General features: G+C 61.3%; 215 protein-coding genes, 5 tRNA genes and 1 pseudogene (1 of these 221 running past the window's edge). 117 read left to right on the top strand and 104 right to left on the bottom strand.

Annotated features, from left to right (window positions below; genetic code table 11):
• A protein-coding gene (gene hda, locus C8K61_RS07620; RefSeq protein ID WP_108095603.1) for a DnaA regulatory inactivator Hda crosses the window boundary here: on the top strand, window positions 1-463 show its 3' portion. It extends 242 nt beyond the left edge of the window; only the last 463 of its 705 coding nucleotides appear in the window; its start codon lies beyond the left edge, outside the window; the stop codon is at window positions 461-463.
• Window positions 464-588: 125 nt separating this feature from the next.
• Here the strand turns inward: hda and C8K61_RS07615 are convergent, their stop codons facing one another.
• The 3 genes from C8K61_RS07615 to arsC are packed head-to-tail and all read right to left on the bottom strand — an operon-like array spanning window position 589 to window position 1,947.
• The gene (locus C8K61_RS07615; RefSeq protein WP_108095602.1) at window positions 589-999 is read right to left on the bottom strand and encodes a DUF2069 domain-containing protein; all 411 of its coding nucleotides are present in this window, start codon (window positions 997-999) and stop codon (window positions 589-591) included.
• On the bottom strand, window positions 992-1,597 hold the full coding sequence (gene wrbA / locus C8K61_RS07610; RefSeq protein WP_108095601.1) for an NAD(P)H:quinone oxidoreductase: 606 nt from the start codon (window positions 1,595-1,597) through the stop codon (window positions 992-994). Before wrbA ends, C8K61_RS07615 begins: the two co-directional genes overlap by 8 nt.
• Window positions 1,594-1,947: an arsenate reductase (glutaredoxin) gene (gene arsC / locus C8K61_RS07605; RefSeq protein ID WP_108095834.1), complete on the bottom strand. Its 354-nt coding sequence runs from the start codon at window positions 1,945-1,947 to the stop codon at window positions 1,594-1,596. Before arsC ends, wrbA begins: the two co-directional genes overlap by 4 nt.
• A gap of 110 nt (window positions 1,948-2,057) precedes the next feature.
• Here arsC and C8K61_RS07600 point away from each other — a divergent pair, with 110 nt between their 5' ends.
• Together C8K61_RS07600 and C8K61_RS07595 are read left to right on the top strand one after the other, a co-directional pair.
• Window positions 2,058-3,296: a virulence factor BrkB family protein gene (locus tag C8K61_RS07600; RefSeq protein WP_108095600.1), complete on the top strand. Its 1,239-nt coding sequence runs from the start codon at window positions 2,058-2,060 to the stop codon at window positions 3,294-3,296.
• Window positions 3,297-3,461: 165 nt separating this feature from the next.
• The gene (locus C8K61_RS07595; RefSeq protein WP_256589379.1) at window positions 3,462-3,683 is read left to right on the top strand and encodes a hypothetical protein; all 222 of its coding nucleotides are present in this window, start codon (window positions 3,462-3,464) and stop codon (window positions 3,681-3,683) included.
• Between the two features lie 65 nt (window positions 3,684-3,748).
• On the opposite strand, the gene C8K61_RS07590 is transcribed toward C8K61_RS07595, so the two are convergent.
• Window positions 3,749-4,141, bottom strand: a complete 393-nt coding sequence (locus C8K61_RS07590; protein ID WP_108095599.1) for a hypothetical protein — start codon at window positions 4,139-4,141, stop codon at window positions 3,749-3,751.
• Window positions 4,142-4,273: 132 nt separating this feature from the next.
• Window positions 4,274-5,683, bottom strand: coding sequence for a pilus assembly protein PilZ (locus C8K61_RS07585; RefSeq protein ID WP_108095598.1), 1,410 nt, complete (start codon window positions 5,681-5,683; stop codon window positions 4,274-4,276).
• Window positions 5,684-5,713: 30 nt separating this feature from the next.
• On the opposite strand from C8K61_RS07585, the gene C8K61_RS07580 reads away from it, so the two are divergent.
• Both C8K61_RS07580 and C8K61_RS07575 read left to right on the top strand, forming a co-directional pair.
• Window positions 5,714-6,211: a TlpA disulfide reductase family protein gene (locus C8K61_RS07580; protein ID WP_108095597.1), complete on the top strand. Its 498-nt coding sequence runs from the start codon at window positions 5,714-5,716 to the stop codon at window positions 6,209-6,211.
• Between the two features lie 4 nt (window positions 6,212-6,215).
• Window positions 6,216-6,491 (top strand): acylphosphatase, encoded by a 276-nt coding sequence (locus C8K61_RS07575; protein WP_108095596.1) that lies wholly within the window; start codon window positions 6,216-6,218, stop codon window positions 6,489-6,491.
• Window positions 6,492-6,574: 83 nt separating this feature from the next.
• Here C8K61_RS07575 and C8K61_RS07570 read toward each other — a convergent pair whose 3' ends face one another.
• The 3 genes from C8K61_RS07570 to C8K61_RS07560 are packed head-to-tail and all read right to left on the bottom strand — an operon-like array spanning window position 6,575 to window position 9,866.
• The gene (locus C8K61_RS07570; protein WP_108095595.1) at window positions 6,575-7,153 is read right to left on the bottom strand and encodes a transglycosylase SLT domain-containing protein; all 579 of its coding nucleotides are present in this window, start codon (window positions 7,151-7,153) and stop codon (window positions 6,575-6,577) included.
• Between the two features lie 8 nt (window positions 7,154-7,161).
• A complete protein-coding gene (locus C8K61_RS07565; protein ID WP_108095594.1) occupies window positions 7,162-8,118 on the bottom strand; it encodes a hypothetical protein in 957 nt (318 codons plus the stop codon).
• 32 nt (window positions 8,119-8,150) lie between these two features.
• On the bottom strand, window positions 8,151-9,866 hold the full coding sequence (locus C8K61_RS07560; protein ID WP_108095593.1) for a proline--tRNA ligase: 1,716 nt from the start codon (window positions 9,864-9,866) through the stop codon (window positions 8,151-8,153).
• 114 nt (window positions 9,867-9,980) lie between these two features.
• On the opposite strand from C8K61_RS07560, the gene C8K61_RS07555 reads away from it, so the two are divergent.
• Complete coding sequence (locus C8K61_RS07555) at window positions 9,981-10,388, top strand: PaaI family thioesterase (protein WP_241000581.1); 408 nt, start codon at window positions 9,981-9,983, stop codon at window positions 10,386-10,388.
• A 102-nt stretch (window positions 10,389-10,490) separates the two neighbouring features.
• Here the strand turns inward: C8K61_RS07555 and C8K61_RS07550 are convergent, their stop codons facing one another.
• A complete protein-coding gene (locus C8K61_RS07550; RefSeq protein ID WP_108095592.1) occupies window positions 10,491-11,780 on the bottom strand; it encodes an OprD family porin in 1,290 nt (429 codons plus the stop codon).
• A gap of 818 nt (window positions 11,781-12,598) precedes the next feature.
• Between C8K61_RS07550 and C8K61_RS07545 the strand changes: the two genes are divergently transcribed.
• A complete protein-coding gene (locus C8K61_RS07545) occupies window positions 12,599-13,024 on the top strand; it encodes an HIT domain-containing protein (RefSeq protein ID WP_108095591.1) in 426 nt (141 codons plus the stop codon).
• Between the two features lie 3 nt (window positions 13,025-13,027).
• Window positions 13,028-13,234, top strand: coding sequence for a SlyX family protein (locus C8K61_RS07540; RefSeq protein ID WP_108095590.1), 207 nt, complete (start codon window positions 13,028-13,030; stop codon window positions 13,232-13,234).
• Between the two features lie 77 nt (window positions 13,235-13,311).
• On the opposite strand, the gene C8K61_RS26810 is transcribed toward C8K61_RS07540, so the two are convergent.
• The 4 genes and pseudogenes from C8K61_RS26810 to C8K61_RS07525 all read right to left on the bottom strand — a co-directional run bounded on the left by C8K61_RS26810 (window position 13,312) and on the right by C8K61_RS07525 (window position 15,726).
• Entirely contained in the window at window positions 13,312-13,536 is a 225-nt protein-coding gene (locus tag C8K61_RS26810; protein WP_162998724.1) for a cold-shock protein, read from the bottom strand.
• Between the two features lie 57 nt (window positions 13,537-13,593).
• A pseudogene (locus C8K61_RS27120) lies at window positions 13,594-13,914 on the bottom strand (cold shock domain-containing protein membrane protein); the annotation flags it as partial.
• Between the two features lie 161 nt (window positions 13,915-14,075).
• Window positions 14,076-15,143, bottom strand: a complete 1,068-nt coding sequence (locus C8K61_RS07530) for a GGDEF domain-containing protein (RefSeq protein WP_108095588.1) — start codon at window positions 15,141-15,143, stop codon at window positions 14,076-14,078.
• A gap of 112 nt (window positions 15,144-15,255) precedes the next feature.
• A complete protein-coding gene (locus C8K61_RS07525) occupies window positions 15,256-15,726 on the bottom strand; it encodes a Dps family protein (RefSeq protein ID WP_108095587.1) in 471 nt (156 codons plus the stop codon).
• A 344-nt stretch (window positions 15,727-16,070) separates the two neighbouring features.
• Between C8K61_RS07525 and C8K61_RS07520 the strand changes: the two genes are divergently transcribed.
• From C8K61_RS07520 to nadA, 17 genes are all read left to right on the top strand, one after another.
• The gene (locus C8K61_RS07520) at window positions 16,071-16,292 is read left to right on the top strand and encodes an FmdB family zinc ribbon protein (protein ID WP_108095586.1); all 222 of its coding nucleotides are present in this window, start codon (window positions 16,071-16,073) and stop codon (window positions 16,290-16,292) included.
• 44 nt (window positions 16,293-16,336) lie between these two features.
• Window positions 16,337-18,112, top strand: coding sequence for an aspartate--tRNA ligase (gene aspS / locus C8K61_RS07515; protein ID WP_108095585.1), 1,776 nt, complete (start codon window positions 16,337-16,339; stop codon window positions 18,110-18,112).
• A 93-nt stretch (window positions 18,113-18,205) separates the two neighbouring features.
• Window positions 18,206-18,955 (top strand): YebC/PmpR family DNA-binding transcriptional regulator, encoded by a 750-nt coding sequence (locus C8K61_RS07510; RefSeq protein WP_108095584.1) that lies wholly within the window; start codon window positions 18,206-18,208, stop codon window positions 18,953-18,955.
• Between the two features lie 136 nt (window positions 18,956-19,091).
• Window positions 19,092-19,616, top strand: coding sequence for a crossover junction endodeoxyribonuclease RuvC (ruvC, locus tag C8K61_RS07505; RefSeq protein ID WP_108095583.1), 525 nt, complete (start codon window positions 19,092-19,094; stop codon window positions 19,614-19,616).
• 31 nt (window positions 19,617-19,647) lie between these two features.
• The gene (gene ruvA, locus C8K61_RS07500) at window positions 19,648-20,253 is read left to right on the top strand and encodes a Holliday junction branch migration protein RuvA (RefSeq protein ID WP_108095582.1); all 606 of its coding nucleotides are present in this window, start codon (window positions 19,648-19,650) and stop codon (window positions 20,251-20,253) included.
• Window positions 20,254-21,303: a Holliday junction branch migration DNA helicase RuvB gene (gene ruvB, locus C8K61_RS07495; protein WP_108095581.1), complete on the top strand. Its 1,050-nt coding sequence runs from the start codon at window positions 20,254-20,256 to the stop codon at window positions 21,301-21,303.
• A gap of 120 nt (window positions 21,304-21,423) precedes the next feature.
• Complete coding sequence (gene ybgC, locus C8K61_RS07490) at window positions 21,424-21,873, top strand: tol-pal system-associated acyl-CoA thioesterase (RefSeq protein WP_108095580.1); 450 nt, start codon at window positions 21,424-21,426, stop codon at window positions 21,871-21,873.
• Between the two features lie 2 nt (window positions 21,874-21,875).
• Window positions 21,876-22,571 (top strand): protein TolQ, encoded by a 696-nt coding sequence (gene tolQ, locus C8K61_RS07485; protein ID WP_108095579.1) that lies wholly within the window; start codon window positions 21,876-21,878, stop codon window positions 22,569-22,571.
• Between the two features lie 41 nt (window positions 22,572-22,612).
• Window positions 22,613-23,065, top strand: coding sequence for a protein TolR (gene tolR, locus C8K61_RS07480; RefSeq protein WP_108095578.1), 453 nt, complete (start codon window positions 22,613-22,615; stop codon window positions 23,063-23,065).
• Window positions 23,065-24,069 (top strand): cell envelope integrity protein TolA, encoded by a 1,005-nt coding sequence (gene tolA / locus C8K61_RS07475; protein WP_108095577.1) that lies wholly within the window; start codon window positions 23,065-23,067, stop codon window positions 24,067-24,069. The genes tolR and tolA overlap by 1 nt, the downstream gene beginning before the upstream one ends.
• Before the next feature lie 47 nt (window positions 24,070-24,116).
• Window positions 24,117-25,367: a Tol-Pal system beta propeller repeat protein TolB gene (gene tolB, locus C8K61_RS07470; protein ID WP_218277805.1), complete on the top strand. Its 1,251-nt coding sequence runs from the start codon at window positions 24,117-24,119 to the stop codon at window positions 25,365-25,367.
• A gap of 52 nt (window positions 25,368-25,419) precedes the next feature.
• Window positions 25,420-25,917, top strand: coding sequence for a peptidoglycan-associated lipoprotein Pal (gene pal / locus C8K61_RS07465; protein WP_108095575.1), 498 nt, complete (start codon window positions 25,420-25,422; stop codon window positions 25,915-25,917).
• A gap of 6 nt (window positions 25,918-25,923) precedes the next feature.
• Window positions 25,924-26,742: a tol-pal system protein YbgF gene (gene ybgF, locus C8K61_RS07460; RefSeq protein ID WP_108095574.1), complete on the top strand. Its 819-nt coding sequence runs from the start codon at window positions 25,924-25,926 to the stop codon at window positions 26,740-26,742.
• Between the two features lie 118 nt (window positions 26,743-26,860).
• A complete protein-coding gene (gene queE / locus C8K61_RS07455; RefSeq protein ID WP_108095831.1) occupies window positions 26,861-27,508 on the top strand; it encodes a 7-carboxy-7-deazaguanine synthase QueE in 648 nt (215 codons plus the stop codon).
• A 1-nt stretch (window position 27,509) separates the two neighbouring features.
• Entirely contained in the window at window positions 27,510-28,184 is a 675-nt protein-coding gene (queC, locus tag C8K61_RS07450; protein WP_108095573.1) for a 7-cyano-7-deazaguanine synthase QueC, read from the top strand.
• Between the two features lie 54 nt (window positions 28,185-28,238).
• Window positions 28,239-28,314: transfer RNA gene (locus C8K61_RS07445), tRNA-Lys, on the top strand.
• A gap of 161 nt (window positions 28,315-28,475) precedes the next feature.
• Entirely contained in the window at window positions 28,476-29,534 is a 1,059-nt protein-coding gene (gene nadA, locus C8K61_RS07440) for a quinolinate synthase NadA (RefSeq protein WP_108095572.1), read from the top strand.
• 62 nt (window positions 29,535-29,596) lie between these two features.
• Here the strand turns inward: nadA and C8K61_RS07435 are convergent, their stop codons facing one another.
• Window positions 29,597-31,030, bottom strand: coding sequence for a M48 family metalloprotease (locus C8K61_RS07435; RefSeq protein ID WP_108095571.1), 1,434 nt, complete (start codon window positions 31,028-31,030; stop codon window positions 29,597-29,599).
• A 96-nt stretch (window positions 31,031-31,126) separates the two neighbouring features.
• Between C8K61_RS07435 and C8K61_RS07430 the strand changes: the two genes are divergently transcribed.
• Together C8K61_RS07430 and C8K61_RS07425 are read left to right on the top strand one after the other, a co-directional pair.
• Window positions 31,127-31,378, top strand: coding sequence for a sulfurtransferase TusA family protein (locus C8K61_RS07430; protein ID WP_108095570.1), 252 nt, complete (start codon window positions 31,127-31,129; stop codon window positions 31,376-31,378).
• Between the two features lie 46 nt (window positions 31,379-31,424).
• Window positions 31,425-32,495: an AI-2E family transporter gene (locus C8K61_RS07425; protein ID WP_108095569.1), complete on the top strand. Its 1,071-nt coding sequence runs from the start codon at window positions 31,425-31,427 to the stop codon at window positions 32,493-32,495.
• Window positions 32,496-32,556: 61 nt separating this feature from the next.
• Here the strand turns inward: C8K61_RS07425 and C8K61_RS07420 are convergent, their stop codons facing one another.
• Together C8K61_RS07420 and C8K61_RS07415 are read right to left on the bottom strand one after the other, a co-directional pair.
• The gene (locus C8K61_RS07420) at window positions 32,557-33,030 is read right to left on the bottom strand and encodes a peroxiredoxin (protein ID WP_108095568.1); all 474 of its coding nucleotides are present in this window, start codon (window positions 33,028-33,030) and stop codon (window positions 32,557-32,559) included.
• Between the two features lie 10 nt (window positions 33,031-33,040).
• Window positions 33,041-33,601, bottom strand: a complete 561-nt coding sequence (locus C8K61_RS07415) for a glycine cleavage system protein R (protein ID WP_108095567.1) — start codon at window positions 33,599-33,601, stop codon at window positions 33,041-33,043.
• A gap of 167 nt (window positions 33,602-33,768) precedes the next feature.
• On the opposite strand from C8K61_RS07415, the gene dapA reads away from it, so the two are divergent.
• From dapA to C8K61_RS07385, 6 genes are all read left to right on the top strand, one after another.
• Window positions 33,769-34,647: a 4-hydroxy-tetrahydrodipicolinate synthase gene (gene dapA / locus C8K61_RS07410; RefSeq protein WP_108095566.1), complete on the top strand. Its 879-nt coding sequence runs from the start codon at window positions 33,769-33,771 to the stop codon at window positions 34,645-34,647.
• 17 nt (window positions 34,648-34,664) lie between these two features.
• Complete coding sequence (gene bamC, locus C8K61_RS07405) at window positions 34,665-35,783, top strand: outer membrane protein assembly factor BamC (RefSeq protein ID WP_108095565.1); 1,119 nt, start codon at window positions 34,665-34,667, stop codon at window positions 35,781-35,783.
• 104 nt (window positions 35,784-35,887) lie between these two features.
• Window positions 35,888-36,757: a phosphoribosylaminoimidazolesuccinocarboxamide synthase gene (locus C8K61_RS07400; protein WP_108095564.1), complete on the top strand. Its 870-nt coding sequence runs from the start codon at window positions 35,888-35,890 to the stop codon at window positions 36,755-36,757.
• Between the two features lie 156 nt (window positions 36,758-36,913).
• Window positions 36,914-37,003: transfer RNA gene (locus tag C8K61_RS07395), tRNA-Ser, on the top strand.
• A 422-nt stretch (window positions 37,004-37,425) separates the two neighbouring features.
• Complete coding sequence (locus C8K61_RS07390) at window positions 37,426-37,713, top strand: hypothetical protein (protein ID WP_108095563.1); 288 nt, start codon at window positions 37,426-37,428, stop codon at window positions 37,711-37,713.
• Between the two features lie 64 nt (window positions 37,714-37,777).
• Window positions 37,778-38,056, top strand: a complete 279-nt coding sequence (locus C8K61_RS07385; RefSeq protein WP_146174275.1) for a hypothetical protein — start codon at window positions 37,778-37,780, stop codon at window positions 38,054-38,056.
• Between the two features lie 72 nt (window positions 38,057-38,128).
• Here C8K61_RS07385 and C8K61_RS07380 read toward each other — a convergent pair whose 3' ends face one another.
• From C8K61_RS07380 to C8K61_RS07350, 7 genes are all read right to left on the bottom strand, one after another.
• Window positions 38,129-38,416 carry a DUF3509 domain-containing protein gene (locus C8K61_RS07380; protein ID WP_108095561.1) on the bottom strand — a complete coding sequence of 96 codons (288 nt, stop codon included), beginning with the start codon at window positions 38,414-38,416 and terminating at the stop codon, window positions 38,129-38,131.
• A gap of 53 nt (window positions 38,417-38,469) precedes the next feature.
• A complete protein-coding gene (locus tag C8K61_RS07375; protein ID WP_108095830.1) occupies window positions 38,470-38,706 on the bottom strand; it encodes a hypothetical protein in 237 nt (78 codons plus the stop codon).
• Between the two features lie 563 nt (window positions 38,707-39,269).
• A complete protein-coding gene (locus C8K61_RS07370) occupies window positions 39,270-39,482 on the bottom strand; it encodes a cold-shock protein (protein ID WP_108095560.1) in 213 nt (70 codons plus the stop codon).
• Between the two features lie 201 nt (window positions 39,483-39,683).
• Window positions 39,684-40,454 carry an L-cystine ABC transporter ATP-binding protein TcyN gene (tcyN, locus tag C8K61_RS07365; RefSeq protein ID WP_108095829.1) on the bottom strand — a complete coding sequence of 257 codons (771 nt, stop codon included), beginning with the start codon at window positions 40,452-40,454 and terminating at the stop codon, window positions 39,684-39,686.
• Between the two features lie 7 nt (window positions 40,455-40,461).
• Entirely contained in the window at window positions 40,462-41,130 is a 669-nt protein-coding gene (tcyL, locus tag C8K61_RS07360) for a cystine ABC transporter permease (RefSeq protein ID WP_108095559.1), read from the bottom strand.
• The gene (tcyJ, locus tag C8K61_RS07355; protein ID WP_108095558.1) at window positions 41,127-41,927 is read right to left on the bottom strand and encodes a cystine ABC transporter substrate-binding protein; all 801 of its coding nucleotides are present in this window, start codon (window positions 41,925-41,927) and stop codon (window positions 41,127-41,129) included. The genes tcyL and tcyJ overlap by 4 nt, the downstream gene beginning before the upstream one ends.
• Before the next feature lie 121 nt (window positions 41,928-42,048).
• Complete coding sequence (locus tag C8K61_RS07350; RefSeq protein WP_108095557.1) at window positions 42,049-43,041, bottom strand: D-cysteine desulfhydrase; 993 nt, start codon at window positions 43,039-43,041, stop codon at window positions 42,049-42,051.
• A gap of 668 nt (window positions 43,042-43,709) precedes the next feature.
• Here C8K61_RS07350 and C8K61_RS07345 point away from each other — a divergent pair.
• Both C8K61_RS07345 and rmuC read left to right on the top strand, forming a co-directional pair.
• The gene (locus tag C8K61_RS07345; protein ID WP_108095556.1) at window positions 43,710-44,120 is read left to right on the top strand and encodes a tetratricopeptide repeat protein; all 411 of its coding nucleotides are present in this window, start codon (window positions 43,710-43,712) and stop codon (window positions 44,118-44,120) included.
• A gap of 167 nt (window positions 44,121-44,287) precedes the next feature.
• Window positions 44,288-45,667, top strand: coding sequence for a DNA recombination protein RmuC (gene rmuC / locus C8K61_RS07340; protein WP_178086437.1), 1,380 nt, complete (start codon window positions 44,288-44,290; stop codon window positions 45,665-45,667).
• A gap of 61 nt (window positions 45,668-45,728) precedes the next feature.
• Here rmuC and C8K61_RS07335 read toward each other — a convergent pair whose 3' ends face one another.
• Both C8K61_RS07335 and C8K61_RS07330 read right to left on the bottom strand, forming a co-directional pair.
• Window positions 45,729-46,655, bottom strand: coding sequence for an alpha/beta fold hydrolase (locus C8K61_RS07335; protein ID WP_108095554.1), 927 nt, complete (start codon window positions 46,653-46,655; stop codon window positions 45,729-45,731).
• A 192-nt stretch (window positions 46,656-46,847) separates the two neighbouring features.
• Window positions 46,848-50,333, bottom strand: a complete 3,486-nt coding sequence (locus tag C8K61_RS07330) for a hybrid sensor histidine kinase/response regulator (protein ID WP_108095553.1) — start codon at window positions 50,331-50,333, stop codon at window positions 46,848-46,850.
• Window positions 50,334-50,500: 167 nt separating this feature from the next.
• On the opposite strand from C8K61_RS07330, the gene C8K61_RS07325 reads away from it, so the two are divergent.
• The 5 genes from C8K61_RS07325 to C8K61_RS07305 all read left to right on the top strand — a co-directional run bounded on the left by C8K61_RS07325 (window position 50,501) and on the right by C8K61_RS07305 (window position 54,991).
• Window positions 50,501-51,070 (top strand): GNAT family N-acetyltransferase, encoded by a 570-nt coding sequence (locus C8K61_RS07325; protein WP_108095552.1) that lies wholly within the window; start codon window positions 50,501-50,503, stop codon window positions 51,068-51,070.
• A 2-nt stretch (window positions 51,071-51,072) separates the two neighbouring features.
• Entirely contained in the window at window positions 51,073-51,927 is an 855-nt protein-coding gene (locus tag C8K61_RS07320) for an AraC family transcriptional regulator (RefSeq protein ID WP_108095551.1), read from the top strand.
• A 29-nt stretch (window positions 51,928-51,956) separates the two neighbouring features.
• Entirely contained in the window at window positions 51,957-52,670 is a 714-nt protein-coding gene (locus tag C8K61_RS07315; protein WP_108095550.1) for an AzlC family ABC transporter permease, read from the top strand.
• Window positions 52,670-52,999 carry an AzlD domain-containing protein gene (locus C8K61_RS07310; protein ID WP_108095549.1) on the top strand — a complete coding sequence of 110 codons (330 nt, stop codon included), beginning with the start codon at window positions 52,670-52,672 and terminating at the stop codon, window positions 52,997-52,999. Before C8K61_RS07315 ends, C8K61_RS07310 begins: the two co-directional genes overlap by 1 nt.
• A gap of 117 nt (window positions 53,000-53,116) precedes the next feature.
• Complete coding sequence (locus C8K61_RS07305; RefSeq protein ID WP_108095548.1) at window positions 53,117-54,991, top strand: MFS transporter; 1,875 nt, start codon at window positions 53,117-53,119, stop codon at window positions 54,989-54,991.
• 88 nt (window positions 54,992-55,079) lie between these two features.
• On the opposite strand, the gene sugE is transcribed toward C8K61_RS07305, so the two are convergent.
• From sugE to rdgC, 3 genes are all read right to left on the bottom strand, one after another.
• Window positions 55,080-55,394, bottom strand: coding sequence for a quaternary ammonium compound efflux SMR transporter SugE (gene sugE / locus C8K61_RS07300; protein ID WP_108095547.1), 315 nt, complete (start codon window positions 55,392-55,394; stop codon window positions 55,080-55,082).
• 117 nt (window positions 55,395-55,511) lie between these two features.
• Window positions 55,512-56,486: a bile acid:sodium symporter family protein gene (locus C8K61_RS07295; RefSeq protein WP_108095546.1), complete on the bottom strand. Its 975-nt coding sequence runs from the start codon at window positions 56,484-56,486 to the stop codon at window positions 55,512-55,514.
• A 14-nt stretch (window positions 56,487-56,500) separates the two neighbouring features.
• On the bottom strand, window positions 56,501-57,421 hold the full coding sequence (rdgC, locus tag C8K61_RS07290; RefSeq protein ID WP_108095545.1) for a recombination-associated protein RdgC: 921 nt from the start codon (window positions 57,419-57,421) through the stop codon (window positions 56,501-56,503).
• A gap of 160 nt (window positions 57,422-57,581) precedes the next feature.
• Between rdgC and C8K61_RS07285 the strand changes: the two genes are divergently transcribed.
• The 7 genes from C8K61_RS07285 to C8K61_RS07255 all read left to right on the top strand — a co-directional run bounded on the left by C8K61_RS07285 (window position 57,582) and on the right by C8K61_RS07255 (window position 60,893).
• Window positions 57,582-57,657, top strand: a tRNA-Val gene (locus C8K61_RS07285).
• 17 nt (window positions 57,658-57,674) lie between these two features.
• A tRNA-Asp gene (locus C8K61_RS07280) sits at window positions 57,675-57,751 on the top strand.
• 318 nt (window positions 57,752-58,069) lie between these two features.
• Entirely contained in the window at window positions 58,070-58,810 is a 741-nt protein-coding gene (locus C8K61_RS07275) for an FKBP-type peptidyl-prolyl cis-trans isomerase (RefSeq protein WP_108095544.1), read from the top strand.
• A 355-nt stretch (window positions 58,811-59,165) separates the two neighbouring features.
• Window positions 59,166-59,615 (top strand): YkvA family protein, encoded by a 450-nt coding sequence (locus tag C8K61_RS07270; RefSeq protein ID WP_108095543.1) that lies wholly within the window; start codon window positions 59,166-59,168, stop codon window positions 59,613-59,615.
• A gap of 118 nt (window positions 59,616-59,733) precedes the next feature.
• Complete coding sequence (locus C8K61_RS07265) at window positions 59,734-60,060, top strand: helix-turn-helix transcriptional regulator (protein ID WP_108095542.1); 327 nt, start codon at window positions 59,734-59,736, stop codon at window positions 60,058-60,060.
• Entirely contained in the window at window positions 60,057-60,422 is a 366-nt protein-coding gene (locus C8K61_RS07260; RefSeq protein WP_108095541.1) for a hypothetical protein, read from the top strand. Before C8K61_RS07265 ends, C8K61_RS07260 begins: the two co-directional genes overlap by 4 nt.
• The gene (locus C8K61_RS07255) at window positions 60,423-60,893 is read left to right on the top strand and encodes an SEL1-like repeat protein (RefSeq protein WP_108095540.1); all 471 of its coding nucleotides are present in this window, start codon (window positions 60,423-60,425) and stop codon (window positions 60,891-60,893) included.
• Window position 60,894: 1 nt separating this feature from the next.
• Here C8K61_RS07255 and C8K61_RS07250 read toward each other — a convergent pair whose 3' ends face one another.
• On the bottom strand, window positions 60,895-62,655 hold the full coding sequence (locus C8K61_RS07250) for a bifunctional diguanylate cyclase/phosphodiesterase (RefSeq protein WP_108095539.1): 1,761 nt from the start codon (window positions 62,653-62,655) through the stop codon (window positions 60,895-60,897).
• Between the two features lie 92 nt (window positions 62,656-62,747).
• Window positions 62,748-64,838, bottom strand: a complete 2,091-nt coding sequence (locus C8K61_RS07245) for a carboxy terminal-processing peptidase (RefSeq protein ID WP_178086432.1) — start codon at window positions 64,836-64,838, stop codon at window positions 62,748-62,750.
• A gap of 137 nt (window positions 64,839-64,975) precedes the next feature.
• On the opposite strand from C8K61_RS07245, the gene C8K61_RS07240 reads away from it, so the two are divergent.
• The 3 genes from C8K61_RS07240 to ahpF all read left to right on the top strand — a co-directional run bounded on the left by C8K61_RS07240 (window position 64,976) and on the right by ahpF (window position 68,364).
• A complete protein-coding gene (locus C8K61_RS07240; protein WP_108095537.1) occupies window positions 64,976-65,938 on the top strand; it encodes a zinc-binding dehydrogenase in 963 nt (320 codons plus the stop codon).
• 163 nt (window positions 65,939-66,101) lie between these two features.
• Entirely contained in the window at window positions 66,102-66,665 is a 564-nt protein-coding gene (ahpC, locus tag C8K61_RS07235) for an alkyl hydroperoxide reductase subunit C (RefSeq protein ID WP_108095536.1), read from the top strand.
• A gap of 142 nt (window positions 66,666-66,807) precedes the next feature.
• Window positions 66,808-68,364 (top strand): alkyl hydroperoxide reductase subunit F, encoded by a 1,557-nt coding sequence (ahpF, locus tag C8K61_RS07230; protein WP_108095828.1) that lies wholly within the window; start codon window positions 66,808-66,810, stop codon window positions 68,362-68,364.
• Window positions 68,365-68,423: 59 nt separating this feature from the next.
• Here the strand turns inward: ahpF and C8K61_RS07225 are convergent, their stop codons facing one another.
• The 7 genes from C8K61_RS07225 to C8K61_RS07195 all read right to left on the bottom strand — a co-directional run bounded on the left by C8K61_RS07225 (window position 68,424) and on the right by C8K61_RS07195 (window position 74,675).
• Entirely contained in the window at window positions 68,424-69,287 is an 864-nt protein-coding gene (locus C8K61_RS07225; RefSeq protein ID WP_108095535.1) for a lipopolysaccharide kinase InaA family protein, read from the bottom strand.
• Window positions 69,288-69,452: 165 nt separating this feature from the next.
• The gene (locus C8K61_RS07220) at window positions 69,453-70,106 is read right to left on the bottom strand and encodes an HAD family phosphatase (protein ID WP_108095534.1); all 654 of its coding nucleotides are present in this window, start codon (window positions 70,104-70,106) and stop codon (window positions 69,453-69,455) included.
• Window positions 70,106-71,092 carry an ABC transporter ATP-binding protein gene (locus C8K61_RS07215; RefSeq protein ID WP_108095533.1) on the bottom strand — a complete coding sequence of 329 codons (987 nt, stop codon included), beginning with the start codon at window positions 71,090-71,092 and terminating at the stop codon, window positions 70,106-70,108. The genes C8K61_RS07220 and C8K61_RS07215 overlap by 1 nt, the downstream gene beginning before the upstream one ends.
• Window positions 71,089-71,886: an ABC transporter permease gene (locus C8K61_RS07210; protein ID WP_108095532.1), complete on the bottom strand. Its 798-nt coding sequence runs from the start codon at window positions 71,884-71,886 to the stop codon at window positions 71,089-71,091. Before C8K61_RS07210 ends, C8K61_RS07215 begins: the two co-directional genes overlap by 4 nt.
• Complete coding sequence (locus C8K61_RS07205; protein ID WP_108095531.1) at window positions 71,873-72,715, bottom strand: ABC transporter permease subunit; 843 nt, start codon at window positions 72,713-72,715, stop codon at window positions 71,873-71,875. The genes C8K61_RS07210 and C8K61_RS07205 overlap by 14 nt, the downstream gene beginning before the upstream one ends.
• A complete protein-coding gene (locus tag C8K61_RS07200; protein WP_108095530.1) occupies window positions 72,712-73,518 on the bottom strand; it encodes an alkaline phosphatase family protein in 807 nt (268 codons plus the stop codon). The genes C8K61_RS07205 and C8K61_RS07200 overlap by 4 nt, the downstream gene beginning before the upstream one ends.
• Before the next feature lie 98 nt (window positions 73,519-73,616).
• A complete protein-coding gene (locus C8K61_RS07195) occupies window positions 73,617-74,675 on the bottom strand; it encodes an ABC transporter substrate-binding protein (protein ID WP_108095529.1) in 1,059 nt (352 codons plus the stop codon).
• A 330-nt stretch (window positions 74,676-75,005) separates the two neighbouring features.
• Here C8K61_RS07195 and C8K61_RS07190 point away from each other — a divergent pair, with 330 nt between their 5' ends.
• Entirely contained in the window at window positions 75,006-75,722 is a 717-nt protein-coding gene (locus C8K61_RS07190) for a UTRA domain-containing protein (protein WP_108095528.1), read from the top strand.
• 78 nt (window positions 75,723-75,800) lie between these two features.
• On the opposite strand, the gene C8K61_RS07185 is transcribed toward C8K61_RS07190, so the two are convergent.
• The 7 genes from C8K61_RS07185 to minC form a co-directional block, all read right to left on the bottom strand.
• Window positions 75,801-76,199 (bottom strand): GFA family protein, encoded by a 399-nt coding sequence (locus C8K61_RS07185; protein ID WP_108095527.1) that lies wholly within the window; start codon window positions 76,197-76,199, stop codon window positions 75,801-75,803.
• Between the two features lie 21 nt (window positions 76,200-76,220).
• Window positions 76,221-77,507 carry a M18 family aminopeptidase gene (locus C8K61_RS07180; RefSeq protein WP_108095526.1) on the bottom strand — a complete coding sequence of 429 codons (1,287 nt, stop codon included), beginning with the start codon at window positions 77,505-77,507 and terminating at the stop codon, window positions 76,221-76,223.
• A 51-nt stretch (window positions 77,508-77,558) separates the two neighbouring features.
• Window positions 77,559-78,395, bottom strand: coding sequence for a lipopolysaccharide kinase InaA family protein (locus C8K61_RS07175; RefSeq protein WP_108095525.1), 837 nt, complete (start codon window positions 78,393-78,395; stop codon window positions 77,559-77,561).
• 146 nt (window positions 78,396-78,541) lie between these two features.
• The gene (locus C8K61_RS07170; RefSeq protein ID WP_108095524.1) at window positions 78,542-79,177 is read right to left on the bottom strand and encodes an RluA family pseudouridine synthase; all 636 of its coding nucleotides are present in this window, start codon (window positions 79,175-79,177) and stop codon (window positions 78,542-78,544) included.
• A 75-nt stretch (window positions 79,178-79,252) separates the two neighbouring features.
• Window positions 79,253-79,507: a cell division topological specificity factor MinE gene (gene minE / locus C8K61_RS07165; protein ID WP_108095523.1), complete on the bottom strand. Its 255-nt coding sequence runs from the start codon at window positions 79,505-79,507 to the stop codon at window positions 79,253-79,255.
• On the bottom strand, window positions 79,504-80,319 hold the full coding sequence (gene minD / locus C8K61_RS07160) for a septum site-determining protein MinD (RefSeq protein ID WP_108095522.1): 816 nt from the start codon (window positions 80,317-80,319) through the stop codon (window positions 79,504-79,506). The genes minE and minD overlap by 4 nt, the downstream gene beginning before the upstream one ends.
• Before the next feature lie 99 nt (window positions 80,320-80,418).
• The gene (gene minC, locus C8K61_RS07155; protein WP_108095521.1) at window positions 80,419-81,156 is read right to left on the bottom strand and encodes a septum site-determining protein MinC; all 738 of its coding nucleotides are present in this window, start codon (window positions 81,154-81,156) and stop codon (window positions 80,419-80,421) included.
• A 163-nt stretch (window positions 81,157-81,319) separates the two neighbouring features.
• Here minC and C8K61_RS07150 point away from each other — a divergent pair, with 163 nt between their 5' ends.
• On the top strand, window positions 81,320-82,252 hold the full coding sequence (locus C8K61_RS07150) for a lipid A biosynthesis lauroyl acyltransferase (protein ID WP_108095520.1): 933 nt from the start codon (window positions 81,320-81,322) through the stop codon (window positions 82,250-82,252).
• 62 nt (window positions 82,253-82,314) lie between these two features.
• Window positions 82,315-83,496 (top strand): patatin-like phospholipase family protein, encoded by a 1,182-nt coding sequence (locus tag C8K61_RS07145; protein ID WP_108095519.1) that lies wholly within the window; start codon window positions 82,315-82,317, stop codon window positions 83,494-83,496.
• Between the two features lie 37 nt (window positions 83,497-83,533).
• On the opposite strand, the gene C8K61_RS07140 is transcribed toward C8K61_RS07145, so the two are convergent.
• The 4 genes from C8K61_RS07140 to C8K61_RS07125 all read right to left on the bottom strand — a co-directional run bounded on the left by C8K61_RS07140 (window position 83,534) and on the right by C8K61_RS07125 (window position 87,224).
• Complete coding sequence (locus C8K61_RS07140; RefSeq protein WP_256589378.1) at window positions 83,534-84,373, bottom strand: pirin family protein; 840 nt, start codon at window positions 84,371-84,373, stop codon at window positions 83,534-83,536.
• Window positions 84,374-84,576: 203 nt separating this feature from the next.
• Complete coding sequence (locus C8K61_RS07135; protein WP_108095517.1) at window positions 84,577-85,365, bottom strand: VacJ family lipoprotein; 789 nt, start codon at window positions 85,363-85,365, stop codon at window positions 84,577-84,579.
• Window positions 85,358-86,656 carry a serine/threonine protein kinase gene (locus C8K61_RS07130; RefSeq protein ID WP_108095516.1) on the bottom strand — a complete coding sequence of 433 codons (1,299 nt, stop codon included), beginning with the start codon at window positions 86,654-86,656 and terminating at the stop codon, window positions 85,358-85,360. The genes C8K61_RS07135 and C8K61_RS07130 overlap by 8 nt, the downstream gene beginning before the upstream one ends.
• 79 nt (window positions 86,657-86,735) lie before the next feature.
• Window positions 86,736-87,224, bottom strand: a complete 489-nt coding sequence (locus tag C8K61_RS07125) for a GNAT family N-acetyltransferase (protein WP_108095515.1) — start codon at window positions 87,222-87,224, stop codon at window positions 86,736-86,738.
• A 166-nt stretch (window positions 87,225-87,390) separates the two neighbouring features.
• Between C8K61_RS07125 and C8K61_RS07120 the strand changes: the two genes are divergently transcribed.
• On the top strand, window positions 87,391-87,759 hold the full coding sequence (locus C8K61_RS07120; protein WP_108095514.1) for a hypothetical protein: 369 nt from the start codon (window positions 87,391-87,393) through the stop codon (window positions 87,757-87,759).
• A 127-nt stretch (window positions 87,760-87,886) separates the two neighbouring features.
• Here the strand turns inward: C8K61_RS07120 and C8K61_RS07115 are convergent, their stop codons facing one another.
• Window positions 87,887-89,440 carry a beta (1-6) glucans synthase gene (locus C8K61_RS07115; RefSeq protein WP_108095513.1) on the bottom strand — a complete coding sequence of 518 codons (1,554 nt, stop codon included), beginning with the start codon at window positions 89,438-89,440 and terminating at the stop codon, window positions 87,887-87,889.
• A 405-nt stretch (window positions 89,441-89,845) separates the two neighbouring features.
• Here C8K61_RS07115 and C8K61_RS07110 point away from each other — a divergent pair, with 405 nt between their 5' ends.
• The 3 genes from C8K61_RS07110 to C8K61_RS07100 all read left to right on the top strand — a co-directional run bounded on the left by C8K61_RS07110 (window position 89,846) and on the right by C8K61_RS07100 (window position 93,008).
• Window positions 89,846-90,700 (top strand): glycine betaine ABC transporter substrate-binding protein, encoded by an 855-nt coding sequence (locus tag C8K61_RS07110; protein ID WP_108095512.1) that lies wholly within the window; start codon window positions 89,846-89,848, stop codon window positions 90,698-90,700.
• A 341-nt stretch (window positions 90,701-91,041) separates the two neighbouring features.
• The gene (locus tag C8K61_RS07105) at window positions 91,042-91,353 is read left to right on the top strand and encodes a DUF485 domain-containing protein (protein ID WP_108095511.1); all 312 of its coding nucleotides are present in this window, start codon (window positions 91,042-91,044) and stop codon (window positions 91,351-91,353) included.
• A complete protein-coding gene (locus tag C8K61_RS07100; RefSeq protein WP_108095510.1) occupies window positions 91,350-93,008 on the top strand; it encodes a cation acetate symporter in 1,659 nt (552 codons plus the stop codon). The genes C8K61_RS07105 and C8K61_RS07100 overlap by 4 nt, the downstream gene beginning before the upstream one ends.
• Before the next feature lie 242 nt (window positions 93,009-93,250).
• Here the strand turns inward: C8K61_RS07100 and C8K61_RS07095 are convergent, their stop codons facing one another.
• A complete protein-coding gene (locus C8K61_RS07095; RefSeq protein ID WP_108095509.1) occupies window positions 93,251-93,409 on the bottom strand; it encodes a DUF3309 family protein in 159 nt (52 codons plus the stop codon).
• A 145-nt stretch (window positions 93,410-93,554) separates the two neighbouring features.
• On the opposite strand from C8K61_RS07095, the gene C8K61_RS07090 reads away from it, so the two are divergent.
• The 4 genes from C8K61_RS07090 (at window position 93,555) to C8K61_RS07075 (ending at window position 97,780) form a co-directional block, all read left to right on the top strand.
• The gene (locus tag C8K61_RS07090) at window positions 93,555-93,935 is read left to right on the top strand and encodes a DUF2784 domain-containing protein (RefSeq protein ID WP_108095508.1); all 381 of its coding nucleotides are present in this window, start codon (window positions 93,555-93,557) and stop codon (window positions 93,933-93,935) included.
• A gap of 114 nt (window positions 93,936-94,049) precedes the next feature.
• On the top strand, window positions 94,050-94,853 hold the full coding sequence (locus C8K61_RS07085) for an SDR family oxidoreductase (protein ID WP_108095507.1): 804 nt from the start codon (window positions 94,050-94,052) through the stop codon (window positions 94,851-94,853).
• A 121-nt stretch (window positions 94,854-94,974) separates the two neighbouring features.
• Entirely contained in the window at window positions 94,975-96,147 is a 1,173-nt protein-coding gene (locus tag C8K61_RS07080; RefSeq protein WP_108095506.1) for a CynX/NimT family MFS transporter, read from the top strand.
• A gap of 160 nt (window positions 96,148-96,307) precedes the next feature.
• A complete protein-coding gene (locus C8K61_RS07075) occupies window positions 96,308-97,780 on the top strand; it encodes an inorganic phosphate transporter (protein WP_108095505.1) in 1,473 nt (490 codons plus the stop codon).
• 208 nt (window positions 97,781-97,988) lie between these two features.
• On the opposite strand, the gene C8K61_RS07070 is transcribed toward C8K61_RS07075, so the two are convergent.
• The gene (locus C8K61_RS07070) at window positions 97,989-99,077 is read right to left on the bottom strand and encodes a DUF2855 family protein (protein ID WP_108095504.1); all 1,089 of its coding nucleotides are present in this window, start codon (window positions 99,075-99,077) and stop codon (window positions 97,989-97,991) included.
• 56 nt (window positions 99,078-99,133) lie between these two features.
• Between C8K61_RS07070 and C8K61_RS07065 the strand changes: the two genes are divergently transcribed.
• Together C8K61_RS07065 and C8K61_RS07060 are read left to right on the top strand one after the other, a co-directional pair.
• Window positions 99,134-99,796, top strand: coding sequence for a TetR/AcrR family transcriptional regulator (locus tag C8K61_RS07065; RefSeq protein ID WP_108095503.1), 663 nt, complete (start codon window positions 99,134-99,136; stop codon window positions 99,794-99,796).
• 176 nt (window positions 99,797-99,972) lie between these two features.
• Complete coding sequence (locus C8K61_RS07060) at window positions 99,973-100,605, top strand: hypothetical protein (RefSeq protein WP_108095502.1); 633 nt, start codon at window positions 99,973-99,975, stop codon at window positions 100,603-100,605.
• 291 nt (window positions 100,606-100,896) lie between these two features.
• On the opposite strand, the gene C8K61_RS07055 is transcribed toward C8K61_RS07060, so the two are convergent.
• From C8K61_RS07055 to C8K61_RS07045, 3 genes are all read right to left on the bottom strand, one after another.
• Complete coding sequence (locus C8K61_RS07055) at window positions 100,897-102,252, bottom strand: MATE family efflux transporter (protein ID WP_108095501.1); 1,356 nt, start codon at window positions 102,250-102,252, stop codon at window positions 100,897-100,899.
• A 320-nt stretch (window positions 102,253-102,572) separates the two neighbouring features.
• Window positions 102,573-102,911: a tryptophan synthase subunit beta gene (locus tag C8K61_RS07050; RefSeq protein WP_108095827.1), complete on the bottom strand. Its 339-nt coding sequence runs from the start codon at window positions 102,909-102,911 to the stop codon at window positions 102,573-102,575.
• A 170-nt stretch (window positions 102,912-103,081) separates the two neighbouring features.
• A complete protein-coding gene (locus C8K61_RS07045; RefSeq protein ID WP_108095500.1) occupies window positions 103,082-114,670 on the bottom strand; it encodes a retention module-containing protein in 11,589 nt (3,862 codons plus the stop codon).
• Between the two features lie 370 nt (window positions 114,671-115,040).
• On the opposite strand from C8K61_RS07045, the gene C8K61_RS07040 reads away from it, so the two are divergent.
• The 3 genes from C8K61_RS07040 to C8K61_RS07030 all read left to right on the top strand — a co-directional run bounded on the left by C8K61_RS07040 (window position 115,041) and on the right by C8K61_RS07030 (window position 120,225).
• The gene (locus tag C8K61_RS07040) at window positions 115,041-116,393 is read left to right on the top strand and encodes a TolC family outer membrane protein (RefSeq protein WP_108095499.1); all 1,353 of its coding nucleotides are present in this window, start codon (window positions 115,041-115,043) and stop codon (window positions 116,391-116,393) included.
• Between the two features lie 336 nt (window positions 116,394-116,729).
• Window positions 116,730-118,883: a type I secretion system permease/ATPase gene (locus C8K61_RS07035; protein WP_108095498.1), complete on the top strand. Its 2,154-nt coding sequence runs from the start codon at window positions 116,730-116,732 to the stop codon at window positions 118,881-118,883.
• Window positions 118,873-120,225 carry an HlyD family type I secretion periplasmic adaptor subunit gene (locus tag C8K61_RS07030; RefSeq protein ID WP_108095497.1) on the top strand — a complete coding sequence of 451 codons (1,353 nt, stop codon included), beginning with the start codon at window positions 118,873-118,875 and terminating at the stop codon, window positions 120,223-120,225. The genes C8K61_RS07035 and C8K61_RS07030 overlap by 11 nt, the downstream gene beginning before the upstream one ends.
• A 142-nt stretch (window positions 120,226-120,367) precedes the next feature.
• Here the strand turns inward: C8K61_RS07030 and C8K61_RS07025 are convergent, their stop codons facing one another.
• From C8K61_RS07025 to C8K61_RS07010, 4 genes are all read right to left on the bottom strand, one after another.
• Window positions 120,368-121,471 (bottom strand): enoyl-CoA hydratase/isomerase family protein, encoded by a 1,104-nt coding sequence (locus C8K61_RS07025; protein ID WP_108095496.1) that lies wholly within the window; start codon window positions 121,469-121,471, stop codon window positions 120,368-120,370.
• 14 nt (window positions 121,472-121,485) lie between these two features.
• Complete coding sequence (locus C8K61_RS07020) at window positions 121,486-122,304, bottom strand: enoyl-CoA hydratase (RefSeq protein ID WP_108095495.1); 819 nt, start codon at window positions 122,302-122,304, stop codon at window positions 121,486-121,488.
• Between the two features lie 173 nt (window positions 122,305-122,477).
• Window positions 122,478-123,326 carry an HDOD domain-containing protein gene (locus tag C8K61_RS07015; RefSeq protein ID WP_108095494.1) on the bottom strand — a complete coding sequence of 283 codons (849 nt, stop codon included), beginning with the start codon at window positions 123,324-123,326 and terminating at the stop codon, window positions 122,478-122,480.
• A gap of 105 nt (window positions 123,327-123,431) precedes the next feature.
• Entirely contained in the window at window positions 123,432-123,845 is a 414-nt protein-coding gene (locus C8K61_RS07010) for a PaaI family thioesterase (RefSeq protein WP_108095493.1), read from the bottom strand.
• Window positions 123,846-124,004: 159 nt separating this feature from the next.
• On the opposite strand from C8K61_RS07010, the gene ung reads away from it, so the two are divergent.
• Window positions 124,005-124,697 carry a uracil-DNA glycosylase gene (gene ung, locus C8K61_RS07005; RefSeq protein WP_108095492.1) on the top strand — a complete coding sequence of 231 codons (693 nt, stop codon included), beginning with the start codon at window positions 124,005-124,007 and terminating at the stop codon, window positions 124,695-124,697.
• Window positions 124,698-124,787: 90 nt separating this feature from the next.
• Here ung and C8K61_RS07000 read toward each other — a convergent pair whose 3' ends face one another.
• The 6 genes from C8K61_RS07000 to C8K61_RS06975 all read right to left on the bottom strand — a co-directional run bounded on the left by C8K61_RS07000 (window position 124,788) and on the right by C8K61_RS06975 (window position 131,080).
• On the bottom strand, window positions 124,788-125,636 hold the full coding sequence (locus tag C8K61_RS07000; RefSeq protein ID WP_108095491.1) for a DUF6279 family lipoprotein: 849 nt from the start codon (window positions 125,634-125,636) through the stop codon (window positions 124,788-124,790).
• 82 nt (window positions 125,637-125,718) lie between these two features.
• A complete protein-coding gene (locus tag C8K61_RS06995) occupies window positions 125,719-126,747 on the bottom strand; it encodes an AbrB family transcriptional regulator (RefSeq protein WP_108095490.1) in 1,029 nt (342 codons plus the stop codon).
• Window positions 126,740-128,254 (bottom strand): tripartite tricarboxylate transporter permease, encoded by a 1,515-nt coding sequence (locus tag C8K61_RS06990; protein WP_108095489.1) that lies wholly within the window; start codon window positions 128,252-128,254, stop codon window positions 126,740-126,742. The genes C8K61_RS06995 and C8K61_RS06990 overlap by 8 nt, the downstream gene beginning before the upstream one ends.
• 1 nt (window position 128,255) lies before the next feature.
• The gene (locus tag C8K61_RS06985) at window positions 128,256-128,714 is read right to left on the bottom strand and encodes a tripartite tricarboxylate transporter TctB family protein (RefSeq protein ID WP_108095488.1); all 459 of its coding nucleotides are present in this window, start codon (window positions 128,712-128,714) and stop codon (window positions 128,256-128,258) included.
• A gap of 62 nt (window positions 128,715-128,776) precedes the next feature.
• Window positions 128,777-129,754, bottom strand: coding sequence for a tripartite tricarboxylate transporter substrate binding protein (locus C8K61_RS06980; protein WP_108095487.1), 978 nt, complete (start codon window positions 129,752-129,754; stop codon window positions 128,777-128,779).
• Window positions 129,755-129,802: 48 nt separating this feature from the next.
• Window positions 129,803-131,080 (bottom strand): OprD family porin, encoded by a 1,278-nt coding sequence (locus C8K61_RS06975; protein ID WP_108095486.1) that lies wholly within the window; start codon window positions 131,078-131,080, stop codon window positions 129,803-129,805.
• A gap of 178 nt (window positions 131,081-131,258) precedes the next feature.
• Here C8K61_RS06975 and C8K61_RS06970 point away from each other — a divergent pair, with 178 nt between their 5' ends.
• Complete coding sequence (locus C8K61_RS06970; protein ID WP_108095485.1) at window positions 131,259-131,930, top strand: response regulator; 672 nt, start codon at window positions 131,259-131,261, stop codon at window positions 131,928-131,930.
• Window positions 131,923-133,302: a sensor histidine kinase gene (locus tag C8K61_RS06965; protein ID WP_108095484.1), complete on the top strand. Its 1,380-nt coding sequence runs from the start codon at window positions 131,923-131,925 to the stop codon at window positions 133,300-133,302. Before C8K61_RS06970 ends, C8K61_RS06965 begins: the two co-directional genes overlap by 8 nt.
• A 77-nt stretch (window positions 133,303-133,379) precedes the next feature.
• Here C8K61_RS06965 and C8K61_RS06960 read toward each other — a convergent pair whose 3' ends face one another.
• The 3 genes from C8K61_RS06960 to C8K61_RS06950 form a co-directional block, all read right to left on the bottom strand.
• Window positions 133,380-134,138, bottom strand: coding sequence for an ABC transporter substrate-binding protein (locus C8K61_RS06960; RefSeq protein ID WP_108095483.1), 759 nt, complete (start codon window positions 134,136-134,138; stop codon window positions 133,380-133,382).
• A gap of 69 nt (window positions 134,139-134,207) precedes the next feature.
• Window positions 134,208-135,044 (bottom strand): HDOD domain-containing protein, encoded by an 837-nt coding sequence (locus C8K61_RS06955; protein ID WP_108095482.1) that lies wholly within the window; start codon window positions 135,042-135,044, stop codon window positions 134,208-134,210.
• A gap of 48 nt (window positions 135,045-135,092) precedes the next feature.
• Entirely contained in the window at window positions 135,093-136,034 is a 942-nt protein-coding gene (locus C8K61_RS06950) for a folate-binding protein YgfZ (RefSeq protein ID WP_108095481.1), read from the bottom strand.
• Window positions 136,035-136,155: 121 nt separating this feature from the next.
• Between C8K61_RS06950 and C8K61_RS06945 the strand changes: the two genes are divergently transcribed.
• The gene (locus tag C8K61_RS06945; RefSeq protein ID WP_108095480.1) at window positions 136,156-136,410 is read left to right on the top strand and encodes a succinate dehydrogenase assembly factor 2; all 255 of its coding nucleotides are present in this window, start codon (window positions 136,156-136,158) and stop codon (window positions 136,408-136,410) included.
• The gene (locus tag C8K61_RS06940; protein ID WP_108095479.1) at window positions 136,394-136,831 is read left to right on the top strand and encodes a protein YgfX; all 438 of its coding nucleotides are present in this window, start codon (window positions 136,394-136,396) and stop codon (window positions 136,829-136,831) included. Before C8K61_RS06945 ends, C8K61_RS06940 begins: the two co-directional genes overlap by 17 nt.
• On the opposite strand, the gene nadB is transcribed toward C8K61_RS06940, so the two are convergent.
• The gene (nadB, locus tag C8K61_RS06935; RefSeq protein ID WP_108095478.1) at window positions 136,800-138,416 is read right to left on the bottom strand and encodes an L-aspartate oxidase; all 1,617 of its coding nucleotides are present in this window, start codon (window positions 138,414-138,416) and stop codon (window positions 136,800-136,802) included. The genes C8K61_RS06940 and nadB overlap by 32 nt on opposite strands.
• Before the next feature lie 373 nt (window positions 138,417-138,789).
• Between nadB and rpoE the strand changes: the two genes are divergently transcribed.
• The 11 genes from rpoE to pdxJ all read left to right on the top strand — a co-directional run bounded on the left by rpoE (window position 138,790) and on the right by pdxJ (window position 148,839).
• Entirely contained in the window at window positions 138,790-139,371 is a 582-nt protein-coding gene (rpoE, locus tag C8K61_RS06930) for an RNA polymerase sigma factor RpoE (protein WP_108095477.1), read from the top strand.
• A 31-nt stretch (window positions 139,372-139,402) separates the two neighbouring features.
• On the top strand, window positions 139,403-140,005 hold the full coding sequence (locus tag C8K61_RS06925; protein WP_108095476.1) for a sigma-E factor negative regulatory protein: 603 nt from the start codon (window positions 139,403-139,405) through the stop codon (window positions 140,003-140,005).
• Window positions 140,006-140,013: 8 nt separating this feature from the next.
• Complete coding sequence (locus tag C8K61_RS06920) at window positions 140,014-140,961, top strand: MucB/RseB C-terminal domain-containing protein (protein ID WP_108095475.1); 948 nt, start codon at window positions 140,014-140,016, stop codon at window positions 140,959-140,961.
• Between the two features lie 123 nt (window positions 140,962-141,084).
• On the top strand, window positions 141,085-142,521 hold the full coding sequence (locus tag C8K61_RS06915) for a DegQ family serine endoprotease (RefSeq protein ID WP_108095474.1): 1,437 nt from the start codon (window positions 141,085-141,087) through the stop codon (window positions 142,519-142,521).
• A gap of 154 nt (window positions 142,522-142,675) precedes the next feature.
• Window positions 142,676-144,475 (top strand): translation elongation factor 4, encoded by a 1,800-nt coding sequence (gene lepA / locus C8K61_RS06910; protein WP_108095473.1) that lies wholly within the window; start codon window positions 142,676-142,678, stop codon window positions 144,473-144,475.
• Window positions 144,476-144,480: 5 nt separating this feature from the next.
• A complete protein-coding gene (lepB, locus tag C8K61_RS06905; RefSeq protein WP_108095472.1) occupies window positions 144,481-145,335 on the top strand; it encodes a signal peptidase I in 855 nt (284 codons plus the stop codon).
• A 95-nt stretch (window positions 145,336-145,430) separates the two neighbouring features.
• Window positions 145,431-145,808, top strand: a complete 378-nt coding sequence (locus tag C8K61_RS06900) for a DUF4845 domain-containing protein (protein ID WP_108095471.1) — start codon at window positions 145,431-145,433, stop codon at window positions 145,806-145,808.
• Entirely contained in the window at window positions 145,805-146,494 is a 690-nt protein-coding gene (rnc, locus tag C8K61_RS06895; RefSeq protein ID WP_108095470.1) for a ribonuclease III, read from the top strand. The genes C8K61_RS06900 and rnc overlap by 4 nt, the downstream gene beginning before the upstream one ends.
• Complete coding sequence (gene era, locus C8K61_RS06890; RefSeq protein ID WP_108095469.1) at window positions 146,487-147,389, top strand: GTPase Era; 903 nt, start codon at window positions 146,487-146,489, stop codon at window positions 147,387-147,389. Before rnc ends, era begins: the two co-directional genes overlap by 8 nt.
• A gap of 15 nt (window positions 147,390-147,404) precedes the next feature.
• The gene (gene recO, locus C8K61_RS06885; protein WP_108095468.1) at window positions 147,405-148,103 is read left to right on the top strand and encodes a DNA repair protein RecO; all 699 of its coding nucleotides are present in this window, start codon (window positions 147,405-147,407) and stop codon (window positions 148,101-148,103) included.
• A complete protein-coding gene (gene pdxJ, locus C8K61_RS06880; protein WP_108095467.1) occupies window positions 148,096-148,839 on the top strand; it encodes a pyridoxine 5'-phosphate synthase in 744 nt (247 codons plus the stop codon). The genes recO and pdxJ overlap by 8 nt, the downstream gene beginning before the upstream one ends.
• 49 nt (window positions 148,840-148,888) lie before the next feature.
• Here the strand turns inward: pdxJ and cmoB are convergent, their stop codons facing one another.
• The 5 genes from cmoB to lon form a co-directional block, all read right to left on the bottom strand.
• On the bottom strand, window positions 148,889-149,845 hold the full coding sequence (gene cmoB, locus C8K61_RS06875) for a tRNA 5-methoxyuridine(34)/uridine 5-oxyacetic acid(34) synthase CmoB (RefSeq protein ID WP_108095466.1): 957 nt from the start codon (window positions 149,843-149,845) through the stop codon (window positions 148,889-148,891).
• Window positions 149,842-150,585 carry a carboxy-S-adenosyl-L-methionine synthase CmoA gene (gene cmoA / locus C8K61_RS06870; protein WP_108095465.1) on the bottom strand — a complete coding sequence of 248 codons (744 nt, stop codon included), beginning with the start codon at window positions 150,583-150,585 and terminating at the stop codon, window positions 149,842-149,844. Before cmoA ends, cmoB begins: the two co-directional genes overlap by 4 nt.
• Window positions 150,586-150,618: 33 nt before the next feature.
• Window positions 150,619-151,296 carry a lysoplasmalogenase gene (locus C8K61_RS06865; protein ID WP_108095464.1) on the bottom strand — a complete coding sequence of 226 codons (678 nt, stop codon included), beginning with the start codon at window positions 151,294-151,296 and terminating at the stop codon, window positions 150,619-150,621.
• 209 nt (window positions 151,297-151,505) lie between these two features.
• The gene (locus C8K61_RS06860; RefSeq protein WP_108095463.1) at window positions 151,506-151,904 is read right to left on the bottom strand and encodes a protease inhibitor I42 family protein; all 399 of its coding nucleotides are present in this window, start codon (window positions 151,902-151,904) and stop codon (window positions 151,506-151,508) included.
• A 174-nt stretch (window positions 151,905-152,078) separates the two neighbouring features.
• Window positions 152,079-154,484, bottom strand: a complete 2,406-nt coding sequence (lon, locus tag C8K61_RS06850; RefSeq protein ID WP_371919975.1) for an endopeptidase La — start codon at window positions 154,482-154,484, stop codon at window positions 152,079-152,081.
• A 267-nt stretch (window positions 154,485-154,751) separates the two neighbouring features.
• Between lon and C8K61_RS06845 the strand changes: the two genes are divergently transcribed.
• The 12 genes from C8K61_RS06845 to C8K61_RS06790 all read left to right on the top strand — a co-directional run bounded on the left by C8K61_RS06845 (window position 154,752) and on the right by C8K61_RS06790 (window position 171,209).
• A complete protein-coding gene (locus C8K61_RS06845; protein ID WP_108095461.1) occupies window positions 154,752-155,504 on the top strand; it encodes an AraC family transcriptional regulator in 753 nt (250 codons plus the stop codon).
• 306 nt (window positions 155,505-155,810) lie between these two features.
• Window positions 155,811-156,467: a methylamine utilization protein gene (locus tag C8K61_RS06840; RefSeq protein WP_108095825.1), complete on the top strand. Its 657-nt coding sequence runs from the start codon at window positions 155,811-155,813 to the stop codon at window positions 156,465-156,467.
• Window positions 156,451-158,823, top strand: coding sequence for a bifunctional diguanylate cyclase/phosphodiesterase (locus tag C8K61_RS06835; RefSeq protein ID WP_108095460.1), 2,373 nt, complete (start codon window positions 156,451-156,453; stop codon window positions 158,821-158,823). Before C8K61_RS06840 ends, C8K61_RS06835 begins: the two co-directional genes overlap by 17 nt.
• Window positions 158,824-158,957: 134 nt before the next feature.
• Window positions 158,958-159,818 (top strand): DUF3034 family protein, encoded by an 861-nt coding sequence (locus C8K61_RS06830; RefSeq protein WP_108095459.1) that lies wholly within the window; start codon window positions 158,958-158,960, stop codon window positions 159,816-159,818.
• A gap of 2 nt (window positions 159,819-159,820) precedes the next feature.
• Entirely contained in the window at window positions 159,821-160,243 is a 423-nt protein-coding gene (locus C8K61_RS06825; RefSeq protein WP_108095458.1) for a group 1 truncated hemoglobin, read from the top strand.
• Window positions 160,243-160,944, top strand: a complete 702-nt coding sequence (locus C8K61_RS26875) for a hypothetical protein (RefSeq protein ID WP_218277804.1) — start codon at window positions 160,243-160,245, stop codon at window positions 160,942-160,944. The genes C8K61_RS06825 and C8K61_RS26875 overlap by 1 nt, the downstream gene beginning before the upstream one ends.
• Window positions 160,945-161,291: 347 nt before the next feature.
• Window positions 161,292-162,779, top strand: coding sequence for a sodium/proline symporter PutP (putP, locus tag C8K61_RS06815; RefSeq protein WP_108095457.1), 1,488 nt, complete (start codon window positions 161,292-161,294; stop codon window positions 162,777-162,779).
• 375 nt (window positions 162,780-163,154) lie between these two features.
• Window positions 163,155-164,924 (top strand): N-acetylglutaminylglutamine amidotransferase, encoded by a 1,770-nt coding sequence (locus C8K61_RS06810; RefSeq protein ID WP_108095456.1) that lies wholly within the window; start codon window positions 163,155-163,157, stop codon window positions 164,922-164,924.
• A 44-nt stretch (window positions 164,925-164,968) separates the two neighbouring features.
• Window positions 164,969-166,708, top strand: coding sequence for an N-acetylglutaminylglutamine synthetase (gene ngg, locus C8K61_RS06805; RefSeq protein ID WP_108095455.1), 1,740 nt, complete (start codon window positions 164,969-164,971; stop codon window positions 166,706-166,708).
• A 185-nt stretch (window positions 166,709-166,893) separates the two neighbouring features.
• A complete protein-coding gene (locus C8K61_RS06800; protein WP_108095454.1) occupies window positions 166,894-168,084 on the top strand; it encodes an osmoprotectant NAGGN system M42 family peptidase in 1,191 nt (396 codons plus the stop codon).
• Between the two features lie 87 nt (window positions 168,085-168,171).
• Entirely contained in the window at window positions 168,172-170,943 is a 2,772-nt protein-coding gene (locus C8K61_RS06795; protein WP_108095453.1) for a hybrid sensor histidine kinase/response regulator, read from the top strand.
• Between the two features lie 35 nt (window positions 170,944-170,978).
• Window positions 170,979-171,209 carry a YheU family protein gene (locus tag C8K61_RS06790; RefSeq protein WP_108095452.1) on the top strand — a complete coding sequence of 77 codons (231 nt, stop codon included), beginning with the start codon at window positions 170,979-170,981 and terminating at the stop codon, window positions 171,207-171,209.
• A 59-nt stretch (window positions 171,210-171,268) separates the two neighbouring features.
• Here the strand turns inward: C8K61_RS06790 and C8K61_RS06785 are convergent, their stop codons facing one another.
• Both C8K61_RS06785 and C8K61_RS06780 read right to left on the bottom strand, forming a co-directional pair.
• Window positions 171,269-171,598 carry a YnfA family protein gene (locus tag C8K61_RS06785; RefSeq protein WP_108095451.1) on the bottom strand — a complete coding sequence of 110 codons (330 nt, stop codon included), beginning with the start codon at window positions 171,596-171,598 and terminating at the stop codon, window positions 171,269-171,271.
• 14 nt (window positions 171,599-171,612) lie between these two features.
• Window positions 171,613-172,044: a hypothetical protein gene (locus C8K61_RS06780; RefSeq protein ID WP_108095450.1), complete on the bottom strand. Its 432-nt coding sequence runs from the start codon at window positions 172,042-172,044 to the stop codon at window positions 171,613-171,615.
• A 573-nt stretch (window positions 172,045-172,617) separates the two neighbouring features.
• Between C8K61_RS06780 and C8K61_RS26945 the strand changes: the two genes are divergently transcribed.
• Window positions 172,618-172,740 carry a hypothetical protein gene (locus C8K61_RS26945; RefSeq protein WP_371919974.1) on the top strand — a complete coding sequence of 41 codons (123 nt, stop codon included), beginning with the start codon at window positions 172,618-172,620 and terminating at the stop codon, window positions 172,738-172,740.
• Window positions 172,741-172,808: 68 nt separating this feature from the next.
• On the opposite strand, the gene C8K61_RS06770 is transcribed toward C8K61_RS26945, so the two are convergent.
• On the bottom strand, window positions 172,809-175,901 hold the full coding sequence (locus C8K61_RS06770; RefSeq protein ID WP_108095449.1) for a transglycosylase domain-containing protein: 3,093 nt from the start codon (window positions 175,899-175,901) through the stop codon (window positions 172,809-172,811).
• Window positions 175,902-176,031: 130 nt separating this feature from the next.
• Between C8K61_RS06770 and C8K61_RS06765 the strand changes: the two genes are divergently transcribed.
• The 4 genes from C8K61_RS06765 to C8K61_RS06750 all read left to right on the top strand — a co-directional run bounded on the left by C8K61_RS06765 (window position 176,032) and on the right by C8K61_RS06750 (window position 180,529).
• Window positions 176,032-176,712, top strand: coding sequence for a bifunctional 2-polyprenyl-6-hydroxyphenol methylase/3-demethylubiquinol 3-O-methyltransferase UbiG (locus C8K61_RS06765; protein WP_108095448.1), 681 nt, complete (start codon window positions 176,032-176,034; stop codon window positions 176,710-176,712).
• A 25-nt stretch (window positions 176,713-176,737) separates the two neighbouring features.
• Window positions 176,738-177,139: a VOC family protein gene (locus C8K61_RS06760; protein WP_108095447.1), complete on the top strand. Its 402-nt coding sequence runs from the start codon at window positions 176,738-176,740 to the stop codon at window positions 177,137-177,139.
• A 458-nt stretch (window positions 177,140-177,597) separates the two neighbouring features.
• Window positions 177,598-178,419, top strand: coding sequence for an aldo/keto reductase (locus C8K61_RS06755; RefSeq protein WP_108095446.1), 822 nt, complete (start codon window positions 177,598-177,600; stop codon window positions 178,417-178,419).
• 7 nt (window positions 178,420-178,426) lie between these two features.
• Entirely contained in the window at window positions 178,427-180,529 is a 2,103-nt protein-coding gene (locus C8K61_RS06750) for a CHASE2 domain-containing protein (protein WP_108095445.1), read from the top strand.
• 81 nt (window positions 180,530-180,610) lie between these two features.
• On the opposite strand, the gene C8K61_RS06745 is transcribed toward C8K61_RS06750, so the two are convergent.
• Both C8K61_RS06745 and C8K61_RS06740 read right to left on the bottom strand, forming a co-directional pair.
• A complete protein-coding gene (locus C8K61_RS06745) occupies window positions 180,611-181,207 on the bottom strand; it encodes an OmpA family protein (RefSeq protein WP_108095444.1) in 597 nt (198 codons plus the stop codon).
• An 8-nt stretch (window positions 181,208-181,215) separates the two neighbouring features.
• Window positions 181,216-181,704, bottom strand: coding sequence for a FecR domain-containing protein (locus tag C8K61_RS06740; protein WP_108095443.1), 489 nt, complete (start codon window positions 181,702-181,704; stop codon window positions 181,216-181,218).
• 233 nt (window positions 181,705-181,937) lie between these two features.
• Between C8K61_RS06740 and C8K61_RS06735 the strand changes: the two genes are divergently transcribed.
• Window positions 181,938-183,947, top strand: a complete 2,010-nt coding sequence (locus C8K61_RS06735) for an HD family phosphohydrolase (RefSeq protein WP_256589377.1) — start codon at window positions 181,938-181,940, stop codon at window positions 183,945-183,947.
• 108 nt (window positions 183,948-184,055) lie between these two features.
• On the opposite strand, the gene C8K61_RS06730 is transcribed toward C8K61_RS06735, so the two are convergent.
• Window positions 184,056-184,793: a glutathione S-transferase family protein gene (locus C8K61_RS06730; RefSeq protein ID WP_108095441.1), complete on the bottom strand. Its 738-nt coding sequence runs from the start codon at window positions 184,791-184,793 to the stop codon at window positions 184,056-184,058.
• A 145-nt stretch (window positions 184,794-184,938) separates the two neighbouring features.
• Window positions 184,939-185,853, bottom strand: a complete 915-nt coding sequence (locus tag C8K61_RS06725) for a LysR family transcriptional regulator (RefSeq protein WP_108095440.1) — start codon at window positions 185,851-185,853, stop codon at window positions 184,939-184,941.
• A 116-nt stretch (window positions 185,854-185,969) separates the two neighbouring features.
• On the opposite strand from C8K61_RS06725, the gene C8K61_RS06720 reads away from it, so the two are divergent.
• Both C8K61_RS06720 and C8K61_RS06715 read left to right on the top strand, forming a co-directional pair.
• Window positions 185,970-186,413 carry a carboxymuconolactone decarboxylase family protein gene (locus tag C8K61_RS06720; RefSeq protein WP_108095439.1) on the top strand — a complete coding sequence of 148 codons (444 nt, stop codon included), beginning with the start codon at window positions 185,970-185,972 and terminating at the stop codon, window positions 186,411-186,413.
• Between the two features lie 2 nt (window positions 186,414-186,415).
• On the top strand, window positions 186,416-186,832 hold the full coding sequence (locus C8K61_RS06715; protein ID WP_108095438.1) for a cupin domain-containing protein: 417 nt from the start codon (window positions 186,416-186,418) through the stop codon (window positions 186,830-186,832).
• An 83-nt stretch (window positions 186,833-186,915) separates the two neighbouring features.
• On the opposite strand, the gene C8K61_RS06710 is transcribed toward C8K61_RS06715, so the two are convergent.
• From C8K61_RS06710 to C8K61_RS06665, 10 genes are all read right to left on the bottom strand, one after another.
• A complete protein-coding gene (locus tag C8K61_RS06710; RefSeq protein WP_108095437.1) occupies window positions 186,916-188,124 on the bottom strand; it encodes an MFS transporter in 1,209 nt (402 codons plus the stop codon).
• Between the two features lie 87 nt (window positions 188,125-188,211).
• Window positions 188,212-188,955 carry an ABC transporter substrate-binding protein gene (locus C8K61_RS06705; RefSeq protein WP_256589376.1) on the bottom strand — a complete coding sequence of 248 codons (744 nt, stop codon included), beginning with the start codon at window positions 188,953-188,955 and terminating at the stop codon, window positions 188,212-188,214.
• A gap of 85 nt (window positions 188,956-189,040) precedes the next feature.
• Complete coding sequence (locus C8K61_RS06700; protein ID WP_108095436.1) at window positions 189,041-190,000, bottom strand: zinc-binding alcohol dehydrogenase family protein; 960 nt, start codon at window positions 189,998-190,000, stop codon at window positions 189,041-189,043.
• A gap of 55 nt (window positions 190,001-190,055) precedes the next feature.
• Entirely contained in the window at window positions 190,056-190,229 is a 174-nt protein-coding gene (locus tag C8K61_RS06695; protein ID WP_108095435.1) for a DUF1427 family protein, read from the bottom strand.
• Between the two features lie 102 nt (window positions 190,230-190,331).
• Window positions 190,332-191,102 carry a helix-turn-helix domain-containing protein gene (locus tag C8K61_RS06690; protein WP_108095434.1) on the bottom strand — a complete coding sequence of 257 codons (771 nt, stop codon included), beginning with the start codon at window positions 191,100-191,102 and terminating at the stop codon, window positions 190,332-190,334.
• Window positions 191,103-191,105: 3 nt separating this feature from the next.
• Window positions 191,106-191,717, bottom strand: coding sequence for a LysE family translocator (locus C8K61_RS06685; RefSeq protein WP_108095433.1), 612 nt, complete (start codon window positions 191,715-191,717; stop codon window positions 191,106-191,108).
• A 58-nt stretch (window positions 191,718-191,775) separates the two neighbouring features.
• Window positions 191,776-192,669: a nucleotidyl transferase AbiEii/AbiGii toxin family protein gene (locus C8K61_RS06680; protein WP_108095432.1), complete on the bottom strand. Its 894-nt coding sequence runs from the start codon at window positions 192,667-192,669 to the stop codon at window positions 191,776-191,778.
• Window positions 192,656-193,240, bottom strand: a complete 585-nt coding sequence (gene abiEi / locus C8K61_RS06675; protein WP_178086431.1) for a type IV toxin-antitoxin system AbiEi family antitoxin — start codon at window positions 193,238-193,240, stop codon at window positions 192,656-192,658. The genes C8K61_RS06680 and abiEi overlap by 14 nt, the downstream gene beginning before the upstream one ends.
• A 149-nt stretch (window positions 193,241-193,389) precedes the next feature.
• Complete coding sequence (locus tag C8K61_RS06670) at window positions 193,390-195,054, bottom strand: FMN-binding glutamate synthase family protein (RefSeq protein WP_108095431.1); 1,665 nt, start codon at window positions 195,052-195,054, stop codon at window positions 193,390-193,392.
• A gap of 144 nt (window positions 195,055-195,198) precedes the next feature.
• Window positions 195,199-196,149: a LysR family transcriptional regulator gene (locus C8K61_RS06665; RefSeq protein WP_108095430.1), complete on the bottom strand. Its 951-nt coding sequence runs from the start codon at window positions 196,147-196,149 to the stop codon at window positions 195,199-195,201.
• 210 nt (window positions 196,150-196,359) lie between these two features.
• Here C8K61_RS06665 and C8K61_RS06660 point away from each other — a divergent pair, with 210 nt between their 5' ends.
• The 5 genes from C8K61_RS06660 to C8K61_RS06640 all read left to right on the top strand — a co-directional run bounded on the left by C8K61_RS06660 (window position 196,360) and on the right by C8K61_RS06640 (window position 201,673).
• Window positions 196,360-197,793, top strand: a complete 1,434-nt coding sequence (locus C8K61_RS06660) for an efflux transporter outer membrane subunit (RefSeq protein WP_108095429.1) — start codon at window positions 196,360-196,362, stop codon at window positions 197,791-197,793.
• Window positions 197,790-199,946, top strand: coding sequence for an FUSC family protein (locus tag C8K61_RS06655; RefSeq protein WP_108095428.1), 2,157 nt, complete (start codon window positions 197,790-197,792; stop codon window positions 199,944-199,946). The genes C8K61_RS06660 and C8K61_RS06655 overlap by 4 nt, the downstream gene beginning before the upstream one ends.
• On the top strand, window positions 199,936-200,136 hold the full coding sequence (locus tag C8K61_RS06650; RefSeq protein ID WP_108095427.1) for a DUF1656 domain-containing protein: 201 nt from the start codon (window positions 199,936-199,938) through the stop codon (window positions 200,134-200,136). The genes C8K61_RS06655 and C8K61_RS06650 overlap by 11 nt, the downstream gene beginning before the upstream one ends.
• A 14-nt stretch (window positions 200,137-200,150) precedes the next feature.
• Entirely contained in the window at window positions 200,151-201,047 is an 897-nt protein-coding gene (locus C8K61_RS06645; protein ID WP_108095426.1) for an HlyD family secretion protein, read from the top strand.
• A 359-nt stretch (window positions 201,048-201,406) separates the two neighbouring features.
• On the top strand, window positions 201,407-201,673 hold the full coding sequence (locus C8K61_RS06640) for a DUF2790 domain-containing protein (RefSeq protein ID WP_108095425.1): 267 nt from the start codon (window positions 201,407-201,409) through the stop codon (window positions 201,671-201,673).
• Window positions 201,674-201,722: 49 nt separating this feature from the next.
• On the opposite strand, the gene metR is transcribed toward C8K61_RS06640, so the two are convergent.
• Entirely contained in the window at window positions 201,723-202,646 is a 924-nt protein-coding gene (gene metR, locus C8K61_RS06635) for a transcriptional regulator MetR (protein ID WP_108095424.1), read from the bottom strand.
• A 313-nt stretch (window positions 202,647-202,959) separates the two neighbouring features.
• Here metR and C8K61_RS06630 point away from each other — a divergent pair, with 313 nt between their 5' ends.
• Window positions 202,960-203,949, top strand: coding sequence for an alpha/beta fold hydrolase (locus C8K61_RS06630; protein WP_108095423.1), 990 nt, complete (start codon window positions 202,960-202,962; stop codon window positions 203,947-203,949).
• 230 nt (window positions 203,950-204,179) lie between these two features.
• Window positions 204,180-205,085: an EamA family transporter RarD gene (gene rarD / locus C8K61_RS06625; protein ID WP_108095422.1), complete on the top strand. Its 906-nt coding sequence runs from the start codon at window positions 204,180-204,182 to the stop codon at window positions 205,083-205,085.
• On the opposite strand, the gene C8K61_RS06620 is transcribed toward rarD, so the two are convergent.
• Complete coding sequence (locus C8K61_RS06620; RefSeq protein WP_108095421.1) at window positions 205,020-205,439, bottom strand: NUDIX domain-containing protein; 420 nt, start codon at window positions 205,437-205,439, stop codon at window positions 205,020-205,022. The two genes, rarD and C8K61_RS06620, sit on opposite strands and share 66 nt — an antisense overlap.
• A gap of 170 nt (window positions 205,440-205,609) precedes the next feature.
• Between C8K61_RS06620 and C8K61_RS06615 the strand changes: the two genes are divergently transcribed.
• Window positions 205,610-206,944, top strand: a complete 1,335-nt coding sequence (locus C8K61_RS06615) for a DEAD/DEAH box helicase (RefSeq protein WP_108095420.1) — start codon at window positions 205,610-205,612, stop codon at window positions 206,942-206,944.
• Window positions 206,945-207,025: 81 nt separating this feature from the next.
• Here the strand turns inward: C8K61_RS06615 and C8K61_RS06610 are convergent, their stop codons facing one another.
• Window positions 207,026-208,006 carry a zinc-dependent alcohol dehydrogenase family protein gene (locus C8K61_RS06610; RefSeq protein ID WP_108095419.1) on the bottom strand — a complete coding sequence of 327 codons (981 nt, stop codon included), beginning with the start codon at window positions 208,004-208,006 and terminating at the stop codon, window positions 207,026-207,028.
• An 85-nt stretch (window positions 208,007-208,091) separates the two neighbouring features.
• On the bottom strand, window positions 208,092-209,879 hold the full coding sequence (locus tag C8K61_RS06605) for a S8/S53 family peptidase (RefSeq protein ID WP_108095418.1): 1,788 nt from the start codon (window positions 209,877-209,879) through the stop codon (window positions 208,092-208,094).
• Between the two features lie 124 nt (window positions 209,880-210,003).
• On the opposite strand from C8K61_RS06605, the gene C8K61_RS06600 reads away from it, so the two are divergent.
• Both C8K61_RS06600 and C8K61_RS06595 read left to right on the top strand, forming a co-directional pair.
• The gene (locus tag C8K61_RS06600) at window positions 210,004-210,732 is read left to right on the top strand and encodes an ABC transporter substrate-binding protein (protein ID WP_256589374.1); all 729 of its coding nucleotides are present in this window, start codon (window positions 210,004-210,006) and stop codon (window positions 210,730-210,732) included.
• A 133-nt stretch (window positions 210,733-210,865) separates the two neighbouring features.
• Window positions 210,866-212,008, top strand: coding sequence for a PQQ-dependent sugar dehydrogenase (locus C8K61_RS06595; RefSeq protein ID WP_108095417.1), 1,143 nt, complete (start codon window positions 210,866-210,868; stop codon window positions 212,006-212,008).
• Here C8K61_RS06595 and C8K61_RS06590 read toward each other — a convergent pair.
• From C8K61_RS06590 to C8K61_RS06580, 3 genes are all read right to left on the bottom strand, one after another.
• Window positions 212,005-214,254 (bottom strand): LTA synthase family protein, encoded by a 2,250-nt coding sequence (locus C8K61_RS06590; protein WP_108095416.1) that lies wholly within the window; start codon window positions 214,252-214,254, stop codon window positions 212,005-212,007. The two genes, C8K61_RS06595 and C8K61_RS06590, sit on opposite strands and share 4 nt — an antisense overlap.
• 279 nt (window positions 214,255-214,533) lie before the next feature.
• On the bottom strand, window positions 214,534-214,722 hold the full coding sequence (locus C8K61_RS06585) for a hypothetical protein (RefSeq protein ID WP_177411319.1): 189 nt from the start codon (window positions 214,720-214,722) through the stop codon (window positions 214,534-214,536).
• Between the two features lie 168 nt (window positions 214,723-214,890).
• Window positions 214,891-215,112, bottom strand: a complete 222-nt coding sequence (locus C8K61_RS06580) for a VF530 family DNA-binding protein (protein ID WP_218277803.1) — start codon at window positions 215,110-215,112, stop codon at window positions 214,891-214,893.
• Window positions 215,113-215,253: 141 nt separating this feature from the next.
• On the opposite strand from C8K61_RS06580, the gene C8K61_RS06575 reads away from it, so the two are divergent.
• From C8K61_RS06575 to C8K61_RS06565, 3 genes are all read left to right on the top strand, one after another.
• Window positions 215,254-216,090, top strand: a complete 837-nt coding sequence (locus C8K61_RS06575) for a S1 RNA-binding domain-containing protein (protein ID WP_108095414.1) — start codon at window positions 215,254-215,256, stop codon at window positions 216,088-216,090.
• 57 nt (window positions 216,091-216,147) lie between these two features.
• Window positions 216,148-216,223: transfer RNA gene (locus tag C8K61_RS06570), tRNA-Thr, on the top strand.
• A 372-nt stretch (window positions 216,224-216,595) separates the two neighbouring features.
• Entirely contained in the window at window positions 216,596-217,924 is a 1,329-nt protein-coding gene (locus C8K61_RS06565; RefSeq protein ID WP_146174274.1) for a hypothetical protein, read from the top strand.
• A 65-nt stretch (window positions 217,925-217,989) separates the two neighbouring features.
• Here C8K61_RS06565 and C8K61_RS06560 read toward each other — a convergent pair whose 3' ends face one another.
• On the bottom strand, window positions 217,990-218,229 hold the full coding sequence (locus C8K61_RS06560) for a DUF1654 domain-containing protein (protein WP_108095412.1): 240 nt from the start codon (window positions 218,227-218,229) through the stop codon (window positions 217,990-217,992).
• A 74-nt stretch (window positions 218,230-218,303) separates the two neighbouring features.
• Window positions 218,304-218,975, bottom strand: coding sequence for a nitroreductase (locus C8K61_RS06555; RefSeq protein WP_108095411.1), 672 nt, complete (start codon window positions 218,973-218,975; stop codon window positions 218,304-218,306).
• 123 nt (window positions 218,976-219,098) lie between these two features.
• Between C8K61_RS06555 and C8K61_RS06550 the strand changes: the two genes are divergently transcribed.
• Window positions 219,099-220,265 carry an AAA family ATPase gene (locus C8K61_RS06550; protein ID WP_108095410.1) on the top strand — a complete coding sequence of 389 codons (1,167 nt, stop codon included), beginning with the start codon at window positions 219,099-219,101 and terminating at the stop codon, window positions 220,263-220,265.
• Window positions 220,266-220,473: 208 nt separating this feature from the next.
• Here the strand turns inward: C8K61_RS06550 and C8K61_RS06545 are convergent, their stop codons facing one another.
• The 3 genes from C8K61_RS06545 to C8K61_RS06535 form a co-directional block, all read right to left on the bottom strand.
• Window positions 220,474-220,833 carry a hypothetical protein gene (locus C8K61_RS06545; RefSeq protein WP_108095409.1) on the bottom strand — a complete coding sequence of 120 codons (360 nt, stop codon included), beginning with the start codon at window positions 220,831-220,833 and terminating at the stop codon, window positions 220,474-220,476.
• Between the two features lie 110 nt (window positions 220,834-220,943).
• Entirely contained in the window at window positions 220,944-221,324 is a 381-nt protein-coding gene (locus C8K61_RS06540; RefSeq protein WP_108095408.1) for a hypothetical protein, read from the bottom strand.
• 78 nt (window positions 221,325-221,402) lie between these two features.
• Complete coding sequence (locus C8K61_RS06535) at window positions 221,403-221,840, bottom strand: GNAT family N-acetyltransferase (protein WP_108095407.1); 438 nt, start codon at window positions 221,838-221,840, stop codon at window positions 221,403-221,405.
• A gap of 139 nt (window positions 221,841-221,979) precedes the next feature.
• Here C8K61_RS06535 and C8K61_RS06530 point away from each other — a divergent pair, with 139 nt between their 5' ends.
• The gene (locus C8K61_RS06530) at window positions 221,980-222,855 is read left to right on the top strand and encodes a crotonase/enoyl-CoA hydratase family protein (RefSeq protein ID WP_108095406.1); all 876 of its coding nucleotides are present in this window, start codon (window positions 221,980-221,982) and stop codon (window positions 222,853-222,855) included.
• 6 nt (window positions 222,856-222,861) lie between these two features.
• On the opposite strand, the gene C8K61_RS06525 is transcribed toward C8K61_RS06530, so the two are convergent.
• Both C8K61_RS06525 and C8K61_RS06520 read right to left on the bottom strand, forming a co-directional pair.
• Window positions 222,862-223,647 (bottom strand): TOBE domain-containing protein, encoded by a 786-nt coding sequence (locus C8K61_RS06525; RefSeq protein ID WP_108095405.1) that lies wholly within the window; start codon window positions 223,645-223,647, stop codon window positions 222,862-222,864.
• 194 nt (window positions 223,648-223,841) lie between these two features.
• Window positions 223,842-224,099 (bottom strand): OprD family outer membrane porin (locus C8K61_RS06520; RefSeq protein ID WP_146174273.1); only part of this gene is annotated, 258 nt, incomplete at its 5' end.

Below are 224,099 nucleotides of genomic sequence, written 5' to 3'. Positions count from 1 at the left end.
GGCGGACGTGGTGCAGCACGGCCCGGAGTTGCTGGACAACCTGGAGCAGTGCGAGCTGGTGTGTCTGGATGATCTGGATGCCATCGCTGGCAATGCGGTGTGGGAAGAGGCGCTGTTCCATCTGTTCAACCGCCTGCGTGACAGCGGTCGGCGCCTGTTGCTGGCGGCCGGTGCTTCGCCGCGGGAATTGCTGGTGCAGTTGCCGGATTTGAAGTCACGACTGACTCTGGCGCTGGTGTTTCAGCTGCAGACCCTGGCCGATGAAGACAAGCTGCGTGCCTTGCAATTGCGTGCGTCGCGCCGCGGTTTGCACCTGACCGATGAGGTCGGGCGCTTCATTCTCACCCGCGGCACCCGCAGCATGAGCGCGCTGTTCGAGTTGCTTGAGCAACTGGACCAGGCGTCGCTGCAGGCGCAGCGCAAGCTGACTATTCCCTTCTTGAAAGAAACCCTGGGCTGGTAAGCCAACCACCGTCGTCCCGCGCAGGCGGGGACCCAGAATTTTTAGTCGGGCGCGAGATCGTGAGCGACGTGAGAGTCTGGATTCCCGCCTTCGCGGGAATGACGGTGGTGAATTTGCGGCCTTCGTTAAACCTCGCCCGCCAACTTCCGATCATGCTGAAACCGCCACCGCGTATAGAGCAGTGCGCTGGTAAACAGCGCCAGGCTCAGCAGCGCTTCGCTCCAGCCGAGCCAGCTGCGGTGTGGGTCGAACGCCGCCAATACACCTTTGATGAAGTACAGGTTCACCACAAAGCAGGTCCAGGCGTGCGCGCGGGCGTTGCCGATTAGTAGGCCAGGAGCGAGCAGGGCCAGTGGGCCGAGTTCGATGCAGAGGATCACCCAGGTGCGTGCGCCGTGCAGGTCGGCGTAGGCCAGGTTCCAGGTCAGCAGCAGGGCGGCCAGGGCGAAGAAGCTGACCAGGGTGAGGACGCGGCTAATTTTCAGGCGCGGCGCCAGCCAGTCGAGTGCTGGCAAGGGCTTCGGGGTTTTAGCCACGGGTGTTCTCCAAACGTATAGCAGTGTTAGCCAGGCGTTGACCGAGGGCGCGGCACAGGCTGATTTCATGCTCGTCGAGCGGGCGTTTGCCGTCGGCACCGGCATGGTGACTGGCGCCATACGGCGTGCCGCCGCCACGGGTTTCCAGTAGCGCGGCTTCGCTGTAAGGCAGGCCGGCGATGAGCATGCCGTGGTGCAGCAGCGGCAGCATCATCGACAGCAGGGTGCTTTCCTGGCCGCCGTGCAGGCTGGCGGTGGAGGTGAACACGCCGGCCGGTTTGCCCACCAGTTCGCCGGTCAGCCACAGGCTGCTGGTGCCGTCGAGGAAGTATTTGAGCGGCGCGGCCATGTTGCCGAAGCGGGTCGGGCTGCCGAGCACCAGGCCGGCGCAATTTTTCAGGTCGTCGAGGGTTGCGTACAACGCGCCTTCTGCCGGAATGCTCGGCGCCACGGCTTCGCATTCGGTGGAGATGGCGGGCACGGTGCGCAGGCGCGCGTCGAGGCCAGCCAGTTCCACACCGCGGGCGATCTGTTTGGCCATTTCCAGGGTGGCGCCGTGGCGGCTGTAGTACAGCACCAGAATGTACGGCTGGCTCATGGCAACAGCTCCAGCACGCGCTCTGGCGGACGGCCGATCACAGCATTATCGCCAACCACCAGAATCGGTCGTTCGATCAGCTTGGGGTGGGCGGCCATGGCGGCGATCAGTTGTTCTTCGCTGAGGCTGGTATCGCTCAGGTTGAGGGTTTTGTAGTCGTCTTCGCCACTGCGCAGCAACTGGCGGGCAGTCAACTTCAGCTTGGCCAGCAGGGCGCTGATTTGGGCGGCACTCAGCGGGGTTTCCAGGTAGCGAATGACGGTGGGTTGCAGGCCACGGGCTTCAAGAAGCTCCAGCGCGCCACGGGATTTCGTGCAGCGCGGGTTGTGATAAAGGGTCAAGTCGGTCATGTGCATGTCGCATCTTGCCTAAGGTGGCGGCTATTCTACCCGCGTCGGCAGCCTGGCCTGAACAGGGCATCGCGTCACGCGGCGATTTACTACTAAACAAGGGAGTGGGCATGCGCCAAGGTTTCGATGATTTTGTGGAATTCTGGCGATTCCTGTTGCAGCGCTTTCTCGCTGACCACGGTCCCAACAGCGCTGCGGCGCTGACCTACACCACGCTGTTCGCGGTGGTGCCGATGATGACCGTGACCTTCGCCATGCTCTCGGCAGTGCCGGCGTTTTCCGGTGTGGGCGAGCAGATTCAGCACTTTATCTTCCATAACTTTCTGCCCGCCTCCGGCGAGATGGTGCAGGAGTACCTGAACAACTTCACCACCCAGGCACGCCAGCTGACCTGGATTGGTGTGGTGTTCCTCGCCGTCACCGCGTTCGCCATGTTGGTGACGGTGGAAAAGGCGCTGAACAATATCTGGCGTGTGCGTCAGCCGCGTCGCGGCATTTCCAGCTTCCTGCTGTATTGGGCGATTCTCAGCCTCGGCCCGCTGCTGCTCGGTGTGGGTTTTGTGGTGAGCACCTACATCACGTCGCTGTCGATGATCTCCGGGCCGGATGCGGTGATCGGCGCCAAGACCGTGTTGCGCCTGACCCCACTGATGTCCAGCGTAGCGGCCTTTACCCTGATTTATGCGTCGGTGCCCAACACCCGTGTGCCGATCAAGAACGCGCTACTGGGCGGCGTATTTGCTGCGGTGCTGTTCGAGGTGGCCAAGGCGTTGTTTGGGCTGTATGTGCGACTGTTTCCAGGCTTTCAACTGATTTACGGCGCCTTCGCCACGGTGCCGTTGTTTCTGTTGTGGGTGTACCTGTCCTGGCTGATCGTGCTGTTCGGCGCCGAGCTGGCCTGCAATCTCGGCTCGTCGCGGCACTGGCGCCGCCGCGCGTTGCCAAGGTTGCTGGTGATGCTCGGGCTGCTGCGGATGTTTCATGACGCCCAGGTGCGCGGCGAGGTGCTGCGCTTGAACGATGTGCACGACCAGGGCTGGCGTTTGCCGGAAGACGAGTGGGACGAGATTGTCGAGTTCCTGGAAAACGAATTGCTGATCTGCCGTGCCAGTGGCGGTGGTTGGGTGCTGTGCCGCGACCTTGGCCAATACACCTTGCATCAGCTGTTGTTGCACAGTCCCTGGCCGATGCCGCGTCTGGAACAGCTGCCGGCGCAGATGAGTGAGGCCTGGTATCCCGGTTTGCGCGCCGCCCTCAAGGCGTTGCATGACGAGCAGGCCGAGCTGTTCGGGGCTAGCCTGATGCAATGGTTGCAAGCAGCCCCGGCGGCGGAGGGTGGTGCCGACTGACAAAAAATGTCAGTTTGCGCGTAGGGCTGCGGATTACAGCGACCTGTGGGGCGCTGGAGCCCACGAAATGGATGTAAAAACAGTTGGCACGCTTTTGGCTCTCTTCCTCGCAGATTGCTATCAAACTGCCAGCCCGGCACGGACTAGCCAAGGAATTCGGGTGCTATGAGTAACCCCAAGAGCCACACCACGAAAAAGCAGGGGATGGTGATTGCCCTGCAACACACCCATCCAGAACACGCGCTGGAAGGGCTTAATCGCATTACCGGGCTGAATTTTGCCCGTTGGCCGGAGTCCCTGGTGGCCCATGCGCCATCGGCCGCCCGGCAAGATGCCGATGCCACGTTCATTCCTGAGCGCGTCACCTGCAACGGTACGCCGCGCTAAAACCCCGCCCCTGAAACGCAAAACCCCGCGACAGTGCGCGGGGTTTTTGTTGTGTGTCTGTTGCCTCAGGCCAGGGCTTGCTGGCTCTGCGCCACGGCGATTTCCACCGCCTGCACAAACAACTCTTCAACCACCAGGCTGGTGGCCGGAATGGCCGACCGCAGGCACACCTGCATGTCTTCGATCTTCTGTTTCACCGGCAGACGGCCGATGCCGGACAGCAGGATCTTGCCCTGGGCGTTCACCTTGCCATGGTCCACCAACACTTCGCGGCGCGCGCCGGCGTCGCGGTAACTGATCATCAGCGACACCGGCAAATTGGCCAGGCCAGGCAATTGCAGCCAGGCGGCGACGTTGAAGTCGGCGACGCGACCGTCGTACTCGGTTACGGCCAGGCGGGCGGCGTCGGTGATACGTGATGGCACTGGGCCGATCAGCTTGTCGTGGGCTTGGGACATGGTGGCTTCCGGGCTGATTTTTAGAATAAAGGGTGAGAACGGGCTCAGACGGCCGAAATTATAGGCACGCCGGTGCAAGCAAACTGTGCGCTTGGCCGCCGCCGCGCGTGACCAGTCTCGCAGTTTTGACCATTAGGCCAGCTTCAGCGGATGACGACTGACTGAGGAGGTTTCCAGGTTGGCCGGTGGCAGAGGCATGGCCGCCTGGTTATTCACACTGACCAGTTGCAGCCAGAGGTTTTCCCCGGCGCTGAACTGGCCATTGGGCAACCACAGGCCATGGTTCCAGCCGCCACCACTGACCGGTGTGCTTTGCAGTACGCCGGGGTGGGTTTGCGTGCTGGGGCTGCGGCGCAGCCACACCGGCCGCGGCAGGCCTTTGAGGTAACGCAGGCCCAGGTGCAGGCCATCGGCGTTCTGGTGGCGCCAGCGCAGCAAGGCGAGGGTTGGCGTGCCGCTGTTGGTCAGCAGCAACAGCAACTGACCGACCGGCAGCAGGCGGCCCTGGTCGGCATGGCAGAGCAGGCGCGCGCCACCGGGGCTGGTGTCGAGCATCTGTGCGGCGCAGTGACCGGGGCGGTGTTCCAGCAGTTGCGCGTGAATCGCCGGCAGGCCGACCACCAGGCTGCAATCGCCGACTTGGTCAGAACGTTCATGGCGGCGTTGTTGGCGGCCCATCCAGTGGTGCCGCACGCGCTGCAGCAGCTCGCGTTCCTGCTCGGTTTGCAGGGGCGCCGGTTCATGCAGGGCCACCAGCAGCGCGCCCAATTCGAAGCGGCGCAGGTAGGTGGGATCACCTTCTACCGCTTGCTCAAAGGCCAGGCTCGGTTGCGATTCGGTGAGGTCGACCACCGGCCCTTCGGTGTCGTCTTCATCATCCCAGGGCAGCAGCCGTGCGAGCTTCGCCAGCGGCGCGAGGGCACTGAACAGCAGCGGGCATTCGCCTTCGGCGAGGTGGAACGGATTGCTCAGCGCCAGCAACAACATCTGCTGGTACAGGCCGCGCAGGGTACTGGCCGGCAGCGGGTGAAAGGCCGCGGCGACCGGCTCGTCTAGGCAGTCCTGGTGTTCGCCGATCCAGTACAGCAAATGGCTGTCGCGCCACAGGCTGGCCGGCGGCTCCTGATACAGCTGGTAATGGCGCAGCAGGCTCTGGGCGAGAAAGTGCTGGGCCATGTACAGGCACCAGGCCAAGTGCGGACGTGACGGTTGCCGGCCTTGCAGAATTTGCAGCAACAGGCGTTTGAAGCCGACCGCCATTTCCCCACAGAAGCGCACGAACAGCATCGGTGGGGCGGTGCCGTTGCGGTAGTGCTCGGCGTAGTGCCGATACTCATCGCTGAGGCTTTGCAGCGCGCGTTGCCTTTCGAGTAAGGTCATGGCGCTGCGATTGAGGCGAAAGAGCAAACCCAGGACCAGGTGCAGCGCACTTTCATGCGATTGCCGGCGCGCCTCTACCAGCCGCTCATTGAGGTCGGCCAGCGGCGCGGCCGCTTCGTCGAGGATGTCCGGCACCTCAAGGCGTAGGGCGTCCAGTGTCATATCAACCCTGCAGGTACGAGGATCGAATGCATGGCAGCGCTTCTGCGTATGGTCATTAAAAAAGTGCTCATGGGGCAGATTGCCTTGGGGTTATGCGCCGGGCTTCTATTGGTCGGCTGTACTGACGACTACGGCGTCGATCAGCATGGACGAAAGGTAACGGCTGAGCAGTTGGAAGGCCAGTGGTTAGTGATTAATTACTGGGCCGAATGGTGCGGCCCCTGCCGCACCGAGATCCCCGAGCTGAACGCCTTGGCCGAGCAGCTCAAGGCCAAGCACACCCAGGTGCTGGGGGTGAACTTCGATGCTTTGCAAGGCGATGCGTTGAGCAAGGCCGCCGACACCATGGGCATCCGCTTTGCGGTACTGGCGCAGGACCCTGGCGAGCGCTTCAAACTGCCGCGCAGCGAGGCGTTGCCGGTGACCTATCTGGTCGATCCAAAAGGTCAGGTGCGCGAGCGTTTGCTGGGTGAGCAAACGGCCGCCGGGCTGAGCAAGCGCCTGTCTGAACTGCAAGCGAAGGAGTAGAGCAATGGCGCGTATCTGTTTGCACGGTTATGTCAGTGGCAAGGTGCAGGGCGTTTTTTTCCGCCAGAGCACCGAAGCCGAAGCCACGCGTCTGGACCTCGATGGCTGGGTGCGCAACCTGGAGGATGGGCGGGTTGAGGTGTTGGTGGAAGGCGAGGAAGAGGCCGTACGCGAGTTGGCGGTCTGGCTGGAAAGCGGGCCGAAGAAGGCCAAGGTGTCGGGCGTTGAATTGGAAGAACATCCGGTTCAGGGGATTGCCGGGTTTATTGTTCGCGGCTGAGCTGGAAGGGGCAAACCAATGGCGGCTGAAGCCGCTCCTACGGATTGTGCTGACTGTAGGAGCGGCTTCAGCCGCGATGCTTTTCAGGGTTTCACGTACCAGTAGTCCTGCCAGAACCCCACCACCTTTCCCGAGTAACTGGTCTTACCCAGGCTGCCGTTGTAGCGCGCCAACGCCCGGTTCAAATCACCGTTCTCTTTCTTCAGGTAGTAGCTGAGGATGGTGCAGCCGTAGCGCAGGTTGGTGGCGTTGTCGGTGAGGTTGTCTTGTTCGCGGCCCAGCTCGCCTTTCCAGAAGGTCATCACCTGCATCATGCCCTGGGCGCCGACCGAGGAAATGGCGAAGCGGTTGAAACGGCTTTCGACGTGGATCAGGGCCAATACCAGATCAGGTTTGAGACCGGCTTTGCTGGCTTCGTGGTGCACCTGTTTGAGCAAGGTCAGACGCTCTTCGGCGTCGGGCATGTAGCGGCTCAGGCGGGTGGACATGTCCAGCAGCCAGACTTCGGCGTCGTAGCGGTCGACAAAACTGTCGGCTTCGGAGACGGTGCGTTGCAGCAGGTCGCGCAGTTCTGGCTCGGGGGCCTGACGCACATTGGCGCTGAGCGGCAGGGCCAGCATCAGCAGAAGGCAAGACAGCGCTACGCGCCTGCACGCTGTCATCGCTTGTCTCAGTTACTGCTGCCCGGATCGGCCACCAGGCGGCCGGCATCTTTGCGCAACGAGGTGAGAAATTCCTGCTGTAGTTCGGGGTCGTTGCGGGTCAGTTCGATCAGGCTCTGTTCCAACTCGTTGGCTTCTTCTTCCAGGCCGAGATCGGACAGGCGTTTGACCCGGTGTACCCACTGCGCCACTTCGTCGTCTTCGAGGTCGTCGTAGATCAGCGCGTGGGCTTCCAGCAGCTTGCCGCGCAAGGTCTTGCTCACTTGCAGGCTGGCTTCGGCGCGGGTTTTGTCTTGCTCGTCTTCCACGCTCAACAGCAGTTTGCCGACGCGGCTGACGTCCTGTTCAGCGAACGGGCCGTCGAGCAGGTTGAGGCGCAGCACGCCGTTGCGGTCGGTGCTCAGCTCATGGGTTTGCGGGCCGGCAGTAATCAGTACGGGGCGCTCGGCCCAGGGCACGCTGGAATACTCGGTGCGTTGGTCTTTCTGTTGTTCGTTGATCTTCGCCAGGTTCTGTTGCGAGCGGCCGTTGGACTGGGTGTTCATAAACGGGTTGAGGCCGGCAAAGCCGTAGTCGATCCAACCTTTGGTGGCCGCCTCCGGCACGTTACCCAGCAGCACCACATTCAGCACATTGGCGCCCACGCCCGCCACTACCGCTACGGCACCCAACGGCACTTCATACAGCTCGCGCCAGGGTTGATAGGGGGTATAGCGGTCGTAAATGCGGGTGACTTCGAACTCGGTGACTTCGAAGGTTTTCTGCTCCTGAATGCGCACGCGCCGCTGCGGCAGTTCAAGTACGTCGGGCTGCCCGACGTCGATCTGCAGGCTGTGGTTGAGCAATTTGCGCTCAGCGCGGTCCTCGCGCTCGGCGCGCTGCGACATATGGTTGGCGCAGCCGCTGAGCAGCAAGGCGCCGCACAGGGCGGCGCCGATCAGGCTGATGGAACGTGGCTTGAACATGGGGGCTCGGGTTAACACTCTCAGGCTAACAATCAACGACCGGCACGGGCCTGGATAAAGGACAACACATCAGCGACTGGAATGGCTTGCGCCTCGGTGTCGCGACGGTTCTTGTATTCCAGATTGCCGTCGGCCAGACCACGGTCGCTGACCACGATGCGGTGCGGGATGCCGATCAGTTCCATGTCGGCGAACTTGATGCCGGGGCTGGTCTTCTTGTCACGGTCATCCAGCAGCACTTCGAAGCCGGCGGCGGTGAGCTCGGCATACAGCTTGTCGGTGGCCGCACGCACGTCTTCGTTTTCGTAGCGCAGCGGTACCAGCGCGATCTGGAACGGTGCCAGGGCGTCGCTCCAGAGAATGCCGCGCTCGTCGTTGTTCTGCTCGATGGCAGCGGCCACCACGCGGGACACGCCGATGCCGTAGCAGCCCATGCTGAGGATCGCGGGTTTGCCGTTCTCGCCCATCACGGTGCAGTTCATCGCTTCGCTGTATTTGCTGCCGAGCTGGAAGATGTGCCCGACTTCAATGCCGCGTTTGATTTCCAGGGTGCCCTGGCCATCCGGGCTCGGGTCGCCAGCGACAACGTTGCGCAGGTCGGCCACTTCCGGCAGCGGCAAGTCGCGCTCCCAGTTCACGCCGAAATAGTGCTTGTCGTCGATGTTGGCGCCGATGGCGAAGTCGCTCATCAGGGCTACCGAGCGGTCGATTACACACGGCAGTGGCAGGTTCAGCGGGCCGAGGGAACCGGCGCCAGCGCCAATGGCGTTGCGCAGTTCGGCTTCGCTGGCGAACACCAGAGGGCTGGCAACCTGAGCCAGATTGGCGGCCTTGATTTCATTCAGCTCGTGGTCGCCACGAACGATCAGGGCGATCAGCTTGCCTTCTTCGGCGGCGTGCACCACCAGGGTCTTGATGGTTTTCTCGATCGGCAGGTTGAAGCCTTCCACCAACTCGGCGATGGTTTTGGCGTTCGGTGTGTCGACCAGGCGCATTTCTTCGCTAGCGGCGCCGCGGACGGTTTCGCGCGGAACGGCTTCGGCTTTTTCGACGTTGGCGGCGTAGTCGGAGACGTTGCTGAAGGCGATATCGTCTTCACCGGACTCGGCCAGTACGTGGAACTCGTGCGAACCGGTACCGCCGATGGAGCCAGTGTCGGCCTGCACCGGGCGGAAGTTCAGGCCCAGGCGGCTGAATACATTGCAGTAGGCCTGGTGCATGCGGTCGTAGGTTTCTTGCAGGGACGCCTGGTCACTGTGGAAGGAGTAGGCGTCCTTCATGGTGAACTCGCGGCCACGCATCACACCGAAGCGCGGGCGGATTTCATCACGGAATTTTGTCTGAATCTGGTACAGATTGATGGGCAGCTGTTTATAACTGCTCAGTTCGTTGCGCATCAGATCGGTGATCACTTCTTCGTGGGTCGGACCCACGCAGAATTCACGGCCATGACGGTCTTTCAAACGCAGCAGCTCGGGGCCGTATTGTTCCCAGCGCCCGGATTCCTGCCACAGCTCAGCCGGCTGAATGGCGGGCATCAGCACTTCGAGGGCGCCGGCGGCGTTCATCTCTTCGCGAACGACGGTTTCCACTTTGCGCAACACACGCAGGCCCATTGGCAGCCAGGTGTACAGGCCGGAGGCCAGTTTGCGGATCATGCCGGCACGCAGCATGAGCTGGTGGCTGACCACGACGGCGTCGGTTGGGTTTTCTTTCAGGGTCGAGAGCAAATACTGACTGGTACGCATGTTTGGCCGTTATATCAGTTGCGAAGGCAAGGAAGTGCTCGGCATTGTACGGGGCCTGTACTGCCGCGTACAGGATTCAGGCCATTGCAATGTAAGGGGTTTCCAGTGAGTGCGTTGACTGCCGAACAAGTACAAGCGTTGATCCGCTTTGGGGTGCCGATGGCTGAGGATATCGACCTGTGCATCGACCGTCTGGACGCCGACAACGCCTATGCGCGCGTACCCTTTCAGGCCAAATTGGTGCGCCCCGGCGGCACCGTTTCGGGGCCGACCATCATGGCGCTGGCTGACGCCGCCATGTACGCCGTGGTGCTCGGTCGGTTGGGCAAGGTGGAGATGGCGGTGACCGCGAACCTGAATATCAACTTCCTGGCCAAACCCAAGCCCGTGGACTTAATCGCCCATGCGCAAATACTCAAACTAAGTCGGCGCCAGGCGGTGTGCGAAGTGTCGTTATATTCGGCGGGAGATGATGACAATCTAGTGGCGCATGTAACCGGAACATATGCATTGCCACTTTAAACATGATCACTGTTCTTGGTTATTGGGTGTCAACTAGCAGACGAAAAAAAGCCCGGCTAATGCCGGGCTTTTCTTACATCGAATTACCTGCTGAGTTCTGGATTACAGAATGCTCAGTGGGTATTCAACGATCAGACGCAGTTCGTCCAGCGATTCCGAGTAAACGGCATCAGCCGAACGGTAGGTCGCTTGACGTACGCGCAGGCTCAGGTCTTTAGCTGGGCCTTCTTGCAGAACGTATTTAACGTCTACGTCACGTTCCCACTCTTTGCCGCTGTTGGTTTCGCCAGTGTTGGCGTCAACGCCTTTCACGTAACGGGTCATGAAGGTCAGGCCAGGCACGCCGAAAGTGGCGAGGTCCAGCTTGTACATGGCTCCGTACGAACGCTCGTCTTCAGCGTTGAAGTCGGAGCGGGCGATGGAGTTGGCCAGGAAGATGGTGCCGCCGCCGTCTACGCCGTAAGCGTAAGCGCCGTCGCCGTCGATCTGCTGGTATTGCAGTTGGAAGGTGTGAGCACCGATGGTGTAAGCACCGCTCAGGCTGAATGCGCGGTTATCCAGAGCGTCTTCGGAGTAGTCGCTACCAGTGCGGCCGTCACCCTTGGTGTCGTAGATGTTGAAGTCGAAAGCCAGAGATTGCTCTTCGGCCAGCGGCAGGGTGTAGTTCACGTTGGCGTAGTACTTGCGGAAGTAGTCTTCTACTTTCGAGTAGTACAGCGAAGTGCTCAGCGAGTCGGAGATGGCGTAGGTGCCGCCGAGTACGTTGGCTTCGGTCAGGCCTGGGCCTTTTTCGTGATCGTCCGCGTTCCAGCCGATGCTGTCGTGGTAGGTCTGCGATTGGGCGTTCAGCGAGGTGAAGTGACCGGCGTTCAGTTCCAGGCCTTCGATCTCTTTGCTGGTGACCAGGAAACCTTCGATGGTTTCTGGCAGCAGACGGCTGTCATCGGTAGCCAGAACTGGCATAGCGGTGAACTGGGTGCCGTATTTCAGAACAGTGTTGGAAACGCGCAGTTTTACTGCACCGCCCGACTCGCCGTAGGCGTCTTCGGAACGGCCGTCACCGTCGGTTGGGAACAGACCGGTTTCGTTGTGACCACGGCCGCCGTCCAGTTTGATGCCGGCCAGGCCGATTGCATCAACGCCGAAACCTACGGTGCCTTGAGTGAAGCCGGACTCGAAAGTACCGATGAAGCCTTGGCCCCATTCTTTGGAGTAGTTCTGGCCAGTGTGGCCGCTAGCGCGGACGTCACGGGAGAAGTAGAGGTTGCGAGCCAAAACGCTGAGGCTGCTGTCTTCTACAAAGCCCTTGGAGTCGGACTGTTCGCTGGCTACTGCCAGTTGGGTGCTGCCCGCTACTGCGAGGGCGATTAAGCTCCACTTCATCACTTGCATCGTGATTGCTCCTTTGGTTTAGAAGAGTTGCGCTGCCCATCTTATTTGTTGTATGGGCGGCTCTTTCTTTTTGTGTCGGCGCTAAGTTATATCACGGCGACATTGTTGGCGACAGATAGTGCAGAGACCTTACAAATTCTTAACGACGATGTCGCAAAAGCTTATGTGGCATGTCGCAAATTCGTAGTTTTACGCTTGCATCCCAGCGTTTAACTTTCCTGTGATTTCTGATGATTAAAGAACCGATAAAAACCGGTCTCATTAATCCCCTGTACAGCCCACCGGTTAATTCTTGTCCCTGGAGTTAACTGATGTACTAAGCAAGGTACACAAACACTGTTGGGTGTCGGTGCTCATTGATCTTGCTAGGCATAAAGCAATTAGCGTGCACAAAAGCCAAAAGGCTGAAGAAAAAACTCACTTGTGTGATTTTTTGAGCGCTGCGTAGTGAAAAAAGCAACAGGTGGGCCGGTTTATGCTGGGGTTTGTGTGCACCGGCCCGAGCGGGGAACCGTTACTGCTGGTGGCAGTAACGAGGGAAAAGTGGGGCGTAAGGGGTCTGGGTAACAGAAGGCGCACAGCTTGGGTGCATAAAAAAACCGGTGGCGCGCTGCGCTAGCGCTCTTTTGGTGCGAGGTGTGGGCGGCAGATTCATACCGGCGAGCGAGTCGTTGGTTGTGCGCCTTTTGCGGGCATGGAAGCAGCGTTGGGCTGTGGCGAGATTTTTTCCTCAAGCGGGTATCCTGTACGGCGACTACCTTTTCCGCTGCGGGCCACCCTCCGCAGAGTTGTACATATATATAAGTAGGAGCCTGTGTATGTTCGCCCTGGATTCACGTTTGCAGAACGACACCCTGCTCATTGGTGATTTTCCGCTGTGCCGTCTGTTGTTGATGAATGACGACCACTATCCGTGGTTCATTCTGGTTCCTCGTCGCGAGGAGGTCAGCGAGTTGTTTCAACTCAGTCCGGATGAGCAACGACAGTTGTGGCATGAAACGGTCACGCTCACCGAGTTGTTAAAAGATACCTTTGCCGCTGACAAGATGAACGTGGCCACCTTGGGTAATGTGGTCAGTCAGCTGCATATGCATGTGATTGTGCGTCGTCGCAGTGACGCAGCATGGCCAGCGCCGGTGTGGGGCAAGTTCCCTGCGCAGGCTTATGCCGCCGAGCAGGTCGCCGCCATTCGAGCCAAGCTGCGCCTGGTCGTGGGCAGCGATTTTGTGTTTGCTGAGGAATAAGCCATGAGCCTGGAGTTACGGGTAATGGAGCTGGAAACTCGCCTGGCCTTTCAGGACGACACCATTCAGGCCTTGAACGACGAGATGGTGGGGCAGCAGAGAATCATTGAGCGCCTGCAGCTGCAGATCGCCGCACTGGCCAAGCGTCAGGAGGATATGCAAAGCGGCTTTGGCATGTCTGAAGAAGAGGCGCCACCTCCGCACTATTAAGAGTGCAGCAACTGCCGTCGCGACTTTACGCCCAATAAAAAAACCCGCCATTGGCGGGTTTTTTATTGGGCTTGCGGTTAGCGGCGTTGCGGCAGAGCGGCAATCACGTCTTCGGCCTGCAGGCCTTTGTCGCGTTGCATCACCGAGAACTCCACGCGCTGGCCTTCGACCAGAACGCGGTGGCCTTCGCCGCGAATGGCGCGAAAGTGCACGAAGATATCGTCGCCGGAATCACGGGAAATGAAACCGAAGCCTTTGGAGGTGTTGAACCACTTGACCGTGCCGGTCTCGCGGTCGCCCAGGTCTTGCGGTACTACGCTGCTACGGCTGTTCATGCGCAGGTTGGCGCCCAGGTGCAGCAGCACGGCCAGCAGGACAGTGAGCAAGCTCAACAGAACGGCTGGTTGACCACCGATGACCGGCAGTGGCGCCAGCAGAATCAGCACTTGCAGGACTACCGCCAGCACCAGTAGGGCGCTGACCAGACCTTGAGCGTGTTGACGGGCGCCGATATGCCAGATCGGAAACAGCGGTGCCAGCAGCAAATTGATCAGGCCGAACAAGGCGAGGTAGATGGCGTCGGGTTGTTGCAGGTAAGGAAGGGCTTCGGCGTGCAGGCTAGGAATAAAAGACAGGAGTAGTGCGGCAACTCCTACAAGCAGGTGGACAATTTTCAGCATGTGCAATGAGCTCACTTATAAGGATGGATCAGCAGAAGAGCTGGTTTGCGCGGGTTGCCGTAAATAAAAATCGGCCGCTACACGCGCCTCTCACCAGCCTATGCGCCGCTCGGGGCGGCAGCACGGGGGGTATTTAACAGGAAAGCGGAGGGCTACTCAAATCAAGCGCTTAGCGCAGGCTCGGGTAGGTGGGGGTGGACCTGATTGCGGCCACTGCGTTTGGCTTGGTAGAGGGCGTCGTCGGCTCGGGTGAGCAGACTCTCCAGGTTGTCGCCGGCCTCGGCCAGGGCCATGCCAAAGGACGCGGTGATGGTGTCGAGGATCTCGTCGGTGCGGCGCACCTTGACCCGCAGGGCCTGAATTTTCAGACGCAAGTGTTCGGAAAAGGCGTGTGCCGTTTCCAGGTCATGGCAGTCGCGCAGAATCACGCAGAACTCTTCGCCACCGTAGCGTGCCGCCATGGCGCGTGGCGGCAGCAGTTCGCGCAGCAGTTGGCCTACATGCTGCAGTACGCGGTCACCCAGGGGATGGCCGTACTGATCGTTGAATTGCTTGAAGTGGTCGATGTCCAGCATCACCAGCGCCACGCCTTGGTGGCCCTGGGCCAGAGTTTGCTCCAGCAGGCGGGTAAAGGCATGGCGGTTGAACACGTTGGTCAGGCTGTCCAGCGTAGCGGCCATGTGGGCGCGTTCGAGCTGGCCGCGCAGGTGGGAGATCTCCTCCTGAGCGCTGCGCAGGCGGTAAAGAAACTTTTCCTGTTGGTCCTGCATGATCTGGGTGCTTTGCTGCAGGTCGTTGAGTACGCTGGGCAGGTCGTCGATCATCGGCTCTTGCAGGGCGCTGAGGCCTTGGTTGAGGCTGTCCTGATAGGCCTTGCTGGTGGTCACGCTGTGGGAGATGCCGCCTTCGATATCGTCAACCAGTTCGATGACTTGCTGCTGGCCGGCGCGGGCTTCTTCCAGTTCGCCGCGAATGATGAAGTCGCGGAACAGTTTGGCGGCGGTTTCCGGGGGGAAACTATCGAAATCTTTGACCGCTTTGTCGAGGCGTCGATTGAGCTCCGGCTCCTGACCTTTGCTGTAGGTGTACCAGAGCGCGTAATGCATGGGGTTGGGCGGAATATCGTGGCGCATCATCAACGGTACGGCTTGTTTGAGCAGGTCCGCTGCCTCTCGGGTCTCCTCCGGGTAGAGACTTAAAATGCTGGGCGATTTCGGCGGCTGGCTCATTCGTCGTACAGGTTCAAACTATCGATTGCCAGAGCATAGAGCAGCAGTGCCGCTCGCGCCTAGCAAAAGGCCCGGTTTTGCGCCGGGCCTTTGTCATTTTTCCCGGCGCGGATTACACCGCCAGTAGGCTGCGCAGCATCCATGCGGTTTTTTCGTGCACTTGCATGCGTTGGGTCAGCAGGTCGGCGGTGGGCTCGTCGCTGACCTTGTCCAGTAGCGGGAAAATGCCGCGGGCGGTGCGTACCACCGCTTCCTGGCCCTGGACCAGTTGCTTGATCATGTCTTCAGCGGCCGGCACACCTTCTTCCTCTTTGATCGAGGACAGGCGCGAGTAGGCGGCGTAGGTGCCGGGTGCGGGGAAGCCAAGGGCGCGGATACGCTCGGCGATGCTGTCTACGGCCAGCGACAGTTCGGTGTATTGCCCCTCGAACATCAGGTGCAAGGTGTTGAACATCGGGCCGGTGACGTTCCAGTGGAAGTTGTGGGTTTTCAGGTACAGGGTGTAGGTGTCGGCGAGCAAGCGCGACAGGCCTTCGGCGATAGCGGCGCGGTCCTGTTCGGCAATACCGATGTTGATTTCCATGGCGTTTCTCCTTTTTTCAGTCTGATGAAGGCGGGCTAAAGCGATGGCTAGAGCCTAGCATGGGCCTTGGGGGGGATGTCGCGGGGCCTGGGTCAATAAATGCTATTGGGCAAATGCATAGCTGGCTTGCACGCCTGCGCTGTTATTGGCCTGGGTGTGGTCCGTCGCCTTTCGGGTCAATTGAGCGTTATTAGGCGTTGCCAGGCACGGTTTTTGGGTTTATTGCCAGGCGCGATCCGTCATATACTCCCGCACCTTGTTGCGAGGGGCCGCACCATGCGGATTCGCGGCACGGCCGGGCTAGCCCCGCGCTGATACAGCAGAACGCATGCCGAGATGAGCCAATGCCAATTTACGATTACCAATGCGCTTCCTGTGGCCATCAGATGGAAGCCATTCAGAAATTCAGCGATTCGCCTCTGGTCGATTGCCCGACCTGCAAGGCCCCCGAGTTGAAAAAGTTGCTGTCCATGCCGGGCTTTCGCCTGAAGGGCAGCGGCTGGTACGAAACCGATTTCAAGACCGGCGCTAAAAAGAACCTCGCTGGCGGCGACAAAGCCGATTAAGCAGCACACCGAATAGTCGAATTACGAGAAGCGAAACCACCATCATGATGCGCAGCCATTATTGCGGCCAATTGAACGAGAGCCTGGAAGGTCAGGAAATCACCCTTTGCGGTTGGGTTCATCGCCGCCGAGATCACGGCGGGGTGATTTTCCTCGACATTCGCGACCGTGAAGGTCTGGCCCAAGTGGTGTTCGATCCGGACCGCGCTGAAACCTTCGCCAAGGCTGACCGCGTGCGCAGCGAGTACGTGGTGAAGATCACCGGTAAGGTGCGTCTGCGCCCAGCCGGAGCCAACAACGCCAACATGGCTTCCGGCGCGATCGAAGTGCTGGGCTATGAGCTGGAAGTGCTCAACGAAGCGGAAACTCCGCCGTTCTCGCTCAACGAATACACCGACGTCGGTGAAGAAACCCGTCTGCGCTATCGCTTTATCGACCTGCGCCGTCCGGAAATGGCCGAGAAGCTGAAGCTGCGCTCGCGCGTCACCAGCAGCATTCGCCGCTACCTCGACGAAAACGGCTTCATCGACGTGGAAACGCCGATCCTTACCCGTGCTACGCCGGAAGGTGCCCGCGACTACCTGGTACCTAGCCGTACCCACCCCGGTAGCTTCTTCGCCCTGCCGCAATCGCCGCAGCTGTTCAAGCAACTGCTGATGGTGGCTGGCTTCGACCGTTACTACCAGATCGCCAAGTGCTTCCGCGACGAAGACCTGCGTGCTGACCGCCAGCCGGAATTCACCCAGATCGACATCGAGACCAGCTTCCTCGACGAAGACGACATCATCGCTATCACCGAGAAGATGATTCGCAAGCTGTTCAAAGAGGTATTGGACCTGGAGTTCGGCGAATTCCCGCACATGCCGTTCTCCGAGGCCATGAGCCGCTACGGTTCCGACAAACCAGACCTGCGTATTCCGCTGGAGCTGGTGGATGTTGCCGACCAGCTCAAAGACGTCGACTTCAAAGTGTTCAGCGGCCCGGCCAACGATCCGAAATGCCGCATTGCTGCCCTGCGTGTTCCTGGCGGTGGCGCCATGCCGCGCAAGCAGATCGATGACTACACCAAGTTCGTTGGCAACTACGGTGCCAAGGGCCTGGCGTACATCAAGGTCAACGAGCGCGCCAAAGGCGTTGAAGGCCTGCAGTCGCCGATCGTTAAAAACATTCCTGAAGCCAACCTCAACGTCATTCTTGACCGCGTAGGCGCTGTGGATGGCGACATCGTGTTCTTCGGTGCCGACAAGACCAAGATCGTCTGCGACGCCCTCGGCGCGCTGCGAATCAAGGTGGGTCACGACCTCAACCTGCTCACCTGTGAGTGGGCGCCGATGTGGGTCGTCGACTTCCCGATGTTCGAAGAAGCCGAAGACGGCAGCCTGAACTCGCTGCACCACCCGTTCACCTCGCCCAAGTGCACCCCGGCCGAGCTGGAAGCCAACCCGGCTGCCGCGCTGTCGCGCGCTTACGACATGGTGCTCAACGGTACCGAGTTGGGCGGCGGTTCGATCCGTATCCACGACAAGGGCATGCAGCAGACCGTGTTCCGCGTTCTGGGTATCAGCGAAGAAGAGCAGGAAGAGAAGTTCGGCTTCCTGCTGGACGCCCTCAAGTACGGCGCGCCACCCCATGGCGGCCTGGCCTTTGGCCTCGACCGTCTGGTGATGCTGATGACCGGTGCACAGTCGATTCGTGAAGTGATCGCCTTCCCGAAAACCCAGAGCGCCGCCGATGTCATGACGCAGGCACCGGGTGAGGTCGATCCTCGTCAGCTGCGTGATCTGCACATTCGTTTGCGCGAGCAGGTTAAAGCCGACTAAAAGCGCCGGCCTTCGGGCGAGCGTTTTTGCAGCGCCCCTTTCTCTGTTTGGAGTCAGGGGCGTTTTCAATTAAAGGACAGGACGGAGCGCGTTATGGCGGGTCATTCCAAATGGGCCAACATCAAGCATCGTAAAGGGCGTCAGGACGCCAAAAAGGGCAAGATTTTCACCAAGCTGATTCGCGAGCTCACCGTGGCGGCTAGCCAGGGCGGCGGTATTCCGGCGGACAATCCGCGCCTGCGTCTGGCAGTGGACAAGGCCCTGGGGGCCAACATGACCCGCGACACCATCGACCGCGCCATCGCGCGCGGCGTCGGTGCGGATGACGGCACCAAGGTTGAAGAGTTGAGCTATGAGGGTTACGCGCCCAATGGCGTGGCCGTGATCGTCGAAGCCATGACTGACAACCGCAACCGTACCGCTGCTGCTGTGCGCCACGCCTTCACCAAGTGCGGCGGCAACCTGGGCACTGATGGTTCTGTGGCTTATATGTTCGACCGTAAGGGCCAGATCAGCTTTGCCCCTGGGGTGAACGAAGACGCCTTGATGGAGGCGGCGCTGGAAGCCGGTGCGGATGACGTGGTCACCCACGAAGACGGCTCTATCGACGTGTTCACCAGTTTCGTCGACTTTATTTCGGTGAACGAGGCGCTCAACAAAGCGGGTTTCAAAGGTGATGAAGCAGAGATCAGCATGATCCCGTCGATCACTGTCGAACTGACCGAGCTGGAAACGGCGCAGAAGGTGCTCAAGCTGATCGATATGCTCGAAGACCTGGACGACGTGCAGAACGTGTATTTCAACGGTGAAATTCCGGAAGAGATCATGGAGCAGGTAGGTTAAGGATTTGCCGAGACTATCGCGGCTGAAGCCGCTCCTACGGAGTGCGCGGTCTTTGTAGCAGCGGCTTCAGCCGCGATACCGTCAGCACATTCCTATATGCTGGCCCCTTTCTTTTATTGCTCCAGTTGCAGGTGTTATGACCCTTATTCTCGGTATCGACCCCGGTTCGCGGATCACTGGTTACGGCGTGGTGCGCGATATCGGTCGTGGCTGTGAGTATGTGGCTTCAGGCTGCATTCGCACTGGCGCGGGCGAGTTATCCGAGCGCTTGCAGATTGTGTTTCGCGGCGTGCGTGAGGTGATCGAAACCTACGGGCCGGTGACCATGGGCATCGAAAAAGTGTTTATGGCCAAGAACGCCGACTCAGCGCTCAAGCTCGGCCAGGCCCGTGGTGCGGCGATTGTCGCGGCCGCCGAGCACGGCCTGGAGATCGCCGAATACACCGCCACCCAGGTCAAGCAGGCGATTGCCGGCACCGGCGGGGCGGACAAGCAGCAGGTGCAGATGATGGTGATGCACCTGCTCAAGCTGACGCAAAAACCACAGATCGATGCCTCCGACGCCCTGGCAATTGCCTTGTGTCATGCCCACACTCGCTCCAGCCTGATTCCTCACGGCCTGGTGGGCGCCCGCAGTCGCGGCGGGCGCTTGCGTCTGTGATGGCGGCCTTCTTTATTAAGGAACTGATTTCGTGATTGGACGCTTGCGTGGGACCTTGCTGGAAAAGCAGCCGCCGCACCTTATCGTCGATGTGAATGGCCTGGGCTACGAGCTGGAAGTGCCGATGACCACGCTGTATCGCCTGCCCTCGGTCGGTGAGCCAGTGACGCTGCATACCCACCTGGTGGTGCGCGAAGATGCTCACTTGCTGTTTGGTTTCGCCGAAAAGCGCGAGCGCGAGCTGTTTCGCGAGCTGATCCGCCTCAATGGCGTGGGTCCGAAGTTGGCGTTGGCGCTGATGTCCGGCCTGGAAGTGGACGAGTTGGTTCGTGCTGTTCAGGCGCAAGATACCTCAGCGCTTACCCGGGTTCCGGGGGTCGGCAAGAAGACCGCCGAACGCCTGCTGGTGGAGCTCAAAGACCGCTTCAAGGCGTGGGAAACCGTACCGGGCATCGCCACCTTTGTGACTGAACCTCGTGCCGGTGGCACAGTCTCAAGTGCGGAGAATGACGCCGTGAGCGCCCTGATTTCCTTGGGCTTCAAGCCGCAAGAGGCAAGCCGCGCGGTTTCTGCCGTACAGGAAGATGGCTTGAGCAGTGAAGAATTGATCCGTCGTTCATTGAAAGGAATGGTTTAAGTGATAGACGCCGACCGCCTGATCACCGCCTCAGGCCGTGACCGCGATGAACAACTGGACCGCGCCATTCGGCCGCTGCGTCTGGCTGAGTACATCGGGCAGCCGAAAGTGCGTGAGCAGATGGAACTGTTTATTCAGGCGGCTCGTGGCCGCCAGGAATCGCTTGATCACACCCTGATCTTCGGCCCGCCTGGCCTGGGTAAAACCACCCTGGCCAATATCATTGCGCAGGAAATGGGCGTTTCGATCAAAAGCACTTCGGGCCCGGTGCTTGAGCGCCCAGGCGACTTGGCGGCAATGCTGACCAACCTCGAACCTGGCGATGTGCTGTTCATTGATGAGATTCATCGCCTGTCGCCCATCGTCGAAGAAGTGCTGTACCCGGCGATGGAAGATTTCCAGCTCGACATCATGATTGGCGAGGGGCCGGCCGCCCGTTCGATCAAACTTGATCTGCCGCCGTTCACCCTGGTCGGTGCGACCACGCGCGCCGGCATGCTGACCAACCCGCTGCGTGACCGCTTCGGCATCGTCCAGCGTCTGGAGTTCTACAGCACGGCCGATCTGGCCACCATCGTGCAGCGCTCCGCTGGCATTCTCGGTTTACCGCTGGACCCGGAAGGTGCGTTCGAGATCGCCCGTCGTGCCCGTGGTACCCCGCGAATCGCCAACCGCCTGCTGCGCCGTGTGCGCGACTTTGCTGAAGTGCGTGCCCAGGGCCATATCACCCGCGCCATCGCCGACCTGGCGTTGAACCTGCTGGATGTCGACGAACACGGCTTCGATCACCAGGACCGGCGTTTGCTGTTGACCATGATCGAGAAGTTTGACGGTGGTCCGGTGGGCGTCGACAGCCTGGCCGCGGCCATCAGCGAAGAGCGCCACACCATTGAAGACGTGCTCGAACCGTACCTGATTCAACAGGGCTACATCATGCGTACGCCACGTGGGCGGGTGGTGACCCGGCATGCGTATCTGCACTTCGGCCTGAATGTGCCCAAGCGCATGGGCGACTTGCCGCAGACCGATATGTTTACGTTGGATGAGTAACTTTACGTTCGTATGCTTCATCTGATCAGCAGCCCTGTGCAGGGTTGGCAGCAGATGATGCATCTGGACAAAAAACAGTTGGTTTGCCCGATTGGCAACCTGGGGAGTAAGCACTAGAGTATGCGCGCGCAAAATGGGCTTGAGCCGTTCACGCATCGCTGTCGGGTTTACTACGAAGACACCGATGCCGGCGGCATCGTTTATTACGTCAATTACCTTAAATTCATGGAGCGGGCTCGTACCGAACGGCTACGTGACCTGGGCTTTGCTCAGTCGCAGCTGGCGGGGGAGATGCTGTTTGTCGTGCATTCCAGCGAAGCGCGTTACCACGTGCCGGCGCGTCTGGACGATGAGTTGTTAGTCAGCGCCGAAGTGATCGAATTAAACCGTGCCAGCCTGCGCTTTCGTCAACAGGTCAGGCGGGCTACGGATAAAACGCTGCTCTGTGAAGGGCAGTTCCTGGTGGCCTGTGTGCGCGCCGACAGTTTGAAACCCCGGGCCATTCCCGAAGCGTTGCGTATCGCCTTTGCAGGCGCAAGCGACGCGGGTACATCTAAAGCAGGAGATTAAGCGTGGAAGCCACCGTCGTCGACCATACCTCTATGTGGAGCCTGATCAGCAACGCCAGCATCGTGGTACAGCTGGTCATGCTGGTTCTTGTAGGCGCATCGGTAACCTCATGGATCATGATCTTTCAGAAAAGCACCATGATCCGTGCGGCGCGCCGTTCGCTCGAGACATTCGAGGAGCGTTTCTGGTCGGGTATCGACCTGTCCAAGCTTTACCGCCAGGCCGGCGCCAACCCGGACCCGGATTCGGGCGTTGAGCAGATCTTTCGCGGCGGTTTCAAAGAGTTCTCGCGCCTGCGTCAGCAGCCGGGTGTGGATCCGGACGCGGTCATGGACGGCGTCAACCGTGCCATGCGCGTGGCAATTTCCCGTGAAGAAGAGAAGCTCGAGCAGAGCCTGCCGTTCCTCGCCACCGTCGGTTCTACCAGCCCGTACATTGGTCTGTTCGGTACCGTGTGGGGGATCATGAACTCCTTCCGTGGCCTGGCATCTGCCCAACAAGCGACCTTGGCCACTGTGGCCCCGGGTATTGCCGAAGCGTTGATCGCCACGGCGATCGGCCTGTTCGCCGCCATCCCGGCGGTCATCGCCTACAACCGCTTTGCCGCTCGTGGCGAAACCCTGATCGGCCGTTACTACACCTTCGCCGATGAATTCCAAGCCATCCTGCACCGTAAAGTGCACACCAGCGACGAGTAAGCCGCTGGTTTTACTGAAGGCTTTAGGAAAGGTTTTAACTCATGGCACGTATTCGTAAGAGACGTAAACCAGTCGCCGAAATGAACGTGGTGCCCTACATCGACGTGATGTTGGTGCTGCTGGTGATTTTCATGGTGACTGCCCCGATGCTCAACCAGGGCGTCAAGGTGGACTTGCCCAAGGTATCCAGCGATGCCTTGCCGCAAGACAACAACACCCAGGTGCTGACCATCTCGATCAAAGCCGACAAGACCTACTACTGGAACCTTGGCAGCGAAGTGGACACCGACAAGCAGCAGGCCAAAGCCCTGACGCTAGCGGAAATGACCACCGCCGTGACCGCGATCATGAACCAGAGCCGCGCCCAGGGTAAGCAGACGCAAGTGTTTATCCGTGCCGATAAAGTGGTCGACTACGGTGCCGTGATGGCGGCCATGGGCGGTCTGCAGCAAGCCGGTGTGGGTAACGTCGGCCTGATTACCGAGGCGCCCTAATGCAGGAACGCGAGCGCTCCTCATCGGAAGGCTTTTTCTGGCCAAGTATCTGGGCAATAGGGCTGCACGTCCTGTTGTTCGGCATGCTGTTTGTCAGCTTTGCTTTTACGCCGGAGCTGCCACCCGCTAAACCCATTGTTCAGGCTACGCTCTACGAGCTGAAATCGAAGAGCCCGGCGACCGTGCAGACCAACCAGAAAATTGCCGGCGAAGCGAAAAAAACCGCTGCCAAGCAATACGAGGTTGAGCAGCTGGAAGCCAAGAAAGTCGAGCAAGAGAAGGTGAAGGCGGCGGAACAAAAGAAAGCCGACGAAGCTCAAAAAGCCGAAGCGGCCGAGCAGGAGCAGGCTGAAGCGGCCAAAGCGGCCGAGGCCAAGAAAGCCGAAGAAGCGAAGAAGGTCGAGGAAAAGAAACTCGCCGATATCGCCAAGAAGAAAACCGAAGAAGAACAGAAGAAAGCTGAAGAAGAGGCGAAGAAGAAAGCCGAAGCCGAGGCGAAGAAAAAAGCTGCAGAAGACGCCAAGAAAAAGGCGGCTGATGCTGCCAAGAAAGCGACTGAGAAGAAAAAGGCAGAAGCGGAAGCCGTTAAGAAAAAGGCTGCCGAGGCTGCGCGCAAGTCGGCTGAGGACAAGAAGGCGCAGGCATTGGCCGAGCTGTTGTCCGACACCACCGAGCGCGAGGCGACCACCGCTGATGAAGTGGGCGATACCGTCTCCGGCAACTTCGATGACCTGATTCGTATGCGTGCTTCCGAGGTGTGGACACGTCCACCTGGCGCTCGTAATGGCATGGCGGTGGTTCTGCAGATCACCATGCTGCCCGACGGCACCATCACCAGCGCGACGATTGCCAAGTCCAGCGGCAACGCGCCGTTCGACAACTCGGCTGTAGCCGCAGTGAAAAATATTGGGCGTTTAGTAGAAATGCAGGGTCTGAGTCCTACCGACTTCAACCCCTATCGTTCATTCAAGATGACCTTCAAACCTGAGGATCTAGATTTGTGATCAACATTCTTCGCGGATTGCTAGTAGTCCTTTGTTGCGCTGCGGGAATGGCGGCAGCAGAGGAAAAAAACATTCTGGTAGGCACCGGTTCCGACCGTGCCATCCCGATTGCCGTGGTTCCATTCGGCTGGCAGGGCGGCACCGTTCTGCCTGAGGATATTTCCGATATCGTCGGCAAGGACCTGCGCAACTCCGGTACGTTCGAGCCGATCCCCCGTCAGAACATGATCAGCCTGCCAACGCAGGCCAGCGAAGTGATCTACCGCGACTGGAAAGCCCTCGGCGCCCAGTACGTGCTGGTCGGTAACATCGTGCCTAACGGCGGCCGGTTGCAGATCCAGTTCGCGCTGTTCAACGTGGCCACCGAGCAGCAGGTATTTACCGGCAGCGTGGGCGGTACCACTGACCAACTGCGCGACATGTCGCACTACATCGCTGACCAGGCGTTCGAAAAACTCACCGGCATCAAGGGCGCGTTTTCCACCCAGATGCTGTACGTGACTGCAGAGCGCTTCTCCGCCAGCAACACCCGTTACACCTTGCAGCGCTCGGACTATGACGGCGCCCGCGCAGTGACCCTGCTGCAATCGCGTGAGCCGATTCTGTCGCCGCGTTTTGCCAGCGACGGCAAGCGCATTGCCTATGTGTCGTTCGAACAGAAGCGTCCGCGTATCTTCATCCAGCACATCGACACCGGTCGCCGCGAGCAGATCACCAACTTCGAAGGCCTCAATGGTGCCCCGGCGTTCTCGCCCGATGGCAGCAAGCTGGCGTTCGTACTGTCGCGTGATGGCAACCCGGAAATCTACGTGATGGATCTGGGCAGCCGGCAGATGACCCGTGTGACCAATCACTATGCAATTGATACCGAACCCTTCTGGGGCAAGGACGGTCAGACTATTTACTTCACATCGGACCGTGCCGGGAAACCGCAGGTCTATAAAACCAATATTGCCGGCGGTGCAGTGGATCGGGTGACCTTTGTAGGTAACTACAACGCCAACCCCAAACTGTCTGCTGACGAGAAGACGTTGGTGATGATTCACCGTCAGGACGGTTTCACCAATTTCAAAGTGGCTGCGCAGGACTTGCAGACTTCGCGTTTGCGGATTCTTTCAGATACCAATCTGGATGAGTCGCCTACTGTCGCGCCCAACGGCACCATGGTAATCTACGCCACCCGCCAGCAGGGCCGTGGAGTCTTGATTCTTGCCTCCATTAATGGACGCGTAAAACTCCCGATTCCAACCGCGCAAGGCGAAATCCGAGAGCCATCCTGGTCGCCTTTCCTGAACTGATGCGGCGCTGCACCAATTACTTAACACACTGGGGTTCATTAGGAGTTTTACTATGGAAATGTTGAAATTCGGTAAGTTCGCTGCACTGGCTCTGTCCATGGCTGTAGCTGTAGGTTGCTCCTCCAAAGGCGGCGACAACGCTGGCGAAGGCGCTGTTGATCCAAACGCTGGCTACAACGCCAACAACAGCGGTGTAGACGGCAACCTGAGCGAAGAAGCTGCTCTGCGCGCTATCACCACCTTCTACTTCGAATACGACAGCTCGGACCTGAAGCCAGAAGCCATGCGCGCTCTGGACGTTCACGCCAAAGACCTGAAAGGCAATGGCGCTCGCGTCGTTCTGGAAGGCAACACCGACGAACGCGGCACCCGTGAGTACAACATGGCTCTGGGCGAGCGTCGTGCGAAAGCCGTTCAGCGCTACCTGGTTCTGCAAGGCGTTTCCCCAGCTCAGCTGGAACTGGTTTCCTACGGTGAAGAGCGTCCAGTTGCTACCGGCAACGACGAGCAATCCTGGGCTCAAAACCGTCGCGTTGAACTGCGTAAGTAATTCGACATGCGAACGTGCCGTCGTGCTCTGACTATATTGACTCTCAGCCTGCCGCTTGCGGCCTGGGCTGCGGTTCCGGTGGAAGACAGCAACGCCAGCGATGGCGGTGGTAGTTATCCACCTGCAGGTTATGGCACGACCGGCGCCTATGCAGGGGGAGGGGTTACGGCCCCTGCCTCGGCACAGGGCGAGCTGTTCATGCAGCTGCAACAAATGCAAGACGAACTAGGCCGTTTGCGCGGCATGGTCGAGGAGCAACAGAACGAAATTCAGCGCCTGAAACAAGAAGGCCTGGAGCGTTACCAAGACCTCGACAGACGTATAGCCGGCGGCGCCACTGGTGCTCCTGCCGCTACTCCAGATTCCAGCAATGCCGGTGCAGTCAATGCCGGTGCTGCTCCCGTGCAGCCAGCAGCGCAACAGCCTGCGGCGAGCACTGAGCCGGGTGATCCGGCGAAGGAAAAGCTCTATTACGATGCTGCCTTCGATCTGATCAAAGCTAAAGATTTCGACAAGGCCAGTCAGGCCTTTAGCGCCTTCCTGCGCAAATACCCACAGAGCCAATACGCCGGCAACGCGCAGTACTGGTTGGGTGAGGTGAACCTGACCAAGGGCGACCTGCAAGGCGCCGGGCAAGCCTTTGCCAAGGTCAGCCAGCTGTATCCGACCCACAACAAGGTGCCGGATTCGCTGTACAAGCTGGCCGATGTCGAGCAGCGCCTCGGTCACACCGACAAAGCCAAAGGCATTTTGCAGCAGGTAATTGCCCAGTATCCGGGCAGCTCGGCCGCCCAACTGGCCCAGCGTGATCTGCAACGCCTGTAAAGCCTGACCCGCTGTTCAATAAAACCCGCGCCTGTCGCGGGTTTTTTCGTTAGAATCGCCGCCCCAATTCCCGCAACGGAGGCGGATGGCCTGTTTCGCCGTCACGCCCGTGGCCGATATGCAAAAAAACCTGCGCATTACCGAGATTTTTTACTCGTTGCAGGGTGAGACGCGCACTGCCGGTTTACCGACAGTGTTCGTGCGCCTGACTGGCTGCCCTCTGCGCTGCCAATACTGCGACACCGCCTACGCCTTCAGTGGCGGCGAAATCATGTCCCTGGACGCCATTGTTGAGCAAATCGCGGCCTACAAGCCGCGCTACGTTTGCGTTACCGGTGGTGAGCCGCTGGCCCAGCCCAACTGCATTCCTCTGCTCGAGCGCCTGTGCGATGCCGGCTTCGAGGTGTCGCTGGAAACCAGCGGCGCCCTCGATGTGTCGGCGGTCGATCCTCGTGTGAGCAAGGTGGTCGATCTGAAGACACCGGGCTCTGCCGAAATGGCGCGCAACCGCTACGAGAACATCGAGTTCCTGACCCCTAACGATCAGGTCAAGTTCGTCATCTGTTCGCGTGAAGACTACGACTGGTCGGTGTCCAAACTGATCCAATACGGCCTGCAGAATCGTGCCGGAGAAGTGCTGTTTTCGCCTAGTCATCAGCAAGTAGATGCTCGTGCTTTGGCCGACTGGATCGTCGCCGATAACTTGCCGGTGCGCTTGCAGTTGCAACTGCACAAGATTCTTTGGAACGACCAGCCGGGACACTGATATGACTGATAAAAAAGCGGTAATTCTGCTCTCCGGCGGCCTCGACTCCGCCACCGTAGTCGCCATGGCCAAGGCCGACGGCTACGCCTGCTACACCATCAGTTTCGACTATGGTCAACGCCATCGCTCCGAGCTGCAGGCCGCAGAGCGTGTGGCTCAGCAGTTGGGTGTAGCCGAGCACAAAGTGATCGGCTTGAACCTCAACGGTATGGGCGGTTCGGCCCTCACCGACAGCAGCATCGCGGTGCCGGAAACGCCAGGCGAAGGCATTCCGGTGACCTACGTGCCGGCGCGCAATACGGTGTTTCTGTCGCTCGCTTTGGGCTGGGCCGAAGTGCTGGGCGCGCGGGATATCTTTATCGGTGTAAACGCTGTGGATTATTCCGGATACCCCGATTGCCGTCCCGAGTTCGTCGATGCGTTCGAGCGCATGGCCAACCTTGCCACCAAGGCTGGCGTGGAAGGGCAGGGCTTTCGCATTCAGGCGCCGCTGCAGTTTCTAAGCAAGGCGCAGATCGTCCAGGCGGGCATGGCCGAGGGCGTGGACTACGGCCTGACCGTTTCCTGCTACCAGGCCGATGACGATGGTCGTGCCTGTGGCAAATGCGACAGCTGCCGCCTGCGCGCGGCCGGTTTCTCTGAAGCGGGTGTGAAAGACCCTACCCGTTATTTCTAAATCTTTACCGCATGCTGTTGATTTTATGAATTAAATCAGTATTATGCACACCGCGGGTCGTTAGCTCAGTTGGTAGAGCAGTTGGCTTTTAACCAATTGGTCGTAGGTTCGAGTCCCACACGACCCACCATATTTCCTTCGTAAGAAGGAGCGGAAACCCGGAATGCTCAGCAGTGAGTGTTCCGGGTTTTTTCGTTTCTGACGTATCAGATTTCTCCCTTCGGCGACGTTTGCACTCAGTTCAGGCGGGTATACTGCGCGGCACTGAAAGCATATTCAGAGCCTGATGACATGACCCAGATTTCCGAGCGCCTGCTGGTCCAGGCGCACCTCGATGCCAAACAACCCAAGCCCCTTTCGCCTGAAGAAGAAACTCGCCTGCGCGCAGAAATTGCCGCCGAGCTGAAGGCCCAAGATGCGGTTCTGGTTGCCCACTACTACTGCGACCCGGTGATTCAGGCGTTGGCCGAAGAAACCGGCGGTTGCGTCTCTGACTCCCTGGAAATGGCCCGTTTCGGCAATCAGCACTCGGCGAAAACCGTGCTGGTGGCCGGCGTCAAATTCATGGGCGAGACGGCCAAAATCCTTAACCCGGAAAAGCGCGTGCTGATGCCGACCCTGGAGGCGACCTGCTCGCTGGACCTCGGTTGCCCGGTCGACGAATTTTCCGCGTTCTGCGATCAGCACCCGGAGCGCACGGTGGTGGTTTACGCCAACACCTCAGCCGCCGTCAAAGCCCGCGCTGACTGGGTCGTGACTTCCAGTTGCGCGCTGGAAATCGTCGAAAGCCTGATGGATAACGGCGAGAAAATTATCTGGGCACCGGACAAGCACTTGGGCCGCTACATCCAGAAGCAGACTGGCGCCGACATGCTGCTCTGGGACGGTGCCTGCATCGTCCACGAGGAGTTCAAGTCCAAGCAACTCGAAGACATGAAGGCGCTGTACCCGGACGCCGCGATTCTGGTGCACCCGGAGTCGCCGGAGTCGGTGATCGACTTGGCCGATGCCGTGGGTTCCACCAGCCAGTTGATCAAAGCGGCGCAGACGCTGCCCAACTCGACTTTTATCGTCGCCACCGACCGCGGCATTTTCTACAAGATGCAGCAGCTGTGTCCGGACAAGATCTTTGTCGAGGCACCGACTGCGGGTAACGGCGCGGCTTGCCGCAGTTGCGCGCACTGCCCGTGGATGGCGATGAATACGCTGGAGCGTACGCTGCAATGCCTGCGTGAAGGCAGCAATGAGATTTTCGTTGATTCGGCTTTGATTCCGCAGGCGCTGAAGCCGCTGAAACGCATGTTGGACTTCACCCAGGCTGCGCGGTTGAAGGTGGCGGGTAACGCCTGATCAATTGTCTAAGCAGCAATCGCGGCTGACCGGTCCGGCGCACCGGTCAGCCGCGATGTTTTTTAACGCATCAACTGCTTGATCATGCGCTGCTGCTCCATGATCTCTTTTTGCCGCGCATCGATTTTCGACGCCAGTGGGAAGTTGTTGATGGCGCGGCGCTTGGCAAAGTCGAGCTGTTCCAGGGCTTGATCGAAGTCCGCCATCAGGGCGAAGTATTCGGCGCGGGCTTGATGCAGGCCAATGATGTCGCCCGCCTGGCCGCGAACCTCGGCTACCTGGTACCAGATATCCGGATCGTTGGGGCGTGCTTTCAGCAGCTCTTCCAGGGCCTTCTGTGCCTGTGGTGCCTGGTTCTGCTTGAGCAGCATGTCGATGCGGCTCTGCTGCAGCGGGTAGTTGTCGGGGAACTGGGCGAGCATTTTGTCGACCCGTTGCTTGGCATCCGGCAGGCGGTTATTGGTGATGTCCAGTTCCACTTGCGCCAAGTTGTAGGTGACGTTGTTCGGGTCTTTCTTCAGCAGTTGCGCCAGGCTGTCGCGAGCTTCATTGAGCTGGCCGCTTTTTACTTGTGCCAGCGCCAGGCCGTAGCGCGCGGCGTCCATACCGGGGTCGTCCTGGAGCATGGCGCGGAAGCGTTTGGCGGAGATGCCTGGGGTCTCTTCGAACGTCAGTTGCACGCGGGCACGCATCAGTTGGTACTGCAGCGTATCTTCGCGGCCGCCCTGGCCATATTGCTCGGCGCGGTTGCGGGTGTCGGCAATCCGCGACTCGGTCACCGGGTGAGTCAGCAAGAATTCTGGCGGGCGTTTGTCGTAGCGGTACTGGCGAGCCATGCGTTCGAACATGTTGGGCATCGCGCGTGGGTCGTAGCCGGCACGCTCGAGGTTGACCACGCCAACGCGGTCAGCCTCTTGCTCGTTCTGCCGGGAGAAGCGCAACTGGTTCTGAATGGCCGCGGCCTGGGTGCCCATGATGGTCGCCATGCCGACGTCGCCGGCGCCGGCCGCTGCGGCAATGATGCCGGCGAGCATCGCTGCCATCACCGGAATCTGCATCTGCTGCTGGGCCTGTAGGCCGCGGGCGTAGTGGCGTTGAATCAAGTGGCCCAGTTCGTGCGCCAGTACTGCGGCGTATTCGGCCTCGGTCTGCGCATACAGGAACAGGCCGCCGTTGACCCCGATCACCCCGCCAGGTGCGGCGAAGGCGTTGATTTGTGGGTCCTTGATCAGGATGAACACCAGGCGGTGGTCATGCAGGTCGCTGGTTTCGGCCAGCTTGTACACGCTGCTTTCGACGAACTCCTTCAACTGCGGGTCGTTCAGCTGCGGCACCTGGCTGCGCACCAGGCTCAACCAGGCACGGCCCAGTTGAAACTCCTGCTCGGGAGAGACAATCGAGGAGCTGGAATCGCCCAGCGAGGGCAGGTCATCGGCGATAGCGGGAGCGGCGAGCAACACGGCAAGCGACAGCAGAGTAGGGCGCAGAAGATTCATGCACGAAGCTCTTGGTGGCAAAGTCTCTACTGTAGCCGCCATGGCGGTCGGCTGACCACCTCGGTATCCTAAACAACCGATTTGGAGCCCGATTTGATGACTGATGTTGTGGTGTGGGATGGGCAGGCTGCCGCTGAGGTCGATGCCAGCGGTTTGAATTGTCCGTTGCCGCTGTTGAAAGCCAAGCTTGAGCTCAATCGTCTGGCCAGTGGCGCAGTGCTCAAAGTGACCGCCACTGACGCTGGTTCGCAGCGCGACTTTCGCGCGTTCGCCACCCTGGCTGGCCATACCTTGCTGCGCGAAGAATCCGAGGCTGGGGTTTATCGTTATTGGCTTCGCAAGGCCTAGCTCATACAAAGCAGGCGCGCCTGGCGCCTGCCGTTAAGGAATTCTGATGTTCAAGGTCTTACGCAACTGGGTGCAGCGCTACTTCTCCGATGAGGAGGCGGTGGTGCTGACCGTGCTGTTGGTGTTGGCCTTCGCTGCATTGCTGACGCTGGGTGGCATGTTGGCGCCGGTGTTGGCCGGGCTGGTGTTGGCGTTTCTGATGCAAGGGTTGGTGCGCACCCTTCAGCGCTTGCGAGTACCGCAGGTGCTGGCGGTGTGGCTGGTGTTTGCCTGCTTTATCGGCCTGCTGGCGGTGTGCTTGCTGATGTTGGTGCCGCTGCTCTGGCAGCAACTCATTGCGTTGTTCAACGAACTGCCGGGCATGTTGGGCAAATGGCAGTCGCTGCTGCTGTTGCTGCCGGAGCGTTATCCGCAGTTGGTGTCCGATGAGCAAGTGCTGCACGTGATCGAGGTGGTGCGCAATGAAATCGGCAGCTTCGGGCAACTGGCGCTGACCTTTTCCCTGTCGAGCCTGCCGCTGTTGGTCAACGCCATGATCTACCTGGTGTTGGTGCCGATTCTGGTGTTCTTCTTTCTCAAGGACGGTGCGCTGATTGGCCGCTGGCTGCGCAGCTACCTGCCGCGCGAGCGCACCCTGATAACGCGGGTGGCGCGGGAGATGAACCAGCAGATCGCCAATTACATTCGCGGCAAGGTCATCGAGATTCTGATTTGCGGCGGCGCCACCTACGTGGCCTTCATTGCCCTTGGGCTCAACTATGCGGCGCTACTGGCGTTGCTGGTGGGGTTCTCGGTGGTGGTGCCCTATGTCGGCGCGGTGGTGGTGACTGTGCCGGTGGCGCTGATCGCGCTGTTCCAGTGGGGCTGGGGTGATCAGTTCATCTACCTGATGGCGGTGTACGGCATTATCCAGGCGCTGGATGGCAATGTGCTGGTGCCGCTGTTGTTCGCCGAAGCGGTGAACCTGCACCCGGTGGTGATCATCTGTGCGGTGCTGCTATTTGGCGGCATGTGGGGCTTCTGGGGGATCTTCTTTGCCATTCCCCTGGCAACGCTCTGCAAAGCGCTGCTGGATGCCTGGCCACGTCAGGAGCCGGTGGTGGCGCCGTTGATGTAAGACGGCGGTAGCGCGCATAAAAAAGCCCGGCACTTGGCCGGGCTTTTTATTGGTCGATGAGTCAGCCCTTGTTCAGCGCTTGGGCGGCAGCCAGAACGGCGTCGACATGCCCCGGCACTTTTACGCCACGCCATTCCTGGCGCAGCACGCCGTTGGCATCGATGAGAAAGGTGCTGCGGTCCACGCCCAGGTATTCCTTTCCGTACAGTTTTTTCAGCTTGATCACATCGAACAGCTGGCACAGCGCTTCGTCTTTATCCGAAAGCAGCTCAAACGGGAATTCTTGCTTGCACTTGAAGTTCTCGTGGGACTTCAGGCTGTCGCGCGACACGCCGAACACCTCGGTGTTGGCCGCCTTGAACGCTGCGTACTGGTCACGAAAGCCTTGGCCTTCAGTGGTGCAGCCGGGCGTGCTGTCTTTGGGGTAGAAATAAATCACCACCTGCTGGCCTTTGAGCGCCGAGAGGGTGATTTGCTTGCCGCTGGTAGCCGGCACAGTGAAGTCGGCGACGGCCTGGTCGAGAGAAGCGCTCATGCTGTTTTCCTTATGCCGGCGTTTGTGGGCGCCACGGTTCGATCAGGGCGTCCAGGTTCAGTGCATCGGCAAAGTCGAGGAACTGATCGCGCAGCCAGCTGATCTGGGTGCCGGCTGGCAGGGTGACGGTCAGGGTGGCGTTGAGCATGGTGCCGCCGGTTTGCGGTGCCAGGTAGGTATCGCAGGTGAGGTTTTCCAGCTCGACATTATGGTCGATGAAGAACTGGCACAGCTCATTGAGGATGTCCGGGCGGTACACCGAGCTTACGTATGCCACATAGGGCAACGCCTGCGGGCGGATTTCTGCGGCGGCGCTGCGCACCACGCTGACGGTAAAGGCATGTTTTTTCGACAGCGACGGCAGGCTGGTTTCCAGGCGCGCCAGGGCGTCCCAGTTGCCCGATACCTGAACCACCAGCGCGCTGTACTCGCCGTGGCGGCTCAGACGCGTGCTGACCACGGCGCAACGGTTCTCGTGGCTGGTGCGGCAGAGAATGTTGGTCAGTTCCATCGGGTTGGTGCCAAGGGCGCTGATGACGAGGAATTGTTCGCGGACGATGGGGGTGGACATGCAGCATTCCTAAAGCGATGAGCGGTCGGCAGGTCAACTGTCGATCAAAGCCGGAAGGTTAGCGAAAACTGTCGCTGAGGGGAATGCTCATAGCGCGGTACTTCGCTTGTGCAAGGCAGGTGGCGCCAGTACCATTACGGCTCTCTTTTTCCGGCAGGAGCGGTTGCATGATTGCGGGCAGTATGGTGGCACTGGTCACGCCTATGGATGCGCAGGGTCGTCTTGATTGGGACGCGCTGAGCAAGCTGGTGGACTTCCACCTGCAAGAAGGCACCAACGCCATTGTCGCGGTCGGCACCACGGGTGAGTCGGCGACCTTGGATGTTAATGAACATATCGAAGTGATTCGCCGCGTGGTGGACCAGGTCGCCGGTCGTATTCCGGTGATTGCTGGTACCGGTGCGAACTCCACCCGTGAGGCGGTCGAGCTGACGACTAACGCCAAAACCGCCGGCGCCGACGCCTGCCTGCTGGTGACCCCGTACTACAACAAGCCGACCCAGGAAGGCTTGTACCAGCATTTCCGCCACATCGCCGAAGCCGTGGCCATCCCGCAGATTCTCTACAACGTTCCTGGCCGCACCGTATGCGACATGCTGCCGGAAACCGTTGAGCGTCTGTCGAAGATCAGCAACATCGTCGGCATCAAAGAAGCCACCGGTGACCTGCAGCGCGGCCAAGAAGTACTCGACCGCGTCGACAGCGACTTCCTGGTGTACTCGGGTGACGACGCCACTGCCGTCGAGCTGATGCTGATGGGCGGCAAGGGCAATATTTCCGTGACTGCCAACGTTGCACCGCGCGCCATGAGCGAGCTGTGCGCGGCGGCGATGGCCGGCGATGCCGTGACAGCCCGGGCGATCAATGATCGTCTGATGCCGCTGCACAAAACGCTGTTCATCGAGTCCAACCCGATCCCGGTGAAATGGGCCCTGCAGGAAATGGGTTTGATGGTGGAAGGCATTCGCCTGCCACTGACCTGGCTCAGTCCGCGTTGTCATGAACCGCTGCGTCAGGCCCTGCGCCAGTCCGGCGTATTGGTTTAATTGAGGAAGCACTACGCATGAAGCGACTGGCCGGACTTTCTGCCCTTGCCGTAATCATTTCCAGCACCAGCGGTTGCGGGTGGCTGTGGGGTGAAGATGGTTATTTCCGTGATCGTGGCAGTGATTACCTGACGCAACACCAGAGCCCGGCGATGCAAGTGCCGCAGGGCTATGACGTGAAACCGCTCGACCCGCTGCTGCCGGTGCCGCGTAACGTGGCTGACTCCACTGTGCAGGGCGAATACGAAGTACCGCGCCCACAACCGCTGGCGGCAGTAGCCGACTCCAGCGAGTTCAGCCTGCAGAAGAGCGGCGACAGCCGTTGGCTGGTCGCTCAGCGTCCACCGGCTGAAGTCTGGCCAGTGGCTCACCAGTTCTTCGAAGATAACGGCTTCCGCATCAGCGAAGATCGTCCGCAAACCGGCGAGTTCAGCACTGACTGGCAGCGTTTCGAAGAGTTGTCGGCACCCATGGCTCGTCGTTTGAGCGGCCGTGTTGCTGATGTCGACCCGAAAAGCGAAACCCGCGTTCGTGTGCGTATCGAGCCAGGCGTGCAGCGCAACACCAGTGAGATCTATGTGGTCAGCGCCGCGCGCCCGGCCGACAGCACTGCTGATGTCGCGTTCCCGAGCAAATCGACCAACGCCAGCCTCGACGCTGCGCTGCTCGACGAAATGCTCGCGAGCATGGCGCGTAGCGCCGAGCAGGGTGGTTCGGTGTCTCTGTTGGCCGCCCGCGACTTCGACGCGCCAAGCCGCGTCAGCCTGACCGAAGACGGCAACAACAACCCGGTACTGAACCTGGGTGCTGATTTCGATCGTGCCTGGTCCAGCGTCGGCCGTTCGCTGGAGACCGCCAACGTGCGCGTCGACGACCTCAACCGCAGCCTGGGTGTGTATTACATCAACCTGGCCGAAGGCGCTGAGACCAAGGACAAAGAGCCTGGCTTCTTCAGTCGTCTGTGGAGCAGCGAGCCGACCAAGGAAGAGATCGATGCCCGTGCCGAGCGTTATCAGGTACGCCTGACCAAGGCGGCGGACAGCGTGCAAGTCACCGTGGAAAAAGACCTCAATACCGTAGCGCCGGCCGAAGTGGCCCGCCGCGTATTGGCCTTGATCCAGGAAAACCTGGGCTGATTGAGTGCTGGCCGTTTCGGTCAGCACCTGGCTTCAGTCGCAAAATCGATAGGCGAAACCACTGTGGTTTCGCCTGTTTCGTTTAATAAAGGCGGAAATTTTCCATGACCACTCCCTCCACCTTGAGCTTGAAGAAAATCTACTCCGGCAAGGTTCGTGATCTGTACGAGATCGACGCCAAGCGCATGCTGATGGTCGCCACCGATCGTCTTTCCGCGTTCGACGTGATCCTCGCCGAGCCGATTCCGGACAAGGGCAAGATCCTCACCGCGATCTCCAACTTCTGGTTCGACAAGCTGGCCGACGTGGTGCCCAACCACTTCACTGGCGACCGCGTGGAAGACGTCGTGCCGGCCGCCGAATTGCCACTGGTGGAAGGCCGCGCGGTAGTCGCCAAGCGCCTGCAGCCGATCGCTGTGGAAGCCATCGTGCGTGGCTACATCGTCGGTTCGGGCTGGAAGGAATACCAGAAGAGCGGCACCGTCTGCGGCATTCAATTGCCGGCCGGGTTGAAGGAAGCCTCGAAGCTGGCACAGCCGATCTTCACCCCGTCGACCAAAGCGGCCGTGGGTGATCACGACGAAAACATTTCCTACGAGCAGTGCGAAGCGGTGATCGGCAAAGAGCTGGCCGCTAAGGTCCGCGACACCGCCATCGCTCTCTATAGTGCGGCGGTGGAATATGCGGCCACCCGCGGCATCATCATCGCCGACACCAAGTTCGAATTCGGCCTGGATGAAGACGGCACGCTGACCCTGATGGACGAAGTGCTGACCCCGGACTCCAGCCGTTTCTGGCCGGTGGAAAGCTACGTGGAAGGCAAGAACCCACCGAGCTTCGACAAACAGTTCGTGCGTGACTGGCTGGAATCCACCGGCTGGAACAAAGAGCCACCAGCCCCGGCAGTGCCCGCCGACGTCGCGCAGAAAACCGCCGACAAGTACCGCGAAGCGCTGACCAAGCTGACCGCTTGATCGCCACCAGGTGTTAAGCGAGAGAGCGGCTTCGGCCGCTCTTTTGCGTTATCCCGCAAGGCCGCATTCGATCCGCGCAAGCATCTGAATGCATGTGAAAAAATTCGATTTTTGGGTTTCACCAAGGGCGATTGAGCTGTTATCATGCGCGCCGCTGGGGAGATGCCGGAGTGGCCGAACGGGACGGATTCGAAATCCGTTGTGTTAGCGATAGCACCTAGGGTTCGAATCCCTATTTCCCCGCCATTATTCAAAGGCTCCAGACGTGAAAGCGTCTGGGGCCTTTTTTATTGCCTGCAGAAAAGCTATCGGGCCGCCGAGTCGCTTTTCCTGCGAGAGAATTCTCCTGTCCCAGCTCCTGCCTATCGAACCAATCGCCCCTTTTCTGCGCATTTGTAAATGGCTGGATCAGGGTGGGACGAGTGGGCTCAGTATCGTTTTTCATACAGTGCGCAATGCGTTGTATCCACCCTCGTCTTTAGCAGATACTGCGCCTGGAATTATTTTCACCTCGGTGTTGCATCGGCTCAGGAATGGGCTACTGAGAGGTGGAGCGGTGCTAGGGATGGCAATAACAACAACGTGGCATGGGCCCTCTAGAGGCGCAGCCCGGAGCAGAACCGTAATTGCATCCAGAAACTGAAACAGGCGCCGCATAAGGACTCTGTATGAAGCGTCTTTTGATACTGCTGACTGTACTGGCGATTGCCGGTTGTTCATCGGCCCCTACGGTGCACAAGAAGTACGGTAAGAAAGCAGGTTTGCACATTAGTTGTTCGGGGTTGAGTTCGTCGTGGGAAGACTGCTTGAGCGAGGCCGCGAAAAATTGCGGCAGCGACGGGTACAAGGTCTTGGCGAAGTCGGGCGTGGGGGAGGGGGACTACGATGAGAACTACCCCTTCGGTTTGAACCCGGATGGCTTCTCCAGCCGCAATATGATCGTGCTGTGCCGTTAGTTTTTCTGCCACCATCAGGGGCCACTACGTTGGCCCCGCTGTCTGAGTGCTCGAAGGTATGAATATGGCTAGGTGGATTACGGCGGTACTGTTGGCGGCCCTGGCGGGCTGCGCGACGGTTAATGAAACCATCACCAAGGATGGCAGCGAAGCGTTGAGCATCGACTGCTCCGGGCAGGCGCTGAAGTGGCAGCACTGCTACGAGAAAGCCATGCAGAGTTGTCCGAGTGGCTATGACGTGGTCGGCAAGAAAGGCCGCGCCGACGCCGCTCCCGATGATCGCGTGTTGGGGCTCGAGCCTGGTGACTATGCCGGTCGCAGCCTGACGGTTACCTGCAAGTAGGCCGTCATTGAGCAATAAAAAAACCGGAGCCTGTGGGTAACAGGCTCCGGTTTTTTTTGCCTTGGCAAATCGTCAGGCGGGTATGTAGCTCATCACCCCGGCGTTTTCTACCAACTGCTTTCTGATCTCCGAGGAGAGCGAGCCGGCGCGTACGCAGAGTTCGCGACGCACGCCTTCTACCACTTGGCCGAACACTTCGGCGCTGACCACTTCGTCTGAGCTGATGACGCGGCTATAGGCCATTTCATCATTGCTGTCAGCGAGGGTGAGCACCACGCTGCCATCGGGGCGACGCTGACCCAGAGAGGGGCGCAGCGGGTGGAAGGCTTTCTCGAGCAGGTCGAAATTAACATGACGCATATCAGCGCTCCGTCGCGAGTGAGTTAGCTCTGACCGTCATGCTTGCCTTAGGTTCATGCCGCCAGGCCTTTGCTGGCCAGGGTTTGGCGCGTACGGTCGATCACATGCTGCAACGAACCATTGGCGTACTGCTCAGGGTAGAGGCGTTCGCAATGACGGGCAACGCCGCGTTCGTTGACGATGGTGAAGCTGAAGCAGCCATTACGCACAGCCTGAATATGGCAGGCCAGAGGGGCGAAGGCATTACGCAGGGTGCTGATGGCATCCTGAACTTGGGGTTGGGTATTCATCATTATTAGATGTTCCTACACACATGCGGCGTCGTTGCCGCTAACAAAAAAACTCCGATATTGGCCGCCAAAGGGGCGAGCGCAAATGACTCTAATCGGAGCAGGACCGCACGATAAAGTTCCGCCTACAGGCGATGCTCAAGGTGCAGGTAGGTACTTCGGAGGGCAGGTGCCACGGAACACTTTTATGTGCGGTTCCAGTGGTGAACCTGATCAATCAACGGATTGGCCGTTGCAGAGTAGGAGGCAACACGGCGGTCTTTACAGAGGGCGGTGATGCTTTATCTGGAGGCCAGCCAGGTGTGCTGTAAAAAGCGATCACTTGGCATCAGGCACTTCACATCAGCAGGGCTCGGTTGAGCTGAAAGCTGGAGGGGAGGGCGTAATTGATTTTCAGACGTGGTACTAACCGGGCGGCACCCTACGGGAAAAAACGCGCTGTGACCAGTTAGTCTGACCAGCGGTTGTATTGAGCCAATCTGCGGTCGCTGTTCCCCGCGCAAATCGCAGGCATAAAAAAGCCCCACCGGAGTGAGGCTTTTTACACTCAGCGCGAGGCTGAATTAGGCAACCTGAACTTCTTCAGCTTGCATGCCTTTCTGGCCTTTGGCAGCTACGAAAGTAACCGACTGGCCTTCTTTCAGGCTTTTGAAACCATCCGATTGGATAGCTTTGAAGTGTACGAAAAGATCGTCGCCGCCCGATTGTGGAGTGATGAAGCCGTAGCCTTTTTCATCGTTGAACCACTTAACGGTACCAGCTTGGCGATTGGACATGGTGTAGCTCCTTGAACAAAGTTAACTGAGGTCATAAGACCAGGTCGGGACTGAGTGCAAAGAGTAAAAGGAGTCGTGTGGCAAGAGCGAGCTTCCATTGCGATTCACGGTGACACAAGCAGCACAGTGGCAACACCATACAAGGTTTATTCGCCAAGTGCGAGCCCTTCGCAGCACCCTCAATCGCCCTCCTTTTACTCGTTAAATACTGGGCTGAGACACGCCATTCTGTTCGGTGAATTTACTCAGGAATTGTTGCGTGCGTGCTTCACGTGGATTGGCGAACAGCGCCTTGGCTTCGCCCTGTTCGACGATCACGCCCTGGTCGATAAAAATCACCCGGTTCGCCACATCGCGGGCAAAACTCATCTCGTGGGTGACGATAAGCATGGTTCGGTTTTCTTCAGCCAGGCTGCGAATTGCCGCTAGCACTTCGCCGACCAATTCCGGGTCCAGCGCCGAGGTAGGTTCGTCGAACAGAATCACGTCCGGCTGCATCGCCAGGGCTCTGGCGATGGCCACGCGTTGCTGCTGACCGCCTGACAGACGCCGCGGATACGCATCTTCCTTGCCTGCCAAACCGACCCTGGCCAACAGCGCCCGAGCCCGTTCGATGGCGCTGGCACGTGGCTCTTTTTTCACCACGATCGGCCCTTCAATAATGTTCTCCAGCGCGGTGCGATGGGGGAACAAATTGAAGTTCTGAAAGACGAAACCCACGCGTTGGCGCAGGCTGCGAATCAGCTCTTTCTGTTTGGCCAATGGCTTGCTGGCATCAATGAACATATCGCCGACCCGAATGCTGCCGGCACTCGGTTCTTCCAGCAGATTCAGGCAGCGCAGCAGGGTGGTTTTGCCCGAGCCGCTGGGGCCGATGATGGCCACTACTTCGCCCGCCGCGACATCCAGATCGATGCCCTTGAGCACCGTCTGCCCATTGAACACTTTGCTCAACGCACGTACTTCGATCATGGCCATCTCATTGCTCCTGGTTGTGGCGGTTGACCCGCGCTTCCAGGTGGTTTTGCAGCAGCGCCAGGGCACTGGCTAGCAGCCAATAGATCAGCGCAGCAGCCAGGTACATGGTGAAAATCTCGAAGGTGCGCGCGGTGATCAACTGCGCCTGGCGGAACAGCTCAGGCACCTGAATGGTGGCAGCCAGCGCGGTGTCTTTGACCAGCGAGATAAAGCTGTTGCCCAGCGGCGGCAAGGCGGTACGCGCGGCTTGCGGAAGAATTGCGCGGCGCAGGGTTTGCGCGCGGGTCATGCCGATGCTGGCGGCCGCTTCCCATTGCCCACGGTCAATCGAGCCAATGGCTGCGCGCAGAATCTCGCAGACATAAGCCGCCATGTTCAGCGAGAAGCCCACCAGTGCTGCCGGCAGCGGGTCCAGTTGGATACCCAACTGCGGCAAACCGTAATAAATCATGAACAGCTGGACCAACAACGGCGTGCCACGGAAGAACGACACATAGATGCGCGACGTCCAGCTCAGCACGCGAAGCGCCGACAAGCGCATCAGCGCCAGGCCAAAGCCCAGCAGCAGGCCGAAGAACATGCCGCCCAGGCTCAGCACCACCGTGTAGAGCGCGCCCTTGAGTAGAAAAGGCGCGGAATTCAGCGCGAGCTGAAGACTCTCCTCAATCATTTAGTCACGTCAGCCTTGAACCACTTCACTGAAAGCTTTTCCAGCGTGCCGTCGGCGCGCAGTTTGGCGATGGCTTTGTCGATGGCAGCGAGCAATTGTGGGTTGCCTTTGCGCAGGGCAATACCAGCTTCCTGTGGCGCGAAGGGTTTGCCGGCTACGGCGAGGGTGTCGCCGGTTTTCTCGATCAGCTCGAAGGCAGCCAGGCGGTCGCCAAGAATCGCATCGAGGCGGCCCACACGAACGTCCTGATTACGGCTGGCGTCGTCGTCATAGGTGCGGATGTCCGCCTCTGGCACGTTCTCTTTAAGCCATTGTTCGTAGTTCGTGCCCAGTACCACGCCGACCTTCTTGCCGTTCAGATCGCTAGGTTTGCTGAACTTGTCTTCCTGGCCTTTGCGGGTCAGCACCTGGATACCGGAAACGGTGTAGGGGCTGGAAAAGTCGTACTTCTTTTTGCGCTCTTCGGAGATGGTCACCTGGTTGACCACGATGTCCAGACGCTTGGATTCCAGCGCCGCGAGAATGCCGTCCCACTTGGTCGGTTGGAACTCGGCTTTCACGCCCAGCTCTTTGGCCACGGCTTCGGCGAACTCGACTTCGAAGCCGGTCAACTTGCCGCTCTCGTCCTGGAAGTTGAACGGTGGATAAGTGCCTTCCAGGCCGATCTGGATCGAGCCCTTTTTCTGAATGGTTTGTAAGAGGTCATCAGCCGCTTGGCTGGAACCGATGAAACTGGCGCCGAGCACCAAGCTCAGGCTGCCGAGAATGAAGGTACGGCGCAGTGCGGAGATGGTCATAGCAAATCCCTGTAATCCGTGGGTGGGGTATTAAGTGGGGATAACTATAGAGCGAAAAATAATATGCAATAAAATAATATAAAATTAGATATCGCTAACTTTTTAGAATATAAAAAAGAACCTACGCCGGATGGTAGGCAAACAATGCAGGTGAGCCGCCGGTGTGCAAAAACAGCAGCGGGCCAGCGCCGGCAAAACGTTCTGTGGCGATGCCGTCGAGCAAGCCGGCAAAGGCCTTGCCGGTGTACACCGGATCGAGCAGCACACCTTCCTGGCTGGCCAGAAGTTTGATCGCGGCCAGGGTGCCGGCATTCGCTTCGCCGTAACGCGGGGCGAAATACTCGTCCCACAGTTCCACCTTGAAGGCCGTCGGTACGGGCACGCCGAGCAGCTCGGCGGTGCGTTCCGCCAGGCCCTGAACCTTAGGTAATTGGGTGGCGACCGGGCGTGACACGGTGACGCCAATGACTGGCAACTGCGGTAACCGCTCGGCCAACGCCAAGGCCAGTCCGCTGTGGGTGCCGGCACTGCCCGAGGCCAGTACCACGGCCGCAAAGTCGACGCCGCTGGCCTCGATCTGCTCGGCCAACTCTAAACCCGCGCGCACATAACCCAGCGCCCCCAGCGCATTGGAACCACCAATCGGCACCACATAAGGGTGTTTGCCTTGGCGGCGCAAACGCTCGGCTGTTTCCTGCAGCAATTTATCGGCGTTATCGAGGTTGGCAACCAGTTCGACCTCGGCGCCAAACAGGTCTAGCAGCAGGCGATTGCCGTTGCTCAGGTAGTTGCTGTTGGCGGTGCCGATGGGGTTTTCCAGCAACGCCACGCAGCCCAGGCCCAGGCGCGCCGCCACTGCCGCCGTCTGGCGCACGTGGTTGGACTGAATTGCCCCGGCCGTGACCAAGGTGTCGGCGCCTTGGCGTTGGGCGTCGGCCAACAGGTATTCGAGTTTGCGCACTTTATTGCCGCCGAGGGCGAACTGAGTGGTGTCATCCCGTTTGATGTACACCTCGCGCCCCAGCGTTGCAGAAAGCCGCGGTAGAAATTCGAGTGGTGTTGGGGCGGTAAACAGTGGCAAGCGGGCAAAACGTTTGAGGTGCTGACTGATCATGGTTGGGGGCGAACCAGTGAGGCGAGAAGCAGAGGACTATAGGTAGCGATCGGAGCCTTCACAACTGCTGGTGTGGCCAGGCCCCATGCTGGCCAATTGATTCGCTTGCACAGCTTTAGCGCACCCGTTCACATTGACCCACGAGATGGAAAAACGGCTTTGCTGAGTTTGCCGGCAGTCGAGCTAACAGAGTTTGATGATGAAATTGTGTCGACTCGCTTACGCCCGACCAAGCGTCACCTCAGTAGTTCCGTGGGTTGCAGGAATTGCTGTAGGAAAACTTCCTGCTTCCACGACCAAACAGTTGCTGCTGGCGCCCCCAAAAAGGGCGTCAGGCGAACGGGCGTCAAAACTTGTGCACAATTGGGACGCGGCCCTACGTCAGCGGCGAAAAAACTTATAAGGCGCTTCCAGGTTTTTTCTTTGCCGATTAAGTCAATGAAAAATATAGACTTTTTGAGTTGGTGAAAAAATCATCAATTCGACTTTGAGCCCCGCGCCATCGGCCTTCGCGAGGCTTGCTCCCAAGTTACCCACTGAGTTATCCACAGGTTCTGTGGATTGTCCCAAGCGCTTGCTCTAGCTCGCGGGTGGCGGATTTTTTCAAAGCTTTACCCACGAAAAAATTGGAGTAAAGTGGCCGCCCTCTGTCGCCATCGCCGTTATTTATGCCGCGCAATTCCATCACCGCTGTTACACAAACTACGCCGCGTTTTCCATTGCGGGTGGCCTTGTGGCTATTGGATAGCCCTCGCTTTGGCCAGAGGGTCAGCACCAAACAATTCGCCGGCCGTTTGCTCAAACAACCGGCGCGCGAAGGTGTAGTGGTGGCACAAAGCCGTCTGGGTGAATTGCTCTGCCGCGATTGCGGCAATACCCGCGACCGGCGTATCGGTTTTGAGTTATTGCGGCAGGCCGGCCGTGCTCACGACCGTCGCGCACAGCTTGAGCTGGGGCGTCTGTACTGTCAGCCGCGTCACTACGACCTGGCCGAGGCCAAACACTGGCTGGAGCTGGCCGCAGCACAAGGCTGCGACGAAGCCAGCCAACGTTTGCAGGCATTGCCCGCACCGTTGTAAACCGCGCATCCAAGGCTGGTTATACTGCCGGGCATTCTTGCGCGGAGCCTTTCATGCCTATCGATGTGCCCTCCCTGTTAATTGGTTTGGCCGCGGCCGCTGTGCCGTTGCTGGCACTGCTCTGGCAACAGCAACGGCAGCAGGCGGCGCTGGAGGCGCATAACGCCTTGCTCGACGAGCGTCTGAGCACCGCGCAATTGGCCCAGGATGGCTTGGCCGCGCAACTCGATGGGTACCGCAGTGACATTGCCGAGCTGATCGAAACCAAAGCCGAACAACAGGCCGAACTGGCGGCCCTGCGCCGCGAAACCGATTTACTCCAGAGTGAGCGCAGTCGTGCCCGTGATGCCGCGCAAGAGTGGCGCAGCGAGCGCGAAAGCAAAGAAGCCGAGCTGCGCCAACTCAGCGCCGAGCGCGCGAGCCTCAGTGCCGAACTGCGTGAGCAGCAAGACAGCCACCAACAACGCCTGCGTGACCTGCAAGGTTCCCGTGACGAACTGCGTGCGCAATTCGCCGAGCTGGCCGGGAAGATCTTCGACGAGCGCGAACAGCGCTTTGCCGAGACTAGTCAGCAGCGCTTGGGCCAGTTGCTCGACCCGTTGAAAGAGCGCATCCAGTCCTTCGAAAAACGCGTGGAAGAGAGTTATCAACAGGAAGCCCGCGAGCGCTTTTCCCTGAGCAAGGAGCTGGAACGCCTGCAGTTGCTCAACCAGCGCCTGGGCGATGAAGCCACCAACCTCACCCGTGCCCTGCAAGGGCAGAAAACCCAGGGTAACTGGGGTGAGTTGGTGTTGGAGCGGGTGCTCGAACATGCTGGCCTGGAGAAGGGCCGCGAGTACCAGACTCAGGTCAGTTTGAAAGGTCAGGACGGTGCGCGCTTTCAGCCTGATGTGCTTATCCAGCTACCGGGTGAGCGCCAAGTGGTGGTGGACGCCAAGGTCAGCCTGACTGCCTACCAGCAGTCGGTGGTCGCTGAAAACGATGGCGTGCGCCAACAGGCGTTGAAGCAGCACGTGCTGTCGTTGCGCAGCCATTTGAAGGGTTTGTCGCTGAAGGATTACCAGCGTCTGGAGGGCCTGCACAGCCTGGATTTTGTGTTGCTGTTCGTGCCGATCGAGGCGGCGTTTGCGGCCGCTTTGCAGGCCGACCCGGGCCTGTTCCAGGAAGCCTTCGAACAGAACATCGTGATCGTCAGCCCGACCACTTTGCTGGCCACCTTGCGGGTGATAGACAGTCTGTGGCGGCAAGAGCGGCAAAGCCAGAACGCGCGGGAGATTGCCGAACGTGCGGGCGCGCTGTACGACAAGTTCGTGGCCTTTATCGTGGATCTGGATGAAGTCGGCAGTCGCCTGCAGCAGCTCGACAAAGCCTACGCTGCAGCGCGCAACAAACTCGCCGATGGTCGCGGCAACATCATCAGTCGGGTGGAAAACCTCAAGTTACTGGGTGCCCGTGCGAGCAAAAGTCTGCCGACCGACTTACTTGAGCGTGCCGCCGGTTTGCCGCATTTCGATGATGATGAAACTGAAGCGATGCCCCCTTCATAGGTGCCGTTCGGCCCATTGAGGCTAAAGCCACAGGAATTCTCAGTACTGGGTAGGAGAGGCTTCAGCTTCGAAGTTGTTGACCCTTGGCGGCGACAAATTCTTTAATCCACCCCGCCAACGGTGCCGGCTCAGCGAGCAATTGCCAATGCCCTGCCGCCACCTCGCGGCGTACCAGGTTGGGCGCCCAGTGCTGCAGATTATCGAATAGCTGCGGGCGGACAAAGCGGTCGCGGGTCAGTACCACCAACTGCACCGGCACCTGGGTATAGCGCTGGCGTGGGGTGAACAGGCTGCGGATAAAGTTGGCGCGGTACAGCTTCACGCCGTGCTGGCCGTCCGCACTCTGGGTGCTGCTGATGCGCACCGGGCGAATGCCTTCCACCTGGCGCAAAAAGCGCGGCCAGAGTTTGGCCATACCGTGGCGCCAGGCCAGCTCCGGCAACAGCGGCAGGTGGAAAAAGGCGATGTACCAGGAACTGAGCAACTGGCCGACCAATTGGCGTAGTGCGCCGAAGGTGCGCGCTTTGCCGCGTTCGCCCATCCAGTATCCGACATGATCCAGGCAGGGCCCGGAAATGCTGGTGTATGACGCCAGATGTTTCTGCAGGCGCGGTTCGGTGACTCCTTCCCAGCTTTGAATCGAGCCCCAGTCGTGGGCGATCAGGTGCACCGGTTGTGTTGGGCTGTGGGCGAGGATGACCGCTTCGAGGTCATCGGCCAGTAGCGGCAGGCGGTAGTCACGGGGGTGTCGAGGTTTGTCCGAAGCGCCGGCACCGCGCACGTCGTAGGCAATTATCTGAAAGTCTGCTGCTAACTGGTTGATCAGCGGCAGCCAGACTTCGTGGTTGTCCGGGTAGCCATGCACCAGCAGCAAGGTCGGCCTGGCCGGATTGCCCCATCGATAGGTGGCCAATTGCACGCCGCTGCTGTTCACCATCAGTTGCTGGGTCACAGGGGCGGGGCAGGCGATCTGAACGGCAACGGTCATGGCGGCACTCCAATCGGGCAGGGCGCCAGTATTGGAGCAGCGTGCAAACCAAGGCCAGTGGGTGGCGGCGATTAACGTCGGTTTCCAACCCAAGGTTAGGGGGAGCGCCTTAACAGCATCGCGGCTAAAGCCCCTCCCACAATGGAATGCGATCAACTGTGGAAGGGGCTTTAGCCGCGATGCTTTTGATCTTTAACGTAGTGGCAAATGCCGACTCAGCAATGCCCGCAACGCCGCCGGTTTGACCGGCTTGGGCAGGTACTCAAGCCCGGCCGCGTGCACCTGGGCAATCAATTCCGGGCGGCCATCGGCGCTGATCACAACGCCAGGTACCGGCTCACCCAGGCGGGTGCGCAGCCAGGCCATCAACTCGGTGCCCGTTTCGCCTTCGTCGAGGTGGTAGTCCACCAACGCCAGTTGCGGGCGCACATCCTCGGCCAGCAGGTGTTCGCATTCGAGGCGGTTGCGTGCCGTCCACACCTGGCAGCCCCAGCGCGACAGCAGGCTGTGCATGCCCACCAGAATGCTGTCTTCGTTGTCGATACACAGCACCTGGGCGCCGCTCAGGTGGTGGCCGTTTGCGTCGCTGCTGTTGCCGATGACTGCCGTCGCCGACGGCGCTCGTGCCAATGGCACGGTGACGCTGAACACGCTGCCCTTGCCCGGCCACGAGCGCACTTCGAGCTTGTGGCCGAGCACCCGGCACAAACCATCGGCAATCGCCAAGCCCAGCCCCAGGCCTTTTTCCGCGCGTGTCTGGTGGCTGTCCAGACGTTTGAATTCTTCGAAAATCACCGCGCGTTTGTCTTCTGGAATACCCGGGCCGCGGTCCCACACTTCCAGGCGCAGGCCTTCGCTGCAGCGGCGTACGCCCAGCAGTACATGGCCGCTGGCGTAGCGGAAGGCGTTGGTGAGGAAGTTCTGCAGCACCCGACGCAGCAGTTTGATGTCGCTGTCGACCCGCAGTTTGCTGCCACGCAAATGGAAGCTCACGCCCTGTTCCTGGGCCTGTGCTTTGAACTCGGCGCCGAGGGTGTCGAACAGCGTGTTCAGTTCGAAGGCGTGGCGCTCAGGGGTAATGCGGCCGTTTTCCAGACGGGAAATATCCAGCAGGTCGCTGATCAGGTCTTCGGCTGAGCGCAGCGAGCTGTCGAGGTGGCGGATCAACTGCTGGGCTTCGGCCGGCAACGCCTCCGGTTGGTGGGCGAGGGCGGCAGAGAACAGGCGTGCCGCATTCAGCGGCTGCATCAGGTCATGGCTGACAGCCGCGAGGAAACGGGTCTTCGACTGGTTGGCGTTTTCCGCCACGCCCTTGGCTTCGCTCAGTGCCAGGTTCAGTTGCGACAGCTCATGGGTGCGCGCGGCCACCCGCTGTTCCAGGCCTTCGTTGGCCTCTTTCAAGCCTTGCTCGGCGTCGCGGAAGGCGGTGATGTCGGTGAAGCTCATAACAAAACCGCCGCCCGGCATCGGGTTGCCGATCAGCTCGATCACGCGGCCATTGGGGAACAGGCGTTCAGAGGTATGCGCCCGGCCCTGACGCATCCAGTACAGGCGCCGCTCGACATGCGCGTCCGCCTCGCCAGGGCCACAGAGGCCGCGCTCGGCGTTGTGGCGAATGATGTCGGCAATCGGCCGGCCGACGCTGATCAGCCCGTCGGGGTAGTCGAACAGTTCCAGGTAACGGTGGTTCCAGGCCACCAGGCGCAGGGAGGGGTCGACCACGCTGATGCCCTGGGTGATGTTCTCGATGGCGCCTTGCAGCAAGGTGCGGTTGAACTGCAGGACTTCAGAGGCTTCGTCGACGATGCGTACTACGTCCTCGACCTGCATGTCGCGGCCTTCAATGGCGGCTTTCACCACGGCGCGAGTCGAGGAAGCGCCAAGCACACCGGCGAGCAGGCGTTCGGTGTGGGCGATCCAGTCGCCATTGGCCGGTTGGTCGGGGTTGAAACTCTTGCCCTGGCGGTAGGCGAAGCGGATGAAGCTTTGCTGCGCGCGCTCTTCGCCGACAAAGCGGCTGGCCAGGTTCAGCAGGTCGTCCACCTGCACCGCCAGCTGGTTGCGGCTGCTGGGTTTGTTGCCGAACTCCTGGCTGATAAAACGTCCGGCCTGCCAGTGTTCAGCCACCCGTGTACGGGAAAAATACGACACCCAGACAAACAGTGTGCAGTTACTCGCCAGCGACAACACCACGCCACGGGTCAGTGGGTCGACCTGAAAACCGATGGGTTGATAGAGCAGGAACTCCAGCCCCGGAAACTTCGCCAGCGACCAGCCCAGGCTATGGGCCACAACCGGTAGCACCAGGGTGTAGAACCACACCAGGCAGCCGGCGGTGAGCCCAGCGAACACGCCGCGGCGGTTGGCCTGTTTCCACAGCAGGGCGCCGAACATCGCCGGCGCCAGTTGGGTGATGGCGGCAAAGGAAATCTGCCCGATGGTGGCCAGGCTGGCGTTGGAACCGAGCAGGCGGTAGCAGACGTAGGCCAGCAGCAGAATCACCACGATGCTCACCCGGCGCACCGAGAGCATCCAGTGGCGGAACACCTCGAAGGGGCGTTCGGCGTTTTGCCGGCGCAGCAGCCAGGGTAGCAACATATCGTTGGAGACCATGGTCGACAGCGCCACGGCCTCGACGATCACCATACCGGTGGCCGCCGAGGCGCCGCCGATAAACGCCAGCATCGCCAGCGCCGGGTGGGCATGGGCCAGCGGCAGGCTGATGACGAAGGAGTCGGGAATCACTCCGGGCGGCAACAGCATCTTGCCAGCCAGGGCGATGGGAATCACGAACAAGCCGGCCAGGGCCAGGTAGGCGGGAAACACCCAGCGCGCCAGGCGGGTGTTTTTCGGCTCGATGTTCTCTACCACCGTCACATGGAACTGCCGCGGCAGACAGACGATGGCCATCATCGCCACGCCGGTCTGCACGATCAGCGACGGCCAGTTGATGGTTTCGGCCCAGAAGCTTTCCAGTTGCGGGGTGGCCGCGGCCTGGTCGAGCAAATCGCTGAAGCCGTTGAAAACGCCCCAAGTGACATAGGCACCGACCGCCAGAAACGCCAGAAGCTTCACCAGCGATTCAAAGGCGATGGCCAGTACCATGCCGCGGTGGTGCTCGGTAGCATCCAGGTTTCGCGTGCCGAACAAAATCGAGAACAGCGCCAGCACCAGCGACACCACCAGAGCAGTGTCTTGTGAGCGGGTGCCAGTGGTGTCCTGCACATGGCCGGTGCCGATCAGCATGTTTACGCCGAGCACGATGCCTTTCAGTTGCAGGGCGATATACGGCAGTACACCGACCAGGCAGATCAGCGCCACCACCACCGCCAGCAGCTGCGATTTGCCGTAGCGGGCGGCAATGAAGTCAGCGATGGAGGTGATGTTTTCCTGCTTGCTGATCATCACCATCTTCTGCAGCACCCAAGGGGCGAACAGCATCAGTAGGATCGGGCCGAGGTAAATCGGCAGGAATGACCAGAGTTGCCCGGCGGCCTGACCCACGCCGCCGAAGAAGGTCCAACTGGTGCAGTACACGGCCAGCGACAGGCTGTACACCCAGGCTTGCACCTTGGGTGGCATGGGCGTGCGGCGGCGGTCACCATAGAAGGCGATGGCGAACATAATGGCCATGTAGCACAGGGCGACCGTGGCGATCAGCCCGCTGGACAACGACATGCGCACTCCGAAAATGCTGGGGTTTATTTGTGCAGGTGGCACCTCGTGGCGGAACGCCCGGGTGCTGGTCAGTGTCGCATCAAAGTGTCATTCAGTCAGGCGCGACTAAGGTCGCAAGCAGTGCTCCACTGCTTGGCGAGCGCGCGTCGGTTATAGGAAATTCAGTCATGTTCAAACCCCAACTCATCACCCTGCAGCGCGGCGCACTGCGGCTCGAACCGCTACTCGATGCGGATATCCCGGCCCTGGTGACCCTGGCTGAAGCCAATCGCGAGCAGTTGATCTACATGAGTGGCCCGCTGCGCCTGGACTGGTACCGCAGCGCCTTGGCGCAGCAGCGCGACGACCAGGCGTTGCCGTTGGTGATCCGACTGGGGGATCGGCTGGTGGGCACCGCACGTTTTTTTGATTTTCAGCCGGCGCTGCCGTCCTGCGAAATCGGTGGCACCTGGCTGGATGCCAGCCAACATGGCACCGGCCTCAACAGCATGATCAAGTACCTGATGCTGCGCCACGCCTTCGAAAGCTGGCGCATGGTGCGCGTGCAGTTGCGCACCGCCGCCAGCAACCTACGCTCGCAAGCGGCCATCGACAAACTCGGCGCGGTGCGCGAGGGCCTGTTGCGCAATCATCGGCGTCTGGCCGATGGGCGCCTGGACGACAGCGTGCTATATAGCCTCACCGACCGTGAGTGGCCGGCAGTGAAACAACAACTGGAGGCGCGTTTCAGCGGGTAACGATGGCGGCGGCGGGTGAGCGGACACGGTTTTGGCAGGCAGAGGAGCTGGGTGGCGTCGAGCTGCTGCATGCCCACTACATTGAGCAACGGTTCGCCCCCCATGTGCATGACGGCTATGTGTTCACCGTGATCGAGCGTGGCGCCCAGCGCTTCAACCACCGTGGTGCGGAGCACCTGGCGCCTGTAGGCAGCATGGTGTTGATCAACCCCGACGAACTCCACACCGGCTCCAAGGCCCACGACGACGGCTGGTTGTACCGCGCCTATTACCCGGAAGTCGGTCAGGTCAACTCGGTGTTTGACGAGTTGGAGCTGGCCCCGGAAGGCTTGCCCTCATTTGCTACCAGCGTGCTCCAGGACCCGCAATTGGCGGCGCTGTTCAGTGGCCTGCACCGTTTGCTCGGCGATGCCAGTGCCTCGGCGTTGGAGCGCCAGACCGCCTGGCGCGAGGCAATTCTGCTGCTGTTCCAGCGCTACGCCAAAGTACGCACTGCCGCCGAGGCTGGCCGTGAACCACAGGCAGTGGCGCGCGCGAAGGAGTTGCTCACTACCTGTTTGGCCGAGCCACCGTCACTGGAGCAATTGGCGGCGGCGGTCAATCTTTCACCGTTTCATTTCGCCCGCGTGTTTCGCCGCGCCACCGGCCTGCCGCCGCATGCCTGGGTCAAGCAGCGGCGTATTGAGCAGGCGCGCGCCCTGCTCAAGGCCGGCTGCGCGCCAGTGAGCGTGGCTATGCAATTGGGTTTCGCCGATCAGAGCCATCTGACCCGGCAGTTCAAGCAAGCCTACGGTGTCGGCCCCGGTGAATACCGTCAGGCCTGCGCAAGATCGTTCAAGACCGTGAGCAACGACTGACCTAGGCTTGAGGGTCAGGAGGAGCTTCAATGACCCGCTCGCAGTTGTTTGTTTATGGTTTGCGCGACAGCGTGCCGATGATCGTCGGCATCGCCCCCTTTGGCATTATCTACGGCACCCTTTCCAGCGTGGCCGGCCTCAGTCTGTGGCAAGCGCTGGGTATGTCGCTGCTGGTGTACGCCGGCTCAGCCCAGTTCATCGCCATCAGCCTGCTGACGGCGGGCACCGGGGCCGCAGTGATTCTGTTCACCACCCTGATCGTCAACCTGCGCCATGTGCTCTACAGCGCCTCCTTGCAGCCGTATATCGCCCATTTGCCGCAGGCCTGGCGGGTGCCTTTGGCGTTCGGGTTGACCGACGAAACCTTTGCGGTGGTGCAGCGCCGCTATCTGGCCCATGGCGCGGGCAACCACGGCCAGTGGTACCACGCCGGTGTCGCGGTGGCGTTGTACCTGTGCTGGATCAGTTCGTCGCTGCTCGGCGTGCTATTCGGCCAAGCGATGCCGAGTCTGGCGGGCTGGGGGCTGGACTTCGCCATGTTGGCGACCTTTATCGGCATCGTCGTACCGCTTCTGCGTAACTTTCCCCAGGTTGCGGCAGCGCTGGTTGCCGGGGCTGTGGCTGTGGTCTGCCATGCGCTGCCCTACAAGCTGGGACTGTTGGCGGCGGCGATGGCCGGGATTGTGGTGGGCGTGGTGCTTGAACGCCGGGCCGCCAGCGTAGTGGCCGGGGAGGGTGTGTGATGCAGATCTGGTTGCTGATTCTGGGCATGGCGCTGATCACCTTCGCCGTGCGTTACAGCCTGTTCGCCTGGCCTAACCTGCGTTTTCCGCCGCTGGTACTGCAAGGCCTGCACTATGTTCCGACCGCTGTACTGACGGCCATCGTGGTGCCAGGCATGTTGCTGCCAGATGGTGAGCATCTGGCCGTGCAGTGGGACAACGCTTACCTGTTGGCCGGGCTCGGAGCGATTGTGATCGCTGCCGTCAGCCGCAACCTGCTCGCCACCATCGGCGGCGGCTTCGTACTGTTCTTCCTGTTGCGTTGGGCGTTCGGGCAACTACCGTTGTGATTTAAGGGTTTTTCGCCTTTTCCTGCACAATTTGCGTTATGCCCTGTGGCTTTGTGCCATGCACTTGCAGTCCAATGCTGGACGGCCAGCGTGGCCTCATACAGGTACACAGGGATCATGACCACACACTCGCAGTTTGCCTTGCTCGGTAAAAAACGCTTTCTGCCTTTCTTCGTCACGCAATTGCTCGGCGCCTTCAACGACAACATCTTCAAGCAGTCGCTGATTCTGGCCATCCTGTTCAAACTGAGTATTTCCGGCGACCGCACGGTGCTGGTGAATCTCTGTGCGCTGTTGTTCATCCTGCCGTTCTTTCTGTTCTCGGCCCTCGGTGGCCAGTTCGGCGAAAAGTTCGACAAGCACAAGCTGATTCGCGCCATCAAACTGGCTGAGATCCTGATCATGGCGGTGGGGGCGGCGGGTTTTTTGCTCAACAACCTGACGCTGATGTTCATCGCCCTGTTCGGCATGGGCACCCACTCGGCGCTGTTCGGCCCGGTGAAATATTCGATTCTGCCAGCAGCCCTGCAGGAAGATGAGTTGGTGGGCGGTAACGCCCTGGTGGAGATGGGCACCTTTCTGGCCATTCTCGCTGGCACCATCGGCGCTGGCATCATGATGTCCGAGTTGACCTACGCGCCGCTGGTGGCCACCGCCATCGTCGCCATCGCCACCGCCGGTTACCTCACCAGTCGCGGCATTCCGCCTGCCTCAGCCGCGCTGCCGAGCCTGGTGGTGGACTGGAATATCTTCCGTCAGTCCTGGGCAATTCTGCGCATGGGCCTGGGCCAGCGCCCGGCAGTGTCGCGCTCGATTGTGGGTAACTCGTGGTTCTGGTTCCTCGGCGCCATCTACCTGACGCAGATTCCGGCCTACGCCAAAGAGTGGCTGTACGGCGATGAAACCGTGGTCACCCTGATTCTCACTGTGTTCTCTGTCGGTATTGCACTGGGTTCGATGCTCTGCGAGCGGTTGTCCGGGCGCAAAGTCGAAATCGGCCTGGTGCCGTTTGGCTCCATCGGTCTGACCGTGTTCGGCATTCTGCTCTGGTGGCATTCGGGTAATTTCCCACAGACCGCCGAGGCTCACAGCTGGACCCAGGTGCTGAGCTACGGCCAGGCCTGGTGGGTGCTGGCTGACATTCTCGGCATCGGCGTATTCGGCGGATTTTACATCGTGCCGCTGTACGCACTGATCCAGTCGCGCACCGCCGAGAACGAGCGGGCGCGGGTGATTGCTGCCAACAACATCCTCAATGCGTTGTTTATGGTGGTGTCGGCGATTGCCTCCATCCTGTTCCTGGCCGTGGCCAAGCTGAGCATCCCGCAGCTGTTCCTGGTGGTGTCGCTGATGAACATCGCGGTGAACAGCTACATCTTCAAGATCGTCCCTGAATTCACCATGCGCTTCATGATCTGGCTGCTCAGCCATTCCATGTACCGCGTGGAGCACCGCGACCTTGAGCAGATCCCGGACGAGGGCGCGGCGGTACTGGTGTGCAACCACGTGTCGTTCGTCGACGCGCTGCTGATTGGTGGCGCCGTGCGCCGGCCGATTCGTTTCGTTATGTACTACAAGATCTACAACCTGCCGGTGCTCAACTTTATCTTCCGCACCGCTGGCACCGTGCCGATTGCCGGACGCAGTGAAGACCTGCTGATCTACGACCAGGCGTTCAAGAAGATTGGTGAGTACCTGAAAAATGGTGAGCTGGTGCTGATCTTCCCCGAAGGCAAGCTGACCACTGATGGTGAGATCAACGAGTTCAAGGCCGGTGTCACGCGCATTCTCGAGGAGCATCCGGTGCCGGTCATTCCGTTGGCCCTGCAAGGGCTGTGGGGCAGCTTCTTCAGCAAGGACCCGAACAAGGGCGTGTTCCGTCGCTTGTGGTCGCGTATCACTTTGGTGGCGGGTGCGCCGCTGGCGCCGGAAGCGGCTACGCCTGCTGTGCTGCAGGCGCAGGTGGGGGAGTTGCGTGGCACGGTGAGGTAACTAACGGCTGACATCGCAATCGCGGCTAAAGCCGCTCCTACGAGATCGCACGATCCGTAGGAGCGGCTTTAGCCGCGATTTTTTTGGATCAATGACTCAGTTTAAGCCCGATCAACCCACAAATAATCAACGCCACACTGCCCAAACGAATCAGGGTAATGGCCTCGCCAAACAGGATGATGCCGGCGATCACCGTGCCCACTGCACCGACTCCGGTCCAGATGGCATAGGCGGTGCCCAGCGGCAGCTCTTTCATGGCCAGGCCGAGAAGGCCCAGGCTGACCAGCATGGCACCAACGGTAAGTGCGGTGGGGAGGGGGCGGCTGAAGCCGTCGGTGTATTTCAGGCCTACGGCCCAAGCTACTTCGAACAGGCCGGCGACGAACAGAATGATCCAGGACATGGGACTACTTCCACAGAGAGTGGGGTCGTCCCCGATCTACTAGGCAGGCCCGAGGTCGTCCTTGGGCTGTGCGGTATTTTGCACAAAGCTCGCCCAAGGGCAAGCTCAGTGATTGTTTCAGGATGCTGGTTGCGCAGGTTCTGCTGGCTGCTCCGGCGCTCTGGCGTCGTCTGCCATGCGGCGGAACCAGGTCGCCAACAGCGCCCCGGAAATGTTGTGCCATACGCTGAACAGCGCGCTGGGTACGGCCGCCAAGGGTGAGAAGTGCGCACTGGCCAGCGCTGCCCCCAGGCCGGAGTTCTGCATGCCCACTTCCAAGGCCAAGGATTTGCGCTGCGCCAAGGGCAGCTTGAACACTTTGCCGGTGAAGTAGCCGAGTAGAAAACCGAAGCTGTTGTGCAGAATTACCACCGCCATGATCAGCAGACCCGACTCGGCAATCTTCGCCTGGCTGGCCGCCACCACAGCGCTGACGATGAGCACGATGCTGACCACCGACACCAGCGGCAATACATCCACTGCCAGTCGCGTGCGCTCACCGAGCAGCCGTTGCGCCACCACGCCCAGCACGATGGGCAGCAGCACCACCTGCAGGATCGACCAGAACAGATCGGCGAACGACACCGGCAGCCAGGCTGACGCCAATAGCCAGATCAACGCGGGCGTCAGCAACGGCGCGAGCAAGGTGGTGACGGCAGCAATCGCCACCGACAACGCCAGGTCGCCCTTGGCCAGCCAGGTCATCACGTTCGAAGCCGTGCCGCTCGGGCAGCAGCCCACCAGAATTACACCCACCGCTATCTCGGCCGGCAGGTGAAATACCTGGCACAGCAACCAGGCCACGCCCGGCATGATCACAAAATGCGCGACCACTCCCAGCGCTACCCGCCAGGGGTGGCGGGCGACTTCGGCAAAGTCATCGAGCTTGAGGGTCAAGCCCATGCCGAACATCACCACGCCGAGCAGCGGCACGATGGCCACTTTCAGGCCAACAAACCACTGCGGCGCAAAGAACGCCACTACGGCAAACAGCAGCACCCAGTAGGCGAAGGTGTTGCTAACGAAACGACTGAGGGCGGCCAGTGCGCGCATAGGTCAGGACTCGATCAGATGCCTTGCGGCATTTCTTCGCCGCCGAGGGCGTCGAACAGCTGTGGCAGGAACTCGGTGAAGGTCAGCATCATCAAGGTGAAGCTGGCGTCCAGTTGGCCCAGGGCCTCGTCGCCGCCATCCTGTTCAGCCTGGTCGGTGAGCAGGTCTTCAAAGCGCAGGCGCTTGATGATGGTTTTGTCGTCGAGCACGAACGACAGCTTGTCTTCCCAGGCCAGCGACAGCTGAGTGACGAACTTGCCAGCTGACAGGTGCAACTGGATCTCTTCGCTGGTCAGGTCCTGACGTTTGCAGCGCACGATGCCGCCATCTTCCTGGGTGTCGCGCAGCTCGCATTCGTCCAGCACGTGGAAGCCTGGGGCGGCGGTCTGGGTTTTTACCCACTCGGTCATGGTCGCGGTTGGTGCGACTTTTACCGTCAGCGGGCGCACTGGCAGCGAACCGACAGCCTCGCGCAGGGTGGACAGCAGGTCTTCGGCTTTTTTCGGGCTGGCAGCGTTGACCAGAATCAGGCCTTGCTTGGGCGCGATGGCGGCGAAGGTAGAGGAGCGGCGGATAAAGGCGCGTGGCAGGAAGGCCTGGATGATCTCGTCCTTGATCTGGTCGCGCTCTTTCTTATAGACCTTGCGCATCTGCTCGGCTTCGATCTCGTCGACCTTTTCCTTGACCGCGTCGCGCACCACGCTGCCCGGCAGGATGCGGTCTTCTTTGCGTGCGGCGATCAGCATGAAGTCCTGGCTGACATGCACCAGGGGCGCGTCTTCACCTTTGCCGAAAGGTGCGATGAAACCGTAGGTGGTCAGTTCCTGGCTGGCGCAGGGGCGAGCAGGTTTGGCGGCCAGTGCGGTTTCCAGTGCTTGCGCATCGAAGGGCAGATCTTGAGTGAGGCGATAGACGAGCAGGTTACGGAACCACATGAGGGGGGAACTCCATTTTTCGCAAAGGGCGCATTATTCCCCCCTGGGCGCCATTGGCCAACCCTGCGCTAAGCCTTTGGAACGTCAGTAAAAATTATTTTAAAAAGGGCTTGCCAGGGTGAAGATCGCTCCGTAGAATGCGCCCCACTTCGAGAGTGAAGGGTGATTAGCTCAGCTGGGAGAGCATCTGCCTTACAAGCAGAGGGTCGGCGGTTCGATCCCGTCATCACCCACCAATCTCTTGAGGTTACGCGCAGCGGTAGTTCAGTCGGTTAGAATACCGGCCTGTCACGCCGGGGGTCGCGGGTTCGAGTCCCGTCCGCTGCGCCATATTTAGCTAGCTCTATAGACTGAAGTAGAGCCAGCGCTTAGAAAGCGACCTTAGGGTCGCTTTTTTCGTTTCTGCCCTTCGTGTTTCCCTTCCTTTATAGGCCTGCACTGCACCGGCTATTCGACCGAAGCAGGGAGCGCTGTCGTCGATGATTTTTCACGGGGCTTTACCAGGCAACGTTCGGGAAAAATTCCTTTTACATCCCTGAACTTATGCCACTTTTCTGGTTCATAGCCCCGTAGCCAGTGATCACAGCGGCCTGCTAAGCTCGCAGCTTCACTCGATTGCCCTCTTTAGCGCACAAACAAGGAATTAGTATGAGACAACATCGTTTAGCGGCGGCGGTGGCCTTGGTGGGCCTGGTGCTCGCAGGCTGCGATTCGCAGACCAGCGTTGAGCTGAAAACCCCCGCGCAAAAAGCGTCCTACGGTATCGGCTTGAACATGGGCAAAAGCCTGGCTCAAGAAGGTATGGACGATCTCGATTCCAAGGCTGTAGCTCAGGGCATCGAAGACGCAATCGGCAAGAAAGAGCAGAAGCTCAAAGACGAAGAGCTGATGGAAGCCTTCAAAGCCCTGCAAGAGCGCGCTGAACAGCGCAGCGCCAAGCTCGCCGAAGAGTCGGCTGCAGCAGGCAAGAAATTCCTTGAAGAAAACAAGAAGCGCGACGGCGTGACCACCACCGCTTCGGGCCTGCAATACGAAGTTGTGAAGAAAGCTGACGGCCCTCAGCCGAAAGCGTCCGACGTGGTGACTGTTCACTACGAAGGCAAACTGACTGATGGCAAAGTGTTCGACAGCTCCGTTGAGCGTGGTAGCCCGATCGACCTGCCGGTTAGCGGCGTGATCCCAGGCTGGGTTGAAGCCCTGCAACTGATGCACGTTGGCGAGAAGATCAAGCTCTACATCCCGAGCGAGCTGGCCTACGGTGCCCAGAGCCCGAGCCCGGCTATCCCTGCCAACTCGGTACTGGTATTTGACCTGGAATTGCTGGGCATCAAAGATCCATCCGCCGCTCCTGCGCCGGAAGCTGAGCCGCAAGACGCTCCAGCCAAGTAATACCTCTGTGTCATCACAACGCCCCGTCTCGACGGGGCGTTGTCGTTTCTGGGTGTTTATAGTCGAACCACAGGCTGACTGCCGGGTCTGAAATAAGCGCGGGTGTTACGGTTATGCACATTTCGCGAACAGCTCGCATTGGCACTAGGTGACACTTACGTACCAACTCCATATTTTTAATAACTACCTGATTTTGTTTGTTTTTTTTCGCTGATTAAAAAATGCCCGATCTGTAGCAAAGCCCCATGGCATGGGCTTTTGCTTGCGAGGCTCGCAGGTTGTTCACAAGGTTATCCACAGGTTCGGTGGATAACCCAGCCAGCCCAGTAAGCACGCGGGCTGAGGAGGTTTATCGATGAAAACACCATGGAATTTCGCCCGTTACCTGCCCATTGCGCAGCGCTTCATCGTTCGCGGCAGAATGCCGGCATTGCTGCTGGCCGTGACGCGTAAAAGCGCATCCCAGGGGGGGCGCCTGGGTGCGTTGAAGGCTGAACTGCGAGTGTTACTGGCGTTATGCATGGCGTGGTGGCGGGGAGAGTACCGAGGCATCAGTTCCCAGGCGTTGCTCTCGGTAGTCGCAGCGCTGCTGTATTTCCTCTCGCCGATTGATGCGATTCCCGATGCGCTGCTGGGCGTTGGTTTTATCGATGACATTGCCGTGCTCGGTTGGCTGTTGCGTACGTGGAGCACAGAGCTGGATGAATTCCGGGCTTGGCTGGCCGCGCGTACGCCGACGCAGCAGGAAGAACTGTTGAAGTTGCCATCATCGGTGCCATCACAAGACGGCCAATCGGCGGGCTAAAAACGCAAAAAACTTGCCCCACGCATCACGCCCCTATCGCGGTTTGGCCTGTTAAGATGCGGCCTTACAAGGAAAGTGCTGAAGCAGTCGGCACTGCTTTTCCATGGGGTAGGCGGTGATGGATGTGCAGGTAATCATGCGTGATGGCGAAGCCGAATATGCGGTGTTGCCATGGGCGGAATATCAAGCGTTGTTGCAGGCAGCAGGTCGTACCCCTGCGCCCGTGCAGGCGACCAGCGAGCAGGTCAAAGCGGCCTCCAGCCTCAGTGAACTGAAGGCGCTGCGCGAGGCCAAGGGCCTGGCTTTAGAAGAACTTGCTCGCACTGTGGGCATCAGCCCGCACTACCTGACGATGATCGAAAGCGGCGAGCGCCAGCCCGATTCGGCCATTCGCCGCGCCCTGGCCTGGAACCTGGGCGTTAGCAGTTGGGAGTCCGATACGTGAGCGTAAGCATTAGTCGCCAACATTGGCAGGCGCTCTTGGGTGAGTTGGCGGAGGCGCGCAGGCAGCGCCACCTGCTGACGTATCGCGCCCTGATCGAGCGTCTGGAATTACCCACCCCCGCCATGCAAACCCTGACCGCTGCGCTCGAGCACCTGGCTGCTCTGGATGCGCGTGCGGAATACCCATTGCGCAGTTCGCTGGTGATCAGCCAAGGCGCCAGCCGTTTGCCGCGCACCGGCTTCTTCGAGTGCGCGCTGCGCCTGGGGCGTTTTAATGGCCCGAGCGACGGCGTTGCCGCCGCCTCTTGGCATGCTGCCGAAGTGGTGCGGGTATTCGAGTACGACTATCCGGAAGAGGCCTGAGTGGTCTATTGGCGCGTCAAAGCCCGCCTGGGCTACTGGTTTGCCCGTCGTCTTTTGCGCTGGCCGGCACTGGTCAAGCAACCGCGTGTATGGGCCTGGATGGAAGGGCAGTTCGCGCGCATGGCGGCGCTCGACGACGTTGCCGCGTTAAGCTTCTACGGTCACCTGTTGCTGTTTCGCGGTCGCGGTTTTGGCGCGCGTGAGGAAGGCATTCGCTTGCTGGGTAAAGCGGCTGGCGCAGGTGATGCGAAGTCCGCCTACCAGCTCGGTGTCATCAGCCTGGCGGGGGACACCCGCAACGCGCCGGATGGCGTCGCTGCGGCACGTTGGTGGACCCTCGCTGCCGATGCCGGCCATCCACTGGCCGCGCGTCGTCTGGCTGAGTTGTATGCCCAAGGCGAGCACGGCCTGAGCGCTGATGCCCAATTGGCCGAGCGCTACGCTCGGCGCGCCACCGAACTGGGCCTGTAAGTCAGGCCGAAAGCTTCTGCGTATCGATGATGTGCAAGCTGTAGCCGGGCACATTTTTAGCCTGGCGTTTGGCCTCGGAGGCCAAGCCGGCGAGCTGCGCAGCGTCCATCTTGGCGCAGCTCGAGGGGTGCAGATGCACCACTCCCAACGACAGCGACAGCAACGGGAACTCCTCGCGTTGGCCCTTGCGGTTATGGGCGATGAAGCAGCCCGCTTCCAGGTGTTCGGCACTGTAGAACCGCCGGCACTGGCCCTGGAAATCTTCCAGTAGATAGTTAAGGCGTGCGCGCCAATCTTCCGAACCCAGCACCAGCAAAAAGTCATCGCCGCCAATGTGGCCGACGAAGTCGCGCGCTGGGTCGACACGCTCGCTCAGGCACTGCGCCAGGCACAGCAGAATTTCATCGCCCTTGGCGTAGCCATAGAGGTCGTTGAAGGGCTTGAAGCTGTCGATATCCACGTAGCAGATCACTGCCTCGCGGGCCTGTTGCAACAGGCGCGTCAGGCACTGCTGAATCGGGACGTTGCCGGGCAGCAGGGTCAGCGGGTTGGCGTGGCGGGCCTGCTGGATTTTCAGTTCGGTGATCAGCTTGAGTACATCGATCACCCGCCCCAGGCCTTGGTAGCGGCCGTGCAGGGTGATGATGAAATCCTCTTCCATACGCTGGCGGGCACGGCTGGTTAGCAGGCGGCTGACCTTCTGCAGGCTCTGACCCAAGTCCACGGCGAGAAAGTCCGAGCTCATCAGGCGGCTGATGGGCTTGCGTGCAAACAGGTCGGTGGCAAATGGCTTGAGCAGGGCGTCGGAGAGCGAATGCCGGTGCACGATGCCGACGGGTTGTTGCTCGGCATTGAGCACCGCCAGGGAATTGAGGTTGGCCTGGGCGCGGAAGGCTTCTAACACAGCGGCAATCGGCAGGTCCTCACTGACGGCGGGCTGCTCATTGAGCAGGGCGCTGAGGTCGCTGCCGTCTTCACTTAATGCCGGTGGGCTGGCCTCCAGTTTTGGCAGCAGGCTGCGTGCATCTCGCGGTGGTTGTTCTTGTGGGCGGCTGAGCAGGTAACCCTGCAACAGGTCGACGCCCATTTCCGCCAGCACGGTGAGTTCTTCGCTCAGTTCGATGCCCTCGGCAATCACCTGCGCGCGGGAGGCTTTGGCCATCTGCAGAATGGAGCCGACGAACTCGCGCTTCACCGCGTCCTGATGAATACCGTCGATGAAGTGCCGGTCGATTTTGACGTAGTCCGGGCGTAACTCCGACCACAGTCGCAGGCTTGAATAGCCGGCACCGAGGTCGTCCAGAGCAATAGAAAAGCCCATCGCGCGGTAGTGGTGCAGGGCGGTGTAGAGCAGGGAAAAATCTTCCGTCGGCGATTGCTCAGTGAGCTCGATCACCACGTTGCTCGGTGGGATGCCGTAGTTCTGCAACAGCTTGAGGGTGCGGCCTGGCTGGTGGGTGGGCTCCAGCAGGGAGTCTGGCGAGACGTTGAGGAACAACTTGCCCTCCAGCTTCTGTTCGCTGAAGGCGCGGCAGGCGCTCTTGCGACAAGCCAGTTCCAGCTCGCTCAGGCGACCAGCGTGGCGAGCCACGCCGAACAGGTTGACGGGGGAGTGCAGGGGGCTGTTCGAGGGGCCGCGGGTCAATGCTTCGTAGCCCAGAATGCGGCGCTCGGACAGCGACACGATGGGCTGAAACAGGCTATGCAGGTCGCCGTGAGCAAGGATGTGGTCCAGCGCGCTCAACTGCTCGGTGACGGTCATGGGGGCTCTCGATGTCCTGAAAACAAAAGGGGCTGGTATCGCTACCAGCCCCTTATTTCACGACAGTTTGATGACTGCTTGATGACGCTCTATCAGTGCTTGGCCACGGCCGAATTCAGGCCGAGATAGTCGAGCAGAATCTGCCCGGTTTCGGACAGGTAGGCGTCGTCTTCCGGCTTGATCTTGTCGTCCTCGGTCGGCAGCGCGTCTTCGTCTTCTTTCTTCAGCTCCTTCAGCGGCTCCTGGCCCTTGGCGGCACGACGGGTGTTCTCCATGGCCAGTTGCTGGGTTTCGATGTCGGTGTGCTGAGCGCGACGTTTGGTCTCGTTGAGGCTCACGGTAGTTTCGTGGCTCAGCTTCTGCGCCAGTTCCAAACGTTCACGGGTGAAGACGAAATCGGCGTCTTTCGCCACACGGGCATCATGACGAGCCTTCAGCTCGACCAGGAACGGTTTGAACGGATCGCTTTCGGGTTTGATCGCCGGACGGATACTGTCCCACGGCATGGCCTCGGGCAGGGCGCTTTCGCCGATCTCTTTGGTGTCGACCACCGCCGGGTAGGCGATATCCGGCAGCACGCCCTGGTGTTGAGTGCTCTGCCCGGAAACCCGGTAGAACTTGGCCAGGGTCAGTTTCAGCTCGCCATGGTTGAGCGGCTGAATGGTCTGTACGGTGCCTTTACCGAAGGTCTGGCCACCGAGAATCAGGGCGCGGTGATAGTCCTGCATGGCGCCGGCGAAAATCTCCGAAGCCGAAGCGGAAAGGCGGTTCACCAGCAACGCCATCGGGCCGCTGTAGTAGGTGCCGGGGTTTTCGTCAGCCAGTACATCGACACGGCCGTCGCTGTTACGCACCAACACGGTCGGGCCCTGGTTGATGAACAGGCCGGTCAGCTCGGTGGCTTCCTGCAGGGAGCCACCGCCGTTGTTGCGCAGGTCGATGACCACGCCGTCGACTTTCTCTTTCTGCAATTCGGCCAGCAGTTTCTTCACGTCGCGGGTGGTGCTCTTGTAGTCCGGATCACCGGCGCGGAAGGCTTTGAAGTCCAGGTAGAAGGCCGGGATCTCGATCACCCCGAGCTTGTAGTCGCGGCCATCGTGGCTGAGCTTGAGAACCGATTTTTTCGCCGCTTGTTCTTCCAGTTTCACCGCTTCACGGGTAATGGCGACGATCTTGCTGGTCTGGTCGTTCGGGCCGTTGGTGGCCGGTACCACTTCCAGGCGCACCACCGAACCTTTCGGACCACGGATCAGTTTGACCACTTCATCCAGACGCCAGCCGATCACATCGACCATCTCGCCATCGCCCTGGGCGACGCCGACGATCTTGTCGGATGGGGCGACCTGCTTGCTCTTGTCGGCCGGGCCGGCAGGCACCAGGCGCACCACTTTGACCGTGTCGTTATCGCTCTGCAGCACGGCACCAATACCTTCGAGCGACAGGCTCATATTGATGTCGAAGTTTTCTGCGCTATCGGGCGACAGGTAGTTGGTGTGCGGGTCGTAGGACTGGGCAAAGGTGTTGATATAGGCTTGGAAGATATCTTCGCTACGGGTCTGCTCCAGGCGCGCGAGCTGATTCTTATAGCGCTTGGTCAACAACTCCTGAATCGCCGCAGGTTCTTTGCCGGCAATTTTCAGGCGCAGTACTTCGTCTTTCACACGCTTGCGCCACAGCTCGTCGAGCTCGGCGGTGTCTTTGGCCCAGGGGGCTTTTTCGCGGTCGACCATCAGGCTTTCATCGGCCGTGAAGTCGATCTTGTCGATGCCTTTGTTGAGCAGGCCGAGGGCGTAATCGAGGCGCTGTTTCAGGCGGTCGAGGTGACGCTTGTAAATGGTGAACCCAGGGTCGAGGTCGCCACTCTTGAGAAAATCGTCGAACTGCGTGCGCCACTTATCAAACTCAGCGATGTCGCTGGCCGTGAAGTAACTCCGCGAGGGGTCGAGAAGCTTCAGGTAGCTCTCGTAGATGATCACCGAGCGCTCATCGTTGAGCGGCGGTTTGCTGTAGTGGTGGCGCTTGAGCAGCTCCACTACGTTGAGACTGGCAATGACCTGCTCGCGGTCTGGCTGCAGCTTGTCCCAACTGTTGTCAGGGCTGGTGGCAGCGGCGCAAGCGGTAAGGGGTAGGGCACTGAAACCGATCAAAAGGGCTAAGGCGGTGCTGGGAACGAAGCGCTGCATGCTGAGTCGACGCGAGGGTAGTTGATAACGCATATTAGGCCGTCTTTGAGAGCGCCGGTTCCGTTGGCCCCGGCTGCATAATGCAAATAGCTCGATGGTTCGCACCGGGCTCAGTCCGAACTCACTATGGAGGCACCGTGAAGGCATTGCAAGGCGTTGAAGGACGCGCTGAATGGGCAGATCGACCAAGTCTCACCTGCGACGTCGGGCAGATCCGAATTCGCGTGGCGGCAGCCGGTCTCAATCGTGCAGACCTGCTCCAGCGCGCGGGGCTGTATCCACCACCACCGGGTGCCAGCGATGCGTTGGGGCTGGAGTGCTCGGGGGTGATCACCGAGGTCGGGGCCGGCAGTTCCTGGCAGGTCGGTGATCGTGTTTGCGCACTGTTGGCCGGTGGCGGTATGGCCGAGGAAGTGGTGGTCGATGGCCGCCACGCCCTGCCGATTCCCGAGGGCTTGAGCCTGGTTGAAGCGGCAGTGATTCCTGAGGTGTATGCCACGGCCTGGCTGAACCTGTTTCAGCTGGCTGGCCTCAAGCCAGGCGAGAAAGTGTTGTTGCACGCTGGCGCCAGTGGCGTGGGCTCGGCGGCGATTCAACTGTGCAAAGCGTTTGGCAATCCGTGCTGGGTCAGCGTCGGTTCGGCGGATCGTCTGGCTTACTGCGAAAACCTCGGCGCCCAAGGTGGTGTGGTGCGCGACACCGACCTGGAAAGTTTGCGTGACTTCGCGCCGTTCGATGTGATCCTCGATCCGGTTGGCGGCAACTACGCCGCTCTCAATCAACAGATCGTGGCGCTCGATGGGCGCTGGGTGTCGATCGGTTTGATGGGCGGGCGCGAAGGTAAGTTCGACCTGGCGCTGATGCTGGCCAAGCGCGTGCAGTTCACCGGCTCCACCCTGCGCAGCCGCAATGACCAATTCAAAGCCGATCTGCTCGGCGATCTGCATCAACAGGTATGGCCGTTGTTCACAGAGGGTCGACTCAAACCGCAGTTGGAGCGTACCTTTGCAGCGAAGGATGTGGAGGCCGCGTTTGCTGCACTTGCCAGCAACACGGTGTCTGGAAAGGTTGCGTTGCTGTTGGATGAATATCTAAGTTAATCAGCAGGTTCCATTGCGCTTTTGTATTGCGGGCCCGTGGCATCGATTTACTAAACCAATCGTTGTCATGGGTTCAATCAATATGCTCTTTCAGGCACATCGGCTTACTATCCCTCCTGTAAATTTCTTAACCCTGAAATTTCTCAACAGAAGGACTTAGCGAATGTCTCTGATCAATACCGAAGTCAAACCGTTCACCGCCAATGCTTTCCACAACGGTGAATTCATCGAAGTGACCGAGCAATCCCTGAAGGGCAAGTGGTCGGTTCTGATCTTCATGCCGGCAGCCTTCACCTTCAACTGCCCAACTGAAATCGAAGACGCCGCTAACAACTACGCCGAATTCCAGAAAGCCGGCACCGAAGTTTACATCGTCACCACCGACACCCATTTCTCCCACAAGGTATGGCACGAAACCTCGCCAGCTGTTGGCAAGGCTCAGTTCCCGCTGATCGGTGACCCGACTCACCAACTGACCAACGCTTTTGGCGTGCACATTCCGGAAGAAGGTCTGGCCCTGCGTGGCACCTTCGTGATCAACCCGGAAGGCCTGATCAAGACCGTTGAAATCCACTCCAACGAAATTGCTCGTGACGTGTCGGAAACTCTGCGCAAGCTGAAAGCTGCTCAGTACACCGCTGCTCACCCAGGTGAAGTTTGCCCAGCCAAGTGGAAAGAAGGCGAAGCTACTCTCGCTCCTTCGCTCGACCTGGTCGGCAAGATCTAAACAGCCCGGAGCCTTTCACGAGGCTCTACTGTTTAAGCAAGCAGCGCTGCGGGGCATGACCTGCTCCGCACGCCCGAATGCCTGGGCGCAATCCGCTCGGGCATTTTTTCCCTGAAATTCGTAAATGGAAGGTACCGCGATCATGTTGGACGCCAATCTGAAGACCCAGTTGAAGGCTTACCTCGAAAAGGTCATCCAACCATTCGAGATCGTCGCGTCCCTCGATGACAGCGACAAATCCCGCGAACTCAGCGCTCTGTTGCACGAAATCGTCGGCCTGACCGACAAAATTTCCCTGCGTGAAGATGGCAGCGATGACCGCAAGCCGTCTTTCGCCCTTAACCGCCCGAACGCCAATATCAGCCTGCGTTTTGCTGGTATTCCGATGGGCCACGAATTCACTTCCCTGGTGCTGGCCCTGCTGCAAGTGGGTGGCCACCCTTCGAAGCTGGCGGCGGATGTGATCGAACAGGTCAAGAACATCCCCGGCGAATTCAACTTTGAAACCTACTACTCGCTGTCCTGCCAGAACTGCCCGGACGTGGTCCAGGCGCTGAACCTGATGGCCGTGCTCAACCCGAACATCCGCCACGTTGCCATCGACGGTGCGCTGTTCCAGGACGAAGTCGAGCGTCGCCAGATCATGTCGGTGCCGAGCATCTACCTGAACGGCGAGCTGTTCGGCCAAGGCCGCATGGACGTTGCGCAACTGCTGGCGAAAATCGACACCGGCGCCTCTGCCCGTGATGCTGAAAAACTCAACAGCAAAGAAGCCTTCGACGTGCTGGTGGTTGGCGGTGGTCCGGCTGGCGCTGCGGCAGCGATCTACGCCGCGCGTAAAGGCATCCGTACCGGTGTCGCGGCTGAGCGCTTCGGCGGTCAGGTGCTGGACACCATGGCCATCGAGAACTTCATTTCCGTGCAGGAAACCGAAGGCCCGAAACTGGCCCGTGCCCTTGAAGAGCACGTGAAGCAGTACGAAGTCGACATCATGAACCTGCAACGCGCCACCGCGCTGGTTCCGGCGAAAAACCCGGGCGAGCTGCACGAGATCAAGTTCGAAAGCGGCGCGTCGCTGAAAGCCAAAACCGTGATCCTCTCCACCGGTGCCCGCTGGCGCGAAATGAACGTGCCGGGCGAACAGGAATACCGTAACCGTGGCGTGGCTTACTGCCCACACTGTGACGGCCCGCTGTTCAAGGGCAAGCGCGTGGCGGTAATTGGTGGTGGTAACTCTGGCGTGGAAGCAGCCATCGACCTGGCGGGTATCGTCAGCCACGTGACCCTGATCGAATTCGACAGCCAACTGCGTGCAGACGCGGTACTGCAGCGCAAGCTGCACAGCCTGCCGAACGTGAAAGTGATCACCAGCGCGCTGACCAGCGAAGTGAAAGGTGATGGCCAGAAGGTGACCGGCCTGGTTTACAAAGATCGCAACTCCGACGAGTTCATCAATGTGGAACTGGAAGGTATCTTCGTGCAGATCGGCTTGCTGCCCAACAGCGAATGGCTCAAAGGCACCATCGAGCTGTCCAACCGTGGCGAGATCATTGTCGACGCCCGTGGTGAAACTTCGCTGCCAGGCATCTTTGCTGCTGGTGACGTGACCACTGTGCCGTACAAGCAAATCGTCATCGCTGTAGGAGAGGGTGCTAAAGCATCGCTCAGCGCGTTCGACCACTTGATCCGTACCACCTGATAGTCAGCGTGATCAATAGAAGGGCAGCCTCGGCTGCCCTTTTTCATGCGCTCAGTTTTTCACTGGCGATTAGCGCGAACGAACTCTGCCTGCGCCTGGGCCGAGGTCAGGATCGAGTAGCGCGTGGAGCGTGATACGCGCCCGCTTAGAAAACGTTCGAACACCGGGTCGAACATCTGCCGGTCCAGTCCCGCTTGTTCTTCGCTCAGGTAAGCCTCGCAGCAAGCGCGATAGTCATCCATGGAAATGAAGCGTTTGAGCCAGTAGGTGAATACGTAGCCGAGCAAAAAGCCCAGGCTGGCGTCACGGTTGATGACGCTCTGGGCGCAGCATTCGAAGTCGATCAGCTTCAGCTCGCCGTTGGGCGCGATCAGGACGTTTTTAGGGTGCGGGTCCATGTGCACAAAACCGTCGTCGAGCATGCGCGAGAACAGGCGGAAGACTTGCGGCAGCAACATGCTGGCTTGCTCTGGCGCCTCAGTCAGGCGGCCGTCGACACTTTGATGGTCCTGCATAAAACCGATCAGCAGGTATTCCTCGCGCAAAAACGGAAACCGGGCTTTGTAGCCATAGGCGGCAATGCGCGGCACGTAATCGGCTTTGGCGCTGACGACTGACAGGTTGATGAACTCGTTGGTTAGATCGTGAAGGCCAACGGCCTTTCGAATGCCCAGGTAGTTCTGCAGTTGCTTCTTCCAATGCAGCAGCCGGTTGTATTTGAGCACCCATTTTTGCTCACCCTGCAACAGGCAAACCAGGCGCGTGTCTTCTGGCGGGTCGAGGGTGATGCGCTGTTCTGGCTGGGCGAAGAACTGCTCGATGGCGGCCGCGATTTCGACCTGCTGGCCCGGCTCCAGATAAAAGGTGATACCCCGAATGTTCTGCTCGGTGTAATTCCGGGTAAGACGTTTGAGGTGGCGCATGCAGCCTGTCCTTGTGCCTAGGCGAAGAGGGACGCCATGGTAAGCCAAGGACGTATTGATTACAGGAGGGTGCGTTGTTTTCGTAGGAGCGGCTTTAGCCGCGATGCTCTTGATCTTGAAACGCATCGCGGCTGAAGCCGCTCCTACAGGGGGATGAGGTTACTGTCAGCGCCAGCTGAGGATCGGCCAGCCAGCTTTAACGGCGTGCTCACGCAATACCGGGTCAGGGTTTACCACCCGCGGCTGGCTTACTTGCGATAGCAGCGGCAAATCATTGCGCGAGTCGGAGTAGAAGTACGCGCCGTCCAGGCTTTCACCTTCCTGCGCAAGCCAGGCCTGCAAGCGGGTGACCTTGCCTTCGCGGTAAGTCAGCACGCCACGGGTTTTGCCGCTGTAGTGGCCGTGCTCTTCTTCAAGGTCGATCGCCAGCACTTCATCGATCTTCAAGCGCGCGGCAATCGCGCTGACCAGAAAATGCGCCGAAGCGGAGATCACCAGAATGCGGTCGCCTGCTTCGCGGTGGGTAGCCAGGCAGCGGGTGGCGTCGCTGAAGAAGATCGGCTCGATCACGTCTTCCACAAACGGCTCGACCACAAACGCCACTTCCTCGGCGGTACGGCCTACCAGCGGCGACAGGCTGAAGGTCATGTAGTCCTCCATCGCCAGCTTGCCCTCGGCATACAGCGCCATCAGCTCGTGGTCTTTGTTCACGAACGACTCGCCGTCCACCCAGCCGATGTCGGCCATGTGTTCGCTCCACAGGCTGGCGCAGTCGCCGTCGATCAGGGTGTCGTCGAGGTCAAAGATTGCCAGGGCCATTACGCTACCTCCCGGATCGCGTCGTTATCGATGCTCAGCGTCAGGCGTTTGCCGTTGCCGTGCAGGTCATCGGCGCTGCGGTTCAGCACATCCACCAGCAGCTCTACGCCACGGGCTTCGACGCGGTAGCGAATCACATTGCCGAGCAGGCTGTGGCTGCGCACTTCGGCATCGATATCACCGACGCCAAGGGAGATCGCTTCCGGGCGAATTGCCACGCGGCTGCCAACCGGACGCAGCAGCAAGCGGCTGGCAGCATCGGCGTCGAGCAGGTTGTAGTTGCCGATAAAGCCGGCGGCGAAGGCATCTACCGGTGCGGTGTAGAGGGTTTCGGCATCGCCACTCTGGACGATCTTGCCGGCGTTCATCAGGAAGATGCGGTCCGACATGGTCAGCGCCTCTTCCTGATCGTGGGTGACGAAAATGGTGGTCAGCCCGAGCTCTTGCTGGATGCTGCGGATCTGCTCGCGCAGGTGCTTGCGAATGCGCGCATCGAGGGCCGACAGCGGCTCGTCGAGCAGCAGCAAACGCGGGCGGGTGACCAGGGAGCGGGCCAGCGCCACACGCTGGCATTGGCCGCCGGAGAGCTGGTGCGGGTAGCGGTCGGCGAAGCTGCCGAGCTCAACCATATCCAGCGCTTCCTTCACGCGCTTGGCGCTGTCGTCCTTGCTGACCTTCTGCATGCGCAGGCCGAAAGCGACGTTCTGTTGCACGCTCATATTGGGGAATAGGGCGTAGCTCTGGAACACCATGCCGATGTCGCGCTTTTGCGGCGACAGCGGCACCAGGTCCTGACCCTCAAGCAGAATCTGCCCGCCATTCACTTCGGTGAGGCCGGCGATGCAGCGCAGTAAGGTGGACTTGCCGCAGCCGGACGGGCCGAGCAGGGTGACGAATTCACCCTTGCCGATTTCGCAGTTGATGTCGCTGAAAATCGAGGTCGCGGCGTAGCTTTTGTGCAGCCCCTGAATGCTCAGAAAACTCATGCTTTGTCCTTGTTCAAACGGTTGGCTGCCCAGGTGAACAGCAGCACGAAAAAGAAGTAGGAAATCACCAGGGCGCTGTTGAAGTGGCCGCTGCTGTTTTTCATGTTGTTCAGATAAACCTGCAAAGTTTCATAGCGCGTGCCCACCAGCAGGTTGGCGAACACGAACTCGCCGAACAGGAAGGAGAACGACAGAAACAGCGACACCATCAGGCCCTTGCGCAGGTTCGGCAGCACCACCAGAAACGCCGCTTTCCAGGTGCTGGCGCCGAGCAGGTGGGCGGCGTCCATCAGGTCAGTGAGGTTGATTGCTTGCAGGTTGTTGGTGATCGCCCGGTACATGAACGGCAGCGCCACAGTGAAGTAGCAGCCGATCAGAATCCACGGTGTGCCGACCATCGCCAGCGGCCCGGAACCGTAGATCTGCAGCAGGCCCACCGAAGACACCACCGGCGGCACGGCGAACGGCAACAGGATCAGGATGTTCATCAGCCCGTCGAGTTTCGGGAAGTGGTAATGCACCACAAACAGCAGCGGCAGAATCAGCAGCACCGACAGCAGCAGGGCGCCAAAACACACCAGCAGCGACTGGCCGAATGCGGCGAGAAAACGCGGGTCTGTCCACAGCTGGGCGTACCACTTGAGGGTCAGGCCATCGGGCAGGATGGTCGCCGACCAGCTTGTCGACACTGAATAGAGCAGGGTGCCGGCCAGCGGCAACAACAGAATCAGAAACAGCAGGGTGACCACCGTGCGGTGATACAGCCCGGCCGCTCGGGCTTCAACGCGCGACATGGTAGCTCCTCTTCAACAGCCATTGATGCACCACGGTAATCACTGCCATCAGTCCCACCAGTACCATCGCCAAGGCGCTGGCCAGGTTCGGATTGAGCGAGATATCACCAGCCACCATCGCCGCGATACGAATCGGCAACACGTTGAAGTTGCCCGTGGTTAGCGCATACACCGTGGCGTATGCGCCGAGGGCGTTGGCCAGCAGAATGATGAAGGTGCCCAGCAGTGCCGGGGTCAGCACCGGCAGGCCGATGTGCCGCCAGAAGTCCCAGGTACTGGCGCCGAGCAGTTCGGCCGACTCGCGCCAGTCTTCACGCAGGGCGTCGAAGGCGGGGTAGAGCAGCAGCACACCGAGGGGAATCTGGAAGTAGGTGTAGAGCACGATCAGGCCGGTTTTCGAGTACAGATTGAAGTCATCGATCACACCGGCCTGCTTGAGGATGATGGTCAACGCGCCGTTGAAACCCAACAAGATGACGAAGGCAAACGCCAGCGGCACGCCAGCGAAGTTGCTGGTCATGTTGGAAAAGGCCATGACGAAGTCGCGCAGTTTGCTGTCGACCTTGCGCAGCGAATACGCGCCGAGAATGGCGATGACGATACCGATCACGCTCGACCAGAAAGAGATTTCCAGGCTGTGCTGAATCGCTTGCAGGTAGAACTTCGAGCTGAACACTTTCGCGTAGTTGCTCAAGCCCCAGCCGGCGGCGCTGTCCAGGCTGTTGATGGCTACCCATAGCAGTGGTGCGATCTGGAAGGCGATAAAAAACAAGGCAAAGGGCAGCAGGCAAAGCACGGCCAGCCATTTGCCACGGGTGACTGAACTCACTTCAACAGCTCCCGGCAGACAGGTTTGTCGTGGGGCACGCCGAGCAATTCGCAGACGGTGCCGCACAGGTCGGTTTGTTTGGGGTTGGCGAAGCTGTCCAGGCTGAACGCATCGCCGAGCACGAACAGCGGCACTTCACGTTCTTCGGTGAGCAGGCCGTTGTGCGAGCGGTCGTTGTTCATGCCGTGGTCGGCAGTCACCAGTACCTGGTAGCCGGCATCCAGCCAGCGTTGCAGGTACTCGGCCAGCAACAGGTCGGCGCTGCGTGCGCTGTTGCGGTACTGCGAGCTGTCGAGGCCGTGTTTATGGCCGGCGTCGTCGATATTCATCGGATGGGCGAGGAGAAAGTTCGGCTCATGGCGTACCCGCAGGCTTTCGGCATCGGCGAACAGATGGGAATCCGGGTAATGGTCGGCGTAGTAGAAGTGTCCGTGTTGAATCGGCATTTCCGGCGCTTCGGTGTGGCGGTCGCGGGCAGCATGGAACGGGCTGCGGTTATACAGCTCGCTGACCCAATGGTACGCCGCAGCCGCCGTGCTCAGGCCCGCAGCACTGGCGTAATGGAAGATGCTCTGCTGGTTGGACAGGCGCGATACATCGTTATGCACGATGCCGCTTTCAATCGGTGGAACACCGGTGAGGATGCACTCGTAAAGCGGACGGGACAGCGCCGGCAGCTCGCATTCGAGCTTGTACAGCGCCGCACGGCCAGCGCCGCAATAGGCCTGGAGATGGCCCATGGCGTGTTGCGCGACGCCGTAATTGAGGCCGTCGAGCAGAACCAGGATGACGTTGTGTTTCATGGGGTACCTCAAAGTCGTGCGCCAGAAATCGTGACCCAGAAAAAGAGGAAAGCGGGCATGCCGCTTTCCTCCTGAGTAAGCCTAGGCGGGCTGACTTCTTATTCCATGTTGATGATCACGTTTTCCTGCCACAGGCTTGGCAGAGCCTTGGAGGTTTCTTCCCAAGCCTTGGCGTCCTTGATCGGCTGCACCTTGGCGTATTGGGCGTTCGGCAGCAGCTTGGCTTGCACCTCGGCTGGCAGCTTCAGGTGTTCAGCACGGATAGGGCGTGCGTTGCCTTTGGCCAGGTTGATCTGCCCAGCGTCGCTGAAGATGTACTCACGCGCCAGCTTGGCGGCGTTGGGGTGCTTGGCGTACTTGTTGATGATGGTGGTGTAGCCGGAGATCACCGAGCCGTCGGACGGGATCAGCACTTCAAAGCGGCTTGGGTCGATCTGGTCGCGGTAGCTGAGGCCGTTGAAGTCCCAGACGATGCCCACTTCCACTTCGCCTTTTTCCAGGGTCTGGATAGTCGGGTTGGACAGCGACAGGCGACCTTGCTTGGCGATTTCAGCGAACAGGTCGAGGCCTGGCTGAATGTTCTTCTCGTCACCGCCTTTGGCGATGGCGGCAGCCAGAACACCATTTACTGCTTGAGCGGCAGCGCTGACGTCACCGATGGCGACTTTGTATTTGCCTTTTTCCAGATCAGCCCAGGATTTCGGTACGTCTTTGACCAGCTTCTTGTTCACGATAAAGGCGATGGAGCCGGTGTAGGCGAGTGCCCAGTGGCCGTCTTTGTCTTTCGCCCAGTCCGGAATTTGTGCCCAGGTGCTTGGCTTGTAGGGTTGGGTTACACCCTGCGCGGTAGCGATGGGGCCAAAGGCCGCACCGACGTCACCGATATCGGCGGTGGCGTTGTCTTTCTCGGCGGCGAACTTGGCGATTTCCTGCGCCGAGCTCATGTCGGTGTCCAGGTGTTTGAGGCCATAGAGTTTGCCCAGGTCGACCCAGGTGTCTTTCCAGTTGGCCCAGCTGTCCGGCATGCCCACGCTGTTTACCTCGCCTTCGGACTTGGCGGCGGTTTCCAGGCTTTTCAGGTCGGTATCGGCGGCCATGGCCAGGTTAGCCAGAGCAATGGTCGATCCCAGGATTGAAGCTAGCAACAGGCGTTTCATTCGACGCTCCTTCGTGTTGAGGGTGTTGGTCTAGATCAGCAATAGCCACGCCAAGTTAGCGGTATTGGATGACAATTTTGTGTCGCACCGCTCTGGCACGCTGCCCCGCCGCAGCTTGCGGTGGAGGCGTCAAGCAAGCGTAGACCATGGTTAAGTGCTTGATTTAGAAAATATAGGCGACACGAAGAGGTTGGCATGTAGCGTGCAAAAGCAGCTCTGTGTCATTCAATAGTCATCTAGGCTGGCTAGGGTTATTCGGTGTTTGCGGGCCTTTTTCACACCCGCAGTGGCTCCGAAATGGGGCTGGACTAGTCCAGATGAGGGCAATTGATGCGAGATGAGGCGCCCCGTGCCGTGACAGCCATCTGTCGTGCACTGGAAGAGCAGATAGAACATGGTCTGTTGCCTTCGGGCAGCAAGCTGCCGGCCGAACGCAAACTGAGCGAGGTGTTCGACACCACGCGCATCACCCTGCGTGAAGCTCTGGGGCAATTGGAGGCGCAGGGGCTGATTTACCGCGAGGAGCGGCGTGGCTGGTTTGTCTCGCTGCCGCGGCTGGCTTACAACCCGCTGGTGCGCAGCCACTTCGACGCGATGGTCGGTGAGCAGGGGCGGCAGCCATCCACCGAAGTGATTTCGGCGCGGCTGGTACCGGCACCGGCGGCTATCTGCGATTTGCTGGAGTTGCCGGCGCTGTCCAGCGTGATTCAGATCCGCCGGGCGCGGCGGGTAGATGGGCGGCTGGTGCTGTACGTCGAGCATTACCTGAACCCGGCGTATTTCCCCGGCATCCTGGATTTCGACCTGACCTTGTCGCTGACCGAGCTGTATGCCCGTCAGTACGATATCCACTACGGCCGTGTGCGTTTCGACATGGTGCCGACGGCCTTGCACCTGGAAGCGGCGGCGGCATTGAAGGTGTCAGTCGGCAGCCCGGCGCTGCGCATCACTCGGATTAACCGCGACCAGCATGGGCGCTTGATCGATTGCGATATCGAGTGTTGGCGGCATGATGCGATTCATGTGAGCGTCGAGGTGCCGGAGTAACGCATTACGTGTGGGCGGGGCTTCAGCCGCGAGCTTTTAAAATCAAAAGCTCGCGGCTGAAGCCCCTCCCACAAAAGCCTAGCCGCGCCCAGGCTGCCATTGCGGATAGGCGGGAATGCCATCGGTGCTCAACCACGCCTTGTCGCACTCAGTCCAGATATGTTGCTGAGGACGTTTGCCCGGGTCTTCATCCAAGGTAGCGACACGCACGATGACGTGCGGTTGGGCGGGACGGTCGGCGATCAGGTGGCTGCCGCACAACGAGCAGAAGCAGCGGAACTTGCCGGGCGAGGACTCAAAACGGGCTACTTTTTCTTCGCCGCTCAGCCAGCGGAAGTGCTCACGCATTACCCCGGCCGTGGTGGCGAAGGCTGCGGCATGCGCTTTGCGGCAGGTGTCGCAATGGCAGTGGCTGATGGGCATGTCGAGGCTGTCGACTTCGTAGGTGATGGTCTTGCACAGACAACTGCCGAGCATGTTTCCTCCTGCTGTCGGTTTCTAGAACAACTCAGTGCCGTAGAAGGCGGTCAGCACCTTTACCAGATGCTCCAGGTCATGGCTGCCGGCCAATTCCCGAATCGAGTGCATGGCAAAGGTCGGCAAGCCGATATCCACAGTGCGCACGCCCAGTTGGCTGGAAATGATCGGGCCGATGGTCGAGCCGCAGCCCATATCGCTGCGCACCACAAAACTCTGCACCGGCACTTCTTCGGCCAGGCACAGGTGGCGGAAGAAGCCGGCGGTTTCGCTGCTGGTGGCGTAGCGCTGGTTGCTGTTGACCTTGATCACCGGGCCGGCGTTGAGTTTCGGGCCGTGGTTGCCGTCGTGTTTGTCGGCGTAGTTGGGGTGCACGCCGTGGGCGTTGTCGGCCGATACCAGCAAGGATTTCTGGATCACTCGAACAAAGTCTTCGTCCTGCGGCAGCACGCGGCGCAGCACCTGCTCCAGCATCGGGCCATCGGCGCCGCAGCAGGAGCTGGAGCCGACTTCTTCGTGGTCGGTGCAGATCAGAAAGCAGCTTTCTTCGTCAGCACTGTGCAGCAGCGCTTGCAGGCCTGCGAAGCACGACAGTAGGTTGTCCAGGCGCGCGCCGGCGATGAAGTCGGCGTTCAGGCCGATCACGGCGGCGTCCTGGGTGTCGTAGAAACTCAATTCGTAGTCCAGCACCGCATCGGCGTTCAGGCCGTGTTCGCGACCGAGTTGGTCGGCGAGCAGGGCGCGGAAGTCGTAACGCTCATCACCGGCGACCTGGGCCAGAATTGGCGGCAGCTCGTTCTGCGCGTTGATCGCCCAGCCCTGGTTCGCTTCACGGTTCAGGTGAATGGCCAGGTTGGGGATGATGGCGATGGGCACGAGGAAGTCGATCAGCTGGCTTTCCACTTTGCCGTCGCGGCGGAAGGTCACGCGGCCGGCCAGCGACAGGTCGCGGTCGAACCAGGGGGCGAGCAAAGCGCCGCCATAGACTTCCACACCCAGTTGCAGAAAGCCCTGGCGCTGCAGTTCAGGCTGCGGTTTTACCCGCAGGCACGGGCTGTCGGTGTGTGCGCCGACCATGCGCAAACCGCCTTCCAGCGGCGGACGTTTGCCCAGCTTGAAGGCGATGATCGAGGAGTCGTTGCGGGTAACGTAGTAGCGGCCACCGGCTTCGGTGTGCCAGGTTTCGCGCTCGTTGAGGTGCACATAACCGGCGGTTTCCAGGCGCATGGCCAGGCTGGCGGTGGCATGAAACGGGGTCGGCGAGGCCTTGAGGAAATCAATCAGGCCTTGGTTCAATTCTTCGCGCATAGGGCACTCCAGGCGGCAATGCGCGGAGTTTACCGTATACCGCGGCCGGCTTCAGCCGATCACCAACTTGCCGCTGAGAAACACATCACGGCGTTCCTTGCGCCCGATCTTTTCGTGCTTGGCCACGTGGTAAACCGCGTCGAAGCGGGCGCGATCAAATGGCCCCTGGGTGGCAATGAACTGTTCCACCAGCGCGTCGTAATGGCGCTCAGTGATGAACTTGTGCACTTCCCGGTAATAGAAGAAGCCCATCTGGAAACCCAGGGCTTCGCTGAAGAACGCTGAACGATGGGAAAAGCCGTTTTCCAGATCGATAGCTCGGGCCGAGGTGCCGTCCGGGCTGATCATCACGTTGGCGGCCCAGAAGTCCATGTGGGTAATGTCTTTGCTGTTCAAACGGCCGAGCAGGGCAAAGGCGGTGGTGATGAATTGGTTAACTTCATCGGGATGCTGTTTGAGCCACAGCTTGCCATCGACCAGGTCGTCGAGCAGTTCGGTAAGCAGAAACACTTCGCGGGTCAAACCCAGACCGGACTTGGTGTGGCCGTAGCCCACCAGCGGCGGAACACAGGCGCCGCGGCGGTTGGCTTCGGCGGTGTTGATCAGCTCTTCGATCGGCCAATCGTAGCGGCCATCGCCGTGGGTTTTTCGCCAGGTGACGCGCAGCATGGCCTTGAGGGTGTTAAGCGGTTCGATTTTGGCGAAAAAGGCTTTGCTGCCTGTCGGCAGGGGGCGGCTGAAACGCTTGTGGTTAGCGGTTTTGCGCCCACCAATCAGTTGCTGCAGCGCAGCCAGGGCACCGGAGTCCGGCGCTTCGCGCAGGAACAGGGTGGTGTTCTGGAATTGGAGCGAAAAGGGGTAATCGCGCTGGAGCTGTTGAAGGTACATTGCGCCAGCCTCCGTGCTGGTACTAAGCAAAAGTGCGCCATTATGAGGCCATCACTGTTGAGATCTGCAATGTTTTGTAACGCAGGTGACACAAATATCTGCTAAGCGGAACGCGAGCCCCATTGCAGAGCGCTCGCGACTGCCAATCAGAACGGTGCCGGGCACTCGAAGCGCAGGCGCTCGCCGGTTTTCGGGTGGGTAAAGGCAAGCATGGCGGCGTGCAGGCACAGGCGCGGGTAGGCGGCCAAGGCTTGCTCATGGGCGTACAGGCCATCGCCCAGTAGCGGGTGGCCGATCGACAACATGTGCACGCGCAACTGGTGCGAACGGCCGGTGATCGGCGTCAGTTCCACCCGCGCCCAGTCGCCACAGCGTTCCAGCACACGCCAGAAGGTCAGGGCGTTGCGGCCATGCTCATGGTCGACCACATGCCGCGGTTTGGTGGGCGGGTCGTAGCGCAAGGGCAGGTCGATGCTGCCGCTGTCCAGATCCGGCAGGCCCCAGCACAGGGCGATATAGGCTTTCTCGGTTTCGCGGTCGTGGAACTGGCGCGACAGCTCGCGGTGGGTGTCGGCGTCGCGGGCCAGCAGGATCAGGCCCGAGGTTTCCCAGTCCAGGCGATGAACGATGCGCGCTTCGGGGTAACCGTTTTCCTGCAGGCGGGTGATCAGGCAGTCCTTGTTGTCATCGGCGCGGCCAGGCACCGACAACAGCAGGGTAGGCTTGTTGACCAGCAGGATCTGTTCGTCCTGATAGACGATTTCAACGTTCGACAGCGGCATGCTCTAAACCCACAAAAACCATTCTTTCAAAAACGACAACGGCGGCCGAAGCCGCCGTCATGCTTACCCCGGGGATCAACGATCCGGCAGGGTGATATTGAGCTCGAGAATCGAGCAGCTGCCTTGGTTTTCCAGGGCGACCTGCACTTGGTCCGAGTCGATATTGACGTACTTGCGGATCACCTCGACCAGCTCTTGCTGCAGAGCCGGCAGGTAGTCCGGTTTACTGCGCTGGCCGCGCTCGTGAGCAACGATGATCTGCAGACGCTCTTTCGCAATCGACGCGGTGGTTTCTTTTTTGCGCTCGCGAAAGAAGTCGAAAATATTCATTCACGACCTCCAAACAGGCGTTGCATGAAGCCCTGCTTTTTCACATCGAGGAAACGGTGCGCGACTTCCTTGCCCAGCAGGCGGTCGACGGCATCGCTATAGGCTTGGCCAGCATCACTCTGGTCATCGAGAATCACCGGCACGCCCTGGTTCGATGCCTTGAGTACGGCTTGCGACTCAGGGATCACGCCCAGCAGGCGGATGGCGAGGATTTCTTCAACGTCTTCGACACCGAGCATTTCGCCTTTCAGAACGCGCTCAGGGTTGTAGCGGGTGAGCAGCAAGTGCTCCTTGATCGGCTCTTCGCCCAGCTCGGCGCGGCGCGATTTGCTCGCCAGCAGGCCCAGCATGCGGTCGGAGTCACGTACCGAGGACACTTCCGGGTTGGTCACGACAATGGCTTCGTCGGCGAAGTACATCGCCAGGTGCGCGCCTTTCTCGATACCGGCCGGCGAGTCGCAGACCACGTATTCAAAGGTCTCGCGCAGCTCATTGATGATTTTTTCCACGCCTTCCTTGGTCAGCGCATCTTTGTCGCGGGTCTGGCTGGCGGCGAGGACGTAGAGGTTTTCCAGGCGTTTGTCTTTGATCAGGGCTTGGGTCAGGGTGGCTTCGCCGTTGACCACGTTAACGAAGTCGTACACCACGCGGCGTTCACAGCCCATGATCAGGTCGAGGTTACGCAGACCGACGTCGAAGTCGACAATCACAGTCTTGTGCCCACGCAGGGCGAGGCCGGTACCGATGGCGGCGCTGGTGGTGGTTTTACCGACGCCACCTTTGCCGGAAGTGACTACGAGGATCTTGGCCAAGGTGATTCACCCCAAATATGAAGAAATGCGGGAATCTGACGCCAAGATGTGGCTTCCAGATGCCCTTTTTTGTGTCCTGAAAAGTGGCCGCAGTATCCGTTAAAGCCGGGTGATGTTCAACACGTCACCCGTCAGACTGACCTGTACAGCATCGCCCCACAGCGGGTCGCGGCGCAGGTCTTCGGCAACTTTGTACTGACCGGCAATCGAGAGCATTTCAGCGCCCATTTGCTGGCAGAAAATTCGCGCTTTGGTGTCGCCTTTAACCCCGGCCAGTGCCCGGCCGCGCATCGGCGCGTAAACATGGATGTTGCCGTCGGCGAGAAGTTCCGCGCCGGCACTGACTGGCGCCAGCACGATCAGGTCACCGCCCTGGGCGTACACCTGCATGCCGCCGCGTACTGGCGAGTTGATCACCTTGGTCGGTTTCACCAGCGGCTCTGGCGGCTTTTCGGCCTTCTTCTTGGCGGCGATTTCCACCGGCTCCACCAGCTTTTCGCGGGCACCGGACGGTGGCAGCACCGGAATGTCCAATGCCTGCGCGGCGGCAATGTCTTCTTCTCGGTTGGCGCGAATCGCCAGGGTGCGCAAGCCATGACGGCGACACAGGGCCATCAGCTCGCCGAGGTCGAGAATGCCTTCGGCCGCAGGCAGCTTGTCCAGCGCCAGAACCAGCGGAATATTGCTGAAGAAGTTCGGCGCCTGAGCAACCTTTTCGGCCAGTTGCTGTTCCAGGCGCTCAAGGTCATTGTGCGCAAGCTCCAGCACGGTAATGGCGAGCATGCTGCCTTTGAGCTGGAATACGGGGTCTTGGTTGAGCAGATCGGCTTGGCTCATGGGGTGCCTGATGCGCCTTACAAAAATGGGGCTGAATGCAGAAGTGCCTGCAGCGCGCAGCGGCGCTGATTTAAGACCGGACTTATAGCGAGAACGCGGTTGGGCCGCAAGCCGCGCGCAGTCCTGTAGAATGCGCGCCTTTGTTTGATTTCCGGAAAGCCAGATGGACCGTCCGCAGTTTCGTCGCCAATTTCTTCACCCGCGTTACTGGCTGCTCTGGCTCGGCCTGGGCTTGCTCTGGCTATTGGTGCAGTTACCTTATCCGCTATTGCTGGGCCTGGGCCGTGGCCTGGGTTGGGCAATGTACGTGGGCGCCCGCTCCCGGCGTGAAATTGCCACGCGCAATCTGGAGTTGTGCTTTCCACAGATGTCGCCCGCCGAGCGCAAGAAACTGCTGAAGGACAACTTCGCCTCCACCGGCATTGCCTTTTTTGAAATGGCCATGAGCTGGTGGTGGCCGACCAAACGCCTGGCGCGTCTGGCCCATATCGAAGGCCTGGAAAATTTGCAGGAAGCGCAACTGCAGGGGCAGGGCGTGATCCTCATGGCCGTGCACTTCACCACCCTGGAAATCGGCGCCGCCTTGCTCGGCCAGCGCCACACCATCGATGGCATGTACCGCGAACACAAGAACGCGCTGTTCGACTTCGTCCAGCGCCGCGGTCGCGAGCGCCATAACCATGATGCGCAGGCCATTGAGCGCGAAGACGTGCGGGCGATGCTCAAGGTGCTACGCGCAGGCCGGGCAATCTGGTACGCCCCCGACCAGGACTATGGCGCCAAACAGAGCGTGTTCGTGCCGCTATTCGGAATCAACGCCGCCACCGTCACCGCCACCAGCAAATTCGCACGCCTGGGCCGCGCTCAGGTCATGCCGTTCACCCAGAAGCGTCTGCCCAATGGCGGCGGCTACAAGCTGGTGATTCACCCGCCATTGCGCAACTTCCCCGGTGAGTCCGAAGAAGACGATTGCCTGCGCGTCAATCAATGGGTGGAACGCGCCATCTTGAGTTGCCCCGAGCAATACCTGTGGGCACACCGCCGCTTCAAGACCCGGCCACCAGGTGAGGCGAAGTTGTACAAGAAGCGCCGTTAGTAGGTTCCTCCCATAACAGCCCTTCGCTTCTATACTCGCGAAAACCCCGTAGAGAGGCTTCGATGAATCTAGCGCACGACCCAACCAAACCGGTGACTGGGCTGATTCTTTCCGGGGGTGGAGCACGCGCGGCGTATCAGGTCGGGGTGCTGGCGGCGATTGCCGATCTGCTGCCTGACACCACGCAAAATCCCTTTCCGGTGATTGTCGGTACCTCTGCCGGCGCCATCAATGCCGTGGGCCTGGCCTGTGGTGCGCTGCAGTTCAATGAGGCGATCAAGCGCCTCACCCATGTCTGGCAAAGCTTCCACACCTACCAGGTGTACCGCAGCGATTTTTCCGGGGTGGTGCGCCAGGCCAGCCGCTTTTTTGGCCACAGTCTGCTGGGCCTGGGCAAACGCGCGCCGGTGGCCTTGCTCGACAGCTCGCCACTGCGTGACCTGCTGGCCGAGCACCTGGATTTTTCCGGCATCGCCGCCGCCGTGCGCATGCGCAAATTGCGCGCTGTGGCGGTCACCGCCTTTGGCTACGACTCGGGGCAGGCGGTGACCTTCTACCAGGGCCGCGCGACCATCGATCCGTGGTTTCGCCACCGCCGCGTCGGTGTACCGACCCGTTTGCAGCTTGAGCATTTATTAGCCAGTGCTGCGATACCGCTGATTTTTCCGCCGGTGAAAATCAACCGCGAGTTCTTCGGCGACGGCGCCATGCGCCAATCGGCGCCTATCAGCCCGGCCCTGCACCTGGGTGCCAACCGCGTGCTGGTGGTCGGTGTCAGCGGCAATGGCAACCCGGAAAACGTACCGATGCGCGCCAAGGTCGCCGGCCCGCCCAGCCTGGCGCAGGTCAGCGGCCATCTGCTCAACAGCACCTTTATCGACAGCCTGGAAAGTGACATCGAGTTGCTCGAGCGGATGAACCAGATGTGCCGTTTGCTGCCCTCGGATCTGCCGGCGAAAAGCACCGCGATCAAACCGGTGGACGTGTTGGTGATTGCCCCGAGCAAACCGCTGGACCATATCGCTGCCCGCCACTGGAGCGAACTGCCACGTACCCTGCGTATGTTCCTGCGCGGACCTGGGGCGAAAAAAGCCGGCGGGGCGGGGGTGTTGAGTTACCTGTTGTTCGAGTCCGGTTATTGCAATGAACTGATCGAACTGGGCTACCAGGACGCCATGGCGAAGAAGACCGAGTTGGTCCGCTTTCTTGGCTTGGAGCCACAGGTGGCGGCGTCGTTGGTGTAGGCAAGATCAACAGCATCGCGGCTTCAGCCGCGATGCTTTAGGCCAACACACCATCGCGGAAATCGCGTAACGCCTGTTCCACTTCCTCGCGGGTGTTCATCACGAACGGGCCGTACTGCACGATCGGCTCGCTCAGCGGTTTGCCGGCGATCAACAGCACGTTGGCACCCTGTTCGCTAGCGAACTGCAACTGGCCTTGATCGGACAGGCGCACCAGGCGCCCGGCGTCCACGCTGCGACCATCAATTTGAATACTGCCGTCGTACACATAGAGCATCACCCGATGCCCCTCGGGCAGCCGTGGCGCCACGTTGCCGCCTGCGCCCAGATGCAGGTCGAACAGCTGAGGTTCGGTGTGCGGACGTTGTACGGCGCCAATCTGTTGTACCTGGCCATCGTCGAACTGGCCGGCGATTACCACCGCTTCGACACCCTGCTGGGTGACGAGACGGGGAATTTCTTCGGCGGGAATATCGCGGTAACCAGGGTCGCCGAGCTTGTCTTTGCCTGGCAGGTTCAGCCACAGCTGGAAGCCGCGCATCGCGCCTTGTTCCTGCTCGGGCATTTCGCTGTGGATGATCCCGCGCGCTGCGGTCATCCACTGCACGCCGCCATTGCCCAGCAGGCCGACGTTGCCCAAGTGGTCTTCGTGACGCATGCGCCCTTCGAGCATGTAGGTGATGGTTTCAAAACCGCGGTGCGGGTGCGGCGGGAAGCCGGCGATGTAGTCGTCGGGGTTGACCGAGCCGAACTCGTCGAGCATCAGAAACGGGTCGAAGCGCTCCACGCCCAGGCCGCCGAACACGCGGTTGAGGCGCACGCCCGCGCCGTCGGAAGCGGGTTGGCCGGGTTGGATGCTGAGTACGGTGCGGTTCATGGTGAGAAGCTCCAATTCAGTTGATGGAGCCATGGTAGAGGTTTCGATCAGATTGATTGGTGCGAAATAATCGTTATATCAATCGGATAACTTGATGTGTTGCTGCTCCTTGTGGGAGGGGCTTTAGCCGCGATGCTTTTGCTTTTAAAAAGCTCGCGGCTAAAGCCCCTCCCACATGTATTGCGCAGGATTTGAATCCTCGGTTACTCAGCAATCTGCAACTTGCGCGCTTCGGTGTACACGTAACGCACTTTTTCGTATTCGAACGGTGAGTTGGTCTGCCCGTAACGGAAGGTGGTGACGTAGCGCCGGTCGATGGAGCGCAGCAGGAACAGTTCAGGGTGGTTCTGGCTGACTTCGGCGACGTTGAGGAAGTTGATCTGCTGCTCGGCAGTGAAGTCTGCCACCAGGCCGCCAGTGTCACGCAGGTTCGACGGGCCGAGAATCGGCAGCATGATGTACGGGCCGGCTGGCACGCCGTAGAAGCCCAGGGTCTGGCCAAAGTCTTCCGACTGTTTGGGCAGGCCCATCATGGTCGCCGGGTCCCACAAACCGGCGATGCCGACGGTGGTGTTGAGCAGCAGGCGGCCGGTGGTTTCCATCGCCCGTTGGCCTTTGAACTGCAGCAGGCTGTTGAGCAGGTTGGGCACGTCGCCGAGGTTGCTGAAGAAGTTGCTTACGCCGCTGCGCACGAACTGCGGGGTGACATAGCGGTAGCCATCGACCACCGGCAGGAACACCCACTCATCGAAGCGGTAGTTGAAGTGGTAAATGCGTCGGTTCACCGATTCCAGTGGGTCGTACACGTTCAGCGCATCGAGGGTCGAGCGCTCGAACTCGTGCTGGTCCAGGCCCGCGTTGAATTTGAGGTCTTTCAACGGCTCGGTGAAGCCATCCGGTTCGGCGGCGACGCCCGGCGCGGACACGGGTTCGGCGGCATACGTGGCACCGCTGGCGAGCAACAGAGCAAGCAGCAAGGATGTCTTAGTCATGGAGCAGCTCCAGCATGGCGGCAGTGTTTACGCGGTAGTTGAGGTTGCCGCAGTGCCCGCCATGCGGGTACACGGTCAAACGATCGCCCATCGTTCTGCGTAAAAAGCCCAGGTCGCCAGGGCCGAGAATCACGTCGTCCTTGTTGTGCATCACCACGATCTTCTTGCTGGTTTTCAGGTAATCCTCCAGCGCATACAGGCTCACCTGATCGATCAGCTGCAGCAGACTGCCGCCGTCGGTGCGCGCGCGCCACATGGGAATCAGTTGCTCGCGGATATAGCAGTCGAAGTCGCACTGCAGCGCTTTGCGAAAGTACGGGGTCAGGCTGGTGCCTTCGCTGATCGGGGTTTCCGGCGGGGTGATCAGGCCGCGGCGGTTGATCAGGTCGGAAGTAAAGGCAATGTCCGCCGAGGAGAAGCGGAACGAGGTGCCGATCAGCATCGCCAGTTGTTCATTGGAGAGGTGCTGCTTGGACTGTTGCAGGTCGTAGAGCATGGCATCGTTGATGTCGATGTAGCCCTTCTGCTGGAAGTAACGGGTCAGCTTGCTCAGCACCACGTCATAGAACGTACTGCTGTTGGAGATGCCCTTGACCTCGGTCTGCACCAGACGGTCGAGGTTGGTGATCGAGGTGTAGAGGTTCACCGGTGGGTTGAGCATCAACACTTTCTTGAAGTTGAAGCTGCGCCGGGTTTCATCCAGCTTGCTGACGAACGCGGCGTTCAGTGCGCCGAGGCTGTAGCCGGTGAGGTAGTAGTCGGTGACTTCTACGTCCGGGTGCTGGGCACGCACGGCCTGCATTACGCGGTAGAGGTCGTCGGCGTCTTCGGTGCTCACACCGGGTGTGGCGTGGCGTGAGGCGGCGGTCATGAAGTCGTAGCTGGTCGGCGACGACAGCTGCACCACGTGGTAGCCCGCGCCGTAGAACAGCTTCTTCAGGCCCTCGGCGAGGGTGCTGGAGTAGTGCGCGCCGGTGCCGGCAATGATGAAGATCAGCGGCGCCGGGCCTTTCTGCTTGGCCATGCGGTAGCGCAGGGTGGTCACCGGCCAGAAGTTGTCCGGTACCTCCAGTTCCCGTTCCGGGTGGAGCTTGAGGGTGTAGTCGGCCTGATCGATATCACGATCATCCGGCAACTCCGGGCGCATGTCCGGAGGCGTCGTGGCAATGGTTGCCTCGAACGGGTTGGTCAGCGGGAAACCATAACTGGCCTCGTCAATGTCGGCGGCCGACAACAACGGGCTCAGGCATAAACCAGCCATAAGCGCGGCAAAACGTAAGAGGCGCGGCATCGCAAATCCCTTTAGAAGATAAAGTGCACAATGGGTCCGGCGTTATGACAACGGCAGTGCTGGTATAGCACAGAGATTTTTACTCGGCTTGTTTTGCCAGCTCGCCTAGTGCAGCACCGCTCAAACGGTAGGTGGTCCAGTCGTCTTGCGGGCGTGCGCCCAAGCGGCGATAAAAACCCAACGCCGGCTCGTTCCAGTCCAGCACCGACCACTCCAGGCGCCCGCAACCACGCTCAACGGCTAGCTGTGCCAGGCGTGCCAGCAAGGCTTTGCCAAGGCCGGCACTGCGGGCGGGTTCGCGTACGTACAGGTCTTCGAGGTAGATGCCCGGCTTGCCGAGAAAGGTGGAAAAATTCGGGAAGAACAGGGCGAAACCCTGTGGCTCGCCATCCAGTTCGCCAATCAGCACCTCGGCGAAAGGGCGGGGGCCGAACAGATTGATGGTCAGGTCTTCAGGGGTGGCAACCGCCTGGTCGCTGAGTTTTTCGTACACCGCCAGCTCGTGGATCAGGCTGAGGATCAGGCCGACGTCATCGGGCGTGGCGTTGCGCAGGTGAATACGGGACATACAGGCTCCTGAAAGGGCGAAATGAGCCGAGCTTGCCGGCTCAACGCGCGCGCGGCAACAGGGTGCTACGAATTCCCTGCTTTATGCTTGATGTTTCGTGCTCTGGCGCTTGCATACCGTGATCGGGCGTTTATCCTGAGCGCCGATTTATCTACCGGAGAAACCCATGTCCCGTCGTTTGCCCCTGATCGCCTTGCTGATCGTTCTGGCCCTGTGGCTGGCCGCTGCCTACGGGCTGCGTTTCGCCCTGATGGAAGACAGCCAGTGGGTCGGCATCTGCGTTGACCAGGCGCAGCGCTGGGAATGCCAGGTGCGTAATGGCCTGGGTCTGTTGATCCATTTCCGCGTCATCGCCCTGAGCGGTCTGGTCGGTGCCTTGCTGGCCTTTGTGGTGCCGGGCCGTGCGGGCTGGTGGTTGGCAGTGGCGGCACTGGTGTTCGCCTTGCCGGCGTTGGTGCTATACAGCGCCAGTCTGGCGGTGTTTGCCGTGGTGATCGCCGCGCTGCGGTTGGTGCGGGCGCCGCGTCTGGCTTGAAGGCCATCGCGGCTGAAGCCGCTCCTACGAGATCGAACAATCAGTAGGAGCGGCTTCAGCCAAGATGCTCTTGATCAAAAAATGGGGCTCTTCTGAGCCCCATTTTTTTTTGCCGGTAGGTCAGCTCTTAGCTGGCCCTTACCCGCAAGCTGCGCCACAGCGCCGCCACCATCAGGGCGCTGACCGCCGCCCAACCCAGTGCCTGCCAGTTGCTCAGCGTCTCCTGGAACAGCTGCGGCAGGATGCCCGCGCCGACGATCAGGGTCAGCAGGGCGATCTCGCGGCGTGGGCCAGCCACTGGGCGGCACACGTAGACCAGCGCCGGCAGCAGCAACACCATGCTCGGGAAACAGCGATAACGCGGGTCGAACACCAGGCCGAGCATCAGCACGGCAGCGGCGAAACCACTGGCGGCCAGCCACCAGCCGCCACGGGCCTGCAGCCAGCTATAGAGGTTGGCGCGCCAGCCGGCTTTGCTCGACAGCGCCAAGGCGCCATGGGCCAGCACCACCAGGTTGAGGCCGACCAAGAAGGCAGCCCACGCCCATTCACCGATATAGCGGCTGTTGACCCGCGCCATCTCGCCCCACAGGGCAATGCAGCAGGCGCCGACGGCCGCCAGCAACGGCAGGACCAGGGCCGAACGGGTGGAGTTCGGGCGACCGGCCAGCAGCAGGGTGGCGAGGAAGATCACGCCGCTGACGCTTAGCCACAGGGTCCAGTTGGCGAAGTTGGAAACCGGGCCGGCCAGCACGCCTTTGTCCTGGCGGTCAGCGTCATACAGGCCCCAGTAACCGCCCATGGCACCTTCGCTGACGCGTTTCCACGGTTGGTCGAAGGCTTCGATCAGGTTGTAGTGCCAGCCATTCTGTTCGGCCATGGAGACAAAACCACGGATGAACTTGGCTTCGTTGACGCGGCTCGGCACGGCGGTTTCACGCTGACGGCCTTCGCTCGGCCAGCCGGTTTCACCAATAAAGATGTCTTTGGGGGCGAACTTGGCGCCGAACACCTGGCGAATCTCGGCGACGTGGGCCAGGGCTTCGTCGATGCCGGTGGGGTCATCTTCCCAGTAGGGCAGCAGGTGAATGGTCAGGAAGTCCACCGCTGGCGCTACTTCCGGGTGCTTGAGCCAGAACTCCCAGACGTCCGCGTAGGTCACCGGCTGTTTGATCTGCGCTTTCACGTCGCCAATCAGCTTGGCCAGTTGTGCGCCCGTAACTTCTTTGCGCAACAGGGTTTCGTTACCGACGATCACCGACTCGACCACATCCGGGTTGTCGTTGGCCGACTTGATCAGCGCATCGACTTCCTTCTTGGTGTCCACCGGGTTGCCATTCACCCAGGCGCCGAGCATCAGCTTCAGGCCGTGCTTGCGGGCAAGCTCCGGGATGGCTTCGAGGCCGGTCATCGAGTAGGTGCGAATGCAGTGGAAGCGCGTGGCCAGCAGGGCCAGGTCGGCATCCATGCGCTCAGGGCGCAGGGCGAAAGGCTGGTCGAACGGCGACTGGTCCTTGTCGAACGGCGTGTAGGAGGCGCACTGCAGCTTGTGCGTCGGCGTGGCCGCGTCGGGCAACACCAGGGGTTGGCCCAGGCCATACCAGAGGCCGCCAATGGCGAACACGGCAAGCAAGCAGGCAAACACATAGGGCAAGGCAGGAAAACGAGCGGTAGCGGGCATAGTTCAGGCGCGTCTGGGGGCAAAGCCGCGCAGTTTACCTGCATTCCCGCTATTTAGCGTAGAGCCGCCGGCGGCGTGTGTTAGCGCATATGAACAGGCGCCTGAAGCGGGTTGTTGAATGCGCGTTCAATCATAAATTTCAAGGCCTTTGTAGTGCCTCTGACGGCGTTGGATATCGGTCCTGTCGTTACTGAATCAATGATGTCGTTTCTTGGCAGTGTTGATGTCGTTCTCGGAGCAGGTGCCATCACGGCTTGGGTCGATTATCGAGGCGTCGGCACACGACTGACTCAGGGCGTGGGCCAAGCGAATACGCAACAGGCACCGCTACTAGATAGACCAGACACAGACACCACCACCTGCCACTCGGCAGCAGCCGAGCCACTATTTTCGGGGAACAGACTTATGAGCAAAATGCGTCGGTTATTGGGTTTGGGTGCGGGTCTCGCACTGGCACTGAGCACGGGTTTGGCAGGTGCGGCAGATAAACCCACGTTGAAGATTGGCTATGTCGATGGCTGGTCCGACAGCGTCGCCACCACCCACGTCGCAGCGGAAATCATCAAGGAAAAACTCGGCTACGACGTGCAACTGATGCCCGTCGCCACCGGCATCATGTGGCAGGGCGTGGCCAAAGGTCAGCTCGACGCCATGTTGTCGGCCTGGCTGCCCGTGACCCACGGTGCTTACTACGAAAAAATGAAGGACCAGGTGGTTGATCTCGGCCCGAACTTCAACGACGCGAAAATCGGCTTGATCGTGCCGGAGTACGTCAAAGCTAAAACCATCGGTGATCTGCAGGGCGAGAAAGCCGGCTTCGGCGGCCGAATCGTTGGCATCGACGCCGGTTCAGGCGTGATGCTGAAAACAGACCAGGCGATCAAAGACTACGGTCTGGATTACAAACTGTTGGCCAGCTCCGGCAGCGCCATGACCGCCGAACTGGCTCGCGCCATTCGCTCGGAAAAACCGATTGCAGTGACTGGCTGGATTCCGCACTGGATGTTCGCCAAATACAAACTGCGCTTCCTGGAAGACCCGAAAGGCGTTTACGGCGCAGCTGAACACGTCGACAGCATCGCCAACCCGGGCCTGGAAGCCAAAGCCCCGACAGTGGTGGCCTTCCTGAAGAAATTCACCTGGACCCCGGACGAAATCGGCAGCGTAATGCTGGCCGTGGAAGAAGGCGCCAAGCCGGCTGACGCGGCCAAGAAATGGGTAGCGGCCAACCCGGATCGGGTGAATGAGTGGTTGAAGTAAGTTAGCCAACGCGTTTGCCACAAAGCCGCTCACTGAGCGGCTTTGTTGTTTTTGTGGAAGGTGAAAAGCATCGCGGCTGAAGCCGCTCCTACAGAATTGCGCTATCAACCCGTGGTGCTGCCGACTCAAAAGGTCGGGAGGGAAGCGCAGGCTAGGCGAAAACGGGGGAGGGAGCGGAGTTGGCTGTAGCCAATGAGCATCTCGCAGCCGTTTTCAACGACGCATGCGCGAACCTCCCGGCCTTTTGAACGGCAGCATAAGACTAAGGTCGTCTGTCTTCCGGCTCCGGGCCAACTAGAGTTAGCTCACCAGCAACTCGTGCTGCGGAGGATAAAAATAAAATGAACGACAGCATCTACGAGCGGATTGAACAAAGTCCGCGCTTCAAAGAACTGGTAGCCAAGCGCGAGCGTTTCGCCTGGATACTATCCGCCATCATGCTTGGCCTCTACGTGGCCTTCATCCTGATCATTGCCTTCGACCCGAGCCTGTTCGGTACGCCGATCAGTGAAGGTTCGCCCACCACCTGGGGCATCCCCGCCGGTATCGGCCTGATCCTTTCCGCCTTCGTGCTGACCGGTATCTATGTATACCGAGCCAACGGCGAGTTCGATGACCTGAACCAGGCCATTCTGGACGAGGTGAAACAATGATCGCCCGTAACCTTGCTGCGTGCGCGCTGCTCGCCTTCGCGCCGGCCCTGTGGGCTGCCGATGCCATTTCCGGCGCGGTGCAACGCCAACCGATCAACGTGGCGGCCATCGTCATGTTCGTCGCCTTTGTCGGCGCCACCTTGTTCATCACCTACTGGGCGTCGAAGAAAAACAACTCCACCGCCGATCACTACGCCGCTGGCGGCAAAATCACCGGTTTCCAGAACGGCCTGGCGATCGCGGGCGACTACATGTCGGCGGCCTCGTTCCTGGGTATTTCCGCGCTGGTGTACACCTCCGGTTATGACGGCCTGATCTACTCGATCGGTTTCCTGGTGGGCTGGCCGATCATTCTGTTCCTGATCGCCGAACGCCTGCGTAACCTGGGCAAATACACCTTTGCCGACGTGGCTTCCTATCGCCTCAAGCAGAAAGAAATTCGCACCCTGTCGGCCAGCGGTTCGCTGGTGGTGGTGGCGTTCTACCTGATCGCGCAGATGGTCGGTGCCGGCAAGCTGATCCAGCTGCTGTTCGGTCTCGACTACCACGTGGCGGTGATTCTGGTCGGCATTCTGATGGTGCTCTACGTGCTGTTCGGCGGCATGCTGGCGACCACCTGGGTACAGATCATCAAAGCCGTGCTGCTGCTCTCGGGCGCTTCGTTCATGGCCTTGATGGTGATGAAAACCGTCAACTTCGACTTCGGCACGCTGTTCTCCGAAGCGGTGAAAGTGCACGCCAAAGGTCAGGCGATCATGAGCCCTGGCGCCTTGGTCAGTGACCCGGTTTCGGCGATCTCGCTGGGCCTGGCGCTGATGTTCGGTACCGCTGGCCTGCCGCACATCCTGATGCGCTTCTTCACCGTGAGTGACGCCAAAGAAGCCCGTAAGAGCGTGTTCTACGCCACTGGTTTCATCGGCTACTTCTACATCCTGACCTTTATCATCGGCTTCGGCGCGATCCTGCTGGTCAGCACCAACCCGGCGTTCAAAGATGCAGCGGGCGCGCTGTTGGGTGGTAACAACATGGCGGCGGTACACCTGGCCAACGCGGTCGGTGGCAGCCTGTTCCTGGGCTTTATCTCGGCCGTAGCCTTCGCCACCATTCTGGCGGTAGTGGCGGGTCTGACCCTGGCCGGCGCGTCGGCGGTGTCCCACGACATCTATGCCAGCGTGATCAAAGGCGGCAAAGCCAACGAGAAAGATGAGCTGCGCGTATCGAAGATCACCACCATCGCCCTCGGCGTTCTCGCCATCGGCCTGGGTATTCTCTTCGAGAAACAGAACATCGCCTTCATGGTTGGCCTGGCATTCTCCATCGCTGCCAGCTGCAACTTCCCGGTGCTGTTCCTTTCCATGTACTGGAAAAACCTCACCACCCGTGGCGCCATGATTGGTGGCTGGCTGGGTCTGTTGACCGCAGTCGGTCTGATGATCCTCGGCCCAACCATCTGGGTACAGGTACTGGGCAACGCCAAGGCGATCTTCCCGTACGAATACCCGGCGCTGTTCTCGATGTTTGTGGCCTTTGCCGGTATCTGGATTTTCTCGATTACCGACAAATCCACCTCGGCCGGTGAAGAACGCGCGCGCTTCCTGCCGCAGTTCGTCCGCTCGCAAACCGGCCTGGGTGCCAGTGGTGCAGCGGCTCACTAAGTAGCAAGACTCTGAGTGATTTGGGCGGCCCTAGGGCCGCCTTTTTTTGTGCTCCTGTCACTATCATCCCATCTACCGTCGTCATTCCAGCGAAGGCTGGAATCCAGAATGCTGCGGCGAACATCGTCCGTCGTAAGAATCTGGATTCCAGCCTGCGCTGGAATGACGGAGTTGCAGGGATGGTGCTTTGCTGGCAATAAAAAACCCCGCTTTGTGCGGGGCTTTTTATTGCCAGCGAGGAACTAGATCCTGCCAAGCAGCGCCAGAATGATCACGATGATCAGAATGGTGCCCAGAATGCCCGACGGGCCGTAGCCCCAGCTTCTGGAGTGCGGGTACAGCGGCAGGCCGCCGACCAGGAGGAGAATAAGTACGACGATCAGAATTGTGCTGAGGCCCATGGTTTGGATTCCTTGTTCTAGACCATAAAGTGCAACTTCCTTCAGAGGCGGCATAACCGCTGCGCTTGCCTCGTCTATTTATTACGACTGGGCCGGCTTTCCAATAATTCAGGTTATTTGTGCAACACGAGGAGGAGGAGGGGTCATGTGGTTTCGTTTGGGGGCCGACACGGTGGTGCTGGTGCACCTGCTGTTCATTCTGTTTGTGCTGTTCGGAGGCCTGCTGGTGTTGCGTTGGCGCTGGCTAGTGGCCTTGCATCTGCCGGCCGTGGCCTGGGGGATGGCGGTGGAATTCCTGCACCTGTATTGCCCGCTCACGCCGTTGGAAAACCACCTGCGTCAGGCCGCCGGCCAGCAGGGGTATGAGGGCGGTTTTATCGAGTATTACCTGATCCCACTGATCTATCCGCGTGGGCTTACCGCCGAGATGCAGCTGGGCTTTGGTGCGGTGGTGTTGGTGCTCAATGTGGCGGTTTATCTGTATGTGATTCGGGCTGCCCTGCGGTCTGCAAAGGGCCAGGCATGAGCCTGGTTTGCTTGGCTCATTCAGCAGCCTAATGGTGCGTGGGCCGGGCGAAAGCCTTCGCTACACTGGGATCACTCACCACCCCTGACACCTATAAGAAAAGGCAGCCTCACTATGCAAAATCGCATCATGATCACCGGCGCGGGTTCTGGCTTGGGCCGCGAAATCGCGTTGCGTTGGGCGCGCGAAGGCTGGCAATTGGCGCTGTCCGATGTCAGCGAGCCGGGCCTGGCGGAAACCCTGAAACTGGTCCGCGAAGCCGGCGGCGACGGCTTCACCCTCCGTTGCGACGTGCGCGACTACAGCCAGCTGACTGCCCTGGCGCAGGCCTGCGAAACCAAGTTCGGCGGCGTCGACGTGATCGTCAACAACGCCGGTGTCGCCTCGGGCGGGTTCTTCAGCGACCTGTCGCTGGAAGACTGGGACTGGCAGATCTCCATCAACCTGATGGGCGTGGTCAAAGGCTGCAAGGCCTTCCTGCCGCTGCTGGAACGCAGCAAAGGCAAGATCATCAACATCGCCTCCATGGCCGCCCTGATGCAAGGCCCGGCGATGAGCAACTACAACGTCGCCAAAGCCGGCGTGGTAGCCCTCTCGGAAAGCCTGTTGGCCGAACTCAAGCAACAAGAGATCGGCGTCCACGTGGTCTGCCCATCGTTCTTCCAGACCAACCTGATGGACTCCTTCCGCGGCCCGACCCCGACCATGAAAGCCCAGGTCGGCAAATTGCTGGAAAGCAGCCCGATCAGCGCCGCCGATATCGCCGACTACATCTATACCTCGGTGGCCAACAACGAGTTCATGATTCTGCCCCACGAGCAAGGCCGTATGGCCTGGGCACTGAAGCAGAAGAACCCCGAGGCGCTGTACAACGAAATGGCCGTGATGGCCGAGAAGATGCGCGCCAAGGGTAAATAAGCCTGGGCTAAAAACTTGTCTGGCTGGTCAATTAATTTGCCGGCCAGGCTTGTTTGCCACCGCCGTTGGATAGTAGGGTTGCTGGCCCGGCCTGCCTGGTCGTCGCTACGTGACTACTCTCGTGAAACCCATCTCTCGGGGCTTGCTGTTTGTCGCCCTGGTGCTGGCCGCTATCAATTTGCGCCCTGGCATCACCTCCCTCGCTCCCCTGATCGAACAGATCGCCAATGAACTCAATCTGAGCCGCGGCCTGATAGCGCTGACCACCGCCTTGCCGGTGCTGTGCATGGGCCTGCTGGCGCCGATGGCGCCGCGTCTGGCGGTACGCTTTGGCCTGGAGCGCACCATCACCGGTTGTATGGCGTTGATTGCTGGCGCGTTGGTGGTGCGCCTGGCCAGCCATAACAGCGTGGTGCTGATTGGCAGCGCAGTGTTTGTCGGCGCTGGGATCGCGGTCGCCGGGCCGCTGCTGTCGGGCTTTATCAAACGCCATTTTGTCGGCAAGGTCGGCCGCGTGGTGGCCTGGTACTCCCTGAGCATGACCATCGGCGGCGCCGGCGGCGCGGTGTTGACCGGGCCGTTGACCGGCCTGCTTGGCGAGCGCTGGCACTGGGGCCTGGCGATCTGGGCGGTGCCGGCGTTGCTGGCGGTACTGTTGTGGCTGTTCGTGCCGAACATACACGAAGACCCTGCCGAAGTGGGCAGCGGCGGTGGTTTGCCTTGGCGTGAACCGCGGGCTTGGGTGATTACCGGTTTCTTCGCCATTCAGGCCGGGCTGTTCTATACGCTGACCACCTGGCTCACTGCCCGCTACCACGAAGTGGGCTTCGACCCGTCGCAGAGCAACACCCTGTTCAGCTCGTTCATGATGATCGGCCTGCCGAGCGCCTTCGTGCTGCCTTGGCTGGCCCAGCGTTACGACAACCGCGCCCAGCTGCTGCTGATGTGCGCCATCATTTCGAGCCTGTGCCTGGGCATGATCTCGTTTATGCCGCAGGTGCTGCCGCAGCTCTGGGCGCTGCTGCTGGGCCTGGCCCTCAGCGGTTCGTTCGCGCTGTCGCTGGTGCTGCCGATGTATGAAGTGAACACGCCGCTGGCAGTCAGCCGCTGGACCGCCATGATGCTCTGCGCCGGCTACAGCATCAGCAGCTTCACGCCGATTCTGACCGGCCTGGTGCGCGACCTCACCGGCAGTTACCAGGTGCCGTTTATCGTGCTCACCGGTCTTGCTGTGAGCATGATTGCCCTGGCGTGGATGCTCCGTCCGCGAAACAAGCCCGTCGCCTCCCAGTAACAATTTGCCGCACCAGGCCACAGCCCGCGCGGGCTGTGGGCTTTGTGACCGTGGCGTGACGGATTTTCTCTGCTAGCGTTACCAGCCAGCAGTTTTGAGATTTTCACGCTGCGGTTATCTGGCATAATCGCGCCCCCTTTCGACCTGAACAGAAAACCACATGTTCGATCTTTTCAGCGGGCTGGAACCCTGGGTGCTTGTCAGCCTGATCCTGGCCCTGGCGTTCGTCCTGTTCTTCGAGTTCATCAACGGCTTCCATGACACCGCTAACGCGGTGGCGACCGTGATCTATACCAAAGCCATGCCGCCACACCTGGCGGTGATGCTCTCCGGTGTTTTCAACTTCCTCGGTGTATTGCTCGGTGGTGTCGGCGTGGCCTATGCCATCGTGCATTTGCTGCCGGTCGAGCTGCTGATCAACGTCAACACCGGCCACGGTCTGGCCATGGTGTTCTCGTTGTTGGCGGCAGCTATTACCTGGAACCTGGGCACCTGGTACTTCGGTATCCCGGCCTCCAGCTCGCACACCCTGATCGGTTCGATCCTCGGTGTCGGCCTGGCCAACGCCCTGATCAGCGACATTCCGCTGGCCGATGGCGTCAACTGGCAGAAAGCGATCGACATCGGCATGTCGCTGATCGCCTCGCCAATTGCCGGTTTTGTCGTTGCGGCCCTGGTGCTGCTCGGTCTGAAATGGTGGCGCCCGCTGTCGAAGATGCACAAGACTCCGGAACAGCGCCGCAAGATCGACGACAAGAAACACCCACCGTTCTGGAATCGCCTGGTGCTGGTGTTGTCGGCCATGGGCGTGAGCTTCGTGCACGGCTCCAACGATGGCCAGAAGGGCATCGGCCTGATCATGCTGGTGCTCATCGGTATTGTGCCGGCGCAGTTCGTGCTCGACCTGAACAGCACCACCTACCAGATCGAACGCACCCGTGATGCGACCATTCACCTGAGCCAGTTCTACGACCGCAACCGCGACAGCCTCGGCGAGTTTCTGGCCCTGGGTAAAGCCAACACCGCCGAGATGCCTGAGCTGTTCCGCTGCAACCCGCAGCAGACCGAAGCCACCATCGCCGGCCTGTTGAGCGACCTCAAGGGCGTGACCGACTACCACAGCCTGGCACCAGACACCCGCATCCAGGTGCGTCGTTACCTGCTGTGCCTGGATGACACCGCGAAGAAAGTCGGCAAGCTCGATGGCCTGGCTTCCCGTGAAAAAGCCGACCTCGACAAGCTGCGCAAAGACCTCACCGCCACCACCGAATACTCACCGTTCTGGGTGATTCTGGCCGTGGCCCTGGCGCTGGGTATCGGCACCATGGTCGGCTGGAAACGCGTGGTACTGACCATCGGCGAGAAGATCGGCAAGCAGGGCATGACCTACGCCCAGGGCATGTCGGCCCAGATCACCGCCGCCTGCGCCATCGGCCTGGCCAACGTGTTCAGCCTGCCGGTGTCCACCACCCACGTGCTGTCCTCCGGCGTGGCCGGCACCATGGTCGCCAACAAAAGTGGCCTGCAGGGCGGCACCGTGCGCAATATCCTGTTGGCCTGGTTGCTGACGCTGCCTATCTCGATGGGCCTGGCTGCCAGCCTGTTCTGGTTAGCCACACGGTTCGTCGACTAATAAAGAGCCCCGCCAAGTGCGGGGCTTTTTATTTGTCGATTATTTCGGCTTCCGGGTCGTCGGCCATGCGGCGTTGAAAGCCGACTTTAAATGCTCACGTACTTAAGTACGCTGCGCTGTAAAGCCGACTTTCGCCTTGCCTGGCTCTAGCCCCGAAACCCTTGACCGAGTAACGGCCACTATCGCCAGAGCGTCAAAACCGCAGCGGTCACAACTCCACGATATGTCCCTCTTTGGGCGACACCTGGCCGTGGTACAGCTGGCTGATCAGCCCCTGCGCCGCCGCAAACCCCTGGTTCACCTTTACCTCCAACAGCGGTGTGACCTGGTCATAAAAGCGCACCAGCCCCTCGCCAATATGCTCGGACACTTTCACCGGCCCCCAATCGGCATTGCGCTTGCGCAGTTGAATGGGCGCGAAGAACAGCTGCGGCTGCGGTCCGGTGATGGCGGTGAGCTGCGCCGGATCAGTGTTCTGCGCCGAGCCCGCGCAGCAGCTGTACACCAGTTGGCTGCCGAAGTGCTGGTGGACCCGGTCGCGCAGCGCCAGGTCGCTGGAGAAGTCTACGTACAGGGTGGGCTGATCCGTGCTCAGTTGGTTCAGGTCGTCATAGGCCAGGCTCTGCTCGTAGCAACCTAAGCCGGCGACAAATGCGGTGTTGCTGCGCGAGGTTAGCGCCACTCGTTCTACACCGGCGCCATCCAGGCATACCGCCGTGGCAAACGCGGTCTTGCTCGACGCGCTGGAAAACACCAAACGGGCGGCGCCGAAAAAGTCGTTGTCCTGGAGAAAGTCCGCCAGCATCGCTGAAGTCAGAAACAACGGCTTGAGCAGAATCTGCAGGTTCTCCGTGGCCGGGCTGTAATACGGGTCCCAACTGCAGCGGGTGTACTGGTTATAGGCCGAAGTCAGGTTGCGGCGGTGTTCGGCACCGTCGTAAAAGCCACGGTCGGTAACGCGCTCCGGCTTCATGCGCAGGTAACTGGCTATCGGGAAGTAGCCATAAAAACGTTCGCCGACGGCCACGCCTTCCACATCCGAGGCCACCACATCGGCAAAACCCCACACCGGCACATGGCCCAGGCCGGCGTCGCCGGTGGGAAAGAAATCCCAGTAGTTCATCGAGTCGCCAAAAGCGGCGTAGGTGATGTTGTTGGTGGTCAGCGACAGGCGTTCGAGCTTGACCACGATCTCGCCGGGGCCGGCGCCGAGGTCTTCCTCGTGCTGCTCGATATGGCTCTGATCCAGTGCGTTTTTTTCGGTAAGAAGGCGTGTTACGTTGCTGCGACCTGACATGACGGGCTCCTGGTTTTTGTGGGGAGTAGCGTGTCGCCACAGAGTACGAGCTAACCATGAAGCGCGGGTTCGGAAACGCCAACACGCCGCCAGCCAGCCCGGCAAAGCCGCGTAGCAAGCCACTCAAACGTCCCAGCCAGGCCCGCGCGATCTTCACCGTGGAGGCCATCTTCGAGGCCTTTGTTCGGATTTGGCTGCGCCAGGGCTGGAGCACCCTGACCACCCGCGCCGTGGCCCTGGAAGCCGGCGTCGCCATCGGCACCCTCTACGACTACTTCCCCAGCAAGGAAGCGCTGCTCTCGGGCTACGTGCGCTACGGCATCGAATGCCTGCTGGCACGCCTGGACAGCGAGGTCGTGCAGCCCACTGGGCTGAGCTGGCAGGAACGCGTCGAACGCCTGCTGGAAGTCTGCTGCAACCCACCTGAGCCCGACCGCTCGATGTTCGGCTACGACCTGATCGAACTCGAATACAAGATCGCCGAACGTAAACACCAACAACGCGCCTACGAAGAACTGGCCGGCAAATGGCGTGAAGTATTCGCCGCCTGCCACGACCTGCCGCGCCAGCCAGCGGGGGAGACCGTCGACGCCTGGCTGACCAGCGTATGGGGCGGGCGGCGTTACTGCCTTACCGCGCAGTTAAGCGCGGCGCAGCAGCTAGCCTGGTTGGCTGAGACCAAAGGCATGTTGGTGCAGCGGGTGGCGCAATTGCACTGAAGCCGTTGGTCGAACGCCAGGGCTACTGGTTGTGGATGATGTTGCCGTTGTTGATATCGAATTCGGTGGTGTAGTGGAATCTGCGGATAAACCTTGCGCTGCCTGGCTTGTACATTTCAAACACAACTAGCATGGGTTTTTCTTCGAAACCTATGATTAATAAAAGAGTTCATTAAATGAAAACAGAAGATTTTATAAATAACATTCGTGTGTTGTCTGATGATAATTTACATATAAAGATGTATCAAATAGACGATCAAGTAAAAGTGTATGGGAGGTTTTTAGAGCGTATGTTTTGGATGTCTGATGCCCCATTAAAACATGGTTGGCTGGAGCAGCTTTATAGGTATTCCAATGGTTTGGATTTATCTACGTACTACATAGTGCCTTATAATAACTTTTTTAATAAGAAAAAGTTTTCATTTGACGATTTTTGTAACGAGTGGATTGTTAATCAGGATAATTCTAATGAGGTGTTGTGTGACTTTTATTCATTTATGACAGATGGTGTGTCACTGATTGGCTATTTGGAAAATTTAAAAGATAATCAAGGTGATAATTTTATAGGGTTTTCATCTGAATCAAAAAACATCAAGGATGTGGATATTATATTTTCTAACATTTATTCACTTTATGACTATGTTATAGGCTCTTTAAAAGAAGATAAGCGGTTGAATTTTTTCAAGCCAATTGAGTTTTGGAGGGAAAGAGATATTGAGTTGGATTCTGCATATAAAGATAAACGAATTATAGACTATAAGATGAGATTTTTATTTCAGGATGGGTCGGTCAATTTTAATAATCATTGAGGATTTGTTGAGAGAGATCTAAATGCTACAAAGCCTACAGCGGCAGCGTCTGCACTAATGAAGAGTGGGGACTGTTAAAGGAAGAAAAAAGAAAATCGTCCTCCAGGCATTTTCTCAGTATTTGATTATTGTGATTAAGGTGTAAAGCCAGAAGGAGCAGGGATTCGGTGCTCCTCTCAGCGCCCGATGGCGCAAAACCAGAGATATCTCAGGAAACTTAAGACCAGGTGAAGCGGATGATGCCGGGGATACGTGCGCCTGGTTTGCGCAATGCTGGCCACACTGCAGCCATCACACCAACCGCGTAATCTGCCGATGCCGCCACACCAGCCGGTAGTACAGCACCTGCAACACCAACATGGTCACGTAGGCCAGCGGAAACGCCATCCACACTCCCTCGAGACCAAAGTGCGCGTCCAGCAGATAGGCGCCTGGCGTCTGCACGCCGAGGATGCAGAAGATCGAAATCACCACCGGCATCAGTACCACGCCACTGGCGCGCATGATGCCGCCCACGGCGGCCTGGTAGCCGAATATGAGGATGCTCCAGAGCATGATGTGCAGCAGGTGTTCGGCCTGGGCGCGGGTGGCCGGGTCGGTGATGAACAGGCCCAGTAGCCAGTGCGACAGGCCGTAGCCGAGCAGCACCAGGGTGCCGGTCAGGCAGGTGTTGATCCACAGCCCGGTGCGCAGAATGGCGCCGATGCGGTCCACCTGGCCGGCGCCAATCGCCTGGGCGCCGAGGATGGAGGCGGTGATGGCAATGGAGAGGGCAGGGAACTGCACGTAGTTGGCGATTTGAGTCACCGCGCCATAGGCGGCTGTGGCCTGCGAGCCGTGCTGGTTGACCAGCGCCAGAATCACCAGCTCCGACAGCGAGATCACCACCATCTGCAGCCCGGTTGGCAGGCCGATGCGCAGCACCTTGCCGACAATTTCGCGATTCACCCGCAGGGCTCGCAGCAGTTCGCGGTCGGGGGCCAGCACATGGTTTTTGTAGCGTAAGCGCACGGTGAGCAGCAGCATCGCCAGCAGGTTGCTGAATAGGCCTGCATAGGCCGCGCTCTGAATGCCCATCGGCGGCAAGCCCAGCCAGCCTTTGATCAAGGCCGGAGTCAGCAGCAGGCCGGCGACGGTGGAGAGAATCAGCGCCAACAGCGGCGACAGGGTATCGCTGACGCCGCGCAGCAATTGGGTGAACAGCACGAACACCAGCAGCAGCGGCATGATCAGCATCATCACCTGCATATAGGCGGTGGCATCCTCCAGCACATCGGCCGGCGTGCCCAACGCCACCATGGCCTGGCGGGCGAACACCGTGCCGACCACTGCCGCCAGCAAGCCGATCAGGGCGCCAAGGGTCAGGGTCGTACCGGCAATCGCCTTGACCAGATGGGGCTCCCGCGCGCCCCAGGCCTGGCCGATCAGCACCGAGGCGCCAGCGCCCAGGCCGATCACCAGGGCAATGAAAAAGAACACGATGGGAAACATCCCCGACACCGCCGCCAACGCCTGGGTGCCCAGCATCTGCCCGATGTAAATGCTATTGAGGGTGCCCGACAGCCCCTGGAGGAAATTGGACAGCACCATCGGCAGCAGAAACAGCAGGTACACCTGCCACAGCGGGCGTTGGGTAGGGGCGGGCATCAAGACAACTCATGGTTCGGCGGTCGGCCATCTGAGCATGAAAGCAGGGGCTTTGCACCTGGCGATTCGGGCGTTGCACGCGGTGGTTTCGCCAACCCGAGTAGGAGCGGCTTCAGCCGCGATTGGCCGGTATGGCTGACGGCATTTGTGCAGGTGCTCCTGCCGCAAAAAGAACTTGCGGCTGAAGCCCCTCCCACAAGACCGCAGAACCTCGTAGGAGCGGCTTTAGCCGCGATGCTTTTGATCGTTGTTAAGCGGCCGGATTTTTGCGTTTGCAGGGATCGCGGCTGAAGCCGCTCCTACAGGATTTGTGCTGGGCTTCAAATCACCCCGGCATCATCATCGTTAATCAACTTGTGCAGCCCGCCCAAGGCTTCCCGGGACTGGGTCCGGCTGAGCAGTTTGCCCTGCGCCGCGGGTGGCAGGTCGGTGATGCGCAGTACGCCTTTATTCATCAGGATGGAAATCAGGTCGTCGATTACCCGGATCATTTCCAGGTCGCTCTGCTTGAGTTGCAGCAGGTTGCTCTCGACGGTGTGGTTGGCGTACCAGGCTTGCACGTCGTGGTCGTCGGCCGGCAGGGTGCCGGTGGACCCGTCGAAGGGTCCTGCTTCTACGCGCGTCAGTTCGCCGAACTCGTTGCGCTGGATATACAGCATCAGCAAACCCTCTCTCTTATGGTTGAAATTCACGTGACTGGCGGGCAAACGCAAACCCTGCCAGTTGTGTGTAGCGCCTGCAACGCATTCTTGCCAGGCAGCTTTTTCCCGATAAAAAAACGGCGCGAACTCCGAACTGCTGGAGACGCGCCGTTTAGTCCCGCCCTAAATCAATGGTGGTCGGTTTTCACCACCGGATCGCTACCGGCAATCAGCGACTTGACGATGTCCGCCGACGACGAGCCGTAGGTGGTCAGGTCAACCCCTTGCAGGGTGATGCTGACGTCCGAACCCTGGTCAATGTGGCCACTGGTGCTGACCTGGATAGTCGAGGTCGCGGTGTCCACTTTCAGGTAGCTGAGCACGTTGGCGTCGGTGATATCCGGCAGCAGGTCGTTGAGGTTGATGCGATCACCCTCGACGGCGTTGAAGTCGGTGATGGTCGACTTGCCGACATCGCCCGCAGCCCAGGTGAAGGTGTCTGCACCGATGCCGCCAGTCAGGATGTTGTTGCCGCTACCGCCGAACAGGATGTCGTTGCCATCGCCGCCCAGCAGCACATCGTTGCCGGCGCCACCGTACAGGGTGTCGTTACCAGCCCCGCCTTCCAGGCGGTCGTGGCCTGCCAGGCCGTAGAGGGTGTCGTTGCCGTCACCGCCGCGCAGCAAGTCGGAGGCCGACGAGCCGTTCAGGGTGTCCGCACCGCTGGTGCCGGTGGCCAATACCGAGGTGCCGTTGGCCAGGGTCAGGTACTGATTGAGGCTGCTGGTATCACCGTTGGACGCGGTGTTGGTGCCGGTGAAAATCAGTGTCGCCGAGTCGGTACCGGTGTGGCCCAGGGTCAGGTTGCTGGTGGTCCAGGTGCTCAGGTCGATCACCGTGTCGACGCCAGCGGAGGTTGCGGTATGGCCATTGCCGTCGCTGATGGTCATGCCGTCTTCCAGGCCGGTCACGGTCAGCTTGCTGGCCGTGTCGGTGACGCTCAGGCTCAGGGTGTTCTCGGTGCTGGTGGTGGCGTTGGCAATTGCAGTGGCCTGGTAACCGTTTTCCACATGGTTGATGGCCACGATCTGATCGCTGGTCAGCACACCGCTGTAGATGCGCAGGTCATCCAGCGCGCCTTTGAAGTAGTTGCTGTCGGTGACATCGCCCGAGTTGTTGAAGGCATCGGTCACGCCGATTTCCAACAGGTGGTTGAGCGTGCCGGTGAAGGCGCTGTCGGTCGGGCTGCCGGTAGCTTCCAGCTTGCCGTCGACATACACGCTGACCAGACCGGTTGAGGCATCCCGCGAGATGGCGATGTTGTGCCACTGGCTGTCGTTGATCGCCGTGATGCTGTACACGCCATTGACGTTGCCCAGGCCAAAACCGATCTGGCCGCTGCTATTGATGGCGCCCCACTGGATGTCGTTGCCGCCGCTCACCTGCTCGCTGCCGATGATGCTCGGGTTGTTCCAGGAGTTGCCCTTGCCGTCGGAGCCGCCCGCCTGCGCGGTGTTGATCCAGAAGGTCAGGGTGGCGCTGGTCAGCAATGCGGCGGTTACCGTGGCGTTGACGTCGATATGGTCGCCCAGATCGCTACCGCTGTTGAGCATCAGGTATTTGCCGGCGCCATCCGCGCGCGCGGTGGTGCTCAGGCTCGGGATGTCGGAGTTACCGGTGTTGCCGCTTTTCGCCACGCTGTCCACCAGCGTGCCGGTCTGCCCGGTGCTGACGTTGCTGACGGTGGCGCCGCTGTTGGTGGTGGAATCGAACGTCCAGTAGCCCTTCGGCGTCACGGTAACGGTTGGCGCAGTGGCGTCGCTGACCGAGTTGATCATCAGCTGAACATTGGCAGTTTCGGTTACACCGCCCGAGGTTGCGGTGTAAGTGAAGTTCGACTGGCCGTGGTAATCGGCAGTCGGAGTGAACACCAACTGGCCGCCGACCAATTTGACGCTGCCGTGGTCCACGGCCACCGAGTTGGTGGTGATCGCGGTGCCGTTGATGGCAGTGATGGTGGCGGTGTTGCTGAAGGTGTCGTTGCCCAGCACGTTGAGGGTGATGGCCGCGTCTTCGTTGGTGACGGCGGTGTCAGCCTTGGCATCGACCACGGCCTGGATCACCAGGGTGGCGGTGTCCGGGGTGCTGACGGTGCCATCGCTGACGTTGTAGCTGAAGGTCGCGGTGCCGTTCCAGTCCTTCACCGGGGTGAAGGTCCAGGTGCCGTTGTCGTTGGCGACCAAGGCGCCTTGGCTGGCCGGCACAGTCAGGTTCAGCACGGTCAGGGTGTTGCCGTCGACATCACTGGCGTTGGCCAACAGTTGCGCCGAGGTAATGGTCACGCTGCTGTCTTCGTTGGCCGCGGTGAGCGCTACCGGTGTGGCCGACACGGTTGGTGCGTCGTTCACCGCCACCACGTTCAAGGTCACGGTTGCGTTGGAGGTGCCGCCTTTGCCGTCGCTGATGCTGTACTGGAACGTGGCCTCGCCGTTGTAGTTGGCATCCGGGGTGAAGGTGACCACCCCGTTGCTCAGCACCGCCGTGCCATGTGTGGCGTTTTGCACGCTGGTCACGGTCAGGGTGTCGCCGTCGATGTCGCTGTCGTTGCCCAGCAGTTGGCTGGCCTTGATGGTCAGCGCGGTGTCTTCGGCGGTCGTCAGCGAGCTGGTGTTGCCGCTGGCGCCAAGCACGGTGTAGGTGTTGTCGTTGCTGCCGGCGATCTTGGTTTCCACTTTCAGCGTGGCACTGCCGCCCTGATCCCAGTAGATGATCTCGATCTGGTGGTTGCCGGAAGTGGCGATGGTGTAGTTGGCGGTGGTGGCAGCAGCGCCGCGGTTGCCGTCGAACTTGACCACCTCCTGACCGTCGATACGCAGAATGAAACCGTCGTCCGAGGTCACCTTGAAGGTGTAGTTACCGGCCGCCAGGCTGACCTGGCCGCTGAGCTTGATGATCGCGTCCGTGGTGGTGACCGGGTCGGTCGACAGGCTGGCCTTGTCGTTGCCGAGGAAGGTCTGCAGGTTGGTACCGGCACCCAGGTCGGTGGTCACACCGTTGCCGTAGTTCAGCGTGGTGGCAATAAAGGTCGCGTTCGGCGTTTTGCCGGCAATCAGCGATTCCACTTGGGCGATGGTGGCCAGGTTGTCGCCGCTGCCCTGTGCATAACCGAAGTACTGGCCAGTGAGGCCGGTGGTGTATTTGTCCGCGACTGCGACCGGCGCGTCGTTCACCGGGGTGACGCCAACGCTGATCACGCTGCTCACAAACGCACCGCTCGGGTCGGCCACTTTCACCGTGAAGCTGTCGCTGCCGTTGTAGTTGGCAGTCGGGGTGTAGGTGAAGGTGCCGTTGGCGTTGAGGGTCAGGGTGCCGTGGGCCGGGCCGGTGGTCAGGCTGTAGGCCAGGGTGTCGCCGTCCACGTCGTTGCCAACGATGCTGCCGCTCAGCGGGGTGTCTTCGTTGGTGGTCAGCGACTGGTTGGTGGTAGTCGGGGCATCGTTCACCGGGGTGACGTTGATGCTCACCAGGCTGTCGACCAAGCCGCCTTTACCGTCGGAAACCTGCACGGTGAAGCTGTCGGCGCCGTTGTAGTTGGTAGCCGGGGTGTAGGTGTAAGCGCCAGTGGTGGTGTTGAGGACCACGGTGCCATGGGCCGCTGCGGTTTTCACCGCGTAGCTCAGGGTGTCGTTGTCGACATCGCTGCCAACCACCTGACCGGTGACGGCGGTGTCTTCGGTCGTGGTCTTGGTGTAGTTCGAGGTGGTCGGTGCATCGTTCACCGGGGTGACGCCGACGCTGACCACGCTGTTGACGAACGCGCCGCTCGGGTCGGCCACTTTCACCGTAAAGCTGTCGGCGCCGTTGTAGTTGGCAGTCGGGGTGTAGGTGAAGGTGCCGTTGGCATTGAGGGTCAGCGAACCGTGCGCCGGGCCGGTGGCCAGGGTGTAGGTCAGGGCATCGCCATCGATATCGTTGCCGACGATGGTGCCGGTCAAGGCAGTGTCTTCGGCGGTGGTCAGCGACTGGTTGCTGCTGGTCGGCGCATCGTTGACCGGGGTGACGTTGATGTTCACCACGCTGTCGGCGGTGCCGCCTTTACCGTCGGAAACCCGGATGGTGAAGCTGTCGCTGCCGTTGTAGTTACCAGTCGGGGTATAGGTGTAGGCGCCAGTGCTGGTATTGAGCACCAGGCTGCCGTGGGCGGTGCCACTGCGGATGGCATAGCTCAGGGTGTCGCCATCAACGTCGCTGGCAACGATCTGGCCGCTCACGGCAGTGTCTTCGGCTGTGGTTTTGGTTTGGTCGGCGGTGGTCGGTGCATCGTTCACAGGGGTGACGCCGACGCTGATCACGCTGTTCACGAACGCTCCGCTCGGGTCAGCCACTTTCACCGTAAAGCTGTCGGCGCCGTTGTAGTTGGCAGTCGGGGTGTAGGTGAAAGTGCCGTTGGCATTGAGGGTCAGCGAACCGTGCGCCGGGCCGATGGCCAGGGTGTAGGTCAGGGCATCGCCATCGATATCGTTGCCGACGATGGTGCCGGTCAAGGCAGTGTCTTCGGCGGTGGTCAGCGACTGGTTGCTGGTGGTCGGTGCGTCATTCACCGCCGTCACATACAGCGTCACGGTGGCGTTGCTGGTGCCGCCATGGCCATCGCTGATGCTGTATTGGAAGGTCGCTTCGCCGTTGTAGTTGGCGTCCGGGGTGAAGGTGATCACGCCGTTGTTGTTCAACGCCACGCTGCCGTGGGTCGGGTTCTGCACGCTCGTGACGCTCAGGGTGTCGCCATCGACGTCGGTGTCGTTGCGTAGCAGGGTGCTGGCGTTGAGGGTCAGGGCGTGGTCTTCGCTGGTCACCAGGGCGCTGGTATTGCCGGTGGCGCCGAGCACGCTGTAGGCGCTGTCGGCTGGACCTTTGATTTCCACTTTCAGCGAGGCGTCGCTGCCTTGGTCCCAGTAGATGATTTCAATCTGGTGGGCGCCGCTGGTGGCAACGGTGTAGCTGGCCGTGGTTTCGGCGGCGGCGCGGTTGCCGTCGAAGCTGACCACGGTCTGCCCGTCGATGCGCAGGGTGAAGCCATCGTCAGAGGTCACTTTGAAGCTGTAGGTGCCGGCATCCAACGACACCTGACCGCTGAGCTTGATGATCGCGTCGCTGGTGGTGGCTGGGTCGGCCGACAGGCTCGCCGCATCGCTGCCGAGGAAGGTCTGCAGATGCGTGCCGGCGCCCAGGTCGCCGGCCACCGAACCGTAGTTCAGGGTGGTGGCGATGAAGGTCGCGTTCGGGGTTTTGCCGCTGATCAGGGATTCGACCTGGGCAATGTTTTCCAGGTTGGCGCCGCTGCCTTGGGCATAGCCGAAGTACTGGCCGGTAAGGCCCAGCACGTAGTGGTCGGCAACTGCTACGGGTGCATCGTTCACCGGCGTCACGCCAATGTTGATCACGCTGTCGACCGATGCGCCGCTTGGGTCCGCCACTTTCACCGTGAATGTGTCGCTGCCGTTGTAATTGGCAGTCGGGGTGTAGGTGAAGGTGCCGTTGGCGTTCAGCGTCAGGCTGCCGTGGGCCGGGCCGGTGCCGAGGGTGTAGGTCAGGGTATCGCCATCGACATCGTTGCCGACGATGGTGCCGGTCAAAGCAGTGTCTTCGGCAGTAGTCAGCGACTGGTTGCTGCTGGTCGGTGCGTCGTTGGTCGGGGTCACGCCGATGCTGATCACGCTGTTTACAAACGCGCCGCTCGGGTCGGCCACTTTCACCGTGAAGCTGTCGCTGCCGTTGTAGTTAGCAGTCGGGGTGTAGGTGAAAGTGCCGTTGGCATTCAGCGTCAGACTGCCGTTGGCCGGGCCGGTGGCCAGGGTGTAGGTCAGGGTATCGCCATCGACGTCGTTGCCGACGATGGTGCCGGTCAAGGCAGTGTCTTCGGCGGTGGTCAGCGACTGGTTGCTGCTGGTCGGTGCGTCGTTGGCCGGGGTTACGCCGATGCTGATCACGCTGTTCACAAACGCGCCGCTCGGGTCGGCCACTTTCACCGTGAAGCTGTCGCTGCCGTTGTAGTTGGCAGTCGGGGTGTAGGTGAAAGTGCCGTTGGCATTCAGCGTCAGGCTGCCGTTGGCCGGGCCGGTGGCCAGGGTGTAGGTCAGGGCATCGCCATCGATATCGTTGCCGACGATGGTGCCGGTCAAGGCAGTGTCTTCGGCGGTGGTCAGCGACTGGTTGCTGCTGGTCGGCGCGTCGTTGGTTGGGGTCACACCGATGCTGATCACGCTGTTCACAAACGCGCCGCTCGGGTCGGCCACTTTCACGGTGAAGCTATCGCTGCCGTTGTAGTTGGCGCTTGGCGTGTAGGTGAAGGTGCCGTTGGCATTCAGTGTCAGGCTGCCGTTGGCCGGGCCGGTGGCCAGGGTGTAGGTCAGCGCATCGCCATCGACATCGTTGCCGACGATGGTGCCGGTCAAGGCAGTGTCTTCGGCGGTGGTCAGCGACTGGTTGCTGCTGGTCGGTGCATAGTTGGTTGGGGTCACGCCGATGCTGATCACGCTGTTCACAAACGCGCCGCTGGGGTCGGCCACTTTCACGGTGAAGCTGTCGCTGCCGTTGTAGTTGGCGGTCGGCGTGTAGGTGAAAGTGCCGTTGGCATTGAGCGTCAGGCTGCCGTTCGCCGGACCGGTGGCCAGGGTGTAGGTCAGGCTGTCGCCATCAATGTCGTTGCCGGTAACGGTGCCCGTCAACGGGGTGTCTTCGGCGGTGGTCAGCGACTGGTTGCTGCTGGTCGGTGCGTCGTTGGTTGGGGTCACGCCGATGCTGATCACGCTGTTTACAAACGCGCCGCTGGGGTCGGCCACTTTCACGGTGAAGCTGTCGTTGCCGTTGTAGTTGGCGCTTGGCGTGTAGGTGAAGGTGCCGTTGGCATTCAGCGTCAGGCTGCCGTTCGCCGGGCCGGTGGCCAGAGTGTAGGTCAGGCTGTCGCCATCAATGTCGTTGCCGGTAACGGCGCCAGTCAGCGGGGTATCTTCAGCGGTGCTGAGACTTTGGTTGGCGGTAGTTGGTGCATCGTTGCCCGGCGTTACGCCGACGCTGATCACGCTATCAACGGTGCCACCTTTGCCGTCAGAAACGGTAACGGTGAAGCTGTCCGGGCCGTTGTAGTTGGCGGCCGGGGTGTAGGTGAAGGTGCCGTTGGTGTTGACCGTGACTGAACCATTAGCAGGCTCGCTGCCGGGCTTCAGGGTGTAGGTCAGGCTGTCGCCATCGTTGTCGGAGCCGGTCACAGTGCCAGTCAGTGGCGTGTCTTCCACTGTGCTCAGCGACTGGTTGCTGGTGATTGGGGCGTCGTTACCTGGTGTTACGCCGATGCTGATGACGCTATCGACGGTACCGCCTTTGCCATCGGCAACGGTGACGGTGAAGCTGTCCGGGCCGTTGTAGTCGGCACCTGGGGTGTAGGTGAAGGTGCCATTCGCGTTGACGATGACCGAACCGTGAGCCGGCTCGCTGCCTGGCTTCAGGGTGTAAGCCAGAGTGTCGCCGTCGATGTCGCTGCCGGTTACCACGCCATTCAGCGGGGTTTCTTCGGCGGTGGTCAGGCTCTGATTGGCGGTGGTCGGTGCATCGTTGTCCGGCAGCACGGTGACGGTCAGCGGCAGGGTGGTGGTGGCGCTGCCGCCCGTGGCTTCGCTGGAGGTGGCGCTGACGTGCAGGACGATGGAACCGTTGAAGTCCTGTGGCGGGGTAAGGGTCAGGGTGCCCTTGTTCCAACTGGTGATATCAATCGGCGCGCCGGTGCTGGTCACGCTGTTGCCGTTGCCATCGCTGATGATCGAGCCGGCCGGGGCGTCGTCGATGGTGATTTTGGTGATGCTTTCCGAGCCGTCGGTGTCGGTAACTGCCGCGCTGATGCTCGACAGCTTGATCGCGTGGTCTTCCAGGCCGACGTTGGGCTGCGACGACACGCTGATGTTGTCCAGCAGGCCGCCCAGCGAATTGCTGTCGGTGGCGCGGAATTCCAGGGTGTAGTTGCCAGCCGCAGCGGCGGGCAGGGTGTAGGTGTAGGTGGTCAGGCCGGCAGTGGTGCCGGTCAGGGTGCCGACTTTGACGCCGCCCCAGAACACGTCGATGCCCGAGTTGCTTTCCTGGCCGCTGCGCGGCGAGTACTGGAACTGCACCACAAAGGTCTCGCCGGCATCGGCACTGACGGTGGTGAACAGGTTGCTGGCATCGCCAGTGTTGCGCTCCAGCTCGATCACCTGATTGGTGCCGCTGCCGCCAGAGATATAGGTGCTTTCGCTACCGATTTCGACGGCGTTGCCGCCGTTGCCGGTCTGCCAGTTGCCGTTACCCAGGGTGCCGACGGCGATATTGCCGTTGTGGCCGGATACGCTGGTTTCTTCGAAACCGGTGGAAATCAGCTGGCTGGCGCCGCCGAAGGTCAGGGTTGGCGCATCGGCCACCGGGGTGACGTTGATGGTGGCGCTGCTGGTAGCCGAGCTGGCGCCGCTGTTGTCGATGGCTTTGAAGTCGAAGGTGGTGCTGCCACCCCAGTTCGCGGTCGGCACGAAGTACACCGGGCCGGTCACCACCGCGCCCACGGCGAGCGCGCCAGTACCCTCGGCATTGGCGTACAGGGTGCCGTGCTCCGGCAGGGATTCGATCGAGTAGCTGGTCACGCTGCCGTCGACATCGCTGCCGCCCAGGGTCACCTGAATCGGCGCGGCCGGGTCTTCGCTGCCGCTGCCCACTACCGAGCTGCTGGCAACCGGAGCATCGTTGGTGCCGTTGATGGTGACCTTGACGGTGGTCGGGGTGCCATCGGCGCTGGTGACGTTGAAAGAGTCGCTAACGCTCTGGCCAGCGCTCAATTCATTGAAGGCCGAGTTGGCGGTGAAGGTCCACACCCCAGCCGCGTTGATGCTGAACGTGCCGTAGGTGCCGGCCACGTTGGTTTGCGGGGTGAAGGTGGCCGGGCTGTCGATATCGCTGATGGTCAGCGTGCCGCCGGTGGAGACGGGGCTGTCGGTTTCGGCGACGCGTACGTCGGCGGAGCCGAGCACGGCGGCATCGTTGACGGGGCGAACGGTGACGGTAACGGTGGCGGTTTCAGTCACGCCGCCGGAGGTCACGGTGTAGGTGAAGGTGTCGGTGCCGTTGTAGTTCGGGGCCGGGGCGTAGGTGACAGTGCCGTCCGGGTTGAGTGTCGCCGTACCGCCATGTTGGGTCGGGCCGACGGCGGTGATCGCGCGGTCCGGGTTGCTGAAGGTGTCGGCGGTGCCGCCACCTGCGCCCGTCACGGGGTTGAAGGTGATGCTGTTGTCTTCGTTGACGCTGACGGCATCGGCGCGGATATCACCCACGGGCTCCACACGAATGGCCACGCTGGTGTTGCTGGTCGCGGTGCCATCGCTGCTGCTGACTTTCAGCAGGTCGGTGCCGTTGTAGTCGGCGGTCGGCTTGTAGGTCAGGCCTTGCAGGGCGGCGCTGATGGCCGCCGAGCTGCCAACCAGCGTCAGGCTGCCGGTGCCATTGCCGACGACGGTCACGCCGCCGGCCAGTGGGCCGAGGGTCAGGGTGCCGTGCTCGACGCTCAATTTGGTGGTCAGGCTGGCGCTGTCGATATCACCGGTGGCGATGCTGTTGCCGCGCAGCACGGAGAACACTTTGCTGGTGTCTTCGTTGGTCACTTGCACCGTGGTGGGTGCGGTAATGAACGGCGCGTCGTTAACCGGGTTGACGGTGATGTTCAGTGTGGCGGTGCTGGTGGCGGTACCGTCGGTGAGCGTGTAGGTGACGGTCGGCACCGGGCCGTTGTAGTTGGCAACCGGGGTAAAGGTGAAGTTGCCGTCGGCGCCGATAACGAGCTTGCCCACGCCAACGTTCAGGCTTTCACCGGCGTTCGCACTGAAGGTCAGCGGGCCGACCGAGATGCTGAATTTGGACACGCTCAGCACAGCGCCGCTATCCACGTCGGTGTCATTGTCGATGACGTTGCCGGTGATCACGCTGTCTTCGTTGCCCGATTTCACATCGGCGACGGCCACCGGCGCATCGTTCTGGCCGGTGATGGTCAGGGTGGCGGCGGTCGGGGTCACGCCACCATTACCGTCGATCACGTTGTAGGTATAACTCAGGGTCAGGGTCTGACCGGCCGCCAGGTAGGTGTAGGCGTTCGGGTTGACGTTCAGGGTGCCGTCGCTATTGAGCGTTACACCGCTGGTATTGCCGCCGCTGGTTTCTTGCAGGTTGGCCACGCTGAGGGCGTCGCTGAGGTCGACGTCGGTGGCGTTCTGCAGCAGGTTGATGGTCTGCGTCGCGGCATCTTCGCTGAAGGTGGCGCTGACGGCCGAGCTGACCACGGGCGCATCGTTGACGCCATCAATGGTGATGGTGGCGCTGGCAGGGGTGCTGCCGCCGTTCAGGTCGACCACGTTGTAGGTGTAGGTGAGGGTGACGCTTTCGCCAACGGCCAGGTAGTTGTAGGCGTTGGGGTTCACACTCAGGGTGCCATCGGCGTTGATGGTCACGCCGGAGGCATCGCCACTGCCGGACTGGGCAACGTTGGTCACGCTGAGTGAGTCACCGTTGTCGGTGTCGCTGGCGTTGCTCAGCAGGTCCACGCTGAAGCTGGCGTCGTCTTCGGTCTGGGTGACGGCGACGGTGCCGCTGACCACGGGCGCGTCGTTGACGCCGGTGATGGTCAGGGTTAGCACGTTGTTGCTGCTCAGGCCGCCGCTGTCGGTGACGGTGAACGGCACACTGATGGTCAACTGCTCGCCGGCACCCAGGCTTTGATAGGCCGCGTTGCTCGGGTCGATGGACCAGGTGCCGTCGCTGTTGAGGGTAAAGCCGGCTGGCGCGGTGACGCCGGTTTGCAGGGTGAAGGTCTGGGTGTCGCCGCTGTCGACATCGCTGGCGGTCAGTTGGCCGCTGACGATGGTGCCGTCTTCAGTAGCACTGGCGGCTGCCGGGTCGGCAATCGGCGCATCGTTCACCGGGTTGACGCCAATGTTCACGGTGAGGGTGTCGCTGCCGCCACGGCCGTCGGTGACCACCACCTGGAAACTGTCCGGGCCGTTGTAGTTAGTGGCCGGGGTATAGACCCACACGCCCTGCGGGGAGACCGTCAAGGAACCGTGGCTGGTGCCGCCGCCAACGATGGCATAGGTCAATGCGTCGCCGTTGTTATCGGTGGCGCTGAAGGCGCCGTTGTAAACGGTGTCTTCGTCGGTAGTGACATTTATTGTCGGTGTTGCATCATTTCCGGCGGCATCGGTGAAGGTCGGCGCGCGATTCTGATCGGTGCTGAAGGCCTGTTCCTGAACGACCGCATCACCGCCTGCCGGGTCGGTGAAGGCGATGCCGATGTCCGGCTGCACCGCGCCTGCGGTTTCGCTCAACAACACGAAGCTGTGGCTGCCACCCGCGGCGCCGCCGCCCGCACCACCGGCACCCGGACCGGCTGCGGTAGGGGCAAGGTCTTGGGTCGGGTCGGCACCGGCGGCGATCGCACGTTGCACGTCCAGCACTTCGGCGTGGGCATCGGCAGGGCTCTGCGCAGCGGTTTGGGTGCTTTCGCTGGCGCTGTCCGCGCTGCTCCACTGGGTGCCGCGACCGAGATCAAGGGTCCGCCCGTCGGTCAATTCCAGGGTCACCATGCCGCCTGCACCGGTATCCAGCGTGTCACCTACAAAGAGTCGGTCACCTTCGACCAGCACGCGATGAGCGCCCTCGGCGGACGTTGCGATGACTTGGCCAACAATGCTTTTAACGATGGCGACGACGGTGCTCATGTAGTGACTCTCCCTGGGAAGCTTCAGGCAAACGGCAGTGCAAATAAGGTCGGTTAGGTGAAGCGGTCGAGCGGCTGACCCCTATTCAGGCAAGGATCTTGCCAGTGATAAGTGTCAAAAATGCAGCGTCAATAATTTGGTGATTTTGTTGATTTCGGCATCTTTCTGCCAAACTATTGACCAATTTTGTGACATCCTAAACAATCTGTCGGGTAATGTCACTTTGCTAGTAAGGTGAATCCGATACTTGGTTTTGAGAAGTAGCTCTCACTTATTTTCTCGACACAAAAACTATCTAACATCTGCCGCTTTCGACCGCCTGAAGACATGTCAGTAGGCGCCGACAGTAGGTTTCAGGGGAAAATCTCACATGCGTTTCGGTCTTCTTGCGTTGCTGCCTCTTGCGGTAAGTGCCAGTTTTTCGGTGTCGGCTCAAACTCTTCAGGAGGCCATGCAGCAAGCGGTCACCGAACACCCTGAAGTTCACGCGGCAGTTAATCGGCGCCTGGCCGCTGACTCGGGCCTGCGTGCCGCCCAAGGCGGTTACCTGCCAAAAGTGGATGTGTTGGCCGGTTATGGCCGCGAAGGCACCGACAACCCGTCCAGCCGTGCCGAGGCCGGCAGCAACGACTGGAACACCTTGAACCGCGGTGAATCCACCGTGCGCCTGAGCCAGATGCTGTTCGACGGTTTCGCCACCTCCAGCGAAGTGGGCCGCAACAAGGCCACCGTCAACTCCCGCGCTTATGCCTTGCTTAATACCTCCGAGCGCACCGCGCTGACCGTCGCCCAGGTGTACCTGGAACTGCTGACCCGTCAGGAGCTGGTGCGCCTGGCCCAGGCCAACCTGGAAAGCCATGAACGTATTCACGACCAGATCCGCCTGCGCACCGACCGTGGCGTGGGCCGTCTGGCCGACCTCAACCAGGCCGAAGCGCGCCTGGCCCAGGCCCGTAACAACCTGATCACCGAGCAGACCAACCTGGTCGATGCGCAAACCAACTTCTATAGCGCCGTGGGCGTTGACGCGGTTGACCTGCAGCAGCCGGCCACCGGCGTGCAGTTGCCGGAAACCCTGGCCCAGGCGCGCCAGCAAATGATCGAGAACAGCCCGGTGCTGCGCTCGGCCGAAGCCGATATCGCCGCTGCCGAGCAGCAGTACAGTGCGGCAAAGTCGACCTTCTACCCACGTTTCGACGCCGAGTTGGGCCGCTCTGCCAACAACGACATCGACGGCCAGGACGGTCACTACAACGAATGGGAAGCCATGGTGCGCATGCGCTACAACCTCTACAGCGGCGGCAGCGACAAGGCCACCCTGGAGGCGCGCTCCTACCAGGCCGGTGAAGCCCTGGACATCCGTAACAACGCCCTGCGCCAACTCAACGAAGAACTGGGCCTGGCCTGGAACGCGCTGAACAACGCTCGCACCCAGCTGCCAATCGCGCAGAAATACGTGGATGAAACCACCGAAGTGCGTACCGCCTACCAGAAGCAATTCGCCCTGGGCGAGCGCACCCTGCTGGACTTGCTCGACAGCGAAAACGAGCTGTTCAGCGCCCAGCGTCGCCTGCAGGAAATCAAACTGGCTGAGCAGTACACCCAGTACCGCCTGCAAGCCACCCTCGGCACCCTGTTGAAAACCAACGGCGTGGTCGCGCCGATGGAAACCGTGGTGCAGAACGACGTGAAGCCGCAGATTGCGTTGCCTGGGTTGAACTGAGTGACGGCGAAAGCGCCACCCTCGCCTGCGGGGGGCGTTTTCTTGGTGTGTGTTTATCCGCAAATCGGGGCGCCTGGATCCCGGCCTGCGCCGGGATGACGGAGGTTTGACCCCATACTCCGTCGTCCCGGCGCAGGCCGGGACCTGGAATCTCAGGGGGGACCGCTGCTCATGACCAAACGCATTTATCCCCACGCACGTTAGCCCCCGCAGCGACAACCAGCTAAAGTGCCAGCACTCCAGCGTTGCTTCGGCCTACATCCTCATCAGACGGCGCCGTCCTCGCTATAGACAGCCCCCAGCTCGACCCCACCCTCAGTGCCAAGAGTGTTTCGCGTGGAACCAGACGTCAGCCAACCCCCGCTTCACCATGATCCCCGTGGCCAGCATGACGACCCGCTGCTCGATAGCCTGCTGTCGCTTTGCGCGCTCCACCAGAAGCCGGTCAGCCGGGCGATGTTGACCACCGGTTTGCCGCTGCCCGCTCAACGCCTGAGCGCCGAACTGTTGCCCCGTGCTGCCGCGCGTGCCGGCCTGCAAGGGCGTTTGTTGCAACGCAAGCTCGAGCAGATTCCGGCCATGGCGCTGCCGGCCATGCTGCTGCTCAAAGGCGGGCGCAGCGCCATTCTGGTGTCGATCGATGCCAGCTATGCGCGCCTGCTGCTGAGTGAAAGCGATGGCGGTGAAGTGCAGGTGGCGGTGGACAAGCTGCTGGAAGATTTCACCGGCCAGGTGTTCTTCGCCCAGCCACAGCACAAGTTCGATGCTGATAACGGCTCGCTGATTCCGCGCACCTCGTCCTGGTTTCGCGACACCCTCAAGCGCTCGCGCTGGCTGTATGCCGACGCCATCGCGGCGAGCCTGTTGATCAACATCATTTCCCTCGGCGCGCCGTTGTTCGTGATGAACGTCTACGACCGCGTGGTGCCCAACCAGGCCGCCGCCACCCTGTGGGTGCTGGCGATTGGCATCAGCGGCGCCTACCTGTTCGACATCCTGCTGAAAAGCCTGCGTGGCCTGTGCCTGGACCTGGCCGGCAAAAAAACCGACCTGATCATTTCCGCCACGCTGTTCGAGCGCATCGTCGGCATGTCGATGAAGTACCGGCCCAAGCGCGTCGGCAGCTTTGCGCAGAACATCCACGAGTTTCAGACCCTGCGCGATTTCCTCGCCTCGCTGACCCTCACCAGCCTGATCGATTTGCCCTTCACCTTGCTGGTGCTGCTGGTCATTGCCTTGCTCGGCGGGCACCTGGTGTGGATTCCGGTGATGGCCTTTCCGCTGGCCTTGCTGATCAGCTGGGCGCTGCAAAAACCGCTGACCGAAACCATCGAGCGCAGCATGGCGTTGGCCGCCGAGCGCCAGTCGAGCCTGATCGAAACCCTGGCCGGCCTGGACGCAGTGAAGGTCAACAACGCCGAGAGCGAGCGCCAGTACCAGTGGGAGCAAACCATTGGCACCTTGAGCCGCCTGGAGTTGAAGGCGCGCATGCTGTCCAACCTGGCGATGAACTCGACCATGCTGATTCAGCAGCTGGCCGGGGTGATCATGATCATTTTCGGCGTGTACCAGATCATCGACGGCAACCTCAGCATGGGCGGCCTGATCGCCTGCTACATGCTCAGTGGCCGCGCGCTGGGGCCGCTGTCGCAATTGTCCGGGCTGCTCAGCCGCTACCAGCAGGCCAAAGTGACCATGGCCTCGGTCGACCAGATGATGGACCTGCCGCAAGAGCGCCAGGCCGAAGACCGCCCGCTGACGCGCCAGCGCGTGCAGGGCGCCATCGAGCTGCGCCAGCTCAACTTCAACTACCCGCAGCAGCAGAACATCGCCCTGGCGAACATCAACCTGGTGGTTCGCCCGGGCGAGAAGATCGGCATCATCGGCCGCAGCGGCTCGGGCAAAAGCTCCCTGGCCAAGTTGCTGGTCGGCCTCCACACCGCCGACTCCGGCAGCCTGCTGGTGGACGGAGTGGACATGCGTCAGCTGGACATCAGCGAGCTGCGCCACAACATCGGTTACGTGCCGCAAGACATCCATCTGTTCAGCGGCACCCTGCGCGACAACCTGGTCAGCGGCGCTCGCTACGTGGAAGACGAGTTGGTGCTGCAAGCGGCGGAATTGGCCGGCGTTCACGAGTTCGCCCGCCTGCACCCGCAGGGCTACGAGCTGCAAGTCGGCGAGCGCGGCCATCAACTGTCTGGCGGCCAGCGGCAGAACGTCGCCCTGGCTCGCGCGCTGCTGCTCGATCCGCCGATTCTGCTGCTCGACGAACCCACCAGCGGCATGGACAACACCGGCGAAGTCCACCTCAAACAGCGCCTGCAAGCGGTGATCGCCACCAAGACCGTGCTGCTGATTACCCACCGCTCCTCGATGCTCGATCTGGTCGACCGCCTGCTGATTATCGACAAGGGCCAGATCATTGCCGATGGTCCGAAAAACGCCGTTATGGAAGCTCTGAAAAAGGGGCAGATCAGTGTCGCTTAAAAGCCTTGCCCGTTACTTCAAAGGCCGCGACTCGCTGGCTGGCGAACCGCTGCCGGAACTCAGTAAAGCCCTGGTGGAAGACGCCCCGCGCGTGGTGCGCCTGACCATCTGGGGGCTGATCGGCTTCTTCGTGTTTATGTTCGGTTGGGCGCACTTTGCCCAGATCGACGAAGTCACCCGCGGCGATGGCAAAGCCATTCCGTCGTCCAAAATCCAGAAAATCCAGAACCTCGAAGGCGGCATCGTCGCCGAGCTGTATGTGCACGAAGGGCAGATCGTCAAAGTCGGCGACCCGCTGGTGCGCCTGGACGACACCCGTTTTGTGTCCAACGTTGGCGAAACCGAGGCCGAGCGCCTGGGTTGGCAACTGCGGGTCGACCGCCTGGTGGCCGAAACCGAAGGCAAGCCGCTGGTGATCAGCGACGAGATCCGCGCCAAGGTGCCGAGCCAGGCCGACAGCGAACTGCAGCTGTACCAGAGCCGTCAGCAACAGCTCAGCGATGAAGTCGCCGGCCTGCAACAGCAGTTGGTGCAGAAGCAGCAGGAACTGCGCGAGTTCGCCTCGAAACAGGACCAGTACCGCAGCAGCCTGAGCCTGCTGCGCCAGGAGATCGCCATGTCTGAGCCGTTGGTGGCCCAGGGCGCGATTTCCCAGGTGGAAGTGCTGCGCCTGAAGCGTGCCGAAGTGGAAAACCGTGGCCAGATGGACGCCACCAGCCTGGCCATTCCGCGGGCGCAGTCGGCGATTACCGAAGCCGAACGCAAGATCGACGAAACCCGTGGCAAATTCCGTAGCGATGCGCTGACCCAACTCAACGAAGCGCGTACCGAACTGAGTAAATCGCAAGCCACCGGCAAGGCCCTGGAAGACCGGGTCAACCGCACCCTGGTGACCTCGCCGGTACGCGGCATCGTCAAGAGCCTGCTGGTGAACACCATCGGCGGCGTGATTCAGCCGGGCAGCGACCTGGTGGAAGTGGTGCCACTGGACGACACCCTGTTGGTGGAAGCGAAAATCCGCCCGCAAGACATCGCCTTCCTGCACCCAGGGCAAGAAGCGATCGTCAAATTCACCGCTTACGACTACACGATTTATGGCGGCCTGAAAGCCAAGCTGGAACAGATCGGTGCCGACACCGTGACGGAAGAAGACGGCAAAACCACCTTCTACCTGATCAAACTGCGCACCGACAAAAGCCACCTGGGTACCGAAGAAAAACCGCTGCTGATCATTCCAGGCATGGTGGCATCGGTGGATATCATCACCGGCAAGAAGAGCATCTTGAGCTACCTGCTCAAACCCATCTTGCGCGCCAAGGCGGAAGCGCTGCGCGAGCGGTAAGGGCAGCCCTCACCCCCAGCCCCTCTCCCGCAAGCGGGCGAGGGGAGCTAATCGCCGCTTGCGCGCCTACCGCGATCAGTCCCCTCGCCCCAGCGGGAGAGGGCTAGGGAGAGGGGGTTGGATCTTCGGTTACACGTAGATCTCACAAATCCCCAAGTGGATGCTCGCCCTCCCACGTCGGCACAAAGTGCGCGTCGATCACCGAGCGGGGAATGGTCGCCACATCCGGCCAATGCCAGTGCGGCGTGTTGTCCTTGTCGATCAACCGCGCGCGCACCCCTTCGGCAAACTCCGGGTGACGGCAGCTGTTCAGGCTCATGCCGTATTCCATGCGGAACACCTCAGCCAGCGACAAATGCTTGCTGCGTGCGATCTGTTCCCACACCAGGTGCGCGGTCAGCGGGCAACCGCCGGCCAGGGTTTTTGCGCCACGGGCGAGAATGCCGTCGCTGCTGTCTTGCAGCGCCACCAACACCTTCCACGCACTCGGCAGGTCGGCCACATCCAGCAGGTTGTCGATATGGTTGCGCCGCGGCATAAGCTGGGCGTCCGGCAACTGCTGGTTGGCTTCGTGCTCCAGGGCCTTGAGCAGGCTGTTGAGTTGGCGCGCCGGTTGTTCTTCCCAGTTCAATTGCAGCAGGCCATCGATCAGGGTGTCCTGCTGGTCGTCGGCGAGGAAGCGGTCGGCCCAGCCCAGCAACAAGGCGTCGTGGGCGTTTACTTGGGTGGCGGTCAGGCCGAGGAACAAACCGAGCTTGCCGGGCAGGTGATTGAGGAACCAGCTGCCACCGACATCGGGGTACAAACCGATGTTGATTTCCGGCATGGCCAGGCGGCTGCTCGGGGTCACGATGCGGATGCTGGCGCCTTGCAACAGGCCCATGCCGCCGCCCAACACATAACCGTGGGCCCAGCAGATAAAGGGTTTCGGGTAGGTGTGAATGCGGTAGTCGAGGCGGTACTCGTCGCTGAAAAAACGCCCGGCCAGTGGCGGCACTTCACCGGGGTGTTCCCGGCAGGCCTCGACCAATTTGCGCACGTCGCCGCCGGCGCAGAAGGCTTTGTCGCCGTTGGCGCGCAGCAGCACGCAGGCAATGCTTGGATCGTCAGCCCAGATCGCCAGTTTGTCGTCCAGGGCTTCGATCATGGGCAGGGAGAGGGCGTTCAGGCTGCTGGCTGCGTCCAGCGTGGCGATGCCGATGCGCGCGCCATGTTGGCCCGCGAGTTCTTCAAACAGTACGTTCATAAACGGCTTCCTAACTACTTATTGCGCCATTGCGGGTCGCGTTTTTCCAGAAAGGCATTCACCCCTTCGCGGGTGTCGTCGGCATCGAACAGGTCGACAAAGCGTTCCCGCTCCTCGTACAGCCAGCTGTTCGGGCCGCGTTCGCGGGCGCCCTGAATCAGCGGTTTGATGGTGCGCACTGCGACCGGGCTCTGGCGTGCCACCTTGGCCGCCAGCAGCAGGGCATGGCCACGGGCTTCGCCGCTGTCCACCACCTGTTCCACCAGGCCGATGCGCAGGGCGGTGTCGGCATCCACCCGCTCGCCACACAGAATCATCCGTTTGGCCCAGCCTTCGCCCACCAGCCAGGCCAGCGCCTGGGTACCGCCGGCACACGGCAGCAGACCGACAGCGGCTTCAGGCAAGGCTAGCTGTGACTGGCGCTCGGCAATGCGGATATCGCAGGCCAACGCGCACTCCAGGCCACCGCCCATGGCGTAACCGTTGATGGCGGCAATCGACACCCCGCGGAAATCGCGCAGCGCTTCGAAGGCCTCGCCAAAACGCCGGGCCATTTCCCGTGCGCGGCTCTTGTCGCCATCGGCAAACAGGTTGAGGTCAGCGCCGGCGCTGAAAAACTTGCTGCCTTGGCCGGTGATCACCAGGGCATAGATATCGTCGTCGTGATTGAGGTGTTCGATCAGCTGTTTGAGGCCGATCAGCGACTCGCGGTCCCAGGTATTGGCCGGCGGGTGGTTGATGGTCAGCAGGGCGGTGTGGCCGTGTTTTTCCACCGTCAGCTTGTGGGTAAGGTCGGCCAGGCCTGGGTGATAGGTTTCAATGGCATTGCTCATTAACTCGGATCCCTGTCGTTGGTGGCGGTGCCCGGTTATCAGTGGCAGGGGCATTCGCCTGAAGCAAGTGGCGCGACTGAGTATGCAAAAACCGCAGGGGCTTGCGTACCCCTTCGTTCAGTCAGTCGGCATTGAATTCTGACGGGGTATGTCACGCAGAGTTGCAGTGGACTTTAGGCATTGGGCTTGCCGCCGAGCAACTTGAACCAGAAGGCCACTTCGCCGCCCAGTTCATCGCGCAGTACCTGCGGTGTCAGGTCGTCGGCGCGGTCGGCCAGCAACCGGCGCCAGGCCGGCAGTTGTACCAGCTGTTCATCATCGCCGCCGGTGCTCAGGCAGCGCGCCACTTGCACGATATCCACCAGGTCGGCGTTGCCATCACGTTGACGTTGCCAGGCACTGCGATGACGGGCGCAGTCGACCAACAGGGTCGGCAGGCGCCAGGCGGTGAGCACGATCACACCGATGTCGGCCGACAGCTGATCACACAGGCTCTGCAGCTCCTGCTCTTCACGCGGCACTTCCGGCCAGCGCTCCAGCTCATCGAGCAGCGGCAAGCTGCCGATGTCCTGCAGCAGGCCGGCGAGCATGGCGTCTTCCATCGGAAGGCGGGTGAGTTGTTGGGCCAGGCAAGCGCAGTAAGCGCCGCACATCAGCGCCGCGTTCCAACGGGCGCGAAAGACTTTGATCAGCACCGGGTCATGGCTGGTGAACAGGTGCTCGACGGCAAAGGTCAGTACCAGGTTGTTGACCCGTTGCATGCCGATGCGCGACACCACTTCCTGCAGGTTCACACCCTGGCGCACATTGCGCAGCATGGGGCTGGAGGCGAACTGCAACAGGTAGGCTGCCAACGGCGGGTTGCTGTGCAGCAGGCGGGTGACCTGCTCCAGCGAGGCGTGTTCGGAGTCCAGCAACTTGCGCAGGCGCAGCGAGGTTTCCGGCATCTGCGGAACCTTGGCGTTGCCCTTGAGAAAGCTTGAATACAGCGAAAACTTCAGACCTTCGTGGCGTGTCTCCATGGGGGCGTTCTCCTGGTCTGCCTGAACTACAAGCGTAGTAAGCATTTTTGCCAGGTGACCGACCATTGGGCGGGGTTCATCAATCAGTGGTTGCAGGAATCGAGGCTAAACCCGGGCGATGGTCGCCAGCCCGGTCGCCACCAGCTTCTCCTGCCCATCCTTCACCGCAAACACATCGGCGCGGCACACCGCCTGGCGTTGCCCGGCCTTGAGCACTTCGCTGCGGCAGATCAGCTTTTCCCCCAGCGCCGGGGCCAGCAGGTTGAGTTTGTATTCGCTGGTGACCACATCGCCCACCATCGAAGCCGCCGCCCAGGCGCAGCCGCTGTCGACCATGAAGCCGACCACCGCGCCATGGATGTAACCGTGGTGCTGGCACAGGTCGGGGCGCGAATGCACCTGCAGGCTGACCTTGCCTGGCTCGAAGTCGAGCAGCTCGGCGCCGAGCATCTGGGCGAAAGTAGAGTGTTCCAGGGCCTGTTCCAGGCGTTCACGGGAAATGCCGGTAGCTGCGTTCATGTGGGGCTGCTCAAAGAGGGGTTCGGCTTGAGCATTGCCCCGTCCAAGCCAGGCGGCAACGTGCATCCAGAGCCGTGATGGTGACGCATCAGCTCGCCTTGACTTGGCACGTTGCCTTCCTTAGCGTGCGCGAACGTTTTCTCAGGGGCAGGACTGAACATGACCGCAGACGATCGGATCAAACTCGAAGCAGGCTGGAAAGCAGCGTTGCGCGATGAGTTCGACAAGCCCTACATGACCGCCCTGAGCGAATTCCTGCGCACCGAGAAAGCCGCCGGCAAGGTGATTTTTCCGCCCGGGCCGATGATCTTCAATGCGCTGAACTCCACGCCGCTTGACCAAGTAAAAGTGGTGATCATCGGCCAGGACCCCTACCACGGCCCCGGCCAGGCCCACGGCCTGTGCTTCTCGGTGCAACCCGGCGTGCCGACGCCGCCGTCGTTGCAGAACATCTACAAAGAGCTCAAGCGCGACCTGAACATCGACATCGCCCCCCACGGTTACCTACAAAGCTGGGCGGAGCAGGGCGTGTTGCTGCTCAACACCTCGCTCACCGTGGAACAGGCCAACGCCGGTTCCCACGCGAAAAAAGGCTGGCAGCCGTTTACCGACAAAGTCATCGAAGTGGTCAATGCGCGGCCGGGCAATCTGGTGTTCCTGCTGTGGGGCGCCCATGCGCAGAGCAAGCAGGGGTTGATCGACACCACCCGCCACCTGGTGCTCAAGTCGGTGCACCCCTCGCCGTTGTCGGCGCACCGCGGGTTTATCGGCAACGGCCACTTCAGCCGGGCCAATCAGTATTTGAAGGAGCGGGGGCTGGAGCCGATTCAGTGGCAGCTTCCGCCGCTTTGAGCCAGTAACTTCGTTTGCAGGAGTTCGCGGCTAAAGCCCCTCCCACAAGGGAATGCGCAACCTGTGGGAGGGGCTTTAGCCGCGATGCTGTTAAGGGCAGGTCATAGCGCTTAACTGTTTACGCGAGCCTTGCAAGCGACTCACCAGGCGCTCGCGCTGCTGCTGATCCGCACTGCCCACCAGGTCTTTGAACAGCTCACTCAGCGCCTGCTGCGCGGCTAAAAACTCCTGCTGATACGCCGGCGTCCAGAAACTCATCCGCTCTTGTAGCAGGCGTTTCATCTGCTCGGGGAATTGCGCACTGTTGCGATCTTGCACCGCCGCGAGAAAGGCCTGCTGCCAGCGCAGGTTGTTGTCCAGCCAGCCCTGGTTGTATTCCCCCAGTTGCTGCGACCAGGCCAGTACACGCGTCTTCTGTTCCGGGTGTAAACGCCCGAACCAGGGTTGCAGGCGCTCTTCCATGCGCTCGGCACGCTCATCGATCTGCTCGGCCAGCGACATCTCCAGGTAGTCCTGGCGTTGCTCTTTGTTCTGCTTGGCCAGGTTTTCTTCCAGCTCCTTTACCTGCGCCGGGCTCAGGCCGCGCAGCAGGTCGGTGAGGTCGGGGGTTACCTGCACCACCACGGCATCCACGGCATGGCGAAACTGAGTGAATTGCGCGTCGAACTCGGCGGCATCGGGCTGCGGTTCTGTCACCAGGGTTGCGCTGCGTTTCAGCCAGTCGGCGTAGGCCGGCAATTGGGTTTTGCAGTGCCAACCGATGTGGGTGATCAGGCGAGGCTTGAGCCAGGCTTTCTGCTCGTTGCTGAGGGTGACGTAGTTGTCCATGGACCAGGGAATCAACCAGTCGAGGTTGCGATAGGCCAACTCCAGGCGGCTGCAGGAGGTCAGCAGGAGCAGTCCTGTGATCAGCAGTGCGGTGCGCAGGCGCTTGCCCATGGGCTTCTCCGTAAGGGGGCAGTCAGAGCATAGACCGGCCCGGCGCGCAGAAGTGCGAGTAGCAGCGCCCGTAGGAGCGGCTTCAGCCGCGATGCTTTTGCCAGCGGCGAAAGATGGGTTCGGCGAGGAACAGCACCAGAAGCAACCGCACCACCTGGATCGCCGTCACCAACGGCACCGACAGTTGCAAGGTCTCCGCCGTCAGGCTCATTTCGGCGATGCCGCCGGGCATCATGCCCAGGGTCAGGGAGCGGATATCCAACTGCGTCAGCCAGCCCAGCCCCAGCGCGCACAAGGCGGCAAAGCCGATCATCAGTGCGGTGCCGAGCAAGGTGCGGGCGAGGAAGGAGGGCGCGCGGCGAAAGAACGCGCGGTCGAAATGGCAACCCAGGCCGCTGCCGATTAACAGCTGACCGACCTGGCTGGCACCCGGCGGCAGGCCCAGCTGCAGATCGAACAGCAGGCTGGCGCCAGCGCTGACCAGCAGCGGGCCGAACAACCACGGGTTGGGTTGTTGCAGGCGCTGCCAGAGCAACGCCAGCAGCCCACCGAGCGGCACCAGTAGCGCCAGCCATAACCAGTCGACACTGCCGCCGTGGCTCAGTACCGGCCCATCGCCGAGGAAAAATTTGAAGGTCGCCGGTACGCAGAGCACCACCGCCACCACCCGCAAACTTTGTCCGGCGGCCACCCTGCTGGTCACCGCGCCATTGCGCAGGCCGAGGTTGACCATCTCCCCGGAGCCGCCCGGCATGCTGGAAAAGAACGCCGTGGCGCGGTCCTCGCCGGTGCGCTGCAGCAGCCACACGGCAATGCCGCTGGACAGCGTGGTGATCAGCGCGCCGAACAGGATCAGGCCGAAATGCGCAGCCACCTGTTCGACCACGGCGGGGGAGAAGTGCAGGCCGATGCCAATGCCGATGATCCACTGCCCGGTCTTGCGCCCACCGGGCAGATCACGGATCGCCCAGGGGGTGGTGCAGCGAAACAGGATGACCGCCACCAGCGCGCCGATCATCCACGGCAGCGGCCAGTGCGCCAGGCTGGCAAGCAGCCCGCCAACGGCGCCCACCAGCGGCGTCGGCCACCACTGGCGCCAGTGCTCAGGCATTGGCCAGGGCCCGACGCTGCTTGGCGCGGCGGCGCCAGATACGCACGATCGGCAGCGCCAGCATCACCACCACCAGGGCCCAGACGCCCATGGTGATCGGGCTGCCCCAGAGAATGCCCAGCTCGCCGTTGGAGATCGAAAGCGCGCGGCGCAGGTTCTGCTCCATTAGCCCACCGAGAATAAAGCCCAGCAGCAGCGGCGAGAGGGGGAAATCCAGCTTGCGCAGGATGTAGCCGAAGATGCCGATGATCACCATCAAGAACAGGTCGAAGGTGGTCGCATGCACGGCGTACACGCCGATTGAGGTAATGATGGCGATGATCGGCACCAGCACCCAGTTCGGCACATTCAGGATGCGGGTGAACAGGCGGATCATCGGAATGTTGAGGATCACCAGCATGATGTTGGCGATAAACAGCGAGGCGATCAGGCCCCAGACGATGTCGGGCTGCTCCTGGAACAGCATCGGCCCGGGGGTGATGTTGTACAGGGTGAGGGCGCCGATCATCACTGCTGTGGTGCCCGAACCCGGTACGCCGAGGGTCAGCATCGGCACCATGGCGCCGCAGGCGGACGCGCCAATGGCGGTTTCCGGGGCGGCCAGGCCACGCATGTCGCCCTGGCCGAATTTACCCTTGTCACCGGCTATTTTCTTCTCGGTCATATAGGCCACGGCGCTGGCCAGGGTGGCACCGGCGCCCGGCAGCACGCCGAGGAAAAAGCCCAGCAAGCCGCAGCGGATATTCACCACGAACACTGAGGCGGCTTCCTTGAAGTTGAACAGCATGCGTCCGGTGGCTTGCACCGCAGCGTGGCCGTGGTGGGTTTTTTCCAGCAGCAGAAGCATTTCGCTGACCGAGAACAGGCCCAATACCAACACCACGAACTGGATGCCGTCGGCGACGTGGATGCTGTCGAAGGTGAAGCGGTACACGCCGCTGTTGGCGTCGATGCCGATGGTCGACAGGAACAGGCCGAGCAGGGCGGCGATAAAGGTTTTCATCGGCCGGTCGCCAGCCATGCCGCCGAGGGCGACGATGGCGAACACCATCAGCACGAAGTACTCGGCCGGGCCAAAGGCAATCGCCCACTTCGCCAGCAAGGGCGCAAACAGCACCATGCCGCAGATGGCGATAAAGGCGCCGATAAACGAGCTCCAGGCCGACAGCGACAAGGCCACCCCGGCCATGCCTTGGCGGGCCATCGGGTAGCCGTCGAGGGTGGTCATCACGGTGGAGGCTTCACCGGGAATGTTCAGCAGAATTGAGCTGATGCGCCCGCCGTATTCGCAGCCCAGGTATACGGCAGCGAGCAGAATCAGCGCTGATTCGGGCGGCAGGCCGAGGGCGAAGGCCACCGGAATCAGCAGGGCCACGCCATTGATCGGGCCGAGGCCCGGCAGCAGGCCGACGACAGTGCCGATCAGGGTGCCGATCAGCGCGGTAATCAGGTTGTAGGGGGTGAGGGCGACGCCGAAGCCCTGGCCCAGATAGCCGAGTGTGTCCATGTCAAAGCTCCAGGAAGTCGAGCACGCCGAGCGGCAGGGGAACGTCGAGGGTGCGGTCGAACAGCAGGTACAAACCGATGCTGATCAACACCGCGGCAATCGCGCTGGCTTTCCACTGGCCGCCATACAGGCGCGCCATGAACACGCCCGCCAGCGAGCTGGAAACGATAAAACCCAGCGGTTCGAACAGGCCGGCGTAGACCAGCAGCAAGGCAATACAGGCGATTACTTTGCGCAGGGTGTCGCGGTCCAGCACCGGTTCGCCTTCCTTATGCTCGATGCGCGTGGGGCGTAGGCTCAGCCACAGCAGGGCGGCGGCCATCAGGCCGAGCATCAGCAGCGGGAAAGCCCGTGGGCCCACCGGTTCGTAGGAGAAGGCGGCCTGGTAATCCCAGGCCAGGTAGGCAAAAACCAGGCATGCGACTAGCCAGCCCACACTGAAGAGGCGTTGAAAAAGCATGGCGGTGTTCCTCGGTCAGGCAGGCGTTTGCAGCGCCTGCCGAGCGTCAGGGGAGGGAAGAGTTACTGCGTCAGGCCGAATTCCTGGGCCATCTGTTTGTAGTCCGCGACACGTTTTTTCACGTAGGCGTCCAGTTCCTCGCCCGTCATCGCGAAGGGATACAACTCGCGCTGGTCACGCAACTTGGCGAACTCTTCGGAGGCCAGTAGCTGGTCGAAGCTGGCTTTCCACCAGGCGTAGTCTTCATCGCTGACCTTCGGCCCGAGGTAGAAACCGCGCACCACCGGCCAACTGATGTCGTAGCCCTGTTCCTTGGCGGTAGGGATATTGGCCTTGTCCGCGCCCGGCAGGCGTTCATCGGACAGCACCGCGAGAATGCGCATGTTGCCGGCCTTGATATGCGGCATGGAGTCGGAGATGTCGGTGCTGCCGACCTGGATATGCCCGCCCATCAATGCCGTGGCGATTTCGCCGCCGCCTTCCAGGGCTACGTAGCGCAGGTCGCGCGGGTTGATGCCGGCGGCCTTGGCGAGCAGGGCGGTTTGCATCCAGTCCTGGCTGCCGACGGTGCCGGACGAGCCGATCACCACTTTGCCCGGGTCGGCTTTGAGCGCCTTCATCAGGTCATCGAGGTTCTTGTACGGCGAGTCGTTGCGCACGGCGATGGCGCCATAGCTGGTGCCGATGCCGGCCAGCCAGCGCACGGCGTTTTCATCAAAACGGCCGAACTTGCCTTGCGCCAGGTTCAACAGCGAACCGCTGGACCAGGCAGTGATGGTGCCGGCATCGCCCGGACGCTGGGCGACCACCGCGTTATAGGCCACCGCGCCGACACCGCCAGGCATATAGGTGACGCGCATCGGTTTGGTCAGCAGCTTGGAGTTCATCAGCGCGCTTTGCGCCAGCTTGCAGGTCAGGTCAAAACCGCCGCCGGGGGCGGCCGGGGCGATGCATTCGGGGCGTTTCGGTTCAGCCATAAGCTGGCTGCTGAGCATCAGGCAACTGGCGGCCAGGGCCAGGCGGTGCAGGGGCTTGATCATGTGAGTCTCCCGTGGAGTTCTTATTGTGGGGCAGGAAAACGGGGTGGCCTACCAGAGGGCCAAGGTATAGCCGACCATGATGCGAATCTCGTCGGCATCACGGGCAAAGTTGGAGCGGAAGGTGGCGCTGCGTACGCGCAACGACACGTTCTTTAGGCTGCCGCTTTGCACCACGTACTTGAACTCGCTGTTGCGCTCCCACTCTTTGCCGGTCTCGTTGCTGCCGGTGACTTCAGCATTGTCGCCGCTGACATAGCGGGTCATGAAGGTCAGGCCCGGTACGCCGAGCTTGGCAAAGTCGTAGTCGTAACGCGCCTGCCAGGAGTGTTCCTCGGCGTTGGCGAAGTCGTTGATCTGCACGAAGTTGATCAGGTACGGGTCGGTGCCATCGACGTAGGCGAAGCCGGTGTCGCCGCTCATGTGCTGGTAACCGAAGCCGAGCTTGTGACCATTCAGGCCGTAGCTGAGCATGCCGTTGAGGGCGCGGTTATCCACCTTGCCGCCGTCGGCCTTGCCTTGATCGTCACTGATCGAGGCGCGCAGATCGGCGGACAGCGTGCCCGGCCCCATGGGCTGTGCCGCGACCAGGCCAAGGTAGTGCTGGCGATACACATCGTCGAGTTGGGCGAAGTGGTAGCTGCCAGTGATCTTGTCGGTGAGCTTGTAGTCGAGACCGGCGAAGTCGAAGTTGTCGGCTCGGGCGGCGCTGGCAAAGCGGCTGTTCTTGTTGTTCAGCGCCAGGTCTTCGTAGTTGCTGTCGTCGCGGTCCTTGGCTTTGTCCAGACGGCCACCGGTGAAGGTCAGGCCTTTGATTTCTTCCGAGCTGAGCAGGCCGCCTTCGAAGGTTTGCGGCAGGATGCGGCCGTCGTTGGGGTTGAGGGTCGGCAGTTCGGGAATCAGGCTGCCGACTTTTAATATGCTGTTGGACACCTTGACCTTGGCGGTCAGGCCCAGCTTGGAATATTCGTCGGCAGCCTTGCCGTCGTCATGGGTGGGCAGCAAGCCGGTGCCGGTGCGGTCGGGGCTGGAGTCGAGCTTGATGCCGAGCATGCCCAGGGCGTCGAGACCAAAACCAACGGTGCCGTCGGTGAAGCCCGATTGCAGGTCGAGGATAAAACCCTGCGCCCACTCATCGCGCTTGGACTGGCCGCTGCCGTCGCGGAAATCGCGGTTGAAGTACATGTTGCGGGTTTCGAAGTTGGCGCTGCTGTCTTTGACAAAATCAGCCTGGGCGGCAACCGGAAGCAGTGAGGCGAGGGTGCTGCCGGCAAGTGCGAGGTTGAGGGTGCGCACAGGTGGCAATGCCTGCCGAAGGGCAGTTGGCATGGTGAGGTCTCCAGTTCTTGTTTTTGTTTTTTTGGTGGGTGGTTCTAGCCACCCTGGCGGGATGCTAAGGGACGAAACTTTCGCCAAGCTTTCAGCCTGAAAGAAAACTACCGGCCCCTTCACAGGCGCTGGCGGGCCGTTACACTCCAGTCCGATTGCTGCCTTGTGGAGAACCTGCGTGCGCATTTTGCTGGTCGAAGACCACCCCCAATTGGCCGATAGCGTGGCCCAGGCGTTCAAGGCCGCCGGCTGGACGGTGGACGTGCTGCACGACGGCGTGGCCGCCGACCTGGCCCTGAGCAGCGAGGACTATGCCCTGGCCGTACTCGACGTCGGCCTGCCGCGCATGGACGGCTTTGAGGTGCTGGCGCGCCTGCGGGCTCGCGGCAAAACCCTGCCAGTGCTGATGCTGACCGCGCGCGGCGAAGTAAAGGATCGGGTGCATGGCCTGAACCTGGGTGCCGATGATTACCTGGCCAAACCGTTCGAATTGAGTGAGTTGGAAGCTCGGGTCAAAGCCCTACTGCGCCGTAGCGTGCTGGGCGGCGAACAGCAACAGCGCTGTGGCCCGCTGCTGTATGACCTGGGCACCCGCCGGTTCAGCTTGAACGACGAGGTGCTGACCCTGACCTCGCGCGAGCAGTCAGTACTGGAGGTACTGATCGCCCGACCCGGACGAGTGATGAGCAAGGAACAGTTGGCCGCGCAGGTGTTCGGCCTGGACCAGGACGCCAGCCCTGATGCCATCGAGATCTACGTATACCGCCTACGCAAAAAACTGGAGGGCAGCACGGTACGCATCGTTACCTTCCGCGGCCTGGGTTACCTGCTGGAAAGCCAGGATGCGTGAAGTCGGCAGCCTGCGTGGGCGGCTGCTGCGGCGTCTGGCCGCGCTGTTCGCCCTGTTGCTGTTGATCGGTAGCCTGAGCGCCTACTGGAACGCCCGTGAAGCTGCCGATACCGCCTACGACCGCACCTTGCTGGCCTCGGCGCGAGCCATTTCCGCTGGCATGTATGAGGACGACGGCAGTCTGCGCGCGGATGTGCCCTACGTGGCGTTGGATACGTTTGCCTACGACAGCGCCGGGCGGATTTTCTATCAGGTCACCGATGTGCAGGGAAAGCTGATTTCCGGCTACGAGAGTCTGCCCGACCCGCCGCCGAAAACCCCGCGCACCGATGACTATCCGGCGCTGGCGCGCTTCTACGACGCCACCTACCAAGGCGTCGATGTGCGCGTGGTCAGCCTGCTGCGGCCGGTCAGCGAGCCGACGATCAATGGCACCGCAGAAATTCGTGTGGCGGAAACTGAGGAGGCGCGCGAGCGCCTGGCCCGTGGCCTGTTGGTGGACTCGCTGTGGCGCCTGGCGCTGCTGTCGCTGGCGGCCCTGGTGCTGGTGTGGTTCACCATCAGCGCGGCGCTGCGCCCGCTCAATCAACTGCGCAATGCTGTCGCCGAGCGGCAACTGGATGATTTGCGGCCGCTGCCGGTGGTGGCTACCGCGCGCGAACTGATGCCGCTGGTGGAAGCGCTGAACCAGTTCACCGAGCGCCTGCGCGGGTTGTTCCAGCGCCAAGCCGACTTTATTGCCGAGGCCTCCCATGAACTGCGCACGCCATTGGCGGCGCTAAAGGCGCGGGTGGAGCTGGGCTTGCGCGAACAAGACCCGCAACGCTGGCAGCAGACGCTGCGCGAAGCGGCGCAGAACACCGACAACCTCACCCATCTGGCCAATCAGTTGCTGTCCCTGGCGCGCATTGAAAGTGGCGCGCGGGCGATTGCCGAAGGCGGCGCCGAGCAGATCGACCTCAGCCAGCTGTGCCGCGAACTGGGTATGGCCTTGGCGCCGCTGGCCCACTCCAAAGGCATCGCCCTGGCCCTGGAAGCCGAGCAACCGGTGTGGCTGCGCGGCGAACCGACCTTGCTCAATGAGCTGCTGAGTAACCTGGTGGACAACGCCCTGGCGCACACCCCTAAGGGCGGCAACGTGATTTTGCGTGTGCTTGCGCCGGGCGTGCTGGAAGTGGAAGACGACGGCCCCGGCATTCCGGCGGACCAGCGTGACAAAGTGTTCCTGCGTTTTTACCGACGTAACCCGCAGGCGGGTGGGGCGGGGTTGGGCTTGGCGATTGTCGGCGAGATTTGCAAGGCGCATCAGGCGACGATCAGCCTGCATGACGCGGCGCAGGGTGGGTTGTTGGTGCGGGTGGCGTTCGTTTAAACCACGCGGACGGCTTTTGTAGGGTGTGGCATGCGCACCAAGGCGTTTACTCCGAAATCGCTACGGCTCTATCCATCCTACGGCGCGAGGGACAGCGGCTCCTGGCCTTCCATCAGATAGTGGGCGACCTTGCCGCTGTCGCGCAGTTGATTGAGGCCCTGGTTGAAGCGTTCGATCAACTCGGCATTGCCCGGCACCGCCCGTGACAGCATCAGGTGCAGGGTGTCGCTGCGCAGCGGTTTGGGGCTGAAAGTCAGCTGCGCGCGTTCGGCGGCGCTGAAGTGCTGGTGCAGCATGTCGAAGGCGACGGTCTTGTCCATCGGGAACACGTCGATGCGCCCGGCCAGCAGTTGGCGCAAACCCAGTTCTTCATTGGTCTGCCGTCGCACGCTGAGGCTACCGTCGGCTTCGGCCTGCTGGAAGGCGCTGCCATAGTCATAGCCAATGGCGCCGCCGATCTGCAGGCCTTTGAGGTCGTGCACGGTGGTCCAGTTGAGTGGGTGATCTTTGCGGTGGAACAGGTAGAAGCTGCTATCCACCACGGGGTCGCTGACGTAGAAGTCTTTGTCCCGTTGTTCGCTGCGCAGCCACACGGCGGTGCCAGCGCGCTGCCCGCGTTGGGCCAGCATCAGCGAGCGGGCCCAGGGGTAGAAATCCCATTGCACGGTGATTCCTTCCAAGGCAAAGGCCTCGGCGACGATGCGCGAGGCGATGCCTTGATGGGGCAGGGTCTGCCCCAGGTAGGGCGGCCATTCGCCGTTGGTAAGGCGAACGTCTTCGGCAAGCGCCGGGGCGGCGCTGAGCCACAAGCAGATGCACAACCCCAGAATGCGCATAGGTCGATCCCCATCCAAGCCATGCGGCTCAGCATAGTGGCAAATCGCCGTGACTGCTTGGTGACGCTGTTACTGCAGCATGCTCATGGCCGCTTCCATGGCAGCGGACAGGTCTTCGTCGGCATTCAGGTCGGCGCTTGGGTCCAGGCCGAGCTTGGCGAAGGCCGGAATCTGCGACCAGTCGAGCTGGGTGTACGGGTGCTCGCTGCCCAGGTAGCTCTGCAGCGTGGCCACTTGCACGATGTCGACGTAATCGACCTTCGGCGAGTTGCGGGTGAAGTCCAGGTACTGGCTCGGCAGAATGGCAATGTTCTCGGGGAAATCCCACGCCTTGAGGATTTTGTCGCCAATGATCGGGTGAATTTTCTCGATCACATGGTTGAGGCTGATGGAGTCGGACAGCAACTCATCGTGTTCCTCGGCGTAGGTGAGAATCGGCAGCACGCCAATCTGGTGGATCAGGCCGGCGAGGGTGGCCTGGTCCGGCATCAGGCGGGTGTAGTGACGGCACAGAACGTGGCTGATACCGGCGATTTCGGTGCTCTTGTTCCACACTTCGCGCATTTTGCGGTCGACCACGTCGGAGGTGGCCTGGAACATCTGCTCCATCGCCAGGCCGGTGGCCAGGTTGCAGGTGTAATTGATACCCAGGCGGCCGACGGCCATCTGCAGGTCAGTGATTTCCTTGTTGGTGCGCAGCAGCGGGCTGTTCACCACCTTGATGATGCGCGCGGTGAGGGCAGCGTCATTGCCGATCACTTTGCTCAGCTGGGGGATGCTGATGTCCGGGTCTTCGGCGGCTTCGCGAACTTTCAGGGCCACCTCGGGAAGGGTTGGCAGCACCAGTTCATCGTTGTCGATGGCCTGAATCAGTTCATGTTGGACTTTGTCAGCAAGTTTGCTCATGGACGTTTCTCTAAGCGCCGAAGACGCTTGGCGGAGGAAAAAATGGGGTTAACGCTGGATCTCGCGATCCGAATTCAAGGTGTAGGGCAGGTCCAATAACTGCAGGGCCGGGCCGGTTTCGCTACCAAGATGAATCCGTCCATCACTGACGGCATCTTCCTGCAATACCGCGAGCAGTTCCACGCCCGTTTCGCTTTGTGCAGCCAATACCACCTCACCGACGCTGGAGCGGTGCACCGGAGAAAACAATTCGCTGGCCACCGCGGGCAGCTCGGCGCCTTCCAGGCTCAGGCGCTGCAGGCGGCGTTTGAGCTTGCCCAGGTACTGCATGCGCGCCACGATTTCCTGGCCGGTGTAGCAACCTTTCTTGAAACTCACGCCGCCCACGGCCTGCAAATTGATCATTTGCGGGATAAACAGCTCGCGGGTGGCACCGAACACTTGGCCGATGCCGGCGCGCACCTGGGCCAGCAACCAGGTGTTGAGCGGCTGTTCCGGCAGTTTGCTGCGGATTTGTTGCAGCACCTCGGCGCTGATGGCTTGGTTAGCCCAGAGCTCGATACGGCCGTCTGGCAGGCGGATGGCGAACAGATTGTCACCACGGGCAACCCCGTCGGCTTCGGTGGGCAGCAGCAGGCCGAGCTCGCTGAGCAGCTCGTCGGCGTTGTGCAGGCCCAGGCGCAGCCACGCGGCGCTGTCATCGCTGAGGGTCGATTTAGAGAATACGGCGTACTTTTTCAGGTCGCTGAGTTGTGACTCGAGCAACTCGCTGGCCAGCGCCAACAGGTAACCATCGCCTTCACTGACAATGCGGAAGCTCGACAGCATGCGGCCCTTGGGGGTGCAGCGGGCGCCGAGGCTGGCATTGCTGTCGCTGAGGTAATTGAGGTTACAGGTGACCTGGCCTTGGAGAAATTTGCTGGCGTCGGGGCCGCGAACGGCGAGAACGCCTTCGTGGGACAGCGTGCAGAAAAAAGCAGAATCGGCCATGGGGGATCGCTGATTGAAAGTCTGGGGGCTAATCATAGGGCCCTGCCTTGAGCTTGTCAGCGGGTGCCGGTAACGGCGTGGCGCCGCTATACTGCCGGCCTATTTTGCAGGAGCCGCTTTAATGGTCGACGAAATTGAACTGAACCGCCTGTTCTGGCACAGCCGCCGCGGCATGCTGGAGCTTGATGTGCTGCTGGTGCCCTTCGTACGCGAAGTCTACCCGACCCTGGATGACGCAGACCGCGAGCGCTATCGCAAACTGCTGGAATGCGAGGACCAGGACATGTTCGGCTGGTTCATGCAGCGCGGCGAACCGGAAGATGCCGATCTCAAGCGCATGGTCCGGATGATTCTGGACCGTGTCCAGCCCAAGTAAGACCTTCGAATGCCGCTGGCAGGCCTCACGGCGACTGGCGGTGTTTTCCTTCGGCGCACACCTGTGCGCTCTGGTCGCCTTGCTGACGGCGGCCCTTCCTTTCTGGGCAACTGTGCTGGGCGTGGCGCTATGGGCGGTTCACGCCGGCTGGGCATGGCGGCAACGCGCGGCGGGCTTTTGCGCCATTCGCCATGATGCCGATGGCTGGTACCTGGGTTATTCCGATGGCCGCTGGCAGTCGGTGCAACTGCGTCCTGACAGCCTGGCGCTGCCGCCACTGATCGTGTTGCGCTTTCGTCTGCCGGGGCAGTGGTGGGTGCGGGGGCTGTGCATCGCCGCCGACGCGTTGCCGGCGGATAGCCACCGGCAACTGCGTGTGCGGCTGAAATTCACTCGCCGTAGATGGGCGGCACCAGAATAGTGTCGCGTGCTTCGGGCAACTGCTCTGGATAGTCCAGGGTGTAATGCAGGCCGCGGGACTCTTTGCGCTGCATAGCGGAACGAATGATCAGTTCGGCGACCTGGGCCAGGTTACGCAGCTCGATCAAGTCGCGGCTGACCTTATAGTTGCTATAGAACTCGTCGATTTCATCCAGCAGCAGGCGCACCCGATGCTGGGCGCGTTGCAGGCGCTTGTTAGTGCGCACGATGCCGACGTAGTCCCACATGAAGCGCCGCAGCTCATCCCAGTTGTGGGCGATGATCACGTCTTCATCGGAGTCGGTCACCTGGCTGGCGTCCCAGCTCGGCAGGGTAGGGCGCGCGGCGCTGGTCGCGAGTTGCTGAAGAATGTCTGCCGCTGCCGAGCGGGCGTACACGAAACACTCCAGCAGCGAGTTGCTGGCCATGCGGTTGGCGCCGTGCAGGCCGGTGAAGGTGGTTTCGCCGATGGCGTAGAGGCCGGGCACATCGGTGTGGCCATGTTGGTCGACCACCACGCCGCCGCAGGTGTAATGCGCGGCGGGAACCACCGGGATGGCTTCCTTGGTGATGTCGATGCCAAAGCCCAGGCAGCGCTCATAAACAGTGGGGAAGTGGCTTTTGATGAACTCGGCCGGTTTGTGGCTGATGTCCAGGTACAGGCAGTCGACCCCCAGGCGCTTCATTTCATGGTCGATGGCGCGGGCGACGATGTCGCGCGGGGCCAGCTCGGCCCGTGGGTCGAAGCGCTGCATGAAACGTTCTCCGTTGGGCAGCTTGAGCAAGCCGCCTTCGCCACGGATGGCCTCGGTGATCAGGAAACTCTTGGCCTTGGGGTGATACAGGCAGGTGGGGTGGAACTGGTTGAATTCCAGGTTGCCCACCCGGCAGCCGGCGCGCCAGGCCATGGCGATGCCATCGCCACAGGCGCCGTCCGGGTTGCTGGTGTAGAGGTAGACCTTCGCCGCACCGCCGCTGGCCAGCACGGTGAAGCGCGCGCCATAGGTGTCGACCTCACCGCTGTTGCGGTTCAGTACGTAAGCGCCCAGGCAATTGTGGCCAGGCAGGCCGAGTTTACGTTCGGTGATCAGATCGACCGCGACGCGCTGTTCCAGCAGTTCGATATTCGGCCGCTGACGGGCCTGGGCCAGCAGGGTATTGAAAATCGCCGCGCCAGTGGCATCGGCGGCATGGATGATGCGCCTATGACTGTGGCCGCCCTCGCGGGTCAGGTGGAATTCGAAGCCTCCGTCTTCACGCGCTGTTTCATCGTCGCGGGTGAACGGAACGCCTTGCTCGATCAGCCATTCGATGGCTTCGCGGCTGTGTTCGACGGTGAAGCGCACGGCGTCTTCACGGCATAGGCCGGCGCCGGCATCAAGGGTGTCGGCAACGTGGGATTCGACGGTGTCGTCGGTATCGAGCACAGCGGCAACGCCACCCTGCGCCCAATAAGTTGAACCATTTGTGAGGTCGCCTTTACTAAGCACCGCAATGCGCAAATGGCTAGGCAGAGTAAGGGCTAGAGTAAGGCCGGCAGCGCCGCTACCGATGACCAGAACGTCGTGCTGAAAATGTTGGCTCATGTTCGAATTCCACGAGAAGCGGCCACTAGTATATAGACGGGGCCGGCTGCACAATAGCGCGCTTATGACGGCCAACAGGCCCTGGGAACTTTCTTAGACTTCCAGGTTCCATAGGCAGTCACCCAGATGGGGACAATGCCGTTTGGGTTGTATCGAGAGCGGCATGTCGCGCACTCATTACAACTAAACCGGTGACAAGATTATCCGCGCAGCCGGCGCGTTGGTCGTGCTGCGCGATTCCGTGCAAGACAAAAGAATATGTGTGCGGAACGTGTTTGGAGGGGAGAACTTTTGCGCAAGACCCGAGTCTATCTTGGCAAGTTGATTCACTTGCTGGAACGGCATTCTCTCCGAACTCAATTGAGGAGTGTTCATGCTTACCCAGGAAGATGATCAGCAGTTGGTCGAGCGGGTGCAGCGTGGCGACAAACGAGCTTTTGATCTGTTGGTGCTGAAGTATCAGCACAAGATTCTCGGGTTGATAGTGCGTTTTGTGCACGATCCTCATGAAGCTCAGGATGTTGCCCAGGAAGCTTTTATCAAGGCTTTCCGTGCACTGGCTAACTTTCGCGGTGACAGCGCCTTTTATACATGGCTGTACCGCATCGCCATCAACACGGCGAAGAACCACCTGGTGTCGCGCGGTCGGCGGCCCCCGGAAAGTGATGTAAGCGCTGAAGATGCGGAGTTCTACGAGGGCGATCACGCACTCAAGGACATCGAATCTCCAGAGCGGTTGATGCTACGCGATGAAATTGAAAACGCCGTGCATCGAACCATCGAACAATTGCCAGAAGATTTGCGCACCGCGCTAACTTTGCGAGAGTTCGACGGTCTGAGTTACGAAGACATTGCCAGCGTCATGCAATGTCCAGTAGGTACTGTACGGTCGCGGATTTTCCGTGCTCGTGAGGCCATTGATAAAGTCCTGCAACCTCTGTTGCAGGGAGCCTGAGACAGCGGCGCTAGCCAAGAGAGGAATCGCCATGAGTCGTGAAGCCCTGCAAGAATCGTTGTCCGCCATTATGGATAACGAGGCGGACGAGTTGGAGTTGCGCCGTGTGCTCAGCGCCAGCGATGACGCTGAATTGCGCTCGACTTGGGCGCGCTACCAAGTAGCTCGTGCAGTCATGCACAAAGACCTGCTGGTGCCGAACCTCGATATCGCTGCGGCGGTATCCAAGGCGCTCGCCGACGAAGCTTCCCCGGTTGCCGCGCCAGTGGCAGCAGTAGCGGGTCGCTGGCGTGGGCTGGGTCGTCTGGCGGTCGCCGCTTCGGTGACCCTGGCAGTGCTGGCTGGTGTGCGTTTGTACAACCAGGACGAAGTGATGGGCACCCAACTGGCCCAGAACAACGTTCAGCCGACCCTGCCGATGCCGCAAGTTCAAGGCGCTGCGCTGCTGGCCGGTTACACCGAAAGCTCCGAGCCGGTATCGGCTCAGCAGTCCAAGGCCGTGCGTCCAAGCCAGCTGAACTGGCATGAACAACGTCTGCCTGGTTATCTGCGTCAACACGCACAACAGGCAGCGATGAGCGGTTCTGACAGTGTTCTGCCTTATGCGCGTGCTGCAAGTCTGGAAAACCGCTGAGGAGGATCATGCGCGGACTTTCCTACCTGGTTCTGCTAGGTGGCGTACTGGCCCTGCCAGTGCACGCCACCGACGCGCAAGATTGGCTGGGCCGCCTCGCTGAGGCGGAACAGCAACAGAGTTTCCACGGTACGTTCGTCTATGAACGTAACGGCAGTTTTTCCACTCACACGATCTGGCATCAGGCATCTGGTGGTGCCGAAGTGCGCGAGCGCCTTTTGCAGCTCGATGGTCCGGTGCAGGAAGTGCTGCGAGTAAATGGTCGCGCGGAGTGTGTCAGCGGTGGCTTGGCCGATTCGGTTGCCGATGGTCAGAACTGGCCGGCGCGCGCCCTCGACGCAAAACAGCTGGCTGCCTGGTACGACTTGCGCATTATTGGTGAGTCGCGCGTTGCCGGTCGCGACGCCGTGGTGCTGGCAGTGTTGCCGCGTGACCAGCATCGATATGGCTTCGAACTCCATCTGGACCGTGAAACTGGTCTGCCGCTGAAGTCCCTGCTGTTGAACGAGAAGGGCCAGTTGCTCGAGCGTTTCCAATTTTCCAGCATCGATATGAACGCCCCTGCCGAGGCAGACCTGAAACCAGGTTCCACCTGCCAGCCGGTGCGTTTCGCTGAAAGCAAAAACGTTGATCCCAAGGCCTGGCACTCCGAATGGCTGCCGCCTGGTTTTGCCCTGAACAGCGCCGTGGAGCGCCACAGTGTGGTGAATTCCGAGCCGGTGGCTTGCCTGATGTATGGCGATGGCTTGGCACGTTTTTCCGTATTTCTTGAGCCACTGCACGGCGCCACCGTGGAAGACGCTCGCACCCAGTTAGGTCCAACCGTTGCGGTATCCAAACGCATCTCCACGACAGCCGGTGATGTGATGGTGACGGTGATTGGCGAAATCCCGTTGGGGACGGCCGAGCGCGTCGCCTTGTCGATGCGCGCTGGGGATATGCAGGCGGCGCAATAAGTCGTCGAGTTTTTCGGGTGCGTGCCCAGGGCATGTGCGCGTTAGCCATAGAGTCGTATGCCGTGCTCCCTGAGTGCGGCAATTCATGTGGTATTTGCTGGTCCTTACTGGGAGCTGAAGTCGATGCTTAGCCTGAAATCTGGCTTATCTGCGTTTCTGACGTTGTTTTTACTCGGGCAGGCTGTGACTGCCCATGCCGAACTGCCTGACTTCACTTCCTTGGTCGAGGCCGCCGCGCCCGCCGTGGTGAACATCAGCACTACGCAAAAGGTGCCGGACCAGGTGGCAGGCAACTCCCAGTCTGGCATCCCCGACCTTGAAGGCCTGCCGCCAGGCTTTCGCGAATTCTTCGAACGTAATCTGCCGCAGCAACCGCGCAACCCGCAGGGGCGTCAGCAGCAACGCGGCGCGCAGTCGCTGGGTTCCGGTTTCATCATTTCCCCAGACGGTTATGTGCTGACCAACAACCACGTGGTCAGCGGCGCCGACGAAATCATCGTGCGTCTGTCCGACCGCAGTGAGCTGAAGGCCAAGCTGATTGGTGCCGACCCGCGCACCGACGTGGCTCTGCTGAAAGTTGAGGGCAAGAACCTGCCGGTGGTGAAAATCGGCAAGTCCGACGACCTGAAAGTCGGTGCCTGGGTGCTGGCCATCGGTTCGCCGTTTGGCTTCGACCATTCGGCCACCGCCGGTATCGTCAGTGCCAAGGGCCGCAGCCTGCCGAATGAAAGCTACGTGCCGTTCATTCAGACCGACGTGGCGATCAACCCGGGTAACTCCGGTGGTCCGCTGTTCAACCTGGCGGGCGAAGTGATTGGTATCAACTCGCAGATCTTTACCCGTTCCGGTGGTTTCATGGGCCTGTCGTTCGCCATTCCGATGGATGTGGCGATGGATGTGGCCAATCAGTTGAAAACCGAAGGCAAGGTCAGCCGCGGCTGGCTGGGTGTGGTGATTCAGGAGGTCAACAAAGACCTGGCTGAATCCTTCGGCCTGGACAAGCCGGCTGGCGCTCTGGTTGCTCAAGTGATGGAAGACGGCCCGGCTGCCAAAGGTGGTCTGCAAGTGGGCGACGTGATTCTGAGCCTCAATGGCCAGCCGATCATCATGTCAGCTGACCTGCCGCACCTGGTCGGTCGCCTGAAAGCCGGCACCAAAGCCGAGCTGGAAGTGATCCGTGAAGGCGCGCGCAAGAAACTCGAACTGACCATCGGCAACCTGCCGGCCGAAGATGGCGAAGTCGCGGCCAACGGTGGCGGCGAGTCGGCCATCGAGCGCAGCAGCAACCGCATGGGCGTGAAAGTCGCTGAGCTTAGCGATGACGAGCGCAAATCGCTGGATCTGAAGGGCGGTGTGGTGATCAAGGAAGTGCAGGACGGCCCGGCCGCCCTGATCGGTCTGCGTCCAGGCGACGTTATCACTCACCTGAATAATCAAGCCATCGACTCGGCCAAGACCTTCACCCAGGTCGCTCAGGCCCTGCCGAAGAACCGTTCGGTGTCGATGCGCGTACTGCGCGAAGGCCGCGCGAGCTTCATTACCTTCAAGTTGTCGGAATGACACGGCAGCGGTAATGCACAGAAGGGCGGTTTTTACCGCCCTTTTTCATGGGCGCCGGTCGGCGGCACGGGTGACGTCCGCGCCGCTGATCGGGTACACTTCCCGGCTATTTTTCGGCGGGCAGTCTGCCTGCGGCCTTTTTGAGTGTTGATCTGTGAGTGACCTGAGTCATATCCGTAATTTCTCCATCATCGCCCACATCGACCACGGCAAATCGACCCTGGCCGACCGTTTCATCCAGATGTGCGGCGGCTTGTCCGAGCGCGAAATGGAAGCCCAGGTCCTCGACTCCATGGACCTCGAGCGCGAGCGCGGGATCACCATCAAGGCCCACAGCGTCACCTTGCATTACAAGGCGCGCGACGGCAAAACCTACCAACTGAACTTCATTGACACCCCCGGCCACGTTGACTTCACCTACGAAGTCAGCCGTTCGCTGGCTGCCTGCGAAGGCGCCTTGCTGGTGGTGGACGCCGGTCAGGGTGTGGAAGCGCAGTCGGTTGCCAACTGCTACACCGCCATCGAGCAGGGCCTGGAAGTCATGCCCGTGCTGAACAAGATGGACCTGCCGCAGGCCGATCCGGACCGCGTCAAAGAAGAAATCGAGAAAATCATCGGCATCGACGCCACCGACGCCGTGGCCTGCAGTGCCAAGAGCGGCATGGGCGTGGATGAAGTGCTCGAACGCCTGGTGGCGACCATTCCGGCACCCACCGGCAATATCGAAGATCCGCTGCAAGCGCTGATCATCGACTCCTGGTTCGACAACTACCTGGGCGTGGTCTCGTTGGTGCGCGTGCGCCACGGCTGCGTGAAGAAGGGCGACAAGATTCTGGTCAAGTCCACCGGCAAGATCCACCTGGTGGACAGCGTCGGTGTCTTCACCCCCAAGCACACCGCCACCGTCGACCTGAAAGCCGGCGAAGTGGGCTTCATCATCGCCGGCATCAAGGACATTCACGGTGCGCCAGTGGGTGACACCCTGACCCTCAGCTCGACGCCAGACGTCGACGTGCTGCCGGGCTTCAAACGTATTCAACCGCAGGTATACGCCGGTCTGTTCCCGGTCAGCTCGGATGACTTCGAAGATTTCCGCGAAGCGCTGCAGAAGCTGACCCTCAACGACTCGTCTCTGCAGTACCTGCCAGAAAGCTCCGACGCTCTAGGCTTCGGCTTCCGTTGCGGCTTCCTCGGCATGCTGCACATGGAAATCATCCAGGAGCGCCTTGAGCGCGAGTACGACCTGGACCTGATCACCACCGCGCCAACGGTAATCTTCGAATTGCTGTTGAAGAATGGCGAGACCATCTACGTCGACAACCCGTCGAAGCTGCCAGACCTGTCGGCCATCGAGGACATGCGCGAGCCGATCGTGCGCGCCAACATCCTGGTGCCGCAGGAACACCTGGGCAACGTCATCACCCTGTGTATCGAAAAACGTGGCGTGCAGCGCGACATGCTGTTCCTCGGTACCCAGGTGCAGGTCAGCTACGACCTGCCGATGAACGAAGTGGTCCTCGACTTCTTCGACCGCCTGAAGTCCACCAGCCGCGGTTACGCCTCGCTGGATTACCATTTTGACCGCTATCAGTCGGCCAACCTGGTGAAGCTCGATGTGCTGATCAACGGCGACAAGGTCGATGCCCTGGCGCTGATCGTGCACCGCGACAACGCGCACTACAAAGGCCGCGCGTTGACCGAGAAGATGAAAGAGTTGATCCCGCGGCAGATGTTCGATGTGGCCATTCAGGCTGCTATCGGCGGGCAGATTGTGGCTCGTACCACCGTCAAGGCGCTGCGCAAGAACGTATTGGCCAAGTGCTACGGCGGTGACGTCAGCCGTAAGCGCAAGCTGCTGGAAAAGCAGAAAGCCGGTAAAAAACGGATGAAGCAAGTCGGCAACGTGGAAATTCCACAAGAAGCCTTCCTTGCAGTGCTCAGGTTGGATGGTTAATCCCTATGTCGTTCAATTTTCCGCTGTTGTTGGTAATCGCTGTGGCTGTCTGCGGCGTGCTGGCCCTGCTTGACCTAGTGTTGCTGGCGCCGCGCCGTCGCGCGGCGATCGTGGCCTATACCGGCCAGGTGAGCGAGGCTGATCAGGCGGTCGTCGATCAGCTCAACCGCGAACCGCTGCTGGTGGAGTACGGCAAGTCGTTCTTCCCGGTACTGGCCATCGTGCTGGTGCTGCGCTCGTTTCTGGTGGAACCCTTCCAGATTCCCTCGGGCTCGATGAAACCGACGCTGGAAGTGGGCGACTTCATCCTGGTCAACAAGTTTGCCTACGGCATTCGCCTGCCGGTGCTGGACACCAAGGTGATCGAAGTCGGCGACCCGCAGCGCGGCGACGTGATGGTGTTCCGTTACCCGAGCGAGCCGACCATCAACTACATCAAGCGTGTGGTTGGTCTGCCGGGCGACAAGATTCGCTACACCGCCGACAAGCAATTGTTCGTCAACGGTGAGTCGGTGGCCAAGAAGCTGTTGGGCGAAGAGCCGGGCTCCCTGGGTAGCGCCACGCTGTACCAGGAGAAACTCGGCGCCGTCGAACACCTGATTCGCATCGAAATGAACCGCTACCGCGCCGACCCCGGCAACGAGTGGACAGTGCCAGCCGGGCACTACTTCATGATGGGCGACAACCGCGACAACTCCAACGACAGCCGCTACTGGAACGATCCGAAGATTCCAAAAGAGCTGCTGGGCATGGTGCCGGACAAGAATATTGTCGGCAAAGCCTTCGCCGTCTGGCTGAGCTGGGCTGATCCGAAATTGCGCAACGTGCCGACTCTGTCACGGGTCGGCCTGATTCACTGATCCGTCAGCGCTGCTAAACCCAGCGCCGCGCGCTATATATAGTCAGGCCCGCAGAGGCCAAGACGTTTAAAAAAACACTGACACTGAGGTCAAACATGACATTTGCGCGTTCGCAAAAGGGTATGTCGATGTTGGGTTGGATGGTCACCGCCGCTGTCGTGGCGTTCTTCGCCAGCGCCGCGTTCAAGATCTTCCCGCACTACATGGATAACTCGGCGCTGGAAAAATCCATCACCGGCATCGAAACCGACAAGGTTGCCGATGTTCGTACCGTGCCCGAGTTCTATGAGCACGTACGCAAGTCCATGACCATCAATGCCATCACCGGCATCGATCTGGACAAGGCCATGGAAGTGAAACTGGACAACAACGAGTTCCGCGTACACCTGAAGTACGAAACCCGTGAACCGCTGATCCAGAACCTCGATCTCGTCGCCCGGTTCGACAAAGAATATCGCGTGCGTATGCCGTGAGTGCTGCACTGAGTCGTTTAGAGCGTCAGCTCGGTTATAGCTTCAAAGACCAGGATCTGATGATCCTGGCCCTCACTCACCGCAGCTTTGCCGGGCGCAACAATGAGCGCCTGGAGTTCCTCGGTGATGCCATTCTCAACTTCGTCGCCGGTGAAGCGCTGTTCGATCGCTTCCCGCAGGCGCGCGAAGGCCAGTTGTCGCGTTTGCGCGCGCGCCTGGTGAAAGGTGAGACCCTGGCCGTTCTGGCCCGTGGCTTCGATCTGGGTGAATACCTGCGTCTGGGTTCCGGTGAATTGAAGAGCGGCGGTTTTCGCCGTGAGTCGATTCTCGCCGACGCCCTCGAAGCGCTGATCGGCGCCATTTATCTGGATGCCGGCATGGACGCGGCGCGCGAGCGAGTGCTGGCGTGGCTAAGCTCCGAACTGGACGGTCTGACCTTGGTGGACACCAATAAGGACCCGAAAACCCGCCTGCAGGAGTTTCTGCAGTCGCGTGGCTGCGAACTGCCGCGCTACGAAGTGGTGGATATCCAGGGCGAGCCGCACTGCCGGACCTTCGTGGTCGAGTGCCAGATCACCTTATTGAATGACAAGACCATAGGGCAGGGCGCCAGCCGGCGCATCGCTGAACAGGTAGCTGCCGCAGCTGCCTTGATCGCCCTTGGCGTGGAGAATGGGCATGACTGATTCAACTGCAACACGCTGTGGCTACGTCGCCATCGTCGGCCGCCCCAACGTGGGCAAGTCGACGCTGCTCAACCACATCCTTGGCCAGAAGCTGGCGATCACCTCGCGCAAGCCGCAAACCACCCGTCACAACATGCTCGGCATCAAGACCGAAGGGCCGATTCAGGCCATCTACGTCGATACCCCCGGCATGCACAAGGGCGGCGAAAAGGCCCTGAACCGTTACATGAACAAAACCGCTTCGGCCGCCCTCAAGGACGTCGACGTGGTGATCTTTGTGGTTGAACGCACCCGCTGGACCGACGAAGACCAGATGGTCCTTGAGCGCGTGCAATTTGTGCAGGGCCCGGTAATTGTGGCGATCAACAAAACCGACCGCATCGAAGACAAAAGCGATTTGATGCCGCACCTGGAGTGGCTGCAACAGCAGTTACCGAACGCGCAAATCGTACCGATCTCCGCGCAGCACGGGCATAACCTGGAAGCGTTGGAAGGTTTGATTGCCGAGCATCTGCCGGAAAACGATCACTTCTTCCCGGAAGACCAGATCACCGACCGCAGCAGCCGTTTCCTCGCTGCCGAACTGGTACGCGAGAAAATCATGCGTCAGCTCGGCGCCGAGCTGCCGTACCAGATCACCGTCGAGATCGAAGAGTTCAAGCAACAGGGTAGGACTCTGCATATCCATGCGCTGATTCTGGTGGAGCGTGACGGCCAGAAGAAAATCATCATTGGCGACAAGGGTGAGCGGATCAAACGCATCGGCATGGATGCGCGCAAAGACATGGAAGTGCTGTTCGACTCCAAGGTCATGCTCAACCTCTGGGTGAAGGTCAAAGGCGGCTGGTCCGACGACGAACGTGCCCTGCGTTCCCTGGGTTACGCCGACCTCTAAGCCCCCGAGCTCCCCATGCAAAACAGCGCGCAGCCGGCTTTTATCCTGCATAGCCGGGCCTACCGCGAAAGCAGCGCGCTGGTCGACTTCCTTACCCCCCAAGGCCGCCTGCGCGCGGTGTTGCGCGGTGCCCGTGGCAAAGCCGGCACCCTGGCGCGACCGTTTGTGCCGGTGGAAGTGGAGTTTCGCGGACGTGGCGAGCTGAAGAATGTCGGCCGCCTGGAGGCCGCCGGCATTCCCCGGTGGCTGCATGGTGAGGCGCTGTTCAGCGGCCTGTACCTGAACGAGCTGATCCTGCGCCTGCTGCCTGCCGAAGACCCCCACCCGGTGCTGTTCGAGCACTACGCCGCAACCCTTGAAGCCCTGGCCGCCGGCCGTGCGCTGGAGCCGTTGTTGCGCGCGTTCGAATGGCGCCTGCTGGACGAACTGGGCTATGGTTTTGCCCTTGCTGAAGACCTGCACGGCCAGCCGGTCGTCATCGGCCAGCTGTACCGCCTGCTGCCGGACTCCGGCCTGGAGCCGGTGCACCTGTTGCAGCCTGGGCTGTTCCAAGGCGCCGAATTGCTCGCTATGGCCGAGGCTGACTGGACCGCGCCAGGCGCCTTGGCTGCGGCCAAGCGCCTGATGCGCCAGGCCCTGGCACCCCATTTAGGCGGCCGACCTTTGGTCAGTCGCGAACTGTTCATGACCTTGAAGGAGCCACCCCGTGACTGACGCCAATCGCATTCTGTTGGGCGTGAATATCGACCATGTCGCCACCCTGCGTCAGGCCCGTGGCACCCGCTATCCCGACCCGGTGAAAGCCGCGCTGGACGCCGAAGAAGCCGGCGCCGACGGCATCACCGTGCACCTGCGTGAAGACCGCCGGCACATCCAGGAGCGTGACGTACTGCTGCTCAAGGACGTGCTGCAAACGCGGATGAACTTCGAGATGGGCGTGACCGAGGAGATGCTGACCTTCGCCGAACGCATTCGCCCTGCACATATCTGCCTGGTGCCGGAAACCCGTCAGGAACTGACCACTGAAGGTGGCCTGGATGTGGCCGGGCAGGAAGCGCGGATCAAGGCTGCCGTTGAGCGCCTGGCCCGTCTGGGCTGTGAGGTGTCGCTGTTTATCGACGCCGATGAGCGCCAGATCGAAGCCTCGCACCGCGTGGGTGCCCCGGCTATCGAACTGCACACCGGCCGTTACGCCGATGCCCACACGCCGAGTGAAACCGCCGACGAACTCAAGCGTATTGCCGATGGTGTGGCGTTTGGTCTGGCCCAGGGGCTGATCGTTAACGCCGGCCATGGCCTGCACTACCACAACGTGGAAGCGGTGGCGGCGATCAAGGGCGTCAACGAGTTGAACATCGGCCATGCGCTGGTGGCGCATGCGTTGTTCGTAGGCTTCAAGTCGGCAGTGGCCGAGATGAAGCAGTTGATCATCGCTGCCGCCTATCGCTGATAACGTTCTCGTAAGAGCGGCCGGTCCGGCGCTCTTACGGTTGGGTGTATTACTTGCGGGCAGTGATAACGGCCCGCATCGGCGCCGGCAAGCCTTCTACGGTTTTGCTGTGGTCGTGCGGGTCGAGGAAGTGGCTCAGCGATTGATAGCGCATCCACTCGGTGCTGCGCTGTTCTTCGACACTGGTCACGCTCACGTCCACGCAGCGCACGTCGCTGAAACCGGCGCGGCGTAGCCACAGTTCCAGGGCCGGCACCGAGGGCAGGAACCACACGTTGCGCATCTGCGCGTAGCGGTCTTCGGGCACTAGCACCTGGTTCACATCGCCTTCGATCACCAGGGTTTCCAGCACCAGTTCTCCGCCCTTAACCAGGCAGTCTTTGAGCGCCAGCAGGTGCTCGATCGGCGAGCGGCGGTGGTAGAACACGCCCATGGAAAACACCGTGTCAAAACCTTCCAGGCCAGCCGGCAGGTCTTCCAGGGCGAAGGGCAGGTGCCAGGCGCGCAGCTCGGGCAGGTAACGCTGCACGGCCTGGAACTGGCAGAAGAACAGCCAGTTGGGGTCGATGCCGATCACGCTGTCGGCACCGGCGCCGAGCATGCGCCATTGGTAATAGCCATTGCCGCAGCCGACATCCAGCACGCGTTTGCCGCGCAGATCCAGATGCGGTGAAACCCGCGACCACTTCCAGTCCGAGCGCCATTCGGTGTCGACGTGCACGCCGAACAGATCGAACGGGCCCTTGCGCCACGGTGACAACCCCATCAGTGCCTGGCGCATCTGTACGCGGGTGGCGTCGTCGCAGTCCGTATCCAGCAGCAGGCCGCTCTGCAGGTCGACGGTGGTCGGCGTCAGCGCGGGCAGGCCATCCAGCGCGCCTTGCCAGCGCTCCAGGTCGCCATGGCCTTTGTCCATCTTGGTGTCGAGTTGCGCTTGCAGGGTGTTGGCCCAATTGGCCAGGGGCGTGCCCGCCAGATGGCGGACCAGGGGGCTGAGGTCAATCATGGCAGGGCAATCAGAGAAGCGAAGTTCAGGCACTGGAACCACGGCACCACCTTGCTGAAGCCGGCGGCCAGCAGGCGTTCGCGGTGTTGTTCGAGGCTGTCGGGTTTCATCACGTTTTCGATGGCGTTGCGCTTCTGGGCGATTTCCAGCTCGCTGTAGCCGTTGGCGCGTTTAAACGCCACGTGCAGGTCGGTGAGCAGCTCGTGCTCTTGCTCATCGTCGAAACGCAGTTTTTCCGAAAGGATCAGTGCGCCGCCGGGCAGCAAGGCCTGGCGAATGTTGCTCAGCAGCTCCAGGCGCTGTTCCGGCTTGATGAACTGCAGGGTGAAGTTCAGCGCCACCAGCGAGGTGGGCTGCAGTTGCAGGCCGAGAATGTCGGCTTCTATCACCTCGACCGGCAGCAGCTCCTGGAACATCGAGTCCTGGGCGTGCAGGTATTCGCTGCAGCGCTCGACCATGGCGCTGGAGTTATCCACCGCAATCACCCGGCAGTCGCTGCAGGTCACATGGCGGCGCAAGGCCTGGGTCACCGCGCCAAGAGACGAGCCAAGGTCATACAGCACGCTATGCGGCTGGGCGAATTGCGCGGCCAGCACGCCGATGTTTTCGACAATGGTCGGGTAGCCCGGCACCGAGCGTTTGATCATGTCCGGAAACACCCGCACCACGGCTTCATTGAAAGTGAAGTCGGGCACGGTCGGCAAAGGCACGGCGAAGAGACGGTCGGATTCCTGGCTCACGGTGGTTACGCTTGGCTCAAAAAGGGCGCCATTTTAACCAGCTGTGGCCGCGCTGCCATACCCATCCTTCTCAACGGTTGCACGGCGATACAGCGCGGAGGCGGTGATGCCCCATTGGCCCAGCCAGTAGGTGAGGATGATCGCGTAGTGGGCGCCCGCGAATGGGCTGACGAAACGGTTGATGCCGATCAGGCTGTCCGACAGCACAAACAGCGCCGCACCAATGGCCGCGAGGTAGGCCGACTGCCGGCTGATCGACGCAGAACTGGCGCGGGCCAGGGCGCGCCAGAGCATGGCGCTGATCGCCAGGGCATACAGCGCCACCGGGATCAGTAAACCGCCAAGGCCGGCACTGGCGAGGGTGGCGAACATGCTGCCGCCGGCGATCAGGGCCAGTAGCAACGCCAAGGGCGCAAAGCGGCGGCTGTCGCTCAGATAGGCCATCAGGTAAGCCAGATGGCCCAGCAGGAAAGCCCCCAGGCCAAACACGAACAGCTCGGGCGACCACTGCAACAGCATGTCGCCGGCCAGCGAAAACAGCAGGCCAATGGCGATCCAGCGGCGGTAGGGGCCCGCTTCGGCGCCGCGTAGCCAGCCCAGCAGGGCGAGCACCGGCAGCGGTTTGGCGAGCAGGGAGAGCAGCGGCCAGTCAGTGAGCACGCCATAGACAAAAGCCAACGTGCCCAAGAGGGCGAGAGCGAGCCAGCGCATACACAGTCCTTGTTGTGGTGGTTGTGCAGGCGACTATGCCGACGCCAAGGCACGAACCCCAGGCGAATCACGCCAGAAGCAGGCTCCGATCGCGCCGTATGTCGGGCTTGCCAACTAGCTGTGGGAGGGGCTTCAGCCGCGATGCTTTTGATTTAAAAGCTCGCGGCTGAAGCCCCTCCCACAAAAGCGTTGCTTAGTCGGAGCAACCGTTACTTGACGGTAATAGCGCAATCGAAGACTTCCGCGGGCGCCACTTCCGGTTCCCACGGGCGGTGGTAGGCCATGATCAACTCGCCGCTACCAGCCTCTGTCGCCTGGAAGCGCCAGGTGGATACACCGGCACCGCCGACTATGCCGGCATCCTCAGGATTGCTGTACACCTCCGGGCTGAGCACCCGCAGCACACCGCTGGCGGCATCTTTGGTCTGCCAGCGAAAACCGGTGGTGGGGTTGCTGCTGAGGGTCACGATCAGTTGCTGGCCGGGGTGCAGAACGGCCGGGCAGTCCGCCGAATTCTCCACCTGCACGGCGACGTTTTTGCTGGGTTGCTGGGCGCAGGCTGCCAGCAGGGCGAGGCCAACGGGGAGAAGCAGGCGAGCAGCAGTCATGGAAACCTTCCTGTCCAAAGGGCGACGAATGGCCGCAAGCATAGCTCCAAACCAGGTATTTGTTGGATACCACATCCTCGTAGGAGCGGCGGGTCCGGCGCTCCGGTCAGCCGCGATGCTTTTTGATCTCAAGAGCATCGCGGCTGAAGCCGCTCCTACGGGGCGTGCGACGGTCTAGAACAACACCTTCGCCACATCATTGAAGCGTTTGGCGAAGTGCACGGTGATGCCTTCCTTGAGGTAGTCGGGCAATTCGGTGAAGTCACCGCGGTTGGCTTCGGGCAGGATCAGTTCGTAGATCTTCTGCCGCCGCGCGGCGATGACTTTTTCCCGCACGCCGCCAATCGGCAGCACATGCCCGGTCAAGGTCAGCTCACCGGTCATGGCCACGCCTTTTTTCGGCGCCTGGTTGCGCGCCAACGAGAGCAGGGCGCTGGCCATGGTCACCCCGGCGCTGGGGCCGTCTTTCGGCGTTGCCCCTTCGGGCACGTGCAGGTGCACGAAGGCCTGGTCGAAGAAGGTCGGGTCGCCACGAAATTCCTTCAGGTGCGAACTGACGTAGCTGTAGGCGATCTCGGCCGATTCCTTCATCACTTCCCCCAGTTGCCCGGTCAGCTTGAAGCCGCGGTTGAGGGTATGAATGCGCGTGGCTTCGATGGGCAGGGTAGCGCCGCCCATGCTGGTCCAGGCCAGCCCGGTGATCACGCCGACGCCCGACAGCAACTGCTCACGGCGGAACAGCGGCATGCCCAGGTAGGCTTCCAGATCTTTCGGGCCGATTTTCAGCTTGCTGTCCGGTTCGTTCAGCAGCTTGACCACCGCTTTGCGCACCAGCTTGCCCAGCTGTTTCTCCAACTGGCGCACCCCGGCTTCGCGGGCATAACCCTCGATCACCGCTTTCAGCGCGGTGTCGCTGATGCTCAACCGCTGCTTCGGCACCCCGGCCTTTTCCAATTGCTTGGGCCACAGGTGACGTTTGGCGATGGCGAACTTCTCTTCGGCGATATAGCCCGCCAGACGGATCACTTCCATGCGGTCGAGCAACGGCCCAGGAATTGAATCAAGGGTGTTGGCGGTGCACACGAACAGCACCTTGGACAGGTCCAGGCGCAGGTCCAGGTAGTGGTCGAGGAATTCGGCGTTCTGTTCCGGGTCGAGGGTTTCCAGCAACGCCGAGGCCGGGTCGCCCTGGTGGCTGGCGCCGAGCTTGTCGATCTCGTCGAGCATGATCACCGGGTTCATCACCTCGGTTTCCTTCAGCGCTTGCACCAACTTGCCGGGCAGGGCGCCGATGTAAGTGCGGCGGTGGCCCTTGATCTCGGCCTCATCGCGCATGCCGCCGACGCTGAAGCGGTAGAACGGCCGGCCGAGGGTTTCGGCAATCGACTTGCCGATGCTGGTCTTGCCCACGCCGGGCGGGCCCACCAGCAATACGATGGAGCCAGAAATCTCGCCTTTGAAGGCGCCGACGGCGAGGAACTCGAGAATCCGTTCCTTGATGTCGTCGAGACCAGAGTGCTGTTCGTCCAGCACCCGTTTGGCATGCTGCAGGTCGAGCTTGTCTTTGCCGTGCACGCCCCAGGGAATCATGGTCGCCCAGTCCAGGTAGTTGCGGGTGACGGCGTATTCCGGGGAGCCGGTTTCCAGAATCGACAGCTTGTTCAGTTCTTCATCAATGCGTTTTTTTGCCTGCTCGGGCAGGGTCTTGCCTTCCAGGCGCTGCTCGAACTGTTCGATATCGGCGCTGCGGTCGTCCTTGGTCAGGCCCAGTTCCTGCTGGATAACCTTGAGCTGTTCCTTGAGAAAGAACTCGCGCTGGTGTTCGCCAATGGTGCGGTTCACCTCGGCCGACAGCTCGCTCTGCAGGCGCGCCACTTCCACTTCCTTGCGCAGCATGGGCAAGACTTTTTCCATGCGTTGCAGCACCGGCACGGTATCCAGCACTTCTTGCAGCTCTTTGGGCGCAGCGGTGGTGAGGGCGGCGGCGAAGTCGGTCAGCGGCGACGGTTGGTTGGGGCTGAAGCGGTTCAGGTAGTTCTTCAGCTCTTCGCTGTACAGCGGGTTGAGCGGCAGCAGCTCCTTGATCGCGTTGATCAACGCCATGCCGTACGCCTTGACCTCATCGCGGCGGTCATCGGCACTTGGCGGGTACTCGACCTCGGCCAGGTACGGCGGGCGATGGCGTTTCAGCCAGCCACGGATCTTCACCCGCTGCAGGCCCTGGGCGACAAATTGCAGCTTGCCGTCGACGCGGCTGGCCTGGTGGATTTTCACCAGGGTGCCGTGCTCGGGCAGGCTATCGGTATCGAAGTGGCGCGGGTCAGTCACCGGCTGGTCGACATAGAACAGCGCCAGGCTGTGGTGCTCGGTCTTGGCCACCAGCTCGAGGGTTTCCGCCCAGTGCTCTTCGTTGACGATGACCGGCAACACCTGAGCAGGGAAGAACGGGCGGTTGTGAATGGGGATGACATACAAGCGCTCGGGCGGCCGCTGATTGGGCAGCGCCAGAGCGTGAGGGAGATGGAGGCCCTCGGGCGTCAGCGTGTCTTCGTCGTCGATATCGGTAACGTGGTCGTTCATGCGGCACCTGTGGTCTCTACATGACTAGGTAGATGGGTCGGGTGGCGAAACAATTCAATGGCAATCTCAGCGACTTTCCCCGACTCGTAGGAGCGGCTTTAGCCGCGATGCCCTTGATCTTTTAAAGCATCGCGGCTGAAGCGAAGCGCCGCCCGGCCACTCCTACAGGTACGGTGTGACGCACAACAATGGCGCGCTGGTCGGTCCTGGCTGGGCAAAAAAGGGGCATTCCCGTACCATGTGCGCAAATTTTGATCAGTTCGCGCCATGTTAGAAGCCCGCCTGTTACGCCTCGACGACCAGACCCACGAACACGCCCACGATCACCACCAGTTGGTGCTGTCGCTGGCCGGCCGTGCCGAGTTCGAGGTCAATGGCCGGGGTGGTGAGGTGTGCCGTATGCGCGCCGTGCTGGTGCCGGGCGATGCCGAACACCAGTTCGCCGGGGTGGGTGACAACCGCATGCTGATCATCGACCTGGATGAGCAGGATAGTTCGGCCGACGACCTCGACCTGCTCGCCCGTCTGTTCGACATGCCGCGCTACCCGGCCCTGGATGCCGACTTCCAAAACCTGCTGAGCTACGCCGGCGCCGAGCTGGCGCGGTATGGCAGCGACACCCAGCTGGCGCGCTCCCTCAGTGGCGTGTTGCTGCGCGCCCTGCACGTGCGCCTGTTCGGTGAGCGCCGCCAGCGCTCGGTAGGGCCGCTGAACGTCGAGCGTCTGGATGCCTATATCGACCAGCACCTGGCGCGGCGCATCAGCGTGGCCGAACTGGCCCAGGTGGCTTGCCTGAGCCCCAGCCATTTCCACGCCCAGTTCAAGGACAGCCTGGGCCTGACCCCGCACCAGTACCTGCTGAAAATCCGTCTCGACCGCGCCTCGCGGTTGCTGCGCGAAAGTGCGCTGCCGCTGATTCGTATCGCTGAAGAATGCGGTTTCTCCAGCCAGAGCGCGTTGACCACGGCCATGCGCCGCTACCTCGGGCTGACTCCCAAGCGCCTGCGCGGCGTGCAATAGGGCCTCACCACTGTCTCAACCTTGAGACTGGGCCTTCGCCATTTCCCGACTATATTTCCTACAGACCGCCGTTTTTCCGCGCGGCACACAATAATGGCCACTTGCCATATTTTCGGGGTGAACGCCGTCGGTTAATCCGTTAGTCTGCTAGCCAACAGCAGGCTGGCGGGCTTGCCCTAGGTTCCGTTCAGCGCGCCAAATCCTAGGTTTTTTGCACTCGACAAGGTAGTTGGTATGCCCCTATCGCTTAACCTGGCCCAGCTTCTTCGCTCGTTCAGACTGCTTTCATTGACTGCCGTGTGTGCCGTGTTCACCAGCTGCTCGGTAGGCGCCGCGTCGTTGCAGGCGACCCTGGTGGACGCTCAGGGTAAACCGCTCAATGGCGCGGTGATCAGCCTGCAAGGGCCGACCGATGCCGAGTTGCCCGCGCAGACGGCGATCATGGACCAGGTGCAGAAACAGTTTTCCCCCCGCGTGCTGGCCGTGCACACCAGCACCAAAGTGACCTTCCCCAATAGCGACAACATCCGCCACCACGTGTATTCCTTTTCACCGGCCAAGCGTTTCGAACTGCGCTTGTACGAGGGCACGCCGTCCGAGCCGATCACTTTCGACAAGCCCGGTGTAGTGGTGCTGGGCTGCAATATCCATGACTGGATGGTGGGCTACATCTATGTCACCGATGACCCCTGGTTCGCGTCCAGCGACGCCAACGGCAAGGTCAGCCTGCAACTGCCGGCGGGCCACTACATCGTCACCCTCTGGCACCCGAAAAGCCCCGACCTGCTGCCGCAGAAGGGTGGTGAGCTGACTGTGAGCGAAAAGGGCGCCAGCCAGCAGTACGCCGTCAATGTTCCTGCCGGCAGCAACGAAAGCGAGGAAGACGAGGCGCACGAATACGCGCCGAAACCTTCGGCTTTTGGCAACGCATTCAAGAAGGCCGCGAGTGAAACTCAGCAATAGCTTCCAGACGCGCATTGCCAGCGTCCTGATCCTGCTGCTGTTGGTGGTGATCGGCACGCTGTACTTCGCGGTCAAAGTGGCCACCGCCGACGCGGTGAAAAAACAGGCCAGCGAACAGCTGGAGGTAGGTGTGCGGGTGTTCGAGCGTTTGCTCGAAGTGCGCAGCCGGCAGATCAGCGATGCGGTGCAGGTGTTGTCCTCGGATTTCGGCTTCAAAGACGCGGTCGCCAGCGGCGACACCGCCACCATCAGCTCGGTGCTGGCCAACCACGGCAAACGCATAGATGCCACCGAAGTGCTGCTGCTCGGCCTGGATGGCAGCATCACCGCAACTGCCGACACCAGCGCGCCAAGCCAAGGCCAGGACACCTTTAAGGCGGGCACCCCGTTCCGCTATGCCGGCGAGTTGGCCGAAGCGCGGCGCTCGGGGCAATCGGCGCTGATCGTGTCGATCAACCACGAGCCGCACCTGCTGGTGGAAGCTCAGGTGCTGGCGCCGATTCCGATTGCGCGGGTGGTGATGGGCTTTCGCATGGATGAGGCGCTGGCCAATGAGCTGCGCAGCCTGACCAACCTCGACGTGTCGTTTCTGGCCATCGAAAACAACAGCCCTGGCCGCCTGATCAGCACCCTCAGCGCCGACCAGGAATCGGAAATGATGGCGGCCAACCTGCAGCTTGAGCGCACCACCACGCTCAAGGAGTTCGAGTTTTCCGGCCAGCGCTATCTCAACGAGCAACTGGTACTGGCCAACGGCACGCACTACCAAGTGCAGGCGTTTTTGCACAGCTCGCTGGACCAGGCGCTGGTGGCGTTCAAACCGCTGGACCAGCGTGTGTTGGTGATTGCCTTGCTGGCCCTGCTGGCGTCGCTGGTCGGCGCGCTGCTGCTGGCACGTAGCATCTCGCGGCCGGTGCGGCAGTTGGCCCAGGTGGCCGAACGGGTCGGGCAGGGCGACTACCAGGGCGATATCGACTTGAAGCGCCGCGACGAATTCGGCGTATTGGCCAAGACCTTCCAGCAAATGCAGACCGACCTCGCCGAGCGCGAACGGCAGCTGGCCCACAACGCCCTGCACGATGGCCTCACCGGTTTGCCCAATCGCACCTTGGCGATCGAACGGCTGGGCAGCTCGATCATGGCCGAGCGGCCGATGGCGGTGCTCAACCTGGGCATAGGTAACTTCCGTTCGGTGAATGAAACCTGCGGCCCCGGTGGCGGTGATCTGGCGCTGCAGCAGGTCAGCCGGCGGCTGCAGGCGATACTGCGCCCCGGTGACAGCCTGGCGCGGCTGTTTGCCGACGAGTTTCTGGTGATGCTCGATGGCAGTGACCGCGACGGCGCGGTGGCCACCGCTGACAAGCTGCAGCAACTGCTGATCAAGCCCCTGCGCGTCGGCACTCAGGACATCGCCCTGGACTGCAGCATCGGCATTGCCGCCTACCCGCAAGATGGCGCCACCCCGGACGAGCTGCTGCGCCGTGCCAACCTGGCGATGCGTGACGCGGCGCAGGCGCCTGGGCGGTTGCAGCTGTACCAGCAGGGCCGCGAGGACGACCACGAACGGCAGATCAACCTGATCCGCGACTTGCGTCGCGCTGCCGAAGGCAACGAGCTGGTGCTGCACTATCAGCCCAAACTGAACATCAACGAGGGGCACGTGCGCCAGGCCGAAGCGCTGTTGCGCTGGCAGCACCCACAGTACGGCATGGTTTCGCCCGGCGAATTCATCCCCCTGGCCGAACGCACCGGCAGCATTCAGAGCCTCACCACCTGGGTGATCGAAGAGGTGCTGCGCCAGCTGCGCGAGTGGAACCAACGGGGGCTGCGGGTGCTGATGTCGCTGAACATCTCCGCCGAAGACCTGCATGACATCGGCCTGGCCACCCGTGTCAGCCGCCTGCTGACCCAATACGCCGTGCCCGCCGAGCAACTGATTTTCGAGATCACCGAAAGCGCGGTGATGCAGAACCCGGAAACCGCCCTCAAGGTGCTGCACAGCCTGCGCGCCTGCGGCATCAGCCTGTCGGTGGATGATTTCGGCACCGGTTATTCGTCCCTGGCCCAGCTCAAACGCATGCCGGTGCAGGAACTGAAGATCGACCAATCCTTTGTCCGCGAACTCGACGATGCCAGCGAAGACTCGGTGATCGTCCGTTCAACCATTGAGATGAGCCACAGCCTGGGCCTGAAAGTGGTGGCCGAGGGCGTCGAGTTTGAACGCAGCCTGCGTTTGCTGGAGAAATGGCGGTGCGACACTGCGCAGGGCTACCTGATCAGCCGGCCGCTGAGCGCCGCCGCTTTCGAAGCCTGGGTGGCGCAGCCGTTGCGCGCCAACCTGGCGATGTTGCATTAAAAACTCGCTCCGTAGGTTGGGTTGAGCCAAAGGCGAAGCCCAACGAGCGAACCAAGGTTGCCCACGCAACCGCGCATGGCCCGTTGGGCTTCGCTTCGCTCAACCCAACCTACGGCAGCAACAGGGAAGAACGGATGAATAAAATCCTTGGCACACTGACCCTCGGTCTCACCCTCGCCAGCGCTGCCGCCCTGGCTGACAACGGCCGCCTGTTGGCCACCGGTGGCGCCAGCAGCATCGACGGCGCGGCGGGTGGCGGCATCACGCCCTGGGCGGTGCTGGCCGGTTATGGCGAGCAAAGCGAGTGGGGCGGCAATGCCTTTGTCACTCGCGTGGAAACCGGCGACTACCGCCTGGACGTAGCCGGCGGCGCGGTGTCCTACGGCAACCGCATCGAGCTGTCTTACGCCCGTCAGCGCTTCGACCTCGGCACCTTGGCGCGCGACCTCAACCTCCCGGAAAACACCCTGAGCCAGGACATCTTTGGCCTCAAAGTGCGCCTATTCGGCGACCTGATATACGACCAGTTGCCCCAGGTGTCACTGGGAATTGAACACAAGCGGCAGAAAGATTTCCTGATCCCCAGCCTGGTCGGTGCCCAGCGCGACGAAGACACGGAGGGCTATATCGCCGCCAGCCGTCTGTTCCTCGGCGGCGCCTTTGGCTACAACCTGCTGGTCAACGGCGGCCTGCGCTACAGCCGGGCCAACGAGCTGGGCCTGCTCGGGTTCGGTGGCGACCGCCGCGACGAGCGCAGCGTGTTGAAAGAAGGCTCGCTGGCGGTGTTGTTCAACCCGCGCTGGGCCATGGGCGTGGAGTACCGGGAGAAACCCGACAACCTCAACTTCGCCGGCGAAAGCGATTGGGCTGACGTGTTCCTTGCTTACTTCCCCAACAAACACTTCTCCGTGGTGCTCGCCTACGCGCGCCTGGGGGAAATCGCCACCCTCGACAACCAGGACGGCGCCTACCTGTCCCTGCAGGGGAGTTTCTGAGCATGCGCCTGCTAATCAGCCTGCTGCTGGTGCTCGGTCTCAGCGCCTGCGCCCAGCAACCGCCCAAGGATGACAGCCTGTACCGCGACCTCGGCGAGCGCGAAGGCATCACGCGCATCGTTGAAGGCATGTTGCTCAACATCGCCAAAGACCCGCGCATCGTCGAGCACTTCACCAACATTGATATCGAACGGTTGCGCGACAAGCTGGTCGAGCAGTTCTGCGTGGAAGCCGGCGGCCCCTGCACCTACACCGGCGACAGCATGGAAGAAAGCCACAAGGGCCAGCACCTGACTCGCAGCGACTTCAACGCCTTGGTCGAAAATCTGCAAGACGCCATGGAAGCCGAAGGTGTGCCGCAGCCGGCGCAGAACCGTCTGCTGGCGCGGCTGGCGCCGATGCGCGGCCAGGTGATCGAAAAGTAATGCCCACCTGGTTCTCCGTCGCCAACCTGGCGCTGCTGGTCAGCGTAGCCGCCGGCATCTATGTGCTGGTGTTGCTATGGCCCGAGCACCTGCGGTTGCGCCAGGGCGTGCTGGTGAAAAGTGCCTGCTTCAGCCGCCAACGCCTGCCGCTGGTGGACCTCGCCCAGGTGAATTTTCACTATGACGCGGTGGTCGGGTTTTCCTGCGTGTGGGAGTTCGTGGCCTTCGATGGCCAGGTGCTGAGCCTGGCCAGCTGGCGCATCAACCGGCGCTTTGTGCGGCATTTGCAAACCTGGCTGCCGGGCTTTGATGCTGAGGTTTTCCACCGGGCCTTCGCTGCCGGCGATGTGGTCGACAGTCTGGACGTGTGGCGTGCCCCAACGACGTTGCTGCAACCGGACGTCAGCGTATGCAGGCATATCGACGCCGGTGAGCCGGATGCCGACGGTAATCCCGAGTACCACTACGAGTACGACATCTACCAGTTCCGCCACGGCGAGCTCGCGCTGTTCGCCCGCAGCTACCGCGACACCCCGGACAAAGCCCACCTGCTCAACTTCGAGCGCGACGGCCAGGTACTGGCCATCACTCAAGCGAACCTGCGCCAGCCCCTGCTGCTGGCTGCCGTCAGCCACCTGCGTGGCCTGGGCAAGACGCAGATCGACTTCCTCGGCCGGCATGGTTACGAGGCCCTGCACTAACCGGCCAACTGCACCTGTTTTTGCCTCCCGTCGCACCGTGGCCAATAGTTCCCCAGGTCAGAGTTTTTGCTAAAAACTCCGTAGTTTTCTGCAAGAAGCTGGCGCCGCGCTGCCACTACATTCCGTGCTCCGCTTTTTCGCTCAAGCGCCCGATAGTCGCGGCTTTCCCGGGTTTGCACTAAACCCAGAGGAGTACCGAGCGTAATTCCAGGTGGGGAGAGGCTGCATCGGCCTTTGCCCCCTCTGTTTGAGGTGAGCGCCACAAGCGCCACTGATTGTCCGCAAGCCAACGACGAATGCGGCTACCCGCCAGCATTTGCATAACAACAAGTAAGAGAGATCTGCTTATGACTGCCAGCACTCCCATGCTGATCACCTTTGTGGTGTACATCGCCGCTATGGTCCTGATCGGCCTGTTCGCCTACCTGCGCACCAACAACCTCTCCGATTACATTCTCGGTGGCCGTAGCCTCGGCAGCTTCGTTACCGCCCTGTCCGCCGGTGCTTCTGATATGTCCGGCTGGCTGCTGATGGGCCTGCCAGGCGCCATCTACATGTCCGGCCTGTCGGAAAGCTGGATCGCCATCGGCCTGATCGTTGGTGCTTACCTGAACTGGCTGTTCGTCGCCGGCCGTCTGCGTGTGCAGACCGAGCACAACGGCAACGCCCTGACCCTGCCGGACTACTTCACCAACCGTTTCGAAGACACCAGCAAAGTGCTGCGTATTCTCTCGGCGCTGGTGATTCTGCTGTTCTTCACCATCTACTGCGCTTCGGGTGTAGTGGCCGGTGCGCGTCTGTTCGAGAGCACCTTTGGCATGTCTTACCAGACCGCGCTGTGGGCCGGTGCTGCCGCGACCATCGCCTACACCTTCGTGGGTGGCTTTCTGGCCGTGAGCTGGACCGACACCGTGCAGGCGTCGTTGATGATCTTCGCCCTGATCCTCACCCCGATCGTGGTGATGCTGGCCACCGGTGGCATCGACCCCACCTTCGCCGCCATCGAACTGAAAGACGCCAGCAGCTTCGACATGCTCAAAGGCGCCAGCTTCATCGGCGTGATCTCGTTGATGGGTTGGGGCCTGGGCTACTTCGGCCAGCCGCACATCCTGGCGCGCTTCATGGCCGCTGACTCGGTGAAATCGATCCCGGCTGCTCGCCGCATCTCGATGACCTGGATGGTGCTGTGCCTGGGTGGCGCGGTAGCCGTGGGTTTCTTCGGTATTGCCTACTTCTCCGCGCACCCGGAATTGGCTGGCCCGGTTACCGAGAACCCGGAGCGGGTATTCATCGAACTGGCCAAGATCCTCTTCAACCCATGGGTTGCAGGTGTATTGCTGTCGGCCATTCTGGCTGCCGTGATGAGCACCCTGAGCTGCCAGTTGCTGGTGTGCTCCAGCGCCCTGACCGAAGACTTCTACAAATCCTTCCTGCGTAAAAACGCTTCGCAGAAAGAACTGGTATGGGTCGGTCGTGCCATGGTGCTGTTGGTGGCCGTGGTGGCTATCGGTATTGCTGCCAACCCGGAAAGCAAGGTGCTGGGCCTGGTGTCCTACGCCTGGGCAGGCTTCGGTGCTGCGTTCGGTCCTGTGGTGCTGATCTCGCTGATCTGGAAAAACATGACCCGTAACGGCGCCCTGGCCGGCATGTTGGTCGGTGCGTTGACGGTGATTCTGTGGAAAAACTTCCTCAACCACATTGGTCTGTACGAGATTATTCCGGGCTTTATCTTTGCTTCGATCGCCATTCTGGTGTTCAGCAAGATTGGCCAAGGCCCGTCGGCGAGCATGCTGGCGCGGTTTGACAAGGCTGAGCGGGAATATCAGGACGCCTGATTGCCGCTCGATCTACTACGTTTTTAGTGCTTTTTTGCCGGCCCCTTGTGGGCCGGTTTTTTTATGCCTTTAGCTTCTTGCTCGAATGCGGCTTCGTGTTCACCTGCGATTCTGGATCCCAGCCTGCGCTGGGATGACGGTGGTCTTTGCACAGTTCACCTGGGTCCCAGCGCAGGCTGGGACCCAGGTGCGCAGATACCGTGCCCAGCGCGAACGACTCAGCCCAAAACCGCATATCAAACCGGGCGACTCGATGCTGCCTTCCATCCTGTTAGTTCACATTTATCTAAAACTCTCAGCCCCCACGCCGGTCTGCTCCAGTAGCGCAACGATTGCGCGCCCCCCTTTTTCCCCAACGGAAACCCGGTAAGGACTATGTGCGGAATATCTGGAGAGTTACGTTTCAACCATCGCCCCGCCGACCTCGCAGCGGTCGAGCGCATCACTCATCACCTGGCCCCGCGTGGCCCCGACGCCCATGGCTTCCACAGTCAGGGCTCGATTGCCCTGGGCCACCGGCGCCTGAAAATCATGGATCTGGAGGACGCCTCCGGTCAGCCGATGATCGACAGCCAGCTCGGCCTGTCGCTGGTATTCAACGGTGCCATCTACAACTACCCGGAGCTGCGCAGTGAGCTGCAGGCCCTGGGTTACCAGTTCTTTTCCGAGGGCGACACCGAGGTGCTGCTCAAGGGCTATCACGCCTGGGGCGCCGACCTGCTGCCCAAGCTCAATGGCATGTTTGCTTTTGCCATCTGGGAACGTGATAAGCGCGAGCTGTTTATTGCCCGAGACCGTCTGGGCATCAAACCGCTGTACCTGTCGCACACGGCGGAACGCCTGCGTTTTGCCTCGACTCTGCCAGCCTTGCTGCAGGGTGGTGATATCGACAAGACCCTCGACCCGGTCGCGCTCAATCACTACCTGAACTTCCACGCCGTGGTGCCTGCGCCGCGCACCCTGCTGGCGAATGTCAGCAAGCTGCCGCCGGCCACCTGGATGCGCATGGATGCCCTGGGCAACACCACGCAGAAAACCTGGTGGGAGCTGACCTACGGCGCTGCCGCCGATGAGCAGGCCTATGGCCTCAACGAGTGGCGCGACCTGACCCTGCAGAGCGTGCGCGAAGCCGTGGCGATTCGTCAGCGGGCTGCTGTGGATGTCGGTGTGCTGCTGTCTGGCGGCGTGGACTCGAGCATGCTGGTCGGCCTTTTGAGGGAAGTCGGGGTGGAAAACCTGTCGACCTTCTCCATCGGTTTTCAGGATGCCGGCGGCGAGCGCGGTGACGAGTTCCAGTATTCCGATCTGATCGCCAAGCACTACAACACCCGTCACCACCAACTGCGTATCGACGAGCGCGAAATCATCGAGCAACTGCCGGCCGCCTTCCGCGCCATGAGCGAGCCGATGGTCAGCCATGACTGCATTGCCTTCTACCTGCTGTCACGCGAAGTGGCCAAGCACTGCAAGGTGGTGCAGAGCGGGCAGGGTGCCGATGAGCTGTTTGCCGGTTACCACTGGTACCCGCTGGTGGATGGCGCGGCCGATCCTTATGCGGCCTACCGCGCCGCGTTTCTCGACCGCAGTTACGACGAGTACCGCGACACCGTGCAGCCGGCCTGGCTGACCGGTGACTGTGCCGGCGAATACGTGCGCGAGCACTTTCAGCGTCCGGGCGCCACTGCGGCGGTGGATAAAGCGCTGCGCCTGGACAGCACGGTGATGCTGGTGGATGACCCGGTCAAACGGGTCGACAACATGACCATGGCCTGGGGCCTGGAAGCGCGCACGCCGTTTCTCGACTACCGCCTGGTGGAGCTGTCGGCACGGATTCCCGGGCGCTTCAAGCTGCCGGATGGCGGCAAGCAGGTGCTCAAGGAGGCGGCGCGGCTGGTGATTCCGGCGGCGGTCATCGACCGGCCCAAGGGTTATTTTCCGGTGCCCGGTCTCAAGCATCTGGAAGGCAACACCCTGGGTTGGGTGCGCGAGCTGCTGCTCGACCCGAGCCAGGACCGTGGCCTGTTCAATCCGGCGATGCTCGACCAACTCCTCACCGACCCGCAGGGCCAATTGACCCCGCTACGCGGTTCCAAACTCTGGCAGCTGGCCGCACTGAACCTGTGGCTCAGCGAGCAAGGTCTGTGATGCAGACCGCGCTGCCACCCGTTTCCTCAAGGGAAGATCTGTTGATGAAAGGCTATGCCTACAGCCAGCGTCTGCTGCGCGGCCAACCGCCGTCTTACGAGCGCTTGCAGGCGCGGTTTGCCGAGGATGGCAACCAGAGCGCCAACCCGCCCCTGGCCCTGCACTGCGGCTGGGGGCGGATTCTGATCGGCCACACCTACCCGACTCCGGAGCTGCTGGCCAGCGAACTGCTCAGTGAAAAGCCCGGTGAGCGCGACATCGCCTTGTACGTGGCGGCACCCCATCAGGTGCTGGCGCAGGCGCCGCAGGGTCTTTTTCTCGACCCCTCGGACACCCTGCGCCTGTGGTTCACCGACTACCGCCAGGCGCGCCGCGGCTTTCGTGGCTTCAATGTGCGCCGTGCGCAGAGCGCCGAAGACTGGCAGGCGCTGAACCACCTGTACCAGCTGCGCGGCATGTTGCCGGTCGACCCCGAGCGCCTGACCCCGAAAGAGGAGGGCGGCCCGGAGTATTGGTTGGCCGAGGATGCCGACAGCGGCGACGTGATCGGCGGCATGATGGGCCTCAACCACCGCAAGGCCTTCAATGATCCGGACAACGGCTGCAGCCTCTGGTGCCTGGCCGTCGCTCCGCAGTGCCCGCGCCCAGGCGTGGGTGAGGTGCTGGTGCGCCATCTGATCGAGCATTTTATGAGCCGCGGCCTGAGCTACCTGGACCTGTCGGTGCTGCACGACAACCACCAGGCCAAGCGCCTGTACGCCAAGCTCGGCTTTCGCGACCTGGCCACTTTCACCCTCAAGCGCAAGAACGGCATCAATGAAACCCTGTTTCTCGGCCCTGGCCCGGAAGCGGAGCTCAACCCCTACGCCAAGATCATCGTCGACGAAGCCCGTCGCCGGGGCATCGAGGTGCAGGTGGACGATGCCGAAACCGGGCTGTTCACCCTTAACCATGGCGGTCGGCGGATTCGCTGCCGCGAGTCGCTGAGCGACCTGACCAGTGCTGTGAGCATGACCCTGTGCCAGGACAAACTGCTTACCCACCGCGCCCTGCGCCGTGTCGGCCTGCAGCTGCCGGCTCAGCAACTGGCCGGTGAACCGGAAGAGAACGCCGACTTTCTCGCCGAGCATGGCCGGGTGGTGGTCAAGCCGGTGGACGGCGAGCAGGGCAAAGGCGTGGCCATCGACCTGCGCACCGAGGAAGACGTCGAGGCGGCGATCAAACGCGCCCTGGCCTTCGACAACCGTGTGCTGCTGGAAAGTTTTCACGAAGGGGCCGACCTGCGCATTCTGGTGATCGGCTTTGTGGTGGTGGCCGCCGCCATTCGCCGCCCGGCCGAAGTGATTGGCGATGGCCGCCACAGCATCGGCGCGCTGATCGAAGCCCAGAGCCGTCGGCGTCAGGCCGCTACCGGCGGCGAAAGCCGTATTCCGCTGGATGAAGAAACTCACCGCACCCTGCGCGCGGCCGGGTTCGACTACGACAGCGTGCTGCCCGCCGGCCAACGCCTGGCGGTGCGGCGCACGGCCAACCTGCATACCGGCGGCACCCTGGAAGACGTCACCGAGATTCTGCATCCGGTGCTCAACGAAGCTGCCGTGCGTGCAGCGCGGGCGCTGGATATTCCGGTGGTCGGCCTGGACCTGCTGGTGCCAGCGGCGGATCAGCCGGAGTACGTGTTTATTGAAGCCAACGAGCGCGCCGGCTTGGCCAATCACCAGCCGCAACCGACGGCAGAGCGGTTTATTGATCTGTTGTTTCCGCTGAGTCAGACCTCAAGCTAGCCCTGTCTGGGGTGTGCTGTGCGCACCACACCCTTCGGGATTGCTCGACATCCTGGGGCCGCGAGGTTTGCAGGAGTCGCGGCTAAAGCCCCTCCCACAGGGAAATCCATCTCCTGTGGGAGGGGCTTTAGCCGCGACGCTGTTGATCTCCAAAATCCTGCCCCCCAACAACTCAGGAGACCTCCATGAAAAAAGTCCCCGAACCCGACCTTGATTACCTGCGCCGCGTGCTTCTGGAAATGCTCGCCATTCCCAGCCCCACGGGCTTCACCGACACCATCGTGCGTTACGTCGCCGAGCGCCTGGAAGAACTCGGTATTCCCTTCGAACTGACCCGCCGCGGCACCATCCGCGCCACCCTCAAGGGCAAGCAGAACAGCCCGGACCGTGCGGTGTCCTCGCACCTCGACACCATCGGCGCCATCGTCCGCCAGGTGCAGGACAACGGCCGCCTCGGCCTGGCGCCAGTGGGTTGTTGGTCGAGCCGGTTTGCCGAGGGCAGCCGGGTCAGCGTGTTCACCGAAACCGGCGTGTTCCGGGGCAGCGTGCTGCCGCTGATGGCCTCCGGGCATGCGTTCAACACCGCCATCGACCAGATGCCGATCAGTTGGGATCACGTCGAACTGCGCCTGGACGCCTACAGCAGCACCCGCGCCGACTGTGAATCGCTGGGGATCAATGTCGGTGATTTTGTCGCCTTCGATCCGCTGCCCGAGTTCACCGAAAGCGGCCATATCAGCGCCCGCCATCTGGACGACAAAGCCGGGGTGGCGGCCTTGCTCACCTCGCTCAAAGGCCTGGTGGAAAGCGGCATCGAACCGGCTATCGACTGCCACCCTCTGTTCACCATCACCGAGGAGGTCGGTTCCGGCGCGGCCGGTGCGCTGCACTGGGATGTCAGCGAGTTCGTCGGCATCGACATCGCCCCGGTGGCGCCGGGGCAACAGTCCAGCGAACACACGGTGAGCGTGGCCATGCAGGATTCCGGCGGGCCGTATGACTACCACCTGTCACGCCACCTGCTGCGCCTGGCCGAGAAACATGAAGTGCCGGTACGCCGCGACCTGTTCCGCTATTACCACAGCGATGCGCAATCGGCGGTGGCGGCGGGCCACGACACCCGTACCGCTCTGCTAGCCTTTGGCTGTGACGCCACCCACGGCTACGAGCGCACCCATATCGATAGCCTGGCGGGGCTCAGCCGTCTGCTCACCGCCTATATCCTCAGCCCGCCGGTATTTGCCAGCGACGCGAAGCCAGGCAACCCGTCGCTGGAGAATTTCAGCCACCAGATCGAGCACGACGCGCAGATGGAAAGTGATACCCGGGTGCCGACGGTGGACAGTCTGATCAACTCGCGTGAAAACGACACTTGAAGGGCGCGCGGCATAGAGGCAAAGTGCCAGACAAACAAGAGTGGAGCGATCTGACAGCTTCGCCGGAAATTTTATTGAGGTTTACGGATGCCTCGGCTTTGTCTGGTCTTGCTGCTATGCCTGTTCGCTGGAGGCTCCTGGGCCAGTGCGGGCGTGCTTGCGCCCCTTAATCAGGATGATCTGCGCCTATCCCTGGCGCCCTATATCGGTTACCTCGAAGACCCCCACGGCATCCTCAGCCTGGAACAAGTGCAGGCGATTCCTGACGAAGAGTTCCAGGGCGCGCGCAGTGACCACGTCAACCTGGGCAAAAATGCCTCGGTGTGGTGGTTCAAGGTGCGCCTGCTCAACAGCCGCCCCCACGACCTGGCCGGCTACCTGGAAGTCAATTACCCGCTACTCGACCATATCCAGCTGTACCTGAAAACTCCCGACGGCAAGCTGTTGGAACAGGAGAGCGGCGACCGTTTCGCCTTCTCCCAACGTCCGGTGCAGGTACGCAATTTCTGGTTCCCGATGGACTTGCCGCCGGGGCAGAACACCCTGTACCTGCGCATTGAAAGCACCAGCACGATCTTCGTGCCGATGTTCTTCAGCACCTACGCCGCCAGCGCCGCCGCCCAGGAAAACCTGATGGGGGTGAACGGCGCCTTCTACGGCGTGCTGTTCGCGATGTTCTGCTACAACCTGTTCCTGTATTTCTCCCTGCGTGAACGGGCCTACTTCTGGTACCTGGTGTACAACCTCAACATCGGCCTGTTCGCGGCCAGCTTCGACGGCATGCTGTTCAAACTGATGCCCAACCTGATCGAACTGCAGTCGGTGAGCATCTATTTCCTGATGTTCCTGCACAGCTTCAGCGCTACCCAGTTCAGCCGCCATTTCCTCCACACCGCGCAGTTCTCCCCGCGCCTGGACCGTGGCCTGCAATACCTGATGGCGCTGATTCTGTGCTGCATCGTCTCGGTGGCGGTGATCGGCCTGCAGGCCTGGAACATTCTCGCCAGCCTGACCGTGCTGTTCGTCTCCTTCGTGCTGCTGGCCAGCGGTGTGTATATCTGGCGCCAGGGCCTGCGCTACGGCTCCTACTACATCCTCGCCTGGGGCATTCTGCTGACCTCATTCATCGTTGCCACCAGCGGTTCGCTGGGCATCGAGATCTTCGGTATCTATGGCGCGACCATGGTCAAAGTCGGCGTCACCATTGAGCTGATCACCCTGTCCATCGGCCTGGCCGACCGTATCAACCTGCTCAAGGAAGAAGGCTTCCGCTCCCGCCAGGCGGCGGCCAAATCGGAAATCGAAAACCAGGCCAAGAGCCGTTTCCTGGCCAAGATGAGCCACGAAATTCGCACCCCGTTGAATGGCGTGCTGGGCATGCTGCAACTGCTCAAGGGCACGTCGCTGGACCGTAGCCAGCGTTTTTATGTCGACACCATCGCCAGCTCCGGCAGCTCATTGATGGCGGTGATCAACGACATCCTCGACTACGCGCGCATCGAGTCCGGCAAGCTCAGCCTGGAGAACATCGAGTTCGACCTGGAAGTGCTGATCTCCGACACCCTGACCCTGTTCACTGCCCAGGCCCTGGAAAAGAACCTGCGCCTGTACGTGAGCATGGAAGTGGGGGTGCCGCAGCGGATCAAAGGCGACCCCACGCGGCTCAAACAGGTGCTGATGAACCTGCTCAGCAACGCCCTGAAGTTCACCGCCGAAGGCCATGTGGCGGTCAGCGTGTGCCGGCGCAACAACAGCCTGGGCAACCCGCACCTGATCTTTGCCGTCAGCGACAGCGGTATCGGTATTCCTGGCGAGGCGCAAACCCAGCTGTTCGAATCCTTCTCCCAGGGCGACTCCAGCACCACCCGCCGTTACGGCGGCAGCGGCCTGGGCCTGGCCATCAGTAAAGAACTGGTGGAAATGATGGGCGGCCATATCGAAGTGCAGAGCACGCCAGGGCAGGGCACACGCCTGGCCTTCGACATGGCGCTGCAGGAAGGCGAGCGCAACGACGACCCCCTGCGCCAGCTGCTCAAAGGCAAAACCGCGCTGATCACCTCCCTCGACGGTATCGGCCTCGACGCCCTGAGCCGCCTGCTGGAACGCTGGGGCATGCGCACCGAACGCTGCCAGAATCCGGAAAAACTGCAGGCCTACCTGGATGACTTCGCCGTTACCCCGCTGCTGATTCTGATGGCGCCCTGGCCCGGCAGTGTCATGCACTGGCTCGACACCCTGCGCCCGCGCCTGCAGAAGGGCCAACGCATTCTGCTGCTGTGCCCGCCGGAACAATGCCAACTGCTGCCACCGAGCAAAGGCCTGCGCCTGCTCAACCTGGCCCAGCCACTGGCCATCACCCCGCTGCGCGAAGCGTTGCTGGAGTTCTACCAGGAACGGCGCAGCGAAACCCGCCCGGTGCTGGACGACCAGAGCGGTAACAACGCCTGCATCCTGGTGGTGGAAGACAACCCGGTAAACCAATTGGTGGTGCAGGGCTTGCTGAAAAAACGCGGCTACCTGGTGCGCGTGGTGGCCAACGGCGTGGAGGCGGTGAAGGACTACAGCCGCGACCCGAGTGCGGTGCAACTGGTACTGATGGACTGCGAGATGCCGGAAATGGACGGCTTCGAGGCCACCCGGCAAATCCGCCGCGTGGAGAAACAGCGGCAACTGCGCCCGGTGCCCATCGTCGCCCTGACCGCACATATTCTTGACGAGCACCGCGAGCACGGGGCGCTGGTGGGCATGGACGACTTCCTCGGCAAACCGCTGGACTGCCAGGTGCTGTACGACACCCTCGACCGCTTCCTGGTCGGCGAGCGCGAAACGCCGGCCAGCAAAGAAACTTCGTCGTCTTAGTGGGTTAACATCGCCGGGCTTTTTGGAGAACTGCCATGTTGATCCCGCAAGAAATGCTCGAACCCGAGACCCTGACCGGCCTGATCGAAGACTTCGTCACCCGTGACGGCACCGACAACGGCGACGAAACCCCACTGGAAACCCGCGTCGCCCGCGTGCGCCGCGCGCTGGATAAAGGCGAAGCGGTGATCGTTTTCGACGTGGAAAGCGAACAGTGCCAACTGGCAATGAAACGCGATGTGCCCAAGGAGTGGCTGGAAGATTGAGGCGCTGAATTAATCCCCTCGCCCGCTTGTGGGAGAGGGGAGCAGAGCTGTTGAGTTTGTTATGCCGAGAAGCGCGGCCCAAACAAAATAATCAACGCACCCACCACACAAAACGCTGCGCCGATCCAGTCTGTGGACAACGGCCGCGCCCGCTCAATCACGCCCAACCAGAACAAAGACGCCACCACATAAATGCCCCCATAGGCGGCATAGGCACGCCCGGCATAGGCCGCTTCCACGCGGGTGAGCAGCAGGGCAAAGAGCACCAGGCTGACCAGCCCCGGCACTATCCACCAGGCGCTTTTGCCCATCCGCAGCCACGACCAGAAGGCGTAGCAGCCGGCGATCTCGAACAGCGCGGCGAGGAAGAACCACAGGTAATTGAGCATCGGTGCCGTCCGTGTCAGCTGTGCAGCGCGCCTTCGCGTTCCCAGGCACAGCGCACCAACAGGCCGCCGGCATCTTGCGGGCTATGGAAGCCTTGTTCGGACTCCCAGCGGAAGGTGTGGGTGCCGCTCAGTTCGGTTTCCAGGTGGACTACTGCGCTGCCCCAGTACAGGCGTTTGAGCAGCGCTTCGAATTGTTCGACCCACAGGCTCCACTCGTATTCGACGGCGCGGTAGCTGGCGCCGAAGTGGATCACTTGGGTCTGGTACAGGCCTTCGCCGGGTTCGGGGCAGAAGGAGAACATGTCGCGGCCGATAAACGGCCAGGCGTCGCCGGCGGGCAGAGCCTGCAGTTCGCGTTGGTTGATCGCTCGGCGCAGGCGTGCCTGTTCTGGGTCACCGGACGGCCAGTCGCGGATGCAGCCATAGACGATGGATTCAGACTCCAAGCGGGTACTCCAGATGGTTCGGCGTGTGCGGCGCCCGAGCCGCCTTGGCGGTGGGCTGGCGAATATTAACAGGCCTGATGGGGGACGTCGTTTGGTCAATGGGAAGTCGCTGAGGTTCCCTTGGGCTTTACGATTACTCGGGCCGTTTTTGTAAGGTGTGCTCCGCGCACCAGCTTTGGTGTTTTCCTTTTTTATTCCGTGGTCTGAACGTCTTGTTTCGCCCCTTACGGGCGACTCACTTTTTGGCAGTCGCCCCAAAAAGTAAGCAAAAAAGGCTTGCCCCGACCTCGGCCTTGCGCTGCGCTCCAGGTCCCCTCCTTCCGGCGCTGCTCCCGGCGGCACGCCGCGACGGGCCATCCTTGGCCCATCGCGTCTCGCTCGGCTTCCTGCCTCGCGTCCACCTGCGCATCACCTCCACTCGGCCTTCGCCCACGGGGCGAGTAGGTCAAGATCAAAAGCAGGAGATCACCAGCCAGATCAAGAACTTTGCGTTAGCGCCATTTCCTGTTCCAACCACGCTTCGCCGGCCTCGCGGCACCAGGTTTGCCAACCGTCACGGTAAAGGTGCGAGTTGTGCCATTGGGGGGCTCGCTCGGCACGGTGACCTTGGGCGTGCTGTTGCTGGGGGAGGCGATCAGTGCGCTGAAGGTGTGTTCGGTGGTGATGATTGTGGTGGGGGTGGCGGGGCTCAGGTAGGTTGGGTTGAGCGCAGCGAAGCCCAACAATTCCGAGCCCAAGTTGGGCTTCGCTGCGCTCAACCCAACCTACGGATTACCTGCCACACACTGGGTATCCGCCCGAAGATAAGGCTGCAGGATCGGCGCCATGCCTTTGAGCACCTGCACCGGCAGCGCCGAGGTGAAGCGGAAACCTTCTGCGGCGCGGCCCGGCACAAACGCAGTCAGGGTGCCGAAGTGCTTGTCCCCCAGGTAGAACACAAACGTCGCCGTGCGGTTCAGCGAGCGTGAACTGAGAATGCGCCCGCCGGCGCCGACACTTTCGATGCGGTTGTCGCCGGTGCCGGTCTTGCCGCCGAGGGTCATGGCGCTGCCATCGGCCTCGCTGAAGATGCCGTTCAGGCGTCGTGCGGTGCCTTTGGCCACCACTTGCGCCAAGGCACCGCGCAGGGCGCTGGCGACTTCGCTGGAGAGCACCCGTTTGCCTTGGTCGGGGTTGATGCCCAGGCGGGTTTCGTAGGGTGTGTCGGCGGCAAAGTGCAGGCTGTCGATGCGCAGGGTCGGCTGGCGGATACCGTCGTTGAGGATGATGCCCATCAGCTCGGCCAGCGCCGCCGGGCGATCGCCCGAGCTGCCGATGGCGGTGGCCAGGGACGGCACCAGGTGGTCGAAGGGGTAGCCCACGCGCTGCCAGCGCTGGTGAATATCGAGGAAGGCTTCCACCTCCAACATGATCCGGATGCGGCTGTCGCGGGCGCTCTTGTGCCGGCTTTTGAACAGCCAGCCATACACTTCCTGGCGCTGCGCGTTACTGGCGGTGACGGCTTCGTTGAAGCTGGCTTGGGGGTGCTGTTGCAGATAGCCGAGCAGCCACAGTTCCAATGGGTGAACGCGGGCGATGTAGCCCTGGTCCGGCAGGCTGTAGGCGCCGGGGCCGTATTTTACGTAGAGCTCATGTACCCGCGCCGGGCCGACGTTGTCGTCGATCAGGTGGGCGTTGATAAAGGTGCCGAAGGTGGCTTCGTCGACATTCGGCATCAGGTAACGGTGCACCGCCGCCAGGCGCGAGGCGGTGGGGTGCATGCCGTCGAGAAAAGTGTCGAGCCGTTCGGTGGCGTTCTTGCCTTGGTATTTGCGCCAGAAGCGCAGCAGAAACACGCTGCCCTCGTGGTCGGCAAAGCGTTGTAGGTAATCCTGCCGGCGTGGGTCGCGGTCGTCCTTGAGCAACTCGGCGCTGCTGTTGCTGGCCTGGTAGGTGCTGTAGCGCACCAGGTCGCGCATCAGGCGAATGAACGGCAGGTTGATCGACTCTTGCAGCGCCTCGCGCAGGGTCGGGTTACGGCCGTTGTCTTCGCGGCGGAAGTTGTTGAAATGGTGCAGGCCGCCGCCGGTGAAAAAACGTTCGCCGGGGCTGGCGGAATAGTGTCGCTCTAGCGCCGCGTCGAGCATGGCGGTCAGGCTCGGGTCATTGCCGCTGGCCAGGTAGTCCACCGCCCATTGGGTCAGGCGGTCCTGCTCGGGCACTTCAACCTGGCGCAGTTGCGCCGGGGTCTGGCCGACGAAACGGCGGTGCAGTTCATCGATGATTTCCAGGTAAGTGGTCAGCACCCTCAGCTTGGCGGTGGAGCCCAGCTCCAGTTTGCTGCCTTCGTTGATGTCGAAGGGCTGGTCGGTGCTGTCGGTCTGCACCCGCACCCGCGAGCCATCGGCGGTGCGCTCGAACAGGGTGAAGCTATAGCGCACCTCCTGGGTGGTTTGTGCGGTCAGCAGATGGTCACCGAGCAGGCCGGTCTGCGCGGCGAAGGTCGGGTCGGCGAGGCGTTGCAGGTAGTCGCTGGCGGCTTGCTGCAGTTGGCCATTGAGGGTGGTGGTGGCGGCCAGGTCCAGACGGTCGAGGTCGTACAGCGGTTTGTTCAGCAGGTTGGACAGCCGGCTGCGGGCGACGCTGATGCCTTTGTTGCTTTCCACCGGCTGCACGCTGGATTGGGCGGCCAGGTCGCGCCACTGGGTTTTGCTCGCCAGGGCAGCGTCGCGCAATGGCCGGTCAATCACTCCACCGTTGGCCAGCAGGCGGATATGGCTGTCGGTGAGGGTGGCCAACTGACTATGTCCTTGGGCCAGGTAATAAGAAGGCCGGCGCTGGGCAATCATCAATGACAACACCTGACGCAGCGCCAGGCCGCGCTCGGCGAGGTTGCCGTTGGACTGTTCCAGCACGTGATTGACCTGGGCAAAGTCGGCGCCGTACCAGACCCTCAACCCATCGGCCAGCCCATGCACTTCGCCATAGCCCGGCGCCGCCGACAGCGGCACGCTGTTGAGGTAGTCCCGCACGATGTTCTGCCGCGCCGGCAGGGTTTCGGCGCCGCTCTGGTAGGCGCGCACGCTGGCCGAGGCCATCTGCTTGAGTTTGTCCTTGGCCGACAGGGTCAGGCCGTCCGGCGAGTGGCGGTATTTTTCCAGCTGGGTAGCCAGGGTGCTGCCGCCAGCGGACTGGCCCTGCAAGTCGAGCTTCTTGCCGACCTGGGTCAGCGCCGCCATGGCAAACCGCGGCCAGTCCACCGCCGGGTTGCTCAGCGGCTGCTGGCTGTCGAGCAGGTCGCGGTTCTCGATAAACAGCAGGCTATTGACCACCAGCGGCGGAATGTCGTGAAAGCTGGCGTACAGCTGCTGTGGATAAGTGAAGCCATACAGCGGCAGGCCCCGGCAGTCGGCAATGGCCAGGCCGCTCTGCAATTTCTCCGGGTAGGGAATGAACAGGCCGTGCTTGCTGTAATCCATCAAGGCCTGGGAGAAGTGGGTTTGCTGTTGAATCAGGTAGTCGCGCTGTTGCAGACGCTCGAGCATCTGCGGCAGGTAGGCATAGCCCAGGCGTTTGTCGAACGGGCCGTCTTCGGGGTAACGGATGGCCGTGCTTGGGCCGTCGGCCAGTTCATAACGCAGGGTGGAGGCGTAGCGGCTGAGCTCGCGGGCCTGGTAGGTGGCGGTGGTGATTTCCTCATGCAGCAGCCAGGTGGCGGCGGCGATTGCCAGCAGTAACGTCAGCCAGAAGGTACGGCGTAGCGCGCGGCGCCAGGGGGAACGGGGAGGGGGGCGTGTGGACGAGGGCGAAAGACCGGGAGTCAGGCCGGGCACCGAATGCTCAGCCGGGTTAACGTTCGATTGCCATAGTGCGCCCATATCAAAGTGGCCTTGGCTCTGCGTTGCTCTGCATAGGTTAGAGCTTAGACGCTGTTGTCGGCGGCAAAATGCGGTTAACGTTCGAACGCGAAATTTTTCTCCTCTGTGTGCCCACGACGCGAGCCCGACCATGCAGCGCGATCATCGAGAACAGCTCAATTTCAGTTGGCAGGCCAACGCCGACGCCTGGACCGCCGCTGTGCGCGAACGGCGTATCGAAAGCCGCCGCCTGGTTACCGATGCGGCGATTCTGCGGGCGATTCTGGCCTGCGAGCCGAAGCGGGTGCTGGACATCGGCTGCGGTGAAGGCTGGTTGTGCCGCGGCCTGATGGCCCATGGCATCGAAGCGGTGGGGGTGGACGCCTCGGTGCCGCTGATCGAAACCGCGCGGGCGATCTGCTCCGGGCAATACCGCGTCTGCGGCTACGCCGAACTGGAAGCACAGGCCGACCTGCTGGGCAAATTCGACGTGCTGGTGTGCAACTTCGCCCTGCTCGACGAACCGTTGGCGCCGGTCCTGAATGCCCTGCACAAGCTGCTGGCGCCGGGCGGCTCGCTGCTGATCCAGACCATTCACCCCTGGAGTTCGCGTGGCGAGGGGCATTACCAGGACGGCTGGCGGGTGGAAAACTTCGAAGGCTTTGGCGAAGGGTTTGCCGAACCCATGCCGTGGTTCTTCCGCACCTTGGAATCCTGGCTGACCCTGCTGGCTGAAACCGACTGGCGCCTGCAATGGCTACAGGAGCCGCTGCACCCGGAAAGCGAGCAACCGGTTTCGCTGCTGCTATTACTGAAATCCGGACTGAAATAAACCGCGCTGCGCCAGGGAGGCCTTGATGAACCTGCTGCTCAACATCGACGTGCCCGACCTCGCCGCCGGCATCGCCTTCTACACCGAAGCGTTTGGCCTGCACCTGAGCCGCCACCTGTTCGACGGCGAGGTCGCCGAGCTACTGGGCGGCCCGACGCCCATCTACCTGCTCGCCAACCCCACCGGCAGCCGCCCCTGCAAAGGCGCTGCGCGCCACTACCAACGGCACTGGACGCCCATTCATTTCGACATCGTGGTCGACGACCTGACCGCCGCCTGCGACCGCGCCATCGCCGCCGGCGCCACCCTCGAAGCCCCCATCCGCCACGAAGCCTGGTGCAGCATCGCCACCTTCGGAGACCCGTTTGGCCACGGGTTTTGTTTGCTGCAATGGCAGGGGCGGGGGTATGACGAGGTGGAAAGTTGAGAATACCGTTTGCAGGGATCGAGGCTGGAGCCTCCCACAGGGAAACTCGTACGAGTTTTTGATGTTGATCTTGCTGTTGATCTACCCGCCCCGTTAGCGAAGGCCGAACGGAGTCGTTGCGCAAGGGGTTGAGCGGCCGGGAGCCGCGAAAAGCGTGAAGGGCCAAGGATGGCCCGTCTCGCCGGCCCCTGGAGCGACGGCGGAGAGAGGGGAGTCGCAGCGCAGCGAAGACCCGAGGTTGGGGCAAGCGTTTTTGCTTACTTTTTCCGCGATTGGAAAAAGTGAGTCGCGCGTAAGGCGCGAAACAAAACGTTCAGTAAACGCGGTAAAGACAAAGAAACTCGATCGCCAGAAGATCGCTTGGTGCGCACAGCACACCCTACAAAAGCTGCGCGTAATCGCGAAAAACGTTCAGCAACCGCGGTAATGAAGACTTACACAGGAATAGGGAAGCCTCCATGCACACCGTCCACCTCACCAACCACCCCCTCCCCGCCATCGGCCAAGGCACCTGGCGCATGGGCGAAAACGCCGGCGCCCACCAAGCCGAAGTCGCTGCCCTGCGCCAGGGCGTCGAACTGGGCATGCGCCTGATCGACACCGCCGAAATGTACGGCGAAGGCGGCGCCGAAAAAGTCGTCGGCGACGCCCTGCAAGGCATCCGCGACCAGGTCTACCTGGTCAGCAAAGTCTACCCCCACAACGCCAGCCGCCGCGGCGCCATCGAAGCCTGCGAGCGCAGCCTCAAACGCCTGCGCACCGACGCCATCGACCTGTACCTGCTGCACTGGCGCGGCCAATACCCCCTGGAAGAAACCGTTGAGGCCTTCGAACGCCTGCGCGAACAAGGCAAGATCGGTCGCTGGGGCGTATCCAACTTCGACCTCGACGACATGCACGAACTGCACAACCCCGCCTGCGCCACCAATCAGGTGCTGTACAGCCTCGAACAACGTGGCGCCGGCTTCGATCTGCTGCCCTGGTGCCAACAGCAGGGCATGCCGCTGATGGCGTACTGCCCGGTAGGCCAGGGCGGGCGTTTGCTCGCCGATGCGACTCTGCAGCAGATCGCCGAACGGCATAACGCCACCCCGGCGCAGGTGGCGCTGGCCTGGCTGGTGCAACAGGGTGGGGTGATCGCCATCCCCAAAGCGGTGACGCCCACCCACGTGCGCGCCAACGCCGCCGCCCTCGAACTGACCCTGGACGCCGCCGACCTGCGCCTGCTCGACGGCGTGTTCCCGCCGCCGACGCGCAAGCGTCCGCTGGCCATGGTGTAAGCGCCCTATGCACAAGCGCCGTGGCAGGTTGTCGAGTTGGCTCAGTTGTGGGGTGGCGCTGCTGCTGTGCATGGCGCTGCTGGTACTGGCGCCGTTGCCGCTGCAAAAGCTGCACAACGCTGTGTTCGATCAATTCCAGCGCTGGCAACCGCGGGTCTACAACGAGGCGCCGGTGCGCATTATCGACCTCGACGAAGCCAGCCTGGCGCGCCTTGGCCAGTGGCCTTGGCCGCGCACCCGGGTGGCCGAACTGGTGGACAAACTGCGCGAGGCCGGCACGGCGGCGATTGTCTTCGACGTGCTGTTCGCCGAGCCGGACCGCACCTCGCCGGCGCTATTGCTCCAGGACCAGGGCCTGGACGACGCGCTGCTCAGCCAGCTGCAAGCCTTGCCCGATCACGACAGCCAACTGGCCACGGCGTTGGCCAGCAGCAACGTGGTGCTGGGCTTTGCCACCGAGCGTCATGCGGCGGGCAATGGCTTGCCCCTGGGCCGTTATGGCCTGGTGGCGAGCGAACCGTCGCCACTGCCGTTCCTGCCGCACTATGCCGGTGCTGTGCGCGCACTGCCGATATTGGAACAGGCCGCTGTCGGCAACGGTGCACTGACCTTCGAACCTGACACCGATGGCGTGGTGCGCAAGGTGCCGCTGCTGGTGGCCTTGGGTGATGAAGCGCGGCCGTCGCTGGTGGCCGAAGCATTGCGGGTGGCGCAACGCTCGCCGTTGTACCGGGTGTACACCGGCGAAGCCGGGGTGGAGCGCATCGACATTGGCCGGGTGCAGATTCCGACCAACCGCCGTGGCGAGTTGTGGGTGCATTTCAGTGTGCCGCAGGCGGCGCGCAGCATTCCCGCCTGGCAGGTGCTGTCCGGCCAGGCACCCGCCGGCTTGCAGGGCAGCATCGCCTTGATCGGCACGTCCGCCCAGGGCCTGCAGGACCTGCGCTTCAGCCCATTGGGCGGGATCATTCCGGGGGTTGAAGTGCATGCCCAGGCGCTGGAACAAGTGCTCAGCGGCGACTATCTGCAGCGGCCGGGTTGGGCGCGGGCCGTAGAGGCGCTGGCGCTGGTGCTAGGTGGCTTGCTCGTATGTGTGCTGGCTCTGCGTCTGCGCGCCTTGCTGGCGGCAGGGGTGACGCTGTTGTTGATCGCCCTCTTCAATGGCCTGGGCTGGCACGCCTTCAGCGAGCAGCGCCTGCTGCTCGACCTGTTCACCCCAAGCCTGGGCCTGGTGTTGCTCTACAGCGTGGCGAGCATCAGCCACCACGTTGCCAGTGAGCGTGAGCAGCGCTGGGTGCGCGAGGCGTTCTCCCGCTACGTGTCGCCCAACCTGGTCAAACACCTGGTGGATAACCCCGGCCAACTGACCCTCGGTGGCCAGCGCCAGGTGTGCAGCTTTGTCTTCACCGACCTCACTGGCTTTACCGAGATGATGGAGCGGCAAAGCCCGGAAGCGGTGGTGAGCCTGCTCAACGATTACCTGGAACAGGTGATCGGTATCGCCTTCCGTCACGACGGCACCCTTGATCGCATCGTCGGCGATGCGGTGGCGATCATGTTTTCCGCGCCCCTGCCGCAAGCCGATCATGCCCAGCGCGCGCTCAACTGCGCGCTGGAAATCGACCGTTTTGCCCAGGGCTATGTGGCCCAGCTGCAAGCGGCCGGCATTGCCTTCGGGCAAACCCGCATCGGTGTGCACAGCGGTGAGGTGGTGGTGGGTAACTTCGGTGGCTCGACCATTTTCGACTACCGCGCCCTCGGCGATCCGGTGAACACCACCTCACGCCTGGAAAGCCTCAACCAGCATGTGGGCACACGGGTCTGTGTGTCAGCCACCATCGCCCGCAGCAACCCGCAGGTGCCGATGCGTGGAGTGGGTAAGGTGCAGTTGAAGGGCAAGTCGGCGGCGGTGGAGGTGTTCGAGCCGTTGGAGGCATTGGACGATGCCTACGACGCCGCCTACCTGCTGTTGATGGCCAACGACCCGGGCGCCTTGGCGGCGTTTGCGGTGTTGCATGAGCAGCGGCCGGAGGATGGGCTGGTGCGGTTTCATTGGCAGCGGTTGCAGGCGGGTGAGCAGGGGGATGCCTTTGTGATGAGCCGCAAGTAGGTCGTAGGTTGGGTTGAGCCATAGGCGAAGCCCAACGAAACTTGCACATCCCGTTGGGCTTCGCCTGCGGCTCAACCCAACCTACCGAACAATAATCTCCACCCGCCTATTACGCGGCTCGGGCGTATCGTCCGGGGTTTTCACCAGCAGGTTGCTTTCGCCATGGGAGGTGACCACCAGCTCGATCACCTGAATACCTTCCTTCTTGAACAGCTCGGCGATGGCCTTGGCGCGCTTGAGACCAATCTGCTCATTCCAGCTGCTTTTGCCTTCGGTATCGGTGTGGCCGATTACCGACACCGCCGACGGGCCACGCGCGCGCAGGGTGCTCAGCACGTTCTGGAAGTCGGCTTTGGATTGCTGGGTAAGGTTGGCCGTGCCGGTTTCGAAATACAGGCGGAAGGTCACCGGCAAGGCCGGCTGGGCTTGCAGGGCGGCGGAGAAGTCCTGGTCGATGCGCGGCTGCTCAACGGCAAAGGTCTTCGCACTTTTGCCATCCAGCGCCACCGCATCCATTTTCTTGTCGACTCGGGTAGTGCCATTGGCGGTTTCGACCACGATGGCACCGGTGGTGCCGTCGGGGCTTTCCATCAGCACCACATAGGATTTCGACGCACAGCCGGTGGCACACAGGGCCAACAGCAACATGGCAAACCCGCGAAACAGAGACCAGGGCATGCTGCGCCTCAACCGTCGACTTTCACCAGGAAGTGGGTGCCTCGCACGCCGATGGTGCCAGTGGGGGTATTGATTTCCACCGCTTCGGGTTTGAGTTTGGCGATCACCCCGGAGATGTAGTTGAGCGTGCCGTGGGTGATTTTCGCGCTGAGTTTGAGGTCTTGCGCCGAGGGCTCATAGACGAAGGCATCGAAACTCAGCTGGCTATTGGGGCCGAACGACATCAGCGTGTTGTCTTCCAGGGTCACGCCGAGTGAGCCGTTGGCACCGGTCTTGATCGAGCTCCCAACGAACACCGGCATGCCGACTGTGGCCGGTTGCGCTTTGCCATCGACGATCACGGCGGCATCACCTTCGGTTTTCATCACATAACCGATGGCTTTGGCGTTGGTCGCAGGTAGTTTGGCCGGCTCTTCAGCGGCGTGCAGCCAGGTGGAAAAAAGCAGTGGGGCGATGACACTGAATAACCAAAGGCTGGTTTTTTTTGGCACAAACATACTAGTCTCCCTGAATGTCCCGATTTCCTGGGTTTAAAACCTTCTGAGCAAGCTGGGTAGAACGGTGCGACGCATGTGAGGTCGTATTGTCGCTACTTATAAAAGCTGCGATCAATGGGATTTGCCAGTATCACGGCAAAAAGGAATTTCTTATAACGGGTTGCAGTATGACAACAGCATTTTTCAAGTTCCGTTTAAAGAACTGGTCAGTTGTTCTAACCGCGTTTTTTGTTTTGCAGTTACTGCCCATTCTGGCGCTGACTTTCGGCCTGCCTGCGACCACCGTGCTGATGCTGTCGGTGGTGGTGCTGTTGTGCACCCTACCATTGGCGCTCAACGGCATGGACAGTATTAACCGCACCATCGAGCGCCTGGCCGAAGACACGCGGCTGATCCGTGAGATGGATTTTTCCGGCGAGCAGCCCAAGGCCTCGATGTTCTACGAAGTCGACAGCCTCAACCGCAACCATTCGAGCATGAAGGCGGCGCTGCAACACCAGACCCGCACCCTGCAGGAAACCCAACTGAAACTCGCCAGCCTGGTGGAGAACGGTTTGCTGCTGTCCTCCGAGCGCGACCACGAGGCACTGCTGCGGCACATCCTCATGCAGGGCAAGCAGATCTGTAACGCGCAAGCCGCGACCATGTACCTGAAGACCGAACACGACACCCTGCGTTTTGCCTTGCGCTCGATGGACGACGACCTGCCGGCCAGCGAGATCGTTCTGCACGACCCGGTCAGCGGCCTGCCCAACGAGCGCCATGTGTCCACCTACACCGCGCTGCACAATCAGGCGGTGGTGATTGACGATGTCTACACCGAAACCCGTTTCGACCTCAGCGGAACCCGGCATTTCGATACCCAGTCGGGGTATCGCACCGTGTCAATGCTCAGCGTGCCATTGGCGCCGCGCCAGGGTGAAGTGATCGGCGTGCTGCAATTCATGAACGCCCTCGACCCGCTGACCGGCGAGGTAGTGGCCTTCTCGCCGCAGGTGCTGTCGTACGTGGGCGCGCTGGCCTCGCAAGCCGCCATCGCCCTCGACAACCACAACCTGATCGATGCGCAGAAGGCGCTGATCGACGCCATGATCGAAATTCTTGCCGGTGCCATCGACGCCAAGAGTCCCTACACCGGCGCCCACTGCGAGCGGGTGCCGGAGCTGGCCCTGATGCTCGCCGAAGAGGCCTGCAAAGTCAGCCACGGGCCGCTGGCCGAGTTCAGTTTCAACTCCGCTGACGAGTGGCGCGAGTTCCGCATCGGCGCCTGGCTGCACGACTGCGGCAAGATCACCACCCCCGAGCACGTGGTGGACAAGGCGACCAAGCTGGAGACCATCTACAACCGCATTCACGAAGTGCGCATGCGCTTCGAAGTGCTCCTTCGCGACGCCCATATCGCCTGCCTGCAGGCCATTCGGGACGGTGTCGACGAAGACGGCGCGCGGGCTGAATACCAACGGGTGCTAGTGCAGTTGCAGGACGAGTTCGCCTATGTCGCCGAGTGCAATATCGGCAGCGAGCTGATGGCGCCCGAGCGCATCGAACGCCTGCAGCACATTGGCCAGCGCCCGTGGCTGCGCCATTTCGATGATCGCCTGGGGTTGTCGCAAGCCGAACTGCACCGCGTGGAACATCTCCCGATAGCCGAACTGCCAGCCCAGGAAAGCCTGCTGGCGGACAAAGCGCAGCATATTTTCCCGCGCACGGCCGGCCGCGAGTTCGACGCCAAATACGGCTTCAAGGTGACGGTGCCCGAGCACCTGTACAACTACGGCGAGCTCTACAACCTGAGTGTCAGCCGCGGCACTCTGACCGAAGAAGAGCGCTTCAAGATCAACGAACACATCATCCAGACCATCATGATGCTGGAGAACCTGCCGCTGCCGCGCAACCTCAAGCGGGTGCCGGAATACGCCGGTACCCACCATGAAAACCTGCTGGGCACTGGCTACCCGCGGCAACTGGATAAAGACAAACTGTCGATCCCGGCGCGGATCATGGCGATTGCCGACGTGTTCGAAGCGCTGACCGCCTCCGACCGCCCGTACAAAAAAGCCAAGACCCTTTCCGAGTCGGTGCGCATCCTCGCCAACCTGCGCGACAAGGGCCATATCGACGCCGACCTGTTTGCCCTGTTCCTGCAATCGGGAATGCCGCTGCGCTACGCGAAAAAGCACCTGCAGGTGGAGCAGATCGATGAGGTGGATATCGAGGCGTTTCTCAAGCCTGCAGTGGTTTGAGTCTTGTCTCGCTCCGTGGGAGGGGCTTCAGCCGCGATGCTTTTGATGTTTTAAAAGCTCGCGGCTCAAGCCCCTCGCACAGGTAGCGCATTTCATCGAAAGAACGCCTTAGCGCCGTGCGCGGTCTTCGGCGTAGCGGCGCATGATCCACTGCCCGGCCGGGCGCGCATGCAGCTCATCGAGAAAACCCTGGGTCTCGCCATCATGGCCGCTGATCTCGGCCCAGGGTGTGCCTGCCGGGGTAAAGATCGGCGCATACAAGGCCGCCGCGGCGATATCTGCCAGGCTAAGGCGCTCGCCCACCAGGTAGCGCGCCGGGTCGTTGTCAGTCAGTTGTTCAATCAGCTTCAACCCTTCGAGCAATTCAAGCCGCGACTTCTCCACCCGTGGCGGCGTGACGCCGTACAGGCGCAACACGCCGTTGCGTAGCACCGGCTTCATCGCATCGCGCAGGCCGAACAGCGGGCGATAAGGTTTGAGCATCGCCAGCATCACCGTGCGCCAGTCACGGATCTGCCCATACAGCCAGCGGCGTACGTGCACGCCCATGCGGTCGAAGTGTTCTTCCAGTTCCAGCACTGCGGTGCGCTGCTCGGCATCGGCGGGCAGCAGCGGGGCGTTGGGGTAGTGCTGTTCCAAGTACAGGGCGATGGTGCTGGAGTCGCCCACCACCTCGGCGCCGTCACGCAGAATCGGCAGCGTGTCGATACCGGCCAGGCGCCGGCTTTGCAAGCGGTGCAGGCCGGGAAAGAGGTCGTCTACCTGATAGGCCAGGCCTTTGTGGTCCAGGTGCCAGCGGGTCTTTTCGCAGTAGTGGGAGATCGGGAACTGGTAAAGCGTACGCATGGGCGCTGGCCTGCTGGGGAAGGGGAGGCCAGTGTAGAGGCTGGGGTAGTGACCGCCGAGTCTCGGCGCCCCAGCTTTGGTTGGGTAGTTTAAAAGCGCAGTCCTTTATGGGAGAGGCTTCAGCCTCGATTCCGGGGAAAGGTGCTCACAACCGCCACAACGGGTCCTCAGCCATGGTGTTCACCGCCCACTCGGTAAACGCCCGAACCCGTGCCGACAAGCGCCGGGCATAGGGGTAGACCAAGCTCATCGGCATGCTCGCCAGGCTCCAGTCCGGCAGCACTTGCACCAGCTTGCCGCTGTGCAGCAACGCTTGCGCCTCGCACAGCGGCACGGCGACAAACCCCAGCCCGGCCTCGGCCGCCGCCATATAGGCGCCGCCACTGTTGAAGCGCATGGCCGGGGTTTGTTCGAGCAGCACGCTGTCGTCGCCGCGCTGCAAACGCACCGGGTTTTGCCGGCCGCTGGCGGGGAACACGAAGGCGAGAAAACGGTGCTGGGCGAGGTCGACCGGGCTGTGAATCGCTGGCTTGCCGTGCAGGTAGTGCGGCGCGGCGCAGAGCACAAAACGCATCTGGCCGATGGCGCGGCAGACCAGGTCGGGGTCGGTGACGGTGCCGCCGCGAATCGCGCAGTCGACACCTTCTTGCACCAGGTCCACCACCCGCTCGCTGCAGCCCAGGTCGAGCTGGATCTCCGGGTATTGGGCGACAAAATCCGGCAGGGCGGGAATCAGCAAAAAGCGCCCGACCGGCGAGGGCATGTCCACCCGCACTTTGCCGCGGGCCAGGGTGCGGGTTTGCGAGACGCTGGCTTCCAGTTCGTCCATGTCTTCGAGCAGCGCCCGCGCCCGTTCGTAGTAGGCGGCGCCATCGGTGGTCGGCGATACGCGGCGGGTGGTGCGGTGCAGCAGTTTTACCCCGAGCTGGCTTTCCAGCGCCTGGATCTGCCCGGACAAGGTGGTCTTGGCCGTGACCAAAGCCTCGGCGGCGCGGGTGAAACTGCCCAGTTCCACAATCCTGCAGAACGCACGCATTGCATCGAGTCGGTCGAAGGCCATGATTGTCCGGTTAATCGTCTAATGTTTCCGAGTCTAGCCGGTTTATCCAAAGAATCGTGAGCAATACAGTAAGCCCATTCCCGGCATCCAGCCGGGGCACGTTGAGGATTACCAACATGAGCAACGCACGAGTCAACTACGCCCAAGTCGCCCCACACGCTTTCAAAGCGCTGCTGGGTCTGGAAAAAGCCATGGGCGAGTCGTCGCTGGAAAAGTCCCTGCACGAACTGGTGAAAATCCGCGCCTCGCAACTCAATGGCTGCGCTTACTGCATCGACATGCACACCGCCGACGCAATCAAACTGGGTGAAACCCCACGGCGCATTTTCGCTCTCTCGGCCTGGCACGAAACGCCGTTTTTCAGTGAGCGTGAACGCGCTGCCCTGCTGTGGACCGAGACCCTCACTCTGCTGGCCGAACGCGGCGCGCCGGACGCGGTATATGCCGAGGTCGCTGAGCAGTTCAACGAACGCGAACTGGCCGACCTGACTTTCGCCATCGCTACCATCAATGCCTGGAACCGTTTTGGTGTGGGCTTCGCCATGCAGCCGGCGGTGTGATCATGAACCATTCATTTCGAGTAGCGGCGCTGGCGCTTGCCCTATTTAGCGGACTGGCCAACGCCCACGGTGGCGGGGCGGGGGATGAAACGGTAACACCAGTGGCGCACGCGCAATTGCCCGCAGCGGTCGGCTCGGATGCCAAGGCACTGCGCGTCGAGTTCGCCCCGGGCGCCACTTCGCGCCCGCATACCCATCCGGGGCCGGTGTTTGTGGTGGTGGTTTCCGGGGTGGTGGAGTCGCAGTTGGATAACGCCCCGGTGCAGACGTACAAGGCCGGTGATGCCTGGTACGAGGCGCCAGGGCAGGAGCATCGGGTGACCCGTAATCCGAGCAAGAACAAACCGGCGGTGCTGGTGGCCTGGTTGCTTTCCGACGGCAAGGCGCCGTTGGTAAAGCCGTTGGCCCCTGACCAATAAACCGAGTGCTTTTCGTGTAGGAGCGGCTTCAGCCGCGATGCTTTTAGATCACAAGCATCGCGGCTGAAGCCGCTCCTACGAGATCACGACGTTGGCTCGAACCGCCACGCCACGAAAAACACCACCAACCCGGCCAGCGCCGTCGCCGCGCCGATGTAGCCGGTGGAGGTCCAGCCATACCCGGCGCTGATGGCCATACCGCCGAGCCACGGCCCCAGGGCATTGGCGAAGTTGAAGGCGGCATGGTTGGAGGCGGCTGCCAGGGTTTGTGCTTCCTGGGCAACGTCCATCAAATGGGTTTGCAGCGGTGCGCCGAGCGACACCATGGTGCCCACGGCAAACACTGCCGGCAGTACGGTCCAGGCCGACAGCGCAGCGCTGGGGAAAATCACCAGCACCAGCGCGCTCCATACCAGCAGCCAGGCCACTGCCTTGAACTGCAATTTATCGAACAGCCAGCCGCCGACCATGTTGCCGACGATGCTGCCCAGGCCAAACGCGGCCAGGGCAAATGGAATCCAGGCGGTGGACAGCTGGGTCACCTGCAGCAAGGTCGGCGCCATGTAGCTGAACACGCAGAACATGCCGGCAAAACCCACCGCGCTGATCGCCAGGGCCAGCCACACCTGGGGCCGGTTGAAGGCGCGCAGTTCGCGCATCGGATAGCTCGGTGGTTCGCTGCTGTCCGGTGGCAGAAACCAGGCGACCATGGCCACGGTACACAGCGCAATCACGCCGACCAGGGCAAAGGCAAAACGCCAACTGAAGTACTGGCCTATCAAGGTGGCCAGCGGGTTGCCCACCAGAATCGCCACGGTCAGGCCGAGCATCACCCGGCTGACCGCCTTTGCCCGTTTGTGCGGCGGTGCCATGTTAGCCGCCACCAGCATCGCCACACCAAAGTAGGCGCCATGGGGCAGGCCGGCGAAGAAGCGGAACAGCATCATCGAGTGGTAGTCCGGCGACAGCGCGGTGGCAAAGTTGCCCACGGCGAAAATCGCCATCAACAACAGCAGCAGGCTGCGCCGCGGCAAGCGTGAACCGAGGATCGCCAATAACGGCGCGCCCACCACCACACCCAGGGCGTAGGTGCTGATCACATTGCCGACTTGCGGCTCGCTGATTCCGAGGCCGGCAGCGACATTGGGCATCAGGCCCATGATCGAAAATTCGCCGGTGCCGATGGCAAAACCACCGAGTGCCAGGGCCAGTTCGATCAAGATAATGGCGCGGGCCGACAGGCGTTTGGCCATTGGCGTGGTGTGCGCCGCAGCGGGCAATACATCAGTCATGGGTACAGCCTCAAATCGAAAAACAATCGAGCGGTGATGTACTCACCGATGGGGCAGGGTGACAGAAAAACCTATCAAAAATAGGGCTTAGCGGTAGCGGGCGAGGATTTTTTCAAATTCGCCGTCGTTGCTCATTTGCACCATCGCACGCAGCAGCGCCATGGTCGGTACGTCGGGTTCGTCGCGGACAATGCACGAGGCCAGGTCCGAGGACAGTTCCAGCAAGGGTTGCAGTTTGTGGTGTGGCGGTTGATCGCGATTGAACCAGTTCAGGGTCAGCTCGCTGCTGACCGCGTAGTTGTTGCGCCCGGCGTCGAGCTTGAGCAGCGCCAGTTCCTGGGTACGGGCGTCGTCGCGTTGCAGGTCGTGGCTGTCAAACTTGGGTTGCAGCTGCGGGTAGACATACCCGAGCACCGTGCCCACCAGTTCGCCATGCAATTGCTCCAGGGTCACGGTACGCGGAGTACGTGCCACCAAGAGGTCGCGCTGGGTCATGAACGGCACGCTCCAGATGTACTGGTGGTGCGACTCGGTCATCCAGGTCGGGTTCACGTAGCAGCGCACATCGATCTCGCCGCGGACCAGCATGGCCTGTACGCGTTTGCGTGGCAGCACGAGCATTTCGGCGCGGCGCCCGACCTTCTGCGCCAGGCGCATTTGCAGGTCATAGACGATGCCGCCCACGGCTTCACCGTTGTCCACTTTGATCAGTGGCATGGCCCAGCTTTCGATCACCGAAAAACGCAGGGGGCGCTCATCCGCGGCGCTGCAGGCGCAGAACAGCAGAAGGGCGAGTGGCAGAAAGCGCATGGCAATACCGGGCTGAGTCATTCGCCCGGCTACCGGTTTTCAGCAGGCCGGCAAACGGGCGAGGGCAGGCAATCTTAACCACAAGCCCGCGCCCGTGTCGCCGCGATCAGGGCAGCAGAATGAATTTATCGCCGCTGCCGCCGTTCACTGCCTGGTAGCTGGCGACGCCTTCGCTGAGCGGCACTTCACGCAGCTCGGTGGGCAACGGCAGCAGGCCCTGATCGAACAGGCCGCCAAAGCCGTCGAGCATCGCCGCACATTCCTGCGGGGTGTACAGCAGCGAGTTGACGCCCACCAGTACGCCACCGCGGCGGTACAGGGCCAGGGCCGGCAACTGAACCAGGCCATCCACCGGCGCGGCGATAATGGCCAGGCGGCCGAAGGTGGCCAGGGCCGGAACGGCAGCTGGCAGCCAGAAGCCGGTGGTGTCAAAAATCACTTCGGCGCCACCTGGGAAGTGCTCCTCCACCTGCACAGGCAGGGCCACCGGGTCACCCAGCAGAATGGCCGGAATGCCACGGCTGGCCAGGTCCGCCAGTGATTCTGGACGGCGTACTGCGGCCAGCACACGAGCGCCTCGGGCTTTGGCCAGGTTGACGGCCGCATCACCCACTGCGCCGTTGGCGCCGATCACCAGAAAGGCCGTGCCGGCTTTTACCTGGGTGCGCTCCACCGCATCCCAGGCCGTGGTGAACGGCACGCCGCAGCTGGCGGCTTGGGCGAAGCTCAGCGATTGCGGCTTGAGCGCTACGTCGGCAGCGGGCAGGGCGATATGACTGGCATGGCTGCCATCGCGGGTAAAACCCAGGCCCTTGCCGGTGCCCCATACTGCTTGGCCGAGCAGGTGCTGCGGGCCCTGCACGACTACGCCAGCAAAGTCGCGCCCGGGAATCCGCGGCACCGTGGTGTACGGGAAACGGCCGAGGACGTTTTTCACGTCACTGGGGTTGAGGCCGGCAGCGCGAATTTCCACCAGCACGTCGCCGTCGCCAGCAAGTGGGGTGGGCACTTCAACGTGCTGGAGGGAATTCAGGTCGCCCTTGAGGGTGAATCGCAACGCGTGCATGGCTGCTCCTTGTGGTTCGGCAGATAAGCGCTTTGGCAGATAAGTAGAAGGACGATCAGGACAACCAGTGGCCGATCAGTTGCCGCCCGAACGGCAGCAACTGCTCGCCCGCCAGCATGCCGAGCAAACCGACCAGAGCAATAGCGGGCGGAGCCGGTGAACGCACGTCCAGCAGGTTGTAGATCACGCCAACCAGCAGGCCGGCGGACAGGGAAATCAGGTAGTTCATGTGAGCCTCCGTTCCCGGTAGTGAAGGGGGAATGGGCTCAGTCTAGCGACCGGAAAACGGTGCTCAGGTCAAAGGCTTCTGTTTGTCGGCCAAAGTGCTGGCTCAGCGCGATGCCAGGTAGTCGCTCGGTGCTACGCCCAGCTCGCGGCGGAACATGTCGCTGAAGCTGCTCGGGCGGTAGCCAAGGTCGGCGGCAATCCGGCTGACGGGTGTGCCTTCGATGAGCGCCGCCACCGCGGTCGCCAGCTGTACTTGCCGACGCCAGTGGGCGAAGCCCATGCCCAGGCTGTCCTGAAACAACCGCGCCAGGGTGCGCACGCTGGCGCCAGCGGCAGCTGCTTGCTGTTCAAAGGAGAAGGCTTGTGACGGCGAAGCGATCACTGCCTGGCACAGGTTGAGCAAGCGCCGGTCGCTGGCATCCGGCAGTGGTACACGCAGGTGCGAATGCTGAGCACGCTGCAATTCGAGCACAGCCAGGGCGCTGAGGCTTTGGTAATAGGCGCTGTCTTCGGCGCCTTGTTGCTCGACCAGGGCGAGAATCAGCTCACGCAACAACGGCCGCACTTCCAGCACCTGGGTGCTGCCGGGCAGGCTGTGGGGTTGGTCCGGACGCAGGTAGATGTTGCGCATCTCCAACTCCGAGACCACGCGTACCGCATGGGGCACCTGGGTCGGCAACCACACCGCGCGCAGCGGCGGCACCAGCACCGCTTCACTGGGCGTTTCCACCCACATGATGCCGCTCATGGCGTACAGCAATTGGCCCCAGTCGTGGGCGTGCGGTTCGATGAACATCCCGCGCGGGTAGCTGCGTGCTACGGCACGCAGGGCGGCGCCTGGGCTGTGTAAATCCGGTGGGGCTGCGCGGGCCATGGCTTAACGCAAGGTCGGCAGCGCCGCCCCCATCAGGGCGAACAGGCTACCGCAGCAGCGGTTGAAACCCTTGCCGCTGCGCTCCAACCAGGGGCGGATACGATGGGCCATGCGTGCCAGCAGGAATTCGACCACGCCCTCGAACAGCACAAAGGTCAGGACCAGAATCACGAACTGCAGCCACAGCGGGCGCTCGGGGTCGAGAAATTGCGGCAGAAAGGCGCCGAAAAACAGGATGACTTTTGGATTGGAAATGGCCGACAGCAGCCCCTGGCGAAACAGCGCGTGCCCCGACTTGCTCGGCCCCGCGCCCTCGATGTTCAGCTCGATCGGTGGCGCCCGCCAGAGTTGAATGCCCAGCCACACCAGGTAGGCGCCGCCGACCCACTTCAACACCGTCAAGGCATGGGCCGACGCCTGCAACAGCGCGCCGATACCGAACATCGACAAGGCCATCAACAGGGTGAACCCGAGCATGCCGCCGCCGATGGTGAACAGGGTTCTGCGCTGGCCATACAAGGCGCCATGGCTGAGGGCCAACAGGGCGTTGGGCCCCGGCGTGAGCGACAGGCCGACAACCGCGAGCAGGTAAACGAGCCAGGTATGCAAAGCCATGCTGGGTTATCCGTGGGAAGGCAATGAGGGGCGAGAATAGCAGGGCGGGCGCGCTTTTTTACATAGCGAAAACGGCTTCGGCGCTGTCGTTCAGGGTGCGTTGTACCTGGCCGTTCAGTTCGCGCAGATGGCGGACCAGCACCGACCAGAACGCCGGTTCATTGACCGTGCCGGTCACCAGCCGGGTTGGCAGAAAACGGCGCATCTCGTGGCGAAAGTCAGCGGCTACCTGCTCATCGCTGTCCATCCATGCAGTTCGCTGGGCAAAGGCCTGTTGGAAGTCCAGGGGCGTACAGCGATGGTCTGCCAGCTTGCGTTGCAACAACTCCCACGCCGGCGTCATCCCTTGCTGGCGCAGCCAGAGCAGGTCCCACAGGTCGCGGTTCTTGAAGCGGTTGGCGCGCAGGGCGAAGGCCAGCACTTTATCCACATAGATTTCTTCACGTGTCTGCGCCTGCACGATCAAACCGCTGGTGCCCATATCAACGCCATAGGGGTTGAGCAGCAACGACGGCTCGGGGCGGTAACTGGGGATGGCGCAGACGTCGATGTTGATCCGCTGCGCCGGCAGGCTCGCGCTTTCAGCGCGGGTCTGGATTTTCAGCTTCCAGGTGTCGACGTTGCCGGTTTCCTTGCGGGGTTCGCTGACGGTGACCGCCAGGCCGTATTTGCCTTTAAGGGTATCGACCAGCACCTGCGCCAGTTCGGCCAACTGCTCGCGGCTGAAGTCGGCACCGCCGGTGAAGTCGAGGTCTTCACTCAAGCGGTTGGAGCCGTAACAGGCACGCAGGCAAGTGCCGCCGATAAAGGTCAGCCTGGCCAGCAGACCGGCGCTGCTCAGGGCCCGCATGATGTCGTGGTGCAGCAGTTCTTTTTCCACCACCACCCGCAGCGGCGCCAACTCTTGGCTGTTGCGCAGTGCTTCATCGACCAGCCGATCAAACAGGCTCATCTGCGTTGCTCCCATCCATCTGCGCTGGGGCGACCAGGTCTCTGTTGCGGCGCGTGGCGCGCATATCGCGCAACGCCTGCTGCGGGGTCGCACGCCACAGCCGGCAGCGCGCATCGTATTGCAGGTGTTCGGCCAGCTCGGCCGGCTGCTGGCGGGTGTGGACGAACTCGATGGTGCCCCAGCGCCCGCAATCGATCTGGCTGCTGCGCCCGGAGGACATCAGGGTGATCCAACTGATCGGCACCTGGGAAATCGCCCCACTGTCGCTCAGCACGGTCTCAAGGCTCAGGTAGTTGAAATAGCCGGCTCGCAAACGTGCGGCAGCGTGCATCAGCAACAGGCCGTTACGCGGTGCGGCGGGCTCGAACAGATACAGGCCACGGCACACCCGGCGCAGCAGTGCGCCACTGTCGGCGCGGCTGAGCAGGGTTTTGTAGGCGCCGTCAGACAGCTCTGGTACCAGCGCGCGCAGGTCGTCGGGGGTAAACAGATAGCGCTCCGGGCCCGCCAGCGCATACAGGCTGTGGAGCAACTGGCGCATCGGTTGAATGGGCGTGGACGAGGGCAGCATGGCGAGTATCACTCAGCGGAAAGTTACACAAACTGTAAGTTAGTGTTGAGTGATGGCGCTGGCAAGGTCAATCACTCAACGGAAAGTTTCACTTAGTGTAACTTTCCGTTGAGTGATTGGCTGATTGGCTGATTGGGTGAGCGGTCGGCTCAGGCGGTTTGCATCGCGTCGGGTTTGGCCGGGGCTGCCGGCTGGTGGTCAGGCTCAGGTGGGGCGGCTTCAAAACTGTCGGCGCGGGCCATTTTCCACATCCGCTCGTAGAACTCGCCGCTGATCTTGCCGCTGAGTAACTCACCCGGTTTGAGGAACACATGCTCCTGGGCAAACAGCTTGATTTCAGTCGCGGAAATCCGTCGTACCAGGTGGCGGGCGTCCAGTTGTTTGGGATGGGAAAGCCCGGCTGCGGCGAGCATTTCTGCCAGGGCCTTGAGGGTATTGCGGTGGAAGCTGTAGACCCGCTGGGCTTTGTCTTCCACCACCAGGGCGCGCTGGCGCAACGGGTCCTGGGTGGCGACGCCGGTCGGGCATTTATTGGTGTGGCAACTCTGGCTCTGGATGCAGCCGATGGCGAACATGAATCCGCGCGCCGAGTTGGCCCAGTCGGCGCCGATTGCCAACACGCTGGCAATGTCGAAAGCGCTGACGATCTTGCCGCTGGCGCCCAGCTTGATTTTGTCGCGCAGGTTCATTCCCACCAGGGTGTTGTGCACGAACAGCAAGCCCTCGCGCATCGGCACGCCGATATGGTCGGTGAACTCCACGGGCGCCGCGCCGGTACCGCCTTCCTTGCCGTCGACCACGATGAAGTCCGGCACGATGCCGGTTTCCAGCATGGCCTTGGCGATGCCCATGAATTCCCATGGGTGGCCGAGGCAGAACTTGAAGCCCACCGGTTTGCCGCCCGACAGCTCGCGTAATTGCGCGACGAACTGCAGCAGCTCGATGGGGGTGGAGAACGCGCTATGGCGCGACGGCGACACGCAGTCTTCGCCCATCGGCACGCCACGGGTTTCGGAGATTTCCTTGGTCACTTTGTGCTTGGGCAGAATGCCGCCGTGGCCCGGTTTGGCGCCCTGGCTAAGCTTGATCTCGATCATCCGCACCTGTGGGCTTTGCGCCTGTTTGGCAAAGCGCTCGGGGTCGAACAGGCCGGTGCTGGTGCGGCAGCCGAAATAGCCGCTGCCCAGTTCCCAGGTGAGGTCGCCGCCGTGTTCGCGGTGATATTCGCTGATGCTGCCCTCGCCGGTGTCGTGGATAAAATTACCGAGCTTGGCGCCTTTGTTGAGGGCACGAATGGCGTTGGCACTCAGCGAGCCAAAGCTCATCGCCGAGATATTGAACAGCGAAGCCGAGTAGGGCTGTTTGCAGTCCGGGCCGCCGATGATCACGCGAAAGCTGTCGGGGTCAGTCAGCGTCGCCGGGCGCATGGAGTGGCCGATGAATTCGAAGCCGTTCTGGTACACGTCGATCAGGGTGCCAAAGGGTTTGTCGGCGCCCTCGTTCTTGGCCCGTGCATACACCAGGGAGCGTTGTGCGCGGGAGAACGGCAGCTTGTCGCCATCGGCCTCCAGCAGGTACTGGCGGATCTCCGGGCGGATGCCTTCGACCAGATAACGGATGTTGCCCAGGATCGGGTAATTGCGCCGCACCGCGTGGCGGGTCTGCAGCAGATCGCCGATGCCCACCAGGGTCAGCACGCCCGTCAGCAGGGTGAAAGGCCACAGCCATTCATGGTGATAGAACGGCAGACTGGCGAGGGTGAACACAAGGCAGGCAACAAAAAACGCGTAGCGGCTAAGCAGCGAAAGGCTCATGCGGGCTCCCTTGGGAATTAGGCGGCAGGGCTCAGCGTAGACGGGCTGGCACTACGAGTCGAGTTCAAGCGCAGCGTGGCTGAAGCCGCTCCTACGGGTATGCACACTCAATGGCAGTGGCTTTCGCCACGATGCTTTTTACCCTCACAACGCCTTCAGCATTCCGCTCAATTCTTGCAGGCTGTCTTCATCAGCCTTCAACCGCTCGGGCAAGGTGTCGCGCAGAAACTCCACCCAGGTGCGGATCTTGGCATCCAGGTATTGCCGCGAGGGGTACAGGGCAAACACCTTGAGTTGGTACAGCCGGTACAGCGGCAACACCCGCACCAGGCTGCCGTCACGCAGGCCGGCGATGGCTGAGTACACCGGCAGGGCGCCAATGCCGATGCCGGCTCGCACTGCTTCGGTCATCGCATCGGCGGTGTTGACCTGAAACACCGAGCGGTTAATGGCGACCATTTCATCACCATCCGGACCTTCGAATTGCCACTTGTCCAGGCTCATGGCGGCGTTCACCAGGCGCAGGCAGCGGTGTTGGTGCAAGTCGCCGGGGCGGTGGGCAAAACCGTTTTCGGCGATATAACCGGGCGAGGCGCAGAGCACGCTGAAGGTGCTGCCGATGCATTTCGACACCAGCCCCGAGTCTGGCAGTTCACGGGCGATCACCACCGACACGTCGTAGCCTTCGTCGAGGATATCGGTGGTGCGGTTGGCCAGGGTCAGGTCGAAACTGACGTCGGGGTATTTGCGGTTGTAGGCGGCGATGGCCTTGATCAGGTAGTGCTGGCCGATGCCGGTCATCGAGTGCACTTTCAGGTTGCCGGCCGGGTGCGCGTGGGCGTCGCTGGCCTCGGCTTCGGCCTCTTCGATATAGCCGAGAATCTGCTGGCAGCGCAGCAGGTAACGCTGACCCGCTTCGGTCAGGGCAATGCGTCGGGTGGTGCGTTGCAGCAGGCGGGTGCGCAGGTGGGTTTCCAGGGTGGCCACCGAGCGCGACACGTAAGAAGTGGTGAGGTCCATACGTTGCGCGGCAGCGGTAAAACTGCCGGTTTCGACCACGCACACGAAGGTGCGCATATTGAACAGGATGTCCACCCGGTAACTCCTCTGAGACGCCAGCCTGCTGGCGATGGCGGGTGCGCAGTCTGGCAGGAAACCTGCCAAAGATTGTCGCAGTTTAGTACACAATGATTGGCCAAAAACCTCGCTTATCCATCGCCCTCCCGCCACCTAGAATCGCCTCCCGAGTCGGCCAGCAAGAGCCGGACACCTTCATTAGCCGCCGCCTTGTCAGGATGTATCGCAGTGCCCCGCACCTATGGGCAATGGCTTCGCCTTGCCAGCTTGTGTCTGTGTTCCTTTTCCTTGAGTGCCTGCCTCGACAGCCGCGGTATTCGTCCTTTAAGCCAGGCACCTGCGCCGCTTGAGCCGGCTTCAGTGGCTATCACCTGGCCCACTGAACAGTGGTGGCAGGCCTACCACGACCCACAACTGAATGCCTGGATGACCCAGGCGCTGGCCGCCAGCCCCAGCCTGAAAATGGCCGCCGCGCGGGTGCGTCAGGCGCAGGCCATGGCGGGGCAGGTGGCGGCCGATGAGTCGCCGCAGGTTGGCTACGACGCGCAAATGCAACGCAAGCGCTGGCCGCAGGATGATTTCTACGGCCCCGGCTCGCTGGGGCGTACTAGCAGTTGGAATAACACCCAGGGTTTGAGCCTGAGCTACAACCTCGACCTGTGGGGCCGCGAGCGCAGCAACCGGTTGCGGGCGCTGAACCTGGCCCAGGTGGCGGCCACCGATGCGCGTGCCGCCGCGCTGGAGCTGCAAGGCAATCTGCTGCGCACTTATATCGGCCTGGCGTTGCGCTTTGCCGAACGCGATATCGCCCAAGCGGCGGTCGTTCAACAGCAGCAACTGCTCAGCCTGGCGCAGCGGCGCTTGTTGGCTGGTCTCGGCACTCAGTTGGAGCTCAGCCAAGCGCAGTTGCCGCTGCCGGACGTGCAGCGGCAACTGGACCTGGCGGACGAAGCCATCGCCCTCAGCCGCCATCAGTTGGCTGCGCTGGCCGGCCAGCCGCCGAGTGCTGGCGAGCGTTTGCAGCGCCCGCAACTGGGCTTGAGTGCGGTGCCAGCCTTGCCCCACAGCTTGCCGTTGGCATTGCTCGGCCGGCGTCCGGATATTGTCGCGCGGCGCTGGCAGGTGGCGGCCGAGGCGCAGGGTATCGAGGCGGCGAAGGCCGAGTTCTATCCCGATATCGACCTGCTCGGCAGCCTCGGTTCGACGGCGGTGCAGGGCGGCGGGCTGGATTTTCTCCGTTACGACAAACTCACCTACGGCCTCGGCCCGGCGTTGAGTTTGCCGATCTTCGATGGGGGGCGTTTGCGTGCCCAGCTGGGGGAACGCACGGCGGCCTACGACTTGGCTGTGGAGCATTACAACCAGACCCTGATCAGCGCGCTGCACAGCGTCGCCGATGTGCTCACGCGCCTGCATTCGTTGGCCGAACAACAGCACTTCGCTGCCCAGGCCTTGAGTGTTGCCGAGAACAATCGGCGCCTGGCCGAGGTGGCGCAGCAGCGCGGTCTCACCGACTACCGTGCGGTGTTGCAGGCGCAAACCGCAGTGTTCCAGCAGCAGCGTTTGCAGCAGCAGGTACTGGCCGCGCAATTGAGCAGTCAAGCTGACCTGTGGGTAGTCCTCGGTGGCGGCGTGTTGAATGGCGGAGGCGCTACACCATGAGCTCACTCAGTGCGATGCCGTGGCGCGCCACGCTGGCCGACTGGGGCCGTAGCGAAGGCCTGACCTGGGTGTTTATCGGCAAGGCGCTGCTCACCGCGTTTCTCGCGTTGTGGCTGGCCTACCGCCTGCAATTGCCGCAGCCAAGCACGGTGCTGGTGACGGTGTTTATCATCATGCAACCGCAGAGTGGGCAGGTGCTGGCCAAGAGTTTTTACCGCCTGATCGGCACCTTTGTCGGCCTGGCGATGATGGTCACCTTGATCGCCTTGTTCGCCCAGGAGCGGGTGCTGTTTCTGCTCAGCCTGGCGCTGTGGATTGGCCTGTGTACGGCCGGCGCCACCCGTTACCGCGACTTTCGTGGCTACGCCTGTGTGCTGGCTGGCTACACCGCGGCGATGATCGGCCTGCCCGCCACCTTGCATCCCGAGGGCGCGTTTATGGCGGCGCTGTGGCGGGTGCTGGAAATCTGCTTGGGGATCATCTGTACCGGGGTGGTCAACGGTCTGCTGCTGCCGCAGACCAGCAGCAGTTCGTTGCGCAGCACCCTGGCGCTGCGCTTTCGCGACTTTGCCGGGTTCGCCTGGGAAGGCCTGGCGGGCGAGCTGTCGCCGGCGCGCTTCGAACAGCTCAATGCACGGTTCGCCGCCGAGGCGGTGGGCCTGGAAAACCTGCGCAATGCCAGCGCCTTTGAAGACCCGCACATTCGCCTGCGCAGCGGTCGGCTGGCGCGGCTGAACAATGAGTTTATGCAACTCTCCACTCGCTTTCACGCGTTGTATCAACTGCTGCGGCGCTTGCAGGTGGCGGGCGAGCAGGGTGTGGTTGATGCCTTGCAGCCTTGCCTGGCGGAAGTCGCCGCGCTGCTGGCGCCGTTACGCACACGGCTATGCAGTGACAGCGAAGCGGTGCAACTGGCTGAGCGCTTACAGGCCTGCAAGCTGGAATTGATGGAACAGATTCGCCGCGCCCGCTTGCAGCTGAATATGCAGCAGCCGGTGGAGGCGCAGATGCTCGACTTCAACACCGCCGCCGAGCTGCTCTTTCGCTTTGCCGATGACCTGCACAGCTATGCCCTGACCCACGCCTCGCTGCTCGACCACCACCACGCCCGCGAAGATTTCAAAGACGCCTTTACCCCGCGCGCCAACGGCATGGCCGCCATCGTCGCCGGCATGCGCGGATCCTTGCTGATGCTGGCGCTCAGCGCCTTCTGGCTGGCCACTGCCTGGCCCAGCGGCACCACCCTGGTGATGACGGCGGGGATGATCACCGGGCTGGTGTCGGCCGGCGCCAATCCCAAACGCCTGGCGGCGCAGTTGTTTGTCGGCGCCTGTGGCGGGGCGCTGTTGGGCTTTGGATTACTGTTTTTCGTGCTGCCGCGCCTGGATGGTTTTGCCTTGCTCTGCTGCGCCCTGGCGCCGGTGTTTGCCGGTGGCGCTTTGCTGCTGTCACGTCCGCAGTGGGCCGGGTTCGGCATGGGGCTGCTGGTGTGGTTTTGCATGCTGTCGCTGCCGGCCAACCTGACCCTCTACAACCCCTATGGCTTTATCAACGAATACCTCGCGGCCTTGCTGTCGATGGCCATGGCCACGCTGGCCACGGCACTGATTCTGCCGCCCAACCGGCCGTGGTTGTGGCGGCGCCTGGAGCGCGACTTGCGCATGCGCGTGGTGTTCGCCGTCAGCGGCAAACTCAAGGGCCTGGTTGCCGGGTTCGAGAGCGGCACACGTGACCTGCTGAACCAGGCCCACGGTTTTTCCGCCGGACGCCCGGACGTGCAGCGCCAGCTGCTGCGCTGGATGTTTCTGGTGCAGGAGATCGGCCATGCGGTGATCGAGCTACGCCAGGAGCAGGCGGGCCTGCCAGCTCAGCCGTGCTACGCCGAGCACACGCCCTGGCGTCAGGCCATTCGCCTGATGGGGCGAGCGTTGATCCGCCTGTTCGTGCGGCCACAAGAGAGCAACCGCCAGCGCGCTTTACACGCCGTCGAGCAGGCTATCGCTGCTGTCCGTGCCACGCCCGAACCGCGCGCGCCGCAGTTCGACACCTCGCCGCTGCGCCGCGTGCTCAGCTACCTGCACTTTATCCGCAGCGCCTTGCTCGACCCCGAGTCGCCGTTGGCGCCTGCTGCCGGAGTTGCCGATGCCGCGTGAAGTGCAAGTGCTTGGCGTGTACATGCCGAGCCTTACCTTGTTGTTCCTGCTCTGCGTGGTGCTCGGTTGGGGCCTGGACCGCCTGCTCGCGTGGCTCGGTTGCTACCGCCACGCCTGGCACCCGACCCTGCTGCGCGTGAGCCTGTTTACCTGTCTGTATGGCGCGCTGGCGCTGTGCATTTATCGTTGAGGCGAGACCCACCCATGTCCCCGAAAAAGACCATCAGCGTGCTGGTCAGCCTGCTTGTGTTCGCCCTGGCGCTACTTATTCTGCGCACCCTGTGGAGCCACTACATGGACGCACCCTGGACCCGCGATGGGCGGGTGCGCGCCGATGTCATCAATATTGCGGCCGACGTCGGCGGGCTGGTGGTGGAAGTGGCCGTGGCGGATAACCAGGCGGTGAAACAAGGCGACCTGCTGCTGCGCATCGACCCCGAGCATTTCCAGTTGGCCGTGCAGCAGGCCGAGGCTGAAGTGGCCGCCCGCAAGGCAGCGTTGCACCGGCGCCAGGACAACGCCCAGCGCCGTGCCGATATGGATGAGCAAGTGGTGTCACGCGAAAGCCGCGACGACGCCAGCCATATGGCCGCTGTCGCACTGGCCGATTACCAGAGTGCCCAGGCCCGTCTGGAAGCGGCGCGCCTGCAACTGCAACGCACTGAAGTGCGTGCGCCGGTGGATGGCTATATCACCAACCTCAACGTCTACCGCGGCGACTTCGCCCAACGCGGCGAGGCCACCATGGCCCTGGTGGACAGCCATTCCTTTTATATCAACGGCTACTTCGAAGAGACCCGCCTGCCGCTGATCAAGGTCGGCGACCCGGCCGAGATGCGCATGATGAGCGGCGCCCGTTTGCACGGCCATGTCGACAGCATTTCCCGCGGCATCTACGACCGCGACAACCCGCAGAGCCATGAGCTGACCGCGGATGTGAACCCCACCTTCAACTGGGTGCGCCTGGCCCAGCGGGTGCCGGTGCGGATCAGGATCGACAGTGTGCCGGATGGTCTGCTGCTGGCGGCGGGGATGACGTGCACGGTGGTGATCAACCCGGACAGTAACGATGCCAATGAGCTGTTGCTGGGGATTGAATAGATCAGCGGTTTTCGTTTGCAGGAATCGCGGCTGAAGCCCCTCCCACAGGGTAAGAGGTTTCTTGTGGGAGGGGCTTCAGCCGCGATGTTTTTGACGTTGAGGGACGGCGATTATTGCGGTTCTAGTCAACAGTCCTTAGCCATCTTCGCGCTTAAAGCCCAGCGCCCCAAAACCTAAAATGAACCCGCCCCCCACGCAGGGGCCCATGCTCGGAAAGGCAGGGTTACACCGCCGTTTTTCACAAGACTGCGGCGGGCTCCAAACAGGCAATAAGCAAGAAACTCGGCTGGCAAATTTTCCACGAAAAAAGGCGCCAGCCGACTACTCCTCGCAGTACTTTGCAAACAGGTAACTACCCCATGAAAGCTCTAGTTTTACTGGCGTTGGCGGGCTACGCCTGCGTGTCTCTGGCCGGCGAACTGCCACAGGTCAGCGATAGCCAGGAGCAAGCAGAAGTCGAGCAATATGCCTATGGCATGGAATTGGATGTGGCGCGGGTCATCTCCATTTCCAATGACAACCACGAATGCGCCGTCGGCCCGGCGTGGATGACCTTCGAAGACCATCAGGGCCAGCGCCACACCGTGGAGTATCGGCAGATGGGTGATGGTTGCTCGAACGGTTGATTGCTCGAAGCCAGCAAGCCCTCGCCAAACGCGGTGAGGGCAAACGGCTTTACTTTTCCTTCGCCGCGCTCACGCCTTCCAGGGTGGAGAACGAGGTGTCTTTGGCAGTCAGCAGGAAGTCGCGCATAAACGGCGCGTCGAGCATGTCGGTGCGAATGCCGGCATACAGGGTGGCGAACAGACCCTTGTCGCCCAAGCGTTTGGCCGTCACATAACCGCGCGAGCTGTACTCGTGCAGCGCCCAGTTGGGCAGGCCGCACACGCCGCGGCCGCTGGCCACCAGCTGCATCATCATTACCGTCAGCTCCGAGGTGCGCACCTGCGCCGGTTCGATGTCGGCCGGCTCCAGAAAACGGGTGAAGATATCCAGCCGGTCGCGCTCCACCGGGTAGGTGATCAGGGTTTCCTTGGCCAGGTCGCCGGGCACGATATAGGGCTTTTTCGCCAGGTCGTGCTGGTTGGCCACCGCGAGCATCGCTTCGTAGGTGAACAGCGGCACGTAGGTGATGCCTGAGAGGTCGATGGGGTCGGAGGTCACCACCAGGTCGAGGTCGCCACGGGCCAGCGCCGGCAGGGGCGCGAAGGAGAAACCCGAGGCCAGGTCCAGCTCCACTTCCGGCCAGGCATCGCGGAACTGGTCGATGGTCGGCATCAGCCACTGGAAGCAGCTGTGGCATTCGATCGCCATGTGCAGACGGCCGGCGGTGCCGCCTACCAGCCGCGCCATGTCGCGCTCGGCGGCGCGCAGTTGCGGCAGCAGCGAGTCGGCCAGTTGCAGCAGGCGCAGGCCGGCGCTGGTGAAACGCACCGGTTTGGTCTTGCGCACGAACAGCTGCATGCCCAGGCGTTCCTCCAGTTCCTTGAACTGGTGGGAGAGAGCGGATTGGGTCAGGTGCAGGCGCTCGGCTGCGTCCACCAGGCTGTCGGTTTCACGCAGCGCATGCAGGGTTTTCAGGTGGCGCAGTTCCAACATGGCGGGGCTCTCGGCGTGGGTTGAGTAGGGAACATGAGCGAAATTAACGTGAATTAATTTGCGGTTCAATTTGTTTTTATTGAATTTTAATCATGTTTTCGTGGCTCGTAGGAGCGGCTTCAGCCGCGATGCTTTTACGATCAAAAGCATCGCGGCTGATTGGAATGCCGCCCAGCCGCTCCTACAAAGAACGACGTGCGCGTCACGACCGTTCGGCGCCCTTCATCAAATTGTCACGGTTGTGTGGCAGCGCGATCCTACGTCTGTCAGCACAATCCGGCCTTACTGGGGTTTTGCGTGTTGGTATTTTCTTATGCGTGCGTTTCTTTTCTGGGCCGCCTTGTGGTGTGCCTTGCCGTCTTTTGCGGCTTCGCGGTGCGATGTCAATGTTGTCACTCAACGGGCTGATCTGGGCGAGGTGACCCTTGCGTACCAGAGCATTGGCCGTGAGTCCGATCCGGCGCTGCTGCTGGTCATGGGCTTGGGTGGGCAGTTGATCCATTGGCCGGACGAGGTGGTGGTCGCCCTCTGTCAGCAGGGCTTTCGGGTGATCCGCTACGACAACCGAGACGTCGGCCTGTCCACCTGGGCGCACGCGCCGGAGCCGGCCAACCTCACCTATGAGGTGCTGCGCTACAAACTGGGTTTTTCCGTGGCCGCGCCCTATAGCCTCACCGATATGGCCCAGGATGCATTGGGCTTGATGGATAACCTGCATGTGTCGCGCTTTCACGTGTTGGGCGCGAGCATGGGCGGCATGATCGCCCAGCACATGGCCGACATGGCCCCGCAACGGGTGACCAGCCTGACCCTGATCATGACCAGCTCTGGCGCCCAGGGCTTGCCTGAACCCAAGCCCGCCTTGCTGGCGCTGCTGGCCCGCCGTGAAGCGCCGAACCGCGATGTGGCCATCGAACAGCAGGCCGACCTGCTCGCGGCCCTCGGCAGCCCGACTGTGCACGATGATCGCCAATTGCTGAAAGAGCAGGCCGCCGTCGCCTACGACCGCGCCTTCAATCCCCAGGGCGTGCAGCGGCAGATTCTCGCGATCCTCGCCGAACCGAGCCGCGTGGCCTTGCTCGACCGCCTGCGGGTACCGACCCTGGTGGTGCATGGCACAGCCGACCCGTTGCTGCCGGTGATGCATGGCGTGCATGTGGCGGCGCATATCAAGGGCGCGCAGTTGAAGCTGATTCCAGGGCTGGCCCATCGTTTCCAGGAGGCGTTCAAGGCGCCGTTGCTGGCGGCCGTGTTGCCGTATCTGGCGGAGCATCGGCAGCCGGTGGGGTTGGCGCAGCTTTGATACAACGTAGGTTGGGTTGAGCCAAAGGCGAAGCCCAACGATACAAATCCGATTGCGCCATCTTCGATTTCAAACAGAACAGTTCGGGCTCCAAACGCCCCCGTCTGGCATCGGTGGTGGTTCTAAGCCTGCGTATCGTTGGGCTTCGCTGCGCTCAACCCAACCTACCCCGCGACAGAAGGCTGGCAACCGCGCTATGGTCGCCGGCTATTTTTGTTGATGGAGCAGACATGAAGCTGTCCGGTCGCGGGGTGGCACTGTCGGTGACGGCGTCGTTGCTGTTCGCCTTTATGCCGGGCTATGTGAAACAGCTGGCACCGCTGGATGGCGTGCAGATTTTCGCCCAACGGGTGCTCTGGTCGATCCCCATGGTGTTGCTGTTGGTGGCCCTGTCGCGGCAATGGGGGCTGCTGTTCGGCGTCTTGCAGCGCCTGCGCCGCGAGCCGTTGCTGGTGTTGGCCTTGCCGGTGGCAGCCGCGCTGATCGGCATTCAGTGGGGGCTGTTTTTGTGGGCGCCGCTGCAGGGCATGATGCTCGACATCACCCTCGGCTACTTCCTCCTGCCGCTGTCGATGGTGCTGGTCGGCCGGCTGTTCTACCGCGAACGCCTGAGCCCGTTGCAGGGCATCGCCGTGGGCCTGGCGTTGCTCGGTGTGCTGCATGAACTGTGGCTGACCCGGGCGTTTTCCTGGGCGACCCTGGTGACCGCGCTGGGTTACCCGCCTTACTTCATGCTGCGCCGCTGGATGCGCCTGGACTCGCTATCCGGCTTCATCCTGGAAATGCTTATGCTGGCGCCGGTGGCGATCTGGCTGATCCTCACCTACGGCCCGGACAACCTGTTCACCGTTGCACCGCACATGTGGTGGTTGTTGCCTGGCATCGGCCTGCTCGGCACCTTGGCCTTCGCGGCGATGATGGCGTCCAGTCGCCTGTTGCCGCTGGGGGTATTCGGCATTCTCAGTTACGTCGAGCCGGCGTTGCTGTTTGCCGTGGCGGTGCTGTTTCTTGGCGAAACCTTCAACCCGGCGCAGCTGTGGACCTACATCCCGATCTGGCTTGCGATCGTATTAACCGCCTGGGACAGCATTCATCAGCTGCGCAAGCAGGCGCGGCAACACGTGCAGCCGCAGTAGCGGCGCCAGGTCGTCGCGCTCGGGCGCCTGCAGGTCGAGCCAGGCCAACTCTTCCAGTTCAGCGGCTGCGGCCACGGGCTGGTTGAGGGGAGCGACGAAGATGTCGGCATCGATCCAGGTGTCGGGCTCATTGGCTGCTGGCGCCTGGAACTGGCCGAGCACCTCGAACGCTTCGGCCGGCAGACTCAGGTTCAACTCTTCGAGCAATTCGCGCTGCAACGCGGCGATAGCCGTTTCGCCCGCTTCACGTTTGCCGCCGGGCAACATGAACGCCTGGGTGCCGCGTTTACGCACCAGCAGTAAACGGCCCTGGGCGTCGAGCAGGCAGGCGGCGGCAATGGCGAGAACGGTCATGAGGGCTCCTTCGGGGCAATTTTTTCGCGCGCCAGAATGCCAGCTCACAGCGTTTTTGTAATGCCGCTGCGTGCGCCTGTGGTCGATAGCCTGCACAGACTGCGGGCGTTCCGGGGCAACAACCGGTAACCTATGCGGCTGTTTAGTGATCTTCGCCGAGGTAGCCCCCCGTGTTTTCCCAATTCGCCCTGCATGAACGCCTGCTTAAAGCCGTGGCCGAGCTGAAGTTTGTCGAGCCCACCCCGGTACAAGTCGCGGCCATTCCGCCGGCGCTGGAAGGGAAAGACCTGCGGGTTACCGCGCAGACCGGCAGCGGCAAAACCGCTGCGTTCGTCCTGCCGCTGCTCAACCGCCTGATGGGCGACGCCAAACCCCGCGTAGTGATCCGCGCGCTGATCCTGCTGCCAACCCGCGAGCTGGCGCAGCAAACCTTGAAGGAAGTGGAGCGCTTCTCGCAGTTCACCTTCATCAAGTCCGGCCTGATCACCGGCGGCGAAGATTTCAAAGTGCAAGCCGCCATGCTGCGCAAGGTGCCGGACATTCTGATCGGCACGCCTGGCCGTCTGCTCGAGCAACTGAACGCCGGCAACCTCGACCTCAAGGCCGTGGAAGTGCTGGTGCTGGACGAAGCCGACCGCATGCTCGACATGGGGTTCGCCGAAGACGTGCAGCGCCTGGCCGGTGAGTGCAAAGGCGCGCACCAGACCATGCTGTTCTCCGCCACCAGCGGCGGCAATGGCCTGCGCGAGATGGTCGCCTCGGTCCTCAAAGACCCGCAGCACCTGCAACTCAACGCTGTCAGCCAGCTCAGCGATGGCGTGCGCCAGCAGATCATCACCGCCGACCACAACCAGCACAAAGAGCAGCTGGTGTATTGGTTGCTGGCCAACGAGACCTACCAGAAAGCGATCATCTTCACCAACACCCGCGTGGCTGCCGACCGCCTCTATGGGCGCCTGGTGGCTGCCGAGCACAAGGTGTTCGTGCTGCATGGTGAGAAAGACCAGAAGGACCGCAAGCTGGCCATCGACCGCCTGAAGCAGGGTGGGGTGAAAATCCTCGTGGCGACCGACGTCGCGGCCCGTGGTCTGGACGTGGATGGCCTGGATCTGGTGATCAACTACGACATGCCGCGCAGCGGCGACGAATACGTGCACCGCATCGGCCGCACCGGCCGCGCCGGTAACGAAGGCCTGGCGATCTCGCTGATCTGCCACGGCGACTGGAACCTGATGTCGAGCATCGAGCGCTACCTCAAACAGAGCTTCGAGCGCCGCACCGTCAAGGAACTGAAAGGCACCTACGGCGGCCCGAAAAAGGTCAAAGCCTCGGGTAAAGCCGTCGGCGTGAAGAAGAAAAAGACCGACAAGAAAGGCGACAAGAAGGCCGTGGCCAAGTCACCCACCAAGCGCAAAACCGCCAACAAGCCCAAGAGCTCGCTGGTTAGCGGTGATGGCATGGCGCCGTTGAAGCGCAAGAAGCCGGAAGCGCCTGCGGCGGAGTAATTCCGCACCCTCCACCGTAATCCCCGCGCAGGCGGGGATGACAGGTTTCTTTGCATCATCTTGCGTATGCAGGTGATGGGCTTACTTCGGCACGATCAGAATCTTGCCTTCACGCTCGCCGCCCGCTGCCGCAGCAACTGCCTCTTTGATCTGGCTGACGTCATAGGTCGCTGCGATCCGGGTTTTCAATTTGCCGCTGGCAATCAGCTGCACCAGCTCACCAAACACCTTGCCCTGTTCCGCCTGACTGGCGGCGCGGAACCATTTCGCCAGCCAGAAACCTTTCAGCGTCACGTCGCGAAAGACGATGGCCGACGGTGATACCTGGCACGGTTCGCCGCTCATCATTCCGTAGTTCACCACGGTGCCGCCTTCACCCAGGCACGCGGCCAGGTGATCGGTGGCCGCACCGCCGACTGCGTCGATGGCCAAACGGATGGTGGCGCTGCCGGTAGCTTCGCGTACACGTTTGGCCAGGTCGGGGCCGTCCACCAACACCACGTCGCCGCCGTCTTGTTGGGTGGCAGCGATGGCCGAGTCACGGCGTACTACGTTGACAGTCTTGAAGCCGCGCAGCTTGGCAAGTTGCATCAGGTAGCTGCCGACCCCGGAGTTGGCGGCGTTCTGAATCACCCATTCGCCCGGTTGCAGGTCGACGAACTGGCTGAGCAACAGGGAGGCGGTAGGCGGGTTGACGGTTAGCATCGCCAGTTGCTGCGGGTCGGCATCGGGCAGGGGAATCAGCTTGCTGGCGTCGGTATTCAGGTGGGTCACCCAGGTGCCTGCGCCAACTGGCAGCAACACGGTCTGGCCAACCTTGAGGGCGCTGACGTCCGGCCCCAGTTCTTCAACCTTGCCCACGCCCTCGTTGCCACCAATGGCCGGCAGTGGCGGCAGCATGCCGTACTGGCCAGTGAGGGTGAGCACGTCGGAAGGGTTGATCGGGGCTGCCAGCACTTTGATCCGTACCTGGCCGGCGGTGAGCGGGGGCAGTTGCAGGTCGACGGCTTCGATCACGTCCTGCGGCACCGGGCCGCGGGTCTGGTATTGGGCTTTGAGCATGCTGATCTCCTGGCAGTTGAACGAAGTCAGCAGTCTAGCGAACTCACCGGCAACCGTAGTTGCAAATAGGTAGGGCGAATATCGCCTACCTCACTCGATCACGACTTTTCACCGCCAGGTCGAGGGCTTTCTGCATGTCCAGCCGTGCCGAGCGGCCGACGTCTTTGTTGTTCAAGTCGTAGTTGCGCTCTGACGGCAGAATAGGTGCCGTCAGGTCTTCGGCATCGGCAGGCTCGAAGTCGAATTCTTCACCGATGGTCATCGCGCTGCGGCGCAGCAACATACGCACCTGTTCAGGGTGCAGGTCGGGGTTGATGGAGAGCACGGCGGCGATGACGCCGGTGACCATAGGCGTGGCATAGGAGGTGCCGCAGTGAGCATCACCGGCAGCGTCAGCCTGCACGGTGGAGGCATGGGCGCACGCGGCGGCCGTGATGTCGACGCGCATGTCGCTGTTGGAGGAGCTGCGTTTGACCACGTAGGCCGGGTCGTTCACCGCCACGTCCTGGCGCTCGCTGCGTTGGTGGCCGCCGACCACGAACAACTGGTCGGTGATAAAGGAGGAGGGCAGGCGGTATTCGTCGGCGCCGGAGTAGGACGAACCATTGCCGGCGGAGTTCACCACGATCACATCAGGGTGTTTGGCCCGCAGCCAGAGGAAGAACTCTTCGAGCAGCTCCTCATAGCCGTTCATGGCCAGACCGGAGCGCACCAGGGAGTCGACTTCATCGCCCTGAATGTTTTTTGCGCCGACGCGGTGAATGCCCCAACTCCAGTTCAGCACCCGCACGCCGTCTTCCACCAGGTTCACCGAGGCGGCGATATTGGCGGTGATGCCGGCATCGGAATTGCGCTCGACGATCACCTCAAAGCCCGGCCCGGCGCCGTCCAGACCGCGGAGGAAACCGGTGTTGCCGCCCTGGTCCCAACGGGCAGCGAGGATGCCGGCCACTGTGGTGCCATGGCCGTCGGGCTTGTTCGCATCGCGGGCATAAACGCGGGTGTTGGGTTTGCCATCCTCGCGCGGCGCGCTGCCTAGGTAGTCGTGGAAGTCGGCGGTGTCGAAGTCGACATTGCGCTCAATCACGCCCACGCGAATTGGCGTGGTAGGCACCGGTTTATGCACGGAAGGTATGCGCCGCTGGTAGTAATTCACCGCGTCGAGAAATCGGTTGGCAGCCCATTCATCGCCGCTGGGTTTTTCCTCCGGCGCTTGTTTGCCGGCTGCCAGGTCATCGTCCCGGCCTTCGCTTTCCTCGGCGCTGGACTCTTCGATCACCACCGCATCGACGTTCACTTCGGTGCCCAGGCGTAGCACCAGGGCATCCCGTTCAAGCAGGTTGCTGGCCGGCAAGCGCAGTTGGTAGGTGTTGAGCGGGGCGATGGCCCCTACCACCTCGGCGCCGTATTTTTTTGCCAGTTGCCGGGCGGTGCTCAGGCCATCGGCATTCTCTTCGATGATCAGACTGACCAGGTTGATGTAGGTGGTCAGGCCATCCATGTTCTTCGCCACGTCATTGGGCCCGGCCGCCAGCACATGGCTGCCGTGCAACGACATCCACACCGGGTTGCTGGCGTTGCCTTGTTGTTCAAGCCAGATCGGTGCGCTCTGGTAAGCGCCGGGCTCGAGCCGCAGGCGCAGACGCTGGCCGTCGCGCTGCAATGCTTCTGCCGGTAGTGGGGCGCCGCCGAGCATGACCGTCAGTGCTCCGTTTTGCAGGCCCTGGGCACTCAGGCAGAACTCTTGCGCGGTGTTGGCCAGCAGGTCGCCGCAGCGTTGCAGGTGCAACAACCGTAGCGGTTCGGCGGCCCGGCTGGGCAAGGCGGCAACGACAAGCACCAGGGCCAGGCTGGCGAGGGGAAGGGCGGGCATCGACAGGCTCCGTGACGGACCAAAGTAGCTGTGTGACGCCGTATCGTTGGCAATGGTTCAGCCCGTCGCACTGGCGGCAGCGCGGCTATGCTCAGGTAATTCTTCCGCAGACCAAGGAGGTGGCATGTCCCGCTTGCTGCACGCCTTGGCGCTTATCTGGCTGCTGGCTTTGCCGGCTATGGCCGATCCGTTTCGCATCGGCTTTGGCACCAACAAACCGCCGTACGTGTTCGAGGCCGAGCGCAGGGGCCTGGAGTACGAACTGGTGGAAGCGGCGCTGCGCAAGGCCGGTTTCGAGATGGACGCCTACTTCGCGCCAATGGAGCGCCTGCATCTGATGCTCGCTCGCGGTGAGCTCGACTGCATTACCACCACCAACGAGCTGAGCGGCGTGGCCGCCTATTACTCGGATGTTTATATCTACTACCACAACGCGGCGGCGGCGCTGGCCTCGCGGCATTTGCAGATCCATAGCCTGGATGACCTGCGCCCGTATTCGATCAGCGCCTTTCAGCGCGCGCGGTTTCTCCTCGGCCCGGAATACGCTGCCCTGGTGAACAACCACCCCAACTACCGCGAAGAAGCGCAACAGGTAACGCGCAACCGCCTGCTGTACAGCGGCCGCATCGACGTGATCATTGGCGACCCCAAGGTGATCCGGTACTTCAACCGCGACGTGCTCGACCAGGTGGATATCTCTCAGCCGCTGACCTGGTACCTGCTATTTCCCCCGACGGGCTACCAGATCGGCTTTCGTTTCCAGACCCAGCGCGACCAATTCAACCTCGGCCTGGCCGCCATCCGCCGCAGCGGCGAATACGAAGCCATAGAGCGCAAGTACGCGGATTATTGAGTTCTGGTGCTTCTACGGCAGCGCAAGCGTTTGCTTAGCGGTTGTAGTTTCCCGTTGCAATTGCAGCCAGCCGGCAGGGTGTTTTTTTGCCAGTCTTTGCTCCTCCTGGAGTTCTGATGCGGAGGGGAGAGGGATGCGCTACAAAGCGTTGGCTGTAATGGGGTTGTCGGTGGTCGCGAGTTTGGCGCTGGCGGCACCCGGGGAGAATTTTCAGCAGCCCAGCGAGCGGGGCACGGTGCAGGTCGAGTACTTGGTGAGCGATCTGCAGCACCCCTGGGGTTTGGCGTTTCTGCCCGATGGCCAGGTGCTGATTACCGAGCGACCTGGGCAATTGCGTTTGGTCGCTAGCGACTTCAGTTCGACGCGCTCCATCAGCGGCGTGCCCGTGGTATTCAGTCGGGGGCAGGGCGGTTTGCTCGATGTGGCGCTGTCGCCCAGCTTTGTTGACGACCGCTGGGTGTACCTGGCGTTTGCCGAAGCTGGCGACGACAACCTGGCCGGCACCGCAGTCGGGCGCGGCAGGTTGGCAACGGATAACAGTCGTCTGGAGGATTTTCAGGTGATCTTCCGCCAGCAACCCAAGCTCTCGACCGGCAACCACTTCGGTGCTCGCCTGGTGTTCGATGAGCAGGGCCACCTGTTCATTACCCTTGGCGAAAACTACCAACGCACGGCGGCGCAGGACCTCGACAAGCTGCAAGGCAAGGTGGTGCGCCTGAACGCTGATGGCAGCGTGCCGAAAGACAACCCCTTTGTCGGCAAAGCCGGTGCACGCCCTGAGATCTGGTCCTATGGCCACCGCAATGCCCAGGGCGCTGCGCTCAATCCATGGACCGATGCGCTATGGCTGCACGAACACGGCCCGCGCGGCGGCGATGAAATCAATATTCCCCAGGCCGGCAAGAACTATGGTTGGCCGCTGGCGACCCATGGCGTCGACTACACCCTGTTGCCGATCCGTGAAGCCAAGGGCAAGACCGCTCCGGGCACCGAGCCGCCGCATCATGTCTGGGAGAAGTCACCGGCCATTAGCGGCATGGCCTTCTACAACGCCGAGCGTTTTGCCGGCTGGCAGCACAATCTGTTTATTGGCGCGCTGGCTGACCAGTCGCTGATTCGTCTGGAGCTCAAGGGCAACGAGATCGTCCACGAAGAGCGCCTGTTGAGCGACAAGCTCGGGCGCATCCGCGACGTGCGCCAGGGCCCGGATGGTTTCCTCTACCTGCTGACCGACGAGGCCGCCGGCAGCCTGGTGCGCGTCGGTCTGGCGGATTAGAGGTCGACGTGATCGCTGCCGGTTTCCTCCGGTAGCACGCTCTCGGCCTGGGCGCTTTCTTCGGTTTTCTCCAGGTCGAGCATGTCTGGCGCCAGCAGCGGTTCGGTGACCACGCTGAAGTCGGTGATCTCGATGGCGCCACGGCCTTCGCCCAGCAAGTGGAACGAGAAGGCCTTGCGGGTTTCCAGGTTGTCGAAGCCAAAGCTGACGTTCAGGGTTTGCCCGGGTTTGAGCGCGGGTAACTCGGGAATCAGGCCGGCTACATCACGATCGAATTCCTTGGTTTTCAGCAGCAACTTGGCGCCTTGCTTGGCCATGCGCACCGCGCGAATGGTCAGGGTGACCTTGGTGCGCGTGCCCTGCGGCAATTCCAGGTATTGGGCACCGATCAGGTTGTCAGCCCAGTCGTCTTTGGCGGCAGCCTTCAGGTTGATCCGCTCGTTATTGGCGAACTGGTATTGCTGGCCGATCTGGCCATTGCTCAGCGACTGGTCGAGCAGGACGGCGCGCTCGCTGACCAGGCGCGCCTGTTTGCCGCGCACGCGGCCGAGGTAGCGTGCCTGGTCGGCAATAAAGCCGTCGCTGGCGTAGCGCCGGCAGATTTGCTGGAAGTCGCACTCGGTAAAGGTGCCCTTGCCGTCGTGCTGGCGCAGCAAACCGTTGGTATAGGACATGATCTCGCGGCCGCTGCTGTAGTTGCGGAACAGCGAGCGTCCGGAGAGGTTCGGCGGCACCTGGAAGTCGAAATAGTCGAGCACCGAGGCGGTGAGATCGACGTGCCCGTAGACGCCACTTTTCAGCTTCGGCAGTTGCTGTTGCTCGGGCGCCAGAATCAGGTTGAAGCCCCAGGCCGAGGCCAAACGCACATCGTCGATGCCGTGGGATTCGTCTGAGGTGACGATCACCAAGGTGTCTTTGAGTACGCCCTGTTGTTCCAGGCTGTCGAGGAAACTGGCGACGGCATCATCCAGGTAGCCGATGGCGGCTTGCTTGGCACTAGGGTAGCGGTCTAGATAGTCCTGCGGAGCGGAGTAGGGCTGGTGGGTGCCGACCGTAAGCAGGGTGAGCATCCAGGGTTTTTTCGACTGACGCAGGTCGGCGACCTGCTTGAGCGCACCTTCGAAATAGGCTTTATCGTCCATGCCCCAGGGAAATTCCAGGTACGGCTTGTTCTTGAACCAGCTGCGCCCCAGGGTTTGTTCAAACCCCATGTGCGGCATGATCTTGTCTTTGGCCATGAAGCGCAGCCCGGCGCCTTGCAGGAAGCTGGTGCGGAAACCCTGATCGCGCAATTGCGCCGGCAGGCACTGCAGGTTGCGCGTGCTGCTGTTGAGCAGTTCCACACCTTTCGGCGTACCGCTGTCGAGCTTGCTGTAGTCACCGCAGAGCATGGCGTACAGACCGCGAATGGTCTGGTGGCTGTGCAGGACATAGTCCGGCGTGTTCATACCGCGTTCTGCCCATTGGCTCAGGCGCGGCATCAGGTCTTCCTGGTAATGGCTGTGCAGCGCCTGGCGGTTGGCGGCGATATAGGCGCCGGGAATGCCTTCCAGGGTGATGATCAGTACGTTCTTCGCCTGGCCTTTGCCGGCGAACAGCTTGGCGCCGTTCAGGTCCAGTTGGCTGAGACCGGCGATATCCGGCTTGCTGTCCGGGTCATCATCGTCAAGCCAGGCTTCCAGGCGCAGTTGTCCGCCATTGAAAGCCTCCGCGAGCAACTTGTGCGGCAGGTTGAATTGCTTCCACTGCACGGCTTCGCTGGGTTCCAGGTACTGGCCGCTGGCATGCAGCACGGCAAAACCCAGGGGCAGGGCGTAGGTGTAGAGCGGGAAGCGAATGGGGTTTTGCTGCCGACGTACCAGCAGATTGGCCAACAGCCCCAGCCCCAGGCCAAGGGCCAGCAGCGGGTAAGTGAGGCCGCCGCCTTGAGTGGAGTGGCCGACAAATTGTGGGTCGGTGAGGTACTGCAGGTCGCTGACTTCCGGCATCCGCCCGACCGCGCCCACCAGCTCCGCGGTGCTCAGCGTGAACAGGCTCCACACCATCAGCACCGGCAACGCCAGCCACAGTGGTCGGTTGTGCAGGAGTAACAGCAGCAGAGTGCCGATGCCGAGGTCCGACAGGTAGCCAAAACCGTTCGACCAGCCGAGCAGGTAGCGGCTGAGCAGCGGCACAACGAGGAGGAGAAAGCCGCGGGCGATCACGGGATAAACCGGGTGCTGCAGCCAAGGGCTGGAAATGCGCACAGGAGCTCCTGAGATAAGGCAGAGAGAATCCGAACCAGTCGGCGAACCACCTAGGTGTCTAGGGCGAGGAGCTGCGACCGCATATGACACGATTCTGAAACATCTCTGTGCTAGAGGCCAGAAGCTTGTTTGCCGCAGGGGCGAGGAATATGTGAGTAACCGTGTAGAACAGGCGGGATGTAGCGAGGGGTACTACAGCTGTTCGAGCGCTCTATGCAGAAACTACAGAGTCAAGCGCTTGGAACAGCAGCAATAGAAGAGGCGTAACTAAGAGAAAACTTACTTTTTACCGAGGGTGATATGGCGCGACGGCGCGAAGACTTGGCCGCTAACACCTTTAGGGATTTCCTGGATCTGGCCGCCAGCTTTCAGGAATGCCGACACTGCGTCGTCGATGGAACTGTGGGTTTCAACGGCAGGAGGGGCTTTTTTCTTCATTTCGGATGCTTTAACGCGCATGGCGGCCATTTAACCTATAAGCAGTAATTTGGCCAGGCATTGTACACAAAATGAGCGGCCTTGGCCCGGCTAAAAATGGTCAATATGGCGACAGGCGATTTGTTCACGCCGCGCTTAACTGCTTGTTAAGCGAAAAGAAGCTCAACGTTCGGTGCTTTTAGCCCGGATTGCCGTCGGTCAGTGCAGTTTGGAACGCAGGTACAACGCTTCCACTTTTTCCCGCGCCCAAGGGGTTTTACGCAGAAATTTCAGGCTGGATTTCACGCTGGGCTCACTTTGAAAGCAGCGAATGGCGATCAGTTGCCCCAGCTTTTCCCAGCCGTAGTGCGCCTCCAGGGCGGTGACGATGGCTTCCAGGGTGACGCCGTGAAGCGGGTTTTGTGGCTTGTCGCTGCTCATGGGCGGCCCATTGAAAAGTGGAAAACGCCCAGCCATACGGCCATGGGCAATGCCGCGGGATTATCTGCGATTGCCGCCAGGCCGTCACTGTTGGCGGCACGCATCGGGTAGAATGCCGGCCACGCAACGAGGGCAGTGCACATGGCTTTGATCGGACGTTTCAACAGTTTGCAGGTGGTTAAACACACCAACTTCGGTCTTTATCTGGACGGCGGCGCCGACGGCGAAATTCTGCTGCCCAACCGCTACATCCCCAAAGACACGCCGAGCGAAGTCGAAGACTGGCTGAATGTGTTCATCTACCTGGACAGCGACGACAAACTGATCGCCACCAACGAAAAGCCGAAAGTGCAGGTCGGCGAATTCGCCAGTCTGAAGGTCAAGGAAGTTAACAGCATCGGCATCTTCCTCGACTGGGGCCTGTCCAAAGACCTGCTGCTGCCGTACTCCGAAGAAAAACGCACGCTGCAAGCCGGTGAGTACTGCGTGGTGCATGTCTACCTCGATAAACACACCCGTCGCATTACCGCCACCGCGCGTCTGGACCGTTATCTGGACAATGTGCCGGCCAACTACAAGGTCGGCCAGGCAGTTGATCTGCTGGTGGCCGAGTCCACTGACATGGGCTTCAAAGCCATCATCAATAACCAGCACTGGGGCCTGATCCACAAGAACGAAGTGTTCAAGTTCCTGCGCCCGGGTAAACAGGAACAAGGCTTCATCAAAGAAATCCGCGCCGACGGCAAACTCAGCCTCAGCCTGCAACCAGTGGGCAAAGAAGCGGCTGTCGGCCTGCACGAACAGATCCTCAACAAGCTGCGTGACAGCGGCGGCGTGCTGGCCGTCAGCGACAAGAGCCCGCCGGAAGTCATCGCCGGGCTGTTTGGCGTCAGCAAAGGCAACTTCAAAAAAGCCATTGGTGCCTTGTACAAACAAGGTGAGCTGGTTATTCACGCCGACCGTATCGAACTTCCCTGATCAGCCACCACAGCGTTGGCAAATACCGCCGGCGCTGTTCTAGAGTATCGGTGGCACGCCGTTGTAGCTCAGTCGGTAGAGCATCTGATTCGTAATCAGGAGGTCGGGGGTTCGATTCCTCTCAACGGCACCATCGCTCTAGCGTTCGTCCCTCTTATAGCCAATTCTCTGACCAGTGGTGTTGCGAACCATTCTATTTTGGCGCGAAAACTGCTATTTCGTTGCGCGTGGCGCTATGCACCTCACACCGCTGGCCCTGGCCAGGTCCGCTTGTCAGTGGATCTTCAGGCGGGGTGCGACGCCATTCATTGTTGGGTAACAGCACATCATTAGTGTTGTGAGCTGGCCATTTTTGAGCACATTTGGACGACCACTCCGACCGCCGCACCCTTGCGGTGCTGATCGTTACCAGCCTGGCTGATGACGCAGGGAGCACCATCGCCGTTCTCCAGATTGGAGGCGACACCGCCACGGGCCCGCCGGTCTTAACCTGGGGGATACCGTAATGCCCACTACTACCAGTTACTTAAGTGCACCTTTACCGCCACCACTGACTGACGTCGACACCATCCTGCTGGTTGGCGCTTCCATCGAGAACGGCATGGCCAACGGCTTTCTCGCCGCGGGTCTGGACTATGTACAGGTCGGCCACGGCCTGAGTGACATCGTTGCCGTGCAGTACTACGGCTTCAGTGGCATGGACCCTGACGGCATTTATGCCAAGTGGACCACCATCGTCAAGCCGGCCCTGGCCGCCCGCAGTGATGGCGGCGCCGGGGTGTTGATCCTGTCGATGCCGACCGGCAACGCCGTCACGGCCTTGGTGCCTTATGCCAATGCCAACCCCACCACCCTGGCGCAGAAGAAAGCCACCCTGGATCTGCTGAATGCCGAGATGAAGGCCCAGTGCGGTGAGGATCATGTACTGATCTTCGATAACACCTTTCGCCTCTACGGCTCTCCTGCAACCACGTGCCTCACCAATCAGAACATGGGCGCCAAGCCCTTCAATGAAGAGTGGATCGACCCGCTTTCGCACATCACACCCTGGAATTTCTACTGCCGCTCCTACGGCTATCCCTATCCGATTGCCTATAACTGGTACACCAAAGTGTTGATCGACAGCACCCACTACAACGCGCTGGGTTACCAACTGCTGTTCAAATACTGGCTGGACGTGGCAGCTGCGATGATCAAAGGCACACCGCCGCCCTATATCGCGCTGAAAGAAAATCCCATCAGCGACCAGGTGCCGAAGGCTGGCCGGGCATTGATTGTGTATCGGCCGACGGCGACGGTCACCCGTTCCTCAACCCACCTGATTGCCAACGCCAGGGGGTCTACCGCACCGGGCACGGTGCTTCCCGAAGCGCCCTACCTGAGCCCCTGGGAAGGTCATGACCCGGTGCTCGGTCTGGCTACACGGCCGGCACTTAGCGGCACCACCACGCAGACCGGCATGGGCACCGGCAACAACAGCCACAGCTTGCTCAACGACACCTTCCGCGGTGCCTACACCTTCACCAGCTCGCTGACCTTTGTAGTGCTGGAGGAGATCATCAACCTGCAGCCGTTCCAGCAGTTTCGCTACCGGGTACTGTGCTGTCGCAAGGTCACGGCCGGGCAGACGCGCCTGCAGGAGTTTTCCAACGACGGTGTAAACGTTTCAGGGGTGATCGACTCTGCCTGTGTGACGGGCAGTATTCCCAAGATCTACGTGGGTTTCGGTACTGCCGATGCCGCGGGCAAAGCCACGATCTGGTTCCGCTGCGCAGCCGGCAACAGCTCCGGCGCCTTCGCCAACGCGATCGAGATAAACCCCTTGCCGCTCTGACCTGCGCACCGGCTGCTTGCCCTCTCGCCGTTATGGGGGCGAGCAGCCTTCCATGTGCACCGCCCTCAATCGTCCTGTTGCACCACCCAGAACAGGTGAACGCCACCATCGTCGCGGTAAGCGATGGTGACGTTATCGGTCTCGCCGATTTCCGCCAGCACTTGCGCCCAGTCCTCTGCCGATTCGTCCGGTGCTTTATAGAGCAGAGCTGTTTTCGATTTCTGCGCGGCGGGAGCGTTGATGATCTTCTGCAAGCGGGTGGCGAGCAGTTCGTATTGACTCGGCTGGCGGGCGGCGTTGGTCATGCAGCGAGATCCTGAATGCTGTTTGGATATACAGTATTCTAGGTCGGCTTTTTTGCCACTGTCCAGCCCTCGGCTTAAAAGCCGCGAAAGCGAGCGAACTCGTCCACTGGCGCCCGCTCCGAACGCAGGCTGTTCACCGTCGCGTTGGCGTCGGGGTAACCCAGGGCCATGCCGCAGTACAGCACCTCGTTGTCGGCCAGGCCGAAGTGTTGATGCAGGCTGTCGCGGGCCATGCCCCAGGCTTCCTGCATGCAGGTGCCCAGGCCGCGTTCGGTGGCGAGCAGGGCGATGGATTGCATGAACATGCCCAGGTGCGCCCATTGGCCGTTGCCCATTTCCTTGTCGATGACGAAGAACAGGCCCACCGGGGCGCCGAAGAATTGGTAGTTGCGTGACATCCATTTCAGCCGCGCGCCTTTGTCTTCCCGAGGAATGCCGAGTAGGGCGTACATGTCTTCGCCAATCTTGTAGCGGCGGGCGCGATAGGGGTCTTGCAAGCCTTCCGGGTAGATCGGGTAGTCGCCGACCTGGCCTTTGGGGTTGGTCATGATGGCCTCGACGGCCAGGCGTTCCAATGCGGCTTTTTCTGTGCCGGCGACGGCGATCACTTTCCAGGGCTGCAGGTTGCCGCCGGAGGGCGACCAGCGAGCGTCGTCGAGCAGGGCGTGAACCGTGGCGGCGTCCACCGGGGTGTCGAGAAAGGCGCGGATGGAGATACGTTTTTTCAGGGTCTCGGCTACAGACATGAGCGGCTTTCCTTATGATGGGCGACGCGTTTTCGACCAGGCGTGGTTCACTCTTCTAAGGGCTTGGCCGCGTAAAAGCAATGCTCGGACTGCCGTGAAACGGCCAGTGATAAGGACATTTTCATGCTCACCACTTTGGCGGTCAGCCATTACCGCTCCATCAACAAGCTGGTCATTCCCCTTGGCCGCCTGAATGTGGTCACCGGGCCCAATGGCAGTGGCAAGTCGAACCTGTACAAGGCGCTGCGGCTACTGGCAGAGACTGCGCAAGGCGGCGTGGTGGCGGCGCTGGCGCGGGAGGGTGGCTTGAGTTCGACCTTCTGGGCCGGACCGGAACAGATCAGCCGGCGGATGTTGAGTGGTGAAGTCGAGGTGCAGATGACGGCTCCAGGCGCCGCAAAACGCTTGCGTCTGGGTTTTGCCGGTGAGGATTTCAGCTACGCGATTTCGCTTGGTTTGCCCGAGCCGCTGCCGTATCCGACGGCCTTTTCCCTCGACCCAGAAATCAAGCGCGAATGCATCTGGGCCGGCCCGCTGTTCCGTCCGGCCAGCTTGCTGGTGGACCGTGCCGGGCCAATGGTGCGCTGTCGTGCCGGGCGCGAGTGGGAGGTGGTCAACCAGCACACCGCGAGCTTTGACAGCCTGTTTCATCAGGTCGGTAATCTGCGCAGTTCGCCGGAAATTCTCAGCCTGCGTGAACGCATCCGTGGCTGGCGCTTTTACGATCATTTCCGCACGGACGCCGAGGCGCCGGCGCGTCGCCCGCAACTGGGTACGCGCACGCCGGTGCTGCACCACGACGGTCGCGATCTGGCCGCTGCACTGCAGACCATCATTGAGGTCGGCATGGTCGAAGACCTCAATGCCGCCATCAGCGATGCCTTTCCCGGCGCGAGCTTGCAGGTGCGGGCGGTGCAAGGCAGCAACTTCACCCTGGAGTTTCGTCAGGAGGGCCTGCTGCGGCCTTTATCGGCGGCAGAGTTGTCGGACGGTACCTTGCGTTATCTGTTGTTGATGGCGGCGCTGCTGACGCCACGGCCGCCGTCGATGATGGTGCTCAACGAGCCGGAAACCAGCCTGCATCCCGATCTGCTGCCGGCGTTGGCGCGGTTGATCATCCGTGCCGCTGAACATTCACAAGTATGGGTGGTGTCCCATGCCGAAAAGCTGATCGAGGTGCTGGAAGAGCAGGGCGACTGCACACCAATTCGTCTTGAGAAGGTCATGGGCCAAACCCAGTTGGTGGGCCAACGCATGCTCGACGAGCCGGCCTGGCATTGGCCGACCTGAAACCTGCGCGCTTTTCTGCGGGCAACAAAAAGCCCGCACGGTGGCGGGCTCGTTGCAGATAGGGTGCTGGTCCTTCAGCTGTCTGGAGTATTGCGCGGCAGTTGTGAAGATTTCGTGAAGTTGTACAGATTTTTTCTCCTGTTATTGATCGCTGTAGCCAATCTGCGAACGAAAAAAAGCCCATCGATATGATGGGCTTTTTGCGGGCTTACCAGCGACCGCCGTGACCATGGCCATAACCATAACCCCGTGGCTCGTAATACACCGGCCGCGGGGGCGGCGGGGCGTAGTAGCGAGGGCCGTAATAGCGCGGCGCTTCCACCACAACCGGCTGGTAGTACACCGGCTGGGCATACACCGGCTGCGGCGGCGGGTAATAAGCGACTGGCGGTGGTGGCGGGGCCTGGACGTAAACCGGGGCACGCTGTGAGGCGACGACTGCGCCACCTACTACCGCACCGACGACTGCACCGAGCACAAAGGGTCCACCGTCTCCACCGTGGGCGGAGGCCTGGCCGGCGAGGGCGAGGCTGCCGAGCAACAGCGCAACTTTGGGCAGACTTAACATGTTGGTCTCCTGATACCCGGTGAGGTTAATGCCGGGTTATCTGTAAGACGCACGTTACACAGCGAAGTGCCGAGGCAGCGTGTAAAGGTTGTGTAAGGGCTGCGCTGGCGTTATGCCTGCACAAACTCGGCGAAGCGCACGCCCGTGCCGGCGGGGCGTACGTCCTGGAACAGCGAGTCGCGGTCGGCCGACAGCTCGATGCTGACGGTGGCGTTGCGGCTGCCTTTGTTGCGGGTCACCAGACCTTCTTCGTGCGTACGCAGGTACAGAGTCGGTACACGCAGGTGGTGCAGTTCATCGGTCACGTGGTTGTGCATCAGCAGGTGCACCCATTCGTACTGGCCGATCTTCAGGCGCCCGACCGGGATGTCGAACCACCAGATGTTCTTGTTCAGGTTGATCGTCGCGAAGTGCGTGTTGTTGACGCCGAGCACTGCGCCACCGAGTTGTTGGTTACGGCGGGCAATGGCGGTTTTTTTGTCGATTTTCATGCTGTTCCTGACACGCGAGCGATGTGGGGCGAAGACGGCGGGCGGCGGCCTGGGCGGCGCCGGCGCGTAGTGTAGCAGTCAGGCGGGGCTGGCCAAAGGTTGGCCATCGCGGCGCAAGGCGATCAGGGTTTTGCTGCGGCAGTAACGGCTGAAACGCTCAGCCAATTGCGCGGGCAATGGGTTGGTCTCGGCAAACCCCAACCGCGCATAAAAGCCGATCAGGTCGGGATTGCAGAACAACCACACAGGCGTCACCGCCTGCTCACAGGCCCGCAATACCAAGTGGCTGGCGATCTGTTGCTGGCGTAGGGAAGGGGCGACAAACAGGCTAGTCAGCCAGAAGCCGGTGTCCGCTGCCAGCGGGCGTAAGCAAAGCGCGGCAACGATCTCGCCTTGTTTGGCGACCCACAGTTGGTCGTCCGCGCCGGCGCGCATGGGCGAATGGTGGGCGCGGTAGAACTTGTTCAGCAGGGGCCGCATGACGCTGGGAAGGGCGGTGAAATGAAGGTCGGGCATAGGCGTTCTAAGGTGAAACACGCGGCCATTAAATCATTTACCGCGTCAGCGTTGGCACATTCGCCCTACTAATCGGCGGTGCGCTGGCAGCCGCGCTAGGCATGATAGGAACCCCAATGGTTTTTGCCAGGAGCGGCCCATGTCCTACAGCACCCTTAGCTATCAGGTGAACGAGCAGATTCTGACCCTGACCCTCAATCGTCCCGAGCAGATGAACGCCTTCACCGTGGAAATGGCCCACGAGTTGATCGACGCCTTCAACCGTGCCAGCGACGATGAAGAGGTGCGCGCCATTGTCGTGACAGGTGCGGGCAAGGCGTTTTGTGCGGGCATGGATCTGTCCGTCGGCGGCAACGTGTTTGGCCTGGATGAAACGCAGCAGCCGACCCTGCAAGACATGCAAGAGCGCCTTGACGACCCGGCCATTCGCGACGGTGTGCGCGATACCGGTGGCCGCGTGACCCTGGCGATTTTCGACTGCAAAAAACCGGTGATCGCCGCCATCAACGGCGCGGCAGTGGGCATCGGCGCCAGCATGACCTGCGCGATGGACATTCGCCTCGCCTCGGAAAATGCGCGCATCGGCTTTGTCTTCAACAAGATCGGCATCGTCCCCGAGGCCTGCTCCAGTTGGTTCCTGCCGCGCATCGTGGGCATTTCCCAGGCGCTTGAGTGGGTCTACAGCGGCGACATTCTCAAGCCGGAAGAAGCCCTGCGGGGACGCTTCGTCAAAGCCGTGGTACCGGCCGACCAGTTGCTGGAAGAGGCCTACAAGATTGCCCGTCGTATTGCCCAGTTCAACCCGGTGGCCATCGCCCTGACGCGGCAGATGATGTACCGCAATGCCGCGCAAGATCATCCGCTGGAGGCGCACAAGGTCGACTCGCTGGGCATGTTCTACACCAGCATCGGCGGCGGCAAGGAAGGGGTGCAGGCGTTTCTCGACAAGCGCCCGGCCGACTACAGCGCGCAGTCGGCCAACGCCATGCCGAGCTTTTATCCGTGGTGGAAGTAGGCCGCTTTAGAATCGCCCGAGGATCATGTGCGCGGCCTTGACCAGGGCCGCCGCCGGTTTGTCGACGCTGAGCTGCAGGCCATCGGCCTGGGCGTTGCTCAGCACCGCCACCAGGGTGGCGCCGCCGGGCAATTCCATCGATACCTCGGTTTCCGCCGAGCCGCGAGTTACCTGGCGCACTTCGCCGCGCAGAAGGTTATCGCTGGGTTCTTCACTGCGGTAATCGACGGCCACCAGTTGCACCCATGAGGCTTTAAGCAACGCATGCATTGCCACGCCGGGTTGCAGTTGCAGGCGTGCAGTACTGTCGTGGGTGATCGAGGCGGTCAGGCGATCGCCGCTGTTGAGTTGAAATTCCACCAGGTCATTCACCTCGCCGTTCTGAATGGCGACCACGGTGCCGAACAGCAGGTTGCGGGCGCTGGTTTTCATCCGCAGGCGCTCCATGAATTCGAGCAGGGTAGACACGTCCTCGGCGTCGCCCAGGCGCTGCAGAAATAGCGCGTGCTCCTGTTGATAACGCTGGTAGGCGGCGATCAGCGCATGCCCGGCCTCGGTCAATTGCGTACCACCACCGCCTTTCCCGCCGGCGCTGCGTTGCACCAACGGGCTGCCAGAGGCGCCGTTCATGGCATCAATCGAGTCCCAGGCAAACTTGTAACTGATGCCCACGGCTTTGGCGGCCTGGCTGATGGAACCGGTGCTGTCGATGGCGCGCAACAACGCGATACGGCCTTCGCCGGCGACGTCATTGCCGTTGTGGGTAATCCAGAATTGGCCTTCGAGTTTCATAGGCAGTGCGACGGTTCTTTTTAGGTGGCGGCGATCTTAGCATCAGAGCAAAAGCATCGAAGCTGAAGCCCACTCTTTTCGATCTTTTTGTGGGAGAGGCTTCAGCCTCGATTGGATCTCTAGAAACCCAAGGGCAAAAAAAGCCGGGCACTGGGCCCGGCAAATACCTACCGTCGTTCTGAAGCGTGGAGGTCTTACAAAAGGGGCAGGGTGTAGCTGACGATTAGGCGGTTTTCGTCCTGGTCGTTCTGGTTGGCAACGGTGCTGCGCAGCGCGGCGTTACGCCAAGAGAAACCCACACCTTTGAAGGTGCCTTCCTGAATCGCGTAATCCAGACGGAAATCGCGCTCCCACTCAGACTGGTCGCCGGTGACGGAGTCGATGTTGTCGCCCTTCAGGTAGGTGATGGTGGCTTTCAGGCCCGGAGCACCGATCTTGGCGAAGTCGTAGGC

The organism is Pseudomonas sp. GV071, assembly GCF_003050835.1.
Taxonomy (GTDB): domain Bacteria; phylum Pseudomonadota; class Gammaproteobacteria; order Pseudomonadales; family Pseudomonadaceae; genus Aquipseudomonas.
The sequence above is the reverse complement of the archived record's forward strand: the minus strand, read 5'-3'. Positions and strand labels throughout refer to the sequence as shown.

What these genes read in the sequence shown, in the direction of transcription:
- wrbA (WP_108095601.1), bottom strand. Translation starts at nt 1,597, where the DNA reads ATGAGCCAGCCGTACATTCTGGTGCTGTACTACAGCCGCCACGGCGCC.
- arsC (WP_108095834.1), bottom strand. Translation starts at nt 1,947, where the DNA reads ATGACCGACTTGACCCTTTATCACAACCCGCGCTGCACGAAATCCCGT.
- C8K61_RS07600 (WP_108095600.1), top strand. Translation starts at nt 2,058, where the DNA reads ATGCGCCAAGGTTTCGATGATTTTGTGGAATTCTGGCGATTCCTGTTG.
- C8K61_RS07595 (WP_256589379.1), top strand. Translation starts at nt 3,462, where the DNA reads ATGAGTAACCCCAAGAGCCACACCACGAAAAAGCAGGGGATGGTGATT.
- C8K61_RS07590 (WP_108095599.1), bottom strand. Translation starts at nt 4,141, where the DNA reads ATGTCCCAAGCCCACGACAAGCTGATCGGCCCAGTGCCATCACGTATC.
- C8K61_RS07585 (WP_108095598.1), bottom strand. Translation starts at nt 5,683, where the DNA reads ATGACACTGGACGCCCTACGCCTTGAGGTGCCGGACATCCTCGACGAA.
- C8K61_RS07580 (WP_108095597.1), top strand. Translation starts at nt 5,714, where the DNA reads ATGGCAGCGCTTCTGCGTATGGTCATTAAAAAAGTGCTCATGGGGCAG.
- C8K61_RS07575 (WP_108095596.1), top strand. Translation starts at nt 6,216, where the DNA reads ATGGCGCGTATCTGTTTGCACGGTTATGTCAGTGGCAAGGTGCAGGGC.
- C8K61_RS07570 (WP_108095595.1), bottom strand. Translation starts at nt 7,153, where the DNA reads ATGACAGCGTGCAGGCGCGTAGCGCTGTCTTGCCTTCTGCTGATGCTG.
- C8K61_RS07565 (WP_108095594.1), bottom strand. Translation starts at nt 8,118, where the DNA reads ATGTTCAAGCCACGTTCCATCAGCCTGATCGGCGCCGCCCTGTGCGGC.
- C8K61_RS07560 (WP_108095593.1), bottom strand. Translation starts at nt 9,866, where the DNA reads ATGCGTACCAGTCAGTATTTGCTCTCGACCCTGAAAGAAAACCCAACC.
- C8K61_RS07550 (WP_108095592.1), bottom strand. Translation starts at nt 11,780, where the DNA reads ATGCAAGTGATGAAGTGGAGCTTAATCGCCCTCGCAGTAGCGGGCAGC.
- C8K61_RS07545 (WP_108095591.1), top strand. Translation starts at nt 12,599, where the DNA reads ATGTTCGCCCTGGATTCACGTTTGCAGAACGACACCCTGCTCATTGGT.
- C8K61_RS07540 (WP_108095590.1), top strand. Translation starts at nt 13,028, where the DNA reads ATGAGCCTGGAGTTACGGGTAATGGAGCTGGAAACTCGCCTGGCCTTT.
- C8K61_RS07530 (WP_108095588.1), bottom strand. Translation starts at nt 15,143, where the DNA reads ATGAGCCAGCCGCCGAAATCGCCCAGCATTTTAAGTCTCTACCCGGAG.
- C8K61_RS07525 (WP_108095587.1), bottom strand. Translation starts at nt 15,726, where the DNA reads ATGGAAATCAACATCGGTATTGCCGAACAGGACCGCGCCGCTATCGCC.
- C8K61_RS07520 (WP_108095586.1), top strand. Translation starts at nt 16,071, where the DNA reads ATGCCAATTTACGATTACCAATGCGCTTCCTGTGGCCATCAGATGGAA.
- aspS (WP_108095585.1), top strand. Translation starts at nt 16,337, where the DNA reads ATGATGCGCAGCCATTATTGCGGCCAATTGAACGAGAGCCTGGAAGGT.
- C8K61_RS07510 (WP_108095584.1), top strand. Translation starts at nt 18,206, where the DNA reads ATGGCGGGTCATTCCAAATGGGCCAACATCAAGCATCGTAAAGGGCGT.
- ruvC (WP_108095583.1), top strand. Translation starts at nt 19,092, where the DNA reads ATGACCCTTATTCTCGGTATCGACCCCGGTTCGCGGATCACTGGTTAC.
- ybgC (WP_108095580.1), top strand. Translation starts at nt 21,424, where the DNA reads ATGCGCGCGCAAAATGGGCTTGAGCCGTTCACGCATCGCTGTCGGGTT.
- tolR (WP_108095578.1), top strand. Translation starts at nt 22,613, where the DNA reads ATGGCACGTATTCGTAAGAGACGTAAACCAGTCGCCGAAATGAACGTG.
- tolA (WP_108095577.1), top strand. Translation starts at nt 23,065, where the DNA reads ATGCAGGAACGCGAGCGCTCCTCATCGGAAGGCTTTTTCTGGCCAAGT.
- tolB (WP_218277805.1), top strand. Translation starts at nt 24,117, where the DNA reads ATGGCGGCAGCAGAGGAAAAAAACATTCTGGTAGGCACCGGTTCCGAC.
- pal (WP_108095575.1), top strand. Translation starts at nt 25,420, where the DNA reads ATGGAAATGTTGAAATTCGGTAAGTTCGCTGCACTGGCTCTGTCCATG.
- ybgF (WP_108095574.1), top strand. Translation starts at nt 25,924, where the DNA reads ATGCGAACGTGCCGTCGTGCTCTGACTATATTGACTCTCAGCCTGCCG.
- queE (WP_108095831.1), top strand. Translation starts at nt 26,861, where the DNA reads ATGCAAAAAAACCTGCGCATTACCGAGATTTTTTACTCGTTGCAGGGT.
- queC (WP_108095573.1), top strand. Translation starts at nt 27,510, where the DNA reads ATGACTGATAAAAAAGCGGTAATTCTGCTCTCCGGCGGCCTCGACTCC.
- nadA (WP_108095572.1), top strand. Translation starts at nt 28,476, where the DNA reads ATGACCCAGATTTCCGAGCGCCTGCTGGTCCAGGCGCACCTCGATGCC.
- C8K61_RS07435 (WP_108095571.1), bottom strand. Translation starts at nt 31,030, where the DNA reads ATGAATCTTCTGCGCCCTACTCTGCTGTCGCTTGCCGTGTTGCTCGCC.
- C8K61_RS07430 (WP_108095570.1), top strand. Translation starts at nt 31,127, where the DNA reads ATGACTGATGTTGTGGTGTGGGATGGGCAGGCTGCCGCTGAGGTCGAT.
- C8K61_RS07425 (WP_108095569.1), top strand. Translation starts at nt 31,425, where the DNA reads ATGTTCAAGGTCTTACGCAACTGGGTGCAGCGCTACTTCTCCGATGAG.
- C8K61_RS07420 (WP_108095568.1), bottom strand. Translation starts at nt 33,030, where the DNA reads ATGAGCGCTTCTCTCGACCAGGCCGTCGCCGACTTCACTGTGCCGGCT.
- C8K61_RS07415 (WP_108095567.1), bottom strand. Translation starts at nt 33,601, where the DNA reads ATGTCCACCCCCATCGTCCGCGAACAATTCCTCGTCATCAGCGCCCTT.
- dapA (WP_108095566.1), top strand. Translation starts at nt 33,769, where the DNA reads ATGATTGCGGGCAGTATGGTGGCACTGGTCACGCCTATGGATGCGCAG.
- bamC (WP_108095565.1), top strand. Translation starts at nt 34,665, where the DNA reads ATGAAGCGACTGGCCGGACTTTCTGCCCTTGCCGTAATCATTTCCAGC.
- C8K61_RS07400 (WP_108095564.1), top strand. Translation starts at nt 35,888, where the DNA reads ATGACCACTCCCTCCACCTTGAGCTTGAAGAAAATCTACTCCGGCAAG.
- C8K61_RS07390 (WP_108095563.1), top strand. Translation starts at nt 37,426, where the DNA reads ATGAAGCGTCTTTTGATACTGCTGACTGTACTGGCGATTGCCGGTTGT.
- C8K61_RS07385 (WP_146174275.1), top strand. Translation starts at nt 37,778, where the DNA reads ATGGCTAGGTGGATTACGGCGGTACTGTTGGCGGCCCTGGCGGGCTGC.
- C8K61_RS07380 (WP_108095561.1), bottom strand. Translation starts at nt 38,416, where the DNA reads ATGCGTCATGTTAATTTCGACCTGCTCGAGAAAGCCTTCCACCCGCTG.
- C8K61_RS07375 (WP_108095830.1), bottom strand. Translation starts at nt 38,706, where the DNA reads ATGAATACCCAACCCCAAGTTCAGGATGCCATCAGCACCCTGCGTAAT.
- C8K61_RS07370 (WP_108095560.1), bottom strand. Translation starts at nt 39,482, where the DNA reads ATGTCCAATCGCCAAGCTGGTACCGTTAAGTGGTTCAACGATGAAAAA.
- tcyN (WP_108095829.1), bottom strand. Translation starts at nt 40,454, where the DNA reads ATGATCGAAGTACGTGCGTTGAGCAAAGTGTTCAATGGGCAGACGGTG.
- tcyL (WP_108095559.1), bottom strand. Translation starts at nt 41,130, where the DNA reads ATGATTGAGGAGAGTCTTCAGCTCGCGCTGAATTCCGCGCCTTTTCTA.
- tcyJ (WP_108095558.1), bottom strand. Translation starts at nt 41,927, where the DNA reads ATGACCATCTCCGCACTGCGCCGTACCTTCATTCTCGGCAGCCTGAGC.
- C8K61_RS07350 (WP_108095557.1), bottom strand. Translation starts at nt 43,041, where the DNA reads ATGATCAGTCAGCACCTCAAACGTTTTGCCCGCTTGCCACTGTTTACC.
- C8K61_RS07345 (WP_108095556.1), top strand. Translation starts at nt 43,710, where the DNA reads ATGCCGCGCAATTCCATCACCGCTGTTACACAAACTACGCCGCGTTTT.
- C8K61_RS07335 (WP_108095554.1), bottom strand. Translation starts at nt 46,655, where the DNA reads ATGACCGTTGCCGTTCAGATCGCCTGCCCCGCCCCTGTGACCCAGCAA.
- C8K61_RS07330 (WP_108095553.1), bottom strand. Translation starts at nt 50,333, where the DNA reads ATGTCGTTGTCCAGCGGGCTGATCGCCACGGTCGCCCTGTGCTACATG.
- C8K61_RS07325 (WP_108095552.1), top strand. Translation starts at nt 50,501, where the DNA reads ATGTTCAAACCCCAACTCATCACCCTGCAGCGCGGCGCACTGCGGCTC.
- C8K61_RS07320 (WP_108095551.1), top strand. Translation starts at nt 51,073, where the DNA reads ATGGCGGCGGCGGGTGAGCGGACACGGTTTTGGCAGGCAGAGGAGCTG.
- C8K61_RS07315 (WP_108095550.1), top strand. Translation starts at nt 51,957, where the DNA reads ATGACCCGCTCGCAGTTGTTTGTTTATGGTTTGCGCGACAGCGTGCCG.
- C8K61_RS07310 (WP_108095549.1), top strand. Translation starts at nt 52,670, where the DNA reads ATGCAGATCTGGTTGCTGATTCTGGGCATGGCGCTGATCACCTTCGCC.
- C8K61_RS07305 (WP_108095548.1), top strand. Translation starts at nt 53,117, where the DNA reads ATGACCACACACTCGCAGTTTGCCTTGCTCGGTAAAAAACGCTTTCTG.
- sugE (WP_108095547.1), bottom strand. Translation starts at nt 55,394, where the DNA reads ATGTCCTGGATCATTCTGTTCGTCGCCGGCCTGTTCGAAGTAGCTTGG.
- C8K61_RS07295 (WP_108095546.1), bottom strand. Translation starts at nt 56,486, where the DNA reads ATGCGCGCACTGGCCGCCCTCAGTCGTTTCGTTAGCAACACCTTCGCC.
- rdgC (WP_108095545.1), bottom strand. Translation starts at nt 57,421, where the DNA reads ATGTGGTTCCGTAACCTGCTCGTCTATCGCCTCACTCAAGATCTGCCC.
- C8K61_RS07275 (WP_108095544.1), top strand. Translation starts at nt 58,070, where the DNA reads ATGAGACAACATCGTTTAGCGGCGGCGGTGGCCTTGGTGGGCCTGGTG.
- C8K61_RS07270 (WP_108095543.1), top strand. Translation starts at nt 59,166, where the DNA reads ATGAAAACACCATGGAATTTCGCCCGTTACCTGCCCATTGCGCAGCGC.
- C8K61_RS07265 (WP_108095542.1), top strand. Translation starts at nt 59,734, where the DNA reads ATGGATGTGCAGGTAATCATGCGTGATGGCGAAGCCGAATATGCGGTG.
- C8K61_RS07250 (WP_108095539.1), bottom strand. Translation starts at nt 62,655, where the DNA reads ATGACCGTCACCGAGCAGTTGAGCGCGCTGGACCACATCCTTGCTCAC.
- C8K61_RS07245 (WP_178086432.1), bottom strand. Translation starts at nt 64,838, where the DNA reads ATGCAGCGCTTCGTTCCCAGCACCGCCTTAGCCCTTTTGATCGGTTTC.
- ahpC (WP_108095536.1), top strand. Translation starts at nt 66,102, where the DNA reads ATGTCTCTGATCAATACCGAAGTCAAACCGTTCACCGCCAATGCTTTC.
- ahpF (WP_108095828.1), top strand. Translation starts at nt 66,808, where the DNA reads ATGTTGGACGCCAATCTGAAGACCCAGTTGAAGGCTTACCTCGAAAAG.
- C8K61_RS07225 (WP_108095535.1), bottom strand. Translation starts at nt 69,287, where the DNA reads ATGCGCCACCTCAAACGTCTTACCCGGAATTACACCGAGCAGAACATT.
- C8K61_RS07220 (WP_108095534.1), bottom strand. Translation starts at nt 70,106, where the DNA reads ATGGCCCTGGCAATCTTTGACCTCGACGACACCCTGATCGACGGCGAC.
- C8K61_RS07215 (WP_108095533.1), bottom strand. Translation starts at nt 71,092, where the DNA reads ATGAGTTTTCTGAGCATTCAGGGGCTGCACAAAAGCTACGCCGCGACC.
- C8K61_RS07210 (WP_108095532.1), bottom strand. Translation starts at nt 71,886, where the DNA reads ATGTCGCGCGTTGAAGCCCGAGCGGCCGGGCTGTATCACCGCACGGTG.
- C8K61_RS07200 (WP_108095530.1), bottom strand. Translation starts at nt 73,518, where the DNA reads ATGAAACACAACGTCATCCTGGTTCTGCTCGACGGCCTCAATTACGGC.
- C8K61_RS07195 (WP_108095529.1), bottom strand. Translation starts at nt 74,675, where the DNA reads ATGAAACGCCTGTTGCTAGCTTCAATCCTGGGATCGACCATTGCTCTG.
- C8K61_RS07190 (WP_108095528.1), top strand. Translation starts at nt 75,006, where the DNA reads ATGCGAGATGAGGCGCCCCGTGCCGTGACAGCCATCTGTCGTGCACTG.
- C8K61_RS07185 (WP_108095527.1), bottom strand. Translation starts at nt 76,199, where the DNA reads ATGCTCGGCAGTTGTCTGTGCAAGACCATCACCTACGAAGTCGACAGC.
- C8K61_RS07180 (WP_108095526.1), bottom strand. Translation starts at nt 77,507, where the DNA reads ATGCGCGAAGAATTGAACCAAGGCCTGATTGATTTCCTCAAGGCCTCG.
- C8K61_RS07175 (WP_108095525.1), bottom strand. Translation starts at nt 78,395, where the DNA reads ATGTACCTTCAACAGCTCCAGCGCGATTACCCCTTTTCGCTCCAATTC.
- C8K61_RS07170 (WP_108095524.1), bottom strand. Translation starts at nt 79,177, where the DNA reads ATGCCGCTGTCGAACGTTGAAATCGTCTATCAGGACGAACAGATCCTG.
- minE (WP_108095523.1), bottom strand. Translation starts at nt 79,507, where the DNA reads ATGAATATTTTCGACTTCTTTCGCGAGCGCAAAAAAGAAACCACCGCG.
- minC (WP_108095521.1), bottom strand. Translation starts at nt 81,156, where the DNA reads ATGAGCCAAGCCGATCTGCTCAACCAAGACCCCGTATTCCAGCTCAAA.
- C8K61_RS07150 (WP_108095520.1), top strand. Translation starts at nt 81,320, where the DNA reads ATGGACCGTCCGCAGTTTCGTCGCCAATTTCTTCACCCGCGTTACTGG.
- C8K61_RS07145 (WP_108095519.1), top strand. Translation starts at nt 82,315, where the DNA reads ATGAATCTAGCGCACGACCCAACCAAACCGGTGACTGGGCTGATTCTT.
- C8K61_RS07140 (WP_256589378.1), bottom strand. Translation starts at nt 84,373, where the DNA reads ATGAACCGCACCGTACTCAGCATCCAACCCGGCCAACCCGCTTCCGAC.
- C8K61_RS07135 (WP_108095517.1), bottom strand. Translation starts at nt 85,365, where the DNA reads ATGACTAAGACATCCTTGCTGCTTGCTCTGTTGCTCGCCAGCGGTGCC.
- C8K61_RS07130 (WP_108095516.1), bottom strand. Translation starts at nt 86,656, where the DNA reads ATGCCGCGCCTCTTACGTTTTGCCGCGCTTATGGCTGGTTTATGCCTG.
- C8K61_RS07125 (WP_108095515.1), bottom strand. Translation starts at nt 87,224, where the DNA reads ATGTCCCGTATTCACCTGCGCAACGCCACGCCCGATGACGTCGGCCTG.
- C8K61_RS07120 (WP_108095514.1), top strand. Translation starts at nt 87,391, where the DNA reads ATGTCCCGTCGTTTGCCCCTGATCGCCTTGCTGATCGTTCTGGCCCTG.
- C8K61_RS07115 (WP_108095513.1), bottom strand. Translation starts at nt 89,440, where the DNA reads ATGCCCGCTACCGCTCGTTTTCCTGCCTTGCCCTATGTGTTTGCCTGC.
- C8K61_RS07110 (WP_108095512.1), top strand. Translation starts at nt 89,846, where the DNA reads ATGAGCAAAATGCGTCGGTTATTGGGTTTGGGTGCGGGTCTCGCACTG.
- C8K61_RS07105 (WP_108095511.1), top strand. Translation starts at nt 91,042, where the DNA reads ATGAACGACAGCATCTACGAGCGGATTGAACAAAGTCCGCGCTTCAAA.
- C8K61_RS07100 (WP_108095510.1), top strand. Translation starts at nt 91,350, where the DNA reads ATGATCGCCCGTAACCTTGCTGCGTGCGCGCTGCTCGCCTTCGCGCCG.
- C8K61_RS07095 (WP_108095509.1), bottom strand. Translation starts at nt 93,409, where the DNA reads ATGGGCCTCAGCACAATTCTGATCGTCGTACTTATTCTCCTCCTGGTC.
- C8K61_RS07090 (WP_108095508.1), top strand. Translation starts at nt 93,555, where the DNA reads ATGTGGTTTCGTTTGGGGGCCGACACGGTGGTGCTGGTGCACCTGCTG.
- C8K61_RS07085 (WP_108095507.1), top strand. Translation starts at nt 94,050, where the DNA reads ATGCAAAATCGCATCATGATCACCGGCGCGGGTTCTGGCTTGGGCCGC.
- C8K61_RS07075 (WP_108095505.1), top strand. Translation starts at nt 96,308, where the DNA reads ATGTTCGATCTTTTCAGCGGGCTGGAACCCTGGGTGCTTGTCAGCCTG.
- C8K61_RS07070 (WP_108095504.1), bottom strand. Translation starts at nt 99,077, where the DNA reads ATGTCAGGTCGCAGCAACGTAACACGCCTTCTTACCGAAAAAAACGCA.
- C8K61_RS07065 (WP_108095503.1), top strand. Translation starts at nt 99,134, where the DNA reads ATGAAGCGCGGGTTCGGAAACGCCAACACGCCGCCAGCCAGCCCGGCA.
- C8K61_RS07060 (WP_108095502.1), top strand. Translation starts at nt 99,973, where the DNA reads ATGAAAACAGAAGATTTTATAAATAACATTCGTGTGTTGTCTGATGAT.
- C8K61_RS07055 (WP_108095501.1), bottom strand. Translation starts at nt 102,252, where the DNA reads ATGCCCGCCCCTACCCAACGCCCGCTGTGGCAGGTGTACCTGCTGTTT.
- C8K61_RS07050 (WP_108095827.1), bottom strand. Translation starts at nt 102,911, where the DNA reads ATGCTGTATATCCAGCGCAACGAGTTCGGCGAACTGACGCGCGTAGAA.
- C8K61_RS07045 (WP_108095500.1), bottom strand. Translation starts at nt 114,670, where the DNA reads ATGAGCACCGTCGTCGCCATCGTTAAAAGCATTGTTGGCCAAGTCATC.
- C8K61_RS07040 (WP_108095499.1), top strand. Translation starts at nt 115,041, where the DNA reads ATGCGTTTCGGTCTTCTTGCGTTGCTGCCTCTTGCGGTAAGTGCCAGT.
- C8K61_RS07025 (WP_108095496.1), bottom strand. Translation starts at nt 121,471, where the DNA reads ATGAACGTACTGTTTGAAGAACTCGCGGGCCAACATGGCGCGCGCATC.
- C8K61_RS07020 (WP_108095495.1), bottom strand. Translation starts at nt 122,304, where the DNA reads ATGAGCAATGCCATTGAAACCTATCACCCAGGCCTGGCCGACCTTACC.
- C8K61_RS07015 (WP_108095494.1), bottom strand. Translation starts at nt 123,326, where the DNA reads ATGGAGACACGCCACGAAGGTCTGAAGTTTTCGCTGTATTCAAGCTTT.
- C8K61_RS07010 (WP_108095493.1), bottom strand. Translation starts at nt 123,845, where the DNA reads ATGAACGCAGCTACCGGCATTTCCCGTGAACGCCTGGAACAGGCCCTG.
- ung (WP_108095492.1), top strand. Translation starts at nt 124,005, where the DNA reads ATGACCGCAGACGATCGGATCAAACTCGAAGCAGGCTGGAAAGCAGCG.
- C8K61_RS07000 (WP_108095491.1), bottom strand. Translation starts at nt 125,636, where the DNA reads ATGGGCAAGCGCCTGCGCACCGCACTGCTGATCACAGGACTGCTCCTG.
- C8K61_RS06995 (WP_108095490.1), bottom strand. Translation starts at nt 126,747, where the DNA reads ATGCCTGAGCACTGGCGCCAGTGGTGGCCGACGCCGCTGGTGGGCGCC.
- C8K61_RS06990 (WP_108095489.1), bottom strand. Translation starts at nt 128,254, where the DNA reads ATGGACACACTCGGCTATCTGGGCCAGGGCTTCGGCGTCGCCCTCACC.
- C8K61_RS06985 (WP_108095488.1), bottom strand. Translation starts at nt 128,714, where the DNA reads ATGCTTTTTCAACGCCTCTTCAGTGTGGGCTGGCTAGTCGCATGCCTG.
- C8K61_RS06980 (WP_108095487.1), bottom strand. Translation starts at nt 129,754, where the DNA reads ATGATCAAGCCCCTGCACCGCCTGGCCCTGGCCGCCAGTTGCCTGATG.
- C8K61_RS06975 (WP_108095486.1), bottom strand. Translation starts at nt 131,080, where the DNA reads ATGCCAACTGCCCTTCGGCAGGCATTGCCACCTGTGCGCACCCTCAAC.
- C8K61_RS06965 (WP_108095484.1), top strand. Translation starts at nt 131,923, where the DNA reads ATGCGTGAAGTCGGCAGCCTGCGTGGGCGGCTGCTGCGGCGTCTGGCC.
- C8K61_RS06960 (WP_108095483.1), bottom strand. Translation starts at nt 134,138, where the DNA reads ATGCGCATTCTGGGGTTGTGCATCTGCTTGTGGCTCAGCGCCGCCCCG.
- C8K61_RS06955 (WP_108095482.1), bottom strand. Translation starts at nt 135,044, where the DNA reads ATGAGCAAACTTGCTGACAAAGTCCAACATGAACTGATTCAGGCCATC.
- C8K61_RS06950 (WP_108095481.1), bottom strand. Translation starts at nt 136,034, where the DNA reads ATGGCCGATTCTGCTTTTTTCTGCACGCTGTCCCACGAAGGCGTTCTC.
- C8K61_RS06945 (WP_108095480.1), top strand. Translation starts at nt 136,156, where the DNA reads ATGGTCGACGAAATTGAACTGAACCGCCTGTTCTGGCACAGCCGCCGC.
- nadB (WP_108095478.1), bottom strand. Translation starts at nt 138,416, where the DNA reads ATGAGCCAACATTTTCAGCACGACGTTCTGGTCATCGGTAGCGGCGCT.
- rpoE (WP_108095477.1), top strand. Translation starts at nt 138,790, where the DNA reads ATGCTTACCCAGGAAGATGATCAGCAGTTGGTCGAGCGGGTGCAGCGT.
- C8K61_RS06925 (WP_108095476.1), top strand. Translation starts at nt 139,403, where the DNA reads ATGAGTCGTGAAGCCCTGCAAGAATCGTTGTCCGCCATTATGGATAAC.
- C8K61_RS06920 (WP_108095475.1), top strand. Translation starts at nt 140,014, where the DNA reads ATGCGCGGACTTTCCTACCTGGTTCTGCTAGGTGGCGTACTGGCCCTG.
- C8K61_RS06915 (WP_108095474.1), top strand. Translation starts at nt 141,085, where the DNA reads ATGCTTAGCCTGAAATCTGGCTTATCTGCGTTTCTGACGTTGTTTTTA.
- lepB (WP_108095472.1), top strand. Translation starts at nt 144,481, where the DNA reads ATGTCGTTCAATTTTCCGCTGTTGTTGGTAATCGCTGTGGCTGTCTGC.
- C8K61_RS06900 (WP_108095471.1), top strand. Translation starts at nt 145,431, where the DNA reads ATGACATTTGCGCGTTCGCAAAAGGGTATGTCGATGTTGGGTTGGATG.
- era (WP_108095469.1), top strand. Translation starts at nt 146,487, where the DNA reads ATGACTGATTCAACTGCAACACGCTGTGGCTACGTCGCCATCGTCGGC.
- recO (WP_108095468.1), top strand. Translation starts at nt 147,405, where the DNA reads ATGCAAAACAGCGCGCAGCCGGCTTTTATCCTGCATAGCCGGGCCTAC.
- cmoB (WP_108095466.1), bottom strand. Translation starts at nt 149,845, where the DNA reads ATGATTGACCTCAGCCCCCTGGTCCGCCATCTGGCGGGCACGCCCCTG.
- C8K61_RS06865 (WP_108095464.1), bottom strand. Translation starts at nt 151,296, where the DNA reads ATGCGCTGGCTCGCTCTCGCCCTCTTGGGCACGTTGGCTTTTGTCTAT.
- C8K61_RS06860 (WP_108095463.1), bottom strand. Translation starts at nt 151,904, where the DNA reads ATGACTGCTGCTCGCCTGCTTCTCCCCGTTGGCCTCGCCCTGCTGGCA.
- lon (WP_371919975.1), bottom strand. Translation starts at nt 154,484, where the DNA reads ATGAACGACCACGTTACCGATATCGACGACGAAGACACGCTGACGCCC.
- C8K61_RS06845 (WP_108095461.1), top strand. Translation starts at nt 154,752, where the DNA reads ATGTTAGAAGCCCGCCTGTTACGCCTCGACGACCAGACCCACGAACAC.
- C8K61_RS06830 (WP_108095459.1), top strand. Translation starts at nt 158,958, where the DNA reads ATGAATAAAATCCTTGGCACACTGACCCTCGGTCTCACCCTCGCCAGC.
- C8K61_RS06825 (WP_108095458.1), top strand. Translation starts at nt 159,821, where the DNA reads ATGCGCCTGCTAATCAGCCTGCTGCTGGTGCTCGGTCTCAGCGCCTGC.
- C8K61_RS26875 (WP_218277804.1), top strand. Translation starts at nt 160,243, where the DNA reads ATGCCCACCTGGTTCTCCGTCGCCAACCTGGCGCTGCTGGTCAGCGTA.
- putP (WP_108095457.1), top strand. Translation starts at nt 161,292, where the DNA reads ATGACTGCCAGCACTCCCATGCTGATCACCTTTGTGGTGTACATCGCC.
- C8K61_RS06810 (WP_108095456.1), top strand. Translation starts at nt 163,155, where the DNA reads ATGTGCGGAATATCTGGAGAGTTACGTTTCAACCATCGCCCCGCCGAC.
- ngg (WP_108095455.1), top strand. Translation starts at nt 164,969, where the DNA reads ATGAAAGGCTATGCCTACAGCCAGCGTCTGCTGCGCGGCCAACCGCCG.
- C8K61_RS06800 (WP_108095454.1), top strand. Translation starts at nt 166,894, where the DNA reads ATGAAAAAAGTCCCCGAACCCGACCTTGATTACCTGCGCCGCGTGCTT.
- C8K61_RS06795 (WP_108095453.1), top strand. Translation starts at nt 168,172, where the DNA reads ATGCCTCGGCTTTGTCTGGTCTTGCTGCTATGCCTGTTCGCTGGAGGC.
- C8K61_RS06790 (WP_108095452.1), top strand. Translation starts at nt 170,979, where the DNA reads ATGTTGATCCCGCAAGAAATGCTCGAACCCGAGACCCTGACCGGCCTG.
- C8K61_RS06785 (WP_108095451.1), bottom strand. Translation starts at nt 171,598, where the DNA reads ATGCTCAATTACCTGTGGTTCTTCCTCGCCGCGCTGTTCGAGATCGCC.
- C8K61_RS06770 (WP_108095449.1), bottom strand. Translation starts at nt 175,901, where the DNA reads ATGGGCGCACTATGGCAATCGAACGTTAACCCGGCTGAGCATTCGGTG.
- C8K61_RS06765 (WP_108095448.1), top strand. Translation starts at nt 176,032, where the DNA reads ATGCAGCGCGATCATCGAGAACAGCTCAATTTCAGTTGGCAGGCCAAC.
- C8K61_RS06760 (WP_108095447.1), top strand. Translation starts at nt 176,738, where the DNA reads ATGAACCTGCTGCTCAACATCGACGTGCCCGACCTCGCCGCCGGCATC.
- C8K61_RS06755 (WP_108095446.1), top strand. Translation starts at nt 177,598, where the DNA reads ATGCACACCGTCCACCTCACCAACCACCCCCTCCCCGCCATCGGCCAA.
- C8K61_RS06750 (WP_108095445.1), top strand. Translation starts at nt 178,427, where the DNA reads ATGCACAAGCGCCGTGGCAGGTTGTCGAGTTGGCTCAGTTGTGGGGTG.
- C8K61_RS06745 (WP_108095444.1), bottom strand. Translation starts at nt 181,207, where the DNA reads ATGCCCTGGTCTCTGTTTCGCGGGTTTGCCATGTTGCTGTTGGCCCTG.
- C8K61_RS06740 (WP_108095443.1), bottom strand. Translation starts at nt 181,704, where the DNA reads ATGTTTGTGCCAAAAAAAACCAGCCTTTGGTTATTCAGTGTCATCGCC.
- C8K61_RS06730 (WP_108095441.1), bottom strand. Translation starts at nt 184,793, where the DNA reads ATGCGTACGCTTTACCAGTTCCCGATCTCCCACTACTGCGAAAAGACC.
- C8K61_RS06725 (WP_108095440.1), bottom strand. Translation starts at nt 185,853, where the DNA reads ATGGCCTTCGACCGACTCGATGCAATGCGTGCGTTCTGCAGGATTGTG.
- C8K61_RS06720 (WP_108095439.1), top strand. Translation starts at nt 185,970, where the DNA reads ATGAGCAACGCACGAGTCAACTACGCCCAAGTCGCCCCACACGCTTTC.
- C8K61_RS06715 (WP_108095438.1), top strand. Translation starts at nt 186,416, where the DNA reads ATGAACCATTCATTTCGAGTAGCGGCGCTGGCGCTTGCCCTATTTAGC.
- C8K61_RS06710 (WP_108095437.1), bottom strand. Translation starts at nt 188,124, where the DNA reads ATGACTGATGTATTGCCCGCTGCGGCGCACACCACGCCAATGGCCAAA.
- C8K61_RS06705 (WP_256589376.1), bottom strand. Translation starts at nt 188,955, where the DNA reads ATGACTCAGCCCGGTATTGCCATGCGCTTTCTGCCACTCGCCCTTCTG.
- C8K61_RS06700 (WP_108095436.1), bottom strand. Translation starts at nt 190,000, where the DNA reads ATGCACGCGTTGCGATTCACCCTCAAGGGCGACCTGAATTCCCTCCAG.
- C8K61_RS06695 (WP_108095435.1), bottom strand. Translation starts at nt 190,229, where the DNA reads ATGAACTACCTGATTTCCCTGTCCGCCGGCCTGCTGGTTGGCGTGATC.
- C8K61_RS06690 (WP_108095434.1), bottom strand. Translation starts at nt 191,102, where the DNA reads ATGGCCCGCGCAGCCCCACCGGATTTACACAGCCCAGGCGCCGCCCTG.
- C8K61_RS06685 (WP_108095433.1), bottom strand. Translation starts at nt 191,717, where the DNA reads ATGGCTTTGCATACCTGGCTCGTTTACCTGCTCGCGGTTGTCGGCCTG.
- C8K61_RS06680 (WP_108095432.1), bottom strand. Translation starts at nt 192,669, where the DNA reads ATGAGCCTGTTTGATCGGCTGGTCGATGAAGCACTGCGCAACAGCCAA.
- abiEi (WP_178086431.1), bottom strand. Translation starts at nt 193,240, where the DNA reads ATGCTGCCCTCGTCCACGCCCATTCAACCGATGCGCCAGTTGCTCCAC.
- C8K61_RS06670 (WP_108095431.1), bottom strand. Translation starts at nt 195,054, where the DNA reads ATGAGCCTTTCGCTGCTTAGCCGCTACGCGTTTTTTGTTGCCTGCCTT.
- C8K61_RS06655 (WP_108095428.1), top strand. Translation starts at nt 197,790, where the DNA reads ATGAGCTCACTCAGTGCGATGCCGTGGCGCGCCACGCTGGCCGACTGG.
- C8K61_RS06650 (WP_108095427.1), top strand. Translation starts at nt 199,936, where the DNA reads ATGCCGCGTGAAGTGCAAGTGCTTGGCGTGTACATGCCGAGCCTTACC.
- C8K61_RS06645 (WP_108095426.1), top strand. Translation starts at nt 200,151, where the DNA reads ATGTCCCCGAAAAAGACCATCAGCGTGCTGGTCAGCCTGCTTGTGTTC.
- C8K61_RS06640 (WP_108095425.1), top strand. Translation starts at nt 201,407, where the DNA reads ATGAAAGCTCTAGTTTTACTGGCGTTGGCGGGCTACGCCTGCGTGTCT.
- metR (WP_108095424.1), bottom strand. Translation starts at nt 202,646, where the DNA reads ATGTTGGAACTGCGCCACCTGAAAACCCTGCATGCGCTGCGTGAAACC.
- C8K61_RS06630 (WP_108095423.1), top strand. Translation starts at nt 202,960, where the DNA reads ATGCGTGCGTTTCTTTTCTGGGCCGCCTTGTGGTGTGCCTTGCCGTCT.
- rarD (WP_108095422.1), top strand. Translation starts at nt 204,180, where the DNA reads ATGAAGCTGTCCGGTCGCGGGGTGGCACTGTCGGTGACGGCGTCGTTG.
- C8K61_RS06620 (WP_108095421.1), bottom strand. Translation starts at nt 205,439, where the DNA reads ATGACCGTTCTCGCCATTGCCGCCGCCTGCCTGCTCGACGCCCAGGGC.
- C8K61_RS06610 (WP_108095419.1), bottom strand. Translation starts at nt 208,006, where the DNA reads ATGCTCAAAGCCCAATACCAGACCCGCGGCCCGGTGCCGCAGGACGTG.
- C8K61_RS06605 (WP_108095418.1), bottom strand. Translation starts at nt 209,879, where the DNA reads ATGCCCGCCCTTCCCCTCGCCAGCCTGGCCCTGGTGCTTGTCGTTGCC.
- C8K61_RS06600 (WP_256589374.1), top strand. Translation starts at nt 210,004, where the DNA reads ATGTCCCGCTTGCTGCACGCCTTGGCGCTTATCTGGCTGCTGGCTTTG.
- C8K61_RS06595 (WP_108095417.1), top strand. Translation starts at nt 210,866, where the DNA reads ATGCGCTACAAAGCGTTGGCTGTAATGGGGTTGTCGGTGGTCGCGAGT.
- C8K61_RS06585 (WP_177411319.1), bottom strand. Translation starts at nt 214,722, where the DNA reads ATGGCCGCCATGCGCGTTAAAGCATCCGAAATGAAGAAAAAAGCCCCT.
- C8K61_RS06580 (WP_218277803.1), bottom strand. Translation starts at nt 215,112, where the DNA reads ATGAGCAGCGACAAGCCACAAAACCCGCTTCACGGCGTCACCCTGGAA.
- C8K61_RS06575 (WP_108095414.1), top strand. Translation starts at nt 215,254, where the DNA reads ATGGCTTTGATCGGACGTTTCAACAGTTTGCAGGTGGTTAAACACACC.
- C8K61_RS06565 (WP_146174274.1), top strand. Translation starts at nt 216,596, where the DNA reads ATGCCCACTACTACCAGTTACTTAAGTGCACCTTTACCGCCACCACTG.
- C8K61_RS06560 (WP_108095412.1), bottom strand. Translation starts at nt 218,229, where the DNA reads ATGACCAACGCCGCCCGCCAGCCGAGTCAATACGAACTGCTCGCCACC.
- C8K61_RS06555 (WP_108095411.1), bottom strand. Translation starts at nt 218,975, where the DNA reads ATGTCTGTAGCCGAGACCCTGAAAAAACGTATCTCCATCCGCGCCTTT.
- C8K61_RS06550 (WP_108095410.1), top strand. Translation starts at nt 219,099, where the DNA reads ATGCTCACCACTTTGGCGGTCAGCCATTACCGCTCCATCAACAAGCTG.
- C8K61_RS06545 (WP_108095409.1), bottom strand. Translation starts at nt 220,833, where the DNA reads ATGTTAAGTCTGCCCAAAGTTGCGCTGTTGCTCGGCAGCCTCGCCCTC.
- C8K61_RS06540 (WP_108095408.1), bottom strand. Translation starts at nt 221,324, where the DNA reads ATGAAAATCGACAAAAAAACCGCCATTGCCCGCCGTAACCAACAACTC.
- C8K61_RS06535 (WP_108095407.1), bottom strand. Translation starts at nt 221,840, where the DNA reads ATGCCCGACCTTCATTTCACCGCCCTTCCCAGCGTCATGCGGCCCCTG.
- C8K61_RS06530 (WP_108095406.1), top strand. Translation starts at nt 221,980, where the DNA reads ATGTCCTACAGCACCCTTAGCTATCAGGTGAACGAGCAGATTCTGACC.
- C8K61_RS06525 (WP_108095405.1), bottom strand. Translation starts at nt 223,647, where the DNA reads ATGAAACTCGAAGGCCAATTCTGGATTACCCACAACGGCAATGACGTC.